Annotated in this window: 206 protein-coding genes, 1 tRNA gene, 1 pseudogene and 1 riboswitch (1 of these 209 only partly in view); of the genes and pseudogenes, 88 read left to right on the forward strand and 120 right to left on the reverse strand. The window is 72.2% G+C overall.

Translation table 11 applies throughout. The features are described from left to right. Window positions 1-459: 459 nt before the first annotated feature. The gene (locus AB0M92_RS14080; protein WP_366102391.1) at window positions 460-1,101 is read right to left on the reverse strand and encodes a DNA-3-methyladenine glycosylase; all 642 of its coding nucleotides are present in this window, start codon (window positions 1,099-1,101) and stop codon (window positions 460-462) included. 111 nt (window positions 1,102-1,212) lie between these two features. On the opposite strand from AB0M92_RS14080, the gene AB0M92_RS14085 reads away from it, so the two are divergent. The 3 genes from AB0M92_RS14085 to AB0M92_RS14095 all read left to right on the forward strand — a co-directional run bounded on the left by AB0M92_RS14085 (window position 1,213) and on the right by AB0M92_RS14095 (window position 3,247). Beyond that, complete coding sequence (locus AB0M92_RS14085) at window positions 1,213-1,995, forward strand: sporulation protein (RefSeq protein ID WP_099893526.1); 783 nt, start codon at window positions 1,213-1,215, stop codon at window positions 1,993-1,995. A gap of 65 nt (window positions 1,996-2,060) precedes the next feature. Beyond that, window positions 2,061-2,594: a YbhB/YbcL family Raf kinase inhibitor-like protein gene (locus tag AB0M92_RS14090; RefSeq protein WP_366102392.1), complete on the forward strand. Its 534-nt coding sequence runs from the start codon at window positions 2,061-2,063 to the stop codon at window positions 2,592-2,594. 149 nt (window positions 2,595-2,743) lie between these two features. After that, complete coding sequence (locus AB0M92_RS14095; RefSeq protein ID WP_366102393.1) at window positions 2,744-3,247, forward strand: HNH endonuclease; 504 nt, start codon at window positions 2,744-2,746, stop codon at window positions 3,245-3,247. Window positions 3,248-3,320: 73 nt separating this feature from the next. On the opposite strand, the gene AB0M92_RS14100 is transcribed toward AB0M92_RS14095, so the two are convergent. The 4 genes from AB0M92_RS14100 to AB0M92_RS14115 form a co-directional block, all read right to left on the reverse strand. After that, entirely contained in the window at window positions 3,321-4,091 is a 771-nt protein-coding gene (locus AB0M92_RS14100; RefSeq protein ID WP_366102579.1) for a sulfite exporter TauE/SafE family protein, read from the reverse strand. Window positions 4,092-4,195: 104 nt separating this feature from the next. Beyond that, window positions 4,196-5,176: an SPFH domain-containing protein gene (locus AB0M92_RS14105; protein ID WP_366102394.1), complete on the reverse strand. Its 981-nt coding sequence runs from the start codon at window positions 5,174-5,176 to the stop codon at window positions 4,196-4,198. Between the two features lie 116 nt (window positions 5,177-5,292). After that, a complete protein-coding gene (locus AB0M92_RS14110; RefSeq protein WP_327282762.1) occupies window positions 5,293-5,721 on the reverse strand; it encodes an NfeD family protein in 429 nt (142 codons plus the stop codon). A 55-nt stretch (window positions 5,722-5,776) separates the two neighbouring features. Then, the gene (locus tag AB0M92_RS14115; protein WP_366102395.1) at window positions 5,777-6,577 is read right to left on the reverse strand and encodes an ABC transporter ATP-binding protein; all 801 of its coding nucleotides are present in this window, start codon (window positions 6,575-6,577) and stop codon (window positions 5,777-5,779) included. 145 nt (window positions 6,578-6,722) lie between these two features. Between AB0M92_RS14115 and AB0M92_RS14120 the strand changes: the two genes are divergently transcribed. After that, the gene (locus tag AB0M92_RS14120; RefSeq protein WP_366102396.1) at window positions 6,723-7,508 is read left to right on the forward strand and encodes a hypothetical protein; all 786 of its coding nucleotides are present in this window, start codon (window positions 6,723-6,725) and stop codon (window positions 7,506-7,508) included. A 92-nt stretch (window positions 7,509-7,600) separates the two neighbouring features. Here the strand turns inward: AB0M92_RS14120 and AB0M92_RS14125 are convergent, their stop codons facing one another. The 3 genes from AB0M92_RS14125 to AB0M92_RS14135 all read right to left on the reverse strand — a co-directional run bounded on the left by AB0M92_RS14125 (window position 7,601) and on the right by AB0M92_RS14135 (window position 9,761). Further along, the gene (locus AB0M92_RS14125) at window positions 7,601-7,846 is read right to left on the reverse strand and encodes a chaplin family protein (protein ID WP_366102397.1); all 246 of its coding nucleotides are present in this window, start codon (window positions 7,844-7,846) and stop codon (window positions 7,601-7,603) included. Between the two features lie 150 nt (window positions 7,847-7,996). Further along, window positions 7,997-8,638, reverse strand: coding sequence for a response regulator transcription factor (locus AB0M92_RS14130; RefSeq protein WP_366102398.1), 642 nt, complete (start codon window positions 8,636-8,638; stop codon window positions 7,997-7,999). After that, on the reverse strand, window positions 8,631-9,761 hold the full coding sequence (locus tag AB0M92_RS14135; protein ID WP_366102580.1) for a GAF domain-containing sensor histidine kinase: 1,131 nt from the start codon (window positions 9,759-9,761) through the stop codon (window positions 8,631-8,633). Before AB0M92_RS14135 ends, AB0M92_RS14130 begins: the two co-directional genes overlap by 8 nt. Before the next feature lie 488 nt (window positions 9,762-10,249). On the opposite strand from AB0M92_RS14135, the gene AB0M92_RS14140 reads away from it, so the two are divergent. Beyond that, complete coding sequence (locus AB0M92_RS14140) at window positions 10,250-10,963, forward strand: transglycosylase SLT domain-containing protein (RefSeq protein WP_366102399.1); 714 nt, start codon at window positions 10,250-10,252, stop codon at window positions 10,961-10,963. 97 nt (window positions 10,964-11,060) lie between these two features. On the opposite strand, the gene AB0M92_RS14145 is transcribed toward AB0M92_RS14140, so the two are convergent. Then, window positions 11,061-13,604: an FHA domain-containing protein gene (locus tag AB0M92_RS14145; RefSeq protein WP_366102400.1), complete on the reverse strand. Its 2,544-nt coding sequence runs from the start codon at window positions 13,602-13,604 to the stop codon at window positions 11,061-11,063. Window positions 13,605-13,866: 262 nt separating this feature from the next. Between AB0M92_RS14145 and AB0M92_RS14150 the strand changes: the two genes are divergently transcribed. Continuing rightward, entirely contained in the window at window positions 13,867-15,420 is a 1,554-nt protein-coding gene (locus AB0M92_RS14150; RefSeq protein ID WP_366102401.1) for a streptophobe family protein, read from the forward strand. Between the two features lie 229 nt (window positions 15,421-15,649). After that, window positions 15,650-16,849, forward strand: coding sequence for a phosphoserine phosphatase SerB (serB, locus tag AB0M92_RS14155; protein WP_366102402.1), 1,200 nt, complete (start codon window positions 15,650-15,652; stop codon window positions 16,847-16,849). A 119-nt stretch (window positions 16,850-16,968) separates the two neighbouring features. Here serB and AB0M92_RS14160 read toward each other — a convergent pair whose 3' ends face one another. The 4 genes from AB0M92_RS14160 to AB0M92_RS14175 form a co-directional block, all read right to left on the reverse strand. Beyond that, entirely contained in the window at window positions 16,969-17,490 is a 522-nt protein-coding gene (locus tag AB0M92_RS14160) for a histidine phosphatase family protein (RefSeq protein WP_366102403.1), read from the reverse strand. Window positions 17,491-17,606: 116 nt separating this feature from the next. Then, window positions 17,607-17,807, reverse strand: coding sequence for a hypothetical protein (locus AB0M92_RS14165; protein WP_366102404.1), 201 nt, complete (start codon window positions 17,805-17,807; stop codon window positions 17,607-17,609). Window positions 17,808-17,957: 150 nt separating this feature from the next. Beyond that, entirely contained in the window at window positions 17,958-18,077 is a 120-nt protein-coding gene (locus tag AB0M92_RS14170) for an SGM_5486 family transporter-associated protein (protein WP_267880934.1), read from the reverse strand. Window positions 18,078-18,082: 5 nt separating this feature from the next. Next, entirely contained in the window at window positions 18,083-19,414 is a 1,332-nt protein-coding gene (locus AB0M92_RS14175) for an MFS transporter (protein ID WP_366102405.1), read from the reverse strand. A gap of 60 nt (window positions 19,415-19,474) precedes the next feature. Here AB0M92_RS14175 and AB0M92_RS14180 point away from each other — a divergent pair, with 60 nt between their 5' ends. Further along, a complete protein-coding gene (locus tag AB0M92_RS14180) occupies window positions 19,475-20,146 on the forward strand; it encodes a FadR/GntR family transcriptional regulator (protein ID WP_366102581.1) in 672 nt (223 codons plus the stop codon). A 92-nt stretch (window positions 20,147-20,238) separates the two neighbouring features. Here the strand turns inward: AB0M92_RS14180 and AB0M92_RS14185 are convergent, their stop codons facing one another. From AB0M92_RS14185 to fabG, 3 genes are all read right to left on the reverse strand, one after another. Next, window positions 20,239-20,685: a hypothetical protein gene (locus tag AB0M92_RS14185; protein WP_366102406.1), complete on the reverse strand. Its 447-nt coding sequence runs from the start codon at window positions 20,683-20,685 to the stop codon at window positions 20,239-20,241. A gap of 213 nt (window positions 20,686-20,898) precedes the next feature. Next, window positions 20,899-21,669, reverse strand: coding sequence for an enoyl-ACP reductase FabI (gene fabI / locus AB0M92_RS14190; RefSeq protein WP_134074882.1), 771 nt, complete (start codon window positions 21,667-21,669; stop codon window positions 20,899-20,901). Window positions 21,670-21,674: 5 nt separating this feature from the next. Continuing rightward, window positions 21,675-22,394 (reverse strand): 3-oxoacyl-[acyl-carrier-protein] reductase, encoded by a 720-nt coding sequence (gene fabG, locus AB0M92_RS14195; protein ID WP_030300576.1) that lies wholly within the window; start codon window positions 22,392-22,394, stop codon window positions 21,675-21,677. A gap of 185 nt (window positions 22,395-22,579) precedes the next feature. Between fabG and AB0M92_RS14200 the strand changes: the two genes are divergently transcribed. From AB0M92_RS14200 to tyrS, 3 genes are all read left to right on the forward strand, one after another. Then, window positions 22,580-24,103, forward strand: coding sequence for a TldD/PmbA family protein (locus tag AB0M92_RS14200; RefSeq protein WP_366102407.1), 1,524 nt, complete (start codon window positions 22,580-22,582; stop codon window positions 24,101-24,103). 88 nt (window positions 24,104-24,191) lie between these two features. Further along, entirely contained in the window at window positions 24,192-25,580 is a 1,389-nt protein-coding gene (locus AB0M92_RS14205) for a metallopeptidase TldD-related protein (protein WP_366102408.1), read from the forward strand. Between the two features lie 58 nt (window positions 25,581-25,638). Further along, window positions 25,639-26,904, forward strand: coding sequence for a tyrosine--tRNA ligase (gene tyrS / locus AB0M92_RS14210; protein WP_366102409.1), 1,266 nt, complete (start codon window positions 25,639-25,641; stop codon window positions 26,902-26,904). 81 nt (window positions 26,905-26,985) lie between these two features. Here tyrS and AB0M92_RS14215 read toward each other — a convergent pair whose 3' ends face one another. Beyond that, window positions 26,986-27,264 carry a GlsB/YeaQ/YmgE family stress response membrane protein gene (locus AB0M92_RS14215; protein ID WP_366102410.1) on the reverse strand — a complete coding sequence of 93 codons (279 nt, stop codon included), beginning with the start codon at window positions 27,262-27,264 and terminating at the stop codon, window positions 26,986-26,988. 179 nt (window positions 27,265-27,443) lie between these two features. Here AB0M92_RS14215 and AB0M92_RS14220 point away from each other — a divergent pair, with 179 nt between their 5' ends. Then, window positions 27,444-27,776, forward strand: coding sequence for a DUF3099 domain-containing protein (locus AB0M92_RS14220; protein WP_366102411.1), 333 nt, complete (start codon window positions 27,444-27,446; stop codon window positions 27,774-27,776). Window positions 27,777-27,922: 146 nt separating this feature from the next. Then, window positions 27,923-28,204 (forward strand): hypothetical protein, encoded by a 282-nt coding sequence (locus AB0M92_RS14225; protein ID WP_366102412.1) that lies wholly within the window; start codon window positions 27,923-27,925, stop codon window positions 28,202-28,204. Window positions 28,205-28,232: 28 nt separating this feature from the next. Here the strand turns inward: AB0M92_RS14225 and moaA are convergent, their stop codons facing one another. The 3 genes from moaA to AB0M92_RS14240 all read right to left on the reverse strand — a co-directional run bounded on the left by moaA (window position 28,233) and on the right by AB0M92_RS14240 (window position 31,419). Continuing rightward, entirely contained in the window at window positions 28,233-29,222 is a 990-nt protein-coding gene (gene moaA / locus AB0M92_RS14230) for a GTP 3',8-cyclase MoaA (protein ID WP_366102413.1), read from the reverse strand. 194 nt (window positions 29,223-29,416) lie between these two features. Continuing rightward, window positions 29,417-31,057 (reverse strand): cation acetate symporter, encoded by a 1,641-nt coding sequence (locus AB0M92_RS14235; RefSeq protein WP_366102414.1) that lies wholly within the window; start codon window positions 31,055-31,057, stop codon window positions 29,417-29,419. Further along, window positions 31,054-31,419, reverse strand: a complete 366-nt coding sequence (locus tag AB0M92_RS14240; RefSeq protein ID WP_366102415.1) for a DUF485 domain-containing protein — start codon at window positions 31,417-31,419, stop codon at window positions 31,054-31,056. The genes AB0M92_RS14235 and AB0M92_RS14240 overlap by 4 nt, the downstream gene beginning before the upstream one ends. A 275-nt stretch (window positions 31,420-31,694) precedes the next feature. Here AB0M92_RS14240 and AB0M92_RS14245 point away from each other — a divergent pair, with 275 nt between their 5' ends. Continuing rightward, window positions 31,695-33,248 carry a S8 family serine peptidase gene (locus tag AB0M92_RS14245; protein ID WP_366102416.1) on the forward strand — a complete coding sequence of 518 codons (1,554 nt, stop codon included), beginning with the start codon at window positions 31,695-31,697 and terminating at the stop codon, window positions 33,246-33,248. Between the two features lie 77 nt (window positions 33,249-33,325). Here the strand turns inward: AB0M92_RS14245 and AB0M92_RS14250 are convergent, their stop codons facing one another. From AB0M92_RS14250 to AB0M92_RS14280, 7 genes are all read right to left on the reverse strand, one after another. After that, window positions 33,326-34,369: a zinc-dependent alcohol dehydrogenase family protein gene (locus AB0M92_RS14250; protein WP_366102417.1), complete on the reverse strand. Its 1,044-nt coding sequence runs from the start codon at window positions 34,367-34,369 to the stop codon at window positions 33,326-33,328. A 28-nt stretch (window positions 34,370-34,397) separates the two neighbouring features. Continuing rightward, window positions 34,398-35,048, reverse strand: a complete 651-nt coding sequence (locus tag AB0M92_RS14255) for a lysoplasmalogenase (protein WP_366102582.1) — start codon at window positions 35,046-35,048, stop codon at window positions 34,398-34,400. 59 nt (window positions 35,049-35,107) lie between these two features. Next, window positions 35,108-36,067: a sterol desaturase family protein gene (locus AB0M92_RS14260; protein ID WP_366102418.1), complete on the reverse strand. Its 960-nt coding sequence runs from the start codon at window positions 36,065-36,067 to the stop codon at window positions 35,108-35,110. A 299-nt stretch (window positions 36,068-36,366) separates the two neighbouring features. Continuing rightward, on the reverse strand, window positions 36,367-37,590 hold the full coding sequence (locus AB0M92_RS14265) for an amidohydrolase family protein (RefSeq protein WP_366102419.1): 1,224 nt from the start codon (window positions 37,588-37,590) through the stop codon (window positions 36,367-36,369). Beyond that, window positions 37,587-38,894, reverse strand: a complete 1,308-nt coding sequence (locus AB0M92_RS14270; RefSeq protein WP_366102420.1) for an amidohydrolase family protein — start codon at window positions 38,892-38,894, stop codon at window positions 37,587-37,589. The genes AB0M92_RS14265 and AB0M92_RS14270 overlap by 4 nt, the downstream gene beginning before the upstream one ends. Before the next feature lie 12 nt (window positions 38,895-38,906). Next, complete coding sequence (locus tag AB0M92_RS14275) at window positions 38,907-39,791, reverse strand: SDR family NAD(P)-dependent oxidoreductase (protein ID WP_366102421.1); 885 nt, start codon at window positions 39,789-39,791, stop codon at window positions 38,907-38,909. Window position 39,792: 1 nt separating this feature from the next. Continuing rightward, window positions 39,793-40,590 (reverse strand): acetoacetate decarboxylase family protein, encoded by a 798-nt coding sequence (locus AB0M92_RS14280; RefSeq protein ID WP_366102422.1) that lies wholly within the window; start codon window positions 40,588-40,590, stop codon window positions 39,793-39,795. A gap of 114 nt (window positions 40,591-40,704) precedes the next feature. Here AB0M92_RS14280 and AB0M92_RS14285 point away from each other — a divergent pair, with 114 nt between their 5' ends. From AB0M92_RS14285 to AB0M92_RS14305, 5 genes are all read left to right on the forward strand, one after another. Continuing rightward, complete coding sequence (locus tag AB0M92_RS14285; RefSeq protein ID WP_366102423.1) at window positions 40,705-41,361, forward strand: TetR family transcriptional regulator; 657 nt, start codon at window positions 40,705-40,707, stop codon at window positions 41,359-41,361. Window positions 41,362-41,437: 76 nt separating this feature from the next. Continuing rightward, on the forward strand, window positions 41,438-42,415 hold the full coding sequence (locus AB0M92_RS14290) for a DEDDh family exonuclease (protein ID WP_366102424.1): 978 nt from the start codon (window positions 41,438-41,440) through the stop codon (window positions 42,413-42,415). Between the two features lie 64 nt (window positions 42,416-42,479). Continuing rightward, the gene (locus tag AB0M92_RS14295; RefSeq protein ID WP_366102425.1) at window positions 42,480-42,713 is read left to right on the forward strand and encodes a hypothetical protein; all 234 of its coding nucleotides are present in this window, start codon (window positions 42,480-42,482) and stop codon (window positions 42,711-42,713) included. 129 nt (window positions 42,714-42,842) lie between these two features. After that, entirely contained in the window at window positions 42,843-43,637 is a 795-nt protein-coding gene (locus tag AB0M92_RS14300; protein WP_366102426.1) for an SURF1 family protein, read from the forward strand. 10 nt (window positions 43,638-43,647) lie between these two features. Continuing rightward, entirely contained in the window at window positions 43,648-44,403 is a 756-nt protein-coding gene (locus tag AB0M92_RS14305; RefSeq protein WP_366102427.1) for an SDR family oxidoreductase, read from the forward strand. Between the two features lie 29 nt (window positions 44,404-44,432). Here the strand turns inward: AB0M92_RS14305 and AB0M92_RS14310 are convergent, their stop codons facing one another. Genes AB0M92_RS14310 through AB0M92_RS14330 form a run of 5 tightly spaced genes read right to left on the reverse strand, consistent with a single transcriptional unit; the run spans window position 44,433 to window position 46,669 of the window. Beyond that, on the reverse strand, window positions 44,433-45,008 hold the full coding sequence (locus AB0M92_RS14310) for an alkaline shock response membrane anchor protein AmaP (RefSeq protein WP_366102428.1): 576 nt from the start codon (window positions 45,006-45,008) through the stop codon (window positions 44,433-44,435). A 4-nt stretch (window positions 45,009-45,012) separates the two neighbouring features. Continuing rightward, the gene (locus AB0M92_RS14315; RefSeq protein WP_366102429.1) at window positions 45,013-45,633 is read right to left on the reverse strand and encodes a DUF6286 domain-containing protein; all 621 of its coding nucleotides are present in this window, start codon (window positions 45,631-45,633) and stop codon (window positions 45,013-45,015) included. Next, window positions 45,630-46,031, reverse strand: coding sequence for a hypothetical protein (locus AB0M92_RS14320; RefSeq protein ID WP_366102430.1), 402 nt, complete (start codon window positions 46,029-46,031; stop codon window positions 45,630-45,632). The genes AB0M92_RS14315 and AB0M92_RS14320 overlap by 4 nt, the downstream gene beginning before the upstream one ends. A gap of 7 nt (window positions 46,032-46,038) precedes the next feature. Then, the gene (locus AB0M92_RS14325) at window positions 46,039-46,227 is read right to left on the reverse strand and encodes a hypothetical protein (protein ID WP_366102431.1); all 189 of its coding nucleotides are present in this window, start codon (window positions 46,225-46,227) and stop codon (window positions 46,039-46,041) included. 10 nt (window positions 46,228-46,237) lie between these two features. Then, the gene (locus AB0M92_RS14330) at window positions 46,238-46,669 is read right to left on the reverse strand and encodes an Asp23/Gls24 family envelope stress response protein (protein ID WP_366102432.1); all 432 of its coding nucleotides are present in this window, start codon (window positions 46,667-46,669) and stop codon (window positions 46,238-46,240) included. A gap of 193 nt (window positions 46,670-46,862) precedes the next feature. Between AB0M92_RS14330 and AB0M92_RS14335 the strand changes: the two genes are divergently transcribed. After that, window positions 46,863-47,816, forward strand: a complete 954-nt coding sequence (locus AB0M92_RS14335; RefSeq protein ID WP_366102433.1) for a zinc-binding dehydrogenase — start codon at window positions 46,863-46,865, stop codon at window positions 47,814-47,816. Between the two features lie 56 nt (window positions 47,817-47,872). On the opposite strand, the gene AB0M92_RS14340 is transcribed toward AB0M92_RS14335, so the two are convergent. The 3 genes from AB0M92_RS14340 to AB0M92_RS14350 form a co-directional block, all read right to left on the reverse strand. Then, complete coding sequence (locus tag AB0M92_RS14340) at window positions 47,873-48,652, reverse strand: enoyl-CoA hydratase/isomerase family protein (RefSeq protein ID WP_366102434.1); 780 nt, start codon at window positions 48,650-48,652, stop codon at window positions 47,873-47,875. A gap of 166 nt (window positions 48,653-48,818) precedes the next feature. After that, a complete protein-coding gene (locus AB0M92_RS14345; protein ID WP_048476734.1) occupies window positions 48,819-49,040 on the reverse strand; it encodes a helix-turn-helix domain-containing protein in 222 nt (73 codons plus the stop codon). A 352-nt stretch (window positions 49,041-49,392) separates the two neighbouring features. Next, window positions 49,393-50,991 carry an ABC-F family ATP-binding cassette domain-containing protein gene (locus tag AB0M92_RS14350; RefSeq protein ID WP_366102435.1) on the reverse strand — a complete coding sequence of 533 codons (1,599 nt, stop codon included), beginning with the start codon at window positions 50,989-50,991 and terminating at the stop codon, window positions 49,393-49,395. Window positions 50,992-51,239: 248 nt separating this feature from the next. On the opposite strand from AB0M92_RS14350, the gene AB0M92_RS14355 reads away from it, so the two are divergent. Further along, a complete protein-coding gene (locus tag AB0M92_RS14355) occupies window positions 51,240-52,130 on the forward strand; it encodes a neutral zinc metallopeptidase (protein WP_366102436.1) in 891 nt (296 codons plus the stop codon). 60 nt (window positions 52,131-52,190) lie between these two features. Next, window positions 52,191-52,586 carry a VOC family protein gene (locus AB0M92_RS14360; RefSeq protein WP_366102437.1) on the forward strand — a complete coding sequence of 132 codons (396 nt, stop codon included), beginning with the start codon at window positions 52,191-52,193 and terminating at the stop codon, window positions 52,584-52,586. Window positions 52,587-52,659: 73 nt separating this feature from the next. Here the strand turns inward: AB0M92_RS14360 and AB0M92_RS14365 are convergent, their stop codons facing one another. Together AB0M92_RS14365 and AB0M92_RS14370 are read right to left on the reverse strand one after the other, a co-directional pair. After that, window positions 52,660-54,024, reverse strand: a complete 1,365-nt coding sequence (locus AB0M92_RS14365) for a hypothetical protein (RefSeq protein WP_366102583.1) — start codon at window positions 54,022-54,024, stop codon at window positions 52,660-52,662. A gap of 207 nt (window positions 54,025-54,231) precedes the next feature. Beyond that, window positions 54,232-55,362, reverse strand: coding sequence for an alpha/beta fold hydrolase (locus AB0M92_RS14370; RefSeq protein WP_366102438.1), 1,131 nt, complete (start codon window positions 55,360-55,362; stop codon window positions 54,232-54,234). Between the two features lie 355 nt (window positions 55,363-55,717). Between AB0M92_RS14370 and AB0M92_RS14375 the strand changes: the two genes are divergently transcribed. The 7 genes from AB0M92_RS14375 (at window position 55,718) to AB0M92_RS14405 (ending at window position 64,395) form a co-directional block, all read left to right on the forward strand. After that, window positions 55,718-57,010, forward strand: coding sequence for an inorganic phosphate transporter (locus AB0M92_RS14375; protein WP_366102439.1), 1,293 nt, complete (start codon window positions 55,718-55,720; stop codon window positions 57,008-57,010). Window positions 57,011-57,038: 28 nt separating this feature from the next. Continuing rightward, on the forward strand, window positions 57,039-57,260 hold the full coding sequence (locus AB0M92_RS14380) for a hypothetical protein (RefSeq protein ID WP_366102440.1): 222 nt from the start codon (window positions 57,039-57,041) through the stop codon (window positions 57,258-57,260). A 150-nt stretch (window positions 57,261-57,410) separates the two neighbouring features. Beyond that, a riboswitch (cobalamin riboswitch) is annotated at window positions 57,411-57,562 on the forward strand. Between the two features lie 37 nt (window positions 57,563-57,599). Further along, a complete protein-coding gene (locus tag AB0M92_RS14385) occupies window positions 57,600-58,559 on the forward strand; it encodes a cobalamin biosynthesis protein (protein ID WP_366102441.1) in 960 nt (319 codons plus the stop codon). Then, the gene (locus AB0M92_RS14390; RefSeq protein WP_366102442.1) at window positions 58,556-60,076 is read left to right on the forward strand and encodes a cobyric acid synthase; all 1,521 of its coding nucleotides are present in this window, start codon (window positions 58,556-58,558) and stop codon (window positions 60,074-60,076) included. Before AB0M92_RS14385 ends, AB0M92_RS14390 begins: the two co-directional genes overlap by 4 nt. A gap of 181 nt (window positions 60,077-60,257) precedes the next feature. Then, on the forward strand, window positions 60,258-62,399 hold the full coding sequence (locus AB0M92_RS14395; RefSeq protein WP_366102443.1) for a putative cobaltochelatase: 2,142 nt from the start codon (window positions 60,258-60,260) through the stop codon (window positions 62,397-62,399). Then, the gene (gene cobO, locus AB0M92_RS14400) at window positions 62,399-62,998 is read left to right on the forward strand and encodes a cob(I)yrinic acid a,c-diamide adenosyltransferase (RefSeq protein ID WP_079425618.1); all 600 of its coding nucleotides are present in this window, start codon (window positions 62,399-62,401) and stop codon (window positions 62,996-62,998) included. Before AB0M92_RS14395 ends, cobO begins: the two co-directional genes overlap by 1 nt. After that, entirely contained in the window at window positions 62,992-64,395 is a 1,404-nt protein-coding gene (locus tag AB0M92_RS14405; RefSeq protein ID WP_366102444.1) for a cobyrinate a,c-diamide synthase, read from the forward strand. Before cobO ends, AB0M92_RS14405 begins: the two co-directional genes overlap by 7 nt. Window positions 64,396-64,397: 2 nt before the next feature. On the opposite strand, the gene AB0M92_RS14410 is transcribed toward AB0M92_RS14405, so the two are convergent. Next, window positions 64,398-65,123, reverse strand: coding sequence for a ZIP family metal transporter (locus AB0M92_RS14410; RefSeq protein WP_366102445.1), 726 nt, complete (start codon window positions 65,121-65,123; stop codon window positions 64,398-64,400). Between the two features lie 86 nt (window positions 65,124-65,209). Between AB0M92_RS14410 and cobC the strand changes: the two genes are divergently transcribed. Together cobC and AB0M92_RS14420 are read left to right on the forward strand one after the other, a co-directional pair. Then, window positions 65,210-66,640, forward strand: a complete 1,431-nt coding sequence (gene cobC, locus AB0M92_RS14415) for an Rv2231c family pyridoxal phosphate-dependent protein CobC (protein WP_366102446.1) — start codon at window positions 65,210-65,212, stop codon at window positions 66,638-66,640. Between the two features lie 133 nt (window positions 66,641-66,773). Next, the gene (locus AB0M92_RS14420; RefSeq protein ID WP_366102447.1) at window positions 66,774-68,012 is read left to right on the forward strand and encodes a CapA family protein; all 1,239 of its coding nucleotides are present in this window, start codon (window positions 66,774-66,776) and stop codon (window positions 68,010-68,012) included. Window positions 68,013-68,039: 27 nt separating this feature from the next. On the opposite strand, the gene AB0M92_RS14425 is transcribed toward AB0M92_RS14420, so the two are convergent. Both AB0M92_RS14425 and AB0M92_RS14430 read right to left on the reverse strand, forming a co-directional pair. Next, complete coding sequence (locus AB0M92_RS14425; protein ID WP_366102448.1) at window positions 68,040-68,960, reverse strand: SCO1860 family LAETG-anchored protein; 921 nt, start codon at window positions 68,958-68,960, stop codon at window positions 68,040-68,042. A gap of 295 nt (window positions 68,961-69,255) precedes the next feature. Next, entirely contained in the window at window positions 69,256-70,344 is a 1,089-nt protein-coding gene (locus tag AB0M92_RS14430) for an amidohydrolase family protein (RefSeq protein ID WP_366102449.1), read from the reverse strand. 85 nt (window positions 70,345-70,429) lie between these two features. Between AB0M92_RS14430 and AB0M92_RS14435 the strand changes: the two genes are divergently transcribed. Continuing rightward, on the forward strand, window positions 70,430-71,497 hold the full coding sequence (locus AB0M92_RS14435; protein ID WP_366102450.1) for an aminotransferase class V-fold PLP-dependent enzyme: 1,068 nt from the start codon (window positions 70,430-70,432) through the stop codon (window positions 71,495-71,497). Window positions 71,498-71,552: 55 nt separating this feature from the next. On the opposite strand, the gene AB0M92_RS14440 is transcribed toward AB0M92_RS14435, so the two are convergent. The 7 genes from AB0M92_RS14440 to AB0M92_RS14470 all read right to left on the reverse strand — a co-directional run bounded on the left by AB0M92_RS14440 (window position 71,553) and on the right by AB0M92_RS14470 (window position 78,200). Continuing rightward, a complete protein-coding gene (locus AB0M92_RS14440) occupies window positions 71,553-72,260 on the reverse strand; it encodes a DsbA family oxidoreductase (RefSeq protein WP_366102451.1) in 708 nt (235 codons plus the stop codon). A gap of 43 nt (window positions 72,261-72,303) precedes the next feature. Further along, window positions 72,304-72,813, reverse strand: coding sequence for a GNAT family N-acetyltransferase (locus AB0M92_RS14445; protein WP_366102452.1), 510 nt, complete (start codon window positions 72,811-72,813; stop codon window positions 72,304-72,306). Window positions 72,814-72,875: 62 nt separating this feature from the next. Beyond that, a complete protein-coding gene (locus AB0M92_RS14450) occupies window positions 72,876-74,324 on the reverse strand; it encodes a penicillin-binding transpeptidase domain-containing protein (RefSeq protein ID WP_366102453.1) in 1,449 nt (482 codons plus the stop codon). 62 nt (window positions 74,325-74,386) lie between these two features. Continuing rightward, window positions 74,387-75,058 (reverse strand): response regulator transcription factor, encoded by a 672-nt coding sequence (locus AB0M92_RS14455; RefSeq protein ID WP_366102454.1) that lies wholly within the window; start codon window positions 75,056-75,058, stop codon window positions 74,387-74,389. After that, complete coding sequence (locus AB0M92_RS14460; protein ID WP_366102455.1) at window positions 75,055-76,332, reverse strand: histidine kinase; 1,278 nt, start codon at window positions 76,330-76,332, stop codon at window positions 75,055-75,057. The genes AB0M92_RS14455 and AB0M92_RS14460 overlap by 4 nt, the downstream gene beginning before the upstream one ends. After that, complete coding sequence (locus AB0M92_RS14465; RefSeq protein ID WP_366102456.1) at window positions 76,332-77,282, reverse strand: hypothetical protein; 951 nt, start codon at window positions 77,280-77,282, stop codon at window positions 76,332-76,334. Before AB0M92_RS14465 ends, AB0M92_RS14460 begins: the two co-directional genes overlap by 1 nt. A 93-nt stretch (window positions 77,283-77,375) precedes the next feature. Then, entirely contained in the window at window positions 77,376-78,200 is an 825-nt protein-coding gene (locus tag AB0M92_RS14470; protein ID WP_366102457.1) for an IclR family transcriptional regulator, read from the reverse strand. A 146-nt stretch (window positions 78,201-78,346) separates the two neighbouring features. On the opposite strand from AB0M92_RS14470, the gene AB0M92_RS14475 reads away from it, so the two are divergent. The 4 genes from AB0M92_RS14475 (at window position 78,347) to AB0M92_RS14490 (ending at window position 81,752) form a co-directional block, all read left to right on the forward strand. After that, window positions 78,347-79,876, forward strand: a complete 1,530-nt coding sequence (locus AB0M92_RS14475) for an aldehyde dehydrogenase (NADP(+)) (protein ID WP_366102458.1) — start codon at window positions 78,347-78,349, stop codon at window positions 79,874-79,876. A gap of 61 nt (window positions 79,877-79,937) precedes the next feature. Continuing rightward, the gene (locus tag AB0M92_RS14480) at window positions 79,938-80,159 is read left to right on the forward strand and encodes a hypothetical protein (protein ID WP_366102459.1); all 222 of its coding nucleotides are present in this window, start codon (window positions 79,938-79,940) and stop codon (window positions 80,157-80,159) included. Between the two features lie 71 nt (window positions 80,160-80,230). Continuing rightward, window positions 80,231-81,463 (forward strand): TerD family protein, encoded by a 1,233-nt coding sequence (locus AB0M92_RS14485; RefSeq protein ID WP_366102460.1) that lies wholly within the window; start codon window positions 80,231-80,233, stop codon window positions 81,461-81,463. A gap of 112 nt (window positions 81,464-81,575) precedes the next feature. Continuing rightward, window positions 81,576-81,752: a hypothetical protein gene (locus AB0M92_RS14490; RefSeq protein WP_366102461.1), complete on the forward strand. Its 177-nt coding sequence runs from the start codon at window positions 81,576-81,578 to the stop codon at window positions 81,750-81,752. Between the two features lie 67 nt (window positions 81,753-81,819). Here AB0M92_RS14490 and AB0M92_RS14495 read toward each other — a convergent pair whose 3' ends face one another. After that, window positions 81,820-83,259 carry an alkaline phosphatase PhoX gene (locus tag AB0M92_RS14495; RefSeq protein ID WP_366102462.1) on the reverse strand — a complete coding sequence of 480 codons (1,440 nt, stop codon included), beginning with the start codon at window positions 83,257-83,259 and terminating at the stop codon, window positions 81,820-81,822. Between the two features lie 214 nt (window positions 83,260-83,473). After that, window positions 83,474-85,018: a hypothetical protein gene (locus tag AB0M92_RS14500; protein WP_366102463.1), complete on the reverse strand. Its 1,545-nt coding sequence runs from the start codon at window positions 85,016-85,018 to the stop codon at window positions 83,474-83,476. A 361-nt stretch (window positions 85,019-85,379) separates the two neighbouring features. Here AB0M92_RS14500 and AB0M92_RS14505 point away from each other — a divergent pair, with 361 nt between their 5' ends. Beyond that, a complete protein-coding gene (locus AB0M92_RS14505) occupies window positions 85,380-87,221 on the forward strand; it encodes an endonuclease/exonuclease/phosphatase family protein (protein WP_366102464.1) in 1,842 nt (613 codons plus the stop codon). Between the two features lie 395 nt (window positions 87,222-87,616). Beyond that, entirely contained in the window at window positions 87,617-87,871 is a 255-nt protein-coding gene (locus tag AB0M92_RS14510) for a hypothetical protein (protein ID WP_366102465.1), read from the forward strand. 134 nt (window positions 87,872-88,005) lie between these two features. On the opposite strand, the gene dapD is transcribed toward AB0M92_RS14510, so the two are convergent. Further along, entirely contained in the window at window positions 88,006-88,986 is a 981-nt protein-coding gene (dapD, locus tag AB0M92_RS14515) for a 2,3,4,5-tetrahydropyridine-2,6-dicarboxylate N-succinyltransferase (RefSeq protein WP_366102466.1), read from the reverse strand. A gap of 9 nt (window positions 88,987-88,995) precedes the next feature. After that, the gene (locus AB0M92_RS14520; RefSeq protein ID WP_366102467.1) at window positions 88,996-90,267 is read right to left on the reverse strand and encodes an MFS transporter; all 1,272 of its coding nucleotides are present in this window, start codon (window positions 90,265-90,267) and stop codon (window positions 88,996-88,998) included. Window positions 90,268-90,364: 97 nt separating this feature from the next. Here AB0M92_RS14520 and AB0M92_RS14525 point away from each other — a divergent pair, with 97 nt between their 5' ends. After that, on the forward strand, window positions 90,365-91,258 hold the full coding sequence (locus tag AB0M92_RS14525) for a winged helix-turn-helix transcriptional regulator (RefSeq protein ID WP_366102468.1): 894 nt from the start codon (window positions 90,365-90,367) through the stop codon (window positions 91,256-91,258). Here AB0M92_RS14525 and AB0M92_RS14530 read toward each other — a convergent pair. From AB0M92_RS14530 to AB0M92_RS14570, 9 genes are all read right to left on the reverse strand, one after another. Continuing rightward, window positions 91,245-92,615, reverse strand: a complete 1,371-nt coding sequence (locus AB0M92_RS14530; RefSeq protein ID WP_366102469.1) for a DUF3616 domain-containing protein — start codon at window positions 92,613-92,615, stop codon at window positions 91,245-91,247. The genes AB0M92_RS14525 and AB0M92_RS14530 overlap by 14 nt on opposite strands. 220 nt (window positions 92,616-92,835) lie before the next feature. After that, window positions 92,836-93,183 carry a metal-sulfur cluster assembly factor gene (locus tag AB0M92_RS14535; RefSeq protein ID WP_030160393.1) on the reverse strand — a complete coding sequence of 116 codons (348 nt, stop codon included), beginning with the start codon at window positions 93,181-93,183 and terminating at the stop codon, window positions 92,836-92,838. Further along, window positions 93,180-93,644 carry a Fe-S cluster assembly sulfur transfer protein SufU gene (gene sufU, locus AB0M92_RS14540; RefSeq protein WP_030160391.1) on the reverse strand — a complete coding sequence of 155 codons (465 nt, stop codon included), beginning with the start codon at window positions 93,642-93,644 and terminating at the stop codon, window positions 93,180-93,182. The genes AB0M92_RS14535 and sufU overlap by 4 nt, the downstream gene beginning before the upstream one ends. A gap of 22 nt (window positions 93,645-93,666) precedes the next feature. Then, a complete protein-coding gene (locus AB0M92_RS14545) occupies window positions 93,667-94,923 on the reverse strand; it encodes a cysteine desulfurase (protein WP_048476704.1) in 1,257 nt (418 codons plus the stop codon). Next, window positions 94,920-95,684, reverse strand: a complete 765-nt coding sequence (sufC, locus tag AB0M92_RS14550) for a Fe-S cluster assembly ATPase SufC (RefSeq protein ID WP_366102470.1) — start codon at window positions 95,682-95,684, stop codon at window positions 94,920-94,922. The genes AB0M92_RS14545 and sufC overlap by 4 nt, the downstream gene beginning before the upstream one ends. A 7-nt stretch (window positions 95,685-95,691) precedes the next feature. Further along, window positions 95,692-96,009 carry a bifunctional 3-phenylpropionate/cinnamic acid dioxygenase ferredoxin subunit gene (locus tag AB0M92_RS14555; protein WP_030160384.1) on the reverse strand — a complete coding sequence of 106 codons (318 nt, stop codon included), beginning with the start codon at window positions 96,007-96,009 and terminating at the stop codon, window positions 95,692-95,694. Then, window positions 96,009-97,187 (reverse strand): Fe-S cluster assembly protein SufD, encoded by a 1,179-nt coding sequence (sufD, locus tag AB0M92_RS14560; protein ID WP_366102471.1) that lies wholly within the window; start codon window positions 97,185-97,187, stop codon window positions 96,009-96,011. The genes AB0M92_RS14555 and sufD overlap by 1 nt, the downstream gene beginning before the upstream one ends. Before the next feature lie 104 nt (window positions 97,188-97,291). Next, window positions 97,292-98,707, reverse strand: a complete 1,416-nt coding sequence (sufB, locus tag AB0M92_RS14565; RefSeq protein ID WP_030858986.1) for a Fe-S cluster assembly protein SufB — start codon at window positions 98,705-98,707, stop codon at window positions 97,292-97,294. Further along, on the reverse strand, window positions 98,704-99,447 hold the full coding sequence (locus AB0M92_RS14570) for an ArsR family transcriptional regulator (RefSeq protein WP_366102472.1): 744 nt from the start codon (window positions 99,445-99,447) through the stop codon (window positions 98,704-98,706). The genes sufB and AB0M92_RS14570 overlap by 4 nt, the downstream gene beginning before the upstream one ends. 472 nt (window positions 99,448-99,919) lie before the next feature. On the opposite strand from AB0M92_RS14570, the gene AB0M92_RS14575 reads away from it, so the two are divergent. The 4 genes from AB0M92_RS14575 (at window position 99,920) to AB0M92_RS14590 (ending at window position 103,837) form a co-directional block, all read left to right on the forward strand. After that, complete coding sequence (locus tag AB0M92_RS14575) at window positions 99,920-100,846, forward strand: ABC transporter ATP-binding protein (protein ID WP_366102473.1); 927 nt, start codon at window positions 99,920-99,922, stop codon at window positions 100,844-100,846. Further along, window positions 100,843-101,610: an ABC transporter permease gene (locus AB0M92_RS14580; RefSeq protein WP_366102474.1), complete on the forward strand. Its 768-nt coding sequence runs from the start codon at window positions 100,843-100,845 to the stop codon at window positions 101,608-101,610. Before AB0M92_RS14575 ends, AB0M92_RS14580 begins: the two co-directional genes overlap by 4 nt. 84 nt (window positions 101,611-101,694) lie before the next feature. Next, window positions 101,695-102,843 carry a hypothetical protein gene (locus AB0M92_RS14585; protein WP_366102475.1) on the forward strand — a complete coding sequence of 383 codons (1,149 nt, stop codon included), beginning with the start codon at window positions 101,695-101,697 and terminating at the stop codon, window positions 102,841-102,843. A 4-nt stretch (window positions 102,844-102,847) separates the two neighbouring features. After that, on the forward strand, window positions 102,848-103,837 hold the full coding sequence (locus AB0M92_RS14590) for a COX15/CtaA family protein (protein ID WP_366102476.1): 990 nt from the start codon (window positions 102,848-102,850) through the stop codon (window positions 103,835-103,837). A 49-nt stretch (window positions 103,838-103,886) separates the two neighbouring features. On the opposite strand, the gene AB0M92_RS14595 is transcribed toward AB0M92_RS14590, so the two are convergent. The 3 genes from AB0M92_RS14595 to AB0M92_RS14605 all read right to left on the reverse strand — a co-directional run bounded on the left by AB0M92_RS14595 (window position 103,887) and on the right by AB0M92_RS14605 (window position 106,466). Further along, entirely contained in the window at window positions 103,887-105,014 is a 1,128-nt protein-coding gene (locus AB0M92_RS14595) for an amidohydrolase family protein (RefSeq protein WP_366102477.1), read from the reverse strand. A 120-nt stretch (window positions 105,015-105,134) separates the two neighbouring features. Beyond that, a complete protein-coding gene (locus AB0M92_RS14600) occupies window positions 105,135-105,488 on the reverse strand; it encodes a hypothetical protein (protein ID WP_366102478.1) in 354 nt (117 codons plus the stop codon). Between the two features lie 30 nt (window positions 105,489-105,518). Further along, window positions 105,519-106,466, reverse strand: coding sequence for a heme o synthase (locus AB0M92_RS14605; RefSeq protein WP_366102584.1), 948 nt, complete (start codon window positions 106,464-106,466; stop codon window positions 105,519-105,521). Window positions 106,467-106,721: 255 nt separating this feature from the next. Here AB0M92_RS14605 and tkt point away from each other — a divergent pair, with 255 nt between their 5' ends. From tkt to pgl, 5 genes are all read left to right on the forward strand, one after another. Beyond that, entirely contained in the window at window positions 106,722-108,809 is a 2,088-nt protein-coding gene (gene tkt / locus AB0M92_RS14610) for a transketolase (protein WP_366102479.1), read from the forward strand. A 35-nt stretch (window positions 108,810-108,844) separates the two neighbouring features. Beyond that, on the forward strand, window positions 108,845-109,963 hold the full coding sequence (gene tal, locus AB0M92_RS14615) for a transaldolase (RefSeq protein ID WP_366102480.1): 1,119 nt from the start codon (window positions 108,845-108,847) through the stop codon (window positions 109,961-109,963). A gap of 11 nt (window positions 109,964-109,974) precedes the next feature. Continuing rightward, a complete protein-coding gene (zwf, locus tag AB0M92_RS14620) occupies window positions 109,975-111,495 on the forward strand; it encodes a glucose-6-phosphate dehydrogenase (RefSeq protein ID WP_030858966.1) in 1,521 nt (506 codons plus the stop codon). After that, entirely contained in the window at window positions 111,492-112,553 is a 1,062-nt protein-coding gene (gene opcA / locus AB0M92_RS14625; protein ID WP_366102481.1) for a glucose-6-phosphate dehydrogenase assembly protein OpcA, read from the forward strand. Before zwf ends, opcA begins: the two co-directional genes overlap by 4 nt. An 86-nt stretch (window positions 112,554-112,639) precedes the next feature. After that, window positions 112,640-113,422 (forward strand): 6-phosphogluconolactonase, encoded by a 783-nt coding sequence (gene pgl / locus AB0M92_RS14630; RefSeq protein ID WP_366102482.1) that lies wholly within the window; start codon window positions 112,640-112,642, stop codon window positions 113,420-113,422. A 70-nt stretch (window positions 113,423-113,492) separates the two neighbouring features. Here the strand turns inward: pgl and pgi are convergent, their stop codons facing one another. The 13 genes from pgi to AB0M92_RS14695 form a co-directional block, all read right to left on the reverse strand. Beyond that, window positions 113,493-115,148, reverse strand: coding sequence for a glucose-6-phosphate isomerase (gene pgi, locus AB0M92_RS14635; protein WP_366102585.1), 1,656 nt, complete (start codon window positions 115,146-115,148; stop codon window positions 113,493-113,495). Window positions 115,149-115,325: 177 nt separating this feature from the next. Then, on the reverse strand, window positions 115,326-115,661 hold the full coding sequence (locus AB0M92_RS14640) for an RNA polymerase-binding protein RbpA (RefSeq protein ID WP_010352468.1): 336 nt from the start codon (window positions 115,659-115,661) through the stop codon (window positions 115,326-115,328). 187 nt (window positions 115,662-115,848) lie between these two features. Beyond that, window positions 115,849-116,070: a preprotein translocase subunit SecG gene (gene secG, locus AB0M92_RS14645; protein ID WP_327285605.1), complete on the reverse strand. Its 222-nt coding sequence runs from the start codon at window positions 116,068-116,070 to the stop codon at window positions 115,849-115,851. 151 nt (window positions 116,071-116,221) lie between these two features. Further along, window positions 116,222-116,998: a triose-phosphate isomerase gene (gene tpiA / locus AB0M92_RS14650; protein WP_366102483.1), complete on the reverse strand. Its 777-nt coding sequence runs from the start codon at window positions 116,996-116,998 to the stop codon at window positions 116,222-116,224. Between the two features lie 6 nt (window positions 116,999-117,004). After that, window positions 117,005-118,216, reverse strand: a complete 1,212-nt coding sequence (locus AB0M92_RS14655; protein WP_366102484.1) for a phosphoglycerate kinase — start codon at window positions 118,214-118,216, stop codon at window positions 117,005-117,007. 144 nt (window positions 118,217-118,360) lie between these two features. After that, window positions 118,361-119,368 (reverse strand): type I glyceraldehyde-3-phosphate dehydrogenase, encoded by a 1,008-nt coding sequence (gap, locus tag AB0M92_RS14660; protein ID WP_366102485.1) that lies wholly within the window; start codon window positions 119,366-119,368, stop codon window positions 118,361-118,363. Between the two features lie 231 nt (window positions 119,369-119,599). Next, complete coding sequence (locus AB0M92_RS14665; RefSeq protein ID WP_366102486.1) at window positions 119,600-122,554, reverse strand: M14 family zinc carboxypeptidase; 2,955 nt, start codon at window positions 122,552-122,554, stop codon at window positions 119,600-119,602. Between the two features lie 177 nt (window positions 122,555-122,731). Next, window positions 122,732-123,721: a DNA-binding protein WhiA gene (gene whiA, locus AB0M92_RS14670; RefSeq protein WP_030160342.1), complete on the reverse strand. Its 990-nt coding sequence runs from the start codon at window positions 123,719-123,721 to the stop codon at window positions 122,732-122,734. Further along, on the reverse strand, window positions 123,712-124,782 hold the full coding sequence (gene yvcK / locus AB0M92_RS14675) for a uridine diphosphate-N-acetylglucosamine-binding protein YvcK (protein WP_366102487.1): 1,071 nt from the start codon (window positions 124,780-124,782) through the stop codon (window positions 123,712-123,714). Before yvcK ends, whiA begins: the two co-directional genes overlap by 10 nt. Next, window positions 124,779-125,726: an RNase adapter RapZ gene (gene rapZ / locus AB0M92_RS14680; protein ID WP_030858943.1), complete on the reverse strand. Its 948-nt coding sequence runs from the start codon at window positions 125,724-125,726 to the stop codon at window positions 124,779-124,781. Before rapZ ends, yvcK begins: the two co-directional genes overlap by 4 nt. Before the next feature lie 44 nt (window positions 125,727-125,770). Further along, complete coding sequence (gene uvrC / locus AB0M92_RS14685; RefSeq protein WP_366102488.1) at window positions 125,771-127,816, reverse strand: excinuclease ABC subunit UvrC; 2,046 nt, start codon at window positions 127,814-127,816, stop codon at window positions 125,771-125,773. 99 nt (window positions 127,817-127,915) lie between these two features. After that, window positions 127,916-128,704, reverse strand: coding sequence for a hypothetical protein (locus AB0M92_RS14690; protein WP_366102586.1), 789 nt, complete (start codon window positions 128,702-128,704; stop codon window positions 127,916-127,918). A 5-nt stretch (window positions 128,705-128,709) separates the two neighbouring features. Continuing rightward, window positions 128,710-129,309: a papain-like cysteine protease family protein gene (locus tag AB0M92_RS14695; RefSeq protein WP_366102489.1), complete on the reverse strand. Its 600-nt coding sequence runs from the start codon at window positions 129,307-129,309 to the stop codon at window positions 128,710-128,712. A 252-nt stretch (window positions 129,310-129,561) separates the two neighbouring features. Here AB0M92_RS14695 and AB0M92_RS14700 point away from each other — a divergent pair, with 252 nt between their 5' ends. Beyond that, window positions 129,562-130,524, forward strand: a complete 963-nt coding sequence (locus tag AB0M92_RS14700; protein ID WP_366102490.1) for a hypothetical protein — start codon at window positions 129,562-129,564, stop codon at window positions 130,522-130,524. A 35-nt stretch (window positions 130,525-130,559) separates the two neighbouring features. Here AB0M92_RS14700 and AB0M92_RS14705 read toward each other — a convergent pair whose 3' ends face one another. Continuing rightward, window positions 130,560-130,991 (reverse strand): Rieske (2Fe-2S) protein, encoded by a 432-nt coding sequence (locus AB0M92_RS14705; RefSeq protein WP_366102491.1) that lies wholly within the window; start codon window positions 130,989-130,991, stop codon window positions 130,560-130,562. A gap of 109 nt (window positions 130,992-131,100) precedes the next feature. On the opposite strand from AB0M92_RS14705, the gene AB0M92_RS14710 reads away from it, so the two are divergent. Further along, window positions 131,101-131,988 (forward strand): carbohydrate kinase, encoded by an 888-nt coding sequence (locus AB0M92_RS14710; protein ID WP_366102492.1) that lies wholly within the window; start codon window positions 131,101-131,103, stop codon window positions 131,986-131,988. 141 nt (window positions 131,989-132,129) lie between these two features. Here the strand turns inward: AB0M92_RS14710 and uvrA are convergent, their stop codons facing one another. Further along, a complete protein-coding gene (gene uvrA / locus AB0M92_RS14715) occupies window positions 132,130-135,105 on the reverse strand; it encodes an excinuclease ABC subunit UvrA (RefSeq protein WP_366102493.1) in 2,976 nt (991 codons plus the stop codon). A gap of 197 nt (window positions 135,106-135,302) precedes the next feature. Between uvrA and AB0M92_RS14720 the strand changes: the two genes are divergently transcribed. From AB0M92_RS14720 to AB0M92_RS14730, 3 genes are all read left to right on the forward strand, one after another. Continuing rightward, a complete protein-coding gene (locus AB0M92_RS14720; RefSeq protein WP_366102494.1) occupies window positions 135,303-136,001 on the forward strand; it encodes a maleylpyruvate isomerase family mycothiol-dependent enzyme in 699 nt (232 codons plus the stop codon). Window positions 136,002-136,010: 9 nt separating this feature from the next. Beyond that, window positions 136,011-136,667, forward strand: coding sequence for an MBL fold metallo-hydrolase (locus AB0M92_RS14725; RefSeq protein WP_366102495.1), 657 nt, complete (start codon window positions 136,011-136,013; stop codon window positions 136,665-136,667). 169 nt (window positions 136,668-136,836) lie between these two features. After that, entirely contained in the window at window positions 136,837-138,147 is a 1,311-nt protein-coding gene (locus tag AB0M92_RS14730) for an MFS transporter (protein WP_366102587.1), read from the forward strand. A 20-nt stretch (window positions 138,148-138,167) separates the two neighbouring features. Here AB0M92_RS14730 and AB0M92_RS14735 read toward each other — a convergent pair whose 3' ends face one another. The 4 genes from AB0M92_RS14735 to uvrB form a co-directional block, all read right to left on the reverse strand. Further along, complete coding sequence (locus AB0M92_RS14735) at window positions 138,168-139,151, reverse strand: TerC family protein (RefSeq protein ID WP_366102496.1); 984 nt, start codon at window positions 139,149-139,151, stop codon at window positions 138,168-138,170. A gap of 239 nt (window positions 139,152-139,390) precedes the next feature. Next, window positions 139,391-141,385: a TerD family protein gene (locus AB0M92_RS14740; protein ID WP_366102497.1), complete on the reverse strand. Its 1,995-nt coding sequence runs from the start codon at window positions 141,383-141,385 to the stop codon at window positions 139,391-139,393. Between the two features lie 73 nt (window positions 141,386-141,458). Further along, window positions 141,459-142,037 carry a TerD family protein gene (locus AB0M92_RS14745; RefSeq protein ID WP_030292185.1) on the reverse strand — a complete coding sequence of 193 codons (579 nt, stop codon included), beginning with the start codon at window positions 142,035-142,037 and terminating at the stop codon, window positions 141,459-141,461. Between the two features lie 86 nt (window positions 142,038-142,123). Next, a complete protein-coding gene (uvrB, locus tag AB0M92_RS14750) occupies window positions 142,124-144,292 on the reverse strand; it encodes an excinuclease ABC subunit UvrB (RefSeq protein WP_366102498.1) in 2,169 nt (722 codons plus the stop codon). A gap of 258 nt (window positions 144,293-144,550) precedes the next feature. Between uvrB and AB0M92_RS14755 the strand changes: the two genes are divergently transcribed. From AB0M92_RS14755 to AB0M92_RS14765, 3 genes are all read left to right on the forward strand, one after another. Next, complete coding sequence (locus tag AB0M92_RS14755; protein ID WP_366102499.1) at window positions 144,551-145,525, forward strand: glycerophosphodiester phosphodiesterase family protein; 975 nt, start codon at window positions 144,551-144,553, stop codon at window positions 145,523-145,525. Between the two features lie 90 nt (window positions 145,526-145,615). Beyond that, complete coding sequence (locus tag AB0M92_RS14760) at window positions 145,616-146,179, forward strand: methylated-DNA--[protein]-cysteine S-methyltransferase (protein ID WP_366102500.1); 564 nt, start codon at window positions 145,616-145,618, stop codon at window positions 146,177-146,179. Between the two features lie 160 nt (window positions 146,180-146,339). Further along, window positions 146,340-147,650 carry an MFS transporter gene (locus AB0M92_RS14765; protein ID WP_366102501.1) on the forward strand — a complete coding sequence of 437 codons (1,311 nt, stop codon included), beginning with the start codon at window positions 146,340-146,342 and terminating at the stop codon, window positions 147,648-147,650. On the opposite strand, the gene AB0M92_RS14770 is transcribed toward AB0M92_RS14765, so the two are convergent. Continuing rightward, on the reverse strand, window positions 147,640-148,002 hold the full coding sequence (locus AB0M92_RS14770; RefSeq protein WP_366102502.1) for a cupin domain-containing protein: 363 nt from the start codon (window positions 148,000-148,002) through the stop codon (window positions 147,640-147,642). The two genes, AB0M92_RS14765 and AB0M92_RS14770, sit on opposite strands and share 11 nt — an antisense overlap. A gap of 241 nt (window positions 148,003-148,243) precedes the next feature. Here AB0M92_RS14770 and AB0M92_RS14775 point away from each other — a divergent pair, with 241 nt between their 5' ends. After that, window positions 148,244-149,170 carry a pseudouridine-5'-phosphate glycosidase gene (locus AB0M92_RS14775; RefSeq protein WP_366102503.1) on the forward strand — a complete coding sequence of 309 codons (927 nt, stop codon included), beginning with the start codon at window positions 148,244-148,246 and terminating at the stop codon, window positions 149,168-149,170. Further along, window positions 149,167-150,093 carry a PfkB family carbohydrate kinase gene (locus AB0M92_RS14780; RefSeq protein ID WP_366102504.1) on the forward strand — a complete coding sequence of 309 codons (927 nt, stop codon included), beginning with the start codon at window positions 149,167-149,169 and terminating at the stop codon, window positions 150,091-150,093. Before AB0M92_RS14775 ends, AB0M92_RS14780 begins: the two co-directional genes overlap by 4 nt. 23 nt (window positions 150,094-150,116) lie before the next feature. Here the strand turns inward: AB0M92_RS14780 and AB0M92_RS14785 are convergent, their stop codons facing one another. Beyond that, the gene (locus tag AB0M92_RS14785) at window positions 150,117-150,758 is read right to left on the reverse strand and encodes a hypothetical protein (protein WP_366102505.1); all 642 of its coding nucleotides are present in this window, start codon (window positions 150,756-150,758) and stop codon (window positions 150,117-150,119) included. A gap of 166 nt (window positions 150,759-150,924) precedes the next feature. Further along, on the reverse strand, window positions 150,925-151,578 hold the full coding sequence (locus AB0M92_RS14790; protein WP_366102506.1) for a uridine kinase: 654 nt from the start codon (window positions 151,576-151,578) through the stop codon (window positions 150,925-150,927). A 91-nt stretch (window positions 151,579-151,669) separates the two neighbouring features. On the opposite strand from AB0M92_RS14790, the gene AB0M92_RS14795 reads away from it, so the two are divergent. Further along, on the forward strand, window positions 151,670-153,115 hold the full coding sequence (locus AB0M92_RS14795) for a WGR domain-containing protein (protein ID WP_366102507.1): 1,446 nt from the start codon (window positions 151,670-151,672) through the stop codon (window positions 153,113-153,115). Between the two features lie 19 nt (window positions 153,116-153,134). Here AB0M92_RS14795 and AB0M92_RS14800 read toward each other — a convergent pair whose 3' ends face one another. After that, window positions 153,135-153,536: a cupin domain-containing protein gene (locus tag AB0M92_RS14800; protein WP_366102508.1), complete on the reverse strand. Its 402-nt coding sequence runs from the start codon at window positions 153,534-153,536 to the stop codon at window positions 153,135-153,137. A gap of 153 nt (window positions 153,537-153,689) precedes the next feature. On the opposite strand from AB0M92_RS14800, the gene AB0M92_RS14805 reads away from it, so the two are divergent. Continuing rightward, the gene (locus tag AB0M92_RS14805) at window positions 153,690-154,370 is read left to right on the forward strand and encodes a DUF2293 domain-containing protein (RefSeq protein WP_366102509.1); all 681 of its coding nucleotides are present in this window, start codon (window positions 153,690-153,692) and stop codon (window positions 154,368-154,370) included. Here the strand turns inward: AB0M92_RS14805 and AB0M92_RS14810 are convergent, their stop codons facing one another. After that, the gene (locus AB0M92_RS14810; RefSeq protein ID WP_366102510.1) at window positions 154,371-155,051 is read right to left on the reverse strand and encodes a chaplin; all 681 of its coding nucleotides are present in this window, start codon (window positions 155,049-155,051) and stop codon (window positions 154,371-154,373) included. A 162-nt stretch (window positions 155,052-155,213) separates the two neighbouring features. Between AB0M92_RS14810 and AB0M92_RS14815 the strand changes: the two genes are divergently transcribed. After that, complete coding sequence (locus tag AB0M92_RS14815) at window positions 155,214-155,762, forward strand: hypothetical protein (protein WP_366102511.1); 549 nt, start codon at window positions 155,214-155,216, stop codon at window positions 155,760-155,762. Here AB0M92_RS14815 and AB0M92_RS14820 read toward each other — a convergent pair. Continuing rightward, window positions 155,743-156,948 carry an SWIM zinc finger family protein gene (locus AB0M92_RS14820; RefSeq protein WP_366102512.1) on the reverse strand — a complete coding sequence of 402 codons (1,206 nt, stop codon included), beginning with the start codon at window positions 156,946-156,948 and terminating at the stop codon, window positions 155,743-155,745. The genes AB0M92_RS14815 and AB0M92_RS14820 overlap by 20 nt on opposite strands. A gap of 19 nt (window positions 156,949-156,967) precedes the next feature. Beyond that, window positions 156,968-159,871 (reverse strand): DEAD/DEAH box helicase, encoded by a 2,904-nt coding sequence (locus tag AB0M92_RS14825; RefSeq protein WP_366102588.1) that lies wholly within the window; start codon window positions 159,869-159,871, stop codon window positions 156,968-156,970. A gap of 263 nt (window positions 159,872-160,134) precedes the next feature. Between AB0M92_RS14825 and AB0M92_RS14830 the strand changes: the two genes are divergently transcribed. Together AB0M92_RS14830 and AB0M92_RS14835 are read left to right on the forward strand one after the other, a co-directional pair. Then, entirely contained in the window at window positions 160,135-160,692 is a 558-nt protein-coding gene (locus AB0M92_RS14830; protein ID WP_366102513.1) for a hypothetical protein, read from the forward strand. A 31-nt stretch (window positions 160,693-160,723) separates the two neighbouring features. Continuing rightward, window positions 160,724-160,984 carry a DUF6343 family protein gene (locus AB0M92_RS14835; RefSeq protein ID WP_366102514.1) on the forward strand — a complete coding sequence of 87 codons (261 nt, stop codon included), beginning with the start codon at window positions 160,724-160,726 and terminating at the stop codon, window positions 160,982-160,984. 10 nt (window positions 160,985-160,994) lie between these two features. On the opposite strand, the gene AB0M92_RS14840 is transcribed toward AB0M92_RS14835, so the two are convergent. The 4 genes from AB0M92_RS14840 to rpsA all read right to left on the reverse strand — a co-directional run bounded on the left by AB0M92_RS14840 (window position 160,995) and on the right by rpsA (window position 164,842). Next, window positions 160,995-161,402: a tetratricopeptide repeat protein gene (locus AB0M92_RS14840; RefSeq protein WP_359178104.1), complete on the reverse strand. Its 408-nt coding sequence runs from the start codon at window positions 161,400-161,402 to the stop codon at window positions 160,995-160,997. 66 nt (window positions 161,403-161,468) lie between these two features. Beyond that, a complete protein-coding gene (gene coaE / locus AB0M92_RS14845; protein WP_366102515.1) occupies window positions 161,469-162,122 on the reverse strand; it encodes a dephospho-CoA kinase in 654 nt (217 codons plus the stop codon). Window positions 162,123-162,210: 88 nt separating this feature from the next. Continuing rightward, window positions 162,211-163,149 (reverse strand): PAC2 family protein, encoded by a 939-nt coding sequence (locus AB0M92_RS14850; RefSeq protein WP_366102516.1) that lies wholly within the window; start codon window positions 163,147-163,149, stop codon window positions 162,211-162,213. 184 nt (window positions 163,150-163,333) lie between these two features. Then, complete coding sequence (gene rpsA / locus AB0M92_RS14855) at window positions 163,334-164,842, reverse strand: 30S ribosomal protein S1 (protein ID WP_030160280.1); 1,509 nt, start codon at window positions 164,840-164,842, stop codon at window positions 163,334-163,336. Window positions 164,843-165,209: 367 nt separating this feature from the next. On the opposite strand from rpsA, the gene AB0M92_RS14860 reads away from it, so the two are divergent. After that, a complete protein-coding gene (locus tag AB0M92_RS14860) occupies window positions 165,210-166,058 on the forward strand; it encodes a class I SAM-dependent methyltransferase (RefSeq protein ID WP_366102517.1) in 849 nt (282 codons plus the stop codon). Between the two features lie 7 nt (window positions 166,059-166,065). Next, window positions 166,066-168,618 (forward strand): ATP-dependent helicase HrpB, encoded by a 2,553-nt coding sequence (gene hrpB, locus AB0M92_RS14865; RefSeq protein ID WP_366102518.1) that lies wholly within the window; start codon window positions 166,066-166,068, stop codon window positions 168,616-168,618. Here the strand turns inward: hrpB and AB0M92_RS14870 are convergent. Then, window positions 168,602-169,606 (reverse strand): DUF3068 domain-containing protein, encoded by a 1,005-nt coding sequence (locus AB0M92_RS14870; RefSeq protein WP_366102519.1) that lies wholly within the window; start codon window positions 169,604-169,606, stop codon window positions 168,602-168,604. The genes hrpB and AB0M92_RS14870 overlap by 17 nt on opposite strands. A 13-nt stretch (window positions 169,607-169,619) precedes the next feature. Continuing rightward, window positions 169,620-169,760: an SPW_0924 family protein gene (locus tag AB0M92_RS14875; protein ID WP_107089976.1), complete on the reverse strand. Its 141-nt coding sequence runs from the start codon at window positions 169,758-169,760 to the stop codon at window positions 169,620-169,622. Window positions 169,761-169,982: 222 nt separating this feature from the next. Between AB0M92_RS14875 and AB0M92_RS14880 the strand changes: the two genes are divergently transcribed. After that, complete coding sequence (locus AB0M92_RS14880) at window positions 169,983-170,867, forward strand: hypothetical protein (RefSeq protein WP_366102520.1); 885 nt, start codon at window positions 169,983-169,985, stop codon at window positions 170,865-170,867. Between the two features lie 105 nt (window positions 170,868-170,972). Here the strand turns inward: AB0M92_RS14880 and AB0M92_RS14885 are convergent, their stop codons facing one another. Beyond that, on the reverse strand, window positions 170,973-172,148 hold the full coding sequence (locus AB0M92_RS14885; protein ID WP_366102521.1) for a lytic murein transglycosylase: 1,176 nt from the start codon (window positions 172,146-172,148) through the stop codon (window positions 170,973-170,975). 163 nt (window positions 172,149-172,311) lie between these two features. Between AB0M92_RS14885 and AB0M92_RS14890 the strand changes: the two genes are divergently transcribed. Then, window positions 172,312-173,166 carry a DUF4184 family protein gene (locus AB0M92_RS14890; protein ID WP_366102522.1) on the forward strand — a complete coding sequence of 285 codons (855 nt, stop codon included), beginning with the start codon at window positions 172,312-172,314 and terminating at the stop codon, window positions 173,164-173,166. A gap of 60 nt (window positions 173,167-173,226) precedes the next feature. Here AB0M92_RS14890 and polA read toward each other — a convergent pair whose 3' ends face one another. Continuing rightward, window positions 173,227-175,947: a DNA polymerase I gene (polA, locus tag AB0M92_RS14895; RefSeq protein ID WP_366102523.1), complete on the reverse strand. Its 2,721-nt coding sequence runs from the start codon at window positions 175,945-175,947 to the stop codon at window positions 173,227-173,229. A 133-nt stretch (window positions 175,948-176,080) separates the two neighbouring features. On the opposite strand from polA, the gene AB0M92_RS14900 reads away from it, so the two are divergent. From AB0M92_RS14900 to AB0M92_RS14935, 8 genes are all read left to right on the forward strand, one after another. Further along, a complete protein-coding gene (locus tag AB0M92_RS14900) occupies window positions 176,081-178,351 on the forward strand; it encodes an FdhF/YdeP family oxidoreductase (RefSeq protein WP_366102524.1) in 2,271 nt (756 codons plus the stop codon). A gap of 58 nt (window positions 178,352-178,409) precedes the next feature. Next, complete coding sequence (locus tag AB0M92_RS14905) at window positions 178,410-178,883, forward strand: hotdog fold thioesterase (protein WP_366102525.1); 474 nt, start codon at window positions 178,410-178,412, stop codon at window positions 178,881-178,883. Between the two features lie 415 nt (window positions 178,884-179,298). Continuing rightward, window positions 179,299-179,550, forward strand: a complete 252-nt coding sequence (locus AB0M92_RS14910; RefSeq protein ID WP_366102526.1) for a hypothetical protein — start codon at window positions 179,299-179,301, stop codon at window positions 179,548-179,550. A gap of 532 nt (window positions 179,551-180,082) precedes the next feature. Then, on the forward strand, window positions 180,083-181,318 hold the full coding sequence (locus tag AB0M92_RS14915; RefSeq protein ID WP_366102527.1) for a branched-chain amino acid ABC transporter substrate-binding protein: 1,236 nt from the start codon (window positions 180,083-180,085) through the stop codon (window positions 181,316-181,318). A 110-nt stretch (window positions 181,319-181,428) separates the two neighbouring features. Continuing rightward, complete coding sequence (locus AB0M92_RS14920) at window positions 181,429-182,361, forward strand: branched-chain amino acid ABC transporter permease (protein ID WP_030155821.1); 933 nt, start codon at window positions 181,429-181,431, stop codon at window positions 182,359-182,361. Between the two features lie 5 nt (window positions 182,362-182,366). Continuing rightward, window positions 182,367-184,103 (forward strand): branched-chain amino acid ABC transporter permease, encoded by a 1,737-nt coding sequence (locus AB0M92_RS14925; RefSeq protein ID WP_366102528.1) that lies wholly within the window; start codon window positions 182,367-182,369, stop codon window positions 184,101-184,103. Between the two features lie 5 nt (window positions 184,104-184,108). After that, a complete protein-coding gene (locus AB0M92_RS14930) occupies window positions 184,109-185,167 on the forward strand; it encodes an ABC transporter ATP-binding protein (RefSeq protein WP_366102529.1) in 1,059 nt (352 codons plus the stop codon). After that, window positions 185,164-185,880: an ABC transporter ATP-binding protein gene (locus tag AB0M92_RS14935; protein ID WP_048477793.1), complete on the forward strand. Its 717-nt coding sequence runs from the start codon at window positions 185,164-185,166 to the stop codon at window positions 185,878-185,880. The genes AB0M92_RS14930 and AB0M92_RS14935 overlap by 4 nt, the downstream gene beginning before the upstream one ends. Before the next feature lie 69 nt (window positions 185,881-185,949). Here the strand turns inward: AB0M92_RS14935 and AB0M92_RS14940 are convergent, their stop codons facing one another. After that, window positions 185,950-186,624, reverse strand: a complete 675-nt coding sequence (locus AB0M92_RS14940) for a response regulator (RefSeq protein WP_051696134.1) — start codon at window positions 186,622-186,624, stop codon at window positions 185,950-185,952. Between the two features lie 75 nt (window positions 186,625-186,699). Here AB0M92_RS14940 and AB0M92_RS14945 point away from each other — a divergent pair. Together AB0M92_RS14945 and AB0M92_RS14950 are read left to right on the forward strand one after the other, a co-directional pair. After that, window positions 186,700-186,774: transfer RNA gene (locus tag AB0M92_RS14945), tRNA-Leu, on the forward strand. Between the two features lie 110 nt (window positions 186,775-186,884). Further along, a pseudogene (locus tag AB0M92_RS14950) lies at window positions 186,885-187,483 on the forward strand (helix-turn-helix domain-containing protein). A 66-nt stretch (window positions 187,484-187,549) separates the two neighbouring features. Here AB0M92_RS14950 and pyk read toward each other — a convergent pair. The 4 genes from pyk to AB0M92_RS14970 form a co-directional block, all read right to left on the reverse strand. Next, complete coding sequence (gene pyk, locus AB0M92_RS14955; RefSeq protein ID WP_366102530.1) at window positions 187,550-188,977, reverse strand: pyruvate kinase; 1,428 nt, start codon at window positions 188,975-188,977, stop codon at window positions 187,550-187,552. A gap of 151 nt (window positions 188,978-189,128) precedes the next feature. Beyond that, window positions 189,129-189,656, reverse strand: a complete 528-nt coding sequence (locus tag AB0M92_RS14960) for a GNAT family N-acetyltransferase (protein ID WP_366102531.1) — start codon at window positions 189,654-189,656, stop codon at window positions 189,129-189,131. After that, window positions 189,653-190,351, reverse strand: coding sequence for an SIMPL domain-containing protein (locus tag AB0M92_RS14965; RefSeq protein WP_366102532.1), 699 nt, complete (start codon window positions 190,349-190,351; stop codon window positions 189,653-189,655). Before AB0M92_RS14965 ends, AB0M92_RS14960 begins: the two co-directional genes overlap by 4 nt. After that, window positions 190,348-193,185, reverse strand: coding sequence for a LuxR C-terminal-related transcriptional regulator (locus tag AB0M92_RS14970; RefSeq protein ID WP_366102533.1), 2,838 nt, complete (start codon window positions 193,183-193,185; stop codon window positions 190,348-190,350). Before AB0M92_RS14970 ends, AB0M92_RS14965 begins: the two co-directional genes overlap by 4 nt. A 155-nt stretch (window positions 193,186-193,340) precedes the next feature. Between AB0M92_RS14970 and AB0M92_RS14975 the strand changes: the two genes are divergently transcribed. Further along, window positions 193,341-194,033 carry an alpha/beta hydrolase gene (locus AB0M92_RS14975; protein ID WP_366102534.1) on the forward strand — a complete coding sequence of 231 codons (693 nt, stop codon included), beginning with the start codon at window positions 193,341-193,343 and terminating at the stop codon, window positions 194,031-194,033. A 61-nt stretch (window positions 194,034-194,094) separates the two neighbouring features. Here the strand turns inward: AB0M92_RS14975 and AB0M92_RS14980 are convergent, their stop codons facing one another. Beyond that, a complete protein-coding gene (locus AB0M92_RS14980; protein ID WP_366102535.1) occupies window positions 194,095-195,357 on the reverse strand; it encodes a family 16 glycosylhydrolase in 1,263 nt (420 codons plus the stop codon). 172 nt (window positions 195,358-195,529) lie between these two features. Between AB0M92_RS14980 and AB0M92_RS14985 the strand changes: the two genes are divergently transcribed. Further along, window positions 195,530-197,329 carry a 5'-nucleotidase C-terminal domain-containing protein gene (locus AB0M92_RS14985; protein ID WP_366102536.1) on the forward strand — a complete coding sequence of 600 codons (1,800 nt, stop codon included), beginning with the start codon at window positions 195,530-195,532 and terminating at the stop codon, window positions 197,327-197,329. Between the two features lie 67 nt (window positions 197,330-197,396). Here the strand turns inward: AB0M92_RS14985 and AB0M92_RS14990 are convergent, their stop codons facing one another. The 8 genes from AB0M92_RS14990 to AB0M92_RS15025 all read right to left on the reverse strand — a co-directional run bounded on the left by AB0M92_RS14990 (window position 197,397) and on the right by AB0M92_RS15025 (window position 207,653). Then, on the reverse strand, window positions 197,397-198,545 hold the full coding sequence (locus AB0M92_RS14990) for an ALF repeat-containing protein (RefSeq protein WP_366102537.1): 1,149 nt from the start codon (window positions 198,543-198,545) through the stop codon (window positions 197,397-197,399). Window positions 198,546-198,685: 140 nt separating this feature from the next. Further along, window positions 198,686-200,095 carry a SidA/IucD/PvdA family monooxygenase gene (locus tag AB0M92_RS14995; protein WP_366102538.1) on the reverse strand — a complete coding sequence of 470 codons (1,410 nt, stop codon included), beginning with the start codon at window positions 200,093-200,095 and terminating at the stop codon, window positions 198,686-198,688. Further along, window positions 200,092-201,513: an aminotransferase class V-fold PLP-dependent enzyme gene (locus AB0M92_RS15000; RefSeq protein WP_366102539.1), complete on the reverse strand. Its 1,422-nt coding sequence runs from the start codon at window positions 201,511-201,513 to the stop codon at window positions 200,092-200,094. The genes AB0M92_RS14995 and AB0M92_RS15000 overlap by 4 nt, the downstream gene beginning before the upstream one ends. 310 nt (window positions 201,514-201,823) lie before the next feature. Beyond that, complete coding sequence (pepN, locus tag AB0M92_RS15005) at window positions 201,824-204,340, reverse strand: aminopeptidase N (RefSeq protein ID WP_366102540.1); 2,517 nt, start codon at window positions 204,338-204,340, stop codon at window positions 201,824-201,826. Window positions 204,341-204,398: 58 nt separating this feature from the next. Beyond that, window positions 204,399-204,767 carry a chorismate mutase gene (locus tag AB0M92_RS15010; RefSeq protein WP_366102541.1) on the reverse strand — a complete coding sequence of 123 codons (369 nt, stop codon included), beginning with the start codon at window positions 204,765-204,767 and terminating at the stop codon, window positions 204,399-204,401. 90 nt (window positions 204,768-204,857) lie between these two features. Further along, window positions 204,858-206,024 carry a histidine kinase gene (locus AB0M92_RS15015; RefSeq protein ID WP_366102542.1) on the reverse strand — a complete coding sequence of 389 codons (1,167 nt, stop codon included), beginning with the start codon at window positions 206,022-206,024 and terminating at the stop codon, window positions 204,858-204,860. Then, window positions 206,021-206,674: a response regulator transcription factor gene (locus tag AB0M92_RS15020; RefSeq protein WP_366102543.1), complete on the reverse strand. Its 654-nt coding sequence runs from the start codon at window positions 206,672-206,674 to the stop codon at window positions 206,021-206,023. Before AB0M92_RS15020 ends, AB0M92_RS15015 begins: the two co-directional genes overlap by 4 nt. A 196-nt stretch (window positions 206,675-206,870) precedes the next feature. Next, entirely contained in the window at window positions 206,871-207,653 is a 783-nt protein-coding gene (locus tag AB0M92_RS15025) for a serine protease (protein WP_366102544.1), read from the reverse strand. A gap of 122 nt (window positions 207,654-207,775) precedes the next feature. On the opposite strand from AB0M92_RS15025, the gene AB0M92_RS15030 reads away from it, so the two are divergent. Then, window positions 207,776-208,666, forward strand: a complete 891-nt coding sequence (locus tag AB0M92_RS15030) for a hypothetical protein (RefSeq protein WP_366102545.1) — start codon at window positions 207,776-207,778, stop codon at window positions 208,664-208,666. Window positions 208,667-208,933: 267 nt separating this feature from the next. Here the strand turns inward: AB0M92_RS15030 and AB0M92_RS15035 are convergent, their stop codons facing one another. Both AB0M92_RS15035 and AB0M92_RS15040 read right to left on the reverse strand, forming a co-directional pair. Continuing rightward, window positions 208,934-209,842, reverse strand: a complete 909-nt coding sequence (locus AB0M92_RS15035; protein WP_366102546.1) for an SDR family oxidoreductase — start codon at window positions 209,840-209,842, stop codon at window positions 208,934-208,936. A 1-nt stretch (window position 209,843) separates the two neighbouring features. Further along, a complete protein-coding gene (locus tag AB0M92_RS15040; protein WP_366102547.1) occupies window positions 209,844-210,608 on the reverse strand; it encodes an SDR family oxidoreductase in 765 nt (254 codons plus the stop codon). Between the two features lie 56 nt (window positions 210,609-210,664). Here AB0M92_RS15040 and AB0M92_RS15045 point away from each other — a divergent pair, with 56 nt between their 5' ends. The 5 genes from AB0M92_RS15045 to AB0M92_RS15065 all read left to right on the forward strand — a co-directional run bounded on the left by AB0M92_RS15045 (window position 210,665) and on the right by AB0M92_RS15065 (window position 215,119). Next, a complete protein-coding gene (locus AB0M92_RS15045; protein WP_366102548.1) occupies window positions 210,665-211,438 on the forward strand; it encodes an enoyl-CoA hydratase family protein in 774 nt (257 codons plus the stop codon). After that, on the forward strand, window positions 211,435-212,286 hold the full coding sequence (locus tag AB0M92_RS15050; RefSeq protein ID WP_366102549.1) for a CoA-transferase: 852 nt from the start codon (window positions 211,435-211,437) through the stop codon (window positions 212,284-212,286). Before AB0M92_RS15045 ends, AB0M92_RS15050 begins: the two co-directional genes overlap by 4 nt. 80 nt (window positions 212,287-212,366) lie before the next feature. Next, the gene (locus tag AB0M92_RS15055) at window positions 212,367-213,065 is read left to right on the forward strand and encodes a CoA-transferase (RefSeq protein ID WP_366102589.1); all 699 of its coding nucleotides are present in this window, start codon (window positions 212,367-212,369) and stop codon (window positions 213,063-213,065) included. Between the two features lie 4 nt (window positions 213,066-213,069). Continuing rightward, window positions 213,070-214,155 (forward strand): nitronate monooxygenase, encoded by a 1,086-nt coding sequence (locus tag AB0M92_RS15060; RefSeq protein ID WP_366102550.1) that lies wholly within the window; start codon window positions 213,070-213,072, stop codon window positions 214,153-214,155. Between the two features lie 28 nt (window positions 214,156-214,183). Then, on the forward strand, window positions 214,184-215,119 hold the full coding sequence (locus tag AB0M92_RS15065; protein WP_366102551.1) for a tyrosine-protein phosphatase: 936 nt from the start codon (window positions 214,184-214,186) through the stop codon (window positions 215,117-215,119). 93 nt (window positions 215,120-215,212) lie between these two features. On the opposite strand, the gene AB0M92_RS15070 is transcribed toward AB0M92_RS15065, so the two are convergent. From AB0M92_RS15070 to AB0M92_RS15090, 5 genes are all read right to left on the reverse strand, one after another. Further along, window positions 215,213-216,895 (reverse strand): DEAD/DEAH box helicase, encoded by a 1,683-nt coding sequence (locus AB0M92_RS15070; protein WP_366102552.1) that lies wholly within the window; start codon window positions 216,893-216,895, stop codon window positions 215,213-215,215. A 103-nt stretch (window positions 216,896-216,998) separates the two neighbouring features. Beyond that, entirely contained in the window at window positions 216,999-217,202 is a 204-nt protein-coding gene (locus AB0M92_RS15075; protein WP_008743912.1) for a cold-shock protein, read from the reverse strand. 215 nt (window positions 217,203-217,417) lie between these two features. After that, a complete protein-coding gene (locus AB0M92_RS15080; RefSeq protein ID WP_366102553.1) occupies window positions 217,418-218,575 on the reverse strand; it encodes an acetyl-CoA C-acetyltransferase in 1,158 nt (385 codons plus the stop codon). A gap of 20 nt (window positions 218,576-218,595) precedes the next feature. Beyond that, the gene (locus tag AB0M92_RS15085; RefSeq protein ID WP_037845172.1) at window positions 218,596-219,183 is read right to left on the reverse strand and encodes a TetR/AcrR family transcriptional regulator; all 588 of its coding nucleotides are present in this window, start codon (window positions 219,181-219,183) and stop codon (window positions 218,596-218,598) included. An 82-nt stretch (window positions 219,184-219,265) separates the two neighbouring features. Continuing rightward, window positions 219,266-220,063, reverse strand: a complete 798-nt coding sequence (locus AB0M92_RS15090; RefSeq protein WP_366102555.1) for an SDR family oxidoreductase — start codon at window positions 220,061-220,063, stop codon at window positions 219,266-219,268. Window positions 220,064-220,152: 89 nt separating this feature from the next. On the opposite strand from AB0M92_RS15090, the gene AB0M92_RS15095 reads away from it, so the two are divergent. Next, window positions 220,153-221,298 (forward strand): acyl-CoA dehydrogenase family protein, encoded by a 1,146-nt coding sequence (locus AB0M92_RS15095; protein WP_366102556.1) that lies wholly within the window; start codon window positions 220,153-220,155, stop codon window positions 221,296-221,298. After that, window positions 221,298-222,329: an acyl-CoA dehydrogenase gene (locus tag AB0M92_RS15100; RefSeq protein ID WP_366102557.1), complete on the forward strand. Its 1,032-nt coding sequence runs from the start codon at window positions 221,298-221,300 to the stop codon at window positions 222,327-222,329. The genes AB0M92_RS15095 and AB0M92_RS15100 overlap by 1 nt, the downstream gene beginning before the upstream one ends. A 36-nt stretch (window positions 222,330-222,365) precedes the next feature. On the opposite strand, the gene AB0M92_RS15105 is transcribed toward AB0M92_RS15100, so the two are convergent. Both AB0M92_RS15105 and AB0M92_RS15110 read right to left on the reverse strand, forming a co-directional pair. Further along, window positions 222,366-223,118, reverse strand: coding sequence for a class I SAM-dependent methyltransferase (locus tag AB0M92_RS15105; protein ID WP_366102558.1), 753 nt, complete (start codon window positions 223,116-223,118; stop codon window positions 222,366-222,368). A 75-nt stretch (window positions 223,119-223,193) separates the two neighbouring features. Beyond that, window positions 223,194-223,532 (reverse strand): hypothetical protein, encoded by a 339-nt coding sequence (locus tag AB0M92_RS15110; RefSeq protein ID WP_366102559.1) that lies wholly within the window; start codon window positions 223,530-223,532, stop codon window positions 223,194-223,196. A 155-nt stretch (window positions 223,533-223,687) separates the two neighbouring features. Here AB0M92_RS15110 and AB0M92_RS15115 point away from each other — a divergent pair, with 155 nt between their 5' ends. After that, on the forward strand, window positions 223,688-224,031 hold the 5' portion of the coding sequence (locus AB0M92_RS15115) for a nuclear transport factor 2 family protein (RefSeq protein ID WP_366102590.1). Its footprint extends 94 nt past the window's final position; only the first 344 of its 438 coding nucleotides appear in the window; it begins with the start codon at window positions 223,688-223,690; its stop codon lies beyond the right edge, outside the window.

Below are 224,031 nucleotides of genomic sequence, written 5' to 3' on the forward strand. Positions count from 1 at the left end.
TCGCTGTGTAATTGCCTGCAAGCATCACCCGAAGGCGACCTCACAGGTCTTTTTCAAAGGAACCTCATCCACCGAAGTGGACGGGGTATCAACTTCTGGCGTTGATTTTTGGCACGCTGTTGAGTTCTCAAGGAACGGACGCTTCCTTTGTACTCGCTCTTCCGAGCTTTCCTCCGGGCTTCGTTCTTCGTTTCCAACTCTACCAGATCATTTCTTCGTCGTTTCCGACTTGGATTTGAATTCGGTGGCCGTTGGGGGCCTTTGCCTTTCGGCGTTCCACCACTTTAGCGCTTATCCCTTGCGGCTCATAATCGAGCCACCGGATTCGAATTCGGGCACGCCGAAATCGACCCCGCCAGGGGAACGTCGTAGGTAGTGGGTTGGCCGCCCCGGGGGTCTGCTGATGGCAGTGCCCCGTTCAAGCGGCTCGGGCTACGTTAGGCGTCCGCCAAGGTGGAGTCAAGTTGAACGGCGGCGTGGCGCATGGGGTCGATACGGGCTCACCGTCGGGTCGCGCGTGATCCAGTAGCGGTACGGGTGGCCCGCGCCGGCGCCGCCCACTCCCGTGCGCGGGCCGTTGCTCACCAGGTCGGCCGAGGTGGTGGTGCCCGTCAGGAGTGCCAGGGGGGAATCGGGGCCGTCGCAGAGGTCGGTGCCGTCCAGAGCGCGGTCGACCGCGAGGGCCGTGGCCAGGCGGGCCGGGCCTTTGGCCAGTTCTCGGTCGTTTCTGGCTGAAACCCGACGTTTGCGAGCCAGGTCGGCACCCACGGTGATCTCGCCCGCCCGCAGCAGCACCCCGCTCGCGTGCCCCGGCGGCCCGCACACCAGGTTCAGGCTGAACCACATGCCGTAGATGAAGTAGACGTACGCGTGTCCGGGCGGACCGAACATCGACGCGTTGCGCCGGGTTCGCCCCCGGTAGGCGTGGGAGCCCGGGTCGGCCTCCCCCTCGTACGCCTCCACCTCCGTGATGCGGAGCTCCATGGGGCCCTCCGGCGTACGGCGGACCAGGATCCGGCCGAGGATGTCCGGGGCCACGGTGAGGACCGGCCGGTCGAAGAAGGACCGGGCCAGGGGCGTACGGTCGGGGCGCGCGCTCATCCGGTCGAGCGTAGTCCAACGCGCAGACCTGCAACCGGGGCCTAAGGTTCCGCGTTTGTCAGGGTGTACTCGTAAGCGGTAGTCGCACGAGCCTTCAAGGGGAGTCAGAGCATGGGGTTCAAGAAGCTGTTCGCGGCGCTGGGTGCCGGCGGTGCTTCGGTGGACACGATCATCACCGAGCCGAACGTCGTGCCGGGCGGGATCGTCCAGGGCGAGGTCCGCATCCAGGGCGGTTCCGTGGAGCAGCAGATCGAGGGCCTGTCCGTCGGTCTCCAGGCGCGGGTCGAGGTGGAGGGGAACGACCAGGAGTACAAGCAGGACATCGTCTTCACGAAGCAGCGCCTCGGCGGTGCCTTCCAGGTGCAGGCCGGCGCCCTGCACGTGGTGCCGTTCGGTCTGGAGATCCCGTGGGAGACGCCGATCACCCACTTCGGGGGTCAGCACCTGCACGGGATGAACATCGGGGTCAGCACCGAGCTGGAGATCGCGCGCGCGGTGGACGCCGGCGACCTCGACCCGATCAACGTGCACCCGGTGCCGGCGCAGCAGGCGATCCTGGACGCCTTCCGTCAGCTCGGCTTCAGCTTCCGCAGCGCGGACATGGAGCGCGGGCACATCCGCGGGACCCGCCAGACGCTGCCGTTCTACCAGGAGATCGAGTTCCTGCCGCCGTCGCAGTACCGCGGGCTGAACCAGGTCGAGCTGACCTTCGTCTCCGACGGCCGTGAGATGGACGTCGTGCTGGAGATGGACAAGAAGTCGGGGCTCTTCTCCGAGGGCAGTGACACGTACCGCTGCTTCCAGGTGGGGCTGCAGTCGTACCAGGGGACCGACTGGGCGGCGTACCTCAACCAGTGGATCGCGTCCGTGGGTTCGCAGCGCAACTGGTTCTAGGCTCGGCCGGGTACCGGCATCCCGGTGCCGGTACCCGTAGTGGTTCGCGATCAGGAGGTTCAGCAGTGGCCGGTCAGAACAGGGCGCCCCTTCCGCACGATTTCCATCCCCGGGTGCACGCGTTCTCGGTGGAGAGCACGGACATCGAGCCCGGTGGCGAGCTGGGCGGCGCCCAGGTGCTGGGCGGCGCCAACGTCTCTCCGCACCTGCGGTGGGAGGGGTTCCCGGAGGGGACGAAGAGCTTCGCCGTGACGTGCTTCGACCCGGACGCCCCGACGGGCAGCGGGTTCTGGCACTGGGTGCTCTTCGATCTGCCGGCCTCGGTCACCGAGCTGCCGGCCGGGGCGGGCAGCGGGAAGTTCGAGGGCCTGCCCGCCGGGGCCGTGCACGTACGGAACGACTACGGCACGCAGGACTTCGGCGGCGCGGCTCCGCCGGCCGGGGAGCGGCACCGCTACGTGTTCACCGTGTACGCGGTGGACCAGGAGAAGCTGGGCCCCGGTGCGGACGTCTCGCCGGCGGTCGTCGGATTCAACCTGCGGTTCCACACGTTGGGCCGGGCGCAGCTGGTCGGTGAGTACGAGGCTCCCGCCGGCTGATCGTTCGCCGTGCGTTTGCCCGGTCCTGGTCTAAAGACGACCAGGACCGGGCATTTTTATTGCGTTGTCCCGCGTGGCGCGCGCGGCCAGAGTGGTCGCGGGCCCTGCCGCCAGTGTGGTCGCGGGCCTGCACACGGGAGGTGGGCGAGATGCGGGACACGCTGGTGCTGAATGCGAGCTTCGAGCCGCTGTCGACGGTGACGCTGAACCGGGCTGTGGTCCTGGTCCTTCAGGACAAGGCCGTGGTCGAGCAGTCCCACCCCGAGCTGCGGGTGCGCGGCGCCTCCATGGATCTTCCGCTGCCCCGGGTGATCAGGCTGTGCCGGTACGTACGGGTGCCCTTCCGAAGACATGCTCCCTGGTCACGGAGGGGGGTGCTGGTCCGGGACCAGCACCGGTGCGCTTACTGCGGGAAGCGCGCGACGACCGTGGACCACGTGCTGCCCCGGGCCCAGGGCGGTGGGGACTCGTGGCTGAACACGGTGGCTTCCTGCGCCGAGGACAATCACCGCAAGGCGGCCCGGACTCCGGAGGAGGCGGGGATGCCGCTCCTCCGGAAGCCCTTCGTACCCTCTCCGGCCGACGCCATGCTGTTGGCCCTGGGGGTCGGCGGGCATGACGTCCTGCCGGAGTGGCTGGAGCGTTCCGCCTAGTACGCGCGGCTGGTACGCGCGGCACGGGCCGTCGTGGGTACGTGCGCTGGGCGACGTATTTTCCGTACGTCGCTCAGCGGAGCAACAGCTGGCCGATGGCGAGCAGGCCGACCACGACGATGATCCCGCGCAGCACGGTCGGGGACAGGCGGCGGCCGACTTTGGCGCCGATCTGGCCGCCGAGGGTGGAGCCGATGGCGATCAGCAGCACGGCCGTCCAGTCGAACTCGGCGACGAAGAGGAAGAAGACGGCCGCGATGCCGTTGACGAGCGCGGCGAGGACGTTCTTGACGGCGTTGATGCGCTGGAGGTCCTCGCGGAGCAGCAGGCCCATCAGCCCGACGTAGAGCACGCCCTGGGCGGCGCCGAAGTAGCCTCCGTACGCGCTGGCGAGCAGCATGCCGGTGAGCAGGGCGGGGCCGCCGTCGGGGTCCGCGGGCCCGGTGCCGGCGGCTTCCTGGCGCCGGCGCAGGGCCGCGGCGAGCCGGGGCTGGAGGACGACGAGCACGAGGGCGAGTCCGATGAGGATCGGCACGATCGTGTCGAAGGAGTCCGACGGCAGGGTCAGGAGCAGGATGGCGCCGGCGAGTCCTCCGACGAGGGCGACGGCGCCGAGCCGCATGATGCGGCCGCGCTGGCCCTGGAGTTCCTTGCGGTAGCCGATGGCTCCGCTGATGGAACCGGGCACCAGGCCGAGGGTGTTGGACACGTTGGCGGTGACCGGCGGGAGTCCGGTGGCGAGCAGCACCGGGAAGGTGATGAGGGTGCCGGAGCCGACGATGGTGTTGATCGTGCCGGCGCCGATGCCGGCCGCGAACACCGCGAGTGATTCCCAGGGGGACATCGAGAGCAGAGACATGGACTGAGCCATCCCCTTTGCATGAGTGAGTCGCCTCCCCGCCGTGAAGGTCGAGGGGCCTCACTGATCATGCAGGAGGGGGCCGCCGGTCAGTCGATGGGGGGCTGTTCGCGGCGCTCGGCGGCGGCCTTGTCGGCGGCGCCGGGGCCGCCGTCCTTGCCGGTGTTCTGCGGGTTGAATCCCGAACCCCCGCCCATGGGGCCGAAGTTGCCCATGGCTCCCGAGAGGCCCTTGAGGGCGTCTCCGATCTCGCTGGGCACGATCCAGAGCTTGTTGGCGTCACCTTCGGCGATCTTCGGGAGCATCTGGAGGTACTGGTAGGCGAGGAGCTTCTGGTCGGCGTCTCCGGCGTGGATGGACTCGAAGACCGTACGGATGGCCTGGGCCTCTCCCTCCGCCCTCAGCGCGGCGGCCTTGGCCTCGCCTTCGGCGCGCAGGATGGAGGACTGCTTCTCGCCCTCGGCGCGCAGGATCTCGGACTGCCGTACGCCCTCGGCCTGGAGGATCGCGGCGCGCTTGTCGCGGTCGGCGCGCATCTGCTTCTCCATCGAGTCCTGGATGGAGGTCGGCGGCTCGATCGCCTTGAGTTCGACGCGGTTGACGCGGATGCCCCACTTGCCGGTGGCCTCGTCGAGGACTCCGCGCAGGGCCGCGTTGATCTCCTCGCGGGAGGTCAGGGTCCGCTCCAGGTCCATGCCGCCGATGATGTTGCGCAGGGTGGTGACGGTGAGCTGCTCGATGGCCTGGATGTAGCTGGCGACCTCGTACGTCGCGGCTCGCGCGTCGGTCACCTGGTAGTAGATGACCGTGTCGATGTTGACGACCAGGTTGTCCTGGGTGATGACCGGCTGCGGCGGGAACGGCACGACCTGTTCGCGCAGGTCGATGCGGTTGCGGATCGAGTCGATGAACGGGACGACGATGTTGAGGCCCGCGTTGAGGGTGCGCGTGTAGCGGCCGAAGCGTTCGACGATGGCGGCGCTGGCCTGCGGGATCACCTGGATCGTCTTGACCAGTGCGATGAAGACCAGAACCACCAGAATGATCAGGACGATGATGATCGGTTGCATGCGGTTCCCCGTGCCCTTCCGGCTGTCTGTGCTGCCCCGTTGAGCGGAGTCTCGCAGACCCCGGGGCCGCGGGTCGGCTCCTTGGCCCAAGCTCACACGAGCTCGGCCTCACGCGCTCACATCACGACGGCGGTGGCTCCGTCGATCTCCACGACGTCCACCTGCTGGCCCGGTTCGAAGCTGCTGTCCGCGTCGAGGGTGCGGGCGGACCAGATCTCGCCGGCGAGTTTGATGCGGCCTCCGCTGCCGTCGACGCGTTCGAGGACGAGGGCGCTTCTGCCCTTCAACGCATCGATTCCGGTGCGGTGTTGGGGGCGCTGCTCGCGGTGGTGGTTGGCGATCGAGCGGACGACGGCGATGAGCGCCACCGACACGATCACGAAGACGAGGACCTGTGCGACCACTCCCCCGCCGAACGCCGCGGTGACGGCGGCCGCGACCGCGCCGACCGCGAACATGCCGAACTCGGGCATCGCCGTCAGGACGAGCGGGATGCCCAGTCCGACCGCGCCGATGAGCCACCACAGCCACGCGTCGATGTTCACATGGTCATGGTAGGTCGGGCGGGCGCGGTCGGGACAGGGTGCGATCGCCCCGTTACTAGCGCAGCGGGAGGCCCTGGGCGGTCCAGCGGTCGCTGTCGTTGCGCTCGACGACCAGGGGGAGGCCGAAGCACAGCGAGAGGTTGCGCGAGGTCAGCTCCAGGTCGATCGGACCGGCGGTGACGACCTTGCCCTGGCGGATCATCAGGACGTGGCTGAAGCCGGGGGCGATCTCCTCGACGTGGTGCGTGACCATGACCATGGACGGCGCGAGCGGGTCGCGGGCGAGGCGGCCGAGTCGGCGTACGAGGTCCTCGCGGCCGCCGAGGTCGAGGCCGGCGGCGGGCTCGTCGAGGAGGAGCAGCTCCGGGTCCGTCATCAGGGCGCGGGCGATCAGGGTGCGCTTGCGCTCGCCCTCGGAGAGGGTGCCGAACTTCCGGTCGAGGTACTCGGTCATGCCCAGGCGGTCGAGGAAGGCGCGGGCGCGCTGCTCGTCGATCTCCTCGTACTCCTCCTGCCAGGTCGCCGTCATGCCGTACGCGGCGGTGAGGACGGTCTGCAGGACGGTCTGGCGCTTGGGGAGCTTGTCGGCCAGGGCGATACCGGCGACGCCGATGCGCGGGCGCAGCTCGAAGACGTCGCTGCCGGGCTTGCCGAGGGTGCTGCCGAGGATGGTGGCGGCGCCCTTGGTGGGGAAGAGGTAGCTGGAGGCGAGGTTCAGCAGCGTGGTCTTGCCGGCGCCGTTGGGGCCGAGGATCACCCAGCGCTCCCCCTCCTTCACCGACCAGGAGACCTGGTCCACCAGAGCCCGGCCCTCGCGGACCACGGATACGTCCACCAGCTCCAGAACATCGCTCATGAGCGTGTTGTCTCCCCTTGCAGTCTCGGTTTCGTCTGTGCACCGGTAGGCGCAGCCCCAGGGGAAAACCTACGCCACTCGGCGAGGGGTCCGGGCGCCAGGTGGGACGCGGGGCCCGATCCGGGGTGATCCGTAAAGTGGGGGAATGCTTTTCGAACCACGTTCAGGGCGCTTGGCCGCCTGGGGGAACGCACTGCTGGCCGGTTTGGTCTCGCCCGACGAGGCCGTGTTGTCGATCGTGGGCGAGGACGCCGTGCACCGGGTGGAAGGGCTGCCGGGCGAATCGGGTCCGGTGGGCCTGACGCTGGCGCTCGGCCGGCTGCGGGCGCTGGGGGTGACCGGGCTGCGGGTCGCCCTGCCGGCGCCGGGCCACCCGCTGGGGCTGAGCGGGCCCCCGGAGTTCAACGCGCGGGCGCTGGAGGCCGAGGAGGCGGTGGTCGCGGTGGGCGCGGCGCTGGGTCTGGTGCCGGAGGTGGCCGAGGCCGGACCGGCCCCGGGCGACCTGCACGTTTCGGTGACGTGGCACTGCCTGCCGGTACGGGAGGCCCCGCCGGCGGACGTGCCCTCGCTCGGCGAGGCGGAGCGGGAGCTGGCGGAGGCGCTGCGCGAGGCGACGGTGGTGCTGACCCGGCTGGACGTGGCGGGGTCGGGGCCGGTGGCGGAGGGCGCGCTGTCGGCGTACCGGGCCCGGGCGGACGCCGGGCGGGAGGTGCTGGCGCCGGGGTATCCGCCGCGGGCGGTGCGGGTGCTGGCGCTGGCGCAGCGGGTGGACCTGCTGGTGTCGCTGGCGTACGAGCACGGGCCGGGCGGGGCCGTGGCCGCCTCGGAGATGGCGGCGCGGGCGGAGGCTCTGCGGCCGGTGGAGCGGGTGGCCCGGCGCGCGCTGGTCGCGGCCTACAACGCGGCGGTCGAGGAGCGCGAGCGGGGTTAGGAGTGGAGTGAGGAGGCGTCTTCGGGGGCGGCTCGCGCCGCGGCCCCGCTTCCCGGGGAGAGGTGGGGGAAGCGGGGCCGGTGGGGGGCTGGTCAGGCGTTCACGCCGGTGTTGCCCCAGGCGCCGTTCAGCAGGCCGATCACGGTGACCGCGTTGCCGACCACGTTCACCGGGACGTGCACGGGGACCTGGACCAGGTTGCCGGAGGCGACGCCGGGCGAGCCCGCGGCCGCGCCCTCGGCCGACGCTCCACCGTGCGCCGAGGAGACGCCGGCGCCCGCGGCAAGGAGGCCGCCCGCGATCATGGTGACGGCAGTGGCCTTCTTGATGTTCTTCACGTTCTTCGTCCTCCAGTACGTCTGCCGCGGCCAGCCGCCGCGACACGTCAAGAAGAACGGTCATCTGACGAACGGGATGCGCCATGTGGGCGACATCCACCCGACCGTATGAATCGGGGAACGGAGCCGGACGGTCCGTTCTTGCCCGGTTCAGTCGGTGATCCCGTGCCTGACCGCCCACAACGCCGCCTGCGTACGGTCCGCGAGATCCAGCTTCATCAGGATGTTCGAGACGTGCGTCTTGACCGTCTTCTCGGACAGGACGAGCGCACGGGCGATCTCGCGGTTGGACCGGCCGTCCGCGATCAGGGACAGCACCTCCTGTTCCCGTTCGGTCAGGGAGCCGCCCCGGCCGGGCGACGGCGATCCCTCCTGGGAGAGCAGGACGTCGGCCACCTCGGGCTGGAGCAGTACGTGCCCGGCGTGCACGGAGCGGATGGCCCCGGCCAGGGCGTCGGGGTCGATGTCCTTGTAGACGTAGCCGGCGGCGCCGCCCCGCAGGGCCGGGACCACCGTCCGCTGCTCCGTGAAGCTGGTGACGATCAGCACCCGCGCCGGGTTCGCCAGCGCGCGCAGCCTGCGCAGGGCCTCGATGCCGTCGGTGCCCGGCATCTTGATGTCCATCAGGATCACGTCGGGCCTCAGCTCCTCGGCGCGCGTCACGCCCTCCTCTCCGTCGGCGGCCTCCCCGACCACCTCGATGTCGTCCTGGATCTCCAGGAACGTGCGCAGGCCGCGGCGGACCACCTGGTGGTCGTCCACGAGCAGGACGCGGATGGGCGTGTCAGCCACCGGGGACCTCCATTTCGATCGTGGTGCCCGCACCGGGCTCCGAGCGCACGGTGAGGCGGCCGCGGACGCCGCTCGCCCGGTCCCGCATGGAGACCAGGCCGAGGTGGCGCCCGGCCGCGCGGATGGAGGAAGGGGAGAAGCCCCTCCCGTCGTCCGTGACGGTCAGGACGGCTCCGGCCGCCCGGCGGGCGAGGGTGACCCCGACGCGGTCGCCGCCCGAGTGCCGCAGGGCGTTGTGGAGGGCCTCCTGGGCGACCCGGAGCAGGGCCTCCTCCTGGGTCGCGGGGAGGGCCCGTACGCCGTCACAGGTGAAGGTGACGTGCGCGGTGTGGGCTCGGTCGAGTACGTGGACCTGGTCGCGCAGGGTGGCGACCAGGCCGTCCTCGTCGAGGCCGGCCGGGCGCAGCTCGGTCACGGCGGAGCGCAGTTCGTCGGCGGCCTCGGCGGCGAGGGCGGCGACCTGCTGGAGCTCCCCCTTGGCGCGGGCGGGGTCGCGGTCGACGAGTGCGGCGGCGGCCTGGGCCGTCAGGCGCAGCGAGAAGAGCTTCTGGGCGACGGCGTCGTGCAGCTCGTGGGCGAGGCGGGAGCGCTCCTCTGCGATGGTGAGCTCGCGGCTGCGCTCGTACAGCCGTGCGTTGGTGAGGGCTATGGCGGCGTGCTGGGCGAGGAGGGCGAGGAGTTCCTCGTCCTCCTCGGTGAAGCCGCCCGGGCTCCTCTTGTTCGCGAGGAAGAGGGCGCCGAGGGTCTCCTCCCCGTCGCGGACGGGGAGGCCGAGGAAGTCGGACATCTCGGGGTGGGCGGCGGGCCAGCCCTCGAAGCGGGGGTCCTCGCGCACGTCGGCCAGCCGCTCGGGGCCGTCCTGGTGGAGCATCGCGGCGAGGATGCCGTGCTGGCGGGGCAGCGGGCCGATGCGGCGCCACTGCTCCTCGCTGATGCCGTCCACGACGAACTGGGCGAAGCCGCCGTGGTCGTCCGGGACGCCCAGGGCCGCGTACTCGGCGTCGAGCAGCTCGCGGGCCGAGACGACGATCGTGCGCAGGACGTCGCGGACCTCCAGCCTGCGGCTCATGGCGAGCAGCGCGGTGCTGACGGCGGCGAGGCCGCCGCGGGGGCCGCCGAACACGGGACTACCAGTCATGGGCTCACCGTACTCGCGGCCCTGACCTGCGGGATCGGGCTCGGGTCCTAGGGCCGGGGGCGGTGTGTCCTCCTCCTCCGGGAGGGGGTCCGCAGGGCCGTCTCTGCCCTGGGGATGAGGGCGGCGGCGGGCTTGTGGTCCTCAGGGTGGAGGATTCGATTACAGACTGCATTGCTGTAGCAACGGATGGTCAGACCGTTACGCGGCCGATGTGAGCCCGCACATAGGACCCAGGTCACTTACGAAGGCGCCTAGTGGATGCATAAGGACCGTGTCAGCACTGTCCCACCTAGCGCCCGGCCCTGAATTCCGGTCTTGCCGGGGCCCCCTGATCCACTAAGCGGGATCGTACGTCACACCTTTGCCAGGCGATTTTGCCGCCGCTAAGAATTGCTCCCGTCGCACAGCGCCGCGGATCCCGGATCCCAGCGGCGCCTTCCTGCGGCTCCCGCTATTCGAAGAGGTTGCTAGCCATGTCCAAGACCAGCACCCCCGGCCACAGTCGTCGTCTGACGAAGGCCCACAAGATGACCTTCGCCGCGTTCGCCACCATCGGCGCCGCCGCCCTGGCCGCCACCGTCGTACCCGCCGGCTCCGCCGACGCCGGTACGACCGTGAGCGCCGCCCCCGTGGCGTGGACCCAGGCTGTCGAGGGTGTTCAGGCCAAGACCGTGCAGCACCTCGGCGCCCAGACCAAGCTGGCCACGGACGCCGCGAAGGTCGAGGCCGCGATCAAGGCCAAGGCCGTCGCCGCCCAAGCCAAGGCCGACGCGGCGAAGGCGAAGGCCGACGCCGAGGCCAAGGCGAAGAAGGACCGCGAGGCGAAGGCGGCCGCGAGCCGTTCCACCGTCCGCACGCCGGTCTACGCGAACAACCTTGACGGCTGGATCAAGGAGTCGCTGGCGATCATGAAGGCGCACAAGATTCCGGGCACCTACAACGGCCTGTACAAGAACATCATGCGCGAGTCGAGCGGCAACCCGCGGGCGATCAACAACTGGGACATCAACGCCCAGAACGGCATCCCCTCGAAGGGCCTGCTCCAGGTCATCAAGCCGACCTTCCTCGCGTACCACGTCGCCGGCACCCCGCTGGACCAGTACCACCCGGTCGCCAACATCGTCGCCGCGGCCAACTACGCCGCCGACCGTTACGGCTCGATCGACAACGTCAACAGCGCCTACTGAGGGCACTGGCGTAGCGACCCCCATGCGCCTCAGGGCGGCACCCGGTATCCGGGTGCCGCCCTGAGGCGTTCGTACGGGTGGGGTGGCCCCGGACCGACTAGTTGCGCATGACCTCGGGCTCGTGGCGGCGCAGCAGCTTCTGCACCGCGAAGCCGCAGGCGACGCCGATGAGCAGCAGGATCGTGATGTTCACGCCCCACTGCGCGATGGAGTGCTCCCACAGCGGGTCGGTGTTGGTCGGGTTCTCCTGGTCCCACGGCGGCATGAGCTTGCCGAGGTCGAGCGTGGTGCCCGCGGCGGCGACCGCCCAGCGCGAGGGCATCAGCCAGGCGAACTGCTCCAGGCCGGGCGAGTCGTACACCTGGAAGAGGATGCCGGTGAACACGACCTGGACGATCGCGAACATGACCAGCAGCGGCATGGTCTTCTCGGCGGTCTTCACCAGCGCGGAGATGACGAGGCCGAACATCATCGAGGTGAAGCCGAGCGCCGTGACCGACAGGCAGAGCTCGACGGCCGGCGGCATGAGCAGGCCCTCGGTGGGCAGGTCGCGCGGCACGAAGCCGATCGCACAGATGACCACGCCCTGGATGGCCGTGATGAAGCCGAGGACGATCACCTTCGACATGAGGTACGCCGACCGGGAGAGACCGGTGGCGCGCTCGCGCTCGTAGATGACCCGTTCCTTGATCAGCTCACGGACCGAGTTCGCGGCGCCCGAGAAGCACATGCCCACGCAGAGGATCAGCATGATCGTGCCGGCGTCGCCGTTGAACCGGGACGGCGGCTTCGGCGGCGCGAGGCCGAAGGTCGCGGGGATGACCGTCGAGACCACGCCCAGGACCGCGGGCAGGATCAGCATCAGGGCCATGAAGCCCTTGTCGGAGGCGATCACCGAGACGTAGCGGCGGATCAGGGTCCACAGCTGGTCGCCCCAGCCCTGCGCCTTCGGCGGCATCATCTGCTGCATCGGCGGCATGGCGACCTGCTGCGGGGCCACGGAGTCGAGGTCGGCGGCGTAGAGCTGGTAGTGCTGCGAGCCCTTCCAGCGGCCGGCCCAGTCGTAGTCGCGGTAGTTCTCGAAGGCCGAGAAGACGTCCGCCCACGTGCTGTAGCCGAAGAAGTTCAGCGCCTCGTCCGGCGGGCCGAAGTACGCGACCGAACCGCCCGGGGCCATGACCAGCAGCTTGTCGCACAGCGACAGCTCGGCCACGGAGTGGGTGACGACGAGGACGGTGCGGCCGTCGTCGGCGAGGCCGCGCAGCAGCTGCATGACGTCGCGGTCCATGCCCGGGTCGAGGCCGGAGGTCGGCTCGTCCAGGAAGATCAGCGAGGGCTTGGTGAGGAGCTCCAGGGCCACGGACACGCGCTTGCGCTGACCACCGGAGAGCGAGGTGATCTTCTTGTCCTTGTGGATGTCCAGCTTGAGCTCGCGCAGCACCTCGTCGATGCGGGCGGCGCGCTCCGCCTCGGCGGTGTCGCCGGGGAAGCGCAGCTTGGCCGCGTACTTGAGGGCCGTGCTGACCTTCAGCTCCTTGTGCAGGATGTCGTCCTGCGGGACCAGGCCGATGCGCTGGCGGAGCTCCGCGAACTGCTTGTACAGGTTGCGGTTGTCGTAGAGGACGTCGCCCTCGTTGGCGGGCCGGTAGCCGGTCAGCGCCTTGAGCAGCGTGGACTTTCCGGAACCGGAGGGGCCGATGACGCCGATGAGCGACTTCTCCGGGACGCCGAAGGTGACGTCCTTGAGGATCTGCTTGCCGCCGTCGACCGTGACCGTGAGGTGGCGGGCCGAGAAGGAGACGTCACCGGTGTCGACGAACTCCTCAAGCCGGTCACCGACGATCCGGAACGTCGAGTGGCCGACGCCGACGATGTCGTTCGGACCGAGGAGCGCGGTGCCGGACTTGGGCAGCGGCTGGCCGTTGACGTACGTGCCGTTGTGGCTGCCGAGGTCGTGGATCTCGAAGCGGCCGCCGCTGGAGCGGAACTCCGCGTGGAGGCGGGAGACCTGGAGGTCCGAGACGACCAGCTCGTTCTCCAGCGCACGGCCGATCCGCATGACGCGGCCGACGGCGATCTGGTGGAACGTGGTCGGGCTGCGGTCACCGCCGTAGACGGGGGCCGCCTGCTGCTGCGGGATATGAGGCTGCTGCCCCTGCTGGTGCGGCTGCTGGTGGGCGGCGGCCTGCTGCGGCTGCTGCTGCCAGGCCTGCTGCTGCGCCGGCTGGGCCTGCGCCTGGGCCGGGGCCTGGTACGCCGGGGCGGCCTGCTGGGCCGGAGCCTGGTAGGCGGGCGCCGGGGCCTGGTAGGCGGGAGCGGCCTGCTGCGGTACGGCCTGCTGCGGCGCGGCGGCTGCGCTCAGATTCAGCCGCGGGCCGTCGGTGGCGTTGCCCAGGTGCACCGGCGTGCCGGGCGCGAGCTCGGTCTGCCGGACCCGCGCGCCGTGCACGTAGGTCCCGTTGGTGCTGCCGTGGTCCTCAATGCCCCAACCCCGGCCGTTCCAGGCGATGGTGGCATGCCGCCACGACACCCGGGCGTCGTCGATGACCACGTCTCCCTGGGGATCGCGCCCCAACGAGTACGACCTGGACGGATCGAGCGTCCAGGTCCTTCCATTCAATTCCAGTACGAGTTCCGGCACTCCAGCCCCACTTAAGTCCCCCGAGAATCCCCCTGACGCCAGGGAGTCCGACGTCAGGGAGTCTAGGGATGGCGAACATCCGGGGGAACTATTTCAGGCCCGGGGCCACATGTGGAATCGGGGCCTGCCCGGGGCGTCTACGCCTGCCCGTTGACGGGGGTGAAAGTCACCCGGAGAGTGAGATACGGGACTTCTCCGCCTGACCCCGTCCCGCTCGGCCCGCCCGCTCGACACGCACGCTCCACACGCACCGGGGGTACGCATGCGCCGCATTCGCTGGGGGGACGTGCTGCTGTCGGGCATCGCCGCCACCGGCTGGGCCCTCGTCACCATGGCCGCGGTCGCCGCCCTCGGGCTCCGCCTGCTGGGCGCCGACGCCGCGGGAGGCTCGCTCGGGGCGATGACCGCCGCGGTGGTGGCCCTCGCGGTCGGCGGCACGGTGGACCCGTCGGTGGACCTGTCGGTCCTCGGGACCACCGGGCCGGGGGCCGGGGCCTCGCTGGAGGTCATGCCGCTCGGGGTGGGACTGGCCGGGGCGCTGGTGCTGGCCCGGGTCTTCCTGCGCTCGATCCGGACGGGGGCGCCCCGCGGGGAACCGGCCGTCCGTGCGGGCGTGGTGGCGGTGCTGCTCGTCGCCGCCGCGGGCGGGCTGGCCCGGGCCGGGCACGACGTGGTCACCCTGGACGGGCCGCGGCTGCCGACGACCGCGCCGCCGAAGGTGGTGGTCCCCGGCGTCGGAGACGTCGGCGGGCTGCTCCCGGACCGCGTCGGCGACCTCGTCGACAGCCGGACGCGGGTGGGGTTCTCGGTGGAGTGCGGGCCGACCCTGCTGGGCGCGGGGGTGTGGGCGCTGGCCGTACTGGCGGTCGCGCTGCTGGCTTCGCGGCGCGGCCCGGCGGCGTTCGCGCGGCTGCGGCCGGCGGTGTCGGCACTGGTGACGGCCCTGCTGGTGGCCGTGGCCGCCGGGCTGGCGGCGGCCGTGTGGGCGGCCGCGGGCGACGGGCATCCGGGGCGGGTACTGGGGGCCGCGCTGCTGGGCTCGCCGAACGGGGCCTGGACGGCGGTGCTGCTGGGGCTCTCCGTTCCGTTCGACGTCCGGGCCACGGGCATGCCGGGCCGGCTGCTGCCGGATCCGCTGGACGATCTGCTGGGGGTGCCTGCGCGGGAGCCGGTGACGGTGTCCCGGCTCGCGGAGTACGACGGGCGGGTCTGGCTGCTGGTCGCGGGGGTGGGGCTGCTGCTGCTCTGCGCCGGCGTACTGGCCGCCGTACGGACTCCGGGGCGCGGGACGGCTGCGTGCGCGGTGCGGCTGTCGGCCGTGACCGGGGTGGCGCTGGCGGCCCTGGCGCTGCTGACCGGGGTGTCGGTTCAGGGCCCCGCCGGCGGAGCCGGGGGAGGTTCGCTGTCGCTGCTCGGCGTGGACGCGGTGGACGCCGGGGTGGAACTGCGGGGCGACGCGCTGTACGCGCTGCTGCTCGGGGCGGCCTGGGGGGCGGTGGCGGGCGGGGCGGGGGCCGTGCTGGCGGGGCGGCCGCGGCCGGTTCCGGTGGCGGCGCCGGGAGGGGCCGGCGGTCCGGCCCCCGGCGCGCCCACGCTTGCGTACCGGCCCCCGCCGGGGCGGCCGCACCCGTACCCGTACCCCCGTCCGGGCGATGAGCCGCAGCGGTTCGCCGACCCCGAGCCGGACGGCTCCTGGGACGTCACGATCACCCGGCTGCCCCGCCGGCCCGCCGGGCGGCCGCAGCCGCGCCCGCGGCCGCCGTTCACCCCGCCACCGCCCCCTCCCCCGCCGCCACCGCCGGGGCCGCCGGGCTGAAGGCGGCGACGTGGAACGCAACGTGGCGATTCGAACACGCTCCGCCACCACCTCACTCCGGGGGCCCCTGACACCTCGCCGTCGACCCGCATTCACCCCGCCGCCACTCCCCCGCCGCCCCCCGGGCGCCTGCGACGCACGGCGGCGGAGGGCGCTGCGCCGGAAAATGGTTCCGGCAGGTGGGACAGGGGTCCGAGCATGTGGGACGGGAAGATACGGTGAGGGCACCATGAGCGCTTCGCAGACCTCCGACGTCCCCACCCTCCTCGTCAAGATCTTCGGCAAGGACCGTCCCGGGATCACCGCCGGGCTGTTCGACACCCTCGCCGCCTACTCCGTCGATGTCGTCGACATCGAGCAGGTCGTCACCCGTGGCCGCATCGTCCTGTGCGCCCTCGTCACCAAGCCCGCCTCCGGCGGCGAAGGTGAGCTGCGGGCCACGGTCCACAGCTGGGCCGACTCGCTGAAGCTGCAGGCCGAGATCCTCTCCGGCACGGGCGACAACCGGCCGCGCGGCAGCGGCCGTTCCCACGTCACCGTGCTCGGGCATCCGCTGACCGCCGAGTCCACGGCGGCCATCGCCTCCCGGATCACCGCGACCGGCGGCAACATCGACCGCGTCTTCCGGCTCGCCAAGTACCCGGTGACCGCAGTCGAGTTCGCCGTCTCCGGTGTGGAGACCGAGCCGCTGCGCACCGAGCTGGCCACCTCCGCCTCCCACATCGGCGTGGACGTGGCCGTGGTCTCGGCCGGGCTGCACCGCCGCGCCCAGCGCCTGGTCGTCATGGACGTGGACTCGACCCTGATCCAGGACGAGGTCATCGAGCTGTTCGCCGCTCACGCGGGCTGCGAGGTCGAGGTCGCCGAGGTGACCGAGCGGGCCATGCGCGGCGAGCTGGACTTCGAGCAGTCGCTGCACGCCCGCGTGAAGCTGCTGGCCGGACTGGACGCCTCGGTCGTGGACAAGGTCCGCTCCGAGGTGCGGCTCACGCCGGGCGCCCGGACCCTGATCCGCACCCTCAAGCAGCTCGGCTACCAGGTGGGTGTGGTCTCCGGCGGGTTCACGCAGGTGACGGACGACCTGCAGGAGCGGCTGGGCCTGGACTTCGCCTCGGCCAACACCCTGGAGATCGTCGACGGGCGGCTGACCGGCCGGGTCACCGGCGAGATCGTGGACCGGGCGGGCAAGGCGCGGTTGCTGCGCCGCTTCGCCGCGGAGGCCGGCGTACCGCTGGCCCAGACGGTGGCGATCGGCGACGGCGCCAACGACCTGGACATGCTGAACGCGGCAGGGCTGGGCGTGGCGTTCAACGCCAAGCCGGTGGTGCGCGAGGCCGCGCACACGGCGGTGAACGTGCCGTTCCTGGACGCGGTGCTGTACCTGCTCGGGATCACCCGGGAAGAGGTCGAGGCCGCCGGCCTGACCTGATGCCCTGCGCGTGACGCGGACGGGCCCCGGCGGATCGACCGCGCCGGGGCCCGTCCGCGTTCCCGCTTCGTACGCCTTACTCGTGCGCCTCCACGTACGCGTTCACGTGTGGGCGCACGTCAGTGGTCCTCGGGCGTCCAGAAGTCCAGCAGCGTGCCCACCCCGTGCTCCACGGTCTTCCAGGAGCCGGTGAAGGAGACGACCGCGAAGGCGGCGGTCGGGAAGCCGGTGCGGCTCATCCGGGCCGGGGCATCGCCCTCCGCACCCCCGGAGAGGGCGTCGGCGAGGGCGTGCATGCCCGGATTGTGGCCGATGACGAGGAGGTCCTCGACCTCGTCGGACGTCTCGTTCAGCAGGGCGATGAGCTCGCCCAGAGAGGCGTCGTACAGCCGTTCGTCGTACGAGGTGCGCGGCCGGTGCGGCATCTCCTGGACGGCCAGCTTCCAGGTCTCGCGGGTGCGGGCGGCGGTGGAGCAGAGGGCCAGGTCGAAGGCGATGCCGGTCTCGGCCAGCTTCAGCCCGGCGGCCGGTGCCTCCTTGCGGCCCCGTTCCGCCAGCGGGCGGTCGTGGTCGGCCACCTGGGGCCAGTCGGCCTTGGCGTGCCGGAGGAGGACGATCCTGCGGGGTGTGTCGGCGCTCATGGCTCCCAGCTTCGCATGAATCGGGCCATGGGGCGCAGGGTGTTGGGGGCTCGGCGGGAGGCGGACGCGGGGCTCGGTCGCGGGGTCCGGGAGAGCGGTCCGCAAGCGCGGCCCGGTCAGCCGACGACGCGCAGGATCTGCTCGGTGACCTGGAGGATCGCGGAGGCTTCGCCGGTGGCGGCATGCGCCTGGCCGGAGCCGGCGAGGAGCAGCAGCAGGAAGCCGAAGGCGAGCGCCGGGAGGGCCAGCGCCCACCAGTGCAGGCGGGTGCTCGCGCCGTGGACTCGGGGGCCGGGAGTGTGCGTGGTGGCCGACATGGCCGCCTCCGTGGGTACGCGGGGTGGGACTGGCTCGCTGTCTTCGAATCTATGGATTCGAGGGCACGGCGCCCATCCGGGACACACCCCAGTCGACCCTGACCCTGGCCCCCTAGGGGTTGGGGGGGTTACCCCTACCCCTACGGCCCGTCAGGGGGAGACGACGGAGGCGATGACGGAGATGATCACGGTCACGACCAGCATCGCGCCCAGCACCAGGCCGAGCTTCTTGTGGCTGTTCTGCGGGTTCGGTTCGAGTACGGGCGACATGCCGCTCAGTCTCCCATGCCGCATTCGTCCTCGATCGTGCGGTCCCGGCCGGCCAGGATGCCCAGCGCGATCTGCGGGACCAGCAGGGCCGCCATGACGGTGAGCGGCACGTCCCAGCCGCCGCTGTGCTGGTAGAGCGCGCCGACGAGGAGCGGTCCGGGGATGGAGATGAGGTAGCCGACGCTCTGGGCGAAGGCGGAGAGCTTGACCACCCCGGCCGGGGACTTGGCTCGCAGCCCGATCATCGTGATGACGAGGGGGAAGGCGCAGTTGGAGACGCCGAGCAGGAGGGCCCAGGCCCAGGCTCCGGCGGCGGGCGCGAAGTAGAGGCCCGCGTATCCGACGAGACCGAAGAGGCCGAGGGTGACGGCGATGGCCCCCTGGTTCCGCATCCGGCCGGCCAGGTTGGGGATGACGAAGGCGAGCGGGACGCCCATGACCATGGTGACGGCGAGCAGGACGCCGGCGGTGGAGGCGGAGACCCCGGCGTCGCGGAAGATCTGCGGCAGCCAGCCCATGGTGATGTACGCGCCGGTGGCCTGGAGGCCGAAGTAGCAGCCCAGGGCCCAGGCGGTACGGCTGCGGACGATCTTCGGGCCCGCATCATCCCGTACGCCCGTGCCCGGCCCGGAGGCGGCGGCCCGCTTCTCCCGCCGGGCGGCGGCCGCGACCGGCAGCCAGGGCAGTACGGCGACCAGCGCGAGCACGGCCCAGACCAGCAGGCCCGTACGCCAGCTGCCGCCGAGGGCGGAGGTCATCGGGACGGTCACGGCGGCGGCCAGCGAGGTGCCGAGTGCCAGGGCCATGGAGTACAGGCCGGTCATGGTGCCCACGCGGTCCGGGAACCAGCGCTTGACGATGACCGGGAGCAGCACGTTGGTCAGGGCGATGCCGGCCAGGGACAGGGCGCTGGCCGCGAGGAAGCCGGCGGCGCCCCCCGCAAAGGGCCGGATCAGCAGGCCCGCGGCGACGGCGGCCATGCCGGCGCAGACGACGGCGGCGGGGCCGAAGCGGCGGGAGAGCCGAGGCGCGGTGACCCCGAAGACGGCGAAGCAGAGGGCGGGGACGGAGGTGATGAGTCCGGCCACGGTGCCGCTCATGCCGAGGCCCGTGCGGACCTCCTCGAAGAGCGCTCCGAGGCTGGTGATGGCGGGCCGCAGGTTGAGGGCGGCCAGCACGATGCCGACGATGAGGACCGGACCGAGCCACGCGGGCTCCGGCTCCGGCTTCGGCTGTGACGGCGTCCGCGCGCTCTCGGGAGCGGCGGAACGGGTCGGCGCGGGTACGGTGCGCGCGGCCCCGGGCCGGTTCAGGGTCTGTATTTCTTCGTCGGGCATTACGCCATCATAGAATCATGGGATGATTGGTTGTCCACTTTCGGAGAGGAACCCGCCCGTATGCCGCTGACCTCGCCCCGGCGATCCGCGCTGGTCGATCAGGTGATCGCCCAGCTTCGGAACCAGATCACGTCCGGCGAATGGCCCGTAGGTGCCCGCATCCCCACCGAGCCGGAGCTGGTGGAGCTGCTGGGCGTCGCCCGCAACACCGTCAGGGAGGCCGTACGGGCGCTGGCGCACAACGGGCTGCTGGACATCCGGCAGGGCTCGGGGACCTACGTGATCGCCACCAGCGAGCTGGCGGGGGTGATGCACCGCCGCTTCGCGGGCGCCGACCCGCGGCACATCGCGGAGCTCCGCTCGACGCTGGAGTCCGCCGCGGCCCGGCTGGCGGCGGAACGGCGCACCGAGCGGGACCTCGGGCAGCTGGACGCGCTGCTGGCACGGCGCGAGGCGGCCTGGGCGAGCGGGGACCCGGAGCGGTTCATCGCGGCGGACGTCGCGCTGCACATGGCGGTGGTGGCGGCCTCGCACAACGAGGTGCTCATCGAGCTCTACGCGGACCTCGGCGACCTGGTCGCCAACTGGCTGCGCACGGACGTGGGCACGGAGCTGGATCCGGCGGCGCACCTGGACCACGCCCGGCTGATCGAGGCGATCCGGCGCGGGGACGGGGACACGGCGGCCTCGGAGGCGGCGGGCTACCCCTACGTCTGCCTGGGCGGGAAGTAGCCCGACCGGGAAGCGGCCCGCGCCTGGAAGCGGCCCGCGCCGGGGAGCGGCCGCACCGGGGAGCGGCCCGCGTACGGTCGGCGCCGGCGCGCTCACGGCCGCTGGTGGGTGACCCAGGCCGAACGGACCTCCTTCCAGCAGCGGCCGGTGAGCTCGGTCCGGCCGGCCGGCGCCAGGGAGACGGCGGCGCTGTCCGCGTCCACGTCCCACCAGCGGTCGCACTCCACGTGCAGGCGCAGGAGATCGGTCTCCGGATAGCCGTTCTGGCACGTGGCCGTGGCCTGCGAGCCCTCGATCACGGTCTCGCAGTCGGCGCCGAAGAGCTCCCGGGGTGCGGGCGGCCGGGGCCGTACGGGCGGCTCTGCGGGGATCTCGTCGAGGTCCACGGCGGCGGGCTCCGCGACGGCAACCGCCCCCGGACCCGGACCGGGCAACGCTTCGTCCCCCTCTTGCCGCGCGTCGGCCCCCGAGATCAGGAATCCCGTCAGGACCATCGAGGTGACCAGCAGCGATACCGCTCGGCTCCGCCTCGCGCGCACTCGCGTACCTCCTCCCCGCACGAGCCGGGAAGATCCCGACTCGGTCAGTTTGCAGGCATGTGTCCAGGTTTTCGACTCGGGAAGATCCGACCGGAGGGCGGACATCTGATCGAGGACCCGGCCGGGATCCCCGCCCCCACCGGCGCGAACGGCGACGGCCGCGCCCCCCGGAAGGAAGACGCGGCCGCCGCCGTACGGACGTACCGGTGCCGCTCAGGCACCCATCGCGTGCAGGCCGCCGTCCACGTGGACGATCTCGCCGGTGGTCTTCGGGAACCAGTCCGACAGCAGGGCGACGATGGCCTTGCCCGTCGGCTCCGGGTCGCTCATGTCCCACTCCAGCATCGAGCGGGAGTTCCACACGTCCGCGAGGTCCGAGAAGCCCGGGATGGACTTCGCGGCCATCGAGCCGAGCGGGCCGGCCGAGACCAGGTTGCAGCGGATGTTCTCCTTGCCCAGGTCACGGGCGAGGTAGCGGCTGGTGGCCTCCAGGGCGGCCTTGGCCGGGCCCATCCAGTCGTACTGCGGCCAGGCGAACTGCGCGTCGAAGGTGAGGCCGACGACGGCCGCGCCCTCCGCCGGGAACAGCGGCTTGCAGGCCATGGTCAGCGACTTCAGCGAGAACGCCGAGACGTGCATGGCGGTCGCGACCGACTCGAACGGGGTGTTCAGGAAGTTGCCGCCGAGGGCGTCCTGCGGGGCGAAGCCGATGGAGTGCAGGACACCGTCGAGGCCGCCGAGCTCCTCGCGGACGAGGCCCTCCAGGCGGGCCAGGTGCTCGTCGTTGGTGACGTCGAGCTCGATCACCTTGACCGGCTTCGGCAGCTTCTTGGCGATGCGCTCGGTCAGCGTCGGGCGCGGCCACGCGGTGAGGATGACCTCGGCGCCCTGCTCCTGGGCCAGCCGGGCGGCGTGGAAGGCGATGGACGACTCCATCAGCACACCCGTGATGAGGATGCGCTTGCCGTCGAGAATTCCGCTCATGGTGATCAGTGACCCATGCCCAATCCGCCGTCAACGGGAATGACGGCTCCTGTGATGTACGCGGCGTCGTCGGACGCCAGGAAGCTCACGGCCGCCGCGATCTCCTCGGGCTGCGCGTAACGGCCGAGCGGCACCTGGCCGACGATGCCGGCGCGCTGCTCGTCGGTGAGCACCTTCGTCATGTCGGTGTCCACGAAGCCGGGGGCCACGACGTTGAAGGTGATGTTGCGCGAGCCGAGCTCACGGGCGAGCGAGCGGGCGAAGCCGACCAGCGCGGCCTTGGAGGCGGCGTAGTTGGCCTGGCCGGCCGAGCCCAGCAGCCCGACGACCGAGGAGATCAGGACGACGCGGCCCTTCTTGGCACGGAGCATGCCACGGTTCGCGCGCTTGACCACCCGGAAGGTGCCGGTGAGGTTGGTGTCGACGACGGAGGCGAAGTCCTCCTCGGACATGCGCATGAGCAGCGTGTCCTTGGTGATGCCGGCGTTGGCCACCAGCACCTCGACCGCGCCGTGCGCGTCCTCGATCTCCTTGTAGGCCTGCTCCACCTGCTCGGAGTCGGTGATGTCGCAGCGGACCGCCAGGACGCCGAGCGCGGTGAGCTCCTGCGGCGGCTCACCCGACCGGTACGTGATCGCGACCTTGTCGCCGGCCTGCGCGAAGGCTCGGGCGATGGCGAGGCCGATGCCCCGGTTTCCTCCGGTGACGAGAACCGAGCGGCTCAACGGATCACCCTTTCGACTAGCGGTCTGAATACCAGAAACCTATAGGCCGGGCCCGCCGCACGCAGAATCGATCTCCCACAGGGCCTCGGTACGCGGTCTGTCGAGTCCCTACAGAAAGATGTAGGCACAAGAGCCCCGGGCGCGACATGATCGGGGCGACCGGCCCCGACCCCGGGAGGACTTCCGTGCCCCATTCCATCGACGCGGCCTTCACCGCGCTGCCCTTGCGGGCGCTCGCCGACGCGGCGCTCGCCCGGGCCCGCGCGCTGGGCTGCGACCACGCCGACTTCCGGCTCGAACGGATCCGCAGCGCCGCCTGGCGCCTGCGGGACGCCAAGCCGTCCGGCAGTTCCGACACCACCGACCTCGGGTACGCGGTCCGCGTGGTGCACGGGGGCAGCTGGGGATTCGCCTCCGGTGTGGACCTGACCATGGACGGCGCCGCCAAGGTGGCCTCGCAGGCCGTGGCGATGGCGAAGCTGTCCGCGCAGGTCATCAAGGCGGCGGGATCGAACGAGCGGGTGGAGCTCGCCGACGAGCCGGTGCACGCCGACAGGACGTGGATCTCGGCGTACGACGTGAACCCGTTCGAGGTGCCGGACGCGGAGAAGGCCGCCCTGCTCGCCGACTGGAGCTCGCGGCTGCTGGCCGCCGACGGGGTCGCGCACGTCGACGCCTCGCTGCTCGCCGTCCACGAGAACAAGTTCTACGCCGACACCGCCGGCACCATGACCACGCAGCAGCGCGTGCGGATCCACCCGCAGCTCACCGCGGTGGCGGTGGACGCCACCACCGGCGAGTTCGACTCCATGCGCACCATCGCCCCGCCGGCCGGCCGCGGCTGGGAGTACCTGACCGGCACCGGCTGGGACTGGGACACCGAGCTGGAGCAGATCCCCGGGCTGCTCGCCGAGAAGATGCGGGCGCCGAGCGTCGGGGCCGGGCGCTACGACCTGGTCGTGGACCCCTCCAACCTGTGGCTGACCATCCACGAGTCCATCGGCCACGCCACCGAGCTCGACCGGGCGCTGGGCTACGAGGCGGCGTACGCGGGGACCTCCTTCGCCACCTTCGACCAGCTGGGCAAGCTCAAGTACGGCTCCCCGATCATGAACGTGACCGGCGACCGCACCGCCGAGCACGGGCTCGCCACCGTCGGCTTCGACGACGAGGGCGTCCAGGCGCAGAGCTGGGACCTGGTCAAGGACGGCACGCTGGTCGGCTACCAGCTGGACCGGCGGATCGCGAAGCTCACCGATCTCGGCCGCTCCAACGGCTGCGCCTTCGCCGACTCCCCCGGGCACGTGCCCGTGCAGCGGATGGCGAACGTCTCGCTCCAGCCGGATCCGGGCGGCCTGTCCACCGAGGACCTGATCGGCGGGGTGGAGCGCGGCATCTACGTCGTCGGCGACCGCTCCTGGTCGATCGACATGCAGCGCTACAACTTCCAGTTCACCGGACAGCGGTTCTTCCGGATCGAGAACGGCCGGCTGGCCGGACAGCTGCGCGACGTCGCCTACCAGGCCACCACCACCGAGTTCTGGGGCTCGATGGAGAAGGTCGGCGGGCCGCAGACGTACGTGCTGGGCGGTGCCTTCAACTGCGGCAAGGCCCAGCCGGGCCAGGTCGCGGCCGTCTCGCACGGCTGCCCGTCCGCGCTGTTCCGCGACGTGAACATCCTGAACACCACGCAGGAGGCCGGCCGATGAACGCTCACGGTCACCACCGAATCTGCCGGGGGTCCGGGGGTCGTCCCCCGGGTCGGCACAGTCTGAACACCACGCAGGAGGCCGGCCGATGAGCCGTACGAGTCCCCACGAGATCGTCGAGCGCGCGCTGGCGCTGTCCACCGCCGACGGCTGCGTCGTCATCGCCGACGAGCAGTCGACCGCCAACCTGCGCTGGGCGGGCAACGCGCTCACCACCAACGGCGTCACCCGCGGCCGGACCCTCACGGTCATCGCCACCGTCGACGGCAAGGAGGGCACGGCCTCGGGGGTCGTGTCGCGCTCGGCCGTGACCGCCGAGGACCTGGAACCGCTGGTCCGCGCCGCCGAGGCGGCCGCCCGCGGCGCCGGCCCCGCCGAGGACGCCCGGCCGCTGGTCACCGGTACCCCGGCCTCGCCGGACTTCACCGAGGCGCCCGCCGAGACCTCCTCGGCGGTGTTCGCGGACTTCGCCCCGGCCCTCGGCGAGGCCTTCGCCCGGGCCCGGGCGGGCGGCCGGGAGCTGTACGGCTTCGCCAACCACGAGCTGGTCTCCACGTACGTCGGCACCTCGACCGGCCTGCGGCTGCGCCACGACCAGCCGAACGGCACCCTGGAGCTCAACGCCAAGTCCCCCGACCGGCAGCGCTCGGCCTGGGCCGGCCGCTCCACCCGGGACTTCAAGGACGTGGACCCGACGGTGCTGGACGCCGAGCTCGCCGTACGGCTGGGCTGGGCCGAGCGGAAGATCGACCTGCCCGCCGGCCGGTACGAGACCCTGCTGCCGCCGACCGCGGTGGCCGATCTCCTGATCTACCAGATGTGGTCCGCGGCGGCCCGGGACGCGGTGGAGGGCCGGACGGTCTTCTCCAAGCCCGGCGGCGGCACCCGGCTCGGCGAGAAGCTCTCCCGGCTCCCGCTGACCCTGCGCAGCGACCCGGGCGCTGCGGGCCTGGAGTCCGCGCCGTTCGTGATCGCGCACAGTTCGGGCGACGACGCCTCGGTCTTCGACAACGGGCTGCCGGTGCCTGCCACCGAGTGGATCCGCGAGGGCGAGCTGGCCCGTCTGACCACGACCCGGCACAGCGCCGCCATGACCGGGATGCCGGTCGCGCCGGGCTTCGGGAACCTGATCCTGGACGGCGGCGGCGACCGCTCGCTGGAGGAGATGGTGGCCGCCACCGAGCGGGGTCTGCTGCTGACCTGCCTCTGGTACATCCGCGAGGTCGATCCGGCGACGCTGCTGCTCACGGGCCTGACCCGGGACGGGGTCTACCTGGTGGAGAACGGGCAGGTCGTGGGCGAGGTCAACAACTTCCGCTTCAACGAGTCGCCGGTGGACCTGCTGTCGCGGGCCTCGGAGGCGGGGCGGACCGAGAAGACCCTGCCGCGCGAGTGGAGCGACTGGTTCACGCGGGCCGCGATGCCCGCGCTGAGGATCCCCGATTTCAACATGAGCTCGGTCAGCAAGGGTGTCTGACCACCTAGACTGAGCCCTTGGCGTGACGCATTTCCCCATGTGAAGGAGTCGAGAGACCGTGACGGACATCGTCGACGAACTGAAGTGGCGTGGGCTCTTCGCCCAGTCCACCGACGAAGAAGCGCTGCGCAAGGCGTTCGCGGACGGTCCGGTCACCTTCTATTGCGGCTTCGACCCGACGGCGGCCTCCCTGCACGTGGGACACCTCGTGCAGGTGCTGACCGTACGCCGGCTCCAGCAGGCCGGGCACCGGCCGCTGGCGCTGGTCGGCGGGGCCACCGGTCAGATCGGCGACCCGCGGCCGACCGCGGAGCGGACGCTGAACGACCCGGAGACGATCGCGAACTGGGTGAACCGACTGCGCGGCCAGATCGAGCCGTACCTGTCCTTCGAGGGCGAGAACGCCGCGGTCATGGTGAACAACCTGGACTGGACGGCGGGCATGTCCGCCATCGAGTTCCTGCGGGACATCGGCAAGCACTTCCGCGTCAACAAGATGCTGACGAAGGACTCGGTGGCCAAGCGGCTGGAGTCCGACCAGGGCATCAGTTACACCGAGTTCAGCTACCAGCTGCTCCAGGGCATGGACTTCCTGGAGCTGTACCGGCGCTACGGCTGCACCCTCCAGCAGGGCGGGTCCGACCAGTGGGGCAACCTGACCGCCGGTCTCGACCTGATCCACCGCCTGGAGCCGCACGCCGAGGTGCACGCGCTGGCGACCCCGCTGATGGTCAAGGCGGACGGCACCAAGTTCGGCAAGACCGAGGGCGGGGCCGTCTGGCTCGACCCGGAGATGACCACCCCGTACGCCTTCTACCAGTTCTGGCTGAACGTGGACGACCGCGACATCTCCACCTACCTGCGGATCCTGTCCTTCAAGTCCCGCGCGGAGCTGGAGGAGCTGGAGGCGCAGACCGCCGAGCGGCCGCAGGCGCGCGCCGCCCAGCGGGCGCTGGCCGAGGAGCTGACCACCCTGGTGCACGGCGCCGGCCAGTGCGCGGCCGTGATCGCCGCGTCGAAGGCCCTGTTCGGCCAGGGCGAGCTGGCGGACCTGGACGAGGCCACCCTGGCCGCGGCCCTGTCCGAGCTGCCGCACGTACGGGTCACCGAGCCCGGCCCGGTGGTGGACCTGCTCGCGGAGACCGGGCTGGTGGCGAGCAAGTCGGCCGGCCGGCGGACCGTCAAGGAGGGCGGCGCCTACGTGAACAACGCGAAGGTCACCGCCGAGGACGCGGTCCCCGCCAAGGAGGAGCTGCTGCACGGGCGCTGGCTGGTGCTGCGCCGCGGCAAGAAGAACCTGGCGGCGGTCGAGGTCACGGGCTGACGCCCGGCGCCTGACGCCCGGGCACGGCGGAGGGGCCGGTGCGGACGAGACGTCCGGCCGGCCCCTTCGTCATGCCGCCCCTCAGGTCATCTGCTTGCTGCCGCCCTTGAGCGACTTGTAGACCATCTCACCGAGAGCCACGATCAGCACCGCTCCGGCAAGTTGCAGCAGGTGCCGGGTCCAGTCGATGCCCCTGGTCTCCCCGACGCCGATCCACACCGCGACGGCGTTGCCGAGGATGCCGCCGGCGATGCCGAACAGGGTGGTCAGCCAGAGGGGCTGGTGCTGCTTGCCCGGCAGGACGGCCCGGGCTATGAGGCCCAGCACGAAACCGACGATGATCGCCCACAACCATGACATGTCGAGCCTCCTCGTGGCGCGTTGTGCGCATGTGGGCCCAGTTTCGACCCGTACGGCGTACTGCGCATTTCGGACAGCCCCATTCGGGGGACACCCCCTCTCCTCCCCACGGAGCGGGCGGCGTACGGTGGGAGGGTCCGGACCGGCGTGCGTCCGGCAGGCGAATCGGGCGGTGGAGCGTGGAGCGGAAGAAGCGGAACGGGGCCCAGGTCTTCCGGATCACCGGAGCCCGCATGAGCCTCGACGAGGACGTGCGGGGACGGCAGCGCCGGTACGTCATCTCGATGGTGATCAGGACGCTCTCGGTGCTCGCGACGGTGATCCTGTGGAACGTGGAACGTCACGTGGCGATCGTGACGCTCATCGCCGGCGGACTGCTGCCGTACGTGGCCGTGGTCATCGCCAACGCGGGGCGCGAGTCGACCCCCTCACTGCCCTCGCACTTCATCCCGTCACCTGTGCGTCCGGCACTGGACACGGGAAACCTCAAGAAAAGCTCAGATCAATCATGAAGTTCCGGTGCACTGCACCGGGTCCTGCGTGACATACTGCCTACGCGCTCCGCATCCCCCGTCGGAGCGACGGACCGACGCCGGGCAGCTCCCCCCGTGGCTGCTCGGCGTCGCCTTTCCGTGACAGGGGTTTGTAGGGTTGAGGCGTGAACTCCCCTGACTCCCCCGGCTCCCCCGAATCCACTCCGTCTCCCCGTGCCGCCGATGCGCCCGCCCCCTCCTGCTCGGCCAAGGGCTGTCGCGAGGCGGCCGTCTGGGTCCTGGCGTGGAACAACCCGAAGCTGCACGCGCCCGAGCGCCGCAAGACCTGGCTGGCGTGCGAGGAGCACCGGGAGCACCTTTCCCAGTTCCTGGGGGTGCGCGGGTTCCTCAAGGACGTCGTGAAGCTCGACGAGTGGGTACAGCCGGAGGGCTCGGAGCGCCCGTAGCGGCCGCCGCCGGCCGGGACGGCCGCGGTCAGCCGCCGATCGCGGACATCGGGCGGTCGGGCTGGAGGAAGGACGGGTCGTCGAGTCCGGACCCGGCCTTCTTGCCCCACATCGCCACCTTCCACAGGCGGGCGATCTCCTCGTCCGGGGCTCCGGAGCGCAGCGCGGCGCGCAGGTCCGACTCCTCGGTGGCGAACAGGCACGTACGGACCTGGCCGTCGGCCGTGAGCCTCGTACGGTCGCAGGCCCCGCAGAAGGGGCGGGTGACCGAGGCGATGACGCCGACGGTGGCGGGGCCGCCGTCGACCACCCAGCGCTCGGCGGGGGCGGAGCCGCGCTCCTCGGCGCCCTCCTCGGTGAGCGTGAAGCGGGTGCGCAGCGAGGCGAGGATGTCACCGGCGGTGATCATGCCGTCGCGCTTCCAGCCGTGCTGGGCGTCGAGCGGCATCTGCTCGATGAAGCGGAGCTCGTACTCGTTCTCCACGGCCCAGGCCAGCAGGTCGGGGGCCTCGTCCTCGTTGAGGCCCGGCATCAGGACGGCGTTGACCTTGACGGGGGTCAGGCCGGCCTCGCGGGCCGCGGCCATGCCGTCGATGACGTCGCGGTGGCGGTCACGCCGGGTGAGCGTCTTGAAGACCTCGGGCCGCAGGGTGTCCAGCGAAACGTTTACCCGGTCCAGCCCGGCGGCCTTGAGCGCCTGTGCGGTGCGCTTGAGGCCGATCCCGTTGGTGGTCAGGGACATCTGGGGGCGCGGCTCCAGGGCCGCGCACTGCTCGACGATCCCGACCAGGCCGGGGCGCAGCAACGGTTCGCCACCGGTGAAGCGGACCTCGGTGATCCCGAGCTGCGTGACGGCGATCCGGATCAGCCGGACGATCTCCTCGTCGGTCAGCAGATCGGACTTGCCGAGCCACTGCAGGCCTTCCTCGGGCATGCAGTAGGTACAGCGCAGATTGCACCGGTCGGTGAGCGAGACGCGCAGGTCAGTGGCCACGCGGCCGTAGGTGTCCAGAAGCATTTCGGGCCCCCTCCCTGTCCTGTCCATAGAGACGTTCGCGCCATTTCGGGTAAACGCCTGGCGCTGTATCCGAGCCTACGCGACGGCCGTGGCGCGTAGGGATGCCCAAATGAACGAGACGCGGCGTGGCCGCGTCGTAGGGAAGTACGACGCGGCCACGTTGCGTGCTCGGCCCATCTCACATGTGCACGGTGTCAGTGCGCGCCCGTTCCCGTAAGGGAGCGGACCTCAAGCTCCGCGAACTTCTGGGGGTCGGCCTTCTCCTTGGACAGGACGGTGCCCAGCCAGCCCAGCAGGAAGCCGAGCGGGATGGAGATGATCCCGGGGTTCTCCAGGGGGAACCAGTGGAAGTCGACCCCCTTGAACATCGAGGTCTTCTCGTTGCCGGACACGACGGGCGAGAAGAGCACCAGGACCACGGACGAGATCAGGCCGCCGTAGATCGACCAGAGCGCGCCCCGGGTGGTGAAGCGCTTCCAGAAGAGGCTGTAGAGGATCGTCGGCAGGTTCGCCGAGGCCGCGACGGCGAAGGCGAGGGCGACCAGGCCCGCGATGTTGATGTCCCGGGCGAGCGCCCCGAGGACGATGGCGACGGCGCCGATGACCACGGTGGACCAGCGGGCCGCCCGCACCTCTTCCTTCTCGGTGGCCTCGCCCTTGCGGATCACGTTGACGTAGATGTCGTGCGCGAAGGAAGAGGAGGAGGCGAGGGTCAGGCCCGCCACCACGGCGAGGATCGTCGCGAAGGCCACCGCGGAGATCACGGCGAGCAGGATCGCTCCGCCGGTGGAGTCCGCTCCGCCGCCGACGGCCTGGGCGAGGAGCGGGGCGGCGGTGTTGCCGGACGGGTTGGAGTCGGTGATTTCCTTGGGGCTGAGCAGCGCGGCGGCGCCGAAGCCGAGGGCGATCGTCATCAGGTAGAAGACGCCGATGATGCCGATGGCCCAGTTCACGGACTTACGGGCGGCCTTGGCGGTGGGCACCGTGTAGAAGCGGATCAGGATGTGCGGCAGGCCGGCGGTGCCGAGGACCAGCGCGAGGCCCAGGGAGATGAAGTCCAGCTTCGAGGTCCCGGTGATGCCGTACTTGAGTCCGGGCTCCAGGAAGGACGCGCCCTTGCCGCTGTTCTCGGCCGCTTTGCCCAGCAGGTCGGAGACGTTGAAGTTGAACTTCCACATCACCAGGAAGGTGATCAGCAGGGCGCCCGCGATGAGGAGCACGGCCTTGACCATCTGGACCCAGGTGGTGCCCTTCATGCCGCCGATGGTGACGTAGAGGATCATCAGCACGCCGACCAGCGCGACGATGGCGATCTGGCCGCCGTCACTGGTGATCCCGAGGAGCAGGGAGACCAGTACGCCGGCGCCGGCCATCTGGGCCAGCAGGTAGAAGATCGAGACCACGATGGTGGAGGTGCCCGCGGCGGTGCGGACGGGCCGCTGGCGCATCCGGTAGGCGAGGACGTCGCCCATGGTGTAGCGGCCCGAGTTGCGCAGCGGCTCGGCGACCAGCAGCAGGGCCACCAGCCAGGCGACCAGGAAGCCGATGGAGTACAGGAAGCCGTCGTAGCCCTTGAGGGCGATGACGCCGGCGATGCCGAGGAAGGACGCGGCGGACATGTAGTCGCCGGAGATGGCCAGGCCGTTCTGGAAGCCGGTGAACTGGCGGCCGCCCGCGTAGAAGTCGGCGGCGTCCTTGGTCTGGCGGCCGGCCCAGATCGTGATGACGAGGGTGGCGACGACGAACAGCCCGAACAGGCTGATGATCAGCGGCTGGTGATCGGTGGCTCCCGCGGCCACGTCGGCCGCGAGCCGGGTGGGGAGGATGCCGCTCATTCGCCCGCCTCCATCCGCGCCTTGATCGCCGCCGCCTTCGGGTCCAGCTTCGTGGCGGCGTGCCGGGAGTACAGCCAGGCGATGAGGAACGTCGTCGCGAACTGGGCGAGGCCGAACACGAGGGCGACGTTGATGTTGCCGAAGAGCTTGGTCCCCATGAAGCCGCCGGCGTAGTTGGACAGGAGGACGTAGAGCAGGTACCAGGCGATGAAGGCCACGGTGAGCGGAAAGGCGAAGGAGCGGTAGGAACTGCGCAGTTCGGCGAACTCGGCGCTCTGCTGGACGGCTGCGAACTGTTCTGCCGTGGGGCTCGCCGTGGGCGTTCCCGCGCTGCCGTGCGGCGGCGCTGCTTCGGTGGTCACGGGGGGCTCTCCTTGTGACGCGGGTGCGGTGGGGACGACGGACAAAACAACCTCCGTGTGGGGGGACGGTGGCGCTGATCCCCCCTTGTCAACGGCACGTACGGCGCGTCGGGACGGTTCAACACCCGTTGGTTCTTCTGATGATTCTTCGAAAGCCGATTTCGTCGAACTGATGGCGGAGAGTCGAAGACCAGCACTAGGTTCGGCTGTCATGAACCCGCCGTCCGGCGCGAACCCGCGCGGACGGCTTCTTTCACGGATGATGTGGAGAACCCATGGCTCAGCTGGGGTCACGATCCCCTGAATGGCGCGGCCGTCTCGCCGTTCCGGTCGGCCTGGCGCTCACCGCCTCGCTCGCTTTCCTGCCCTCGGTCGCGGCCTCCGCCGCCCCGCTGGGCAACACGGCGGGTACGGCGGCTGCGGCGAAGCCCGACACCACCGGCCCCAAGCTCTCCTACGTCGCGAACCTGACCACGTACGCCTCGGTGAAGGCCGCGAAGAAGGCCGTCGAGCGGGCCGGTGGAACGGTGGTGACGTCCTATGAGCAGATCGGGGTCGTCGTCGCACACTCCCAGAATCCGGACTTCGCCAAGCAGCTGCGCGCGCAGCGCAGCCTGTTCGTGTCGGTCGGCGCCACCCGGACGGCCCCCCTCCAGACGGTGGCGACCACCGAGGAGGGCACGACGCAGAAGCTCAGCGCGGCGGACGCCGCCAAGGCGGCGGCGACGGCCACGGACGGTCAGGAGCCGCTGGAGCCCAACCAGTGGGACCTGCGGGCGATCAAGGCCGATCAGGCACACAAGATCAACGATGGCAGCCGGAACGTCACCGTGGGCGTCATCGACACGGGTGTCGACGACACCCACCCGGACCTCGCCCCGAACTTCTCCAAGGGCCAGTCGGCCAACTGCGTCGGCGGCGTCGCGGACACCACCGACGGCGCGTGGCGCCCCTACCCCGACGGCAGCGACCACGGCACGCACGTGGCCGGGACCATAGCCGCCGCGCGCAACGGCATCGGCGTCGCCGGCGTCGCGCCGGGCGTGAAGGTCGCCGCGATCAAGGTGAGCGAGCCGGGCACCAGCCTGTTCTTCACCGAGGCGGTCGTCTGCGGCTTCATGTTCGCCGCCGAGAAGGGGATCGAGGTGACCAACAACAGCTACTACGTCGACCCCTGGCTCTACAACTGCAAGGCGGACGACGACCAGAAGGCGCTGGTGGAGGCCCTCGGCCGGGCGACCAAGTACGCCGAGCGCAAGGGCGTGCTCAGCGTGGCCTCGGCGGGCAACTCGAACCACGACCTGGCGTCGAACGCCATCGTCGACGACACGAGCCCGGACGACGGCACCCCGGTCCCGCGCACGATCGACCCGCACGTCTGCCTGGACATCCCCACCCAGCTCCCGGGCGTGGTCACGGTGAGCGCGACCGGCGACCAGGGCATCCGGTCGTACTACTCCAGCTTCGGCCTGGGCGTGGTCGACGTCGCCGCCCCCGGCGGCGACAAGTGGCAGGTCCCGGCGACCCCGGACGCCAACGGGCGCGTGCTGTCGACGCTGCCGGGCGGCGGCTACGGCTACAAGCAGGGCACCTCGATGGCCGGACCGCACGTGGCGGGCGTGGCGGCGCTGCTCAAGAGCGCGCACCCGAAGGCCACGCCCTCGCAGCTCCAGGCCATGCTGAAGGCCCAGGCCACGAAGACGGCCTGCCCGGAGAAGCTCTACGACGACACGGGCGCGCTGGTCGACGCCACCACCTGCAACAGCAAGTGGGGCCAGACCGGTTACTACGGCTACGGCGTGGTGGACGCGCTGAAGGCCGTCAAGTAGCGGATCGCACGCCTGAGACGGGAGGGGCCGGCCCGGGGAATCCCCCGGGCCGGCCCCTCCCGCCGTCGTTCAGCCCGTCAGGGCTTGATGAGCACCTTCAGCGCGCTGCGGTCGTCCATGGCGCGGTAGCCGTCCGGGACCTCGTCCAGCGACACGGCCCGGTCGAAGACGGGCGCCGGGTCGATCGCGCCGCTGAGCACGTCCTCCAGCAGCTCCGGGATGTACGCGCGCACCGGCGCGACGCCGCCGCGCAGGGCGATGTTGCGGTCGAACATCACGCCGAGGTCCAGGCCGGTGCCGCTGCCGTGCGGGACGCCGACGTAGCCGATCGCCCCGCCGTCGCGGGTGATGTTCACGGCGGTGCGCATCGACTGCTCGGTGCCGACGGCCTCGATGACCGCGTGCGCGCCGTGGCCGCCGGTGAGCTCGCGGACGGCGGCCTCGGCGGCCTCCCCGCGCTCGGCGACGACGTCGGTGGCCCCGAAGAGCTTGGCGATGTCCGTACGGGCGGTGTGGCGGCCCAGGGCGATGATCCGCTCGGCGCCCAGGCGCTTGGCGGCGAGCACGCCGCACAGGCCGACCGCGCCGTCGCCGACGACGGCCACGGTGGAACCCTTGCGGACGCCCGCGCCGAGCGCCGCGTGGTGCCCGGTGCCCATGACGTCGGAGAGGGCCAGCAGGCCGGTCAGCAGCTGGTCGTCGGAGACGGCCTCGGCGGGCAGCTTCACGAGGGTGCCGTCGGCGTGCGGGACGCGGACGGCCTCGCCCTGGCCGCCGTCGAAGCCGACCGAGCCCCAGAAGCCGCCGTGCACGCAGGAGGTGTACAGGCCCTCGGAGCAGTAGTCGCAGGTGCCGTCGGACCACATGAAGGGGGCGACGACGAGGTCGCCGGCCTTCAGGCCGGACACGGCCGAGCCGGTCTCCTCGACGACGCCGAGGAACTCGTGGCCGATGCGCTGGCCGGGCTGGCGCGCGGCCTCGCCGCGGTAGGCCCACAGGTCGCTTCCGCAGATGCAGGCACGCAGCACGCGGACGACGGCGTCCTCGGGGCGCTGGATCGCAGCGTCGGGCACCTCCTCCACGCGGATGTCGTGCGGGGCGTGGATGACGGTGGCGCGCATGGTGATGCAGCCCTCCGGATCAGTTGGTTCAGTCTTGTAGGACTTCCCTACCGTACGCCTGCCGCGGGGCGAGCGCTCCGGTGGCCAGGAGGTACTGGGCGGCGACGTAGGTGGCCATGATCCAGAAGTCGGGGCGGGGCAGCTGGGGCCAGTCCGCGACCCCGGTGGCGATCAGCGTGTCGGAGAGCAGGAACAGCGCCCCGCCGAGGCCGGCGCGCAGGCCGAGGGCGCTGGAGCGGTAGGCCATGGCGGTGAGCAGCAGGCTGTACCCGGCGACCGGGACGCGCAGGTCGGCCGGCAGGTCCGCCCAGAGCAGCGCGACGGTCCCGATGAGCGCGAGGGCGTACGCGCCGCCGAGCGCGGGGTGCGTCCGGCCCCGGCCGAAGAGCACGAGGTAACAGACGTGCCCGGCGGCGAAGGAGCCCATGCCGATCAGGAAGGCGGCGTCTGCGTCGAAGAGCAGGGCCAGGTCCCCGCCCCACCCGAAGAGCAGGGCGGCGATCAGCAGGCGGGGCGCCTTCCGTGCGCCCCTCTGCCTTTGACAGCAGACGTACGCGACGAGCAGCGGCATCAGCAGCGGCTTCGCGAGGACGTGCCCGAGGTGCCAGCCGGCCAGCAGCGAACCGAGGTCGACGGCGGTGGCGGCGGCGAAGGCGGCGAGCAGGATCCGGCCCGCCACGCCGTCGGCGGCGGCCGCCGCGGGGCGTGCCCAGGACGGCGTACGGGCGTCGGTGTCGCTCACGCGGCGTGCTCCGGGGCGGTCGCGGTCGCGGACTCGGACTCGGGGGCGGGGGCGGGGGCGCTCCCGGCCGCCGGGGCGGGCGCGGGGGCCTGGGCCGGAGTCTGGGCCTGGGCCGCGGCCCGGGCCTGGGCCGGCTGCCAGCCGGGCCCGCGGAAGACGCGCCCGGCGCGCTCGCGCCAGCTGCTCGCGGCACGGACGTCACGGGCGATGGCGGCGTACTCGTGGGTGGCGACGCGCAGCGGGTTGTGCGTGTTGATGTTCTTGGTGAGCCCGTAGACGGGCTTGTCGGTCTCCCCGACCCAGGAACCGAACAACCGGTCCCAGACGATCAGGATCCCGCCGTAGTTGCGGTCCAGGTAGCCGCCCTGGGAGGCGTGGTGGACGCGGTGGTGGGAGGGGGTGTTGAAGACGTACTCGTAGGCCCGCGGCAGCTTGCCGATGCGCTCGGTGTGCACCCAGAACTGGTAGAGGAGGTTCAGGCCGTAGCAGAAGGGGATCGCGGCCGGGTGCACGCCGAGGGCGACCATCGGCAGGTAGAACCACCAGGTGGTGGCGCTGGTCCAGGGCTGGCGCAGGGCGGTGGTGAGGTTGAAGTTCCGGCTGCTGTGGTGGACCACGTGGCAGGCCCACAGGATGCGGATGACGTGGTGGAGCCGGTGCTGCCAGTAGTAGAGGAAGTCCTGCACCAGCAGCATCAGCAGGGCGGTCCACCACAGGAACGGCACGCGCAGCGGGGTCAGTTCGTAGACCGCCGTGAACACGGCGACGACCGGGATCTTCCACAGCAGGTCGAAGCCGATGCTGCCGATGCCCATGGCGACGCTGGTCGCCGCGTCCTTCGTGTCGTAACCGGCGGTGTCCTCGTCGGGATGGAGTCGGTAGCTCACCACCTCGATGACGGTGAGCAGCACGAAGGCGGGTATGGACCACAGCACGACATCGGGCAGGTTCGGCATGCCCGCACCATAGAGCGGGTTCGGGGGCTCCGCTAGGGGTTGTTACCGATCGGTATCCATCGGGGTTACCGGCGGTTCACGCGATGATCTCCGGGCCGGGGGGAGGGCAGGGGGATGACGGGCTTCGGGACGGCCGTCTTACGGGTGGCGGGCACGGCGGCGGGCGCCCTGCGGGGTGGGGCGAGGAACCGCCGGCCTCCGGGCGGGCGGTGGTCCCGGTGGACGGCGTGGCCGTGTTCCTGTTCCCGCCGGAGCGGCTCGTCCACGTGAGCCGAGCCGCTCCGGTCGGGACCCGGGACCTACCAGATGCGGACCGAGCCCCCCCGGGCGAAGGCCGGGCTCGTGGCCTGCGGGGGGATCTCCTTCAGCGGCTCCGCGATCTCCGAGACCAGGGGGCCGTGCTTGGCCGCCACCGCGTCCAGCAGGGCCGGGTCGAAGCCGTAGACGCGGGCCGCGTTGCCGCCCACCATCGCGGCCACCTCGTCCCTCGGGAGGCCCGCGTAGGCGATGCGCAGGCCCTCGCGGGAGAACGGGGTGGTGCCCTCGTCGTGGGGGTAGTCGCTGCCCCACATGATCTTGTCGAGGCCTATCCGGTCCCGCAGCGGGACCTCGTGCGGGCGCATGAAGCTGGCCCCCACGAAGCAGTTGTCCCGCCAGACCTCGCTCGGGCCCTTGCCCATCGACTCCGCCAGGCCCGCCCCGAACTTCGACTCCGCCGTGGCCGAGGCCGCGACCAGGCGGCCGTGGTAGTAGTCCAGCATGTCGAGCACGCCGGGGATCCAGCCCGAGCCCTGCTCCGTCAGGACCAGCTTCAGGCCCGGGTGGCGGCGGAACGCGCCGCCGAAGACCAGGTGCCACAGGGCCCGGTGCGAGAACCACGTCGTCTCCACCATGAAGACGGCCCGCGCGGCCGGTTCGTCGCCGAGCGGCGGCGACGCCGAACCGCCGTGGTGGTTGACCGGGACGTCCAGCTCGTCGCACACCGCCCAGATGGGGTCGTACGCCGACGAGTACAGCTCGGGCACCGTCGAGCCCGGCGGGACGCCCGGCAGCAGGATGCCGCCCGTCAGACCGGCCTCCCGCGTGCGGCGGATCTCCTCCACCGCCGCGTCCACGTCGTTCAGCAGGATCTGGACCACGCCCGCCCGCCGCCCCGGCGCCTCGGCGCAGAAGTCCGCCAGCCAGCGGTTGTGCGCCTGGAGCCCCGCCCAGCGCATCGCGTACTCCTCCGCCGTCGGCGGCTGCGCCATCAACGAGGCCTTCGGGAAGAACGGCGGGATGGTGTTGGGGAAGACCACCTCCGCCACGATGCCGTCCGCCTCCAGCTCGGACAGCCGGCGGGCCGAGTTCCAGTTGCGGTCCGCCGTGTCCGCGAGGAGGTCCTCGTACGGGTTCACGTAGGTGGCGGCCCAGGCGTCGAACTCCTCGTGGTACCGCTTCTCCAGGTACGGCTTGTAGTCCAGCAGGTCCGCGCCCGCGTGGCAGTCCGCCGAGATGACCGTGTACCGGTCCGCCCCCGTCATCGGGTCACCCCCAGCGACGGGAAGTCCTCGCCCGTCAGCCAGTGGCGGCCCGTCTCCCGCGAGCGGGCCCACGAGGCCTCCACCGCGGCCTGGTCGGCGGGCTGGCCAAGCTCCGCCGGGGTCGGGCCGATCCGCCGCGCGACCGGGGCCAGCTTCTGCGCGTCGAAGCCGAAGACGTCCGCCGCCGCCAGCCCCAGCATCCGGCGGGTCTCGCCGACCGGGATGTCGTGGAAGGTGTTCTTCAGCCAGGTCCGGGTGTTCGGCCAGGTCCCCTCGGGGTGCGGGAAGTCCGAGCCCCACAGGATGTTGTCGACGCCGATCTCGTAGCGCTGGGCGAGCTCGCGCCGCTTGGTGTTCGTCGCGCAGATGAACACCTGCCGGTCCAGGTACTCGCTCGGCGGGCGCCTCAGCTCCTCGAACGGCGACAGCTTCTTGCCGCCGTGCGCGCCGAGGTAGAGCCGGTCCATGAACCACAGCTGGTTCGGCAGCCACCAGCAGCCCGACTCGGCGACGCCGAACTTCAGCCCGGGGTGCCGCTCGAAGACCCCCGACCAGAGCAGGAACCACAGCGGGCGGGACGGCCACCACGTGACCTCGGAGACGAAGATGCCCAGGTGGTCGCCGTACTCGTGGCGCGGCGAGGACCCCGAGTGGGTGACGATCGGCATCCGCGTCTCGGCCGCCGCCGCCCACACCGGGTCGTAGCGGCGGTCGTGGTAGGGCGCCTTGTCCACCCACATCGCCGGGATCATCAGCGCGCCGAGCCCGGACTCCTTGGCCCGGTGTATCTCGGCGACGACCTCTCTCGGCTCGCCCGTGATGGGCAGCAGGGCGACCCCGCAGTGCCGTTCGGGGGTCTGGGAGACGAACTCCGCCAGCCAGCGGTTGTGCGCCTGCGCGCCCGCCATGCCGAGCTCGGGGTCCTGGTCGCCGGAGAGCCCGAGACCCACGCCGAAGGGGGCCGCGGTCTGGCTGTCCACGGCGTCGGCGTCGGGGAAGACGACCTCGGCGGCGACCCCGTCGCCGTCGAGCTCCTTGAGTCGCTGGCCGGTGTCCCAGCCGCCCCGCAGGCCCTCCTCGTGATCGTGGAACCACTTTTCGGCGAAGGCCTCGTTGCGGACGCCGAGCTTCGTGGCCTCGGCGCGGCGGGCGTCGCGCTGACCGAGGAACTCGTCGAACTGGGGGTGGAATCGGGAGTCGAGGTACGGGCGGTACTGCTCGGTCGGCAGTCCCGCGTGGCAGTCGGAGGAGATGATCAGGTAGGGGTCCTCGTACGTGCTGCTGTCGGTCACGTTCTCACTCACTGCAAACGCTCCTCAGTCGAGGATGAAGCTCTCCAGGTAGGCGGGGTCGGCGCGGTCGAGCATCGACTGCGACCGGGCGCGGATCTGCCGGTCGCTGTGCTCGCTCGCCGGGAGCATCCAGAAGCGGTCGGCGCGGATGCCGTCGACGACGTGCTCGGCGACCTCCTCGACCGGGGTGAACTCCACCGCGTGGCCGGCCTGCTCCATCGCGGCCTCGTACTGGTCGAGGCTGCGGTACGGGGTCTTGCGCGGCCGCTGCTTCGCGTACCGCTCGGGCCGGTTGCGGTGCGACTCCCACAGCCCGGTGCGCAGCATGTGCGGTCCGGGGAAGAGGACGGAGGCGCCCACGGGCGCGCGCTCCGCCTTGAGGTGGGCGTACAGCGACTCGGTCATGGTGACCACGGCCGCCTTGGTGACGGCGTAGACGGAGGCGGTGGGCAGCGGGGCGATGCCGCCGTCGCCGGAGGAGGTGTTGACGACGTGGCCGGGGCCGCCGCCCGCGATCATGCGCGGGACGAAGGCCTGGATGCCGTGGAAGACGCCCCAGACGTTGACGGAGAAGGCCCACTTCCAGTCGTTGGGCTCGTGCTCCCACATCCGGCCCTCGGCGCCTGATCCGACACCCGCGTTGTTGCAGAGCACGTGCACGGCGCCGAAGGTGTCGTACGCCGCGTCGGCGAGCGCGAGGACGGAGTCGCGGTCGCCGACGTCGACGGGCCGTGCGAGCACCCGGGCGCCCTCGGCGGCCAGCTCTTCGGCGGCCTTGCGCAGGGCTCCCTCCTCCACGTCGGCGAGGACGACCTTCAGCCCCTCGGCGGCGAAGCGGCGGGCCATCGCGAGACCGATGCCGCCGGCGGCTCCGGTGACGACGGCCACCTGTCCGGGTTCGAGCCGCATGTCACACGCTCCCCTCGGGCGGGCCGTCGAGGATCTGCATGGGGTCGTCGTAGCGCTGGTGGACGTACGGGAGGAGCGCCCGGGCGCTGACGCGCTCGACGACGCGGCCCTTCTGGTCGGTGGTCTTCTCGCCGATGGTGATCTCCACGATGCGGCGTACGGGGAGATCGGCGACCGGGTCGAACATCGACTCGCGCAGGACCACGTCACCCGTGATGTGCTCCAGCTTGCGGACCTTCTCGTTGCGGGTGACGTGCACGAGCACCGGGTCGGCGTCGAAGCCCGAACCGTCCACCGCCGGAAGGAACTTGAAGTAGAAGTCGGTCTTGGCGGCCGGCTCGGGCAGCGGCAGCGCGCGGTCCACCGCCCCGCGCACCTCGACGAACGCGATCCCGTGCCGGGCCAGGGAGGCCCGTACGACGAGGCCCTCGCGCTCCACCGCGACCTCGCCCAGCTTCTTCGGCTCGCCGAAGACCTCGCGGCCGCCGATCAGGGCCCGCTCGTGGGTCATCGGCATGACCAGCGGGTACCAGCCCTCGACCCCGCCGTGCTGCGCGGCGACGGCCACCGAGCCGGCACCGAGGGGGTAGCCGGGCAGGTCGACCTTGCTGATGTTGGCCCGTACCAGGGGCCGCTCGGCGGGCTTGAGCGGCGGCGGCAGGACCGCCGCCACCACGTCCGGGTCGCTCTCCCAGACCGCCACCACCCCGGTGGACCAGATGTCGGGGAGCCGGGAACTCTTCTCGCGCGACGCCGTGATCTCGGCCTCCGTGCGCGCTCCGTACCGTACGCGTGCCATGTCTCGCGCCACCCTTCGGTAGGTTCTGTAACACAGTTACACCGTGGGCGATGAAGGGTAAAGACCCCTGCACGGACCAGAACTGACGATCCGACAGATTGGCGGGAGACGGCCATGGCCAGAACCACGCTCACCCGTGACGAGGTGCTGACCGCGGCCGCCTCGCTGGTCAAGCAGCACGGCCCGGCCGCCCTGACCATGCGCAAGCTCGCCGCCGAGCTGGGCACGGCCGTGACGTCCATCTACTGGCACGTCGGCAACCGCGAATCGCTGCTCGACGCCCTCGTGGAGCGGACCGTCCAGGAGATGGGCGCGATACGGCCGCTCGGCCGCACCCCCGTCGAGCGGATCCTCTCCGTGGCCCGGATCCTGCGCCGCGAACTGCGCGAGCGGCCGCACCTGATCGCGATGGTCCACGAACGCGGCCTCACCGAGCGGATGTTCCTGCCGGCCCAGCAGGCCCTGGTCCACGAGGTGCACGCGGCCGGGCTGCGCGGGGCCCGGGCCGCCGATGCCGTGCGCGCGGTCCAGTTCCAGATCGTCGGGTACCTCCTCGTGGAGCGCAACCGCGAGCGCGCCCCCGCCCAGTCCCCGGCCGAGAGCGACCTCTGGGGCACCCCCGGCGCAGCCGACGGGATCCCCGCCGCCCCCGACGATCCGGAGCTCGCCCGCGCCCTGGCCCGCCCGGCCGACCCGGAGCGCCTGTTCCTGCTGTCCCTGCGCGCCCTCGTCCGCTCCCTGCTGGCATCGCCGAACCGGCCCCTGCGGTAGTCCGGTTTGCAGGCTCCGCGCCCGGGCCGGTCCGAACCCGCCGGGCACCGGGTGTCGGTGTGTGCCGATATCCTCTGTGACCATGCTCGACGACCGTACGACCGCAGAGACGACGTGGCCGACCGCGTACCCCGAGGGGTACGCGGTCGTCGACGTGGAGACGACCGGGCTCGCTCGCGACGACCGGATAATCTCCGCCGCCGTCTACCGGCTCGACGCGCAGGGCAATGTCGAGGACCACTGGTACACCCTGGTCAACCCGCAGCGCGATCCCGGCCCCGTCTGGATCCACGGGCTGACCAGCGACATGCTCCAGGACGCCCCGCTCTTCAAGGACATCGCCGAGGAGTTCGCGGGCCGGCTCGCGGACCGGGTGCTGGTCGCGCACAACGCCATGTTCGACTGGCAGATGATCGCCAGGGAGTACGCGCGGGCCGCCGGGACCGCGCCGGTCCGTCAGCGGCTGTGCACCATCGCCCTGTCGAAGGAGCTGAACCTGCCGCTGCCCAACCACAAGCTGGAGTCGCTCGCCGCGCACTTCGGCGTGGTCCAGCAGCGCGCCCACCACGCCCTCGACGACGCCCGCGTGCTCGCGGAGGCGTTCCGTCCGTCCCTGCACGCCGCCGCGCGGGACGGCGTACGGCTGCCCCTGCTGGAGTGCCGGCCGCTGACGGAGTGGTCGGACTCCCCCGTCACCCCGCGGATCGGCCGGCAGGCCTCGTACGGGAGCAACGGCTGGCGGCCCTCGCGCAAGCGGCCGCCGTGCCCGCACCCGAACCCGGGGCGCTTCGAAGACGGCAAACCGCTCAAGCAGGGCATGCGGATCGCCTTCTCGGGTGACACCTCGGTGGACCGGGAGCTGCTGGAGGACCGGGCGGTCGAGGCCGGGCTGCACGTGGCGACGAGCGTGTCGCGGCTCACGAGCCTGCTCGTGACCAACGACCCCGATTCGGCCACCTCCAAGACGGTCAAGGCGAAGTCCTTCGGTACGCCGGTGGTCGACGAGGCGGCCTTCACCCAACTGCTGCGGGACGTGGCTGCGGCAGAAGGGTGAGCCTCGGGCGACTCGCCCGCCACCCGCTTTCCCATCCCGCCGGTCCGGTCCCACCCTGTGGCGCATGGCACGTTGTGAGGTCTGCGGAAACGATTACGGCATGTCCTTCGAGGTGCACGCGCAGGGCAGCGTGCACGTCTTCGACTGCTTCTCCTGCGCCATCCACCGCATGGCGCCCATCTGCGAGCACTGCCGGGTGCAGATCATCGGGCAGGGCGTCGAGGTCGGGGGCCAGTGGTACTGCGGGGCGCACTGCGCCCGCGCGGAGGGGAAGGTGGGCATCGTCGACCGCGTGTGACCCTGCTCTCCCTCTCCCCGTCTCCTCCTCCCCGTCTCCCTCTCCCCCCTCTTCCTCCCGTTCTCCCTTCCGGCCCCGGACGGCCACCCGGCCGCCGGGGTCCTCACGGCTGGGGGTACCGTCGTGGGCGTGTACCGCTTTGTGCTGACCCGGCAATGGGTGTGCCTCACCCTCATCGCCCTCGCCCTCATCCCCGCGATGATCAAGCTGGGGTTCTGGCAGTACCACCGCCATGAGCACCGGGTCGCGCAGAACCAGCTGATCGCGGGCAACCTGTCCGCGAAGCCGGTGCCGATGACCGAGGTGACCTCCCCCGGCCACCAGGTCCCGCGGTCCGACTTCTGGCGTGCCGTCACCGCCACCGGTACGTACGACTCCGCGCACGAGGTCGTCGTACGGATGCGCACCGACAACGACGACAAGGTCGGCTTCCACGTCCTGACCCCGCTGGTGCTCTCCGACGGCCGGGTGGTCCTGGTCAACCGCGGCTGGGTGGCGGGCGGCGACGACCCGCGCGCGTACCCGCCGGTGCCGGCCGCGCCCACGGGCGAGGTGACCGTCACCGGGCGGCTCAAGGCCGACGAGACGAGCGGCGGCAGCGGCATCAAGGACCGCAAGGGCCTGCCGGACCGCCAGGTGATGCTGATCAACAGCGCGCAGCAGGCGGAGTACCTGGGCAAGCCGGTCCTCGGCGGCTACATGGAACTCACCGCTCCGGTCCCGGGGGGCGGCAGCCCCGAGCCGATCGCCGATCCCGACCACGACTCGATCGGCCCGCACATGGCCTACGCCGTGCAGTGGTGGCTGTTCGCCTCGGCGGTGCCGGTGGGCTGGCTGGTCCTCGTACGGCGCGAGAAGCGCGACCGGGCGGCGGCCGCGGCGGCCGGCGCCGCCCCCGAGCGGGAGCCGCAGCCGACGGCGTAGCGTGTCGGGCATGGATCTTGGACTGAAAGACCGTGTCTACGTCGTCACCGGAGCCACCCGCGGCCTGGGCTTCGCCTCGGCCCGCGAACTGGCGGCGGACGGCGCGAAGGTGATCGTGACGGGCCGCGACGCGGCGCGCGCCGCCGAGGCGGCCGCCTCGCTGGGTCCGAACGCGGTGGGCGTCGCCGCGGACAACGCCGACCCGCAGGCCGCGGCCGCGCTCGTCGCCACCGCGAAGGAACGCTTCGGCCGCCTCGACGGCATCCTCATCAGCGTCGGCGGCCCCACCCCCGGTTCGGCGGCGAGCAACACCGACGAGCAGTGGGCGGCGGCCTTCGAGTCGGTCTTCCTGGGCGCGGTACGACTGGCCCGCGCGGCGGCGGCCGAGCTGGGCGAGGGCGGGGTCATCGGCTTCGTCCTGTCGGGCTCGGTCCACGAGCCGATCCCGGGCCTGACCATCTCCAACGGCCTGCGGCCGGGGCTGGCCGGCTTCGCCAAGTCCCTGTCGGTGGAGCTCGGACCGCGCGGCATCCGCGTGGTCGGACTGCTCCCGGCCCGGATCGACACCGACCGCGTCCGCGAGCTCGACGCCCTGTCGGGCGACGCGGCGGCGGCCCGTGCGGCCAACGAGTCCGGCATTCCGCTGCGGCGCTACGGCACCCCGGAGGAGTTCGGCCGCTCGGCGGCCTTCCTGCTGTCGCCGGCGGCCTCGTACCTGACGGGCATCATGCTCCCGGTCGACGGCGGCTCCCGCCACGGGTTCTGACGCCCCGCCCTCCCCCCGGGCCGGCCGCCTCAGGTGACGCGGCGGGCCCGGTGGGAGGTGATCCGCAGGCGCGCCTCCGCGGCGAGTTCCGGGAGGCCCGCCGACCGGCGGGCGTGGTCGAGCACCGGCCCGGCCAGCCCGGCCAGCGCGTCGGCCGGTACCGCGTGCGGCTCCAGCTCCAGCTCCATCCGCAGCTTCGGGATCCCGCGCCGGCGCCCCCGGCCCTGCCGGCCCCGCAGGACGGCACGGCACCGGGCGACCCCGTCCAGCGCGCCCGCCTCCGCGGCCACCGCCTCCTCAAGTGCCCGCCCGCGCAGCACGGCGTAGGCCTCGTCGCCGGTGTCCACCACCAGCGCGGACAGCCGCGAGCGCCGCAGCTGCGCCAGCAGCCACCACAGTGCGAGCACCACGCACACCGCGAGCCCCGCCACGACCGCCCACCACCAGCCGCCCTCGGCATGCCAGTACCGCTCGCGGGTCGCCGCCGACAGCAGCGGCTCGTGGCGGCCGCCGAGCGGCCGCAACGCCGCCGCCAGCGCCGCACCGACCGCCACGAGCACGGCCCCGATGATCCCGAGCAGGGTGCGGTTCACGGCTCCGAGCATCCCCTCACCTCTTCCCGACGGGGGCCCGGGTGACCCGTACCCTCGGCTGCGGCGGGTGCGCGAGACCCAGTTCGCCGATGCCCACGGTGAGGACCTCCTCCAGGTCGGCCCTCACCTCGTCCAGCTCGCGGAAGTGCGACTGCGCCCGGACCTTCACGCGGGAGCGCCGCACCGCGACCCGCGCCGACCGCACTCCCGACACCTCCATCGCCCGGTCCCGCAGGACCAGCGCGGCCGCCTTGCGTTCCAGGCCGGCGCGGACCCCGGCCCGCGGGTCCGGCGGCCGCATCGGGAGGATCCGGCGCAGCCCCGGCGTCACCGCGAGGAACAGGAGCAGTGCCCCGGCCACGACGAGGACCCCGGCGGCGACGAGCACCCAAGGGTCCGCGGGGGTCTTCTGCCCCAGCTGGTCGGCGAGTTCCCGGCGCCATTGCATGCCGGGGCGGCCGGCCCGTACGGCGATCAGGTCGTAGAGGAACAGGCCCGCCGCGCCGAGTACGGCCAGGGCCGTCAGCCCGGCGGGGATCCGCCTGGCTGACCGGAAGCGGGCGATGCGGGCCCGGTCCGGGGCGTGGCCGGGCTCGGGGGCGGGGGCCTCTGCCCGGTCGGGGGCGGGCGCCGTCACCGCAGCTTCCGGTCCCGCAGGGCGGCGGTGCGGGTGTGCGCGGAGTGCAGGTGCTCGATGTCGATGTCCACCTCGGGCACGGACATGGCGGCGCACTCCTCGACGCGCCGGACCACCTGGCGGCGTACGGCCGCGCACTGGGCGGCGAGATCGGAGGGGTAGCCGAGCTCCAGGCTCACCCGTACGCGGGCGATGTCATGGTGCACGGTGACGGTGGCGTGCGGGGCTCCCGGGGCGGCGCCGGCGGCCCCCGCGGCCTCGGGCGGCCCGTCCCGCCGGGCGGCGAGCGCCTCCCGGGCGGCCTGGGCCGCGATCTTGGCGACGACCCGGTCGGCGATCTTGGTGGCCCCCCGCTCGGCGGGGGGCACCCGCGGCGGGGTGGACCGTGGCGTGCTCATCGGGGCCTCACCTGTCGCGGTCGCGGGGTCGGGGACGGAAGAAGTCGCCGGGCTCCAGGTCCCCGTCCAGGAACCGGCCGACGATGAAACCGATGGCGCCGAGCGCCGCCACCAGCAGGAAGGCACCGAACCCGCCGAAGTACCCGGCGAACGCGAGCGCCATGCCGGCGAAGAGGCCGACGACCGCCATCCTCATGGGGCCTCCTTCACTGGATCCGGGGCTCCGGCTCCTCGTCGGGCTCGTCGGGCAGCTTGACGTCGCTGACCGCGATGTTGACCTCTACGACTTGCAGGCCCGTCATCCGCTCGACCGACGAGATGACGTTCTCACGGACGGCCCGGGCCACGTCGCGGATCGACACGCCGTAGTCGACGACGATCTCCAGGTCGAGGGCGGTCTGGACCTCGCCGACCTCGGCCTTGACCCCGCGCGTGACCGAGGACTTCGCCCCGCCGGGAACTCGGTCGCGGACGGCGCCGAAGGTGCGGGAGAGGCCGGTGCCGCTGCCCATGGCGTGGACGCCGACCACCTCGCGGGCGGCGAGCCCGGCGATCTTCTCGACCACCCCGTCGGAGATGGTGGTGCGGCCGCGTTCGGCCGGTTCGCGGGAGGCTCCCCCGGATGTGGATTCGGTCATCGCGTGTCCCTTCGCGCGGATGGACTCACTCCGATCCACGGTAGACGCCCGGGCGCGATGGCGCTCCGGGACTACTCCGGTCGGCCGGGAACGTACCCCTGCCGGCGCTTGACCTCAACTGCGGTTGAGGTCGGAGAGTGGCAAGTGATCAAGGCCGAGCGGCCGTTTCGGACAGGACGGGCAGGGGGACGCCATGCGGGCGATCCGGGTGGACGGGTACGGCGGTCCGGAGGTGCTGGTGCCGGTGGAACTGCCGGATCCGGTCCCGGGGGCGGGCGAGGTGGTGGTCAGGGCCGAGGCCGTGGACACGATCTTCGTGGAGACCCAGATCCGCGGGGGCTGGGGCGAGTCCTTCGGCATCCACCCGCCGTACGTGCCGGGCGGCGCGGCCGCGGGGACGGTCCTCGCGGTGGGCGAGGGGGTGGACCCGCTCTGGCGGGGCCGCCGCGTGGTGGCCGCCCCGGGCACGAAGGGGACGTACGCGGAACTGGTCCGGGTGCCGGTGGAGCTGCTGGTCCCGGTCCCCGACGGGTTGGAGACCGCGGAGGCGGCGGCGCTGGCGCACGACGGGGTGACCGGTTCGGGCATCGCCGAGGCCGTCGGCATCAAGGCGGGCGAGCGGGTCCTGATCCTGGGGGCGGCCGGCGGGATGGGCACGCTGCTGGTGCAGATCGCGGTGGCGGCGGGGGCGTACGTGGTGGGGGCGGCGCGGGGCGAGCGCAAACTGGCGCTGATCCGGGAGCTGGGCGCGGACCGGGCGGTGGACTACTCGGAGCCGGGCTGGACCGGGGCGGTCGGCGGTCCGGTGGACGTCCTGCTGGACGGGGTCGGCGGCGAGCTGGGCCTGACCGCCTTCGCACTGGTCCCGGACGGCGGGCGGGTCTCGGCGCACGGCGCCCCGAGCGGCGGCTTCACCGCACTGGACCCGGCCGAGGCCGAGCGGCGCGGGATCGTGGTGCGCGGGATCGCCGAGGTCCGGTTCCCGCCGGCGGAGATCACCCGGCTGGCGGGCTTCGCCCTGGCCGAGGCCGCGGCCGGGCGGCTGCGCCCGGTGATCGCGCGGAAGTTCCCGCTGGCGCAGGCCGGGGAGGCCCACCGCGCGATCGAAGCGCGCGCCGTCCCGGGCAAAGCCCTCCTGATCCCCTGAACCGATCCCCTGACGGGGGCACCGGGTTCCGGGGGCGGAGCCCCCGGAACGCCGGATCAGTCCGACAGGCCCGCCAGGTCGCGCAGGCGGCGCGCCTGGGCGGCGCGCTCCGCGGAACGCTGGTCGTCGTACGGGCGGGATCCGGCCTCGCGGAGCAGCGCCTTCGTCTCGATCACGGCGTCGCGCGGCGGAGCCAGCAGCGCCGTCGTGAGGTCCTGCACGGCCGCGTCCAGCTCGTCGGCCGGTACGACGAGGTTGGCCAGACCGATCCGCTCCGCCTCCTCGGCATGCACGAAGCGGCCCGTCGCGCAGATCTCCAGCGCGCGGGCATAGCCGACCAGCGAGGTCAGCGGTTGGGTCCCGGCCAGGTCGGGCACGAGACCCAGGCTGGTCTCGCGCATGGCGAACTGCACGTCGTCCGCGACCACGCGCAGGTCACACCCCAGCGCGAGCTGGAAGCCGGCGCCGATCGCATGGCCCTGTACGGCGGCGATGGAGACGATGTCGCTCTGCCGCCACCAGGTGAACGCCTCCTGGTACTCGGCAATGGTGGAGTCGAGCAGCTCGTCCGAGCCGCGCGCCAGATCGAGGAAGGACGGCTCACCCTCGAAACCCTCGGGAGTGAACGCCTGCCGGTCGAGTCCGGCGGAGAAGGACTTGCCCTCACCCCGGAGCACCACGACCCGGACGGTGCCCGGCAACGACCTTCCGGCCTCCGCCAACGCCCGCCAGAGCGCGGGGGACTGGGCGTTTCGCTTGGCCGGATTGGTCAGTGTCACCGTCGCGACCGAGTCGTCCACGGTGAGCCGTACGCCGTCCTTGTCGAGCAGAGCCATCGGTGTGCCTCCGGTGTGCAGTCGGCCGCAATCCCGGCCTAAGTGACTGCACAGTAACCACCCGGTCGGCCGGAGGGCCGACCGGGGGTCACCGAAGGAACTAAGGTGTGGGCAGGCGAGCGTGATCCACCCCGGCCCCGGGCCTGACGGCCTGGATGGGGGTCGGTCAGGCCGTAGCCGCCTTCTTGCCGCGCGTCGCGCCACCGCGACCACGCAGAATGACTCCGGACTCACTGAGCATCCGGTGGACGAACCCGTAAGACCGGCCGGTTTCCTCGGCCAGCGCACGGATACTCGCACCGGAGTCGTACTTCTTCTTCAGGTCTGCCGCGAGCTTGTCGCGCGCGGCGCCGGTTACCCGGCTGCCCTTCTTCAGAGTCTCGGCCACCCGTGCCTCCTCATGGGAAGTGCGCTCTGGACTTCTCATGATCACCCCTCCCCGGCTTCCTGGCCACCCATTCAGCAAGGTCGGTACGACGACATTTCCCGGGCAGTGGACACATCAGCAGAACGGAATCTTCTCTTCCGCTGCATGACGTCCGTCACACTTCTTCACCCTCACCGGGAATCGCCAGGTCAGGGGCCGGACGGCAAAAAATTTCGGCCCCGGACGCGTACCCGGACGGGCACGGCCGGGGCCGTCGTACAGAGCGCAGGGGTACGAGACCGTCTCACTCAGATGATGGATCACGCCTGAGCCGAATGATCCATAAGGAACTGGATCACCGGCTCCGGGAGGATCAGGCGAGGGCGACGAGGTCCCGGTAGTCCGGGCCCCAGAGGTCCTCCACGCCGTCCGGGAGCAGGATGATCCGCTCCGGCTCCAGCGCCTCGACCGCACCCTCGTCGTGCGTGACGAGGATGACCGCGCCCTTGTACGTGCGCAGCGCGCCCAGGATCTCCTCGCGGCTGGCCGGGTCCAGGTTGTTCGTGGGCTCGTCGAGGAGCAGCACGTTCGCCGAGGAGACGACCAGCGTGGCCAGGGCCAGACGGGTCTTCTCGCCGCCGGAGAGCACCCCGGCCGGCTTGTCGACGTCGTCGCCGGAGAAGAGGAAGGAACCGAGCGTCTTGCGCACGGCGACCAGGTCCAGGTCGGGCGCGGAGGAGCGCATGTTCTCCAGGACCGTGCGCTCCGGGTCCAGGGTCTCGTGCTCCTGGGCGTAGTAGCCCAGCTTGAGGCCGTGGCCGGGGACGACCGTGCCGGTGTCCGGCTTCTCGGTGCCCGCGAGGAGGCGCAGCAGCGTGGTCTTGCCGGCGCCGTTGAGGCCGAGGATGACGACGCGGGAGCCCTTGTCGATGGCCAGGTCGACGTCGGTGAAGATCTCCAGGGAGCCGTACGACTTCGACAGTCCCTCGGCGGTCAGCGGGGTCTTGCCGCAGGGCGCCGGGTCCGGGAAGCGCAGCTTGGCCACCTTGTCGGAGACGCGGACCGCGTCCAGGCCGGCGAGCAGGCGGTCGGCGCGCTTGGCCATGTTCTGGGCGGCGACGGTCTTGGTGGCCTTGGCGCGCATCTTGTCGGCCTGCGAGTTCAGGGCCGCGGCCTTCTTCTCCGCGTTCTGGCGCTCGCGCTTGCGGCGCTTCTCGTCGGCCTCGCGCTGCTGCTGGTAGAGCTTCCAGCCCATGTTGTAGATGTCGATGACCGAGCGGTTGGCGTCCAGGTAGAAGACCTTGTTCACCACGGTCTCGACCAGGTCGACGTCGTGGGAGATCACGACGAAGCCGCCGCGGTAGTTCTTCAGGTAGTCGCGCAGCCAGACGATCGAGTCGGCGTCGAGGTGGTTCGTGGGCTCGTCGAGGAGCAGCGTGTCGGCGTCCGAGAAGAGGATCCGGGCGAGCTCGACGCGGCGGCGCTGACCACCGGAGAGGGTGTGCAGCGGCTGGCCGAGGACCCGGTCGGGCAGGCTCAGGGCGGCCGAGATGGTCGCGGCCTCGGACTCGGCGGCGTACCCGCCCTTGGTGAGGAACTCGGTCTCCTGGCGCTCGTACTGCTTGAGCGCCTTCTCGCGGGTGCCGCCGGAGCCGGTCGCGATGCGCTCCTCGTTCATGCGCATCTTCTTGAGCAGGACGTCGAGGCCGCGGGCGGAGAGGATCCGGTCGCGGGCCAGGATGTCGAGGTCGCCGGTGCGCGGGTCCTGCGGGAGGTAGCCGACCTCGCCCGAGCGGGTGATGGAGCCGCCCGCGGGCTGGCCCTCGCCGGCGAGGCACTTGGTGAGCGTGGTCTTTCCCGCTCCGTTGCGGCCGACCAGGCCGATGCGGTCGCCCTTGGCGATGCGGAAGGAAGCGGACTCGATGAGGACGCGGGCGCCGGCGCGCAGCTCGACGCCGGTGGCGGTGATCACGGAAATACTCCAGGGCGGGGGGACGGCGGAAGGGGGGCAGGACGCGATGCTTCGACGCCGCTAATCCGCGAGGAGATTTGCCATGGGATTCATTCTACCGGGGGTGCGCAACCACTTTTCGGGGCGTCCGGCCCTTGACGGGTCCCCCGTTCGGCTCAGGGACGGCCCCGATGGGGCGGGGGGCGTATCAGGATGGACCGGGTGATACTCGCCGCAGGGGCGGCCACGTTGAATCGAGGCGGTGCGGGATGCAGTTCGACGACGACGCCAATCTGGACACGTCCGAGGTCAAGGACGTGCGCGGCAGCCGCGTCCCGGGCGGGCGGGCGACGATCGGCGGCGGCATCGCGGGCCTCATCGCGCTGGTCCTCGGGCTGCTCTTCGGCGTGGGACCGGACCAGCTGGGGCTGTCCTCCGGGAACCCGGAGTCGGCGGCGACCTCTTCGTCGGTCAGCGAGGTGCAGCAGAGCTGCCGGACCGGACGGGACGCGAACACCCGCGAGGACTGCCGGCTGGTCGCGGTCGTCAACAGCACCCAGGACTTCTGGAAGAACGAGTTCACCCGGCGCGGCGGCCGCTACGCCCCGGCGTCGACGGTCTTCTTCAAGGACCGGGTGAACACCGCCTGCGGCGCCGCCACCAAGGCGGTCGGCCCCTTCTACTGCCCCGCCGACCGGCAGGTCTACCTGGACCTGGGCTTCTTCGACGACCTGCGGACGAAGTTCGGCGCGAGCGGCGGCCCCTTCGCCCAGGCCTACGTCGTCGCCCACGAGTACGGGCACCACATCCAGAACCTGACCGGGACCCTGGAGAAGGCCCAGGACGGGCAGCAGGGCGCCAACAGCAACGCGGTCAAGGTCGAGCTCCAGGCCGACTGCTACGCCGGGGTGTGGGCGCACAACGCGACGCGGACCCCCGACCGGGCCACCGGCCGCCCGCTGCTCACCAGCCTCACCGACCAGGACATCAGGGACGGCCTGGACGCGGCGGCCGCGGTGGGCGACGACCGGATCCAGGAGAAGTTCCAGGGCCGGGTGACCCCGGAGTCCTGGACGCACGGCTCGGCGCAGCAGCGCCAGCAGTGGTTCTACCAGGGCTACCGCACGGGCGACATGGCCCAGTGCAACACCTTCCGCTGACTGCCGGCGGCGCCTGCCATGCTGTGACACAGGTCACCGTCACGAGAGGGAGTGGTCGTCATGACAGGCGTTCCGTCCATCTGTCCCACGCTGCGGTATCGCGACGCGAAGGCGGCGATCAAGCTGCTGACCGAGGCCTTCGGCTTCAGCCAGGTCGCGGTGTACGAGGGCGAGGACGGCTCGGTGATGCACGCGGAGCTGGCGTACGGCAACGGCCTGGTGATGCTCGGCAGCAAGCGCACCGGCACCGTCTTCGACAAGGCCATGGGGGACGGCGGGCCCGTGGGGGTCTACGTGGTGGTCGACGATGTCGACGCGCACCACCGGCGGGCCGCGGAGCACGGCGTGGAGGTCCTGATGGAGCCCACCGACCAGGACTACGGGTCCCGCGACTACATGGCCCGAGACGCCGAGGGCAACATCTGGAGCTTCGGGACGTACGCGCCGCAGGTCTGAGACCCGCGGCGCGTCCCCGTTCCCCGTACGCGTCCCCGCTGCCGCCTGCCCGGCGCCAGGGGCGCCACGGGTGCTACGCGCCGCCGGTATGGACCTGGAAGGCGGCCCGGCGGACCGCCTTGGCCAGGGCCGGGTCCGGGTGCGCGGCCGCCAGGGCGACCAGGACCTGGACGGTGCGCGGGTGGCCGACCGCGCGGACCTCGTCGAGCAGCCGCGGGACGGTGGTCCGGACGGCCGAGTCGAGGTGGCGCGCCAGCAGGTCCGCCTCGCCGTGGTCGGCGATGGCCGCCGCGGTGTCCACCCAGAGCCAGGTCGTCTCCTCTGCGGTGAGCACGTCCTGCGCCTCGTCGGGATCGACCCCGTCGTGCTCGGCGAGCCAGAGCAGGGCGTAGGGCCGCAGGGCGGGATCGCGTACGGCGGCGCGCACCTCGGGTTCGGCCGGGGCCCCGACCACCCGCAGGGCCTCGAAGGCGAGGCCGCGCAGCAGGGCGTCCTCGCCGCGGGCGGCGTGCAGCAGTTCGCTGACGGCGTGGCCGACGGGCCGGGCGGCGAGCCAGGCCTGGTACTCGGCGCGGGCGGGTCCCGGGGTGAGCCGGGCGCAGCCGTGCAGCATCGCGGCGGCGGACTGCTCGATGTTGCCCGCGGGGCTCTGCGCGGCCACGCAGATCTGTTCGAGCTTGACCCAGACGGCCCAGCTGCCGAGCGGGGTGAGGGCGGCCTGCGCCGGTCCGAGGGTGACCGCGTCCACGGCGGCGAGCCCGCCGAGCGCCCAGCGCAGCAGCCGGGCGAGCGGGACGGGCGCCGCGTGGCCGTTCACCTCGGGGGCGGCGTCCGGGTCGGCCCCTGCCCCGTCGGCGGGCGCCGTCTCGCGCGCGGGGGCGTCGTAGGGGATCTCGCAGCGCTCGTCGCGCAGTTCGGTGACCCGCTGCCCGAGCAGGTCCAGCAGGTCCGGGACGGTGACGGGACCGGCGGACAGCTGGAGCAGGGACAGCAGTTGGGGCATCGCCTCGACCACCTCGGCGACGACCGCCGGGGCGATGTCGGCGGGGGCCGGGTGGACGAGCGACCATGCGTCGAACAGGGCCACCCAGCCGCGCAGTACGGCGGTGTCGTCGCGGTCCCAGGCGCGCAGCCGCCAGCCGGGCCGGGCCTGGCCGCCGTGCACCTCGACGAGCCCCGCGAGCCGGGCGCGGTCCCAGCCGACCCGGATCTGCCCGTGCGTCAGGTTCAGTGCACCGGCGGCGCGTTCGACGTCGGCGGCGGGCAGCGCTCCCGCCGGGGCGGGCCTGCCCCCGTCGCCGGCCCCGAGGTTGAGCTCGGCCCAGCGGGCGAGCCGTACCGCGTCGGCCAGCGAGGCCCGGGCCCGGCTCGCGAGTTCGGCCGTGGCCGGGGTGCCGGCCGGGGGCCTCGAAGCGCTACGGGCGCGTCGGTCGGTCACCGCCTTGCGGGCCGCGGCGACGGAACGCGGGGAGACGAGTCGGAGTCTGGAGTCGCGAGCCAACTGCTCATCAGGCTTTCGGGACGTCACGGAAGCAGTCTCGCCCGTCACCGGCCGAAAGCCCAAACGGAACCAGCCATTATCGTCAGCTGGCCGGGGTACATACCGGGATTCTCCGCCCTCCCCGCCCCGTCCGGCACACGGCCTTCACATGAGAGGGGTCAGGAAGCGCCTCAGGGCTTCCTCGTATCCGGCCGGATCCGCGTTCCACATCGCCCCGTGCGGGGCTTCGCGGACGGTCCGCAGCGTGACCAGGTCGGGGCGGGCCGCGGCGAGCCGGCGCGAGGGCTCCCAGGGGGCGAGCGCGTCGTCCGGTCCGTGGAAGATCAGGACGGGTACGCGCAGCGCCGCCGGGTCCGCGCCGGGGGCCAGCCGGTCGGCCCGCAGGCCCGCGCGCCCCTCGGCGGCCCGCACCGCGAACGGAACCAGCGCGGCCGGGGTGCGGCGGGCGGCGACGAGCGCGCGCAGGGTGGTGTGCCAGTCGAGCACCGGCGAGTCCAGCACGAGCCCGCAGATCCGGTCGGCGAGGGCCGAGCGCTCGGCGGCGTGCAGGGCCATGGCGGCCCCGGTGGACCAGCCGTGCAGGACGACCCGGCGGGCTCCGTAGCGCACGGCGTAGCGGATGGCGGCGTCCACGTCCCGCCACTCGGATTCACCGAGGTGGCCGAGACCGTCCGGTGACGCGGGTGCCCCGAGGTCCCCGCGGTAGGCGAGGTCGAGGACGGGCATCCGCTGGCGGTGCAGGAAGGGCATGACCACCATCGGGTGCTCCCGGCCCGCGCCGAGTCCGTGCACGGTGATCACCCAGGTGTCGCGGGCGGCGGGCACGAACCAGGCGGGCAGTCCGCCGAGCTCGCCCGGGACGTCCACGTCGGCGTGTTCGAGCCCGAGGGCGGTCCGCGGGTTCCCCACGTGGACCTGGGGGGTGAGGGTGACCCGGGTGCCGGGGTCGAGGCTGCCGTGGGTGACGGCGAGGAGCCGGCGCACCACGGCGTCCGGGCCGGGATCGAACCCGTCGAGCACGGATCCGACCACCGCGTGCACCCCGGGGGCGCAGAGCCCGTACGTACCGGGGCGCAGGGAAGCCAGCGAGCGGGTCAGCGTGATCCGCCCGGGGCCGGTGGAGTGGACGCCGAGCCGGGGCCCGCCGGGCAGGGGGCGGCCGGGCTCGTGCCGCAGGGCGGCGTCGGCCGCGTACCGGCCGGCGGCGACCGCGACGGCGCCGGCCCCGACGAAAGTGGTCGCGACGGCCGCGGCGGTCGCTGTGGCGGAAGGCACGGCTCCAGTGTCGAGGCGGGAGCGCCGTCGGGCCACTGGAGCGGAATGTTCCGATTGCGGCCGGGCGGGGGCGGGAAGACGGGGGGCGGCGGTCCGGCGGGCCGGGCGGACGGGGAGTGATCTGCGTCTCCCCCGCCTCCTCCCGGGGCGGGCCGCAAGGACCGGGACCCCTCGTGAACCCACTCGGTTACCCGGGGTTGACGTGCATCAATCGGCGTATCAGCGGCAAAATGGGGATGAAGGTCCCGATGACACGACGGGCCAGTACACCGCTCCGCCCGCGTCAGTTCACCTTCCGTTCATCCAGGTTGCCTACGGTCGCCGAGCCACTGACGTCAAACAGAAGCCTGGGTAAATGGAGCACATAACGCTTCTCCTCGGGATCGTGATCATCACCGCTCTCGTGTTCGACTTCACGAACGGTTTCCACGACACAGCCAACGCGATGGCGACCACCATCTCGACCGGCGCCCTCAAGCCCAAGACGGCGGTGGCCATGTCCGCCGTGCTCAACCTCGTCGGCGCGTTCATGTCCGTGGAGGTCGCCAAGACGATCTCCAAGGGCCTGGTCAACGAAGAGGGCATCCAGCCAGAAGTGATCTTCGCCGCCCTCGTCGGCGCGATCCTCTGGAACCTCGTCACCTGGCTGGTCGGTCTCCCCTCCAGCTCCTCGCACGCCCTGATGGGCGGCCTGGTCGGCGCGGCCGTCGCCTCCGCCGGCCTCGGCGCCGTCAACGGCGGCACGCTCGTCACCAAGGTGCTGCTCCCCGCGGTCGCCGCGCCGATCGTGGCCGGTGCGGCCGCGATGCTGGCCGCCAAGGTCACGTACAAGCTGGGCGGGAACGTCGGCAAGAAGACCTCCGCCAAGGGCTACAAGGCCGGTCAGATCGCCTCGGCCGGTCTCGTCTCCCTGGCGCACGGCACCAACGACGCGCAGAAGACGATGGGCATCATCACCCTGGCGCTGGTCGCCGGCGGCGCGCTCGCGCCCGGCTCCAACCCGCCGGTCTGGGTCATCGTCTCCGCCGGCATGGCGATCGCCATGGGCACCTACCTGGGCGGCTGGCGCATCATCCGCACCATGGGCAGCGGCCTGACCGACCTCCAGCCGCAGCAGGGCTTCGCCGCCCAGACCTCGGCCGCGAGCGTCATCCTCGCCTCCTCCAGCCTCGGCTTCTCCCTCTCCACCACCCACGCGTGCTCCGGCGCGGTCATGGGCGCGGGTCTGGGCCGCAAGGGCGGCGTGGTCCGCTGGTCCACCGCCACCCGCATGTTCATCGCCTGGGGCCTGACCCTGCCGGCCGCGGCCGTCGTCGCCTCCGGCGCCGAGCTGGTCATGCGCACCGGTGACGTCGGCGTCGCCGCCGTCGCGCTCTTCCTGATCGCCTCCTGCGTCGCCATCTGGCTCATCTCGCGCCGCCAGGTCGTCGACCACAGCAACGTCAACGACGCACAGGCGGCCGCGGCCGAGGAGCCGGGTGTCGTCACCACGGCCATGGCCGCCGTCACGGTCCCGCCGACGGTGGCCGCCGAGGCCGCCGCCGAGGCCTTCGCCGGTACGACCGCCGCGGTCACGGACGAGGCCCTGAGGGCCACCATCCCGGCGGCCGCCCCGACCGCACCGGCGGCTCCCGCCGCCGCGGTCTGACCCCGAGAACGACAGAGGAATCCGCAGTATGAAGATCGACTGGGCAGCACTCGGCTCCGTCTTCGGGGTCAGCCTCTCCGCCACCGTCGCCCTCGTGGCCCTGTTCACCCTGGGTCTGGTGGGCCTCTCCAAGCACGAGACCGCCACCGAGCAGGGCGGTACCGCCGCCCTCGCCCGCAGCGGTGCGTACGCCTGCTTCGCGCTCGTCACGGCGGCCGTGGGGTACGGGATCTACCTGATCGTCAGCTGACCTGACCCGATGCCCCGGTCCGACCGATCGGGGCACGGCGTGCCAAAGCTCCCTCCGGGTACCCCGGGGGGAGCTTTCGTACACCCGGGACCCGTGCCCGCGATCCGTGCCCGCGGCCTGCCCCGCCGCAGGTCAACGGCGAGTTGACGGGCCTTCGCGGTGCGTGGTGGACTGCCCGAGCCAATACGGCGGCATGGAGAGGAAGTCCGGTGCGAATCCGGCGCGGTCCCGCCACTGTCACCGGGGAGCACGCGGCACGTGCGCCCCGGGAGCCAGGAACTCCCACCGCCGGACACGTCGAACCAGGGCGCGGACCCTGAGTGAGGACATACCTGCACCATGCGTGCCGACCGCGTCTTCGCGTACGGCGCCACGGCGGGCCTGATCGGCGACCGGATCCTCGGTGATCCGCGCCGAGGGCACCCCGTGGCCGCCTTCGGACGAGCCGCCGCCGCCGTCGAACGCGCCCTGTGGCGCGACGACCGCGCACGGGGCGTTCTGCACACCCTCATATGCGCCGGGGGCGCGGCCGCCGTCGGCGCGCTGGGCGCCCGCGCCGCGCGCTCCCGGCCCGCTGCCGCCCGTATCGCCCTGACCGCTGTGGCCACCTGGGCCGTCGTCGGGGGCACCTCACTGGGCCGGGAGGCCCGCGCCATCGGCGGCGCGCTCGCCGCCGGGGACGCCGAGGTGGCCCGGGAGCGGCTGCCGCACCTGTGCGGGCGCGATCCGCAGGCCCTGGACGAGCAGCAGATGGCCCGCGCCGTCGTGGAGTCGGTCGCCGAGAACACCTCCGACGCGGTGGTCGGGGCCCTGGTGTGGGGCGCCGCCGCCGGTGTCCCGGGGCTGCTGGCCTTCCGCGCCGTGAACACCCTCGACGCGATGGTCGGCCACAAGTCCCCGCGCCACCTGCGCTACGGCTGGGCCTCGGCCCGGCTCGACGACCTCGTCGGCTGGCCCGGCGCGCGGCTGACCGCCCTGGCCGCCGCAGTGGCCGGGCCGGACCGCCGGGGAGCCGTACGGGCCTGGCGCACGGACGCCGCCGCACACCCGAGCCCGAACGCCGGACCCGTGGAGGCCTCGTTCGCCGGGGCGCTCGGCGTACGGCTGGGCGGGACCCTCGCGTACGGCGGGCGGGTAGAGCACCGGGCGGTGCTGAACGGCACGGAGGGGCGGCCGGTGGAGGTCGCGGACATCGAGCGCGCCGTGCGGCTGTCGCGTCAGGTGACGTGGCTGGCGCTGGGGGCGTGCGTGGCACTGCGCTGTGCGGTGTCGTACGGCATACGGAAGGGACGCGGATGAGCGGCGCGAAGCTCGGCGGGGGACTTCTCGTCGCCGGCACCACATCGGACGCGGGCAAGAGCGTGGTCACGGCGGGCATCTGCCGCTGGCTGGCCCGGCAGGGCGTGAAGGTGGCGCCGTTCAAGGCGCAGAACATGTCCCTTAACTCGTTCGTGACGCGCGAGGGCGCCGAGATCGGGCGCGCCCAGGCGATGCAGGCGCAGGCGGCCCGCGTGGAGCCGACGGCACTGATGAACCCGGTGCTCCTCAAGCCCGGCAGCGACCGCAGCAGCCAGGTGGTGCTGCTGGGCAAGCCGGTGGGCGAGATGAGCGCGCGCGGCTACCACGGAGGGCGTCAGGAGCAGCTCCTCGGGGTCGTCACGGACTGCCTGGAGCAGCTGCGGGGCACGTATGACGCCGTGATCTGCGAGGGGGCGGGCAGTCCGGCCGAGATCAACCTGCGCCGGACCGACATCGTGAACATGGGCATCGCGCGGGCCGCGCGGTTCCCGGTGGTCGTGGTCGGGGACATCGACCGGGGCGGGGTCTTCGCCTCGTTCTTCGGGACGACGGCGCTGCTGTCCCCGCAGGACCAGTCGCTGATCGCCGGATACATGGTCAACAAGTTCCGCGGCGACGTGTCGCTGCTGGAGCCCGGGATGGAGATGCTGCGCGGCCTGACCGGGCGCGCGACGTACGGGGTGCTCCCGTTCCGGCACGGGCTGGGCATCGACGAGGAGGACGGGCTCCGGGTCTCCCTGCGGGGCGCGGTGCGCGAATCGGTCGTGGCCCCGCCGGTCGGCGAGGACGTGCTGCGGGTCGCGGTGTGCGCGGTCCCGCTGATGTCGAACTTCACGGACGTCGACGCGCTGGCGGCGGAGCCGGGCGTGGTGGTGCGGTTCGTGGACCGGGCCGAGGAACTGGCCGACGCGGACCTGGTGGTGGTGCCGGGCACCCGCGGCACGGTGAAGGCGCTGGAGTGGCTGCGCGAGCGCGGCCTCGCGGACGCGCTGCTGCGACGGGCCGCCGAGGGCAGGCCGGTGCTCGGGATCTGCGGCGGCTTCCAGGTGCTCGGCGAGCACATCGAGGACGAGGTCGAGTCGCGGGCGGGTTCGGTGGACGGGCTGGGCCTGCTGCCGGTGCGGATCCGCTTCGAGCGGGAGAAGACCCTGGAGCGGCCTTCGGGGACCGCGCTCGGCGAGGCGGTCGACGGCTACGAGATCCACCACGGGGTGGCCGAGGTCCTGGGCGGGGAGCCGTTCCTCGACGGCTGCCGGGTGGGTTCCGTGTGGGGCACGCACTGGCACGGGTCGCTGGAGTCGGACGGCTTCCGGAGGGCGTTCCTGCGCGAGGTGGCTTCGGCCGCGGGCCGTCGTTTCGTCCCGTCCCCGGACACGTCGTTCTCCGCCCTGCGGGAGGAGCAGCTGGACCTGCTGGGTGACTTGATCGCCGAGCACGCCGATACGCACGCGCTGCTGAAGCTCATCGAATCGGGCGCCCCCGCGGACCTCCCCTTCCTCCCCCCGGGCGCGCCGTGACGCCCCGGGCCCTGCGGGCGGCCTCCCCCTCCCCGCGGGAAGGGCTCCGCACGGCGGCGGCCCCCGGCAGACCCAGACCCGCACAGCGCACCCGCCCCGCGGGCACCGCCCCGCGCACGCGTACTCGTACTCGTACTCGTACTCGTATCGGCAGTCGTACCCGCACAAGGAGAGGCATCGCATGAGCACGCCCTACCCGTTCACCGCAGTGGTCGGCCAGACCGACCTGCGGCTGGCGCTCCTGCTCAACGCCGTGAGCCCGGCGGTCGGCGGCGTGCTCGTGCGCGGCGAGAAGGGGACCGCCAAGTCCACCGCCGTCCGCGCGCTGTCCGCGCTGCTGCCCCAGGTCGACGTCGTCCCCGGCTGCCGGTTCTCCTGCGCTCCGGCCGCCCCCGACCCCGCCTGCCCCGACGGCCCCCACGAGCCCGGCACCGGCACCGCCCGGCCCGCGCGCATGGTGGAGCTGCCCGTCGGCGCCTCCGAGGACCGCCTCGTCGGCGCCCTCGACATCGAACGGGCCCTCGCCGAAGGGGTGAAGGCCTTCGAGCCCGGCCTGCTCGCCGACGCGCACCGCGGGATCCTCTACGTCGACGAGGTCAACCTCCTCCACGACCACCTCATCGACCTCCTCCTCGACGCCGCCGCCATGGGCGCCTCGTACGTGGAGCGCGAGGGCGTCTCCGTACGCCACGCCGCCCGCTTCCTGCTCGTCGGCACCATGAACCCCGAGGAGGGCGAGCTCCGTCCGCAGCTCCTCGACCGGTTCGGGCTCACCGTCGAGGTGGCGGCCTCCCGCGAGCCCGCCCAGCGCGTCGAGGTGGTGCGCCGGCGGCTCGCGTACGAGGACGACCCGGCCGCCTTCGCCGGCCGCTGGGCCGGTGAGGAGCAGGACGTGCGCGCCCGCGTCGTGGCCGCCCGCGCCCTGCTCCCGGAGGTCCGCCTCGGTGACGCCTCCCTGCTCCGGATCGCCGCGACCTGCGCCGGGTTCGAGGTCGACGGGATGCGCGCCGACATCGTGATGGCCCGTACCGCGACCGCGCTGGCCGCCTGGGCCGGGCGGACCGACGTGCGCAAGGAGGACGTGCGCCAGGCCGCGCTGCTGGCGCTCCCCCACCGGCGGCGCCGCAACCCCTTCGACGCCCCCGGCCTCGACGAGGACAAGCTCGACGAGATCCTGGACGCCTTCCCCGACGAGGAGCCGGAGAACGAGCCCGACCCCGACCCCGACCCGGAGCCCGAGGGTCCGGACGACGGCGGCCCGGAGGACGGCGGTCCGGACGGCGGAGGCGGCGGGATCCCCCCGCAGGGCGGACCCGAGGCGCCGGAGGCTCCCGAGGCCCCCGCCCCGCAGGAGTCCCCCGAGACCACCCCCGAGGCCCCCGATTCCCCGGCCCCCCAGCCCGCCTCCCAGGACGGCGCCGCGCCCGAGCAGGCCGCCGTACGGGCCGCCGAGCCGTTCCGGACCAAGATGCTCAGCGTCCCCGGCCTCGGCGAGGGCGCGTCGGGACGGCGTTCGCGCGCCCGCACCGCGCACGGCCGGACCACCGGCGCCCAGCGCCCCCGCGGCCAGCTGACGAAGCTGCACCTCGCCGCGACCGTCCAGGCGGCCGCCCCGCACCAGAAGGCGCGCGGGCGCACCGGGCGCGGGCTCGTCGTCCGCAAGGACGACCTGCGCCAGGCCACCCGGGAGGGCCGCGAGGGCAACCTGGTCCTGTTCGTGGTCGACGCCTCCGGTTCCATGGCGGCCCGGCAGCGCATGAGCGCCGTCAAGGGCGCGGTGCTCTCGCTGCTGCTGGACGCCTACCAGCGCCGGGACAAGGTCGGTCTGATCACCTTCCGCGGCTCCGCCGCCGAGCTGGCGCTGCCGCCCACCTCCTCGGTGGACGCGGCCGCGACCCGGCTCGAACAGCTGCCGACGGGCGGGCGCACCCCGCTCGCCGCGGGCCTGCTCAAGGCCCACGACGTGCTGCGGATCGAGCGGCTGCGCGATCCCAGCCGCCGTCCGCTGCTCGTGGTCGTCACCGACGGGCGGGCCACGTCGGCGGGTTCGACCGGTTCCGCCGGTGCGGGCGGATCCGCCGGTACCGCCGGCGGGGACCCGCGCGCGCTCGCGGGCCGCAGCGCCCGGCTGCTCCAGGCCGAGGGCGTCGCGTCGGTGGTCGTGGACTGCGAGTCGGGGCCGGTCCGGCTGGGGCTGGCCGGCGTACTGGCCGCCGACCTCGGCGGGCCCGCCGTCACGCTCGACGGGCTGCGGGCCGACTCGCTGGCCGGGCTCGTGAAGAACGTACGTACCGCATCAGACACCCCCAGGAGGGCCGCGTAATGCCGCAGGGACAGCCGACCGTCGTTCCGGACGACGGACTCACGACGCGCCAGCGCCGCAACCGCCCGCTCGTCTTCGTCCACACCGGCCCGGGCAAGGGCAAGTCGACGGCGGCCTTCGGGCTGGCGCTGCGCGCCTGGAACCAGGGCTGGCCGATCGGGGTGTTCCAGTTCGTCAAGTCGGCGAAGTGGAAGGTCGGCGAGGAGAACGCGCTCAAGGTGCTCGGCGCCTCGGGCGAGGGCGGCTCCGTCGTCTGGCACAAGATGGGCGAGGGCTGGTCCTGGGTCCAGCGGGACGCGCAGCTCGACAACGAGCAGGCGGCCAAGGAAGGCTGGGAGCAGGTCAAGCGCGATCTGGCCGCCGAGACGCACAAGCTGTACGTGCTGGACGAGTTCGCGTACCCGATGCACTGGGGCTGGATCGACGTCGACGAGGTCATCGAGGTGCTGCGGAACCGGCCCGGCACCCAGCACGTGGTGATCACGGGGCGCAACGCGCCGGAGAAGCTGCTGGAGTTCGCGGACCTGGTCACGGAGATGACCAAGGTCAAGCACCCGATGGACGCCGGCCAGAAGGGCCAGAAGGGCATCGAGTGGTGACTTCGCTCCACATCCCCCGGCTGGTCATCGCCGCGCCGTCCTCCGGGAGCGGCAAGACCACCGTCGCCACGGGCCTGATGGCGGCCTTCTCGGAGCGCGGCCTCGCCGTGTCCCCGCACAAGGCCGGGCCCGACTACATCGACCCCGGCTACCACGCCCTGGCCACGGGTCGGCCGGGGCGCAACCTGGACGCGTTCATGTGCGGGCCGGATCTGGTCGCCCCGCTGTTCGCGCACGGGGCGGCGGGGTGCGATCTCGCGCTCGTCGAGGGCGTGATGGGCCTGTACGACGGCGCCGCGGGCCGGGGCGAGCTGGCGTCGACGGCGCAGGTGGCGAAGCTGCTGCGGGCGCCGGTGGTGCTGGTGGTCGACGCCTCGTCGCAGTCGCGGTCGGTGGCGGCGCTGGTGCACGGCTTCGCGTCGTTCGATCCGCAGGTGCGGCTGGGGGGCGTGATCCTCAACAAGGTCGGGTCCGACCGGCACGAGGCGATGCTGCGGGAGGCGCTGGAGGAGGCCGGGATGCCGGTGCTCGGCGTCCTGCGGCGGGCCCCGCAGGTGGCCGCGCCTTCTCGGCACCTGGGTCTGGTGCCGGTCGCGGAGCGGCGGGCGGATGCCGTGTCCTCCGTCTCCGCCCTGGCGGACCAGGTACGGGCGGGCTGCGATCTGGAGGCCCTGATGGCCCTGGCGCGGACCGCCCCGGCCCTGGAATGCGAGCCGTGGTCGCCGCAGGGGGCTCTGGTCCCCCGGGGTGGTGCGGCCCCGCAGGCACCGGGCGCCGATGGCACCGGCCCGCGCCCCGTCATCGCCGTCGCGGGCGGTCCCGCCTTCACGTTCTCCTACGCCGAGCACGCCGAACTGCTCACCGCCGCCGGGGCGCAGGTCGTCACCTTCGATCCGCTCCGGGACGAGGTCCTGCCCGACGGGACCACCGGCCTGGTGATCGGGGGCGGATTCCCCGAGGTGTACGCCCCCGAGCTCGCCGCCAACGCGCCGCTCCGCGAGGCCGTCGCGGCCTTCGCGGCGGCCGGCGGGCCCGTCGCCGCCGAGTGCGCGGGGCTGCTGTACCTCGCCCGCACCCTCGACGGCAAGCCCATGTGCGGGGTCCTCGACGCCGACGCTCGCATGTCGGAGCGCCTGACCCTCGGCTACCGCGAGGCCGTCGCGGTGTCGGACAGTGCCCTCGCCGCCGCCGGCACCCGCCTGCGCGGCCACGAGTTCCACCGCACGGTGATCGATCCCGGCGCGGGCTCCGCCCCCGCGTGGGGGTTCACGCACCCCGAACGCCGGGTCGAGGGCTTCGTACAGCAGGGTGTGCACGCCAGTTACCTGCACACGCACTGGGCGGCGGAGCCCTCCGTGGCCCTGCGGTTCGCGCGGTCGGCGGCGCGGGCCGGGTGAGTTCAGTCCGCGAGGCCCACCACCAGCCAGATCCCGGCCACCCCGCCCACCGTGCACATCAGCGTGGACAGGGCGGGGTGCTTGTGGTGCGCCTCCGGCAGGATCTCGGCGGCCGCCAGGTACAGCAGGGCTCCGCCGAAGAATCCGAGATACGCCCCCAGCGGTTCCTCCGGAAGGGTGAACAGCAAAGTGGACACCGCGCCCAGTACGGGGGCCACCGCGTCCGCGAAGAGCATCATCAGGGCCTTGCGGCGGGCGTTCCCGTACAGCCGGGTGAGCGTGTACGTGTTGAACCCGTCGGCGAAGTCGTGCGTGATGACGGCCAGCGACACGGCCACGCCCATCCCGCCCCCGACCTGGAAGGCGGCGCCCAGGGCCACTCCGTCGGCGAAGCTGTGGCCGACCATCGCCGAGGCCGCCGTCAGCCCGACCTCGGGGACCCGGCCCCCGTTCTCGGCGCCGTGCGCGGCCTGGCGCACCGCCAGCAGGCGTTCCACCACGTGCGCGATCAGGAACCCGGCCACGAAGAGCAGCAGGGCGAGCGGGACGCCGAACACCTTGCGGCCGGCCGCGTGCAGCGACTCCGGCAGCAGGTCGAGGCCCACGACGCCGAGCATCATCCCGCCGGCCAGCCCCAGCACGAGGTGGCGGCGGTCGGTGACGCGTTGCGCAGTCCACCCGCCCGCCAGGGTCATCAGGAACGCGCCCAGCGCCACGATCACGGCCATGTGCCCCTGAATACCGACTCCTCGCCCCGTACGCACGTGTGCGCGCGGGCGGCGGGGCACGAACCATTGACGACTACGGAGGGGGCATGAGCCCGGTGGGCGAGTACGCGACGCAGCTGGTGGTCGGGGTCGGCGGACGTGCGGGTGTCTCCGTGGCGGAGGTCTGCGCCCTCGTCGAGGAGACGCTGCGGGGGGCCGGGCTGGCCGCCGGCGCCGTGAAGGCGCTGGCCACGGTGGAGTCGAAGGCGGACGAGGCGGGGCTCACGGGTGCGGCGGAACGTTTCGGCGTGCCCCTGCTCAGCTATCCCGCCGAGGAGCTGGCGGCGATCCCCGTGCCGCATCCCTCCGACGCGGTGCACGACGCGGCCGGGACCTCCTCGGTGGCGGAGGCCGCCGCGCTCGCGGGCGGCGGGGAACTGCTCGTACCCAAGCGCCGATCGGTGGCGGCGACCTGTGCCGTGGCCACCGCCCAGCCGCACGACCTGCGCCATCACGGGGACGCGGAGGTGCGCGGCGACGGCGGCGCTCTGGTGGACCTCGCGGTGAACGTACGGGCGCACACCCCGCCGGACTGGCTCAAGCAGCGCATCGCGGCTTCGCTCGACGGTCTCGGCGCGTACCCCGACGGGCGGTCGGCCCGCGCGGCGGTGGCGGCCCGGCACGGGCTGCCGGTCGGGCGGGTGCTGTTGACGGCCGGGGCCGCGGAGGCGTTCGTACTGATCGCCCGGGCCCTGGGCGCGCGGCGGCCGGTGGTGGTGCACCCGCAGTTCACGGAGCCCGAGGCGGCGCTGCGCGACGCGGGCCACACCGTCGAGCGGGTGGTGCTGCGGGCGGCGGACGGCTTCCGGCTGGACCCGGAGGCGGTGCCCGAGGAGGCGGACCTGGTGGTGGTCGGCAACCCGACCAATCCGACGTCGGTCCTGCACCCGGCGGCGGTGCTGACCGCGCTGGCCCGGCCGGGCCGGATCCTGGTCGTGGACGAGGCGTTCATGGACGCGGTCCCGGGTGAGCGGGAGGCGCTGGCCGGTCGGACGGACGTGCCGGGTCTGGTGGTGCTGCGGAGCCTGACCAAGACGTGGGGGCTGGCGGGGCTGCGCATCGGCTACGTGCTGGCCGAGCCGGAGGTGATCGCGAAGCTGGCGGCGGCGCAGCCGCTGTGGCCGGTGTCGACGCCGGCGCTGGTGGCGGCGGAGGCGTGCGTGGCCCCTGCGGCGCTGGCGGAGGCGGCGGCCGCGGCCCGGCAGATCGCGGTGGACCGGGCGCATCTGCTGGCGGGGCTCGCGGAGTTCGAGGAGATCACGGTGTCGGGGGTGGCGCAGGGGCCGTTCGTCCTGATCCGGGTGGCGGGCGGCGCGGAGATCCGCACCCGGCTGCGCTCCCTCGGCTTCGCGGTCCGCCGCGGGGACACCTTCCCGGGGCTGGACGACTCGTGGCTGCGGCTGGCGGTCCGCGACCGGGCCACGACGGGCAGCCTGCTCCAGGCCCTGGACCACGCCCTGGCGCTCACGGCCCGCTGACCCGGGCCGCCGGGAAGGGGGACCCGCTCCCGCCGTGGCGGGGCAGCTATCCGGAGGCCCTGGCTCCATTGGCGGGGCGGCCGGAGGTAGGCGATGATCTCGGCATCAGCAGGGAAGCCCGGGGGGTCCGGAAATGAAGACATCAGCCACGACAGGCCTGGCCGTGGCCGCGGTGGCCGCCATAGCCGGCGGGATCCTCGCCCTGCCGAGCCTGCTCGACCACGGCAAGGACGCCGGCGAACAGCGGCTGCAGGCCAAGCCCGGGACGGGCAAGGCGGGCCAGGGCAAGGCGGGTCCGACGACGCCCGCCGGGGCCAAGCCGTTCACGCTGGTCGCGACCGGCGACATCATCCCGTACCCCTCGATCATCCAGCGGGCCGCGGACGACGCCCAGGGCAGCGGCCAGAGCCACGACTTCCGAAAGATACTCGCGGGGGTCAAGCCCCTGGTGGCCGCCGCCGACCTGGCGATGTGCCACCACGAGATACCGTACGGCCGGCCCGGCGGCCCCTACACCGGCTATCCCGTGTTCAAGGCCCCGCACCAGCTGGCCGACGCCCTGAAGGACGCCGGGTACGACAGCTGCTCGACCGGCTCGAACCACACCCTGGACGACGGCTACGACGGTCTCGTCCGCACCCTGGAGCACCTCGACCGGGTCGGCATCAAACACGTCGGCTCGGCCCGCAGCGCCGATGAGGCCAAGGCCCCGGCGGTGCTCTCCGCCGGCGGCGCCAAGGTCGCCCAGCTGGACTACACGTACGGGACGAACGGAATCCCGGTCCCGGCCGGAAAGCCCTGGTCCGTCAATCTGATTGACCAGAACCGGATCATCGCCGACGCCCGCGCGGCCCGGGCGGCCGGCGCGAACGTCGTCGTCCTCAGCGTCCACTGGGGCACCGAGTGGCAGACGGCGCCCGACCAGCAGCAGCGCGATCTGGCGCAGGCGCTGACCGCCTCGCGCGGCCCGGACGGGCTCCCCGACATCGATCTGATCCTCGGGACGCACAACCACGTGCCGCAGCCCTACGAGAAGATCAACGGCACGTGGGTCGTGTTCGGCATGGGCGACCAGATCGCCAGCTTCTACGAGGCCGACAAGGCGCGCGGCAACATGTCCTCGATCCCGCGCTTCACCTTCACCCCGGCGGCCGCCCACCCCGGCCGCTGGGACGTGACCAAGGCCGAGTACCTCACCCAGTACTCGGACATGAACCCGCCGTTCCGCGTCGTGTGCACCTCCTGCGCCGCCGGCGACTCCGGGCGCGGGGCGGCGGCGAAGTCCGCCTACGCCGCCGTCGACAAGCAGGTCAGCGAAGCCGTCCTGTCGCGCGGAGCGGACAAGCAGGGCCTGGAGCGCGCCACCCGCTGAGTGCCCGGCGGGCCGGTTTCGACCGGGCTACGAGGTGCGGCCGCGCCGGGTCACGACCAGTGCCGCCGCCCCGATGCCGAGCAGGACCAGCGCACCGCCCGCCACGTACGGGGTCACCGAACCACCGCCGGTCTCCGCCAGGTTGGCGTCGGTCGTGACGGCCGCGCCGGTCCCGGAGGCAGCCGTCTGCGGCTTGACGTCGGACTTCGCGGCGGGCTCGGGCGCCGGCGTCCCGGCCGGGGATTCGCAGTGCGCCTCGGCGAGCACGATCTCGCCCTCGACCTGGGCCACGTTCAGGTCCAGCGGGTTCACGGACACCTTGAGCCGCAGCGCGGCCGCCGCGGCCGTGGTGGAGGTGGTCTGCGTGCCGGAGAGCTCCAGGCCGACCATGCCGATCCCGGGGACCTCGACCTTGGTCGGGCCGCCGGCGGAGAGGGTGACCTTCTTGCCGAGCACGGTCACCGACCCGAGCACGTTCGAGGAGGCGACGGGCTTCTTCCCCGCCTCGCACACGGCCTTGGACATGACCTTCTCCACCTGGATCAGGGAGAGCGCGGGCAGCCCCGGGACGTGCACCTTGGCGTTGGCCAGGTTGGCCTCCGCTTCGGCGCGGTTCTTGTCGGCGGTGGCCTTGGAGGTGGCCACGTCCGCGCGCAGCACGCTGACCGGCTTCCCTCCCTCGACCCCGTCGAGGGCCACCGTCAGGGCGGTCTTCTGCGCCGTCGAGGGGGCGTTGACCTCGTTGAGGGTGGTGCTCAGCGGCACGTGGACGGTCTTGTTGAGCAGGCCCACGTCGAGGCCGGCGCGCAGGACGACCGCGCCGGCCTTGCCCTCGCCGCCGCCGGTGGAGCCGCCGCCGGTGGCGGACGCGGGCGGGGCGGTGAGCAGGGCGACCGCTCCCGTGGCGAGCAGGACGGCTGCGGGCATGCGGAAGGTGTTGCTGTTCACGGTGGTGGAACCCCCGGGGAGATGGGAGCCGTCGCGCCGCCAATGGGGGACATCGCGCGCCGACGGCCTCTAACCCTGGGAATCTTTACGCACGGAGAGTGAACGGGTGACGACCTGAGGTGAGTTCACCCCAAAGGGTGGTTTTCACGCACGTATTCGATTAACTGCGCACCACAAAGAACAAGAGTTCCTTTCCGCCACACGGCCGAGGGGAACACACCGACGCCGGTGCCCCGGGCGGCCGTTCACAACGACCACCGGGACACCGGCGTCACGCACCGCGTCAACCGTGCTTTCAGGCGCGGACCTTGCCGTTCACGACGACGCGCCGCGGCCGCGCCAGCGCCCGTACGTCGGCCCGCGGGTCGGCGTCGTAGACCACCAGGTCCGCCGGCGCCCCTTCGGTCAGGCCCGGCCTGCCGAGCCACTCGCGCGCCGCCCACGTCGTCGCCGAGAGGGCCTCCAGCGCCGGGATCCCGGCCCGGACCAGCTCCTCGACCTCGGCCGCGACCAGGCCGTGCGGCAGGGAACCCCCCGCGTCGGTGCCGACGTACACGCCGATGCCCGCGTCGTAGGCGGCCCGTACGGTGTCGTACCGGCGCTCGTGCAGCCGCCTCATGTGCGCCGACCAGCGCGGGAACTTGGCCTCGCCGCCCGCCGCCATCTTCGGGAACGTCGCGATGTTCACGAGCGTCGGGACGATCGCCACCCCGCGCTCCGCGAACAGCGGGATCGTGTCCTCGGTGAGCCCGGTGGCGTGCTCGATGCAGTCGATCCCCGCCTCGACCAGGTCGCGCAGCGAGTCCTCGGCGAAGCAGTGCGCGGTGACACGGGCGCCCAGCCGGTGCGCCTCGGCGATGGCCGCCTCGACCTCGGCCCGCGGCCAGCAGGGCGCCAGGTCCCCCACCTCGCGGTCGATCCAGTCCCCCACCAGCTTGACCCAGCCGTCGCCGCGCCGCGCCTCGTTCCCCACGTACGCGACGAGGTCGGACGGCTCGATCTCGTGGGCGAAGTTGCGGATGTAGCGGCGCGGACGGGCGATGTGGCGGCCCGCCCTGATGATCTTCGGCAGGTCCTCGCGGTCGTCGATCCAGCGGGTGTCGGAGGGGGATCCGGCGTCGCGGATGAGCAGGGTGCCGGCGTCGCGGTCGGTCAGGGCCTGGCGTTCGGCGGTCTGCGCGTCGACCGGGCCGTGGGCGTCGAGGCCCACGTGGCAGTGCGCGTCGACCAGACCGGGCAGGGCCCAGCCGGACACGGTGGTGATCTCCCGGGCCCCGTGCGGGCGTTCGTAGGAGATACGGCCGCCGACCACCCAGAGTTCGTCGCGCGCGTCGTCGGGCCCGACGAGCACACGCCCCTTCACATGCAGCACGTCATCGGTCATGTTCCGCACTGTACGTGCGGTCTCGGTACGCTCGTGCGGGTAGACCCGGGACCCCGGACGCAGCGGACGAAGAGAGAGCACCACCGTGACGCACCCCCTGCTGGACCTCCCGCCGCTCACGGCGGAGCGCTTCGCGTCGATCGAACAGGGGGTCGCGGACCTCCTCTCCACCCGGCAGGAGGTGGTGATCACCCAGGGCGAGGCGCTGCTGCCGCTGGAGGGGTGCATCCGCTCGGGGGCACGGCCCGGTTCGACGGCGCTGAACGTGGTGACCGGCCCGTACGGGACCACCTTCGGCAACTGGCTGCGCGACTGCGGGGCGGGCGTGGTGGACCTGGCGGTGCCGTTCGACACGGCGGTGACGGCCGATCAGGTGGCCCGGGCGCTGGCCGAGAACCCGCGGATCGACTTCGTCTCGCTGGTCCACGCGGAGGCGGCGACCGGGAACACCAACCCGGTGGCGGAGATCGGCGAGGTCGTACGGGCCCACGGGGCGCTGTTCATGCTCGATGCGGTGGCTTCGGTGGCCGCGGAGCCGCTGCTGCCGGACGCGTGGGGCGTGGACCTGTGCGTCATCGGGGCCCAGAAGGCGATGGGCGGACCGGCCGGGGTCTCGGCGGTGTCGGTCTCGGAGCGCGCGTGGGCCCGCTTCGCGGAGAATCCGGCCGCCCCGCGCCGCTCGTACCTCTCGCTCCTGGACTGGAAGGAGCGCTGGATCGACGCGGGCCGCACGGCGCTGCCGCACGCCCCGGCGCAGCTGGAGATGCTGGCGCTGGAGGCCTGCCTGGAGCGGATCTCGACCGAGGGCCTGCCGACGGTGATGGCCCGGCACTCTGCCGCCGCCGCGGCGACCCGGGCGGGCGCGCAGGCGATGGGCGTCGCCCCGTACGTCACGCGCCCCGAGGAGGCGGCGCCGGTGGCCACCACGCTCCGCGTGCCGCAGGCCCCGCTGGTGGCGTCGAAGGCCCTGGCCGCAGCCCCCGCGGCCCCGGTCTCGGCGGCCGGGGAGATGATCCGGGTCAACCACTACGGCCGGGCGGCGTCCCTGGAGGCGGTCCTCACGTCCCTGTCGGCCGTGGCGGCGGCCCTGGGAGCGGACCCGGCCGATGCCGTGGCCGCCGCGGAAGCCGCCTGGTCGCAGACCCTGTACTGAGCCGTTCGCCCGGGGCCGGAGCCCCGGGCGAGCCGGAGGGGGCGGGCCGCCCCGGTCAGGCCTGGGGGACGGCGCAGGCGCCGTCCGGGGTGCAGGCCTCGGCCCCGGCTGCGGGCTCGGGGACCTCGCGGCCGGCCCAGGCCTGTTCCAGGGCCTGGGTGAAGACCTCGGCGGGCTGGCCGCCGGAGATGCCGTAGCGGCGGTCGAAGACGAAGAACGGCACGGCGCCGGCGCCGAGTTCGGCCGCCTCGCGCTCGTCCGCCCGCACCTCGGCGGCGTACGCGGCGTCGTCGGCGAGGACCGTACGGGCCTCCGCCTCGTCCAGCCCGGCCTCGACCGCGAGGGCGATCAGCACCTCGGGGTCGAACACCGACCGCTCCTCGGCGAAGTTCGCGCGGTAGGCGAGGTCGAGCAGCTCCTCCTGGCGGCCGCGGGCGGCGGCCAGGTGCAGCAGGCGGTGGATGTCGAAGGTGTTGCCGTGGTCGCGGCCGTCGGTGCGGTACGTCAGCCCTTCGGCGCGGGCGCTCGCGGCGACGTGCTCCTCCATGCCGCGCGCCTCGTCGAGGGTGCGCCCGTACTTCTTGGCCAGCATCTCCAGGACCGGCGCCACCGTGCCCTTGGGGCTGTTCGGGTCGAGCTCGAAGGACCGGAAGACGATCTCCACCTCGTCGCGGTGCGCGAACTCGGCCAGCCCCTTAGCGAACCGGGCCTTGCCGATGTAGCACCAGGGGCAGGCGATGTCGCTCCAGATCTCGACGCGCATGATCCTTTTTCTCTCCTTGTTCCGGGATGGGACGGTTTCGGCTTCAACCATCCGTCGGGGCGTCGCATTCCCCGGAGCGGAGGCTGAGCCACAGGGTGAGGTGCGAGCCGGACCGCTGCCCGGCGGCCGGATCCGGGTGCCAGCCCTGGCGGGCGTAGAAGGCCTGGGCCCGGAGGTTGTGCTCGTAGACCTCCAGCCGGACCCGGCCGATCCCGGCCCGCCGCCACGCGTCGACGCAGGCGGCGTGCAGGGCGGCCCCGGTACCGCGGCGCCAGTGGACCGGGTCCACGTGCAGCTGGGTGAGGGTCGTCTCCCCGCCGGTCGTCCGGAAGGCGGCGACCCCCGCGAGCTCCCCGTCCCGCTCCGCGCACAGCACCCCGCCCTCGGCGGCGCTCCGGGCGACCGCCACCGACCAGCCCTGGCGCGTGCGCGCGAGTTCGGCTTCGCCCGCGTAGTCCTCCTCGGGGACGCGGCCCTGGTAGTAGGTGGCCCGGGCCCGGGTGTGGAGGGCCGCTATGGCGTCGAGATCTGCGGGTCGCGCGGTTCTGATCATGGGAAGGGAAACGCGCCGGGAACCATGTCGGTTCCCGGCGCGTCGTGGAGCGGTCGGCGCGGCTACTTCTTCAGCCACGCCGCCATCATCTTCTGGGCGATCGGGGCGGCCAGCTTGCCGCCGCCGATCTCGGAGCGGTCGGTGTCCGAGTTCTCGATCACCACGGCAACGGCGATCTGCTTGCCGCCCAGCTTTCCGTACGAGGTGAACCAGGCCAGCGGCGGCAGGCTGTTGTTCACGCCGCGCTGCGCGGTGCCGGTCTTGCCGCCCACCTCGGCGCCCGCCACCTGCGCGGGCTTGCCGCCGCCCTCGGTGGCGACCGTCCGCATGGCGTCCTGGAGCATCGAGGCGGTCTTCTCCTTCATGACCTGCTCGGACTTCGGGTCCTTGAGGCTCTCCAGCACGTTGCCGTTCGCGTCGGTGACCTCGGAGACCGAGTGCGGGGCGACGAGCTTGCCGCCGTTCTCGATCGCGGCGGTCACCATCGCCATCTGGAGCGGAGTGGCCTGCACGTCGAACTGGCCGATACCGGTCTGCGCGACCTGGTCGACGGACATCTTGTTCGTCGGGTACTTGCTCCCCGGGCGGGCCGTCACGGGAGTCGAGATCTCGCTGTTGAAACCGAGCTTCTCCGCCATCGCCCGCATCTTGTCCTGGCCCAGCTTGTGGGCCAGCTCCGCGAAGACGTTGTTGCAGGACAGCCGCAGCGCGGTGCGCGCCGAGACGTTGTTGCAGGCCGCGGAGCCCGCCTCGCTGGGCAGCTGGGTCCGGGTCCCGGGAATCGTGTACGGGTCCGGGGTGCCGGTCGGCGCGTCGAGGTTGGTGACCAGCCCGTTCTCGATGGCCGCCGCGAGGGTGACCAGCTTGAAGGTGGAGCCGGGGGCCTGCGGCTTGCGCAGGGCCACGTTCTCCAGGGCCTTGCCCTTGTCCTCGATCAGCTTCTCCCAGGCCGCCTTGTCGTTGGCCCCGGCGATGCTGCCCGGGTCGAAGGACGGGTTGTTCACGATGGCGAGGATCTCGCCGGTCGCCGGGTCGATGGCGACGGCGGCGCCCTGCTTGCCCTGGAGCGCCTCGTACGCGGCGGTCTGCACGCCCTTGTCGACGGTGGTCAGCACGTTGCCCGGCGCGGCCCGCTTGTTGGTGAGCATGTCCATCACCGTCTTGAGCCGGTCGTCGGACCCGTTGAGGATCTTCTTGTAGACGCCCTCCAGCATGCTCGTGCCGAAGGCCTGGGAGCTGTAGCCGGTGAGCGGCGCGTAGAGCGGCCCGTCGACGTAGGTGCGCTTGTAGCCGAAGTCCTTTCCGTCCGTCTTCACCGAGCCGGTGATCGCCTCCCCGCCCACGATGATGTTGCCCAACGGGTTCTCGTACTGCCCGATGAGGTTCCGCCGGTTGTTCTCGTTGTCCGCGAGGGCCTGGCCTTGGTAGGCCTGCACCCAGGTGACCCGCACCAGAAGGGCCAGCACCAGGAGCAGACAGAAGACCGACGCACGCCTGATCGTTTTGTTCATCTCCGGGAAAGACGCGTCACGGCCTCCCGGCGTTCCGCTCCGCCCCGATTGTGGCCGGGTTCTCAGTCTTTCTTCATGAAGCCGCCCTCGTAGGCCGCGATGACCGCCTGGGTGCGGTCGCGGGACCCGGTCTTGGACAGGACCGCCGCGACGTGGGTCTTGATCGTCTGCGGGCCGACGCCGAGGCGTTCGCTCATCTCCTGGTTGGACAGTCCGGTGGCGATCAGGCGCAGCACGCCGGCCTCCCGGTCGGTGAGCCGCGCCACCCAGGGCGCGGCGGGACCCCGGTCGCCGGGCGCGTGGGACGCGGCCAGGGCGCGGACGGCCGCGGGGAAGAGCAGGCTGTCGCCGCGGGCGACGAGGCGGACCGCGCCGATCAGCTCCTCGGGCTCGGCCCGCTTCAGGAGGAAGCCGGCGGCGCCCGCGCGCAGCGCGTCGTAGACGTACGCGTCGTTCTCGAAGGTGGTGACGACCACGATCCGGGGCGGATCGGCCAGCGTGGAGACGATCTGCTCGGTGGCCCGGATGCCGTCGATCTCGGGCATCCGGACATCCATCAGCACCACGTCGGGGGCCAGGGAGCGGACCAGGGGGACGGCCTCGGCTCCGGTGGCCGCCTCGCCCACGACCACCAGATCGGGTTCGGCTTCGAGGATGACCCGCAGGGCGGTGCGGACCATGCGCTCGTCGTCGGCCAGGACGATGCGCAGCGGCGGCCGGCCCGCGGCGGTCATCGCGAGCCCGCGCCGAGCGGAAGGACGGCCCGCAGCCGCCACAGCCCCTGGTGCGGGCCGGCTTCGACGCGGCCGCCGAGCAGACCGGCCCGCTCGGCGGCGCCGTACAGCCCGCGGCCCCCGGTGGTGCGGAGCCGCGGCCCGGCGGCGCCCGGCGGATTGGTCATGGTGATCTCCAGTTCACGAGGGGGGCCCTCTTCGGTGCCCCGTACGGCGATGCGCAGCTCGACGGGGCCCGCGCCGTGCCGCAGGGCGTTGCTCAGGCCCTCCTGGACGATCCGGTACGCCTCGCGGGAGGCGATGGCCGGGAGCTGCGCCCAGTCCCCGCCCGGTCCGGGGTCCTGGTGGGCGGTGACGGCGGTCCCGGCGGCCCGGGTGCGGTCCAGCAGTGCGTCGAGGTCGGCGGCGAGGGTCGGGGCGGCGTCGGCCCGGGCCGGGTCGCCGTCCCGCAGCAGGCCGAGCACGGCGTCGAGCTCGCCCACGGTCCGCCGGGTGGTGTCCTCGATCGCGGCCAGTGCCTCCCGTACGAACCCGGGGTCGTGGTCGAGCACCCGACGGGCGGCCATCGCCTGGAGGGTGACGGCGCTCAGGGCGTGCCCGACCGCATCGTGCAGCTCCCGGGCAAGCCGGTTGCGCACGGCCAGGTCGGCGGCCCGCTCCTCGGCCGCGGCCAGCCGGTCCGCGGCCGTCGGCCCGAGCAGTACCGGCGCCATCCTGGCCAGCAGCTCCCCGGCCCCGGCGGCGCACAGGACCAGCCCGCCCAGCAGCCCGATCCCGAGCAGCGGTGCCACGTACGGCGCGGCGCCGGTGCCGAGCGCCCCCAGCCCCGGCTCGGCGCTGCGCAGCCCGCTCACGAAGGGCAGCGCGATGAGCACCGCCGCCATGGGCGCCGCCGCGAGGCTGATCCCGCTGACCACCGCGCCGACGCCCAGGTGCAGGGTCCACCAGGCCGAGGTCCGCCCCCGTGCCGCCCAGGACCGGGCCGGCCCCTCGGCCAGGCGCTCGCCCGGCACCCCGCACAGGGCCCGTACGGCCCCGGCCGACAGCGGCCGGACGAGCCCGAACACGGCGGTCACCGCGGCCAGCGGCAGGGCCAGCCCGTACGAGGCGAAGGTCAGCCGGACCGAGGTGAAGAACCCGCCCCGGCCCGCCCCGACGCCGACCACCACCTGGGCCAGGAGGAAGTAGGGCATCAGCAGGGCCCCGCCGAGGACCAGGTGCACCCAGCGCAGCCGGGCCCGCGCCCCCAGCAGCCGGGACGCCGCCGTCCGCATCACCCCTCGCGGCGGGAGGTGAGGAACCGGGCGAGTACGGCGGCGGCACATGTTCCGGTGATCATCTGGCCAGCGTAGATCGACCGCACCGCCGCGGAGGCCGGTTCGCCGCCGTCGAGCTGCGGGCCCAGCGAGGCGATCCACGGCCACAGCCCCCAGCACGCGGCCGCCGCGGAGCCGGTCCAGGTGAGGGCCGACGGCCACCACGCGGCGCGGCTCCCGCCGCGGACCAGCAGCACCGCCCCCGCCCCGGCGGCGAGCGCGCACATCGCATGCACCCCGGACACCACGCCCGTCACCGCCGTACGGGCGGCGACCTGGTCCTCCCCCAGCCCGGCCGTCCCCCCGAAGGCCCAGTACAAGTGGACGCCGGCGATCACCAGTCCGCCGATCGCCGCGGCTCCCGCCACCACCCCCGTGGGTGACGGGAGCCCGCGGCCCTGCGCGCCCTGCCACCGCCGGCCCCAGCGCCGGCGCGCATAGGGCACGAACAGCCCGGCCAGGGCGAGTCCTTGGACGGAGAAACCGGTGTAGACGACGGTGAACACCCACGGGTCGAGGAAGGGCCGCGCCACCTCCCCGGCGGCCGTCGGGCCGCCCTGACCCGCCGCCCGTATGAGCAGTTGGGCCGGGAACGCGACGAGGATCGGGGTGAGGAGCCCGGTGGCGACGAAGGCGGGGAGCGTCAGCAGCCAGGGAGGCACCCGCATCCCCCAGGGTCTGGTGAGGACGAGGACGAGCACGATCAGGCTCGCGTCCATGGCCAGGGTCACCGCATTGGCCACGGCGAGGAACGTCCCCTGCTCCAGCAGCGGGCTGCCGCCGGGGATGCCGACCCGGCTCCCCGACAGCCAGGCGGACTTGAGTACGAGGTAGGGCACGGTCGCCGCCAGGGCCACCACCCGCAGGGCCTTGGATCCGGCCCCCATGTGAACGGCTTGTGTGGTCATGACCCAACGGTCCCGCCTCCGCCGCCCCGCCACCTCCCCCGCACAGGGGAACCTCCTCCCCCGCCCGGGGGAGGAACCTCCCCGTCCGCCGGCTCACATGCGCCGGGTCGCCACCGACAGCCGGTCCCGCGCCTCGAACAGCGCCGCCTTGATCCGCTGTTCGCGGTCCGCCGTCAGCCGGGCCACCGGCACCGAGCAGCTCACCGCGTCCCGGGCCGGGGTCCGGTACGCAACCGCCACCCCGAAGCAGCGCAGTCCGAGCGTGTTCTCCTCCCGGTCCACCGCGTAGCCCTGCTCCCGCACCAGCGCCAGCTCATCCACCAGCTGCTCCCGGTCGGTGATCGTGTGCTCGGTGACCGCCTCCAGCCGCCGCGGCAGCAGCGCCCGCACCTCGTCGTCGGAATGGGTCGCCAGCAGCGCCTTGCCCAGCGCGGTCGAGTGCACGGGCAGCCGCCGCCCGACCCGCGTGAAGGGCCGCAAGTAGTGCTGGGACGGGCGGGTGGCCAGGTAGACCACGCTCGCGCCGTCCCTCCGGGCCAGGTGGATGGTCTCGGTGGTGTCGTCGGAGAGCCGGTCCAGGGTGGGCCGGGCCGCGGCCACGACCTCGTCCCCGTCGATGTACGAGCTGCCGACGAGCAGGGCCCGTACGCCGATGCCGTACCGCGTGCCGGTCGCGTCCGTCTCCACCCATCCCAGGTTCACCAGCGTGCGCAGCAGCATGTAGAGGCTGGACTTGGGCAGCCCGAGGTCGTGCTGGATGTCGGCCAGGCTGTGCAGTCCGGGCCGCGCCGCGAAGTGCTCCAGCAACAGGACCGTGCGGACGGCGGACTTGACGGCGGCCGGCGCTCCCGGGCCGACTTCCGCCCCTCCCGACCCCTCCGATTCCGCGCCGGATCCGGCCGGCTCACCTCTGTTCATTCGCCTTCTTGCCCCTCTTGTCCCTTGTCAACACGGAAGACCCGGAAATAGAGTCCGGAACGGATGTGATCATCCATCCATCGGAACGGCGTTCAGAATACTGAACGCCACCGCGCGGGTCAGCGAGATCCAGGAGGCAGTGCGCCATGGCAGCAACACCAGTCTGGAGTGTGGACCCCCGCACCGGGAAGCAGCGCGAACAAGTTGCCGTCGAGGCCACGTCCGGCGAGGTGGACGAAGCCGTGCGCGCCGCCCACGCGGCCCGCGGCGCCCTCGCCGACCGCACCGCCCGCGCGGCCTTCCTGCGCGCGGCCGCCGAACTGCTCGACGAGGCCGCGGCCCACGTCATCGAGGCCGCCGACGCCGAGACCGCCCTCGGGCCGGGCCGGCTCACCGGCGAACTCGCCCGCACCACCGGCCAGCTGCGGGCCTTCGCCGATTCCGTGGACGAGGGCGCCTACCTCGACATCCGCATCGACCGCCCCGACGCGGGCGCCGTCCCGCCGCGCCCCGAACTGCGACGCTACAAGGTGCCGCTGGGCGTGGTCGCGGTCTACGCCGCCTCCAACTTCCCGCTGGCCTTCTCCGTCCCCGGCGGGGACACCGCGAGCGCGCTGGCCGCGGGCTGCCCGGTGGTCGTCAAGGCGCACCCCGACCACCCGGCCACCTCCGAGCTGTGCGCCTCGCTGCTGCGCCGGGCGGCCGTGGCGGCCGGGCTGCCCGCCGAAGTGGTCTCCGTCGTCCACGGGTTCGACGCGGGCCTGGAGCTGATCCGCCACCCGCTCGTCACCGCCGCCGGGTTCACCGGTTCCATCCGCGGCGGACGGGCGCTGTTCGACGCGGCCGCCGCCCGGCCGGTACCCATCCCCTTCCACGGCGAGCTCGGCTCCCTCAACCCCGTCGTGGTCACCCCCGCGGCCGCCGCCGAGCGCGCCGAGGAGATCGGCGCCGGGCTCGCGGGCTCGGTCACGCTCGGGGTGGGCCAGTTCTGCGTCAAGCCGGGCCTGGTCCTGGTCCCCGAGGGCGCGGACGGCGACCGGCTCACCGGAGCGCTGACCAAGGCGCTCGGCGAGACCGAGCCGGGCGTCCTGCTCGACCACCGGATGCGGGAGAACTTCGTCTCCGGCGTCCGCGAGCGCGCCGCGCTGACCGGCGTCGAGGCGCCCGTCACCCCGGGCTCCGGCGGCGAGCACACCGTCGGCGCCGGGTACCTGACCGTGCCGGCCGCGAGCCTGCTGGAGGGCGGGGCGTACGAGGTGCTGCTGGAGGAGTGCTTCGGCCCGGTGACCGTGGTCGCACGGTACGGGGACCAGAGCGAGGCGGGGTCGGTGCTCGGCCTGCTCTCCGGGAACCTGAGCGCCACGCTCCAGCTCTCCGCGGCCGAGGCCGACGGCGGCCCGGGACCGGCGGCGGAGCTGATCGAGCGGGTCACGGCGCTGGCCGGGCGGATCCTGGTCAACGGCTGGCCGACCGGGGTCGCGGTGGCCCCCGCCCAGCACCACGGCGGCCCGTACCCCGCGGCGACCTCGCACTCCACCTCGGTCGGCGCCGCCGCCGTCGAGCGCTGGCTGCGGCCGGTGGTCTACCAGTCGGTGCCGGACCCGCTGCTCCCGGCGGAGCTGCGCGAGGCGAACCCGCTGGGGCTGCCGCGCCGCGTCACGCCCGCCGCGCCCTGAGGGAACCCGCCCCGGGTAATTGCGTTGCCCGCCCCCGCCGCGCGGGGGCAGGCTGCCGGTCATGCCGAGACCTCACGGATTCACGTACGAACAGCGCGCCGACGCCAGCGTGGTCATCACGCACCGGGGCCGGGCCGCGGGCACCCTGCGCGGCGGCCGGGCCGAGAAGTTCCTCGCCGAGGTGGAGTCGGGCGACGCGCAGCTCGTGATGGCCCGCTGGACGGGCGCGTACAAGTTCGGCAACGAACGCATGGCGAAGAACCACCCCCGCAACAGGCGCTGAAATCCGCCACGAGAGTCACGAGAGTAAGGGAACGGCAAAGCACCTCCGGTCGTTCTCCGGGCATGACCGCTATGACCCCAGGTTCCAACCTGCCGCTGGGCACCGTCCGTGTGACGGTGGACGTGGCTGCCCCGGTGCGGCTCGACGTGTCGGGGCTGCTCCTCGCGGCGAACGGCAAGGTGCGTTCCGACGCCGACTTCATCTTCTACAACCAGCCGTCAGGGCCCGGTGTCAGCTACCGGTCCGGTGGCGGCGCGGCGCCGGACTCGATCACCGTGGACACGGGCGCGCTGCCGCCCGGCATCGAGCGGATCGTGGTCACGGCCAGCCCCGACGCCGCGGGCCAGACCTTCCAGGGCGTCGAGCCCACGGCCACCGTGCGGCACGCCGAGACCGGCGCGGTGATCGCCAGCTTCACCCCGCCGCAGCTGGGCACCGAGACCGCGCTCGTGGTCGTCGAGGTCTACCAGCGCGGCGGCGTGTGGAAGGTGCGCGCGGTCGGCCAGGGGTACGCGAACGGCCTCGCCGGGATCGCGACGGACTTCGGAGTCTCGGTGGACGAGGAGTCCGCCCCGCCGCCCGCGGCCGCCCCGCAGACCCCCGCCGCCCCCGCCCCCTCGTCCTGGCCGAGCGCCCCGGCGGCTGCGGCGCCCCCCGCACCGCCGGCGGCGCCGTCCTTCCCCTCGGCCCCGCCCGCGGCCGCCGCGCCGGCCGCGCCCGGCACCGGGAAGATCAACCTCGACAAGGGCCGGGTCAGCCTCCAGAAGAACCAGACCGTGTCCCTGGTCAAGAACGGCCGCCCGCTGCTTTCCCAGGTGAAGATGGGCCTGGGCTGGGAGCCGGCGTTCCGCGGCCGGGACATCGACCTCGACGCCTCCGTCATCGCCTACGGCCCGCAGCGCAACCACATCGACAGCTGCTACTTCGGCAAGCTGTCCATCCTGGGCGGAGCCATCAAGCACTCGGGGGACAACCTCACCGGCGAGGGCGCCGGAGACGACGAGGTGATCGTCGTGGACCTCGGGCGGCTGCCCGCCGAGGCCACGGGCCTGGTCTTCACGGTCAACTCCTTCTCCGGGCAGAAGTTCAGCGAGGTCGCCAAGGCCTACTGCCGTCTGATCGACGCGGCGAGCGGGGAGGAGCTGGTCCGCTTCGACCTCACCGGTGCGGAGCCGCAGACCGGGGTCATGATGGCCAAGCTGATTCGCCAGTTTTCGGGCGAATGGGAGATGACGGCCATCGGAGAGTTTGTGAAGTCCCGCACAGTGCGCGGGATGGTCAAGCCCGGCTCCCAGACACTCTGAGCAGGTGGGCGGGCACATGGAGCGACCATGACCGGCGGCCGGAGGGCCCAGGTGATGGATTCCACCCTTAATAGGGGGGTGGTTGTCAGTGCCCGCCCTTAGCCTTGAAAGCATGTACAGCACACTCCGGCCCTCGGGTCCCGCCCGCCCGTCCGCCGCAGAGGCGAACGAGGCGATACGGCACCTCGTAGCGACCCGGGTGGACGACGAGTGGCCCTCCGAAGCGTACGAGTTCCTGCTGGAGGAATGGGCCGCCGCCAGCCGCGCCGAGATCGCCGCCGCTCAGTAGACACAGAAGGCTGTGCCGCCGCCCGGTGAACGGGCGGCGGCACAGCCTTCCTTCGTGAGCGCGGGTGTCAGTGTGCGCGGCGCCACGGACCGGTGATGGCGAGCATGATGCCCGGGTCCTGGATGTTCGCGTACAGCGTGTGCCCGTCCGGGGAGAAGCACACACCGGTGAACTCGGAGTACTCCGGCTCCTGCGCCGTCCCCATGTTCAGCTCGTTGCGCGCCAGCGGGTAGGTGCGCCCCGACTCGGTCGCCCCGAACAGGTGCTGCAGGCCGCTGCCGTCCTCCGCGATGACCAGACCGCCGTACGGAGAGACCGTGATGTTGTCGGGGCCGTCGAGGGAACCGTCCTTGGCCGGGTCGGCGTTCACGCCGAGCACCACCGTCAGCCGGATCGTGCGCCGCTTCGGGTCGTAGAACCACACCTGGCCGTCGTGCGCCGTGCCCGGGCTCTCCTCACGGGCGTACGAGGAGACGAAGTACGTGCCCCCGTCGGCCCACCACATGCCCTCCAGCTTGCGGGCGCGGGTCACCGCGCCCTCGCCGAACTGCTTGCGCACCGGCACGGTCCGCGCGTCACGGTCCGGCACGGTCACCCAGTCGACCCCGTAGACCGTCCCGATCTTCGTGGCGCGCGAGAGGTCGTCGACGAACCGGCCCGCGCTGTCGAAGCACTTGGCGGCGGCCAGCACTCCGGCGTCGGCCGCGAGCGTACGGAGCTTGCCGCGCCCGTGGCGGAAGCCGCTCGGCGGGGTCCAGCGGTAGAGCAGCCCGTTGGGGCCGGAGGCGTCCTCGGTGAGGTAGGCGTGGCCTTGGCGCGGGTCGATGACCACGGCCTCGTGGGCGTACCGGCCGAACGCCTTGACGGGCTTCGGATCGCGGTTGGCGCCCCGGTCGTGCGGGTCGACCTCGAAGACGTACCCGTGGTCCTTGGTCATGCCGTTCTTGCCGGCGAGGTCCTCGGTCTCCTCGCAGGTCAGCCAGGTGCCCCAGGGGGTGGCGCCGCCCGCGCAGTTGGTCGACGTACCGGCGACGCCCACCCATTCGGCGACCTCGCCGCCGCGCCGGACCTCGACGACCGTGCAGCCGCCGGCCGCGCCCGGGTCGTAGACGAGGCCCTCGGTGAGCGGGACGGGGTGCGCCCAGTCCGACCGCTTGCCCTTGAGCTCGTGGTTGTTGACGAGGAGGGTGACCCCGCGGGGGCCCTCGAAGGCGGCGGTGCCGTCGTGGTTGGACGGGGTGGACTCGCCGGAGTCGAGGGTGGTGACCCCACTGTGGGTGATGACGCGGTAGCGGAATCCGGCGGGGAGGGCGAGCAGTCCGGCCGGGTCCGCGACGAGCGGGCCGTAGCCGGGCTCGCAGGGCCGGCCGTGCTCGTCCCGGTGGGTGCTGTCGTCGGCCGCCAGCGCTCCCGGGGCGGTGGCGAGCGCGCCGACCGTCCCGGTGAGCGCGACTCCCGCGCCGGCGATCACGGTGCGGGCGGTGAAGTCTCTACGGCTGAGCGGCATCGGGTCTCCAGGGGTGGGGAGGTGGTGCGCCTGTCGTGCGGTCGTCGGCGCACACGCTCTCGCCCGCACGTGAACGGCGGCTGAATTACCCGCGAAGCGGAGCCGATCCCTTGCCCGTGGCCGCAATGGCCGACTCCGGCTCAGGAACGGCGCGTTCCGGGCGACGCCGGCCACCCCCGCCCCAGATGCCGCTTCCGTACCCGGGACCTCCCGGTCAGGCCTGGCGCGAACGGGCCTTGAAGGCGGCCTTGCGGGCCTCCTTGGCGGCCTTCTTGTCCGGGTGCGTCCGGCCCATCGCCTCCAGCACGTACGCCGTCGCCGGGTGGTCCACCCGCCAGACCCGGTCGAAGAAACCGGTGTGGTGCTCGGTCAGCGAACGCATCAGCAGCGGCAGTTCCGCCGTCTCCCCGTCCGCCGCGAGCTGCGCCGCGATGGTGTCCACGGTCAGCCAGAACACCATGGCCTCGTCCGGCGCCGGTACGTCGGCCACCCCGCGCTCGGAGAGCCACACCCGGGCGAGTCCGCCGAGCTCCGGGTCGTCCAGCACGGCGCGGACCGCCTGCTCCGCGTCCGGACCGGCCGGGGCGAGAGCCTGCTGGCAGCGCAGCCGGCGCAGCGGGCCGCCCTCGTCGGCGCCCCGGGCGGCGGCCAGCAGTTCGGCGACCGCGTCCAGCGGTTCGCGGCCGGCGAGCCACTGCTCGATCTCGGCCTGGGCAGCGACCTCGGGGTATCCGGAGACCGCGTCGAGCAGGGCGTCGGCGCCCTTGCCGGCCAGATCGCCGACGGCGGGAGCGGTGACCCCGGCCTCCAGCAGGCGGGCGCGGATCCCGTACAGGCCCAGCGGGGTCAGCCGGACCAGCCCGTACCGGGAGACGTCCTCGTCGTCCACCCCGCCGGCGCCCGGACCGGAAGCGGAGCCCGCCGCGGCGAACTCCTCGTCGTCCGCCTCCGCCATCAGGGCCTCGTCCACCGGCCGGAACTCGACGAGCCCGATCGGCTCCAGCTGCCGGAACTGGTCGTCGAGGCGCATCATCGCGTCCGAGACCTGCTCCAGCACGGCGTCGGTCGGCTCGCCCATGCCCTCGGGGATGACCATCGAGGCGGCGAGCACCGGCAGCGGAATCGGGCCTTCCGAGGCCCCGTGTCCGGAGACGGTGAGCAGGTAGAGGTTGGTGAGGACCCCGTCGAGGAAGTCCGCCTCGCGGCCCGGGTTCCAGTCCAGCCGGTCGAAGTCGATCTCGCCGCCCTCGTCCAACGCGTCGACGAGGTCGTCCAGATCGGGCACGGCCGCGTCCGCGAGCACGGTGTCCAGCGCCGCCAGCCACAGGTCGAGCACCTCGCCCGGGGCGCCGCCGGTCACCAGGGCCAGGTCCTCGCCGGGCACGGCGGTCGCGGACTCCTCGTCGCCGTCCTCACCGGCTTCCGACGCACCGTCACCGCCCGCACGGCCGCCGCCGCCCGTACCGCCGTCATCGGGGTCGGTCACGTCGACGAGGCCGGTGTCCACGGCCACCCGCCAGGCCTGGCTCGCGAGCATCGGGCCTTCCTCGCCGGCGGGATCGAAGCCCAGCGCGGCGGCGGCCTCGGTCAGCTGTGCGGCGGCGAGTTCGCCGCCGGCGTCGACGCGGGTGTGGGGTCCGGCCCAGCGGGCCAGCCGTACGGCGCGGGCGAAGAGCGGGGCCCCGAGGGCGTCGCGGGCCAGTTCCGCGTCGGAGGGCAGCCGTACCGGCGGCAGCGTGGGGTGCGGCTCTGCGGACATGGGGCGGTCTCCTCGCGAACGCGGTGGGGCGATGGGGCTCGGCCCCGCGGGACGGTGGTGCGGCGGCCCCGCGGCGCTGGTCCGGCCGCCGCGGGGCGGCAGTCCGGCGCACCAGCGTAGACGCATATCGGGCGCGCCCGGGGGGCCATCTCCTTTGGTTCATCCCACAGTCAGCTTCCGTATCCCCTGGAGGCCTTGACAACATCCCTGGTCACACAGGAAATTGACGCGCGTAGACATATGGGGGACCCCCGGGATTCCCGTGGATCGCCTGCGGCCCGGCCGCGGCGCACCGCACGAATCCGGCCAAACGCACGCAACACCCTTCGCCTTCCTCTTCCACACACCGGAGTTCTTGACCATGCGCTCCTCGCATCCCCGTTCCGCCGCCGTCTCGGCACTCGTCGCCACCGCCCTGGCCACCGGCCTGCTGGCGGGCACCGCCGACGCGGCCGAAGGCGCCGCGTCCGCCGATCCGATACGCATCCACGACATCCAGGGCACCACCCGCATATCGCCGCTCAACGGCAAGCAGGTCGCCGATGTCGCCGGCATCGTGACGGGCGTGCGCACGTACGGCTCGCGCGGCTTCTGGATGCAGGACCCGGACGCCGACGACAACGACGCGACCAGCGAGGGCGTCTTCGTCTTCACCAACTCCGTCCCGACCGTCGCCGTCGGCGACGCGGTCAAGGTCTCCGGCCTGGTCGGCGAGTACATCCCCGGCGGCGTCTCCTCCGGCAACCAGTCGGTCACGCAGATCTCCAAGCCGGTCGTGACCGTGGCCTCCTCGGGCAACGCGGTCCCCGAGGCCGCCGCGATCAACGAGTACAACGTGCCCGCCGAGTACGCCCCGACCGGCGACCCGGCCGCCGCCGGCAGCATCAACGGCCTGACGCTGGAGCCCTCGCGCTACGCCCTGGACTTCTACGAGTCCCTTGAGGGCATGAACGTGAAGATCGGCAACTCGCGCGTGGTCGGCGCCACCGACCCGTACGCGGAGCTGTGGGTCACCGTGAAGGGCTGGGAGAACACCGCCAAGCGCGGCGGCACCCTCTACGGCTCGTACGAGTCCCAGAACACCGGCCGCCTCCAGGTCCAGCAGCTGGCGCCGCTCGCGCAGCAGCCCTTCCCGGTGGCCAACGTCGGCGACAAGCTGACCGGCACCACCGAGGGCCCGCTGGACTTCAACCAGTTCGGCGGCTACACCCTGGTGGCCCGCACCCTCGGCACGGTCAAGGCGGGCACGCTCGCCCCCGAGAAGACCAAGGCGCAGGCGGCGAACGAGCTCGCGGTGGCCACGTACAACGTGGAGAACCTCGACCCGAGCGACCCGCAGGAGAAGTTCGACAACCTGGCCAAGGCCGTCGTCGCGAACCTCGCCTCGCCCGACATCCTCGCCCTGGAGGAGATCCAGGACGACAACGGCGCCAAGAACGACGGCACCGTCTCGGCCGAGGAGACCATCAAGAAGTTCACCGCGGCCATCGTGGCGGCGGGCGGCCCGGCCTACGAGTGGCGCACCGTCAACCCGGAGAACAACAAGGACGGCGGCGAGCCCGGCGGCAACATCCGCCAGGTGTTCCTGTTCAACCCGGCCCGCGTCTCCTTCACGGACCGCGCGGCGGGCGACGCGGTGACCGCGACCGGCGTGACGCAGGTGAACGGCAAGGCCGCCCTGACCCACTCCCCCGGCCGGATCGACCCGGCGAACCCGGCGTGGGCCGACAGCCGCAAGCCGCTGGCCGGCGAGTTCGTCTTCAAGGGCAAGACGGTCTTCGTCATCGCCAACCACTTCGGCTCCAAGGGCGGCGACGAGGGCCTGACCTCCGTCCACCAGCCGCCGGTGCGCTCCTCGGAGGCCAAGCGGCTGCTCCAGGCGCAGGCCGTGAACGGCTTCGTCAAGCAGCTCCTGGCGACGGACAAGAACGCGAGCGTCCTGGCCGTCGGCGACATCAACGACTTCGAGTTCTCCGCGACCGCGCAGGCGCTGGAGGACGGCGGGGCGCTGTACTCGGCGATCAAGTCGCTGCCGAAGGCCGAGCGCTACTCGTACGTGTACCAGGGCAACGCGCAGGTGCTGGACCAGATCCTGACGAGCCCGGCGGTCAAGAACTTCTCGTACGACAGCGTGCACATCAACGCGGAGTTCGCGGCGCAGAACAGCGACCACGACCCGCAGGTGCTGCGCTTCCGCCCGTAACCGCGGCGCGGACTTGAGCAGCAGGGCCCCCGGAAGCCGTCCCTTCCGGGGGCCCTGCGACACTTCCGGCCACGATCTCGCGTACGGCCACCCGTGAGGACCTGCCCGCCGCACTGGCCCTGCCGGCGGACGTCCCGGCTCTCGGCCAGGGCGGGCGGGAGCGGGCGCTGGTGGAGGCGGTACGGGTCCGTGCGGACCGGCGGGGCGGGTTCTGCGGGCTCCGTGAACTCTGCGGGCTCCGTGAACTCTGCGGGACGCGCGGGGGACAGCTCGGGAGAAGTCAGGACTTTCGCCCCTGGCGTGACGCTCGCCACATCACCACCCATTCGACCCGGGTTGTGGTGTTGAGTGGCCCCACGCTCGAACCTGTCCCCCCGTGTCCCCCGGAGGACCGCGTGTTCCCCTCCATCTCCCTCGCTCAGGAAATCGGCCTGGCCGTCCTGCTCGTGGCCGCCCTCGTGTGGGTGCTCGGCCTAGGACACATGCTGTGGGACTCCCGCTTCCACCACCCGGAGCCGGCCGCCCACCAGGGCGTGGCGGTCATCCCGGCCCAGCGCAGCGCCGCCACGCACCCGATGGAGTCGGTCGAACTGACCGAGGCGGAGGAAGAGGCCTTCGCCGGCCTGATCCGCACCCTCCCCCTCAGCTGACCCCCCACGTCCTCCCGCGCTCGGGGCGGAAGGGCGGACCGGGGCCGCAGGAAACGCGACGCCCTCATCCCCCTTGCCGGGGGATGAGGGCGTCGCGGCCGTTCCGGGACCGCCGAAGGCCACCAGGCCCGGGGTCAGTTGTGGGAGTGGAGGACCTCGTTCAGGCCGCCCCAGACCGCGTTGTTCGGGCGGGCCTCGACGGTGCCCGTGACCGAGTTGCGGCGGAAGAGGATGTTGCCGGCGCCCGAGAGCTCCAGGGCCTTGACGATCTGGCCGTCCGGGAGGGTGACGCGGGTGCCCGCGGTCACGTACAGGCCGGCCTCGACGATGCACTCGTCGCCCAGCGCGATGCCCACGCCCGCCTCGGCACCGATCAGGCAGCGCTCGCCGATCGAGATGATCTGCTTGCCGCCGCCCGAGAGGGTGCCCATCGTGGACGCGCCGCCGCCGATGTCGGAACCGTTGCCGACCACGACGCCGGCCGAGATCCGGCCCTCGATCATCGAGGTGCCGAGGGTGCCCGCGTTGAAGTTGACGAAGCCCTCGTGCATGACGGTGGTGCCCTCGGCGAGGTGCGCGCCCAGGCGGACCCGGTCCGCGTCGGCGATGCGCACGCCCTTGGGGGCGACGTAGTCCGTCATCCGCGGGAACTTGTCGATCGAGGTGACCTGGAGGTACAGGCCCTCGGCGCGCGCGTTCAGCCGTACGGCCTCCACCTGGTCCACGGCGACCGGGCCGAGCGAGGTCCAGGCGACGTTGGCCAGCAGGCCGAAGAGGCCGTCCAGGTTCTGGCCGTGCGGCTTGACCAGGCGGTGGCTGAGCAGGTGCAGGCGCAGGTACGCGTCGTGCGCGTCCAGCGGCTTGTCCTCCAGGGAGGAGATCACGGTGCGGACGGCTACGACCTCGACGTCGCGGACGGCGTCCAGGCGGATCGCCTTGGCCGCCGCGGCACCCAGGAGCTGCACGGCCTGATCGGCGGTGAGGCGCTCGGTGCCGGCCGGACCGGGCTCGGCCACCAGCTCGGGGGCGGGGAACCAGGTGTCGAGGACGGTGCCGTCGGAGGCGATGGTGGCAAGTCCGGCGGCGACGGCGCCGGTGGTACGCGTAGCAGTCATGCCCGAAACCTAACCGGCCGCGGCCCCAGGTCGCGAACCGGTCTCATGTGCCGGTCGCGCCGCGTGCCGCTCCCCGTCCGGCCCCTCGCGCCGCGCCTCGCCGCGTGACACGTACAGCACCGCCCCGCCCGCGCCCGCCGCCAGCGCCCCGCACAGCGGCCACAGCATCCCGGGCGCGGCCGCGTACAGGGCTCCGCCCAGCGGCGGCCCGAGGACGACCCCGCTGACCGAGACCCCCGCGTACAGGCTCTGGAACCGCCCCATCGCGTGCTCCGGCGCCTGGTCGGCGACGTAGGCGGTCGCGGTGGTCTTGTACAGGATCTCGCCGAGGCTGAGCAGCACCATCATCGTCACGGCGGCGGCGACCCCCGCCCCGGCCCACAGCGCCGCGTACCCGGCCCCGACGAGCACGATCCCGGCGGCGATGACGGGCAGCGGCGGCCGGGAGCGCAGCGCGACGGCGGCCGGGAGCTCCAGCAGCAGGATGACTCCCCCGTTCAGGGCGATGACGAAGCCGAAGGCGCGGACGTCGAGGCCGTGGTCGGCGAGGTAGACGGGGAAGACCGAGTACTGCTGGCGGTAGACGAGGTCGGTCACCAGGATCGCGCCGAGCAGGACGAGTACGGCGGGCCTGGCCCGCAGCTCCTCCCACACGCCTCGGCCCAGACCCCCGTCCGGGGCCGCGGCGGGGCGGGAGGCGCTGCGGGAGGTGCCGCGGGCCGGGACGACCCGGGCGGTCCACAGGGCGAAGAACAGGGTCCCGAGGCCGTCGGCAACGAAGAGCCAGTCGTACGAGAACCCCGTCGCGAGCAGGGCCCCCAGCGGCGGGCCGAGGGTGAAGCCGCCGTTGGAGACGCAGCGGACCACGGCGAAGGCCTGCCGGCGGGCGCCCTCGGGGACGGTGACGGCGACCAGCGCGGAGTTCGCGGCCCGGACCACGCCGGAGGCGTACTGGGCCAGCGGAAGGGCCACGCAGAGCCCGGCGGTGGACAGCAGCGGGAAGCACATCAGGGTGAGGCCGCCCGCGGCGGAGGCGGCGAGCAGCACGCGGCGGTGGCCGAAGCGGTCCCCGTACCAGCCGCCGGTGAAGTTCCCGGCGACGAGGCCGACACCGCCGATTCCGGTGGCCAGGCCCGCCTGGGCGGCGCCGAGGCCGCGCGGGCCGGTCAGGTACAGGAAGACGAAGACGAAGGTGAAGCTGACGACGGCGTTGACGAACACCCCGGCCGCCAGCAGCCACACCACGCGGGGCACGTCCTTGAAGCCCTGCGCCATTCCCATGTCCGCCCCCGAACCGTAGCGAGTCCCGTAGTAGGTTCCTTTTGGGAACGGACTATGTCAGCATGACAGCCTTGGGTCAACGGACAAAGGAGTACCCATGGCCCAGCGCACGCACCTCGACGACGCGGAGTGCGCCATCGCCCAGGCCCTCGACGTGGTGGGCGACTGGTGGACGCTGCTGATCGTGCGCGACGCCGCGCGCGGCGTGCACCGCTTCGACGCGTTCCAGCGCGAGCTCGGGGTCTCCCGGAAGGTGCTGGCCGAGCGGCTGAAGCTGCTGGTCGAGGCCGGGGTGCTGACGCGCGAGCCGTACCAGGAACGCCCGGTGCGGCACGAGTACCGGCTGACCCCGCGCGGGCGGGGGCTGCTGCCGGTCCTGGTGGCCCTCCAGGACTGGGGAGACACCTGGGTCCTGGGGGAAGGCGAGATGACGGCGACGGCGGAGGAATCCTCGCGGGAGGCGGAACGGGTGCACGCGCTGCGCGGCACGCGGCTGCCGGAGCTGGTGCTGGCGGACCGGTTCGGAGAGCTGCGGGATCCGGTGGCGGACACGCCGTTCACGGTCCTGTACTGCTTCCCCGGCGCGTACGCCCGGGCCGAGTCCTACCCGCCGGGGTGGGCGGGGATCCCGGGGGCCAAGGGCTGCACGTTCGAGTCGTGCACGTACCGGGACCAGCTGGCCGAGTTCACGGCGGCCGGGGCGACGGTGCACGGGGTGTCCACCCAGCGGCCCGACGAGCAGCGGGAGTTCGCGCAGGCGGAGGGGCTGCGGTTCCCGCTGCTCTCGGACGCGGAGCTCTCGCTGACGGCGGCGCTGCGGCTGCCGACGTTCCGGGCGGCGGGGGTGAGCCGGCTGAAGCGGCTGACGCTGGTGGTGGACCGGGAGCGCGTGGTGCGCGAGGTGTTCTACCCGGTCCGGGACATCGAGGCCGGCGTCGCGGCGGCACTGAGGGCCGTCCGCGACGCCGGCACGGACGTCAGTTCAGGGTGAACCAGGCCGCGCGGGACTTCTTCCATTCCGCGTGGGTCAGGTCCTTGGCCTCGGTGCCGTCCCCGTACAGGTCGGCCGAGCCGCTGTCCGTGATCAGCTGGACGCGCGCGCCCGGTGCCGACAGGTCCGGCACGTCCACGATGGCCTCCCAGCCGCCCGGGTCGGTCGTCGGCAGGTCGGCCCGCTTGACCGGGGCGTGGCCGGCGACGCCGTCCCACTGGTAGAGCGCGTACGGGTCGGAGTTGTCGTCCGCGGCCCAGGAACCGGCCAGGATCAGGTACTGGTTCGCCGCGTTCTTGCGGATGTCGCGGATCGCGAGCCCGCCGAGGTCGAGCTCGATGCCCGCCCCGAAGGTGGCCTTGGCGCCGCTGGAGAGCACCTTGTCGAAGTTGGTCACCGGTACGACCAGCGCCTTGCCACCGGGCACCGCCGGGGCCAGCGGGGCCCGGAAGCCCAGGTAGGCGGTGGTGGTCGAGCCCGGCGCGAACTCCAGGCCCTCCACGTTGAAGCCGTCGATCTGCTTGGGCGCCTCGCCGTCCGCCGTGCCGGCCGCGAAACCGTAGCGGTTCCCGTTCGCCTTGTCCCAGGCCACCAGGTCGTCGCGGAGCTTCTTGTACGAGCGCCCGTACGCGAGCTGCGTGGCGGACCCGGAGCCGCTCACCGTCGTGGTGAACACCGTGTTCCGGGGCGCCTTGTACTCGCCGTCCTTGTTGTTGCCGAGCGAGCCCGTCCAGTAGATGGTGTTCCCGATCAGGGTCGCGCCCTCGATGTCCACCTCCTTGGAGACGCCGAGCTGCGAGCTGAAGTCCCAGGTGCGGACCGGGGCGGCCGAGCGGGAACGGTCGTACAGGCGCAGTACGTTGCTCTCGTCGTCGGCGACGACGGTGTACCCGCCGCCGACGTCCACGGCGGCCGAGGAGTCGCAGGCGCCGCTGAAGTAGCGGGCGTCGGCCGGGTTCTGCACGGCGGCGGAGGCGGCGTAGGAGAGGGTCTTGGTGGCGCTCTTGCCGCCCAGCCCCGTCACCTTGACGGTGAGGTTGGTGTAGCCGCGGCCGCGCGCGGCGACGGCGAGGCGGCGCACGGCCCCGGTCCCGGTGACGCTCACGTCGCCCGTTCCGGCGACCGAGGCCTTGCTCGACGCGGAGGCGCTGACCGTCAGGGCGGACGCGTCGGCGCCGCTCTGCGCCACGGTCACGTCGACCAGCGGGTCCCCGACCGCGCCGACGGCCCCGGACAGGTACGACGCGGACAGGCTGATGGTCGGCGTCCCGTACGTCACCGCCTGGGCGGGCGCGACCGTGACCGTCCCGGCGACGACCAGCGCCGCGATGCCTGCGATGCCAAGCTGCTTCTTCATCGGTGTCCCGTCCCCAAGAGTCGAGCCGGGCGTGAACCGCGCCACGCCGTGACGGCCGTCGAGCAGGTTCGGCCACCGTGGCCAACATCCGGTGCACGTCAATCGTCCACCGGAAGAACTCGCAGGGCCCGTCGGGAGCCCGCCGCACACCGCCCCACCTGCTCCGGAGCACGCGAAAGGCCCCCGGCGCAGTGCCGGGGGCCTTCGTGAAACGGGTGGCTCAGACGTTGAAGCCGAGCGCGCGCAGCTGCTCGCGACCGTCGTCCGTGATCTTGTCCGGGCCCCACGGCGGCATCCAGACCCAGTTGATCCGCAGCTCGCTCACGATGCCGTCCGTCGCCGACTTCGCCTGGTCCTCGATGACGTCCGTCAGCGGGCAGGCCGCCGAGGTCAGCGTCATGTCGAGGGTGGCGATGTTCGCGTCGTCGATGTGGATGCCGTAGATCAGGCCCAGGTTGACGACGTCGATCCCCAGCTCGGGGTCGACCACGTCGTAGAGGGCCTCGCGGACCTCTTCCTCGGTGGCCGGCTTGATCGACGCCTCGGCGGGCGTCGCGTTCTCGGTCATGCCGTCTTCCTCTCCGCGGCGTCGCCCAGTGCCTGGGCGGTCGCGTCCTTCCAGGCCATCCAGCTCAGCAGAGCACACTTCACGCGAGCCGGGTACTTGGAGACGCCGACGAACGCGACCGCGTCCTCCAGCACCTCCTCCATGGCCTCGTCGGGCTCGATCTTGCCCTTCGACTGCATCATCTCCAGGAACACGCCCTGGATCTTCTGCGCCTCGGCCAGCTCCTTGCCGACGAGCAGCTCGTTCAGCACGGACGCGCTGGCCTGGCTGATGGAGCAGCCCTGGCCCTCGTACGAGACGTCGGTGAGCGTCTCGCCGTCGTACTTCACGCGCAGCGTGATCTCGTCGCCGCACGTCGGGTTGACGTGGTGCACCTCGGCATCGCCGTCGCGCAGGCCACGCCCGTGCGGGTGCTTGTAGTGGTCCAGGATCAGTTCCTGGTACATCGAATCCAGCTTCACTGCGTCGTCCTCGTCGCCCTCGTCAGCCGAAGAAGTTCCGTACGTGCTCCAGCCCGTCGATCAGCGCGTCGACGTCCGCCGGAGAGGAGTACAGGTAGAAAGACGCTCGCGTGGTCGCGGGAATTCCGTAGCGCAGGCAGACCGGGCGCGCGCAGTGGTGTCCCACGCGGACCGCGATGCCCTGCTCGTCCAGGACCTGGCCCACGTCGTGGGGGTGGATGTCGCCGAGCGTGAAGGAGATCGCGGCGCCGCGGTCCTCGGCCGTCATCGGGCCGATGATCCGCAGGTCGGGGACCTCCAGGAGGCGCTTCACCGCGTACTCGGTGATCGCGTGCTCGTGCGCGGCGATCTTGTCCATGCCGATCGCGCTCAGGTAGTCCACGGCCGCGCCGAGGCCGACGGCCTGCGCGATCGGGGGCGTACCCGCCTCGAACTTGTGGGGCGCCGGGGCGTACGTGGAGGCGTGCATCGACACGGTCTCGATCATCTCGCCGCCACCGAGGAACGGGGGCAGGTCCTCCAGGAGCTCCTGGCGGCCCCAGAGCACGCCGATGCCGGTCGGGCCGCACATCTTGTGGCCGGTGAAGGCCACGAAGTCGGCGCCGAGCGCCTGCACGTCCAGCGGCATGTGCGGAGCGGCCTGCGAGGCGTCGATCAGCACCAGCGCGCCGACTTCCTGCGCGCGCCGGACGATCGCCTCGACCGGGTTGATCGTGCCCATGATGTTGGAGACCAGCGTGAAGGAGACGATCTTCGTCTTCTCCGTGATGACCTCTTCGATGTTGGACAGGTCGAGCCGGCCGTCGTCGGTGAGGCCGAACCACTTCAGCTTCGCGCCGGTGCGCTGCGAGAGCAGCTGCCACGGGACGATGTTGGAGTGGTGCTCCATCTCCGTGATGGCGATCTCGGTCTCGCGGTCGACCCGGTAGGGCTCGTCCGCCCAGCCGAGCATGTTCGCGACCAGGTTGAGCGACTCCGAAGCGTTCTTGGTGAAGATCACCTCGTCGCGGCTCGGCGCGTTGATGAAGGCGGCGACCTTGTCGCGGGCGCCCTCGTACAGCGCCGTGGCCTCCTCGGCGAGCACGTGCACGCCGCGGTGGACGTTGGCGTTGTGCTGCTCGTAGTACTCGTTCAGCGCGTCGAGCACCTGGCGCGGCTTCTGCGAAGTCGCCGCGTTGTCCAGGTAAACGATCTTCTTCCCGTCGTGGACCACACGATCCAGAAGGGGGAAGTCCTTGCGGATCGCCTCGATGTCGAGGAGGCCAGGCAGCTGTGTCACGCGGTCGCGCCACCCTTCACGTACTTGTCGTAGCCCTCGGCCTCCAGCTGGTCCGCCAGCTCGGCGCCACCGGACTCCGCGATGCGGCCGTTCGCGAACACGTGCACGAAGTCGGGCTTGATGTAGCGCAGGATGCGCGTGTAGTGGGTGATCAGCAGGGTGCCGACCTCACCGGTCTCGCGGACGCGGTTGACGCCCTCGGAGACGATGCGCAGGGCGTCGACGTCGAGGCCGGAGTCGGTCTCGTCGAGGATCGCGATCTTCGGCTGGAGGAGCTCCAGCTGGAGGATCTCGTGGCGCTTCTTCTCGCCGCCGGAGAAGCCCTCGTTGACGTTGCGCTCGGCGAAGGCCGGGTCCATCTGGAGCTGCTCCATCGCGGACTTGACCTCCTTCACCCAGGTGCGCAGCTTCGGGGCCTCGCCGCGGATGGCGGTGGCCGAGGTGCGCAGGAAGTTGGAGACCGAGACGCCGGGGACCTCGACCGGGTACTGCATGGCGAGGAAGACGCCGGCGCGGGCGCGCTCGTCGACGGACATCTCCAGGACGTCTTCGCCGTCCAGGGTCACGGTGCCACCGGTGATGGTGTACTTCGGGTGACCGGCGAGCGAGTACGCCAGCGTGGACTTGCCGGAGCCGTTCGGACCCATGATGGCGTGCGTCTCGCCGGCCTTGACGGTGAGGTCGACACCCTTGAGGATCTCGCGGGCGCCGTTCTCGGCCTCGACGGAGACGTGCAGGTCGTGGATTTCAAGCGTTGCCATGGATACCTCAGGACTCCTGGGTGAGGGAGACGAGCACGTCGCCCCCGTCGATCTTTACGGGGTATACGGGGACCGGGCGGGTCGCGGGCAGACCGGACGGCTTGCCGGTGCGCAGGTCGAACGACGACCCGTGCAGCCAGCACTCGATCATGCAGTCCTCGACCTCGCCCTCCGAGAGCGAGACGTTCGCGTGCGAGCAGATGTCGTTGATCGCGAACACCTCCCCCTCGGTGGAGACGATGGACACCGGCGTGCCGTCGAGTTCCACCCGCTTGGGGGTGTTCTCCTCCAGCTCGCTCAGCGCACAGGCCTTGACGTAGGTCATCAGACGGACGCCTCAAGCTCGGTCTCGATCTTGGCGAGCAGGCGCTCCTCGATGTCGTCGACACCGATCTGCTGGACGAGTTCGGCGAAGAAGCCGCGCACGACCAGGCGCCGGGCCTCGTCGGCCGGGATGCCGCGGGCCTGGAGGTAGAAGAGCTGCTCGTCGTCGAAGCGGCCGGTCGCGGAGGCGTGGCCGGCGCCGACGATCTCGCCGGTCTCGATCTCCAGGTTCGGCACCGAGTCGACCCGCGCGCCGTCCGTCAGGACGAGGTTGCGGTTCATCTCGTAGGTGTCGGTGCCCTCGGCGCTCTTCTCGATGAGGACGTCGCCGATCCACACCGCGTGCGCGCCCTCGCCCTGCAGCGCGCCCTTGTAGACCACGTGCGACTTGCAGTGCGGGGCGTCGTGCGTGACCAGGAGGCGGTGCTCCTGGTGCTGGTCGGCGTCCGTGAAGTACAGGCCGAGGAGCTCGGCCTCGCCGCCGGGGCCCGCGTAGCTGACCCGCGGGTGGAGGCGTACGACGTCGCCGCCGAAGGTGACCACGATGGACTTGAAGGTCGCGTCGCGGCCGATCAGCGCGTTGTGCTGGGAGCAGTGGACGGCGGTGTCGTCCCAGTCCTGCACGGAGACGACGGTGAGCTTGGCGCCGTCGCCGACGAGGAAGTCGACGTTGGCGGCGCGCACGCCGTCACCGGTGTGGTCGATGACGATGACGGCCTCGGCGAACGCCTGGACGTCGAAGACGGTGTGCCCGAAGGTCGTGCCGCCCTCGCCGTGCAGCGAGACGCGCACCGGCTCGGTCAGGACGGCCTCCTTGGGCACGGTGACGACCGTGGCCTTGGCGAAGGACGAGAACGCCTGGGCGGCGATCCGGTCCACCGGGGTGCCGGCCTTGCCGATGCGCGCGTCGCCGCGCTCCACCGACTCGACGGTGACGCCCTCGGGCGCGTCGATCTGGGCCTTCATGGTGCCGTTGGCGACCGCGGTGCCGTCGTGCAGACCGCGCAGGCGCGCCAGCGGGGTGAACCGCCACTCCTCCTCGCGGCCGTGGGGGACGGGGAAGTCCGCCACGTCGAAGGACGGGGGTGCGCTCATCCGGGTGGCGACGGTGGACTCGGCGGCCACCGCGATCGCGCCGGCCGTGGTGGACCCGGCCGGAATGTTCTGAGCCTCAGCCATGGCTGTCGTCTTGCTCACTCTCTGAAAAGAACACGGTCTACGTCGTTACGATCCTCGGCCCGCCAGGGGCGCGGATCGTGGAGCTGGTGCCGGGCGGGCCGGGATTAACCGACCGAGCCCTCCATCTGCAGCTCGATCAGCCGGTTGAGCTCCAGTGCGTACTCCATGGGCAGCTCGCGCGCGATGGGCTCGACGAACCCGCGCACGATCATGGCCATGGCCTCGAACTCGGTCATGCCGCGGCTCATCAGGTAGAAGAGCTGGTCGTCCGAGACCTTGGAGACGGTCGCCTCGTGGCCCATGGAGACGTCGTCCTCGCGGACGTCCACGTACGGGTACGTGTCCGAGCGGGAGATCGTGTCGACCAGGAGCGCGTCGCAGAGCACGTTCGACTTGGAGCCGTGGGCGCCCTCGCCGATCTCGACCAGGCCGCGGTACGAGGTGCGGCCGCCGCCGCGCGCCACCGACTTGGAGACGATGTTCGAGGAGGTGTTCGGCGCCATGTGGACCATCTTGGAGCCGGCGTCCTGGTGCTGGCCCTCGCCCGCGAAGGCGATGGACAGGGTCTCGCCCTTGGCGTGCTCGCCCATCAGGTAGACGGCCGGGTACTTCATGGTGACCTTGGAACCGATGTTGCCGTCGATCCACTCCATGGTCGCGCCCTCGTACGCCACGGCGCGCTTGGTGACCAGGTTGTAGACGTTGTTCGACCAGTTCTGGATCGTCGTGTAGCGGCAGCGGCCGCCCTTCTTCACGATGATCTCGACCACGGCGCTGTGCAGCGAGTCCGAGGAGTAGATCGGGGCGGTGCAGCCCTCGACGTAGTGGACGTAGGCGTCCTCGTCGACGATGATCAGCGTCCGCTCGAACTGGCCCATGTTCTCCGTGTTGATGCGGAAGTAGGCCTGGAGCGGGATGTCGACCTTGACGCCCTTGGGCACGTAGATGAACGAGCCGCCCGACCACACGGCGGTGTTCAGCGACGCGAACTTGTTGTCGCCGACCGGGATGACCGTGCCGAAGTACTCCTGGAAGAGCTCCGGGTGCTCCTTGAGCGCGGTGTCCGTGTCGAGGAAGATGACGCCCTGCTCCTCCAGGTCCTCGCGGATCTGGTGGTAGACGACCTCGGACTCGTACTGGGCCGCGACACCGGCGACGAGGCGCTGCTTCTCCGCCTCCGGGATGCCGAGCTTGTCGTACGTGTTCTTGATGTCCTCGGGCAGGTCCTCCCACGAAGCGGCCTGCTTCTCGGTGGAACGCACGAAGTACTTGATGTTGTCGAAGTCGATGCCGGAGAGGTCGGAGCCCCAGGTCGGCATGGGCTTCTTGCCGAAGAGCTTCAGGCCCTTGAGGCGGAGCTTCAGCATCCACTCGGGCTCGTTCTTCTTCGCCGAGATGTCGCGGACGACGTCCTCCGACAGGCCTCGCTTGGCAGCCGAGCCGGCCGCGTCGGAGTCGGCCCAGCCGTACTCGTAGTTGCCCAGACCCTCAAGCTCAGGGTGAGCAGTCTCCGTGGTCATGCGGGGTTCCTCCCGGCCGTGCTGGCAGATGCTGACGTGTCGTTCTGTGTGGTGCCCGCGCCTCGCGGGATGAAGGTGGTGCACACCCCGTCGCCGTGGGCGATCGTGGCGAGGCGCTGCACGTGCGTCCCGAGCAAGCGGGAGAAGACCTCGGTCTCCGCCTCGCAGAGCTGCGGGAACTGCTCGGCGACATGGGCGACCGGGCAGTGGTGCTGGCAGAGCTGTTCACCGCTGTGCGGACCGGGAGCGCTCTTCGCCGTAGCAGCGTACCCGTCCGCGGTCAACGCCTTGGCAAGGGCCTCGGTGCGTTCCGCGGGGGCGGCGGCGTCCAGGCTTTCCCGGTAGGTCTCGGCCTGTGCGTCCATCCTCGCCCTGGCGAAGGCGGCGACGGCCGCCTCGCCCTGCTCGCCCCCGCCGGCGGCCTGCGCGATCCAGCGCAGTGCGTCCGCGGCGAGCGAGTCGTAGGACTGGTCGAACGCGTCGCGGCCGCAGTCGGTGAGCGCGAAGACCTTGGCGGGCCGGCCCCGGGTGCGCGCACCGTAGACGCGCTGCTCGCGGGGCTCGACCACGTCGTCGGCGACGAGCGCGTCGAGGTGGCGGCGGACGGCGGCCTGGGTGAGGCCGAGACGCGCCGCGAGGTCGGCGACGGTGGACGGACCGTGGTCCAGGATGGAGCGCGCGACCCGGTTGCGGGTTGACCGCTCCCCGGTAGCGAGTTCCCCCTGAGGGGTCTCGATCATCCGTTCGCCGTATTTCACAACGCCATTGTTGCGTAATTAGTCGAGCCCCGACAAGCCGTGACCGGGGCCACTCCTGGTGGCCTCTATCACTAAGGGTTACCTAATTTGTCTACGCAGAGTTAAGCGGAAGGGATTGATCCATCATTCTGCGGGGCCCCTCCCGTGACCGGCTGCACGGCTCCCACCAGCAATCCCGTGCCGAAGACGGTTCCGGGAACGGTGCACATCACAGTGCGGAAAAGGTCACCGAAACCGGATGCCCCGTCCAGGACCACACGGCTGAAAAGAGCCGTGTTCGCGACACGGTGTTCGACCCGATGGCCGCGAAAACGGCCACCGGCAGCCGCGGCGCGAGGATGCCGGCCCCGCCGCCGCACTCCGGACCGACTGAAAAAAATCATGAACGCGCAGGTCCGCAACCCTTCGACCCCGGGACCGGGGACCCCCTCCCCGGCTCCGTAGACTCCCCCGCATGAGCAACGACCCCGCCGTGGAGATCCGCGGACTGGTGAAGCGGTACGGGCCCAAGACAGCGGTGGACGGTCTCGACCTCACCGTCCGCAAGGCCTCGGTCACCGCCGTCCTCGGCCCCAACGGCGCGGGCAAGACCACCACCGTGGAGACCTGCGAGGGCTACCACCGCCCCGACGCCGGCACCGTCCGCGTCCTCGGCCTCGACCCGGTCGCCGAGTCCGAGGCGCTGCGCCCGCGGATCGGCGTGATGCTCCAGTCCGGCGGGGTCTACTCCGGCGCCCGCGCCGTCGAGATGCTGCGCCACATGGCCAAGCTGTACGCCCACCCGCTCGACGTGGACGTCCTGGTCGAGCGGCTCGGACTGGGCGGCTGCGGCCGCACCGCCTACCGCCGCCTGTCCGGCGGCCAGCAGCAGCGCCTGGCCCTGGCCATGGCCGTGGTCGGCCGCCCCGAGCTGGTCTTCCTGGACGAGCCGACCGCGGGCCTGGACCCGCAGGCCCGGCGGGCGACCTGGGACCTCGTACGGGAACTGCGCGCGGACGGGGTGGGCGTCGTCCTCACCACCCACCACATGGACGAGGCGGAACAGCTCGCCGACGAGGTCGCCATCGTCGACGCCGGCCGGGTCATCGCGCACGGCAGCCCCGAGCAGCTGTGCCGCGGCGGGGCCGAGAACACCCTGCGCTTCACCGGCCGGCCCGCCCTCGACCTCGGCTCGCTGCTCAAGGCGCTGCCCGACGGCACCGAGGCCGCCGAGCTCACCGCGGGCGTCTACCGGGTCACCGGCGCCGTGGACCCGCAGCTGCTGGCCACCGTCGCCTCCTGGTGCGCCCAGCACGGGGTGATGCCGAACAGCCTCTCGGTGGAGCGGCACACCCTCGAAGACGTCTTCCTGGAACTCACGGGCAAGGAGCTGCGCGCATGAGCGCCGGTACGTTCACCCCCGCCCCGGCGGCCGCACCCGTGTCCCGGATGATCCTGGCGCAGACCGCGCTGGAGACCCGGATGCTGCTGCGCAACGGGGAGCAGCTGCTGCTGACCGTGATCATCCCGGCCCTGCTGCTGGTGCTGTTCTCCGCCGTGGACATCGTCGACACCGGCGCCGGGAAGTCGGTCGACTTCCTCGCTCCCGGCATCCTGGCGCTGGCCGTGATGTCCACCGCCTTCACCGGGCAGGCCATCGCCACCGGCTTCGACCGCCGCTACGGGGTGCTCAAGCGGCTCGGCGCCTCGCCGCTGCCGCGCTGGGCGCTGATGGCCGCCAAGACGCTGTCCGTGCTGGTCACCGAGGTGCTCCAGATCGCTCTGCTGACGGTGATCGCCCTCGCCCTGGGCTGGTCCCCGCACGGCAGCCCGCTCGCGGTCGCCGCTCTGGTCCTGCTGGGCACCGCGGCCTTCTCCGGGCTCGGGCTGCTGATGGCGGGCACCCTCAAGGCCGAGGCCACGCTGGCCGCCGCCAACCTGGTGTTCCTGCTGCTGCTGGTCGGCGGCGGGGTGATCGTGCCGATGGAGAAGTTCCCCGAAGGGGTGCAGTCCGTCCTGGCGCTGCTGCCGATCTCGGCGCTGTCCGACGGGCTGCGCGAGGTCCTGCGGAACGGCGCCGCGCTGCCGTGGGGGGACGTGGCCGTCCTCGCCGCATGGGCGGTCCTCGGACTCGGCGCCGCCGCCAAGCTGTTCCGCTGGGAGTGAATCCCCTCCCCCGGACGTTGACCTGGCAGCAGGATGGGCGCCGCCCCGCGGGGGCGGGGCACACCAGGACGCCGGGGGGCGGACATGGCGCAACGGGAAGACGTTCTACGGCTGGACGCCCAATGGGCACAGATCCGGTCGGGGGCCGCACGGGCGGCGCCGGCCGAGGCCGAGGCGCTGCTGACGGAGCTGATCGGCGCGCTGCGCGAGCCGGCGCGGACCGATCCGGAGTGCGCGGCGCGCCTCGGCCTGCGCCTGGGCGACCTGGCGGCGCGCCGCTTCGCCGGCGGTGACCGGGCCGGCGCCCTCGCGGCCGTCGAGGAGGGACTGCGGCACGGCCGGCAGGCGGCCGGGCACGCCCCGGAGTACGCGCGCTGGTACGCCCGGGGCCTGATCAACCAGGGGGTCTGGCTGTCCTGGCCGCTGAGCGACGAGCTACGGCTGCCCCGGCATCCGCTCGGCCCGCCGGCCGAATCCGGCCCGAGCCCGATGGAACGGGCGGCGGGCGAGCGCGCCCTGGACCTGACCCGGGCCGCGGTCGAGGTGTGGGCGGCGCTGGACCAGCGGGATCCGGTCAACCGGCGCGGACTCGCCCAGGCCAAGGTGTTCCTCGGAGACCGGCTCGCGGAGCTCGGCTCCGCCGAGGAGGCCGTGGCCTGGGCGGTGGACGCGGAGGGCGGTTTCCGCCAGCTGCTGCGCGCGGCCCCCGGCGCGGAGGAGGCCCAGGAGGCGGAGGAGGCCCTCGACCACATCGGCCGCCAGCTCGAACTGCGGCTGCGCCTCCTGTCCTTCGACTCCCTGGTGAGCCTGCGCGCGCGGGGCCTGCTGCCCGAACCCCTGCTGCCCCAGGCCGTGGTGGCCGCCCGGATCCAGGGCGTGGCCGAGTCCGAGATCGCCGGCCGGCTGCGGCTCGGCGCCGAACAGGTGGGCACGATGCTGGAGGTCACGCCCTGGCTCGCGGTGTGGCGCTTCGAAGTGCGCGGTCCTGACGGGCTGTGGAACGTACCGGAACATCCCTGGCACAGCGCGGCAGAAGTAAGAAACAGGACAGCAGCGGACATAGGCGCTGAATTGATACGCGGATTCACCACGTCCGCCGACTACCCGGGCGATGGCGTCCCTTGGCGCCTGCGCGTCTGGTGGCACGAGGAGGGCGACCCTGCGGGAGCCCGGTTCCGGGCGGCCGCCGGCCCCGGAACGGCACCGGACGGATCCGCGGACACCCCCTCGTGAAAGTTTGCACAAGGCTCCGCGTACGATAAGGGCCGTGTTGACCCCTCTCGCCTTCATCGCCAACCGCTGGACCCCGTCACCCCGGATCGTCCGGCAGGCCGCGCTCGCCGCGGTCGTCATGAGCGTGCTCATCGTCGTCACCGGCGGCGCGGTACGGCTGACCGGATCCGGTCTCGGCTGCGACACGTGGCCCAAGTGCACCGACGACAGCCTGATCGTGACCCAGGCGCAGGGTTTCCACGGGGCCATCGAGTTCGGCAACCGCATGCTGACGTACGTGCTCTGCGCGGCCGTTGGCTGGTGCATCATCGCCGCCCGCTCGGCCAAGCCGTGGCGCCGTTCGCTGACCAGGCTCGGCTGGCTCCAGTTCTTCATCGTGATGGGCAACGCGGTCCTCGGCGGCATCACCGTCCTGACGGGGCTCAACCCGTACAGCGTGGCCGGGCACTTCCTCCTCGCCACCTCGCTGATCACGGTCACGACGCTCACCTGGCAGCGCACCGGCGAGGGCGACGCCGCCCGGAAGCCGCGCGTCCCCGGTCCGGTGCGCAAGCTCTCCTGGGCCCTGATCGCGACGACGCTGGTGCTGATCGCGGCGGGCACGGTGGTCACCGGTTCAGGTCCGCACGCGGGCGACAGCAGCGAGATCAAGCGGATGCCCTTCGACTGGGCGGCCACCGCGCACGTCCACGCGATCTCCGCCTGGGTGGTGTGCGCGCTCGCCGTGGCCATGTGGCTGGTGCTGCGCGTGGTCGACGCGCCGGCCGACACCCGGGCCCGCGCCCGTGACCTGCTGATCGTGCTGCTCGCGCAGGGCGGCATCGGCTACGTCCAGTACTTCACCCACGTGCCCGAGGTCCTGGTCGCCGCGCACATGCTCGGCTCCTGCCTGGTGTGGATCGCCGTGCTCCGGATGGCGCTCAGCCTGCGGGAGCGGCCCGCGGCCGGGGCGCAGATCCCGGCGCAGGGCGACCCGCAGCTCTCCTCCGTCTGAGCCGGGAGCCAGGAGCCGGGAGCAGGGACCGCGGGGCACCGGCACCGGCTCACCCCCGCTCGTCCAGCCGGTAGACGCGGCGGGCATTGCCCGCCGCGACCATGGCCGCCACCCGTTCGGCGTCCCGCCAGGACCAGGCGCCGTCGCCCACCCAGCCGCCCAGCACCCGGCTCAGCGCCTCCCGGAACACCAGGGCGCCCACCGCGTGCAGTTCGGGCAGCCGGCGCCCGCCGCTGGAGAACAGCAGCTTGCCGAAGGGGGCGGTCTCCAGCACCTCGGCCAGCACCCCCGCCGCCCGTGCGCCGCTCTGCCCGAGCGCCGCGCCCAGATCGGCGTGGACGTGCGGGAAGGCCCCCGCCAGCTGGGCGGCGTGCCGGTGGTACGGGTACCCGCCGAGCAGCACCAGCCGGGTCCCGAGCCCCGCGGTGGCCCGTACGAACTCCGTCAGCAGCGCCGGATCGGCCTCCTGCGGCCGCTGCCCCGGCTCCCCCGCGCCCGCCCCGGTGTGCAGCTGGAGCGGCAGCCCCGTCGCCACCGCGCTCCACAGCAGGTGCCGCAGGAGTACGGGGTCCCGTACGGCCGCACCCTTGGCGCGCCGGGCCAGCCAGCGCCCGGCCGCCGCCCGCACCTCGCCCGGGCCGGGCGGCTCGGGGGCCCGCCCGAGCACGGCGGGATATCCGGCGTCCGCACCGCAGGTGAAGGCCACGGCCGCGGCGGCGGCGTGGTGGACGGCCTCGGCGAGGTTGGCGAGGAAGGCCGGGACGGTGCCGGAGGTGTCGGCGGCCTGTTCGGCGAGCAGCTCCAGCCGCACGACCTCGAAGGCGTCGGCGTCCCCCGCGAGCGCCAGCTCCTTGGGGACGGTGAGGTCGCCGGGCACTCCCGTGTCGACCAGGTAGGCGGCGACGCCGGAGCCGCGCAGCAGCCGGCGCCCGGATTCGACCACGCCCAGCTCGCGCCGCCGGGCCAGGTACCGGGCGGGGGTGCAGTGCGGCTCCAGGCCGAGCAGGGGCGGGCACCAGCGGCGCACCGCGAAGCCGGTCTGGGTGTCGAAGAAGGTGGTCCCGGCGGCGGGCGGGCCGGCCGAGCGGATCAGCTGGGCCTCGAAGGTGCCGAGGCCCAGCTCCGTACGGAGCACTCCGTGGCAGTACTGGTCCACCAGGGGCGGCGTTTCGATCATCCGGGCATCCCGTTGCGGACGTGAGGAAGGGGCTTCCACACGTCCTAACGGGTGAGCGGGGTGTGAGGTGTTGCTCGCGCTGTTGACCGAGCGGCCACCGTCACGATCCGGCCGCGGCGATCAGGCCGCCGGGTTCGCCGCCCCGCCGAGCTGGATGCCGGCCATGCGCGACCACTCGTACGGGCCGGTCCTGACACGCGCGGCGAACTCGCCGTCGAACTCCTCGTGGAGGGTCAGGCCGGCCTTCTCGGCGGCCAGCTGGGCCACCGCGTACGTCGGGGCCACCAGGTCGCCCCAGCCGCCGTCGGTGCCGACGAGGACGATCCGGGTGCCGGCCTGGCCGATGTGCGCGATCTGGCCCTCGGCGCCGCCGTGGTGCTTGGCGAACGCGCCGATCTGACGGGCCAGCTTCGCGGCCTTCCGGTCCTGCTTCTTGTCTGCGGTGTCCGCCGTGGTGTCTGCCATGGACAGCATGCTACCGGCGGGTAATGAACCGAGGAAGCGTCAGCGCAGGAAGGGATCCACGGCCACCGCCACGAACAGCAGCGACACGTACGTGATCGACCAGTGGAACAGGCGCATCTCCTTGAGCTTCACGCCCGTCACGCCCGCCTTGGCCCGCGCGTGCAGCGCGTGCGCCTCCCACAGCCACCAGCCGCCGGCCGCCAGCGCCACCGCGGTGTAGAACCAGCCGGTGTACCCGAGCGGGGTCAGCAGCAGCGAGACCGCCACCATCACCCAGCTGTAGAGGACGATCTGGCGCGCCACGACCTGGTTGCCCGCCACCACCGGCAGCATCGGCACGCCGACGCGCGCGTAGTCCTCCTTCACCTTCATGGACAGCGGCCAGTAGTGCGGCGGCGTCCAGAAGAAGATGACCAGGAAGAGGATGACCGCGGCCCAGGAGACCTCGTTCTTGACGGCCGACCAGCCGATGAGCACCGGCATGCAGCCCGCGATGCCGCCCCAGACGATGTTCTGCGCGGTGCGCCGCTTCAGCAGCATCGTGTAGACGACCACGTAGAAGAGGAGCGCACCGAGGGCGAGCGCGGCCGACAGCCAGTTGACGAGCAGCCCGAAGAACAGGGTGGAGACCACCGCGAGCGTGATGCCGAAGGCCAGGCACTCGCGCGGGCTGACCATGCCGGTCACCAGCGGCCGCTGCGCGGTGCGGTCCATCAGCGCGTCGATGTCGCGGTCGATGTACATGTTCAGCGCGTTGGCGCCGCCCGCGGACAAGTACCCGCCGAAGCAGGTGGCGAGGACCAGCCACAGCGACGGCACGCCCTGTTCGGCGAGGAACATCACCGGCACTGTGGTGATCAGCAGAAGTTCGATGATCCGCGGCTTGGTCAAAGCCACGAAAGCCATGACCCGGGCCCCGAACGGCCGGTGACCGGGGCTCGTCCCGAGCACCCCCGCTGGACGGGATTCGACGGCCGTCACGCACACCCCTGACAGAGAAACCAGCAAGCTCCGGACATAAAGGTCCGCTGAAGGCTCGCACGTACCACGCCACTCTAGACGTTGCACTTACGTCGTCCCGCGCGGGGGTCGCCTCGTGTTGGTCCGATCGGAGCCGCCGACGTTGTGACGGACTGCGGGCACTCGAATAGCTGCACGCCGTCACGGGGGTAGGCTCGGAATCGCGCCGGTGCACCGTTCGTCACCGGCTAACAGACATGTGGAGAGGAGCCCTGACCCACGGTGAGCACCAAGCCGACGACCACAGAGCTCGACTGGACCGACCTCGACCAGCGGGCCGTCGACACCGCCCGCATCCTGGCCGCCGACGCGGTCCAGAAGGTGGGTAACGGCCACCCCGGCACGGCGATGAGTCTGGCCCCCGCCGCGTACACCCTCTTCCAGAAGGTGATGCGGCACGACCCGGCGGACCCCGAGTGGGTCGGCCGCGACCGTTTCGTGCTTTCCGCGGGGCACTCGTCCCTCACTCTTTACACCCAGCTCTACCTCGGCGGCTTCGGCCTGGAGCTCGCCGACCTCGAAGCCTTCCGCACCTGGGGCTCCAAGACCCCCGGCCACCCGGAGTACGGCCACACGGCCGGCGTCGAGACCACCACGGGCCCGCTGGGCCAGGGCATCGCCAACGCGGTGGGCATGGCCATGGCCGCCCGCTACGAGCGCGGCCTGTTCGACCCGGAGGCTCCCCAGGGCACCTCCCCGTTCGACCACATGGTCTACGCGATCTCGGGCGACGGCTGCCTCCAGGAGGGCATCTCCCACGAGGCCTCCGCCCTGGCCGGCCACCAGAAGCTCGGCAACCTGGTGCTGCTGTGGGACGACAACCACATCTCCATCGAGGGCGACACCGAGACGGCCGTCTCCGAGGACACCCTCAAGCGCTACGAGGCGTACGGCTGGCACGTCCAGCGCGTCGCGCAGCAGCCGAACGGCGACCTCGACCCGAAGGCGCTGTTCGCCGCCCTGGCCGCGGCCAAGGCCGAGACCGGGCGTCCGTCCTTCATCGCGATGCGCTCGATCATCGCCTGGCCGGCCCCGCACGCCCAGGGCACCGAGGCCTCGCACGGCTCGGCCCTCGGTGACGACGAGGTCGCCGCCACCAAGCGCGTCCTCGGCTTCGACCCGGAGAAGAGCTTCGACGTCTCCGACGAGGTCCTCGCGCACACCCGCAAGGCGCTGGACCGCGGCCGCGAGGCCAAGGCCGCCTGGGAGAAGGACTACTCCGCCTGGCGCACCGCCAACCCGGAGCGCGCGGCCGAGTTCGACCGCATCAACGCCAACGAGCTGCCCGCCGGCTGGGAGGACAAGCTCCCCGCCTTCGAGACCGGCAAGGGCGTCGCCACCCGCGCGGCCTCCGGCAAGGTCCTCGAAGCGCTCGGTTCGGTCATCCCGGAGCTGTGGGGCGGCTCGGCCGACCTGGCCGGCTCCAACAACACCACGATCGACAAGCACTCGTCCTTCCTCCCGAAGGGCAACCCGCTGCCGGAGGCCGACCCGTACGGCCGTACGGTGCACTTCGGCATCCGCGAGCACGCCATGGCCGCGACCATGAACGGCATCGCGCTGCACGGCCACACCCGCATCTACGGCGGCACCTTCCTGGTGTTCTCCGACTACATGCGCAACGCCGTCCGCCTGTCCGCGCTGATGCACGTGCCGGTGACGTACGTGTGGACGCACGACTCCATCGGCCTCGGCGAGGACGGCCCGACCCACCAGCCGGTCGAGCACCTCGCCTCGCTGCGCGCCATCCCGGGCCTGAACGTGGTCCGCCCGGCCGACGCGAACGAGACCGTCATCGCGTGGCGCGAGATCCTGCGCCGCCACACCAAGGTGTTCGGCAAGGGCGCCCCGCACGGTCTGGCGCTGACCCGCCAGGGTGTGCCGACCTACGAGCGCAACGAGGACGCGGCCAAGGGCGGGTACGTGCTCTTCGAGGCCGAGGGCGGGCAGCCGCAGGTCGTCCTCATCGGCACCGGTTCCGAGGTCCAGCTCGCCGTCGCCGCGCGCGAGGCGCTGCAGGCCGAGGGCGTCCCGGCCCGCGTGGTCTCGATGCCGTCCGTCGAGTGGTTCGAGGAGCAGGACCAGGCGTACAAGGACAGCGTCCTGCCGCCGTCCGTCAAGGCGCGCGTCGCGGTCGAGGCCGGCATCGGCCTGACCTGGCACCGCTACGTCGGCGACGCGGGCCGGATCGTCTCGCTGGAGCACTTCGGTGCCTCCGCCGACGCCAAGGTGCTGTTCCGCGAGTTCGGCTTCACTCCCGAGGCCGTCGCCGCCGCCGCCAGGGAATCGATCACCGCCGCCGCGCGCTGACACCGGTACACGAACCAGTAGGAGATGCAATTCCCATGACAGACGCACTCAAGCGCCTCTCCGACGAGGGCGTGGCGATCTGGCTGGACGACCTGTCCCGCAAGCGCATCACGTCCGGCAACCTGGCCGAGCTCATCGACCAGTCGCACGTGGTCGGTGTCACCACCAACCCGTCGATCTTCCAGAAGGCGATCAGCAGCGGCGACGGCTACGAGCAGCAGCTCGCCGACCTCGCCGCCCGCAAGGTCACCGTCGACGAGGCCATCCGCATGATCACGACGGCGGACGTCCGCGACGCCGCCGACATCCTGCGCCCGGTCTACGACCGCACCGACGGCCAGGACGGCCGGGTCTCCATCGAGGTCGACCCGCGCCTGGCCCACAACACCGCGGCGACGATCGCCGAGGCCAAGCAGCTCGCCTGGCTGGTGGACCGCCCGAACACGCTCATCAAGATCCCGGCGACCAAGGCCGGCCTGCCGGCGATCACCGAGGTCATCGGCAAGGGCATCAGCGTCAACGTCACGCTGATCTTCTCGCTGGAGCGCTACCGCGAGGTCATGGACGCGTACCTGGCGGGTCTGGAGAAGGCCAAGGCCGCGGGCCTGGACCTCTCGCTGATCCACTCGGTCGCCTCCTTCTTCGTGTCCCGCGTGGACTCGGAGATCGACAAGCGCCTCGACTCCGTCGGCACCGACGAGGCGAAGGCCCTGAAGGGCAAGGCGGCCCTCGCCAACGCCCGTCTGGCCTACGAGGCCTACGAAGAGGTGTTCTCCTCCGACCGGTGGAACGCCCTGGAGAAGCACGGCGCCAACAAGCAGCGGCCGCTGTGGGCCTCGACGGGCGTCAAGGACCCGGCCTACAAGGACACCCTGTACGTGGTCGACCTGGTCGCCCCGAACACGGTGAACACCATGCCGGAGGCCACCCTGGAGGCCACCGCCGACCACGGCGAGATCACGGGTGACACCGTGCGCGCCACGTACGACCAGTCCCGCGCCGAGCTCGACGCGGTCGCGAAGCTGGGCATCTCGTACGACGATGTGGTGCAGCTGCTCGAAGACGAGGGCGTCGAGAAGTTCGAGGCGGCCTGGAACGACCTGCTGAAGTCCACCGAGGCGGAGCTCCAGCGCCTCGCCCCCACGGAGGCCTGAACACTTTGTCTGTGAACGGAGCGAACCCGCTTCGTGACGCACAGGACCGGCGGCTCCCGCGCATCGCGGGGCCGTCCGGCCTGGTCATTTTCGGCGTTACGGGTGACCTGTCGCGCAAGAAGCTGATGCCCGCCATCTACGACCTGGCGAACCGGGGGCTGCTGCCACCGGGCTTCTCGCTGATCGGCTTCGCCCGCCGCGAATGGGAGCACGAGGACTTCGCCCAGGAGGTGTACGAGGCCGTCAAGCAGCACTCGCGCACCCCCTTCCGGGAGGAGGTCTGGCAGCAGCTGGTGCAGGGCTGCCGCTTCGTGCAGGGCGATTTCGACGACGACGCGGCCTTCGAGACCCTCAAGTCCACGATCGACGACCTGGACAAGGCGCAGGGTACGGGGGGCAACTTCGCCTTCTACCTGTCGGTGCCGCCGAAGTTCTTCCCCAAGGTGGTCCAGCAGCTCAAGAACCACGGGCTGGCGCAGAAGGAGGGCTCCTGGCGGCGTGCCGTCATCGAGAAGCCCTTCGGACACGACCTGAAGAGCGCCGAGGAGCTCAACAAGGTCGTCCACGAGGTCTTCCCGCGGGACGAGGTCTTCCGGATCGACCACTACCTCGGCAAGGAGACCGTCCAGAACATCCTGGCGCTCCGCTTCGCGAACACGATGTTCGAGCCGATCTGGAACCGGTCGTACGTCGACCACGTGCAGATCACCATGGCCGAGGACATCGGCATCGGCGGCCGGGCCGGGTACTACGACGGCATCGGCGCGGCCCGCGACGTCATCCAGAACCACCTGCTCCAGCTGCTCGCGCTGACCGCGATGGAGGAGCCCGGCTCCTTCCACCCCAAGGCGCTGGTGGCGGAGAAGCTCAAGGTCCTCACGGCCGTCGAGCTCCCCGAGGACCTGGGCAAGCACACCGTGCGCGGCCAGTACTCGGCCGCGTGGCAGGGCGGCGAGAAGGTCGTCGGGTACCTCGAAGAGGACGGCATCGACCCCAAGTCGAAGACCGACACCTACGCGGCCATCCGCCTGGAGATCAACAACCGCCGCTGGGCGGGCGTCCCGTTCTACCTGCGCACGGGCAAGCGCCTGGGCCGCCGGGTGACCGAGATCGCCGTCGTCTTCAAGCGGGCCCCGTACCTGCCGTTCGAGTCGGGTGCGACCGAGGAGCTGGGGCAGAACGCCCTGGTCATCCGGGTCCAGCCGGACGAGGGCATCACGGTGCGTTTCGGCTCCAAGGTTCCGGGCACCTCCATGGAGGTCCGGGACGTGACGATGGACTTCGCGTACGGCGAGTCCTTCACGGAGTCGAGCCCCGAGGCGTACGAGCGGCTGATCCTCGACGTCCTGCTGGGTGACGCGAACCTCTTCCCGCGCCACCAGGAGGTCGAGCTGTCCTGGAACATCCTCGACCCGATCGAGGAGTACTGGGACAAGCACGGCAAGCCCGCGCAGTACCCGGCGGGTACCTGGGGGCCGGTCGAGGCGGACGAGATGCTCGCACGAGACGGACGGAGCTGGCGCCGGCCATGAAGATCGACCTCACGGAGACCACCTCCAGCAAGATCAACGCCGCGTTGGTGCAGGCACGCCGGGACATCGGCACGCCGGCCATCGGCATGGTCCTCACGCTGGTGATCGTGACCGACGAGGAGAACGCGTACGACGCGCTCAAGTCGGCGAACGACGCGTCCCACGAACACCCTTCGCGGATCATCGTCGTCATCAAGCGGGTCAGCCGCTCGGCTCGCAGCCGCCGCGACGCCCGTCTCGACGCGGAAGTCCGCGTCGGGGCGGACGCCGGCACCGGCGAGACGGTGGTGCTGCGCCTCCACGGTGAACTGGTCAACCACGCCCAGTCGGTGGTCCTCCCGCTCCTCCTGCCGGACGCGCCCGTCGTCGTCTGGTGGCCGGACGGTGCCCCGTCGGACCTGGCGGGCGACCCGCTGGGTGCGCTGGGGCAGCGCCGGATCTCGGACACGTACGCCTGCGAGAACCCGCAGCAGGCGCTCGGGCAGCGGGCCGCGGCCTACGCCCCGGGTGACACGGACCTGTCCTGGACCCGGATCACGCCGTGGCGTTCGATGCTGGCGGCCGCGCTGGACCAGCAGGCGCTCGTCAAGGTCGCCTCGGTGGTCGTCGAGGGCGAGGACGAGAACCCGAGCTGCGAGCTGCTGGCCATGTGGCTGGCGGACCGCCTCCAGGTACCCGTCCGGCGTACGGCCTCGCAGGGTCCCGGCCTGACCTCGGTCCGACTGGAGACCAAGGACGGGGACATCGTCCTGGACCGGGCGGACGGCTCGCTGGCGACGCTGTGCATGCCGGGACAGCCCGACCGCAACGTGGCGCTCAAGCGCCGTGACACGGCCGAGCTCCTGGCGGAGGAGCTGCGCCGGCTGGACCCGGACAACACCTTCGAGGCCGCGCTGAAGTTCGGCGTGGCCAAGCTGGCCGCGGAGGCCCCGGCCCCCGCTCCGGCCAAGGCCAAGGCCGCGCCCACGGACTCCCCGGAGACGGTGACCGGCCCCAAGGCCGACGCCGCGCCCGCGAAGCCGGCGGCGAAGCCGGCGAAGAAGGCCCCGGCCAAGTAGCACACCCCGGGCTCTGCTCCGGATCCCGGCCGCGGGATCCGGAGCAGAGCCCGGCACACCCACAACCGAAGGCGGCAGCCATGGGCATGACGACTCCCCAGGTCGTCGTCCACCGGGACAAGGAGCTGATGGCCCAGGCCGCAGCGGCCCGGCTCATCACCAAGATCGTCGACGCGCAGGCCGCTCGCGGCAGTGCCTCCGTCGTCCTCACCGGCGGCCGCAACGGCAACGGCCTCCTGGCCGCGCTGACCGCGGCCCCGGCCCGCGACGCCGTCGACTGGTCGCGGATCGACCTCTGGTGGGGCGACGAGCGCTACGTCCCCGCCGACGACCCCGAGCGCAACCACACCCAGGCCCGTGAGGCCCTCCTGGACTCCGTCCCGGTCGACCCGGCCCGCGTGCACGCGATGCCCGCCTCCGACGGCCCTTACGGGGCGGACGTGGACGCCGCGGCCGCCGCCTACGCGGCCGAGCTGGCCAAGGCCGCCGGGCCCGAGGACCATGGTCCGGTCCCCACCTTCGACGTCCTGATGCTGGGCGTCGGCCCCGACACCCACATCGCCTCGCTCTTCCCCGAGCACCCGGCCTCCCGCGAGACCGACCGCACGGTGGTCGGCGTGCACGGCGCGCCCAAGCCGCCGCCCACCCGGATCTCCCTGACCCTCCCGGCCATCCGGGCGGCCCGCGAGGTGTGGCTGCTCGCGGCGGGCGAGGACAAGGCCGGGGCGGTGGCCATCGCCCTCGGCGGCGCCGGCGGCGTCCAGGCCCCCGCCGCGCAGGCGTACGGCCGCTCCCGCACCCTGTGGCTGCTGGACCGCACGGCCGCGGCGAAGCTCCCGGCCGGGCTGTACCCGCCGCCCGCCTCCTGACCCTCGTACGGACGAAGGGCCCGCCCCCGGAACGGGAGCGGGCCCTTCGTCCGTGCTGTTCCCCGTGCCGTCAGCCGCGCCCGCGCAGCGTGCGGTACTCCGTCACGAGGGCCTTGGACGAGGCGTCCAGCCCCGGCACGTCCGCGCCCTCCGTCAGCGCCGGCTCGACCCGCTTGGCCAGGACCTTGCCGAGCTCCACGCCCCACTGGTCGAAGGAGTCGATGTTCCACACCGCGCCCTGGACGAACACCTTGTGCTCGTACAGCGCGATCAGCTGGCCCAGCACCGCCGGGGTGAGGTCCTGCGCCAGGATCGTCGTGGTCGGGTGGTTGCCCTTGAAGGTCTTGTGCGGGACCAGCGGCTCCGCCACGCCCTCCGCGCGCACCTCGTCCGCCGTCTTGCCGAAGGCGAGCGCCTGCGTCTGCGCGAAGAAGTTCGCCATCAGCAGGTCGTGCTGGTCCGCCAGCTTCGGCTCCAGCTCGCCGATCGGCCGGGCGAAGCCGATGAAGTCCGCCGGGATCACCTTCGTGCCCTGGTGGATCAACTGGTAGTACGCGTGCTGCCCGTTGGTGCCGGGCGTGCCCCACACCACCGGGCCGGTCTGCCAGTCCACCGGATTCCCGTCCCGGTCCACGGACTTGCCGTTGGACTCCATGTCCAGCTGCTGGAGGTACGCGGTGAAGCGGGAGAGGTAGTGGCTGTACGGCAGGACCGCGTGCGACTGCGCGTCGAAGAACGCCCCGTACCAGACCCCCAACAGGCCCATCAGGAGCGGCACGTTCTGCTCCGGCGGGGCCGTGCGGAAGTGCTCGTCCACCGTCCGGAAGCCGCCCAGCATCTCCCGGAAGGCGTCCGGACCGATCGCGATCATCAGGGAGAGACCGATCGCGGAGTCGAAGGAGTAGCGGCCGCCGACCCAGTCCCAGAACCCGAACATGTTGGCCGGATCGATGCCGAACGCGGTGACCTTCTCCTCGTTGGTCGACAGCGCCACGAAGTGCCGTGCCACGGCGGCCGTGTCACCGCCCAGACCCGCCAGCAGCCACTCCCGCGCCGATTCGGCGTTGGTGATGGTCTCGATGGTGGTGAAGGTCTTGGAGGCGATGATGAACAGCGTCTCGGCCGGGTCCAGGTCCCGTACGGCCTCGTGCAGGTCGGCGCCGTCCACGTTGGACACGAACCGCACGGTCAGGCCGCGGTCGGTGAAGGCGCGCAGCGCCTCGTACGCCATCGCCGGGCCCAGGTCGGAACCGCCGATGCCGATGTTGACCACGTTCTTGATGCGCTTGCCGGTGAAGCCGGTCCACTGCCCCGAGCGGACCTGCCCGGAGAAGGCCGCCATCTTGTCGAGGACCGCGTGCACCGCGGGTACGACGTTCTCGCCGTCCACCTCGACCACCGCGTCCTTCGGCGCGCGCAGGGCGGTGTGCAGGACCGCCCGGTCCTCCGTCGTGTTGATCTTCTCGCCGCGGAACATCGCCTCGCGCAGCGCGGCCACGCCCGTGGCCGCGGCCAGCTCGCGCAGCAGCTCCAGCGTCTCGTCCGTCACCAGGTGCTTCGAGTAGTCGATGTACAGGTCCCCGACCCGCAGCGTGTAGCCCGTTCCCCGGTTCGGATCCGCCGCGAACAGCTCGCGCAGGTGCGTCTGCCCCAGCTCTTCGCGGTGCTTGCCGAGCGCCATCCACTCGGGCGTCCGGTTGAGCCTCATCCGGCTGTCTGCGTTCATCTCGGACATCAACCCGTTTCTTCCTGTCCTGTCGTGCCCCGCCGATCACCAACTTAAGGGATCGAAGGGGGGTATGCCGGACAGCGCCTTCGGCGCGGGGGTACGCAAAGGGGCCCGGCCCGCTGGAGAAGACTCCTGCGGGCCGGGCCCCATGTCACACCGTCGCGCTTGCGTCCGTCAGATCTCGCCGCGCAGCTTGGCGAGCGCCTCGGCGAGGATCGCCTCGCCGTCGGCGTCCGACCGCCGCTCGCGCACGTACGCCAGGTGCGTCTTGTAGGGCTCGGTGCGCGGCGGAGCGGGCGGGTTGTCCCGGTCCTGGCCGGCCGGGAACCCGCAGCGCGGGCAGTCCCAGGTGTCCGGCACCTGCGCGTCGCTGGCGAAGCTCGGCTGCGTCTCGTGCCCGTTCGAACACCAGAAGGAGATGCGCAGGCGGGGCGCGGACTCGCCGCGCTCGGCCTCACCCATCGGCCCCGCTCCGACCCGACTGCCACGGATCGCGTTGCCACTTGCCACGGTCGTAACTCCCTGCGTGATGGTGCCGCGAAGCGTGAGTGGATTCCGCTGCGGGCGCCCCAGTCTACGTAAGGCCCAACGCACGTCCTTCACATGGAGTTACTCACTCCAGGCCGTGAACGCCGTCCTCATGATAGGCGGGGTGGAGCCGACCGGTCCGGCGGAATGGCCAGAATCGTCGGTTCCGCTACTTCAGCAGAATCCCGAGCGTCATGATGCAGGCGAACCAGAGCAGGCCGATCACGACGGTGATGCGGTCCAGGTTGCGCTCCGCGACCGAGGAGCCGCCGACGGAGGACTGCATGCCGCCGCCGAACATGTCGGAAAGGCCGCCGCCCTTGCCCTTGTGCATCAGCACGAGCAGCATCAGCAGGGCGCTGAAGACGATCAGGGCGATCGAGAACCCCATAATCACGGCTGATTCCTACTTTCTGGCTTTTCTGACTGTCCGGCTCTGCTTGACGTGCACGGGGGCCAGTGGCTGGTGGTTCAGCCTCCTGGCCCCCGCAAGGGTACGACGGATCCGTCCTACCGCATACTCACTGCGACGATCGCGCAGGTCACTGGTCGCGGAAGCGGACGATCTTCACGAATTCGTCCGCGTCCAGCGCCGCGCCGCCGATCAGGGCGCCGTCGACGTCGGGCTGGGCCATGATCGCCGCGATGTTGCCGGACTTGACCGAGCCGCCGTACTGGATGCGGACCTTGTCGGCCAGCTCCTGCGAGTAGAGCTCTGCGAGGCGGGTGCGGATCGCCCCGCAGACCTCCTGCGCGTCCTCGGGGGTGGCGACCTCGCCGGTACCGATCGCCCAGACGGGCTCGTACGCGATCACGATGGACTCGGCCTGCTCGGCCGGGAGGTCCCCCAGGCCGCCGTCGACCTGCGCGAGGGTGTGCGGGACCTGCCGGCCGGCCTTGCGGACGTCCAGGCCCTCGCCGACGCAGAGGATCGGGGTGATCCCGTGCTGGTAGGCGGCCTTGACCTTGGCGTTGCAGAGCTCGTCGCTCTCGCCGTGGTACTGGCGGCGCTCGCTGTGGCCGACGGCCACGTACGTGCACTTGAGCTTCGCGAGCATCGCGCCGGAGATCTCGCCGGTGTAGGCACCGGAGTCGTGCGCCGAGATGTCCTGGGCGCCGTACTTGATCTTCAGCTTGTCGCCGTCGACCAGGGTCTGGACCGAGCGCAGGTCGACGAAGGGCGGCAGGACCGCGACCTCGACGGCGTCGTAGTCCTTGTCGGCGAGGGCGAAGGCGAGCTTCTGGACGTGGGCGATGGCCTCAAGGTGGTTGAGGTTCATCTTCCAGTTGCCCGCCATCAGCGGGGTACGCGTGGTCATACGGGTTCAGACCTCCAGTGCGGCGAGGCCGGGGAGCGTCTTGCCCTCAAGGTATTCGAGGGAGGCGCCGCCACCGGTCGAGATGTGACCGAATGCGTTCTCGTCGAAGCCGAGCGTACGCACGGCCGCGGCGGAGTCGCCGCCGCCGACCACGGTGAACGCGCTGCTGTCGACGAGGGCCTGCGCGACGGCGCGGGTGCCTCCGGCGTAGTCGGGGTGCTCGAAGACGCCCACGGGACCGTTCCAGAAGACGGTCTCCGCGTCGGTGATCTTCGACGCGTACAGCTCACGGGTCTTGGGACCGATGTCCAGACCCTCCTTGTCGGCGGGGATCTTGTCCGCGTCGACGGTCTCGAAGACGGCCGGAGCCTTGGTCTTCAGGTCCGGGAAGTCGGCGGAGACCAGCACGTCGACGGGGAGGACCAGCTCGACGCCGGTCTTCTCGGCGCGCGCCATGTACTCCTTGACGACGTCCACCTGGTCCTTCTGGAGCAGGGAGATGCCGACCTCGTGGCCCTTGGCGTAGAGGAAGGTGTACGCCATGCCGCCGCCGATGAGGATGCGGTCGGCCTTGCCGAGCAGCTGGTCGATGACGGCGAGCTTGTCGGAGACCTTGGCGCCGCCGAGGACGACCACGTACGGACGCTTGACCTCGGCGGTCAGCTTCTTCAGGACGCCCACCTCGGCGGCGATCAGCTGGCCGGCCGCGTGCGGGAGGCGCGCGGGCAGGTCGAAGACCGAGGCGTGCTTGCGATGGACGGCGCCGAAGCCGTCGCCGACGTATACGTCGGCGAGCTCGGCGAGCTGGTCCGCGAAGGCGCCGCGCTCGGCGTCGTCCTTCGAGGTCTCACCGGCGTTGAAGCGCAGGTTCTCGATGACGGCGACCTGGCCGTCGGCGAGGGCGGCGACGGTCTCCTTGGCGGAGGAGCCGACGGTGTCGGTGGCGAACGCGACGTCCGCACCGAGCAGTTCACCGAGTCGCTTGGCGGCCGGAGCAAGTGAGAAGGCCGGGTCCGGGGCGCCCTTGGGGCGGCCCAGGTGCGAGGCTACGATCACGCGGGCGCCGGCTTCGGCGAGCTTCGCGATGGTCGGCTGCACGGCGCGGATGCGGCCGTCGTCGGTGATCGTGCTGCCCGAGAGCGGCACGTTGAGGTCGGCGCGGACGAAGACCCGCTTGCCGGTCACGCCCTCGGCGAGCAGTTCGTCGATCGTCTTCATGTGTTTCTACTCCTTATCCCCATACACGGGTTCTGCCGGTGCGGGGCCGATCGGTGGAGGCAGACGACAGGGCCCGTGCAGCGCTCCATCGCGCTGACCGGACCCTGTCCTCACATCTTGGTGCCTGGCCCTGCTACCTGAGACTTAGAGCTGACCGCCGACGAAGACGGTCAGGTCGACGAGGCGGTTGGAGTAGCCCCACTCGTTGTCGTACCAGCCGACGACCTTGACCTGCGTACCGTCCTGAACCATGGTCAGGGAGGAGTCGAAGGTGCAGGAAGCCGGCCAGTTCACGATGTCGGAGGAGACGATCGCGTCCTCGGTGTAGTCGAGGATGCCCTTGAGCTGGCCCTCGGCGGCCTTCTGGAAGGCCGCGTTGATCTCTTCCTTGGTGGTCTCGCGGGAGAGCTCCAGGACGAGGTCGGTGACCGAGCCGGTCGGGACCGGGACGCGCATGGCGATGCCGTCCAGCTTGCCCTTGAGCTGCGGGAGGACCAGAGCGGTGGCCTTGGCGGCGCCCGTCGAGGTCGGGATGATGTTCTCGGCGGCGGCGCGGGCGCGGCGCAGGTCCGAGTGCGGGAAGTCCAGGATGCGCTGGTCGTTCGTGTACGCGTGGACCGTGGTCATCATGCCCTTGACGATGCCGAAGTTCTCGTCGAGAACCTTGGCCATCGGCGCCACGCAGTTGGTGGTGCAGGAGGCGTTGGAGATGACGTGGTGGCTGGCCGCGTCGTACTTGTCCTGGTTGACGCCCATCACGATCGTGATGTCCTCGTCCTTGGCCGGAGCCGAGATGAGGACCTTCTTCGCGCCCGCGGCGATGTGCTTGGCGGCGTCGGCCTTCTTCGTGAAGATGCCGGTCGACTCGATGACGATGTCCGCGCCGAGCTCGCCCCAAGGCAGGTTCGCGGGGTCGCGCTCGGCGAACGTCTTGAAGGTGTTGCCGCCGACGGTGATGGTGTCGTCGGTGTGGGAGACCTCGGCCTTGAGGCGGCCCAGGATGGTGTCGTACTTGAGCAGGTGCACCAGGGTCGCGTTGTCAGTCAGGTCGTTGACACCGACGATCTCGATGTCCGCTCCCTGCTCAAGGAGCGCCCGGAAGTAGTTGCGGCCAATTCGGCCAAAACCATTGATGCCTACGCGGATCGTCACGAACCGATCTCCTCGTTGGTGCGCCGGCCTGTCCCGCCGGCGAGCTGTATGGGATGTCCCCGACCGCTTACGACCCTACCTCTCCGTGAGCTTGCGAGTGACATCGGCCGGGACCTGACACTCGCCCTGCCCCACGGGAGACCGCCTCCGTGGCCGGTACCCTGCGCTCGGCGCGGGACCCGGAGGACTTTGGCCCCCGTCACCCAGAGTGAGCGACGGGGGCTCGAATGATCAGTGGTGCAGCGACCTGAGCGCCTTACCGACGAGTACGGCTCGGTCCGCCGCCGTCGGCAGGTGTTCGAGGCCGAAGCCGAGGAGCACCGTGTCACGCGTAGTGACCGAGGCGTAGGACTTGAACAGCTCGCCGGACCGGGACCAATCGCCCGGGACCACGGGGCTTCCGGCGGGTGCGCCCTGAGCGGTCCAGGCACCCAGGGAGGTCTCGAACCCCTCCACGGCCTGGTCCGCTCCGGCGACGGAGACGCGCGCGTCGTCCGCGAAGAGGCCGCGACCGCCGGAGCCGCCGTCCGAGACGTAGGAGAGGGAGACCTCGACGGTCTTGCCCGCGTACGCGCTCAGGTCGAAGGCGACCTGCTTCCAGCCGTCGGAGGAGCCGGTGAAGCTGTTCCACCGGCCGCTCGTGCCACTGGCGGTGCAGCCGGTGCTGTCGACGGTCAGGTAGTGCTTGAGGAACGGGTGGCCGTTGACGTAGAACCCGGCCCCGCACTCGGCCGGGACGGCGGTGCCGGTCAGGCCGCCCGCCTCGGGCAGCGTGGTCCAGTCCTCGGCGCCCGTGGTGTGGGCCTCCAGGATCGCGTTGTCGTAGCCCGGCTCGGTGTTCCAGTTGAGGGCCATCTTCAGCTGCGGCTTGTCGGCGGCGGTGACCTGGGTCAGGTCGATGGTGCGGGTCAGCCGCTTCCACTCGTCGTCCTCGTGGGTGGCCGCGGCCATGCCCGTACCCGAGTAGGGGGCGTACGGATTCACGACCCCGGCGTACGAACCCGCCTGCGCGCTCTTGAACTGCGGGAACTGCGCCGCCGGCAGGGAGTCGGAGGTCACCGCGTAGGCGCCCGGGGCGTTGAGCGGGTTGCCCGCCGCGTCGCCCAGGCCGCCCTTGGCCCCGGCGAGGGCACCCGTACCGGTGAAGCCGGTCGCGCCGCCGGCGCTCGTACGGTTGTAGGCGCCGAGGTAGTACTGGCTGAAGTCGTCCGTCACGGCGCGGCCCACCTGGGCGTTGCCGCCCGCGAGCTCGCCGGCCTCGATCAGCTTGCCGCCCTCGTTGAGGAAGTCCCGTACGGCGAGCTGGGTGTCGCCGCCGGGAGTCTTGGCGCCGGTGTAGTGGACGGCCGTGCGGAAGTGGGAGAGCACCCCGAGGTGGTGCGGGGCGCCCTGCGCGGCCACGTCCCAGACCGCCGCGGACTTGCCGTTGGCGCGCAGGGCGTCGACGTACTCCTGCGCGTGCTGGGCCTTGGCGCCCTCCTCGGCGATCACCAGCACGTCGGCGCGCGGCCGCGCGGCCACCGTGTACGTGAAGTGCCCGCTGGAGACCTGCTTGCCGGAGCCGTCGCGGCCGGTGAACCAGACCTCGACCTTGTCACCCGGCTTGGCGCCGTCCACCTCGGCCCGGTACTCGTCGAACCAGATGTTGTCCTCGCCGCCGTAGACGTCGCCGCCCTTCCAGGCCTTGAGCCCGTCGTCGTGCGTGCGGCCGCCGTTGATGCGGAACTTGAGCTGCTTGTCCTTCAGCGCCTTGCGGGCGGTGACGGAGACGGTCTGGTCCTCGCCCTTGGCCACGTAGGAGGTGGTGAAGGGGTCGAGGGTGAAGTCCGCGGCGCTCAGGCCCACGGAGGACTTCGGCTGGTCCGGGTGGGCGGCGCTCTCGCCGACGGCGAGGGCGAACGGGACGTTCTTCGCGAACTCCGCCTGGATGAGCTTCTCGTCGTCCGGGAAGTTGAAGCCGGACTGGCAGTCCTCGGGCTTCCACCGGTCGTTCGGGTCGCTCGCGGAGGCCGTCTGGCAGGTGGTCATCTCCGGCGTGAACATCATGACGCCGTTGACGTTCGCGGCGTGGCCGTCCGCCTCGCCGTTGGTGGTGTAGAGCTCGGAGGAGATCTGCGGGTAGTAGCCCGGGATCGCGGAGTTCTCCGGGGTGCCGGCGAGCGCCCTGTAGGCGACGTCGTCGGGGGTGGGGGTGGCCACCTGCCAGCCCACGCCGTAGAGCAGCAGCTCGGAGGCGGAGTGGTAGTTGACGGCGTACTTGAAGCCGATGCGCTTCTCGAACTTGTCGAGGGCGACGGTCTCCGGCTCGGAGGAGGGCTTGGCGCCGCGATAGGTCTCGCTCGACTGGTTCGCCGAGGAACCCTCGTTGTCGTAACCCCACTTGTAGGTGAAGTTGCGGTTGAGGTCGACCCCGTCGCCGGTGGTGATCTTTCCGTCGCCGTTGTTGTCGCGCAGGTTCTTGCGCCACAGCCGGTCGCCGTCCGGTGAGTGCGTGTAGTCGTACCCGTCCGGGTTGGCGGAGAGCAGGAACCACAGCTCGGTGGAGTCCACCAGCTTGGTGATCCGCTGGTCCTTGCCGTAGTTGTCGAGGGTGTGGTGCATCAGCCGCCGGGTCATCTCGGGGGTGATCCACTCACGGGCGTGCTGGTTCGACATGTAGAGCACGGACGGCTTGCCGCCGTCCTTGGTGGTGCGGGCGTTCTTGGTGACCTTCAGGGCGAGGATGTCCTTGCCCTGGACGGTCTTGCCGATGGAGACCACCTTGGCGAGCCCGGGGTTGGCCTGGGCCGTCTTGAGGATCTCCTCCTGGAGCCCGCCCTTGCCCGTGTACGGGCGGAAGACCCCGTCGCCGGCGGTCTGGGCACGGGCCGCGTTCGCCGGGACCCGGTGCTCGGCGAGCTTGACGCCCTGCCCTGCGAGCTCCTTGGCCTGGTCGCCGGTGAGGAACAGCTCGACCTTGGCCGTGCCGCTCTCCGGGGCGCGCTCGGTGAGCTCGTGGGCGTCCTGGCCCGCGGCGAGGAGCAGCGGAATCTGCTCCTTGGTGACGTCAGCGTCGTAGACCCGGACCTCGTCTGCGCCGGGTGCGGCGTCGGTGGCGGGGCGGGCGTGGGCCGCCGGGACGGCGGCCAGTGTGGTTCCGAAGACGAGTGCGCTTGCGGCGAGGATCGATCTCGCGCGGTGCCTCATGTGCCCCCCTGGGCGTCGTCTGCCACGAAAGCGTTCGGACGACAGGCTCACGATCAGGCGATGCCCATGTCAATGGGGCGTGTCCCAAAGGGGCCCGCACGTGTGACGTGCGGGCCCCTTTGGGACGTACGGCGCGAGGCGTACGGGGGACTCGGCCCGGCCGGGCGACGGGTCCGGCTAGCCGGCCATGTTGTCGGCCAGGTCCTCGCTCAGATTGGACTCGGTGCCCGGGATGCCCAGGTCCTGCGCCCGCTTGTCGGCCATCGCCAGCAGGCGGCGGATGCGGCCGGCGACCGCGTCCTTCGTCAGCGGCGGGTCGGCGAGCGCGCCCAGCTCCTCCAGGGAGGCCTGCTTGTGCTCCATGCGCAGCCGGCCGGCCGCCGCGAGGTGCTCGGGCACCTCCTCGCCGAGGATCTCCAGCGCGCGCTGCACCCGGGCCCCGGCGGCCACCGCGGCCCGCGCCGAGCGGCGCAGGTTGGCGTCGTCGAAGTTGGCGAGGCGGTTCGCGGTGGCGCGCACCTCGCGCCGCATCCGCCGCTCCTCCCAGGCCAGCACCGACTCGTGCGCGCCGAGGCGGGTCAGCAGGGCGCCGATCGCGTCGCCGTCGCGGACCACGACCCGGTCCACCCCGCGCACCTCGCGCGCCTTGGCGGCGATGGAGAGCCTGCGGGCGGCGCCCACCAGGGCCAGGGCGGCCTCCGGACCGGGGCAGGTCACCTCCAGGGAGGAGGACCGGCCCGGCTCGGTGAGCGAGCCGTGGGCCAGGAAGGCGCCGCGCCAGGCCGCCTCCGCGTCACAGGTGGCCCCGGAGACCACCTGCGGGGGAAGACCCCGGATGGGACGGCCGCGGCCGTCCACGAGGCCCGTCTGGCGCGCCAGCTGGTCACCGCCGGCCACGACCCGGACGACGTACCGGCTGCCCCGGCGCAGACCGCCGGGGGCCATGACCACCAGGTCCGAGGAATGGCCGAAGATCTCCAGGATGTCCTTGCGCAGGCGCCGGGCAGCGATCCCGGTGTCCAGCTCCGCCTCGATGACGATCCGTCCGCTCACCAGGTGCAGCCCGCCCGCGAACCGAAGAATCGCCGAGACCTCCGCCTTCCTGCAGCAGGTCCGGGTGACGGGGAGCCGGGAGATCTCATCCTTCACCGCTGGCGTCATCGCCATGGGCCGATCCTTCCATGCATCCGAAAAATACGGTCGTACGCGGCGGCGAGCAGCTCCGGGTCATGCTTCGGAGAGCCGTCTTCCCTGGCCACCGGCGCCAGCTCGACCGCGGCACCGAACCGTTTTGCGGCATCGGCGAGGGACTCGCGGTCGGGCACGGCGGCCTCGTCGGCCAGCACCACGTCCAGGGCGAGTTTAGGGGCGTGTCGGGCCAAAACCTCCAAATGACGCTGCGGAGAGAAGCCCTCTGTTTCACCGGGCTGCGGCGCGAGGTTCAGCGAGAGGACCCTGCGGGCCTTGGTCTCGATCAGCGCGTCGAGCAGTTCCGGCACCAGGAGGTGCGGGATCACCGACGAGAACCAGGATCCCGGACCGAGCACCACCCAGTCCGCGTCCAGCACCGCCGCGACGGCCTCCGGCACGGCCGGCGGATCCCCCGGCACGACCTGTACGGAGAGCACCTCGCCGGGGGTGGTGGCCACCGTGGCCTGCCCCCGGACGGTGTCGACCTCACCCGGGCGGGCCGGGTCGTGGCCCCGCACCAGCGCCTGGAGCTCCAGCGGCACCGCCGACATCGGCAGCACCCGGCCCTGCGCCCCCAGCAGCTTCCCGACCAGGTCGAGGGCCTGGACGGGGTCGCCGAGCTGCTCCCACAGCGCGACGATCAGCAGGTTCCCGACGGCGTGCTCGTGCAGGGCGCCGGCCGACTGGAAGCGGTGCTGGATGACACGGGCCCAGGTCTGGCCCCAGTCGTCGTCGCCGCACAGCGCGGCCAGCGCCTTGCGCAGGTCGCCGGGCGGCAGCACGCCGAGCTCCTCGCGGAGCCGGCCGCTGGAGCCGCCGTCGTCGGCGACGGTGACGACGGCGGTGAGCTCACCGGTGATCCGGCGCAGGGCCGCCAGGGAGGCCGACAGGCCCATGCCGCCGCCGAGGGCGACGACCTTGGGGGCGACCACCTTGGGGGCCGCGCCGCGGCGCAGCCCGGTGCGGCCCGCGCCGTCCTCGTCCCGCCCCGAGGTGAGACGGCGCAGGCGGCGCAGCCGCAGGGTCCGTCCGGTCACTCGCGCCCCATGTCCCGGTGGACTACGACGGTCTCGACTCCCTCGGAGGCGAGGCGGGCAGCGAGCTTCTCGGACATGGCCACGCTGCGGTGCTTGCCGCCGGTGCAGCCGACCGCGATGGTCACGTACCGCTTGCCCTCGCGGCGGTAGCCGGTGGCGATGAGCTGGAGCAGCTCGGTGTAGCGGTCGAGGAACTCCTTGGCGCCGGGCTGGCTGAAGACGTAGCCCGACACCTCCGGGTTGAGGCCGGTGAAGGGGCGCAGCTCGGGCACCCAGTGCGGGTTCGGGATGAAGCGGCAGTCGACGACGAGGTCGGCGTCGACGGGGAGGCCGTACTTGTAGCCGAAGGACATGACGGTCGCCCGCAGCTCGGGCTCCTCGTCGCCCGCGAACTGGGCGTCCATCTTCGCGCGCAGCTCGTGCACGTTGAGACTGGAGGTGTCGATGACCAGGTCGGCGTCGCCGCGCAGCTCGCGCAGCAGGTCGCGCTCGGCGGCGATGCCGTCGGTGATGCGGCCGTCGCCCTGGAGGGGGTGCGGTCGGCGGACCGACTCGAAGCGGCGGACGAGCGCGTCGTCGGAGGACTCCAGGAAGACGATGCGCCGGGTGACGCCCTTGCTGTCGAGGTCCGAGAGGGACTCGCGCAGCGCGTCGAAGAACTGACGGCCGCGGACGTCGACGACGACGGCGATGCGCGCCACGTTGCCCTGCGAGCGGGCGCCCAGCTCCACCATGGTGGGGATCAGTGCGGGCGGGAGGTTGTCGACGACGAACCAGCCGAGGTCCTCCAGACACTTGGCCGCGGTACTGCGGCCGGCCCCGGACATGCCGGAGATGATCACCAGCTCGGGGATGGCCGCCTCGGCGGTATCTCCGGGCTCCACTGTCGTGCCCGTACTCACCTGTGCTCCGTCTCGGTCGTGCTCGGTCGTGTGGTCGGTCATCTGCTCGGCGCTCTCGCCGCTCGTCTGGTCGGTCTCGCGCTCGGTCATTGCTCGGTCCCCCGTTCGGACGATGTCCCCCGGCTGCCGCCGGGAGGTGCCCCCACCCGCGGGGGCGGGGTCTCATCCTCAATGATCTCTCCTGTCGCCGTGTTGACGGCAGGACCGGCGGGAACCGACCGGGCGAGTGCCGCGGCCACGGTCTCGGCCGTCTTACGGCCTATGCCCGGGACCTCGCAGATCTGGTCGATTGTCGCCTGTCTCAGCTTCTTCACCGAACCGAAGTGCTTGACCAGGGCCTGCCTGCGGCTTTCGCCGAGACCGGGCACCTCGTCGAGCGGGCCCGCCTTGAGCCGCTTCCCGCGCTTGTTCCGCTGGTACTGGATCGCGAACCGGTGGGCTTCGTCACGGACGCGCTGGAGCAGGTAGAGCCCCTCGCTGGTGCGGGGCAGGACGACCGGGTCGTCCTCTCCGGGCAGCCAGACCTCCTCCAGCCTCTTCGCCAGACCGCAGACGGCCACGTCGTCGATGCCGAGCTCGTCCAGGGCCCGCTTCGCGGCGGCCACCTGGGGCTGCCCGCCGTCGACCACGACGAGCTGCGGGGGGTAGGCGAAGCGCTTGGGCCGCCCGTCGTCCTCGGCGAGGGGGTTCTCCCCCTCCTCCCCGTCCTCCGGGGACCACTCGCCGGTCTTCAGCTTCTCCTGGAGGTAGCGGCGGAAGCGCCGCGAGACCACCTCGTGCATGGACCGGACGTCGTCCTGCCCCTCGAAGGACTTGATCTGGAAGCGCCGGTACTCGCTCTTGCGGGCCAGGCCGTCCTCGAAGACGACCATCGAGGCCACGACGTCGTCGCCCTGGAGGTGCGAGATGTCGAAGCACTCGATGCGCAGCGGCGCACCGTCCAGGCCGAGGGCCTCGGAGATCTCCTCCAGGGCCCGGGAGCGGGTGGTGAGGTCGCTGGCGCGCTTGGTCTTGTGCAGGGCCAGGGACTGCTGCGCGTTGCGGTGGACGGTCTCCATCAGGGCCTTCTTGTCACCCCGCTGCGGGATGCGCAGGCTGACGTTCGACCCGCGACGCCCGGCGAGCCACTCGCCCAGCGCGGGCGAGTCCTCCGGCAGCGCCGGAACCAGCACCTCCTTGGGGACGGCCTCGCCGCTCTCCTCCCCGTAGAGCTGCTGGAGGGCGTGCTCGACGAGTCCGGCGGTGTCGACGGCCTCGACCTTGTCGGTGACCCAGCCGCGCTGGCCGCGCACGCGGCCCCCGCGGACGTGGAAGATCTGCACGGCCGCTTCGAGCTCGTCCTCGGCGACGGCGATGAGGTCGGCGTCGGTGGCGTCGGTGAAGACGACGGCGTTCTTCTCCATGGCCCGGCGGAGCGCCCCCATGTCGTCGCGCAGCCGGGCGGCCTTCTCGTACTCCATCTCCTCGGCGGCCTCGTGCATCTGCTTTTCGAGGCGGGACAGGTACGCACCGGTCCGCCCGGCCATGAAGTCGCAGAAGTCCTCGGCGAGTTCGCGGTGCTCCTCGGGGGTGACCCGGCCTACGCAGGGCGCGGAGCACTTGCCGATGTAGCCGAGCAGGCAGGGCCGGCCGATCTGGGCGGAGCGCTTGAACACTCCGGCGGAGCAGGTCCGCACGGGGAACACCCGCAGCATGAGGTCGACGGTCTCGCGAATGGCCCAGGCGTGCCCGTACGGCCCGAAGTACCGCACGCCCTTCTTCTTGGGCCCCCGCATGACCTGGACCCGCGGGTACTCCTCGTTCATCGTCACGGCGAGGGACGGGTAGCTCTTGTCGTCCCGGTACTTGACGTTGAACCGGGGGTCGTACTCCTTGATCCAGGAGTATTCCAGCTGGAGCGCCTCGACCTCGGTGGAGACGACGGTCCACTCGACGGAGGCGGCCGTGGTCACCATGGTGGCGGTACGCGGATGCAGTCCGGCGAGGTCCTGGAAGTAGCTGGCCAGTCGCTGGCGCAGGCTCTTGGCCTTCCCGACGTAGATCACCCGGCGGTGCTCGTCGCGGAATCGGTAGACCCCCGGGGAGTCGGGAATCTGCCCCGGCGCGGGACGGTAGCTGGAAGGGTCGGCCATGCCAACACCCTACTGGCGGGTGCCGACAACGTGCCCGTGGCACCGCCCGCGCCGGGGGTCCGCGGCCCGGGCGGTCCCGGGCCGCGGACCCCCGGCCGGTCAGGCGGTGGCGCCGCGCCGCCGGGACCTGCGCGCCACGATCACGCCGGCCGCGCCGAGCGCGAGAACGCCCGCCACGCCCCCGGCGACCGGGGCCGCCGCGGGCCCGGCGGGGGCACCCGCCGCGGCCTCGTACCCCCCGGCCTTGCCGCCCTTCGCGTACGCCGACCCCGGCAACTTGTCCCCGTACGCCCGCGTCACCCGCGCACGGTAGGCGGCGAGGCTGGTGCCCCCCGCCCCGACGGCCCGCTCCGCGTCCTCGTCCAGCGGCAGTACCCGGCTCCCTTCGGCCACGTACCACGCGTCGATCTGCGGTTCCCGGAACACCGTGCCGCCCGGCAGCTTCGCGGCGCCCAGCCGCGCGTAGCGGAACTCGTCGTCGCCGGTGGCGATGTTCACCACCTGCCAGCCCGCCTCGGTCCGGGCGGTCCACAGGGCGGCCTGCTGCCCGTCGGAGGAGACGGCCTTGCTGGCGAGGAACTCCAGCCGGGCCACGGATGCCCCTGCCCTGCCCGCCACGAAGTCCGGGGAGAGGTAGCTGACCGGTATCGCCTCGCCCTCGACCCGCGGCCGGGCCGCGTCCGGCGCGATCTTGCCCTCCCGCGCGAAGAAGCGGGACAGCGTGGCCAGGGTTTCGGGAGCGGCGGCGGCCCGCGCGGCCGCGTCCTTCGTCTCGGCCGTGACGGACCGGGGCTGCGGCACCGGCGCGGCCGAGGCCTGCGGGGCCAGTACGAGCACGGCGGAGGCCGCGAGCACCGCGGCGGAAACGCGCTTGGACGTCGAGGTCATGGCGCTCACGCCCCGATCCGGTAGAGCGAGTGGGTCCAGGAGAAGGTGCTGTTGTCCACGTACCAGGCGTGCGAGGCCCAGTTGTAGCGGTCGCTGGACGGCCACGGATCGCCCCAGTAGACCCAGCTGTCGGCCGTGTCGTACCCGTAGATGACGTGCATGTGGCCGCCGCCGTTGGACCACTGGATCCGCGTCTCGACCGGCCGGTTGGCGTCGATCTCGCTCTGGACGGTGGTGTAGCGGAGCCAGCCGGTGACGTACGAGCCCGAGTTGATGCCGGCCCAGTTCAGGGCGGTCTGGACGTTGCCGAGCGTGGCCTGGTTGTTGGGGCAGTCGTAGCCCTGCTGGCGGTTGAAGGCGGCGTTGCAGAACTGGTTCTGCGTGTAGTTCCGGCCGAACCAGGTGGCGATGGTGTTGCCGCTCGCGGCCCAGCACCAGTTGGTCTTCGCTTGCGCCTGCATGGTGATGTTCAGGCGCTTGTACGCCAGGGCGGACGTGGCGCCGGCATCGCTCGTGGGGGCAGCGGTGGCGGCGGCGGTGGGCAGGGTGAAGAGCACGGCGGTGAGGACGGCGGCCAGGGACAGCCGCGGCTTGGGATTGCGCATCGCGTTCCTCCCGTGTGGGGATCTCCCCGGTGGGGCCGGGGAGGGTGGGGGTTGGAGGAGCGCGTCCGGACGCTGCTGAGGAGCATCAGGGTGTTGTCGCGATCAGGTCAACAGGCTTCAATACGCCGTGACATTGCAGTGTGAATGGCGGGACCGCAGTGTGAACGACTGCCGTCCTTTCACCTGGTGCCCGGGTGCCACCGGCGAGCCCTCCCGCCCCACCGCACGTGAATGTTCACAGGAGGAGCCGTCATGCGGTCGACCGGGGAAAGCACGCGGGAAGGCAGACAGCCGAGCGGGCAGGAGCTGGGGCAGCTGCTGCGCGCCGGCCCCTTCCACCTCGCCCTGCGCGCCGCCCTCACCGCCCGCGGCCTGCCCCTGCACCGCGTGCAGCACCGGCTCGCGGCCCGCGGCATCAAGCTCGGCGTGACCAGCCTCAGCTACTGGCAACAGGGCGCCCGCCGGCCCCGCCGCCCCGAGTCGCTGAAGGCCGTAAGGGCCCTGGAGCAGATCCTGGAACTGCCCGAGGGCACCCTGCTGCGGTTGCTGGCCGCCCCGGAGGACCCCGGGCCCGAGACGGCCCGCCCCCCGGCCCGCTCGTACCGGACCCTGATCAGCGTGGGCGCGGCCGTGGAGGGGCTGCTGGCCGGCATGGAACTGCCCGCCGACGGCGGCCTGCACACCGTCGGCCACCACGAGCGGGTACGGATCGGGGCGGCCGGCGAGCTGCTGGGCCGCGAGTCGCAGCACGTCGTACGGGCCCACCGCGACGGCGTCGACCGCTACCTCGCCGTCCACCACGGCGACCCCGGCTGCGACCCCGCCCGGGTCCGCGTACGGGCGGACGAGAACTGCCGGACCGGGCGCGTCCGCTGGCACCCGGAAGCCGGGGTCCTGGTCGCCGAGCTGCTCTTCGACGCCCGGCTGCGCGCCGGGGACACCTACGTCTTCGGCTACGGCTTCGAGGACGGCACCGCCGGCCGCGCCGCCGAGTACGTGCGCGGGTTCAGCTACAGCGGCGGGCAGTACGTGCTCCAGGTCCGCTTCGACGAGGCAGCGCTGCCGGTGCGCTGCCGGCGGTTCAGCCGCTCCGGACCGCAGGCACCGCGCAGCGGGCTGGCGGACCTGACGCCGAGCGGGCGCCACCGCGCCGTGCACCTGGTGGAGCCGGGGGTGCGGCGCGGGCTGCTGGGCATCGCCTGGGACTGGGCGTAGGCCGTCTCTTCCGGACCAGGTCGGATCAGGTCGGATCAGCCCGCGATGAGCTTGCCGCCCTCGGCCTTGACCGGGACGGCGGGCAGCGGGTCGGTGGCCGGGCCGCGCAGCACCTTGCCGGTCGTCACGTCGAAGCGGCTGCCGTGGCAGGGGCAGTTGCCCTCGCCGTCGTCGATCTTGTCCAGGACGCAGCCGGCGTGGGTGCACTGGGCGCTGAACGCCTTGTACTGCCCCTGCGCCGGGCAGCTGACGACCAGCTTCTTCTCGCGGAACAGCTTCGATCCGCCGACCGGGACCTCGGACGCCGCGCCGAGCTCCACGGGGGCGGCCGGGACGGCCGGGGAGCCGGAGCCGCTGTTGCCCTCGGTGGAGCAGGCGGCGAGGGCCGCCCCGCCGCCGACGGCCCCGGCGATCGCGGCGGCGCCCTTGAGCACGGTACGGCGGGCGGCGGGCTGCGACGCGGACATGCGGATCTCCTGGCCTGAGGGTGTGGTGCCGGTGGTTCGGGTGTGTACGCCGGGCTCCCCGACGATACCGCTGCCCGCTCGCGCCGCCCGATGGGATACCTTCCCCCGCGTGATCGTCGTCGGTGGAGAAGCCCTGATCGACCTCGTGCCCGTGGCGCAGCCGCCGGGCGCGCTCGTGCCGCGGCCGGGCGGGGGGCCGTACAACACGGCGCTCGCGCTGGGCCGCCTCGGTGCGGAGGTGGCCTTCTGCTCCCGCGTCTCGACGGACGGCTTCGGCGAGGGCCTGCTCGCCGGGCTGCGCGCGGCCGGGGTGGACCTCTCGCTGGTGCAGCGCGGGCCGGAGCCCACCACCCTCGCCGTGCCCTCGCTGGCCCCGGACGGTTCGGCGGCGTACGGGTTCTACGTGGAGGGCACGGCCGACCGGCTGTTCACGCTGCCGCGGGCGCTGCCCGAGGGCAGCCGGGCCCTCGCGCTCGGCACCTGCTCCCTCGCCCTGGAGCCGGGCGCGAGCGCGTACGAGGCGCTGTTGCGCCGGGAGTCCGGGCGCGGGCTGCTGACGCTGCTGGACCCCAATATCCGCCCGGCGCTGATCGCGGATCCGGCGGCGTACCGGGCCCGGTTCCTGGGCTGGCTCCCGTACGTCCGCGTCCTCAAGCTGTCTGAGGAGGACGCCCGGTGGCTGGGCGGGTGCGTCTCGGACTGGCTGGCGGCCGGGCCCTCGGCGGTGGTGCTCACGCGGGGCGGGCGGGGGCTGGAGGTCCGGACCCGGGAGGGCGCGGAGTACGGGGTACCGGCCCGCCGGGTCGCGGTGGCGGACACCATCGGGGCGGGCGACACGGTCAACGCGGCCCTGCTGCACCGCCTGTCGGCGCTCCCGGCCGGCGGCCCGGTGGACGCGGACTGGCCGGGGATCCTGGCGTACGCGGCCCACGCGGCGGCGCTGACCTGCACCCGGGCGGGCGCGGAGCCGCCGTACGCCGCCGAGCTCGGCGGATAGCCGCCCACAGGGTCCGCCCGCCGCGCCTGCTGAACGAGCCGCACAGACGCGGGAACGCGGCAGAGCCCCCGCCGCGGGAACGCGGCAGGGTCCCCGCCGCCGTCCGGCTGCGGGGGCCCTGCCGCGCTCGGCTCCGGACGGTCAGGCCTTGCGGGCCCTGGCCGTCGTCTTCTTCGCGGCGGCCTTCTTGGCCGGGGCCGCCGCCTTCTTGGCCGGCGCACGCTTCGCGGCGGCCTTCTTCGGCGGGGCCACCGGCGACGCCGCGTCGGAGACCCGCTCCGCCCCCAGGATGTCCCGCAGGAACTTGCCGGTGTGGCTCGCACCCACCGACGCGACCTGCTCCGGCGTGCCCTCGGCCACCACCAGGCCGCCCCCGTAGCCGCCTTCGGGGCCCATGTCGATGACCCAGTCCGCGGTCTTGACCACGTCCAGGTTGTGCTCGATGACGATCACCGAGTTGCCCTTGTCCACCAGCCCCGACAGCACCTTGATGAGCTTCGAGATGTCCTCGAAGTGCAGACCCGTCGTCGGCTCGTCCAGCACGTACACCGTCCGCCCCGTCGAGCGCTTCTGCAGCTCCGACGCCAGCTTCACGCGCTGCGCCTCGCCACCCGAGAGCGTCGGCGCCGACTGGCCGAGCCGCACGTACCCCAGCCCCACCTCGTTCAGCGTCTTCAGGTGCCGCGAGATCGTCGGGACCGCCTCGAAGAAGCCGGCGGCCTCCTCGATCGGCATGTTCAGGACCTCGGCGATGGACTTGCCCTTGTAGTGGACCTCCAGCGTCTCCCGGTTGTAGCGGTCGCCGTGGCAGACCTCGCACGGGACGTACACGTCCGGCAGGAAGTTCATTTCGATCTTGATCGTGCCGTCGCCGGAGCAGTTCTCGCACCGGCCGCCCTTCACGTTGAAGGAGAAGCGGCCCGGCAGATAGCCGCGCACCTTCGCCTCCATCGTCTCCGCGAAGAGTTTGCGCACGTGGTCGAAGACGCCCGTGTACGTCGCCGGGTTGGACCGGGGGGTCCGGCCGATCGGCGACTGGTCGACGTGCACGACCTTGTCGACGAGGTCGTCCCCGTCCACCCGCGTGTGCCGTCCCGGCACCGAGCGGGCGCCGTTCAGCTCGCGCGCCAGGTGCGTGTACAGGATGTCGTTGACCAGCGTCGACTTGCCCGACCCCGATACGCCCGTCACCGCCGTGAGCACGCCCAGCGGGAAGGACACGTCGATGTCCCGCAGGTTGTTCTCCTTGGCGCCGTGGACGGTCAGCTTCCGCTCCCCGTTCACGGGCCGGCGGATGTCCGGCACCGGGATGGACCGCTTCCCGGACAGGTACTGCCCGGTCATCGACTCGGAGTTCTTCAACAGCTCCTTCAGCGAGCCGCTGTGCACGACCTTGCCGCCGTGCTCACCGGCGCCCGGGCCGATGTCCACCACCCAGTCGGCCACCTTGATGGTGTCCTCGTCGTGCTCGACGACGATGAGCGTGTTGCCCATGTCCCGCAGCCGCACCAGCGTCTCGATCAGCCGGTGGTTGTCCCGCTGGTGCAGGCCGATGGACGGCTCGTCCAGTACGTACAGCACGCCCACCAGGCCGGAGCCGATCTGCGTGGCCAGCCGGATGCGCTGGGCCTCACCGCCCGAGAGGGTGCCGGCGGCGCGGTTCAGCGACAGGTAGTCCAGGCCGACGTCGACGAGGAAGCGCAGCCGCTCGTTGACCTCCTTCAGGACCCGCTCGGCGATCTTCTTGTCACGGGCGTCGAGCCGCATCCGCCCCAGGAAGTCCGCGCACTCGCTGATCGACATCGCGGCGACCTCGGCGATGGACTTGTCCATCACCGTCACCGCGAGCACGATCGGCTTCAGGCGCGTGCCCTCACAGGTCGGACAGGGCACCTCGCGCATGTAGCCCTCGAAGCGCTCGCGGCTGGCGTCGCTCTCGGACTCGGCGTGCCGGCGCTTGACGAACGGCACGGCGCCCTCGAAGGCCGTCGTGTACGCCCGCTCCCGCCCGTACCGGTTGCGGTAGCGGACCTCGATCTGCGTCTTGTGCCCGTACAGCAGGGCCTTCTTCGCCCGCACGGGCAGTCCGGCCCACGGGATGTCCGTACGGAAGCCCAGCTCCCCGGCGAGCGCGCCGATCAGCCGCTGGAAGTAGTCCTTGGTGTGGCCGAGGGACCACGGCGAGACCGCGCCCTCGTCGAGGGACTTGTCCTCGTCGGGGACGATCAGCTCCGGGTCCACCTCCATGCGCGTACCGATGCCGGTGCACTCGGGGCAGGCGCCGAAGGGCGAGTTGAAGGAGAAGGAGCGCGGCTCCAGCTCCTCGAAGGACAGGTCGTCGTACGGGCAGTAGAGGTGCTCGGAGTACATCCGCTCACGCTCGGGGTCGTCCTCGGCGAGGTCGACGAAGTCCAGGATCACCATGCCGCCGGAGAGCCCGAGGGCGGTCTCCACGGAGTCGGTGAGCCGGCGCTTGGCGCTCTCCTTGACGGTGAGGCGGTCGATGACCACCTCGATCGTGTGCTTCTCCTGCTTCTTCAGGGTGGGCGGCTCGGAGAGCTGGACGGTCTCCCCGTCCACCCGCGCCCGGCTGTAGCCCTTGGTCTGGAGGTCGGAGAAGAGGTCGACGAACTCGCCCTTGCGCTCGCGCACCAGTGGCGAGAGCACCTGGAAGCGGCTGCCCTCGGGAAGGGCGAGCACCTTGTCGACGATCGCCTGCGGCGACTGGCGCGAGATGGGGCGGCGGCACTCGGGGCAGTGGGGCTTGCCGATGCGCGCGAAGAGCAGGCGGAGGTAGTCGTAGACCTCGGTGATGGTGCCGACCGTCGAGCGCGGGTTGCGCGAGGTCGACTTCTGGTCGATCGAGACGGCCGGCGAGAGCCCCTCGATGAAGTCCACGTCGGGCTTGTCCATCTGCCCCAGGAACTGGCGGGCGTACGACGAGAGCGACTCGACGTAGCGGCGCTGGCCCTCGGCGAAGATCGTGTCGAAGGCCAGGGAGGACTTGCCCGAACCGGAGAGTCCGGTGAAGACGATGAGCGAGTCGCGGGGCAGGTCGAGCGAGACGTTCTTGAGGTTGTGCTCGCGAGCGCCACGAACGATGAGACGGTCGGTCACGCCGGTCCGCACCTTTCTTGAGAGAGCGGGGGCACGGGGCCCCCGACTGTCCAGCGTACGGCTGGCTGGGTGGGCGCCTCTGCGATGGAGAAGAGCTTGGACTTCGAGCGTATAGCACGCGCATTCGATTTACGGCACTCGGCAGACGGGTTCACCCGTTCGTGTGGCCAGGGGTCTGCGGCACTAGGCTCGGATCCATGACTGATCATGTGCACGACCTGCAATCTGTACGTGAAGCCACGGACCGAATGCTGACCGCTCTCGCGAAACTGGACAACGCCGCCCTGGCCGAAGAGTCACATCTCCCCGGCTGGAGCCGCGGCCACGTGCTCGCCCACCTGGCGCGCAACGCGGACGCCCTCGTCAACGTCTTCACCGGCCGCCCGATGTACGAGAGCGCCGAGGCCCGCGACCGCGACATCGAGCGCGACGCCCCGCGCGAGCTGGACGTCCAGCTCTGCGACGTGCGCGCGACCCACGCCGCCTTCCTGGCCCAGACCGAGCGGGACCAGGACTGGTCGCGCACGGTGGAGCTGCGCAACGGGGTCACCGATCTCGCCTCGAACGTGCCGTTCCGCCGCCTCGTCGAGATCGAGCTGCACCACGTCGACCTGAACATCGGCTACGAGCTCTCCGACCTGCCGACGGAGTTCACCGCCCGCGAGATCGCCTTCCTCGCCGACCGCTGGTCCGGCCGCCCGGAGGTGCCCCCGGTGACCCTCCAGATCGCGGGCGACGGCGACGGCTCCACCTGGCACACCGGCGGCTCCGGGGGCGGACCGGTCACCCTCCTGGGCACCGGCGCCGAGCTCCTCGGCTGGCTGGCGGGCCGCGGGGACCGGGGCGCACACCTCACCGTGGTCGGCGGGCCCCTCCCGGCCCTTCCCCCGCTCTAGGATCAGGACATGACGTACAGCGGAGCAGTCAAGGTCGGCGGTCCGGCCGACGTGCACGAACTCCCGGACCTGATGATTTCCAAGGTCGCGGTGGGCCCCATGAACAACAACGCGTACCTGCTGCGCTGCCGGGCCACCGACCAGCAGCTGCTGATCGACGCGGCCGCCGAGCCGGAGACCCTGCTCAACCTGATCGGGGACGACGGCATCGCCGCCGTCGTCACCACCCACCGGCACGGCGACCACTGGGGCGCCCTCGCGGAGGTCGTCGAGGCGACCGGGGCGCGCACCTACGCGGGCGTCCACGACGCCGAGGGCATCCCGGTGGCGACCGACGTGCCGGTGGCGGACGGGGACACGGTCACGGTCGGCCGGGTCACGCTGACCGCCCGCCACCTGGTCGGCCACACCCCCGGCTCCATCGCCCTGATCTACGACGACCCGCACGGGCACGCGCACGTCTTCACCGGCGACTGCCTCTTCCCGGGCGGCGTCGGCAACACCTGGGGCGACCCGAAGGCCTTCGAGCAGCTGGTCGACGACGTCGAGCACAAGCTCTTCGAGCAGTTGTCGGACGAGACCTGGGTCTACCCGGGCCACGGCAACGACACCACGCTCGGCGCCGAGCGGCCGCACCTGGCCGAATGGCGCGAGCGCGGCTGGTAGCGGGCGCCCCGGCGCCCGGTCCCCGGTCAACACCGCGACAGGAAGCACTCCTTCCGGTCGAAGATGACCGAACTCACGTCCTGGGGGTGTGGGGAGGGGTAGTTGCTGCACCATGCAACAAGACCCCTCCCCCGCCCTCCCCCGTCGCGCGGTTCCCCGGCCGCCCTCGATGCTGCGGCTGGCGATGGCCTCGCTCGCCGGGACCGCCATCGAGTTCTACGACTTCTTCGTCTACGGCACGGCCGCGGCCCTCGTGCTCGGCCCGCTGTTCTTCCCGTCCTTCTCCCCGCTCGCCGGGACCCTCGCCGCCTTCGGCACCTTCGGCGTCGGCTTCCTCGCCCGCCCGCTGGGCTCGGTCGTCTTCGGCCACATCGGCGACCGCTACGGCCGCCGCCCGGTCCTGCTCGGCTCCCTGCTCCTCACCGGCCTCGCCACGGTCGCCGTGGGCTGCGTGCCCACGTACGCGACGATCGGCGCGGCGGCGCCCCTGCTGCTGCTCCTGCTGCGCTTCCTCCAGGGGCTCGGCCTCGGCGGCGAATGGGGCGGCGCGGTCCTGCTGACCGCCGAGCACGCCCCCGAGCAGCGGCGCGGGCTGTGGGCCAGCTTCCCGCAGGTGGGGCCGCCGCTGGGCTTCCTGCTGGCCAACGGCATGACCCTGACCCTGTCCGCGACGCTGACCGACGCGCAGTTCACGTCCTGGGGCTGGCGCGTGCCGTTCTGGGCGGCCGGGGTACTGGCCGTCGCCGGGCTGTGGCTGCGCCGCTCGGTGGAGGAGACCCCGCAGTTCCGCGCCCTCGCGGAGACCGGCCGGCGCTCCGACGCCCCGCTGACCGAGGTCGTGCGCGGGCACTGGCGGCTGGTGCTGCTGACCGGCGGGGCCCTGTCCGCCGGGTACGCGGTCTTCTACTCGGTCACCACCTGGTCCCTCGCGTACGCCACCGAGCACCTCAAGGTCGACCGCACGGTGATGCTGGCCTGCATCATGGCGGCCGTCGCCCTCAAGGGCACGCTGACCCCGGTGGTGGCGGTGCTCGGCGACCGGTACGGGCGGCGGCCGCTGTGCCTGATCGGCAGTGCGATGTGCCTGGTGTGGATGTTCCCGTTCGTCGCGCTGCTGCGGACGGCGGACCCGCTGCTGATGACGCTGGGCTGCCTCGGCGGGCTGCTGGGCATGGTGACGATGTTCGCCGTGGTCGGCGCGTACGTGCCGGAGCTGTACGCCCCGCGGATCCGCTGCACCGGCGCGGCCGTGGGCTACAACCTGGGCGGGGTGCTGGGCGGGGCGCTGACCCCGATCGTGGCGACGGCGCTGGCGGCGGGCTCCGGTCCGCCGTGGGGCGTCGCCCTGTACCTGAGTGGGATCGCCCTGCTGAGCCTGGTCTGCTTCGCGCTGCTGCCGGAGACGAACCCGGCGGTCGTGCGGGCGCGGACGGGCGCGGGTACGGGAAAGGGGGCGGCCGAAGCGGCCGCCCCCGCGTAGGCCCCGAGGGGCCCGCGTCCCTACGCGTCGATGCTCTCCGGGCGGGCGGCGGCCTCGGCGGCCGCCTGCTTCTTCGAGGCGATCAGGCTGGTGATCGTGGTGATCACGAGGACACCGCAGATCACTCCGAGGGAGACCGGGATCGAGACGACCGGTACGTCCAGTCCGGACTCGTGCAGGGCGTGCAGCACCAGCTTGACGCCGATGAACCCGAGGATGATCGACAGGCCGTAGCTGAGGTGGACCAGCTTCTTGAGCAGGCCGCCGATGAGGAAGTACAGCTGGCGCAGACCCATCAGGGCGAAGGCGTTGGCCGTGAAGACGATGTACGGGTCCTGGGTGAGGCCGAAGATCGCGGGGATCGAGTCCAGGGCGAACAGCACGTCGGTGGTGCCGATGGCGAGCATGACGACCATCAGGGGGGTCAGGACGCGCTTGCCGTTGCTCTCGATGAACAGCTTGGTGCCGTGGTACTTGTCGGCGACGCCGAACTTCTTCTCGACGGTCTTGAGGAGGCGGTTCTCCTCGAACTCCTCCTCGTCCTCGTCCTTGCGCGCCTCCTGGATCAGCTTCCAGGCGGTGTAGATCAGGAACGCGCCGAAGATGTAGAAGACCCACGAGAAGCTGGCGATGATCGCCGCACCGGCGGCGATGAAGATCGCGCGCAGTACCAGGGCGATCAGCACGCCCACCAGCAGAACGCGCTGCTGGAGGTGGGAGGGCACCGCGAACTTCGCCATGATCAGGACGAAGACGAAGAGGTTGTCGACGCTCAGGGACTTCTCGGTGATGAAGCCGGCGAAGAACTCCTGCGAGGCCTGGCCGTTGCCGAAGAACCACAGGCCGAGGCCGAAGAGCGCGGCGAGGACGATCCAGACGACCGTCCAGGTGCCCGCTTCCTTGATCGATACGTCATGCGGTTTGCGGCCGATGAAGAAATCGGCGCCGATGAGGATGCACAGACCGAGAATGGTCAGCACCCAGAGGGTCCACGAAACGTCCACTGCTAATTCGCCTCCGGCAGATGGCTCAGCACACATGTCAGCGTCATCGCTGCCGGAGGTCTCTTCCACCCGGGCGGCCTGGAGGCCGTGGGCCGGCGCCCCGGGACCGACTGCGGTTCACACGACCGCAGTGGTCCGTATTGACGGGTACGCCGTAGCAGGAAAGCAGGAATACTCCCCTCCGCGTGCCCAGGGTACCCGTCAGAGCGCCTGAAGGTAAAGAGAAGACCAAGGAACGGTCATGGGCGGGCATCGCGCCGGGCGGCGGCGATCCGTTCCAGGGTCCGCTCCAGGACCCGGCTGCCCGGTGGCGGCAGGTCCGGCTCGAAGGTCCAGGCATGGCCCACCCACGGGTCGGCGAGGTGGTTGTCGGGCACCGGCGACAGCCGCATGAGCGAGCGCCACAGCGGATCCAGCAGCGGCCCGTACGCCGAGGCCTCGTCACGGTCCGCCACCATCAGCAGGTGCACGCCGACCGCCGGACCCTCGTCGGCCAGGTAGCGCAACCGGGTGACGGCCCGGTCGTCGAACCCGTGCGGGAAGTCGTGCACGATCAGCAGTTGGTCGGCGACGTCCACGTCCGGCGGCAGGTCCTCGGGCGCCCCGGCCCGCACGGCCATCTGTACGAGGTCCACCCGGCGGGTCAGCGCCTCCAGGGTCCGGGTGACCCCGGCGGCCCCGGCGGCGGGCGGCCCGGCCAGCACCCCGGCCGCGACGAGCGGCGCCAGGGAGGCGGCCCCCGCCCCGGCCGCGTCGATGACGTGCACGGAGAACCGGTCGCCGGGGTGGACCGCGAGCAGCCGGACGGCGTGGGCGACGGCCATGTCCATGGCGGCCAGGCGCAGCCGGTCGGTGTCCATGGTCATCGCGGCCTCGGAGCCGGTGCGGCCGTTGTCGATCCACAGCCCGCGCTCCAGCGGGGCCCGCACCAGCATGGGGATGCGCAGGTCGGGCCGCTCGGGCAGGTGCAGGTCACCGAGGCGCAGGGCCAGGGGGGCCTCCTCGGGAACCCCGTGCCCGTGCCAGACGGGGTTGGCCCAGCGGGCGTACGGGGCCGGCAGCGCGGGCTCGACCACCTCGGACTCGGCGATCAGCTGGGCGAGGTCCCGGTCGAGCACGGCCTTGGCCTGGGCGACGAGCTCCTCGTGGCGGGCTCGGGCCGCGTCGCGGGCGGCATTGCCGGTGCCCGCGAGGCGCAGCCGGGGGTCGGACAGCGCGTCGTCGAGCTCTCGGTCCATCCGGGACTCGGCGAAGTCGCACGCGCTGCGGTAGGCCGCCACGGACCGGGCCAGGTCCTCGAACATGCCCCAGACCTGGTTGTAGAGCCGCTCCTCCAGGGACCAGCCGCTCGCGTCGCCCGCGACGGGGGCGGGGGGCCGGTCCGCCTCTGGAGAGGGGACGGCGCGCGGGCCGGGCTCGGGGGGCTCGGTGGTCGTGCGGCGGCGGGGGTGGGCGTAGTCGATGGTGGGCGGTCCGCCGATGGTGTCGGCGGACGAGGGACCGGGTGCGGCTCCGGGGGTGGTGGCGGGCGAGGTTCCCGGGTACGGGGCGCCGGTGGCGGGAAGCGGCTCCGGGGCCGGCGGGGGCGACGGCGGGGCGGGCGCGGGCGCGGCGTCCTGCGGGGCCCGCAGGCCGTGCGGAACGGTCGGCGGAGCGGCCGTCGGCAGGGCGGCCAGGGTGATGTCGCCGCAGGGCACCAGCCCGGTGGCCACCTCCGCCAGGGCGGTGGCGGCCGGGCCGCCCAGCCCGGCGTCGGCGAGCAGCGCGCCGAGCCCCTCGGCGTACCCCTGGCCGACGGCGCGGACCTTCCAGGCGCCCTGGCGCCGGTAGAGCTCCAGGGCCACGACGGCGGTCTCGGCGTCCAGGCCGGTCAGCGTGTACCCGGCGAGCTCGGCACCCTCCGGGTCGGCGACCGCGACGTACGAGGCGGGCGCCGCGCCGAAGCGCGCCGGGCCGCCGGGCGGCAGGACGAGGACCACCCCGAGCCGGTGCACGGCGGGCGCGACGGCGTCGAGGTCGACGGCGAAGCGGTGCTCGCCCGCCACCGCCTCCGGCACCTGCACTCCGGGCAGGTGCCGGGCACCGGGGTGGGCCACCGCATCGGGGCCGGCCAGCCGGCCCGCGTCATCGCAGGCCGAGACCAGGGCCAGTACGGGCGTACCCGCCGAGACCCTGATCTCCACCCGCGCCTGGGACAGGGGGTGGTTCTGCCCCCGGACCAATTCGGCCGTCATCCTGCAGCCCTCCCCCGTGCCCTTGCTCGTCCGCTCTGTTCTGTTCTGTTCCGCGCTTGCGCGCCGCTGCCGCTTACAGGTGCGGCAGGATCGCCGGCATCAGGTCCTGGAAGGTCCGGCCGTTGGCCGGGTTGCCGAGGGCCGTCATCTGCCAGCCGCTGCCCGCCCGCGACACCTTCGCCATGATCTGCGCGGTGTACTGGCCGCCGCCGTCCAGCGTGTAGCGCGCCAGCTCCTGGCCGTTGGTCTCGTCGACGATGCGGCAGAACGCGTTCTGCACCTCCTGGAACGTCTGGCCGGTGAACGAGTTCACCGTGAAGACGATCTGGTCGATGTGCACCGGCACGCGCTGGAGGTCGACGAGGATCGACTCGTCGTCCCCGCCCTGGCCGGCGCCGCCGACGAGGTTGTCACCGGTGTGCCGGACCGAGCCGTCGTCGCTCTGCAGGTGGCGGAAGAACACCACGTCCACCGGCTGCTTGTCGGCGAAGAGCACCGCCGACGCGTCCAGGTCGATCTCCCGGGTCCGCGAGCCGAACAGTCCGCGGCGCTTGGCGGCCTGCCAGCCGAGGCCCATCCGGACCGCGGTCAGCGTGCCCCCGTCCTGCTTCTGCAGACTGATGGCCTGACCCTTGGTCATGTTGACCGTCACGCGCTGTCCCCTCTCCCTAGCCCGCCCCCGATGTGGGTGCGCATGTGTACCTGCGGCTGCCGCCAACCCTACTGACCGGCTCCGGGTCAGGCGAGGCCCGCTTCCCTCATCTGTCGCAGCTCCTTCTTCAGCTCGCCCACCTCGTCGCGGATCCGGGCCGCGACCTCGAACTGGAGCTCGGCGGCGGCTCCGCGCATCCGCTCGGTCATCTGCTCGATGAGCGCGGCCAGTTCCTCCGCCGGACGGTCCGTCAGCGCCGCGGCGTCCTTGGCGGCCTTGGCCGCCTTGGCGCCCTTGACCTGCTTGCCGCCCACGGTGACCTGGCCCGCCTTGACCACGCCGAGCGACGGTACGGGAGCCTTGGCGGGCTTGCCGTCCTTCCCCTGGCGGTAACCGGTGCCGAGCAGCTGTTCGGTGTCCAGCTCCTCGCGGGCGATGGTGGCGACGATGTCGTTGATCTTCTTGCGCAGCGGCTGCGGGTCGATCCCGTTCGCCGTGTTGTACGCGATCTGCTTCTCCCGGCGCCGGTTGGTCTCCTCGATGGCCTTCTCCATCGCCGGGGTCATCTTGTCCGCGTACATGTGGACCTGACCGGAGACGTTGCGCGCCGCGCGGCCGATGGTCTGGATCAGCGAGGTCCCGGAGCGCAGGAAGCCCTCCTTGTCGGCGTCGAGGATCGCCACCAGCGAGACCTCGGGCAGGTCGAGGCCCTCGCGCAGCAGGTTGATGCCGACCAGGACGTCGTACTCGCCGGCGCGCAGCTCGCGCAGCAGCTCGATGCGGCGCAGCGTGTCGACGTCGCTGTGCAGGTAGCGCACCTGGATGCCGAGCTCCAGGAAGTAGTCCGTGAGGTCCTCGGCCATCTTCTTGGTGAGGGTGGTGACCAGGACGCGCTCGTCCTTCTCCACGCGCCCGCGGATCTCGTGGACGAGGTCGTCGATCTGCCCCTCGGTGGGCTTGACCACGACCTCGGGGTCGATGAGCCCGGTGGGGCGGATGATCTGCTCGACGAAGCCGTCACCGCGGGAGAGCTCGTACTTGCCGGGGGTCGCCGACAGGTAGACCGTCTGGCCGATGCGCTCCTGGAACTCCTCCCACTTCAGCGGCCGGTTGTCGAGGGCCGAGGGCAGCCGGAACCCGTGGTCGACCAGGGTCCGCTTGCGCGAGGCGTCGCCCTCGTACATGGCGCCGATCTGGGGCACGGTGACGTGCGACTCGTCGATGACGAGGAGGAAGTCCTCGGGGAAGTAGTCGATGAGGGTGTTGGGCGCGGAGCCGCGCTCGCGGTCGTCCATGTGCAGCGAGTAGTTCTCGATGCCGGAGCAGGACCCGATCTGGCGCATCATCTCCAGGTCGTACGTGGTGCGCATGCGCAGCCGCTGGGCCTCCAGCATCTTGCCCTGCTTCTCCAGCTCGGCGAGGCGCTCGGCCAGCTCCGCCTCGATGCCGCGGACCGCCTTCTCCATACGCTCGGGGCCGGCGACGTAGTGGCTGGCGGGGAAGACGTACAGCTCGCGGTCCTCGCTGATGACCTCGCCGGTCAGCGGGTGCAGGGTGGAGAGGGCCTCGATCTCGTCGCCGAACATCTCGATGCGGACGGCCAGTTCCTCGTAGACCGGGAAGATCTCGATGGTGTCCCCGCGCACGCGGAAGGTGCCGCGGGTGAAGGCCACGTCGTTGCGCGTGTACTGGATGTCGACGAAGCGGCGCAGCAGCTGGTCCCGGTCCATCTCCTCGCCGACCTTGAGGGGGACCATCCGGTCGACGTACTCCTGCGGGGTGCCGAGGCCGTAGATGCAGGACACGGAGGCGACGACGATCACGTCACGCCGGGTGAGGAGCGAGTTGGTGGCGGAGTGGCGCAACCGCTCCACCTCCTCGTTGATCGAGGAGTCCTTCTCGATGTAGGTGTCCGACTGCGGTACGTACGCCTCGGGCTGGTAGTAGTCGTAGTACGAGACGAAGTACTCGACGGCGTTGTTCGGCAGGAGCTCACGGAACTCGTTCGCCAGCTGGGCGGCGAGCGTCTTGTTCGGCGCCATCACGAGGGTCGGGCGCTGGAGCTTCTCGATCATCCAGGCGGTGGTCGCCGACTTGCCGGTGCCGGTCGCACCCAGCAGGACGACATCCTTCTCACCTGCACGGATGCGCTTCTCCAGCTCGGCGATGGCCGCCGGCTGGTCGCCGCTGGGCTGGTAGGAGCTGACGACCTCGAAAGGCGCCACCGTGCGTTCGATCTTCGATACGGGCCGCATGAGTCCACCGTACGACCCCCCACTGACACTCACGCAGCCGCTCGGCTCTCCGGCGCTGCGGCGGGTCCGGCCCGGCGCGTCCGGCGGACGGCGCGGCAGTCCTCCTTTCTGGTCCGTTTGTCGTAGTTCGGTGGCGGCGCGGTGATCTTCGACCGCATGATCGCCGTAATGGTCACCCGTGTAGTGCATCGCCGCAACGTCTGCCAGTCCGCACGCGTCTGACGCAGGAACAGGGCTCCCGAACCGAGGAGAACGCACATGTACGTCCGACCCGCCGCCGCGGCCGCCGCCGCATTCCTGGGATTCACCCTGACCCTGCTGGGCGGGACGGCCGCGGCCGCCGCCACCGATCTCTCCGTCCCCTCGTCCCCCTCCGACTCCAGGGGCCCCACCGGAGCCACGGGAGCCACCGGACCCACCGGCACCGCCGGCGCTCCGGGGCTGCTGGGGCCCGTCGTGTACGCCCACCGGGGGGCCTCGGCATACGCCCCGGAGAACACCCTCGCCGCGATCGACCTCGCGATGCGGCTGGGCTTCGACTGGGTCGAGAACGACGTCCAGCGCACCAAGGACGGCGAGCTGGTCGTGGTCCACGACGACACCCTGGCCCGCACCACCGACGTCGAGCAGGCGTTCCCGGACCGCAAGCCCTGGCGGGTCAAGGACTTCACGGCGGCGGAGATCGCCACGCTCGACGCGGGCAGCTGGTTCGGCGAGGAGTACGCGGGCGAGCGCGTACCGACCCTGCGGCAGTACCTCGACCGGGTGGAGCGCAACCGGCAGCGGCTGCTGCTGGAGACCAAGAAGCCCGAGCTCTACCCCGGCGTCGAGAAGCAGACCCTCCAGGTACTGGACGAGGCCGGCTGGCTCGACCCCGACCACGTGGAGCGCCGGCTGGTCGTCCAGAGCTTCAGCGCCGACTCCGTGCGCATCGTGCACGACCTGCGCCCGGACCTCGTGACGGCCTTCCTGGGCACCCCGACCGTCGCCGAGCTGCCGAAGTACGCCGGGTTCACGGACCGGATCAACCCGTGGCACACCACCATCTCGGCCGACTGGGTGGCGGCGGTGCACGACCTGCGGGGAGCCCACGGCAAGACGATGGAGGTGGACACCTGGATCGTCGACGACGCGGCGACGGCGCGGAAGGTGCAGGGGATGGGCGTGGACGGGATCATCACCAACGCCCCGGACGTCGTGCACCAGGCGGTGCTGGGGTCCTTCGCCTACTAGTCCCCCCGGGGGCACGGTCGCGCCGGGGGGACGGTCGCGCCTTGGGGACGGTCGCGCCGGGTTGTCGGACCCTCCCCTTACGGTGGAGGGGTGGACAGCACCGAGCGGCCCCGCGGGCCGCACCTCGAATGGACCGTCGTCCCCAGCGACATCGGCCCTCTGCTCCTGGCCGCGACCCCGGAGGGACTGGTCCGGGTCGAGTTCCACGCCGGGCCGGACCGGGTCGACAAGATGATCGGCTCCCTCGTCTCCCGGCTCGGCGCCGACGCCTGGCGCCCGGCGCCGGGTCAGGAGGTGCTGCTCGCCGAGCCGATACGCCAGCTGGAGGCGTACTTCGCGGGCTCGCTCAAGCGCTTCGAGCTGCCGCTGGACTGGCGGCTCAGCTCCGGCTTCAACCGGCAGGTGCTCCAGGAGCTGGACCGCTCGGTGCCGTACGGGGCGGTCGTCGGCTACGGGGAGCTCGCGGCCCGGGTCGGCCAGCCGGGCGCGGCCCAGGCCGTGGGCAACGCCATGGGGTCGAACCCGCTGCCGCTCGTGGTGGCCTGCCACCGGGTCGTGGAGAACGACGGCGGCATCGGCGGCTTCGGCGGCGGCGTGGAGACCAAGCGCAGCCTGCTGGCCCTGGAGGGCGTCCTTCCGCAGCCGCTGTTCTGAGGGGTGCGGCGGGGCCGGAGCCCGGGCCGGGCGCAGGGGGTGCGGCCCCCGTTCCGTCCGGCCGCGAGGGGTGGGAAACTGCCGCGGTGACCACTTCCACCGCCTCCGGCCGCACCGCGCCCGTACACAGCCCCGCGCCGCCGCGACGGGGGTGGACGGCATGACCGCGATATCCGGCACCGAATCCGGCACCGCCCGCCCCACCCCGCCCCTGAGCCCTGCGGACCTGCCCCGGCTCCAGCGCCGCGTCTGCGCGGTACTGATCGCGAGCCAGATGCTGGGCGGCGTCGGCGTGCCCATCAGCATCGCCCTGGCCCCGGTCCTCGCCACGGAGGTCAGCGGCACCGAAGCGCTGTCCGGGTTCGCCTCCACGGCCGCCGTGATCGGCACCGCGGCGGTCTCCCTCCCGCTCGCCGCCCTCATGACCGCGCGCGGGCGGCGGCCGGGGCTGGTCCTCGGGTACGGGATCGGCGCGCTCGGCGCGGGCCTGGTGGTCCTCGCCGCCGCGATCAAGAACTTCCCGCTGCTGATGCTCGGCATGGCCGCCTTCGGCGCCGCCTCCTCCGCCAATCTCCAGGCCCGGTTCGCGGCCGCAGACCTCGCCGCCCCGGACCGCAGGGCGCGGGCCGTCTCCCTCGTCGTCTGGGCTTCGACCCTGGGCGCGGTGCTCGGCCCCAACCTCTCCGCCCCGGCCGGCCGCAGCTTCGCCGGGACCTCCATACCCGAGACGGCGGGCCCCTTCGTCTGGGCCGGTGCCGTCTTCGTCCTCACCGGCGCGCTGATCGGCCTCTTCCTGCGGCCGGACCCGCTGCTGACGGCCCGGGCGCTGGCCTCGCCCGCGGAGCAGGCCGAGGGCGGCCGCTCGCTGCGCGCCGGGTTCGCGGCCGTCAAGGCCTCGCCGCGGGCGCGCCTGGCCCTGGTCACCGTCGCGGTGTCCCACACCGCCATGGTCTCGATCATGGTGATGACCCCGGTCGACCTCGGCCACCACGGCGCCACGCTGGAGCTCGTCGGCCTGGTGATCAGCGGTCACATCGCGGGCATGTTCGCCTTCTCGCCGCTCATGGGGTGGCTGGCCGACCGGGTCGGCCGGCTGGCCGTGATCGGCCTGGCGGCCGGTCTGCTGTCGGTGGCCGCCCTGCTCGCCGGCACCGCCGGGCCGAGCCACACGCAGAGCGCGATCGGGCTGTTCCTGCTGGGCCTCGGCTGGTCCGCCGGGATGGTCTCCGGCTCGGCCCTGCTCACCGACTCGGTGCCGCAGGCCGCGCGGGCCGCCGTACAGGGCCTGAGCGACCTCACGATGAACACCTGCGCGGGCGTGGGCGGCGCGGCCGCCGGGCTGGTCATGTCGCACGCGGGCTACGGCTGGCTGAACGCGATCGGCGCGGCCCTCCTGCTGCCGATGGCGGCGCTGGCCCTGTTCACCGCGCGCCGCCACCCCGCGGCGCCCGCCCCTGCCGCTAGTAGCTGATGTGGTAGGCCTTGCGCAGCGTTTCGTGGACGGTCCAGGTGGTCTTGTCGCCCTCCCGGAGCACGCAGGCCGAGCCCGGGCCCACCTCCAGGGTCGCGCCGCCCTCGACCTCGATGGTGGCGCGGCCGCCGACCACCACGAACAGTTCGTTGGCCTCGGTGTCGGTGACCACGCCCGGGGTGATCTGCCAGATGCCTCGCACCTGCGTGCCGTCGGGGGACTCCCACAGCACCTTGCCCGTCACGACGGGCTCGCCGGAGAGGATCTGGCCGGGATCGAGGTCCTCGACCTCCAGTTCGGCGTCCGGTACGGATACGGCGAACGAGGCGGGGCCGTGCTCACTGGTGCTCATGGCGAGTCACCCTAATCCGCCCGTCCGGCGCTCCGCGGTGACCACAACGTCCATGCTCCGCCCGCCGGACAGGTCAACCTGTCCAGCCGCTCCCGGTCCGCGTAGCGGGGGGTGGTCCCGGTCGGCGAGGTCGTCGTGGAAGGCGCGCACGTCCGGGAGTTCGGGGCACGCCACTCGGACGGGTTCGGCGAGGGTGGGGCGGCGGCGTTTGGGGGCCGTGATCGCGTGCCATGGATGGGACATGCACACATCATCCGAGGTCCCCGTCCTGTCCGAAGAGGTCCGCGAGGCGCTGGAGCGCGGTCGTCCCGTCGTGGCGCTGGAGTCGACGATCATCGCGCACGGTCTGCCGCGCCCCCGCAATCTCGCCGTGGGCGCGGAACTGGAGGCGCTGGTGCGCGCCGAGGGCGCGGTACCGGCCACGATCGCCGTCGTCGACGGTGTGGCGTACGCCGGGCTCGACAAGGCGCAGCTGGAGCGGATCGCGGGCGGCGAGGGGGTCCGCAAGCTCGGCCACCGGGATCTGGCGCCCGCGCTCGCGACGGGCGCGACCGGTGCGACGACGGTGTCCGCGACGGCTTTCCTGGCCGCGCGGGCGGGGCTGCGGGTGTTCGCCACGGGCGGGCTGGGCGGCGTACACCGGGAGTACGCGCAGACGCAGGACGAGTCGGCGGATCTGGCGCTGCTGGCACGGACGCGGATCACGGTGGTGTGCGCCGGGGTGAAGTCGATCCTGGACGTACCGGCGACGCTGCAGCGGCTGGAGACGCTCGGGGTGGGGATCCTGGGGTACGGGACGGAACGTTTCCCCGGGTTCTACCTGGCCAGTTCCGGCGAACCGGTGGACTGGACCGTCCACCGGCCGCAGGAGGTGGCCGCGGTCATGGCCGCCCAGGACGCCCTCGGCGGGCCGGACTCGGCGCTGCTGGTGGCCAATCCGGTGGCGGAGGCGGAGCAGTTGGATCCGCAGCTGCACGACCGGGTGCTGGCCGAGGCGTTGGAGGAGTGTCATGAGCGCGGGATCACGGGACAGGCGGTGACCCCGTTCCTGCTGGGGTTCCTGGTACGGGCCACGGGTGGGGCCTCGCTGGAGGCGAACCTCGCCGCGGTACGGGGCAACGTGGCGCTCGGGGCCAGGATCGCGGGAGCCTGGGCGGCGCGTCCGTGACGGCGGCCACCGATCGCGGGCCCGTCGGCGCGCGCGGGGCGCTGCTGGTCGTCGGGGACGTGGTGACGGATGTCGTGGCGGTCCATCCGGAGCCGTTGGCCCCGGCCACGGACACGGCCGCCCGGATCCGGACCCTGCCGGGCGGCGCCGGGGCTAACGCGGCCTGCTGGGCGGCCCACGCGGGGGTGGCGGACGTACGCCTGCTCGCGCGGGTGGGCACCGAATCGGCCCGGTGGCACGAGCAGTCCCTGCGGGACTCGGGGGTGCGGCCGCGGCTGATAATCGATCCGGCCGAGCCGACCGGGACGGTGGTGGCGCTGGTCGGCGGGGACGCGGAGCGGACCTTCCTCACCGACAGCGGCGCCGCGCTGCGGCTCACCCCGCAGGACTGGGCTCCGGCCCTGCTGGAGGGCGCCGCCCATCTGCACCTGTCCGGCTACCTGTTCTTCGCCGACAGCAGCCGCGAACTGGCCCTGGTCGCGTTGCGGGCCGCCCGTGCCCGGGGCGTGCCGGTGAGCGTGGACCCGGCCTCGGCGGGGTTCCTGGCCGGGCTGGGCCCGCAGCGCTTCCTCGACGAGGTGGCGGGGATCGGCGTGCTGCTGCCCAACGAGGACGAGGCGCGACTGCTGGCCGGACTGCCGGAGCGGGCCGGGCCGGCGCGGGCGGCGGCCGAACTGAGCCGCCGGGTGCCGCTGGTGGTGGTCACCCGGGGTGCGGCCGGGGCGCTGGTGGCGCAGGGGGGCCGAGTGACCGCCGAGGTGTCGGCGGAGCCGGCCGAGGCAGTGGACTCGACGGGGGCCGGGGACGCGTTCACCGGCGGGTTCCTGGCGGCCCGGCTCGCGGGCGCGGACCCTGCGGACGCGGCACGGGCGGGGTGCCGGGCCGCCGCGCGGGCGGTGACCCGGCTGGGCGGGCGCCCGTAGCGGCGACTGCGACCGCGGGGGGACTACGAGGTGTATTCCTCCTGGCCGAGGGTGTCGATCACGCCCGCCTTGTTCACGTTGTAGTGGAACACCAGGCCCTTGTTCGGGTGGGTCTCCAGCCACGAGGTGAGCTCGTGCGTGGTGATCGGCTTGTTCGCGGAGCCGGAGAGGATCGGGTCGTGGGCTCCGATCTTGGCGTCCTCGGCGATCGGGATCCAGGTCTCCTCGCCGACCGTCACGAAGGGGGTGGCACCGCCCGCGACGGGGCAGGCCCAGTGGCCGTGCTTGACGATCAGGCTGTACTGGCCGCCCTCGGGGGTGTAGCGGTAGACGGCGATCTCGTTCGGCGAGACGGCGTCCTTGGAGGCGCAGGCGGGTCCGGGTGCGGGCGGCTTCGGCTTGGCCGGGGCGGTGGCGCCCGGGCTCGGCTTCTTCGAGGACGCCGGGGAGACGGAAGGCGTCGCTCCGCCGGGTGCGGTGGGGGCGGGGGCCGTGGCCGAGGGGCTCGCCGGGCTCGTGCCCGGGCCCGTACCGACGGCGCCCGCGTCGCCGCCGTCGTCACCGTTGCAGGCCGTGAGGGTCAGGGCTCCGCAGAGCGCCAGGGCGGCGGCCGCCTGCCGCCGCAACCGTCTCGGCCCCCGAACCGCCGTACCGCGTCCGCCCATTGCCGTCTCCCTCTGCCAAGGCGCCACCGGGTGGCCGCCGTCGAAGCGTGGCGTCAACGTAGTGCGCGGCCGGGGCCGGGGGCGATGGCCGGATCTCGTTCGTCACCGGCCCGCGATGGCGTTGTTGCGGATCCCGTACGTCCGTGACGGACCGGGTGCGCGGTGGTCAGCCGGTGGGGCCGGTGAGACCGGTCCAGGCGGGGTGGCGGGGATCGTCGGCCCGGACCAGGGCGTCGGCGCGTGCCGCGGGGTCGGTCTCGGCCTCGTAGCGGGCGAAGGCGGGCAGGGTCCAGCGGGCGGACTCACCGGTGCGGCGGGCCAGCGCCCCCGGGGAGAGGCGGACGTGCACGCTGAGGTCGAAGGGGAACCAGTGGCCCAGCAACAGGGGGCCGTGCACGATCACGACGCCGCCCGGCGGGAGTTCGGTGTACGGACTGCGGGTCGCCCGGTCGGTCGCCGGGTCCCAGAGGTCGGGCAGTACGCGGCCGGTGCCGCCGGGGTCGGTCGGGCCGAACACCTCGCGCCACAGGGCGGCGGTGTCGTACCAGCCGCCGAGGTAGGAGTCCACGTCCTCGCGGCCGAACTCGAAGCGCAGGGAGGCCGGGCGCAGGAACCCCTCGGCCGGCACCACCAGGGCCGGGCGGCTGCGCAGGCGCAGCGCGTCGGCGAGGTGGCCGGCGAGTACGCCCGTGTCGGCGGCGGGCGCCCCGTCGATGCCCACCCGCTGCCACGTCTCCTCCCCCGCCCGGGACCCGTGTTCGTCGAGGTGGCCGGCGAGCCGCTCGGCCATCCGCTGCCAGGTGATCGCTTCCAGCTGCACGGACCCATTGTCAGTGGTGGGCCCTAACGTTTTTCACGAGGGATCACCGGCGGGGAAGAGCCGTTGGCCCGGCCTTGGGGAGGGGTCTGTCATGGCTCGCGAGACGACGTATCTGGAGCTGTCGCAGGACGGCGGCGGCGCCCACAAGTTCTACGAGGTGACCGTGGACGGCACGGCCGTCTCGGTGCGGTACGGGCGCATCGGCGCGGACGGCCAGTTGCAGAGCTCCTCCTTCCCGACCGTCGAGAAGGCCCGGGCGGCCGCCGCCAAGAAGATCGGCGAGAAGGTCCGCAAGGGCTACGCGCCGGCCGTGGCCGGTGCGCGCGCGGCCCGGGCGGTGTCGCGCCGCCAAGTCGCCTCGGCGCCGTCGACGGCGCGTGCGGTGGCCCCGGTGCTGTGGCGGTTCCGTACGGGCTCCTCGGCGTTCGGCATCCATGTGGACGAGGACCGCTGCTGGGTGGGGAACCAGGCGGGGGACGTCCACACGCTGAGCCACGAGGGCGAGGTACTGGCCCGGTACTCGCTGCCGGACGGGGTGAAATGCCTGGTGGCGGACGAGTTCTGGATATACGCGGGCTGTGACGACGGCACGGTGTACGACCTGTCGTCGAAGGTGCCGTTCGCGGCCTACGACATCGCGGCGGACGTGGACATCTTCTGGCTCGACATCCACGAGGGCGTGCTGAGCGTGTCCGACCGCAGCGGCGGGCTGACGGTCATCGACCACGAGGAAGAGTTCCAGTGGTCGCGGCGGTCGTCGGGCTCGAACGCGTGGATGGTCCGGGCGGACGAGCGGGCGGTCTACCACGGGCACAACAAGGGCGTGACGGCGTACGCGGCCGACGGCGGGGCGCAGTTGTGGCACCGGCCGACCAACGGCAACGTGCTGTTCGGCTGGCAGGAGGACGACGCGGTCTACGCCGCCACCGGGCGCCACCTCGTGCAGCGGCTGGCGAAGTCGACGGGCGCCGTGGAGGCCTCGTACCGGTGCGACGCCGCCGTGTACGCGTGCGCCACCTCGCCGGACGGCCGGCACGTGTTCGCCGCCGACTACGCCTCGTCGGTCTACTGCTTCGACGCCGACGGGCAGCGGCTGTGGAAGCTGGGCACCGGCGGCGGTTCGGCCCTTTCGATGCAGTACCTGGACGAGCGGCTGTATCTGGTCACCACGGACGGGTCCCTGATCTGCATGGACGCGAGCGAGGCGGCGATCCTGGCGGCCCAGGCGGGCTCCGTGCCGACGGCGGTGGACGTCAAGTCGGCGGCTGCGCTGCCGGTGTTCACCCCGGCGGCCTCCGCCTCAGCGGTGGCGACCGTCTCGGCGGCGGCGGCCCCGGCCGGCGGTGTGGTGGTGGAGTGCGTGCAGCAGGGCGGCCGGATGCGGGTGCAGGTGGTGTCGGGCGGGTTCGAGCCCTCGTGGAACGTGCAGTTCCCGCGCGGGATCCGGGAGCCGGGTGCCCGGTACGTGGTGGACGGGCTGCACGCGGCCTCGGGCGGGTTCTACCGGGTGCGCGGGGAGATACGCCGCCTGGTCTGAGCCGGGTGCCGGGCGGGGCCTACGGGGGCGCGTCCGGCAGGCCGGGGCAGGGAAGGCTCCCCGGGCACGGGCAGGATGCGGCGCCGGGCGGGGCGTCCGCGGGTATGGAGAACGCCTCGTCCTCGGCGAGCGTGCAGGTCACGTACAGCACGACCGGTACGGTGCCGAGGTTGCGGCCGAGGTGCAGGTGGTCGGCGCCGGGCGGTTCGACGAAGCTGGTGCCGGGGCGGTGCACGACGACCGAGTTGTCGTGCAGGATCCGGGTCAGCGTCCCGGACTTGACGAGTGCGATCAGCGGGACGCGGTGGAAGTGCCAGCCGGTGCAGCCGCCGGGTTCTATGACCACCTCCCGGCCCGCGAGGCCCTCCGCCCCGCCGTCCACGGCTCTCGTGAGCCGCGCCGTCGGCTGCCATCCGCCCATGTGATGCACCCCTCCCCCATGGGCATCACGGCTCTACCGCAGCCCCAACGGCTCACGGTAGAGGGACATCCGGCCATCCGGGAAAGTTGGCGAAACCTCAACGGCCATTTTCGGCAAGGTGATAAGCAGACCGGATGGCGGTATCACATCGTCATGAGTCTCGTGGTCTTCGAGTCGCCGAAGCAGATCCACTGCGCGGAGTGCCGGCAGGGGCCGCTGCGGCATCTCGTCCGCGAAGTCGGCGTGCCCCGCTGTCTGGACTGCGCCGATCTCGGGCACCTGGTCTACCTGCCGCGCGGGGACGCCGCCCTCACCCGGCGCGCCCGGGAGGCGAGTTCGCTCTCGGCCGTCGTCGTCCGCTTCAACAAGAGGCGTCGCCGCTACGAGCGCCAGGGTCTCCTGGTCGAGGACCCGGCCCTGGCCCTCGCGGAGCGCGCCTGCCTCGCCGACGCCGAGGCGCGGGCCCGTCGCCGGGAGCGCGACCGGCTGCGCCGTGCCGTCGAGGACACCCGGTTCACGGCGGCGTTCGCGGCCGAGATCGTGCGGCTGTTCCCGGGGTGTCCGGCCGATCGGGCGGTCGCGATGGCCACCCATGCCTCGCTGCGCGGCAGCGGCCGGGTGGGCCGTACGGCGGCGGGGCGGGCTCTGTCGGAACAGGCGGTGTCGGTGGCGGTGCGGGCGGCTGTTCGGCACACCGACACCGAGTACGACGCCCTGCTGATGGCGGGCGTCCCGCGGTTCGCGGCCCGGGCCCGGCTGGCACCCCGGATCGACGCGATCCTGGACGCCTGGCGCAGGCTCCCGCCCACCCCGGGCCCCGAGTGGCAGGGCTGACTACCGCAGGCGGAAGCGGCGGTAGAGCAGCACCCCGCCCAGCAGCAGCGCGCCGCCGCCCGGCAGCAGGTAGCCGGCGCCGTCGGCACCGGTGTGGGCGAGCGCCGGACCGTGCTGCCCCGGCGCGGGCGCGGTGACGGGCGGTACGGTGACGGGCGTCTCGACGACGGGCTTCGGTGTGGGCATCGGCTGCGGCTGCGGCGGCTTGCCGCCGCTGGGCACGTCACCGTTGACGGAGGTGTTGCCCGTGGAGGTGTTGCCGATCCCGACGACGCTCACCAAGTTGCCGCTGATGTTGAGCGGGACATCGACCGGGAGCTGGATCCCGTTGCCGGAGAGCAGCCCCGGTGAATCCTTTCCTCCTCCATCGGCGTGGGCTCCCCCGCCCGTGTGGGATCCGATGCCGTCCCCGGTCCGCGGTTTCGAAGGGTGCGAGGACACCGACCCCGCATGCCCGTCGCCGCCACCGCCCTGGTTGGCACAGCGGTTGCCCGCGGCCGAGTTGAGCAGTCCGACCACGCTCACGGTGTTGCCGCACACGTTGACCGGTGTGTGCACCGGCAGTTGCACCAGGTTCCCCGACAGCAGCCCGGGCGAGCCCTCGGCCTTCCCGGCCGCGTCCGCATCGGCGTAGGCGAATCCGCCGACACCCGCGACCGCCAGTCCACCTCCCGCAACCACCGCTGCGATCAAGCCATTCCGACGACTGTGACGCATGAGTTCCCTGCCTTCCGGAGGAGTTCACGGGCGCTCCACCCGCACCGGAAACAACGCGGTAAACCCGTTCGGGTTATAGAGCGGCTATGCATTTCACCCCATCGTGTACGGGGTAATTCCTACTTCATGACTGAACGCCCGCTCCTGCTCCTCGACGTGGACGGCCCGCTGAACCCGTTCCGGTCCCGCATCGCGGGACTGCGCGGGTACACGACCCACCGGATGCATCCGGCGGACTGGATGTCCCGCCGGGATCCCGAATCGCGCGGCGCGCGGCGCGGACTGCGGGTCCGCCTGCACCCCGCCCACGGCGCCCGTCTGCTGGCCCTGCCGTTCGAACTCACGTGGGCCACCGCCTGGATGCACCAGGCCAACACCATGATCGCCCCGCACATCGGACTGCCCGGCGATCTTCCCGTCATCGAATGGCCGGAACTCTTCGCCGATGACCCGGACGGTCTCTTCTGGAAGACCCGCCCGCTCCTCGACTGGGCCGCGGGCCGCCCCTTCGCCTGGGTCGACGACATGATCACCCCGCAGGACCGCGCCTGGATCGCGGCCCACCATCCGGCTCCGGCCCTCCTCCTCGCCATTCACCCCCGCCACGGTCTGCGCGAGCGCGACTTCGCCGCGTTGACGCGCTGGGCGGCGGAGGTCAGCGGCGCAGGGCGGTGAGGGGATCGGCCGCGGGGGTGCCCGTGGGCCACCAGTCCTCGGTGTCCGGGCGGGACTCGTAGGCGTACCAGAGGCCGTCCCGGCCCAGGCGGAGCTGGCGGGTGCGCGCGGTGAGACGGTTGCGCTCGGGGCGGAAGGCGCCCTGGGAGGCGGCGATGAGGGCCGGACGCGCACGGTCGAAGGGGCCGGCCGGGGGGTCCCAGGGCTCTTCGAGCGCGGCGAGCGCGGGCCGCCCGCCCTGGCGCCAGGCCGCGGCGGCGCGGGCCAGGTCGGTGGTGGTGCGGCCGGTGGCGCGGGCCAGGTCCTGGTAGAGGGTGCGGGCCGCGCCGGTCAGGCCGGCCGTGTGGTGCGCGGAGGCCAGGCGGACGGCGTCCTGCCAGAGGGTGAGCCCGGCGATCGGGTCCCCGGCCGTGGTGAGGAGCGCGAAGGCGCGGGCGGCCGCGTCCGTGGCGAGCTGGTCCAGGGCCAGCGGATCGGGAGCCGCCGGGTCGGCCGGGTACGCGGGCGGGAGGCCCACGGCGGCGGGCGCGGGCAGCGGGGCCGGCAGCGGCGGCAGGCCGGTGCGGGCCAGCGCGGAGCGGGCCGGGACCCCGGGGAAATCCGGTGCGGTGTCGGGCTGTTCGCGGGCGGCGTGGGCGGCATTGCGGCGGGTCAGCTCGTCCAGGAGCTCCCGCTCGCCCCGGCCGCGCAGGAGCAGCAGGACGAACGGGTCCTCGTCGAGGAGGCGGGCCGCCCGGTAGCAGAGGGCCGCGGCGTGCTTGCACGGCGGTCGGGCGGTGTCCGGACAGGAGCAGCGCGCGACGAGCTCGCGCACGCCGGGCAGGACCGACCCCGCCAGGAACTGCGGGACCTCGCGCTCCAGCAGTCCGGCGAGGGCCGTGGGGTCCGCCGCGACCTCCTCCAGGAGTTCGCTCCACTCGGTGTCCGTGAAGGGGCTCAGGGCCAGTTCGGTGCGGTACGGGCGGACGCGGCTGCCCCGCACGTACGCCACGATCCGGCCGGGGGTGACCGTGACCGCGTCGACATGGCCCTCGGCCGCGTACGCGTACCCCCGGGCCAGGCGCGCCGGGTCCCCGGACGCCCCTTCGAGCGCGGACACCCAGGCCCGGCCCCACCAGCTGGCGGCCTCCACCCCGGCCGGCACCGTCTCGAAGGTGCGCCGGCGGTCGTCCCTCGCGGTGATCATGCGGACCTCCGCGCCGTGGTCATGCGGGCCTCCGCAGGGAGACGAGGTCGGCCAGCTCGCGGTCGGTCAGCTCGGTCAGCGCCGACTCGCCCGAGCCGAGCACGGCATCGGCCAGCGCCCGCTTCGCCTCCAGCATCTCGGCGATCCGGTCCTCCACGGTGCCCTCGGCGATGATCCGGTGGACCTGGACGGGCTGCGTCTGGCCGATCCGGTAGGCGCGGTCGGTGGCCTGCTCCTCCACCGCCGGGTTCCACCAGCGGTCGAAGTGGATGACATGGCCGGCCCGCGTGAGGTTCAGGCCGGTGCCCGCCGCCTTCAACGAGAGCAGGAAGACCGGGACTTCGCCGGACTGGAAGCGGTCCACGAGCTCCTCGCGGCGCGCCACCGGCGTCCCGCCGTGCAGGAGCTGGTGGGAGATCCCCCGGGCCGCCAGGTGACGCTCGATGATCCGGGCCATCGTCACGTACTGGGTGAAGACCAGCACCGCGCCGTCCTCCGCGAGGATCGTGTCCAGCAGTTCGTCCAGCAGGGCCAGCTTGCCCGAGCGGTGCGGGATCCGGGGCTGCTCCTCCTTCAGGTACTGCGCGGGGTGGTTGCAGATCTGCTTGAGCGAGGCCAGCAGCTTCATGATCATGCCGCGCCGCTCGATGCCCTCGCTCGCCTCGATCACGGCCATCGCCTCCTCCACCGCTGCTTGGTAGAGCGAGGCCTGCTCGCGCGTGAGGGAGACCGGATGGTCGGTCTCCGTCTTCGGCGGGAGCTCGGGGGCGATCCCCGGGTCGGACTTCTTGCGCCGCAGCAGGAACGGCCGTACGAGCGCGGCCAGCCGGGCCACCGCCGCCTCGTTGCCCCCGTCCTCCTCCTGCTGGTGCTCCACCGGGCGGGCGTGGCGCGCCCGGAAGGCCGTCAGCGGGCCCAGCAGACCGGGCGTCGTCCAGTCGAGCAGCGCCCACAGCTCGGAGAGGTTGTTCTCCACCGGGGTGCCGGTCAGCGCGACCCGGGCCGGCGCCGGGATCGTGCGCAGCGCCTTCGCCGTCGCCGAATGCGGGTTCTTCACGTGCTGCGCCTCGTCGGCGACGACCATGCCCCAGGGCTGCCCGGCCAGCCGGGCCGCGCTCGCGCGCATCGTCCCGTACGTGGTGAGGACGAACCCGCCGGCCAGCCCGTCCAGGCTGCGGCTGCCCCCGTGGAAGCGGCGCACGGCGGTGCCGGGCGCGAACTTCTCGATCTCCCGCTGCCAGTTGCCCAGCAGCGAGGCCGGGCAGATCACGAGCGTCGGCTCGGGGCGGTCCCGGTGCAGGTGCAGGGCGATCAGCGTGACCGTCTTGCCCAGGCCCATGTCGTCGGCGAGGCAGCCGCCGAGGCCGAGCGAGGTCATCAGGTCCAGCCAGGCCAGGCCGCGGGCCTGGTAGTCGCGCAGGGTGGCCTTCAGCCCGACGGGATGCGGCAGCGGCGCCAGCTCGCCGGTCAGCCGCTCCCGCAGCGCGGCCAGCGCGCCCACCGGAACCGCCTCCACGGGCTCCCCGTCCACCTCGGCCGTCCCGGTCAGCACGGTGGCCAGCGCGTCCACCGGGTCCAGCAGGCCCAGCTCCCGCTTGCGCGCCTTGCGCACCAGCTCGGGGTCGACCCGCACCCACTGGTCCCGCAGCCGCACCACGGGCCGGTGCGCCTGCGCCAGCGCGTCCATCTCCCCGGGGGTGAGCCGGTCGCCGCCCAGCGCGAGCTCCCAGGAGAACGCGAAGAGGTGGCCGGCATCGAAGAAGGCGGTGCCGTCGGTGGCGGAGCCGGGCGCGGTGGACCGTACGACCGCGGTCGCGGACAGCGTACGGGCCAGCTCGCGCGGCCAGTGGACCAGCACGCCGGCGGCCGCCAGCCGGCTCGCGGCCCTGCCGAGGAGGTCTTCGAGCTCCGGATCCGAGAGGGCGAGGACATCGGGGGCCGGCTGGTCCAGCAGCCGCAGCAGCGGCGGCCAGACCCGGGCGGCCCGGCGCAGCGCCAGTACGGCGTCGATCCGGGCGCGCGGCCCGAACCCGGCGGCGGCCGCGCCGGCCCACAGCAGCCCGGCGTCGGTGACGAGCGTGGGGTCGGCGAGGCTGTGCACCTGGACCACGGCGGCGCCCGCTCGGCGGACCTCCCGCGCGGGCGGCTGCTCGCCGTCCGCCTGCCCGGCGTCCCCCGCGTCCCCGGTGTCGTCCGGCCGGTCGAAGAGGCTGAACGAGGACAGGTCGAGCCGCAGCGAGATCCCGACTCCGGCATCGGCGCCGGCCGCGACCTGCGCGGCCCACTCCTGTATCCCCGGCACCCGCTGGGGCTCCTGCGCGGCGAAGGGCCGCCCCGCGGCCAGCGGCGCCGCCGGGGTACGGGGCAGGCTGTCGGCGACGGCGTCGAGGAACGCCCGGACCAGGGCCTCCGGTTCGGGCAGCTGGAGGGGACGGCGGCCGGTCAGGGGCGTCGCGTACCCCTCGTACGGGAGGGCGGCGGCCACCGCGCGGAGGTGGCCGACGTCCTCGGCGTCGAGCGGGCCGGCCCGCCAGGCGTCGATCCCGTCGGGGGTGACTCCGGGCAGGAGCCGGCCGCGGGCGGTGAGCGCGAGGGCGTGCAGGGCGGCGGCGCCCCAGGCGCGGGTGGCGGGGTGCGTCGCGGGGCCGCGGGGGGCGTCGGCGGCGCGGACGAGGAGCGGCAGGGCGTCGGCGACGGAGAGGGTGAGGGAGGGGACGGCACGGGTGCGGATCCCCTGGCCGTGGGGGCGCACGACGGTGAGCGGGGCCGGGGTCCCGGCGCCGTCTTCCGGGAGGGCGTCCCCGCCGGGGGCCCAGAAGGCGAAGCGGGCCTCGCGGGGGACGGCGGCGGGGAGGAAGACGGCGGGGTGGCGGAGGAGCGCGGTCGCGGTCGCCGGCGGGTGCGGGTGCGGGTGCACGTGCAGCGTCACGGTGTCGGCTCCTCTCCCTCTCGGTGCGGTCGGAACGCAGACGGGTCCCGTCTGCCGTCGAGTCTAGGTGGGGGCACTGACAATGCCGCCGGGCTGCGCGGATGCCTGCTTGACGGCCCCTGCGCGCGGCCCCGGGCCCGCGCGGGCGCGCCGCCTGACGGGTGCGCCGCCCCGAACCATCGCGAGGCGTTTCGGGGCGGGTCGGGATGGGGACGGCTGGGGCACCGCATCAGCTGCCACATGAGGAGAAACCAGCCATGCTCCAAGGCCTCACCGCCGCCATCGCGCTCGCGCTCGCCGCCCCCGGATTCCTCGGCGCCGCCGATCTGCCGCCGCATCCCACCTCGCCCTGGCATGCCGGGAAGGTCGCCAAGGGGCTGCCCGAGACGGCGCCGTTCTGCCTGGACGGGGTGCTTCCGGCCGCCGGGAGCTGGCACCGGCGGTTCGGGACCGACCTCGACACCGGCGCCGTGCAGGTTTCCGTACGGGCCTCCTCCGACGCGGCGGCCGCCCGGCTGGCCCGGAGCCTGGAGCGGGCGGTCGCCGGCTGCGCCGCCGACTGGCTGCGGGAGCACCCGGACGGCACGGCCGGCTCCAAGGACTACGGGACCCTCCCCGTCGAGGAGGGCGCCCACGTCTACGGCGTGCACACCTCGATCCCCGACTCCGAGCCCGGGGTGCACCTCTTCGGCATCGGACGCGACGGTTCGACCGTGACCGTCGTCCAGTGGGGCCGCATGGGCGACCTGAGCGACGCCCCCGTCGCCGCCTTCAAGCGGACGACCACCACCGCCGTGAACCGCCTCGACCCATGAGTGGTGGGACCATGGAACCGAGGCGATGGTCATGCGTTCCGGAAACGAGCCGGTTACCGCCCGCAGTCCGCTGCGGCTGCGGTTCTGGCTGAGCCTGTGGGGGTTCGTCTGGGCCGCCGCCGGGACCGCCGCGTTCTCGCTGGTCGGGCGTCCCGGGTGGGCGGCCGCCTGCGGGGTGGTCACGGTGCTCGCGCTCGTGGACCTGGCCGTGGTCCTGCACCACATCCACCAGGGCCCGCACTACCAGCCGGGCCCGGACGTCCCCCCGTACGAGCCTCCGCGCCGGCGGTGAACCCGGCCCGCTACTCCTCGAAGCGGGCCGCCGCCAGATAGTCGGGCTGCGGGTCCAGGGCCGCCGCCAGCCGGAAGTGTTTGCGCGCCTGCTCGGGGCGGCCGGAGCGCTCGTGGGTACGGGCCAGCGCGAAGTGGGCGAAGGCGTTGTCCGGCTCCCGCTCCAGCACCAGCTCGAACTCCAGCGCCGCCGGACGCAATTGGGCGGCGGCGAAGAAGGCGCGGGCCCGCAGCAGCCGGGCCGCCGTGTTCTCCGGGTGCGCGGCGATGACCGAGTCGAGCAGCTTCACAGCGCCCTGCGGGTCCCGCGCGGCCAGCAGTTGCTCGGCGGCCCGGTAGTCGATGACGTGGGTTTCGGGCGACGAACCGGACGGCGAAGGCGGCTGCGCCGGTATCGGCGGCGGCGTGGTGTCGGACACGGTCTGATCCTTCCCTCTGCGGGCCGGTTCAACGCCCCGCACCCCGCCTGCTATTCCATGAGCACGTCAGGCACCGGCGGCACCCGTGGCACCGGCGGCACCCGTACCGCCAGCGGCCCCCGCCGCCGCCTCCCGCTCCTTGAGCTCCGCCCACACCTTGCGCACCTGCGGCTCCAGCGACTCCAGCGGCCCGTCGTTGTCGATCACGAGCGTGGCCACCGCCAGCCTCTGCTCCCGCGTCGCCTGCGCGGCCATCCTGGCCCGCGCCTCCTCCTCGGACATCCCGCGCAGCGCGGTCAGCCGCGCCAGCTGCGTCCCGGGGGCGGCATCCACCACGACCACCAGGTCGTACAGCGGCGCCAGGCCGTTCTCCGCGAGCAGCGGTACGTCGTGCACCACGATCGCTCCGGCCCCGGCGGCGGCCTCCAGCTCGGCCGACCGGGCCCCGACCAGCGGGTGCACGATCGCGTTGAGGGTCTGCAGCTTCGCCGGGTCGGCGAACACGATCGAACCCAGCTTCGGCCGGTCCAGCCTCCCCTCGGCGGTCAGCACGGACTCCCCGAAAGCGGCCACGACGGCCGCCAGCCCCGGCGTACCGGGCTCCACGACCTCCCGCGCGATGCGGTCGGCGTCCACGACGACCGCCCCGTACCCCGCCAGCAGCCGCGAAACCTCGCTCTTGCCGGCACCGATTCCGCCTGTCAGGCCCACCTTCAGCATGCCCAGCAGACTAGACCCCGCGCCCCGGCCCCCGTACAGCCCCCCGCCCCCCGCCCCCGCCCCCGCCCCGGCCGACCGGGACGGGGCCTCAGCCCTCGCCCTCGCGCTCCGCCAGGAAGCGCTCGAACTCGCGGCCGATCTCGTCCGCCGACGGGATCTCCTGCGGCTCCGCGATCATGTTGCCCCGCGTCTCGGCGCCGGCCGCCGCGTCGTACTGGTGCTCCAGCCCCTGGACCAGGGCGACCAGTTCCTCGTCGCCCTCGCGGATCTGCCGGTCGATCTCCGTCTGCGTACGGTGCGCCTCGGTGCGCAGCGCGTGCGCCACGGCCGGCAGGACCAGCCCGGTCGCCGCCGTGATCGCCTCCAGCGCCGTCAGCGCGGCGTCCGGGTACGCGGAACGCGCCACGTAGTGCGGTACGTGCGCGGCGACGCCGAGCACGTCGTGCCCGGCCTGCCCGAGGCGGAACTCCACGAGCGACTCCGCGCTGCCCGGCACCTGGGCCTCGTCGAACGGGCTGCGGTGGCCCGGCATCAGATCGGTCCGGTTGCCGTGCGGGGTGATCCCGACGGGGCGGGTGTGCGGCACGCCCATGGGGATGCCGTGGAAGTTGACCGAGAGGCGGACGCCGAGGCGCTCGACGATCTGCCGGACGGCGACGGCGAAGCGCTCCCATTCCACGTCCGGCTCGGGGCCGGAGAGCAGCAGGAACGGGGCCCCCGTGGCGTCCTGGACGAGGCGCACCTCAAGGCGCGGCTCCTCGAACTCGGTCCAGTGGTCGCGCTGGAACGTCAGCAGCGGGCGCCGGGCGCGGTAGTCGACGAGGCGGTCCGCGTCGAACCGGGCCACGACCTGGTGGGGCAGCGTGTCGAGCAGCCGCTCGACGATCTGCTCCCCGGCGTCACCCGCGTCGATGTACCCCTCGAAGTGGTAGAGCATGACCAGCCCGGCCGAGTCCTGGGCGAGCGCCAGATCAGCCACTGCCAGGCCCTTGGCATCCCATTCGTACAAACCCTGTGGATCAAGCACCGTCACCACTCCTCCTCGCTGCCTTCTGTGCGCACAACGTCCAAGGCGGCGGCTCCATTCCCCAGTTGGCCCCTTTCACAGGAACGCGACAAGGCCCGGAACGCGACAAGGCCCGCCCCCCGGAGGGGACGGGCCTTGTCGTTCGGCTCAGCTAACGCTCACACCGGGGTGCGATGCGCTGCGATCAGCTCTGGCCGCCGGCCAGCTTCTCGCGGAGCGCGGCCAGGGCCTCGTCGGAGGCCAGGGCGCCCGAGGTCTCGTCCGACTCCGAGGAGTAGGAACCGCCCGAGATGCCCGCACCGGCGTTGCCACTGGCGGCCGGGGCGGCAGCGCCCTCGGCAGCAGCGGCCTCGTCGGCCTCGCGGCTCTTGATGACCTGGGCCTGGTGCTGCTCGAAGCGGACCTGCGCCTCGGCGTACTGGCGCTCCCACGTCTCGCGCTGGGTGTCGAAGCCTTCGAGCCAGTCGTTGGTCTCGGGGTCGAAGCCCTCGGGGTAGATGTAGTTGCCCTGGTCGTCGTAAGACGCGGCCATGCCGTACAGGGTCGGGTCGAACTCGACCGACGCCGGGTCGGCACCGAAGGACTCGTTGGCCTGCTTCAGCGACAGCGAGATCCGGCGACGCTCAAGGTCGATGTCGATGACCTTGACGAAGATCTCGTCGTTGACCTGGACGACCTGCTCCGGGATCTCCACGTGGCGCTCGGCCAGCTCGGAGATGTGGACCAGACCCTCGATGCCCTCGTCCACGCGGACGAACGCACCGAACGGAACCAGCTTGGTGACCTTGCCCGGGACGACCTGACCGATCTGGTGCGTACGGGCGAACTGCTGCCACGGGTCCTCCTGCGTCGCCTTCAGCGACAGGGAGACACGCTCGCGGTCCATGTCCACGTCGAGGACCTCGACGGTGACTTCCTGGCCGACCTCGACAACCTCGGACGGGTGGTCGATGTGCTTCCAGGACAGCTCGGAGACGTGGACGAGACCGTCGACGCCACCCAGGTCCACGAAGGCACCGAAGTTGACGATCGAGGAAACGACGCCGGAGCGGACCTGACCCTTCTGCAGGGTGGTGAGGAACGTCTGGCGGACCTCGGACTGGGTCTGCTCCAGCCAGGCGCGGCGGGACAGGACCACGTTGTTGCGGTTCTTGTCCAGCTCGATGATCTTCGCCTCAAGCTCCTTGCCCACGTAGGGCTGGAGGTCGCGGACGCGGCGCATCTCGACGAGGGAGGCCGGCAGGAAGCCGCGGAGGCCGATGTCGAGGATGAGACCACCCTTGACGACCTCGATGACGGTACCGGTGACGATGCCGTCTTCTTCCTTGATCTTCTCGATCGTGCCCCAGGCGCGCTCGTACTGGGCGCGCTTCTTGGACAGGATCAGGCGGCCTTCCTTGTCCTCCTTCTGGAGAACCAGGGCCTCGATCTCGTCGCCGACCTTGACGACCTCGTTCGGGTCGACGTCGTGCTTGATCGAGAGCTCACGGCTCGGGATCACGCCTTCGGTCTTGTAACCGATGTCGAGCAGGACCTCGTCCCGGTCGACCTTCACGATGACGCCGTCGACGATGTCGCCGTCGTTGAAGTACTTGATCGTCTCGTCGATCGCGGCGAGGAAGGCTTCCTCGTTACCGATGTCGTTGACCGCTACCTGCGGGGTGGTAGAGGTGGTCTCGGTGCTGCTCGTCATGTGGGAAAGGGCTCCGGTTACGGACAGAAAGTCGTAGGTACTGCTACGCCGGGAGCCCTTATCGGCATCTGCCGAAGAAGCCGGACAGCCAAGGAAGCCCCTACTCCGCCGTGAAGCGGTCAGGGCCTCGAAAACCGAGGGGACATCAACAGATGCAAGCGCAGCCTGCTAGGTCTGAGGAGCACAGGCTCGCAGCGCAACTTGTAGCATACGGGGGCAGCCGGACAGGGTCAATGCGCGAAGGCGCACACCCCGGGCGGATCACCGCATAACCGGCACAATTCGTGGGCGGGCAGGGGCCGATGGACCATCCCTGCCTTGTTACGACTCTTTCCGACTCTTTCCGCAGACTACGACGACGGGCCCCATGAACCAAGAGGACTACGCCCCCGAAGACGCGTACGAGGCCGGGGCCGGCACCGGCGAGGACGCCGAGGCCACCCGGCGCGAGGCCGGCGAGGCGGAGAGCAGCCGGGCCAGCCGGGGCTGGTGGGACCGCAACGCCGACGAGTACCAGAACGAGCACGGCGCCTTCCTCGGCGACGACCGCTTCGTCTGGGGGCCGGAGGGCCTGGACGAGGCGGACGCCGCGCTGCTCGGCCCGGCGGACTCCCTGAAGGACAAGGACGTGCTGGAGATCGGCGCCGGAGCCGCCCAGTGCTCGCGCTGGCTCGCCGCCCGGGGGGCCCGCCCGGTCGCCCTCGACCTCTCCCACCGCCAGCTCCAGCACGCCCTGCGCATCGGCGATGACGTACCGCTCGTCGAGGCCGACGCCGGACGCCTGCCCTTCCGCGACGCCTCCTTCGACCTCGCCTGCTCCGCGTACGGGGCCGTCCCCTTCGTCGCCGACCCCGTGAACGTCATGCGCGAGGTCCACCGCGTACTGCGCCCCGGCGGCCGCTGGGTCTTCTCCGTGACCCACCCGATCCGCTGGGCCTTCCCCGACGAGCCCGGACCGGAGGGGCTGTCGATCGCCGCCTCCTACTTCGACCGGACCCCGTACGTCGAACAGGACGAGCAGGGCCGCGCCGTCTACGTGGAGCACCACCGCACGCTCGGGGACCGGGTCCGGGACGTGGTGGCGGGCGGGTTCCGCCTGGTCGACCTGGTGGAACCGGAGTGGCCCGAATGGAACACCCAGGAATGGGGCGGCTGGTCCCCGCTGCGCGGCAACCTGATCCCCGGCACCGCGATCTTCGTCTGCGAGAGGGACTGAGACCCCGTTGACCCAGCTCCGTCAGGCCGACCTCGCCGCCCTTCCCGTACGGGAGGCCGTGCCCGCGCTGCTGCGCGCACTGGACGCCCACGGCACGGCGGTGCTCTGCGCGCCGCCCGGCACCGGCAAGACCACGCTGGTGCCGCTGGTACTGGCGGGGCTGGTGGGCCCTGTGGGCGACGGGCCTCGGCGCAAGGTGGTCGTCGCCGAACCCCGGCGGATCGCCGCCCGGGCGGCGGCGCGGCGGATGGCCTGGCTGCTGGGCGAGGCGGTCGGCGGCTCGGTGGGCTTCACCGTGCGCGGCGAGCGGGTGACGGGGCCCGCCACGGTGGTGGAGGTGGTCACCACCGGTGTCCTGCTCCAGCGCCTCCAGCGGGACCAGGAGCTCACCGGCGTGGACGTGGTGATCCTGGACGAGTGCCACGAGCGGCACCTGGACGCCGACACGGTCGCCGCGTTCCTGCTGGACGTACGGCAGACCCTGCGCCCGGAGCTGCGGCTGGTGGCGGCTTCGGCGACCACGGACTCCGCGGGCTGGGCCCGGGTGCTCGGCGGCGCGCCGGTGGTGGAGGCCGCGGGGGTCTCGTACCCGGTGGAGACGGTGTGGGCCCCGCCGGCCCGGCCGGTGCGGCCCCCGCACGGGATGCGGGTGGACCCGGCGCAGCTGGCGCACGTGGCCTCGGTGGTGCGGCGGGCGCTGGCGGAGCGCTCCGGGGACGTGCTGTGCTTCCTGCCCGGCGTCGGCGAGATCGCCCGCGTCGCGGGGCAGCTGGCCGGAGCGGAGACGGAGGTGGTCCAGCTCCACGGGCGCGCCCCGGCGGCGGTGCAGGACGCGGCCCTGTCCCTCGCACCGCGCCGCCGGGTGATCCTGTCCACGGCGGTGGCGGAGTCGAGCCTGACCGTGCCGGGGGTACGGGTGGTCGTGGACTCGGGTCTGGCCCGCGAACCCCGGGTGGACCATGCGCGGGGGCTGGGCGCGCTGGCGACCGTACGGGCCTCCCGCGCGGCCGGGCGCCAGCGGGCCGGCCGGGCCGGGCGCGAGGCTCCGGGGACGGTGTACCGCTGCTGGGCGGAGGCGGAGGACGGCCGCCTGCCGGCGTTCCCCTCGCCCGAGATCCGGATCGCGGACCTGGCGCAGTTCGCGCTGCAGGCGGCCTGCTGGGGCGATCCGGACGCGGCCGGGCTGGCGCTGCTCGACCCGCCGCCGGCCGGGGCGATGGCCGCGGCGCGGGAGGTGCTGGTCGCGGTGGGCGCGGTGTCGGCGGCGGGCGCCGTGACCCCCCGCGGGCAGCGGATGGCCCGGCTCGGGCTGCACCCGCGCCTCGCCCGGGCCCTGCTGGACGGCTCCACCGGACTGGGACCCCGCCGGGCGGCGGAGATCGTCGCCCTGCTGAGCGAGGAGCCGCCGCGGGAGTACGGGGACGACCTGGCCGCCGCCTGGCGCCGGGCCCGCGCGGGCACCGACGCGTACGGCGCCCGCTGGCGCGCGGAAGCCAAACGCCTGGAACGCGCCGCCGCGGGCGGGGACGCGGCGGTGGCGCGGGCCGCCGGCGGCCGCTCCGACGACGCCGCCGCCGGGCTCGTCGCGGCCCTGGCCTTCCCCGAGCGCGTAGCCAAGGGCAAGGGGCAGGGGGCGTTCCTGATGGCCTCCGGCACCGGCGCCGAGCTCGGCGACGGATCACCGCTGCGCAGCGCGCCCTGGCTCGCCGTCGCCGTCGCCGACCGGGGCCCCCATTCCGCCTCCGCCCGGGTCCGGCTGGCCGCCGTCATCGACGAGGACACCGCCCGGGCCGCGGCCGGCCACCTGCTCCGGGCGGGCGAGGAGGTGCGCTGGGAGGACGGCGACCTCGTCGCCCGCACCGCCGAGCGGCTCGGCGCCATCGAGCTGGCCGTGCGCCCGCTGGGCAACCCCGACCCGGCCCTCGTCCGGGCGGCCCTCCTCGACGGCCTGCGCGACGAGGGCCTCGGCCTGCTGCGCTGGACCGCGGACGCGCGCACGCTCCGGGCCCGGCTCGGCTTCCTGCACCGCACGCTCGGCGGCGGCTGGCCGGACGTACAGGACGACGGCGCCCTGCTGGAGCGCGCCGACGACTGGCTGGAGCCCGAGCTGTCCCGGGCCCGCCGCCGCGCCGATCTGGGGCGGATCGACGCCGGTCAGGCGCTGAACCGGCTGCTGCCCTGGGCCACCGGCGAGGCCGCCCGCCTCGACGAGCTGGCCCCCGAGCGGATCGAGGTGCCCAGCGGCTCCCGGATCCGGGTGGACTACTCCGCTGAGCACGAGCAGGGGCACGGTCAGCCCGTGCTCGCCGTGAAGCTGCAGGAGCTGTTCGGGCTGGCCGAGACCCCGAAGGTGGCCGGGGTGCCCGTACTCGTGCACCTGCTGTCCCCGGCCGGGCGGCCCGCCGCCGTGACGGCCGATCTGGCCTCGTTCTGGCAGGACGGCTACCGGGCCGTGCGCGCCGAGCTCCGCGGCCGCTACCCCAAGCACCCCTGGCCGCAGGACCCGGCGACCGCCGAGCCCACCCGGCACACCAACGCCCGGCTCAGACGACAGCCGTGAGCTGCGCGGTGCGGCCCTCCCCGTCCCGCGTCCCGCGGCGGCGCCGGCCCCGGGCCTCCAGCCACAGCGACAGTCCGAGCAGGACCAGGGCGCCGGCCGCCAGTCCGACCGGCGCGTAGGTGTGGAGTGCGAGGACCTTCGTACGGTTCGACTTGACCAGGTCGACGGTGTACCGGGCGTAGTCCTCGCGCATCTTCACGTGCCCGGCGAAGACGGTGAGCCTGCCGTCGGGTGCGCCGGCCGCGATGCCGCCGCGCATCTCCTGCTCGATGACCTGCTCGGCGTTGACGGGTGCCCCGGTCACCGGGTCGACCCAGAACATCGCCTTGACCTGGTACCAGAGGCTGGTGCCAGTGGTCTGCTCGAAGGTCTTGGGGTCGATGCCCTCGATCGGCATCTTCTTCGGGAGCGAGACCTTCGTCCAGGGGACCGTCTGCTCGTAGTAGTAGACGTGCATCCCGCGGTAGGTGCGCGGGCCGACGTAGTGGATGGGCGCGGCGGTGCGGGTCTGCGCGTCGAAGTAGAGGTAGTCGCGCGGCTCGGTGAAGAAGGGCCACTTGAACTCGATGCCCTCGCGTTTGACCGGGTCGCCGTCGACCATCTCGCCGGTGGCGTGGACCGGGTCCTGGGTGTGGGCGTCGAAGATGTAGCGCTCGGGTATCTGGGAGACCGTCTTGCCGTCCGGGCCCATGATGTACGACAGGGTGTCCCAGACCACGACGTCCTTGCCGGCGCTCGCCTCGATCTCCCTGGACGCCTCGACGTTGCCCTTCAGGGTCTGGACGATGGTGACCTTGTCGACCTTCTTGGGCTGCATGCCGGCGGTGTAGTCGAGGAGGGTCGCGTCCTTCGCCTCCAGGACCATCTCCTGGTACTGGTTCGGCGGGATCTTGGCGAGCCGGGGGTACGCGTACCAGCGCAGCAGGGGTGCGAGGGCGGCGAGGAACACGGCGAAGGCGAGCAGGACGAGGCCGGCGGTTCGTCTCAAGGCCGGGCCTCCTCTACTGTCCGGGCGCGCTGGGCGCGGTGGTGAGCAGGGGCTTGGGCGAGGTCTTGCCTTCGGGCGCCCCGAACGCCGTGATGGCGAACACGAGGGCCAGCGCGGCGGCAAGCCCGATGGCGGCGGCGAGGAGTGCGCGCATGCCGGGGGCCTCCGGAATCTGATGGAACGTCAGGACGGAGCCGCACCGTAGCAACGCGGGGCGGAGATGAGAACCGTCTGGACCCCGGATGACGGGGCCGCACTGGTCCGAATTACCTATGGTCAGGCGTGTTGTGACGCAACGTGACGCCTTCCGCCGTCCCGCGGGTCAAGCTCCTCCTGGCATCGCAACGGAGTTCCCCCGGAGTCGAGGAGCACGCAGATGAGTACCGAGAAGGCGACGGGGGCGCGGCCGGATCCGCGGACCCTTCGCACCCGATGGACGACCGGCGGGGCCGTCGCCTCGCTCGCGCTGCTCCTGGCCGCCGGGCTGACCGTGCCGAACGCGCTGGCGGCCCAGGACACCGGCGGGCGCGCGAGCGCGTACGGCGCAGCGGGCGGCGGCGGGAAGTGCGAGAAGGATCCCCGCACCGGCAAGGAGCGGGCCGACTGCCGGAAGGACCCGCGGCAGGACCCGAGGGGCGGCCCGAAGGGTCCCCCCGGCCCCAGTGGTCCGCCCGGAGAACCCGGCGACCCCGGTGAACCCGGCCCGCCCGGACTCCCCGGCCCCAGTGGTCCGCCCGGGGCCATCGGCCCGAGCGGCCCGGCGGGTCCCAGTGGCCCCCCTGGCCCCAGCGGTCCTCCCGGTCCCACGATCAACGTCGGCGCGAGCATCCAGTCCTTCAGCGACCAGACCATCCCGAACGACACGCTCACCAAGATCCTCTTCAGCAGCGCCGTCTACGACACGAACATGATGTTCGACGCTCCGAACTCGGCCCTGGTGGTCAGGACGGCGGGGCGCTACCTGGTCACGGGAGGGGTCCTCCTGACATACACCCCGAACGCGATGGGGGCCCGGAACCTGCAGATGCAGGTCAACGACGGTGGACGCGCGCTCGACTCGCAGGACACCGCGGTCCTGCCGGGGACCGGATACGCCTCCCAGTCCGTTTCCGCGACCCTGGAGCTGGCCGTGGGCGACGTGATCTCGCTCCACGTCCTCCAGACCACCGGCAACCCCGCCACCTCGCGGTGGGTGCCGGGAGCCTTGAGCACGGCCGTGGCTCCGCGACTCACCGCCGAGCTGCTCGTACCGACGCCGTAGCCGCAGCCGCAGCCGCAGCCGCAGCCACCGTCTCCGCCGGCCTGCCGGCCCGCCGGCTCTCGGTCGGGCCGTCGGGCCGTCGGGCGGTATGGGGAACGCGCCCTGCTACGGAGCCTCGGTCCCGGTGGGCGACGGGGACGCGGACGGTGTCGCCCTGCGCGTGGCCGTGGGGCTCGGGGTGGGTGACCGAGTCGGCCGCGCGCCGGCCGTCGGCGTGGGCTTCGGACTCGGCGTGGGCGTCGGCGTCGGCGTCGGCGTGGGCGTGGGCGTGGGTGTGGGCGTGGGTGTGGGCGTGGGTGTCGGCGTCGGCGTCGGCGTCGGCGTCGGCGTCGGCGTCGGGGTGGGCGTCGGCACCGGGGTCGGCTCCGGCGTGGGGCTCGGTGTCGGCTTCGGCGTGGGCCCCGGCGTCGGCTTCGCCGGCACCGGGGGCCGGCCGGCGCCCTCGTTCGGGACCTCGTGCGCGCCCTGCAGGTAGTACGTGAACCAGGACTTCACCGTGCGCAGGTACTCCGCGGACTGGTTGTACGAGAGCACCGCGCGGTCCAGGTCTGCGGGTGTGCGCAGGTCGCGGGTGCCCGCGCAGAGGTAGCGGGCGGCCGCGAGGGACGCGTCGTACACGTTGTTCGGGTTGCGGCGGCCGTCGCCGTCCGCGTCCTGGCCCCAGGCCGCCCACGTCGACGGGATGAACTGCATCGGGCCGACCGCCCGGTCGTAGGCGGCGTCGCCGTCGTACTGTCCGCCGTCCGTGTCGCGGATGTTCGCGAATCCGTTGCCGTCGAGCACGGGGCCCAGGATCGGCCGCAGGGTGGTGCCGGCGGCGTCCACGCGGCCGCCTCGCGCCTGCCCGGACTCGACCTTGCCGATCGCCGCGAGGAGTTGCCAGCGCAGTCCGCAGCCGGGGTCGCTCCGCCCCACCGTCTCCTCGGCCAGCCGGTACGCCGCCAGGACCGTCGCGGGGATTCCCTTTGCCCCCTCCCCGCCGCCCATGGCCGCCGGTTCGTTGTGCGTCGCCACCGCCTCGGCGGCCGGCCCGGACGGCTGCGCGGCGGCCGGCGCCTCCTGCGGCAGATCCCCTGCCGGGGGCGGGAGTTCCGTGAGGTAGTCGGAGTCTCCGCCAAAGTCCCCGGGCTGCACGGGCTGCACGGCCGCGTCCCCGGTGTCCGCCGCGGATATCCGCTCCCGCGAGGGGGCCTGGGACGCCGTGAGCGCCGCGGCCACCAGTGCGCAGATCAGGGCGGCGGCCCCTCCCTTGCGCAGCCTGCTTCCGATGCCTGCCGACATGAGCCGGGTCCCCTCCCCCTCGACGTCGGCGTGACCTTACGTCAACTCCCTTCAACCTGCACCGATCGGAGCCCGGAATTCACCACTTCCCCACGTCCCGGGCAGCTCGCGCATACTGTCCGGACCGTTCGGGGCGCACTGCCCGAAGCAAGGAAGAGGTGCCATGCCGTTCACTCTCAGCCATGCGGCGGCCGTTCTGCCGGCCGTCCGCCGGACGGGCCGCGCCCGCGGACCGCTGATCGCGTCGGCGCTGGTCCTCGGTTCGTTCGCGCCCGATACGTTCTACTTCGCGGACGCCGTCGTCCCGGGCGTCTGGACGTACGGCGCCTTCGCGCACTCGCTGCCCGGGGTGTTCACCGCGGACGCCGTGCTGACCGCCGCGCTCGCGGCGTGCTGGCTGCTGCTGCGCGAACCCCTGATCGCGCTCCTGCCGCGCCGCCGCCAGGGCCGGACGTACGCCTTCGTACGGGGAGAGGACTGGCGGGGCCGCGGCCCGGGGCCGGTCGCGCTGTGGTTCTACCTCTCGGCGGTCACCGGCTCCCTCACCCACGTGGTCTGGGACAGCTTCACGCACCCGCACCGGTGGGGGACGGACGCGCTGCCCGTGCTCGGCGAGCCGTTCGCCAACGGGCTCCCCCTCTACACCTACGTGCAGTACGGAACCTCGGCGCTCGCGGCCTGCGCCCTGCTCCGGTTCACGGTGACCGCCGTGCGGAGCCTGCCCGAGGCCATCGCCCCCGCTGCCGTGCCGGTGCTCGGACGGGCCGAGCTGCTGGGCTCGGTCGCGCTGGTCTCGGTGTGCGTGGCCGTCGGGGTGACGATGCGCGTGCTGCGCTTCTTCACGTTCTTCGACCGGATCCGCACCCCGCTCGACATCATCCCGACCGTCTGCTTCGGCGCGGGCGGCGGCCTCGCCGTGGGCCTGCTGCTGTACGGGGTCCTCGTACGGCTCCTCGCGCGCCGGCGCGAGCCGTCCCGTACGGACGGGGACGCGCGGACGCCCGTCCCCGCCGCGTAGCGGCCTGCGGGGACGGGCGTCCGGCGAAGGTGCTCCCCGGGCCCTCGGGCCCTCGGGGTCTCAGTGCGCCGCGGACTCCCAGTCGGCGCCCACGCCCACCGATACGTCCAGCGGGGCGCGGAGTTCGACGGCGGCGGCCATCTCGCGGCGCACCAGCTCCTCGACCTTCTTGCGCTCGCCGGGGGCGATCTCCAGCACGATTTCGTCGTGGACCTGGAGCAGCATCCGCGACTTCAGCCCGGCCGCGGTGATCGCCTTGTCCACGCGCAGCATCGCGACCTTGACGATGTCGGCCGCGGTGCCCTGGATCGGTGCGTTCAGCGCCATGCGCTCGGCGGACTCGCGGCGCATGCGGTTGTCGCTGTTGAGGTCGGGCAGGTAGCGGCGGCGGCCGAAGACCGTCGCCGTGTACCCGGTGGCCCGGGCCTCCTCCACCACGCGGTGCAGGTAGTCGCGGACCCCGCCGAACCGCTCGAAGTACGTCTCCATCAGGCCGCGCGCCTCGGCGGGCTCGATGTTCAGCTGCTGGGAGAGGCCGAAGGCGGACAGCCCGTACGCCAGGCCGTAGGACATGGCCTTGATCTTGCGGCGCATCTCGGCGTCGACCTGGTCGCGCTCGACGGAGAACACCTGGGAGGCGACGGTCGTGTGCAGGTCCTCGCCGGAGGTGAACGCCTCCAGCAGGCCCTCGTCCTCGGAGAGGTGCGCCATGACGCGCAGCTCGATCTGGCTGTAGTCGGCGGTCATGAGGGATTCGAAGCCCTCGCCGACGACGAACCCGCGGCGGATGGCCCGGCCCTCGTCGGTGCGCACCGGCACGTTCTGCAGATTGGGGTCGGTGGAGGACAGGCGGCCGGTCGCGGCGACGGTCTGGCTGAAGCTGGTGTGCACCCGGCCGTCGGCGGCGATCGTCTTGACGAGGCCCTCGACGGTGACGCGCAGCTTGGCCTGCTCCCGGTGGCGGAGCATGATCACCGGGAGTTCGTGGTCGGTCTGCGTGGCCAGCCAGGCCAGCGCGTCCGCGTCCGTGGTGTAGCCGGTCTTGGTCTTCTTCGTCTTCGGCAGGTCCAGCTCGCCGAAGAACACCTCCTGGAGCTGCTTGGGCGAGCCGAGGTTGAACTCGTGCCCGACCGCCGCGTGCGCCTCCTTCACCGCCTGCTGCACGGCTGCGGCGAACTGCTGCTCCATGGCCTCCAGGTGGTCGCGGTCGGCGGCGATGCCCGCGCGCTCCATCCGGGCCAGCAGCTCCGAGGTGGGCAGCTCCATGTCGTGGAGCAGCTCCGTGGCGCCGACCTCCTCCAGCTTGCCGGTGAAGGCGTCGCCGAGGTCGAGGACGGCGCGGGCCTGCGCCATCAGGGCTTCCGCCTCGGCGGTCTCGTCGGCGCCGAAGGCCAGCTGGCCGTCGGCCGCGGCGGGCTGGAGCTCGCGGTGCAGGTACTCGTTGGACAGCACGTCCAGCGCGAAGGAGCGGCGGCCCGGCTTGACCAGGTAGGCGGCGAGCGCGGTGTCCATGGTGACGCCGGCCAGGCTCCAGCCGTGCTCGGGGAAGACCCGCATCAGGCCCTTGGCGTTGTGCACCACCTTGGGGCGCGCCGGGTCGGCGGCCCAGGCCGCGAAGGCCTGCTCGTCGGCCTCGTCCAGTACGGACGGCTCGAACCAGGCGGCGGCACCGCCGGCCGCGGCCAGCGCGATCTCGCTGACATTGCCCTGGCCCAGCGCCCAGCTGTCCACGGTGGAGATGCCCAGCGGCCCGCCCGCGTGGGCCGCCAGCCACGGCGCCAGCTCGCCCGCGCCGATCACGGTCGCGTCCAGCTCCACGCCGGCGGCCGGAGCCGGGGCCTCCTCCTCGGCGGCGCCCGGGTCCACGGCGAGCAGCCGCTCGCGCAGCGAGGCGTTGCGGATCTCCAGTACGTCCAGCACGCCGGTGACGGCCGAGCGGTCGTACGGCAGGCGCTCCAGGTCGCCCGCGGCCTTGGGCAGCTCGACGTCCTTGACCATCTCGGTCAGGACCCGGTTGAGCTTCACCGCCTCCAGGTGGTCGCGGAAGTTCTGCCCGGCCTTGCCCTTGACCTCCTCGGCGCGCTCGACGAGCTCCGCGAACGACCCGAACTGGGTGATCCACTTGGCGGCCGTCTTCTCGCCGACGCCCGGGATGCCCGGCAGGTTGTCCGACGGGTCGCCGCGCAGCGCCGCGAAGTCCGGGTACTGCTGCGGGGTGAGCCCGTACTTCTCCTCGACCTTCTCCGGGGTGAACCGGGTCAGCTCGGAGACGCCCTTGGTCGGGTACAGCACGGTGGTGTGCTCGGAGACGAGCTGGAAGGAGTCCCTGTCGCCGGTGACGATCAGGACCTCGAAGCCGAGGGCCTCCGCCTGCGTCGCCAGCGTGGCGATCACGTCGTCGGCCTCGAAGCCGTCGACCGCGAACCGCGGCACCTTCATCGCGTCCAGGAGCTCGCCGATCAGCTCGACCTGCCCCTTGAACTCGTCGGGGGTCTTGGAGCGGTTCGCCTTGTACTCGGGGAACTCCGTCGAGCGCCACGTCTTGCGCGAGACGTCGAACGCCACCGCGAAGTGCGTGGGCGCCTCGTCGCGCAGCGTGTTCGCCAGCATCGACGCGAAGCCGTAGATGGCGTTCGTCGGCTGTCCGGTCGCCGTCGTGAAGTTCTCCGCCGGCAGCGCGAAGAACGCCCGGTACGCCAGGGAGTGCCCGTCCATGAGCATCAGGCGGGGGCGGTCCGCTGCGGTCGGCTGGTCGGTCTTCTTCGATGCGTTCTCTGCCACGCCCCCGATCCTAGGCGGCCCCGCTGACAATTCCGGCGTCGGCGATGTCAGCCGGGCGTGACAGGATCGGACGTGTACGCGAATACGCGCAGCGGCCGCCGCTGCGATGCTCGACTGCTCAAAGGGGAGCGACATGGCCACCAAGCCGCCCGCAGGTGATCCCGTCCAGGACGCGCCGCAGGTCGCGCCCCCCAAGCACGCCGCCGCCGGCCTGCCCGCCATCGGGCACACCCTGCGGATCGCGCAGCAGCAGATGGGCGTCGCCCGCACCGCGCGCACCCTGCTCAAGGTCAACCAGAAGAACGGCTTCGACTGCCCGGGCTGCGCCTGGCCCGAGGGCGACAAACGGCACACGGCCGAGTTCTGCGAGAACGGCGCCAAGGCCGTCGCCGAGGAGGCCACGCTGCGCCGGGTCACCCCGGACTTCTTCGCCGAGCACCCCCTGGCCGACCTCGCCGGCCGCTCCGGCTACTGGCTGGGCCAGCAGGGCCGCATCACCGAGCCGATGTACCTGCCGGAAGGCGCCGACCGGTACGAGGCGGTCCCCTGGGAACGGGCCTTCGAGATCATCGCCGAGGAGCTGCGCGCCCTCGCCTCCCCCGACGAGGCCCTCTTCTACACCTCGGGGCGCACCAGCAACGAGGCCGCGTTCCTCTTCCAGCTCTTCGCCCGCGAGTTCGGCACCAACAACCTGCCGGACTGCTCCAACATGTGCCACGAGTCCTCGGGCTCCGCACTGAACGAGACGATCGGCATCGGCAAGGGCAGCGTCAACCTCGAAGACCTCCACCAGGCCGACCTGATCATCGTCGCCGGGCAGAACCCGGGCACCAACCACCCGCGCATGCTCTCCGCCCTGGAGCAGGCCAAGTCCGCCGGCGCGAAGATCATCTCGGTGAACCCGCTGCCCGAGGCCGGCATGGAGCGGTTCAAGAACCCCCAGACCCCGGTCGGCATGCTCAAGGGCACCGCCCTCAACGACCTCTTCCTGCAGATCCGCATCGGCGGCGACCAGGCCCTCTTCCGCCTCCTCAACAAGCTCGTCATCGAGACCGAAGGCGCCACCGACGAGGCCTTCGTACGCGAGCACACCCACGGCTACGAGGAGCTCGCGGCCGCCGCCGAGGAAGCCGACTGGGCCGAGACCCTCACGGCCACCGGCCTGACCCGGCCCGAGATCGAGCAGGCGCTGGCCATGATCCTGGCCTCGCAGCGCACCATCGTCTGCTGGGCCATGGGCCTCACCCAGCACAAGCACTCGGTCGCCACCATCCGCGAGGTCGTCAACCTGCTCCTGCTGCGCGGCAACATCGGCCGCCCCGGCGCCGGCGTCTGCCCCGTCCGAGGCCACTCCAACGTCCAGGGCGACCGCACCATGGGGATCTTCGAGCGCCCCGCGCCCGCCTTCCTCGACGCCCTCGACCGCGAATTCGCGATCACCTCGCCGCGCGGCCACGGCTACGACGTCGTCCGCTCCATCGAGGCCCTGCGCGACGGCAAGGCCAAGGTCCTCTTCGCCATGGGCGGCAACTTCGTCGGAGCCACCCCCGACACCCACGTCACCGAGGCCGCGATCCGCCGCGCCCGCCTGACCGTCCACGTCTCCACCAAGCTCAACCGCTCCCACGCGGTCACCGGACGGCGCGCCCTGATCCTGCCCACCCTCGGCCGCACCGACAAGGACGTCCAGGCCTCCGGCAAGCAGTTCGTCACCGTCGAGGACTCCATGGGCATGGTCCACGCCTCCCGCGGCAACCTCGCCCCCGCCTCCCCGCACCTGCTCTCCGAGCCCGCGATCGTCGCCCGCATGGCCCGCGCCGTCCTCGGCGAGGCGTCGCGGACCCCGTGGGAGGAGTTCGAGAAGGACTACGCGGCCATCCGCGACCGGATCTCGCGCGTCGTCCCCGGCTTCGAGGACTTCAACGCCCGCGCGGCCCGCCCGGAGGGCTTCCGCCTCCCGCACGGCCCGCGCGACGAGCGCCGCTTCCCCACCAAGACCGGCAAGGCCAACTTCACCGCCGCGCCCGTCGAGTACCCCCGGGTTCCCGCGGGCCGGCTGCTCCTGCAGACCCTGCGCAGCCACGACCAGTACAACACCACCATCTACGGCCTCGACGACCGCTACCGCGGGATCACCGGCGGCCGCCGCGTCGTCATGGTCAACCCCGAGGACGCGGCGGAGCTGGGGCTCGCGGACGGCTCGTACACGGACCTGGTCAGCGAGTGGAAGGACGGCGTCGAGCGGCGCGCGCCCGGCTTCCGCGTCGTGCACTATCCGACCGCCCGCGGCTGCGCGGCCGCCTACTACCCCGAGACCAACGTCCTGGTCCCCCTCGACTCCACCGCGGACACCAGCAACACCCCCGCCAGCAAGTCCGTCGTCGTGCGCTTCGAACCGGCCTGATAGAACGACCTCAGGACAAGACGGTTAACGAGCGTTGACACACGGACGGAGCCTGCCCATGGGCCAGCAGCACACGGTGAAGTTCCCGCAGGAGGTCCTCGACGAGTACACGGCCCTGGGCATCGACCTGCCCTCGCTGTTCTCGGCGGGCCACCTCGGCGAGCGGATGGACATCCGCATCCTGGAGGCCTCGGCCGAGCGGGTCGTCGCCACCATGCCCGTCGAGGGCAACACCCAGCCGTACGGGCTGCTGCACGGCGGGGCCTCGGCGGTGCTCGCCGAGACCCTCGGCTCGGTCGGCGCCATGATGCACGGCGGCATCAAGAAGGTCGCCGTCGGCGTGGACCTGAACTGCACCCACCACCGCGGGGTGCGGTCCGGCCTGGTCACCGGCGTCGCGAGCCCCGTGCACCGCGGCCGCTCCACCGCCACGTACGAGATCGTCATCAGCGACGAGCAGGACCGGCGCGTGTGCACCGCCCGCCTGACCTGCCTGCTGCGCGACGCGGACCCGGCCTCCGCCGGAGCCTGACCCGCCCGCCTGCCCGCCCGCCCGTCGGAGCCCGACCCGCCCGACGGTCCAGCCCGCAGGCCGAGCCCGCAGGCCCGGATCCCGCCCCTCCCACGGGGCCGGACCCGGGCCTGCGGCGCGTACGGAACCGGCCGCCGGGCCCGTACGCGCCGGGCCGCGGCCCGTACGGGCCCGGCAACCGCCCGGAATCCGCCAGTCCGCGCCCGGGCCCGTGACGACTGTTGTGTCACCGAAGGTGACGGCCTACCTTCCCTTCATGGGGACCCAGCCACGCATCGCGGCCCGCTGCGGTGGAGCCGCACTCCTGACGGCACTCGCCCTGTCCGGATGCTCCACATCCGCCCCACCCGCCCCGCGGACCACGCCAACGCCCGTTTCCAGCCCCTCCTCGCCCGCACAGATCTGCACAAGTCTGGTGTCCTACTGGGCGGAAGAGGCCCTCAAGGGCGGCAAGTGGGCCGGCCTCGACTGGGAGCAGAAGGGCATGTCCAACGACCAGTACAAGATCCACGAGGAAGCCGTGGCCGCGGGCCGCGCCGAGGAGCGAACTGGCGGTCTGGACAAGGCACTTGGGCTCGTCGACCGGTTCGTGGCGCAGCGCTGCGCCGAACAGAACGGGGCAACCTGGAGCTCCGAGAACTGGCGACCCCCGAGCCCGGCCGGGTGACCGGAATCCCGCGTGCGCTGTCCGACTTCCGGTCGCCCGGCGACGCGGGCCCGATCCGCAGGTCGGAAGCCCTCCGCGCCCTGGATCAAGATCGATCCGCCCGAAGTGGATCAAGGGAAGAAATTACCCTCAGTAATGCCAGCGCCCCACAGAATCCCGTTTTTCCCCGGCGGAATGCCACCCGCCGGATTCTTTCGGACACAGCCAGCGACAATCGGCCCCTTTTGATCAATGACAGGAGCATGAACCCCTCAAGCCCCTTAGGGGAACAGGGAATTCTCACCATGCGGACATTCCCCGAAGTAGCCAAACGTCCGAGTTGTCCGCACTCCGGCCACACATTCTTGGCCTCGGCATAACAAGACAGTCACATCATCCTTTCCCTGCTCCCCGCACTCGCCACCTCGGCCTAGAGTCACGGCCAGTCACCGCGCCGCAGGGCGCAACCCAGCACGGCCGTGGACATCCCAGTGCGGCCCGGCGACCCAACGGCACCTCATATGAGGGGGCCGCGCCAGGGAAAGGAAGAATCGTGCGACACCGTTCTTTGCTCGTCCTCACCACCGTGATCACCACGGGAGCACTGACCCTCACCGCTTGCGGTTCGCGCGACGAGGCGAAGGGCGGGGACAAGGCCGACGGCTCCAAGACCGTCGTCGTCATCGGCGTGGACGCCCCCCTCACCGGCTCGCTCTCCGCGCTCGGCCAGGGCATCAAGAACTCGGTCGACCTCGCGGCCAAGACGGCCAACAAGAACAACGAGGTCCCCGGGATCGAGTTCAAGGTCGAAGCCCTCGACGACCAGGCGGTCCCCGCCTCCGGCCAGGCCAACGCCACCAAGCTCGTCGGCAACAAGGACGTCGTCGGCGTCGTCGGCCCGCTGAACTCCGGCGTCGCGCAGCAGATGCAGGGCGTCTTCGCCTCCGCCAACCTCGCGCAGGTCTCCCCCGCCAACACCAACCCCGCGCTCAGCCAGGGCGACAACTGGGGCAAGGGCGAGTTCAAGCGCCCCTTCAAGACCTACTTCCGCACCGCCGCCACCGACGTGGTCCAGGGCAAGTTCGCCGCCCAGTACCTCTTCAAGGACGCCGGCAAGAAGAAGGTCTTCGTCGTCGACGACAAGCAGACCTACGGCGCCGGCCTCGCCGCGATCTTCTCCGACGAGTTCAAGAAGCTCGGCGGCGAGGTCGTCGGCACCGACCACGTCACCGTGAAGGAGACCGACTTCTCCTCCACCGCCGACAAGGTCAAGGCCTCCGGCGCCGACTCCGTCTACTTCGGCGGCCAGTACCCCGAGGGCGGCCTCCTCGCCGACCAGATCAAGAAGGCCGGAGCCAACATCCCGCTCATGGGCGGCGACGGCATCCAGGACCCCGCCTTCATCACCGCCTCCGGCGAGGCCAACGAGGGCGACCTCTCCACCTCGATCGGCTACCCGGTCGAGAAGCTGCCCACCGCCAAGACCTTCATCGCCGACTACCAGGCCGGTGGCTACAAGGACCCGTACGCGGCCTACGGCGGCTACTCCTACGACGCCGGCTGGTCCGTCGTCCAGGCCGTCAAGGCCGTCGTCGCCGCCAACAACGGCAAGCTCCCCACCGACGCCCGCGCCAAGGTCGTCGAGGCCCTCGGCAAGGTGTCCTTCGAGGGCGTGACCGGCAAGGTCGCCTTCGACGAGTACGGCGACACCACCAACAAGCAGCTCACGGTCTACAAGGTCGAGGGCGGCAAGTGGGTCGACGTCAAGAGCGACACGTTCAACCAGTAATCCCGTAGGACCCCGCAACACCAGCCTCACCTGAACCAAACCCACCGCGCGAGGGCGCAACAGCGCCCTCGCGCGGAGTCTTATCCGACACGCTCATCGGAGGCCCTGCGGTGCACGAACTGCCGCAACAGCTGGCCAACGGCCTTGCCCTCGGTGCCCTTTATGGCCTCATAGCCATCGGGTACACCATGGTCTACGGCATCGTCCAGCTCATCAACTTCGCCCACGGCGAGATCTTCATGATCGGCGGCTTCGGCGCGCTCACCGCCTACGCCGCCCTCCCGACCGGCACCTCCCTGCTGATCGCGATCCCCGTCATGATCGTCGGAGGCGCACTCGCCTCCGTCGCCGTAGCCACCGCAGCCGAACGCTTCGCGTACCGTCCCCTGCGCAGCGCTCCCCGGCTCGCCCCCCTCATCACCGCAATCGGCCTCTCGATCGCGCTCCAGCAGCTCGTCTGGCAGTTCTACCCGGACGCCAAGAAGGCCGTCAGCTTCCCCGAGTTCAAGGGCGAAGCCTTCAAGATCACCGACAGCCTGGCCATCCAGCGCGCGGACCTCTTCGTCCTCATCCTCGCCCCGCTCTGCATGCTCGCCCTCGGCATCTTCGTCCAGAAGAGCCGCAGCGGCCGCGCCATGCAGGCCACCGCGCAGGACCCCGACACCGCGAAGCTCATGGGCATCAACACCGACCGCATCATCGTCATGGCCTTCGCCATCGGTGCCGCGTTCGCCGCCGTCGCCGCCGTCGCCTACGGCCTCGACAAGGGCCAGATCAACTTCGAGATGGGCTTCATCCTCGGCCTCAAGGCCTTCACCGCAGCCGTCCTCGGCGGCATCGGCAACATCTACGGAGCCATGGTCGGCGGCGTCGTCCTCGGCCTCGCCGAAGCCCTGTCGATCGCCTACATCGAAGACATCCCCGGCATGTCGCAGCTCGGCGGTGGAGCCTGGTCCAACGTCTGGGCGTTCGTACTCCTCATCGTCGTCCTCCTCGTGCGGCCACAAGGCCTGCTCGGTGAGCGCGTCGCGGATCGGGCGTGAGAACCATGACCAACGAAGCAACCCTCCCGCTCGAAGGCGAAGCCAGCGTCAGCGCCGGCCTCTCCCGCACCGCGCTCCTCTACGGGATCATCGGCGGAAGCCTGCTGACCGTCGTCAGCGCCTTCCTCTCCTGGACCTGGACCGCCGAGTTCCCCGGTGACCTCACCTACTACGGCAGCCCGGCCCCCATCCAGTTCGTCAGCCTCGCCGGAGCCGTCCTCACCCTCCTCTACGCGCTCTCCGCGCTCGGAGTGAAGGGCCTCGGCTGGCTCGCCCCCACGGGCTCCCGCAAGGCCATCCAGTTCCTGGCCTTCGGCAACTTCCTGGCCACCGGATTCACGGTCGTCGCCATCACCGTCGTGCTCGGTGGCGTCATCAACCTCGAACCCGGCGCCTACGCCGCCTTCGTCGGCTCGCTCATCCCGGCCCTGCTCTCGCTCAAGCTCGGCGACGACAGCCACAAGGCGGCCCCCGCCAAGAAGCTGCCCTCCTGGGCCGAGATCCTCGTCATCATCGGCGTCTTCGCCCTCGGTCTCTACGTCGTCACCTACGGCATCGACACCGACGACAAGGAACCGCAGCTCTTCGTCGCGTACATGATCACGGTTGGCGCCGCGGCGCTCGCCCTGCTCAAGTCCGGTCTCCTCGACCGGTTCAGCGCCATCACCGCGAAGAACCGCCAGGTCACCCTCATCGGTACCGCGGCCGCCGCGATCACCTTCCCGTTCATCCAGCAGAGCGGCGACACGTACACGCTCATCGCGGTGAACATCCTGATCTTCGCGACCGTCGCCCTCGGCCTCAACGTCGTCGTCGGCCTCGCTGGCCTCCTCGACCTCGGTTACGTCGCCTTCCTCGGCGTCGGCGCCTACGCCGCGGCCCTGGTCTCCGGAAGCACCGCCTCCGCCTTCGGCTTCCAGCTCCCCTTCTGGGCAGCGGTCATCGTCGGCGCCCTCGCCTCGCTCATCTTCGGCGTGGTCATCGGAGCCCCGACCCTGCGCCTGCGCGGCGACTACCTCGCCATCGTCACCCTCGGCTTCGGAGAAATCTTCCGCATCGCCATGGGCAACCTCGACGGCACCTCCGGCCCCGACATCACCAACGGCCCCAACGGCATCCCCAACATCCCCCACCTCGAACTCTTCGGGTGGAACTTCGGGGAGTCGCACAACGTCGGCGGCATCGTCCTCGGCGCCTACGCCAACTACTACTTCCTGATGCTGCTCGTGATGGCGCTCGTCATCCTGGTCTTCGCCCGCGCCGGCAACAGCCGCATCGGCCGCGCCTGGGTCGCCATCCGCGAGGACGAGACCGCCGCCGAAGCCATGGGCATCAACGGCTTCAAGGTCAAGCTCATCGCCTTCGCCCTCGGCGCCACCCTCGCCGGCCTCGCCGGCACCGTCCAGGCACACGTCAACAGCACGGTCGTCCCCGAGAACTACGTCTTCGCCGGGCCCGTCCCGCCGAACTCCGCGTTCCTCCTCGCCGCCGTCATCCTCGGCGGCATGGGCACCATCCGCGGCCCCATCCTCGGCGCCGCACTGCTCTTCCTGATCCCCGCGAAGCTGGCCTTCCTCCAGGACTACCAGCTCCTCGCGTTCGGCATCGCCCTCATCCTGCTCATGCGCTTCCGCCCCGAAGGCCTCATCGCCAACAAGCGCGCGCAGCTCGAATACCACGACGAAGAGACGACTGACCAGGCTGCCCCCGCGGACCTGGCCACCGCCAAGGCGGGTGCGTGAACACCATGACCACCACCACAGACACCACCACGGCGACGACCACCACCGTCCTCGAAGCCAGCGGCGTCACCATGCGCTTCGGCGGCCTCACCGCCGTCAAGGGCGTCGACCTCAAGGTCAACGCGGGCGAGATCGTCGGCCTCATCGGCCCCAACGGCGCCGGCAAGACCACCTTCTTCAACTGCCTCACCGGGCTGTACGTCCCCACCGAGGGCACCGTCAGCTACAAGGGCACGGTCCTGCCGCCCAAGCCCCACCTGGTCACCAGCGCCGGCATCGCCCGCACCTTCCAGAACATCCGGCTCTTCCACAACATGACCGTGCTGGAGAACGTCCTCGTCGGACGCCACACCCGCACCAAGGAAGGCCTCTGGTCCGCCCTCCTGCGCGGCCCCGGCTTCAAGAAGGCCGAAGCCGCCAGCGAGGCACGGGCGATGGAGCTCCTGGAGTTCATCGGCCTGGAGAAGAAGGCCCAGCACCTCGCCAAGAACCTCCCCTACGGCGAGCAGCGCAAGCTGGAGATCGCCCGCGCCCTCGCCAGCGACCCCGGCCTCATCCTCCTGGACGAGCCCACCGCCGGCATGAACCCGCAGGAGACCCGCGCGGCCGAAGAACTCATCTTCGCCATCCGGGACATGGGCATCGCCGTACTCGTCATCGAGCACGACATGCGCTTCATCTTCAACCTCTGCGACCGCGTCGCCTGCCTCGTCCAGGGCGAAAAGCTCATCGAGGGCACCGCGGCCGAGGTCCAGGGCGACGAGCGCGTCATCGCCGCCTACCTCGGAGAGCCCTTCGAGGGCGACCCGGGCGCGGCCGAGGACGCCGCCGTCGAAGCCGCCGAGCAGAACGCGGCGGCCGAAGCCGAGGCGGAGACCGAGACGGAAGCCGCGACCGAGACCGAGGCACCGGCGGCGGCCGAGACCGACGCGGCACCGGCCACCGAGCCGGACACGGACGCCGAACCGGCAGCGGACACCGAGCCGGCAGCGGACGCCGAACCGGCCGCCGAACCGGCCGCCGACTCGGACAGCACCACCAGCACGGACGGAGAGGCCAAGTGACCGCACTGCTAGAGGTCAAGGACCTCAAGGTCGCCTACGGCAAGATCGAAGCCGTCAAGGGCATCTCCTTCGAGGTCAACGAAGGCGAGATCGTCTGCCTCGTCGGCACCAACGGCGCCGGCAAGACCACCACCCTGCGCACCCTCTCCGGCCTCCTCAAGCCCGTCGGCGGCACCGTCACCTTCGACGGCAAGCCGCTCGCACAGGTCCCCGCCCACAAGATCGTCTCCCTGGGCCTCGCCCACTCCCCCGAGGGACGCCACATCTTCCCCCGGCTGACGATCGCCGAAAACCTCCAGCTCGGCGCCTTCCTGCGCACCGACAAGGAGGGCATCGAAAAGGACGTCGAGCGCGCCTACGAGATGTTCCCCATCCTGGGCGAACGCCGAAAGCAGGCCGCCGGCACCCTCTCGGGCGGCGAGCAGCAGATGCTCGCCATGGGCCGGGCCCTCATGTCCCGCCCCAAGCTGCTCATGCTGGACGAGCCCTCCATGGGTCTCTCCCCCCTCATGATGCAGAAGATCATGGCGACCATCGCCGAACTCAAGGCCACCGGGACCACCATCCTGCTCGTCGAGCAGAACGCCCAGGCCGCCCTCTCGCTGGCCGACCAGGCCCACGTGATGGAGATCGGCAAGATCGTGCTCAGCGGCTCCGGCCAGGAGCTCCTGCACAACGAGGACGTCCGCAAGGCGTACCTCGGCGAGGACTGAGCTCCCCCGCACACACGTGAGGCCCGCCACCGGAAACGGTGGCGGGCCTCACGCATTCGCGGAAACGAACTACTTCGCGGCGTTCTTCTTCTCCTCGGCGTCCTCGATGACCGCCTCGGCGACCTGCTGCATCGACATGCGGCGGTCCATGGACGTCTTCTGGATCCACCGGAACGCGGCCGGCTCGGTCAGCCCGTACTGCGTCTGCAGGATGCTCTTGGCCCGGTCCACGAGCTTGCGCGTCTCCAGCCGCAGCGAGAGGTCCGCGACCTCCTTCTCCAGCGCCTTCAGCTCCGCGAACCGCGACACCGCCATCTCGATGGCCGGCACGACGTCGCTCTTGCTGAACGGCTTCACGAGGTACGCCATGGCCCCGGCGTCCCGCGCCCGCTCGACGAGGTCGCGCTGCGAGAACGCGGTGAGCATCAGGACGGGGGCGATGGACTCCTCCGCAATCTTCTCGGCCGCGGAGATCCCGTCCAGGACGGGCATCTTCACGTCCAGGATGACCAGGTCAGGCCGGTGCTCGCGGGCCAGCTCGACGGCCGTCTGCCCGTCCCCGGCCTCACCGACGACGGAGTAGCCCTCTTCTTCGAGCATCTCCTTGAGGTCGAGACGGATGAGCGCCTCGTCCTCGGCGATGACGACGCGCGTCGTCAGCGGCGGAACGTGCGACTGGTCGGCGTCGGGCGTGGGCGTCGACTCGTGCTCGGCGGTCACGGATGGCTCCTCGTTGCGGGGCATACAAGCTCCCCCGAGCCTACCTAGCTGCGGTAAGGTGGACTCGCAGCGGGTCGGAGGAAACCTTCGATTCACTGGGCCCCGGTAGCCCAATTGGCAGCAGGCGATGGATTCAAAACCCATTCAGTGTCGGTTCGAGTCCGACCCGGGGCACTTTTCCTTCTTTTCCAAGGTCACGCGATTATCGCGTGACCTTCACTCGTTTCAGCGAAGTCCGGCGAATTGCGCCACGTGAGCGAATTGTGCGCGCCAGCGTCGACCGTATGTACGACACCGCTACCCGTATGCACGCTCTGGACCTGCTCGCCGAGGGGCGCAGCATGAACTCGGTGAGCAAGGAGACCGGGATGTCCCGTGCCGCGATCCGGGCCTGGAAGTCCCGCGTGGAGCCCCTTCCTCGCCTGCTCGCCAGCTCCCTCCCCTGCACGGCGCCCACCGACAGGGCCTCGTACGCGTACCTGTTGGGCCTCCATCTCGGCGACGGCTGCATCAGCCCGCACCCCCGCGGAGGCCACCACCTCCGTATCGCCTGTGCCGATGCACGGCCGGGACTCATCGAGCTGTGCCGCACCGCGATCAAGGCCGTCCGCCCCGGCGGCAAGGTCTATCTGCTGCAGAAGCAGGGCTGCGTCGCCGTCACCAGCTACGGACGTCACTGGACCTGCATGTTCCCGCAGCACGGTCCGCGCGGTACTTCTTCACCAACAAGTCCGACGACATCCGGAAGCTGTGCACCGACACGCTGACCGCGCTCGGCGTCGAGTGGACGGTCCTGGCCCGTGGCAGCGATCCCTTCAACGTCTCCGTCGCCCGCAAGGGCTCCGTCGCGCTCATGGACGCCCACATCGGGCCGAAGTACTAGGCGGCCGGCGTGCGGCCGTGGCCGCGTCGGGCGGGACGGGGCCCGACGCGGGGGGACTGCCTGCGGTCAGCGGACCGGGTCTCCGATGTGGTGGACGCGGACCAGGTTGGTGGAGCCGGTGACTCCGGGGGGCGAGCCGGCGGTGATGACGACGACGTCGCCGCGTACGCAGCGGCCGATGCGCAGGAGTTCTTCCTCGACCTGGGCGACCATCGCATCGGTGGAGTCGACGTGGGGGCCCAGGAACGTTTCGACGCCCCAGGTCAGGTTGAGCTGGGATCGGGTCGCCGGGTCGGGGGTGAAGGCGAGGAGGGGGATGGGCGAGCGGTAGCGGGAGAGGCGGCGGACGGTGTCGCCGCTCTGGGTGAAGGCGACGAGGAACTTGGCGCCGAGGAAGTCGCCCATTTCGGCGGCCGCGCGGGCGACGGCTCCGCCCTGGGTGCGGGGCTTGCTGCGTTCGGTGAGCGGGGGGAGGCCCTTGGCGAGGATGTCCTCTTCGGCGGCTTCGACGATGCGGGACATCGTCTTCACGGTCTCGACGGGGTATTTGCCTACGCTGGTCTCGCCGGACAGCATGACGGCGTCGGTGCCGTCGATGATGGCGTTGGCCACGTCGGAGGCTTCGGCGCGCGTGGGCCGGGAGTTGTCGATCATCGAGTCGAGCATTTGGGTGGCGACGATGACGGGCTTGGCGTTGCGCTTGGCCAGTTTGACGGCGCGCTTCTGGACGATCGGGACTTGTTCGAGGGGCATTTCGACGCCGAGGTCGCCGCGGGCGACCATGATGCCGTCGAAGGCGGCGACGATGTCGTCGATGTTTTCGACGGCCTGGGGCTTTTCGATCTTCGCGATGACGGGGAGGCGGCGGCCTTCCTCGTCCATGATGCGGTGGACGTCTTCGATGTCGCGGCCGCTGCGGACGAAGGACAGGGCGATGACGTCGGCGCCGGTGCGCAGGGCCCAGCGGAGGTCGTCGATGTCCTTTTCGGAGAGGGCGGGGACGGAGACGGCGACGCCGGGGAGGTTGAGTCCCTTGTGGTCGGAGACCATGCCGCCTTCGATGACGAGGGTCTGGACGCGGGGGCCGTCGACTGCGGTGACTTCGAGGGTGACGCGGCCGTCGTCGACGAGGATGCGTTCGCCGGTGGTGACGTCTGTGGCGAGGCCCTTGTAGGTGGTTCCGCAGGTGTGGCGGTCGCCTTCGAGGTCTTCGACGGTGATGGTGAATTCGTCGCCGCGTTCAAGGAGTACGGGGCCTTCGGCGAATCGGCCGAGGCGGATCTTCGGGCCTTGAAGGTCTGCGAGGACGCCGACGCTGCGGCCGGTTTCGTCGGAGGCTTTGCGTACGCGCTGGTAGCGCTCCTCGTGTTCGGCGTAGGTGCCGTGGCTGAGGTTGAGGCGGGCGATGTCCATTCCGGCTTCGACCAGGGCTTTGATCTGGTCGTATGAGTCGGTGGCGGGGCCCAGGGTACATACGATTTTTGCTCGGCGCATGGGGCGAGCGTATGCCCCTACCAGGCAGTAGGAAATTGGTTCCGGGTGTCCACTCAACAACCTTTGGGCGAAAGCTTGTTGACAATTGTTGAATGTGCATGGGGGTGCTCTGATGAGCACCCCCGGGGGCTTGCCGGTGCGCGTTTTTCGATCAGTTCGCGGGGGTCAGTGGGCGCTCGTGGCGGATGCCGGGCCGGCCGTCGACGGTCAGGGGCTCGACCTGGGTGAATCCGTTGCGCCGGAGCACGGCCATGGAGCCCGGGTTGTCCAGGGTGGTGACGGCGATGAGCCGGGTGAGCCCGTACGTGGTCTGCGCGACGCGGCAGATCTCGGCGACGGCGGCGGTGGCCAGGCCGCGGCCGGCGGCGTCTTCGCCGATGCGGTAGCCGAGTTCGGCGCTGCCGTCCTCGATGTCCAGGAGGTTGACGCGGCCGGCCAGGTCGCCCTCGCGGGTGATGAGGACGTGGAAGCGGCACAGACCGGTGTCCTGTTCGGCGAGCAGGGCGCGGTGGCGGTCTGCGAACCGGGCGAAGTAGGCGTCGCCGCGGTCGGGGACGGTGCGGGCGAAGTAGGCCCGGTTGCGGCGTTCGAAGTCGAGGAGGGCCGGGGCGTGGTCGGCGCGCAGGAGTTCCAGGGTCCAGTCGCCGGGGCTCGCGGGGGTCGGGGCGGGGGTGTTCACAGTTGGGGCGGGGTCATGGTGAATCGGGCGTTCACCTGGGCGTACACGGTTTGGCGCTGGGGTTCGAGGTCGAGGGGCGGGGCGGTTTCCTCGGAGGCGCTGAAGGCCATGGTGCGCATGCCGCCTCCGGGGGCGGGCGGGTAGGCGGGGGCGTTTTCGGCGCCCAGGTCGGCGAGTTCGACGAGGGCGGCGAGTTGGGCGCCGAGGGCGCCGGCGTATTCGCGGGCCCGTTGGACGGCTTCGAGCACGGCTTGGCGGCGGGCTTCGCCGTGGGCGGGTGAGGTGGGGCGCAGGGCCCACCAGGGGCCGTCGACGCTGGTGAGTTCGAGGTCGGCGAGGCGGGTGGTGAGTTCGCCGAGGGCGGTGAAGTCGCTGAGTTCTGCGGTGATGTGGACGCGGCCGTGGTAGGCGCGGATGCGTTCGGCGCGGCCGTGGCGGGTGAGTTCGGGGTTGATGGAGAAGGCGCCGGTTTCGAGTTTTTCGACGGCGTCGCCGTAGCTCTTGACGAGGTCGAGGACGGTGTTGTTGCGGCGGGTGAGGTCTTCGAGTGCGGTGCGCCGGTCGGTGCCCCGGGCGGTGACGGTGATGCCGATGCGGGCGATTTCGGGGTCGACTTCGAGGCGGGCTTCGCCGCGTACGGCGACGCGGGGTACTTCGGGGGTTCCGTAGGGCTGGGGTGCGGGGTCCTGGGTCATGGTTTCACTGTCGCATTGTCGTCGGGGGTGTGGTGCGTGGGTGTTGCCAGCGCGTCGCGGAGGGCGGCTCGGGAGGTGATGCCGAGTTTGGGGAAGAGCTGGTGGAGGTGGGTGGAGACGGTGCGCGGGGAGAGGTGGAGGCGTTCGCCGATTTGTTTGTTGGTGAGGCCTGCGGCGGCGAGGTGGGCGATTTCGCGTTGTTGTGGGGTGAGGGAGGCGGTTCCGGCGTTGTGGGTGTGGGCGGCGGGTTCTCCTGTGGCCCGGAGTTCGGTTGCGGCGCGGGCGGCCCAGGGTCGGGCGCCGAGGCGTTGGAAGGTGTCGAGTGCGTCGGTGAGGTGGGTGCGGGCTTCGGTGGTGGCTCGTGTGCGTCGCAGGTGTTCTCCGTAGGCGAGGCGGACGCGGGCGTGGTCGAAGGGCCAGCGGTCGGCGGTGGGGGTGGAGAGCGCTCTCCGGAAGTGTTCGCGGGCGTGTGGTTCGGGGGTGGTGAGCGCGGCCGACGCTTCGACGATCATGCGGAGTCGGGGCGAGATGGCGGCGATGCCCGCCTCGTGTGCGGCGGTGGCGTGGGCTGCGGCTTCGCCGTGACGTCCGGTTCTGACGGCGGCTTCGACGAGGTCCATGACGAGGAAGAGGGCGGTGGGGACGTGGGGGGCGAGTTCGCCGGCGGGGCTGACCGCGCTGGCGTGCCGGTAGGCCTCCTCGTAGCGGCCTTGGCCGAGTGCGGCGAGGGTTTTGGCGTGGGAGGCGCCGGAGAGGGCGAAGCCGACGCGGCGGGGTGCGGCCCACAGGGTCATCTCGTCGGTGAGGGCCCGGGTTGCGGCGGTGTCCCCGCGGGCGGCGGCGACGAGGGCGCGCTGGTAGGTGTAGTCCGTGGTGAGCAGCTGGTAGTTGTGGGTGGCGCTGAGGCGTCGTCCTTGCTCGGTGTGTTCGTCGAGCTGGTCCCAGTCGCCGGCGGCGAAGCAGTCGCGGCTGAGGAAGACGAGGCCTTGGAGTTCGAGGGTGATGGCGCTGGTGTCGCGTCCGTCGCGCAGGACGCGTCGTAATGCGGTGCGGCAGTCGGCGAGGCGGTCTGCGTACATGGCGGCCATGGCGGTGCGGATGATGTGGACGGGGTCGGTTTCCCGGTCGAGGGTGGCGATGGTCTCGTCGAGGAGGGCGAGTGCGGCCGGTGCGGTGCGGGCGGGGTCGGCGATGGTGGCGAGGGTGAGGGCGAGGCGGTCGGGGATGTGTGGGGTGAGGAGGGCGGTGGCCCGGTCGAGGGGTTTCCACAGTTCGGGGCGTTGGGCGCCGTGGCAGACCCAGGCGAGGGTGTGGAGCGCGTCGATCATGGTGGTGTCGGTGGCGTCGTAGGGCTGGTGCTGCATGTCGATGGCGCCGGTGAGGAGGCGGTGTGCGGTGTCGAGGTCGCCTTCGCCGCTGAGGAGCAGGTGGTGTGCGGCGGCGACGGCCGCGGCGAGGGGTCCGGCGCGGCCGCCGTCGGCTCGGCGGGCGTCTTCGAGGAGTCTGGGTACGTCGCGCAGGTCGCCGGTGAGGTCGGCGCCGAGGTAGGCGGCTTCGGAGATGCGGCGGCTGCGTTGTCGGCCGCGGCTGAGGTCGGCGGCGCGCAGGAGGGCGGCGATGGCTCCGTCGGCGTCTCCGCGTCGCAGGACGGCGTGGGCGGTCTGTTCGAGGAGGGTGGCGACGTGTTCGTCGGGTTCGACGGTGGCTTGGGCGAGGTGCCAGGCGTGGCGTTCGGGCCGGTCGGCGGTGTGGTCGGCGAGTGCGCGGTGGGTGCGGCGGCGTTGGTCGCTGGTGGAGAGTTCGACGACGGCGGATCGGGTGAGGGGGTGGCGGAAGGTGAGGCGGCCGGTGGTGTCGTCGACGTGGACGAGTCCTGCGCGTTCGGCGTGGGCGAGCTCTTCGATGCCTGCGGGTCCGGCCCCGATGTGAGTGGCGGCGGCTTGGAGGGTGTGGAGGTCTCCGGTGCCGTCGAGTACGGCGCACAGGAGCAGGAGCCGGGTGGTGGGCGGCAGGGCCTCGATGCGGGCCGCGAAGAGGGTCTGGAGGCGGCGGCCGAGCGGGAGGACTTCGGGGATGGCGGTGGTGGTGCGCCTGGTGCCGGTGAGGGCGATGGGCAGCTCCAGGAGTGCCAGGGGGTTGCCTTGGGCTTCGGAGAGGAGGCGGGTGCGGACCCGGGGTGTGAGGGTGGGGAAGCGGTCTTTGACCAGTTCTTCGGCGGCGGCGGGGTCGAGGGGGCGCAGGTGGTGGGTGGTGATGCCGCCGCCGTCGAAGAAGCCGCCTTCGTCGGACCGGTAGGCGCCGAGGAAGCCGACGCGGCCGGTGCCGGTGCCCGGGCCGGCGGCACCGCCGGAGTCGGCGTCCGCACCGGTGCCGGCGCGCAGGCGGCGGGCGACGAGGCCCATGACGAGGGCGCTGGCGCGGTCGAGCCGGGGCAGGTCGTCGACGATGAGGAGCAGGGGGCGCCGTGTTCCTGCCTGGGCGAGGAGGGCTGAGACGGCGTTGGACACCATCAGGTGGTGGGGTGGTGCGCCGTGCTCCAGGCCGAGGGCCACGCTGAGGGCGCTGCGGTAGGGGGTGTGGAGGGCGTGGAGTCCGTCCAGGAGCGGGTGGAGGGTCTGGTGGAGGCCGGCGTAGCCGACGGCGCTTTCGAACTCGACGCCGGCGGCTCGGGCGACGCGTGTGTTCGCGGCGTGGGCGTGCACGGCGGCCGCGTCGAGGAGTTCCGTCTTCCCGACTCCGGCGTCTCCCGACAGCAGGAGGGCTCCCCCGGAGAGCCTGGCCCGGTCGACGAATTCGCGGATCAGTTCGAGGTCGTCTGCACGTCCGGTCAACATGTGTCCCCCTGCGCCTCTCCCCCGAAGCCCTGTCACTTTATGCCGTTTCTGCGTCTCCCTACGTCATTTGACAGAAGCGGCCGAAAGCGGTGCGCGGCTAGCCTCGGCTCGCTTCGAGACAACGGCCGTCCCACACAAAGGTGTAGGTGAAGGTGATGAGCGCAGATGCGCCGATCCGCAACGTCGTGCTCGTCCACGGTGCGTTCGTGGACGGTTCGGGCTGGCAGGCGGTGTACGACCGTCTGGTGGGCGAGGGTTATCGGGTGAGCGTGGTCCAGCACCCGACGCTGGACCTGGAGGGTGATGTCGCGGCCACGCGGCAGGTGATCGACGCGCAGGACGGTCCGGTGGTCCTGGTCGGCCACTCGTACGGGGGTGTGATCATCAGTGAGGCGGGCCGGCACGAGGCGGTGGCGCGTCTGGTCTATGTCGCGGCTTTCGCGCCGGACAAGGGCGAGTCGGTGAACTCGCTGATCGCCGATCCGCCGCCGGGTGCGCCGGTGCCGCCGATCCTGCCGCCGCGGGACGGTTTCCTGGTCCTGGACCGTGAGCGGTTCGCGGAGGCGTTCGCGGGTGATCTGCCGCCCGAGCAGGCCGCGTTCATGGCGGATGCGCAGCTGCCGTGGGGCATGGAGGCGCTCACGGGGGCGGTCGCGGAGCCGGCGTGGCGTTCGAAGCCGAGCTGGTACCTGGTGTCGACGCAGGACCGGATGATCCCGCCGCCGGCGCAGCGGGCGATGGCGGAGCGGATCGGGGCGACGGTGGTGGAGGTCCCGGCGAGCCATTCGGTGTACGCGTCCCGGCCCGATGAGGTCGCCGGCCTGATCGGGCGGGCGGCCGGGGCCTAGCGGGCGCTGCCGGGCCCGCGCCGCCGCGCAGCGGGGCCCGGCGTGCTCCGGAAGGCGCCTCCTAGTCCGGCAGGTTCCACTTCTGGTTGGGGGTGCCGCCGCAGGTGCGGATCTGCAGGCGGGTCGCGTTCGCCGGGTTGTTGCCTGTGACGTCGAGGCACTTGTCGGCCTGCGGGTTGACGATGTCGCGGGCGGCGGGCAGGGCCCAGCGTTGTGCGGGGGTGCCGTTGCAGTCGTAGAGCTGTACGGGGGTGCCGGCGGCGGTGCCGCCGCTGGTCACGTCGAGGCATTTGCCGAGGGCCCGCAGGGTTCCGTCGGCGGCGAGGGTCCATTGCTGGGCGGGGGTGCCGTTGCAGTCGTACAGCTGCACGGGGGTGCCGTTGGCGGTGTTGCCGCCGGCGACGTCGACGCATTTGCCGGCGAGGCCGGTGATCGGGCCGGTGCGGCCGGTGCCGGTGTCGGAGGTGGTGACCCGTACGTGGTCGACGACGAGCTGCTGGGGGAAGGCGGTGCCGCCGTCGGGGTCGCCGGGCCAGTAACCGCCGACGGCGAGGTTGAGGATGAGGAAGAACGGCTTGTTGAAGGCCCAGGTGCGGCCGCCGAGGTCGGCGGGGGTGCGGCGCTGGTAGACGGCGCCGTCGACGGACCAGCTGATGGAGTCGGGGGCCCAGTCGACGGCGAAGGTGTGGAAGGCGTCGGCGAAGGCCTGGCCGCCGGGGAGGGTGTGGGCGGCGCCGATGCCGCCGGAGCCGGAGTATCCGGGGCCGTGGATCGTTCCGTGGATGGTGGAGGGTTCGAATCCGACGTTCTCCATGACGTCGATCTCGCCGGAGTCGGGCCAGCCGACCTGGCCGATGTCGTTGCCGAGCATCCAGAACGCGGGCCACATCCCCTGGCCGCGCGGGACCTTGAGCCTGGCTTCGACGTGGCCGTACGCCTGGGTGAAGCGGCCGGAGGTGTTGAGCCGGGCGGAGGTGTACTCGCACCGCCCGTACCAGCAGTCGTAGTTGCCGGGGTTCTCGCGTCGGGCGGTGATCACGAGGTGGCCCTGGCCGTCGAGGGCGGCGTTGCGGTTGCCCGCCGTGTAGTACTGCCGTTCGTGGTTGCTGACGTTGTCGCCGGTCTCGGTCTGCCATTTGCCGGGGTCGGCGGCCGCTCCGGCCGGCCCGTCGAATTCGTCGGAGAACGTGGCCGCGGCGGCGGCCGCGACTGCGGTGGTGGGGGGTTCCGCGGCGCCGGTGGGCGGGGCGGCGAGGCCGCTCCAGCAGAGCAGGGCGAGGGCGCCGAGCGTGGTGCGGCGGCGCCAGGTGGTGCGCATGACCATGCCATCACATCAATTCACGTGGGGGGACTCACCTCAACTGCCTTAGTTCAATGCTTGATTGAAGGCTCATGACGGTGCCGCGTCAAGACATCGGCACCGGGCGGGGGTGTTGCGCCTCGGACCCATCGGTCAGAATCTACGCGCGTTGTTCACGCCGATAAGGGGAGATGGCATGGCGTTCGACCGTAGGAAGTTTCTGGGCACTTCGGCCGCGACGGGTGCGGCCGTCGCGCTGACGGGGGCCGCCGGCACTCCGGCCGCCGCGGCCGAGGCGTCCGCGCAGCACGGGCAGCACACGTACTCGTTCACGGTGATGGGCACGACCGACCTGCACGGAAACGTTTTCAACTGGGACTACTTCACCGACAAGGAGTTCGACGACAAGGCGCACAACGACGTCGGCCTCGCGAAGATCTCGACGCTCGTGAACCAGGTGCGCGCGCAGAAGGGGCGCCGCAACACCCTGATGATCGACGCCGGCGACACCATCCAGGGCACGCAGCTGTCCTACTACTACGCGAAGGTGGACCCGATCACCGCGCGCCGCGGGCCGGTGCACCCGATGGCGCAGGCGATGAACGCGATCGGCTACGACGCGGCGGCGCTCGGGAACCACGAGTTCAACTACGGCATCCCGGTGCTCCGCAAGTTCGAGGAGCAGTGCGACTTCCCGCTCCTCGGCGCGAACGCGCTCGACGCGAAGACGCTGCGCCCCGCCTTCGCCCCGTACAGCATGCACCGGCTGCGCACCCCGCACGGGCGGGACGTGAAGGTGGCCGTGCTGGGGCTGACGAACCCGGGCATCGCCATCTGGGACAAGGCGAACGTCCAGGGCAAGATGACCTTCCCCGGCCTGGAGGAGCAGGCGGCGAAGTACGTGCCCAAGCTGCGCTCCATGGGCGCGGACGTGGTGATCGTGTCCGCGCACTCCGGTTCGAGCGGCACGTCCTCGTACGGTGACCAGCTGCCGTACGTCGAGAACGCGGCGGCTCTGGTGGCGGAGCAGGTGCCGGGGATCGACGCGATCCTGGTCGGGCACGCGCACACGGAGATCCCGGAGTACCGGGTGAAGAACAAGGCGACCGGCAAGGACGTGGTCCTGTCGGAGCCGCTGAAGTGGGGGCAGCGCCTGACGCTGTTCGACTTCGAGCTGACCTGGTCGAAGGGCTGCTGGTCGGTGGCGAAGGTCTCGGCGCAGGTGCTGAACTCCAACACGGTCGCCGAGGACCCGAAGATCACCCGGCTGCTGTCGGACGAGCACCGCAAGGTCGTGGCGTACGTCAACCAGGTGATCGGTACGTCGACGCAGGCGATGTCCTCGGCGGAGGGCCCGGTCAAGGACGTCGCGATCATCGACCTGATCAGCCACGTGCAGGCGGAGACGGTGAAGGGGGCGCTGGCCGGTACGGAGTGGGCCTCGCTGCCGGTGCTCTCCCAGGCCTCCTGCTTCTCGCGGACGGCGGCCATCCCCGCCGGGCAGGTGACGATCAAGGACGCGGCGGGCCTGTACCCGTTCGAGAACACCCTTGAGGCGCGGCTGCTGACGGGTGCGCAGCTGAAGGACTACCTGGAGTTCTCGGCGCGGTACTACGTGCAGACGGCGGCGGGCGCCCCGGTGGACCCGGCGAAGCTGACGAACGCCGAGAACACCCCGGACTACAACTACGACGCCGTGTACGGGGTGTCGTACGACATCGACGTGGCGCAGCCGGCCGGTTCGCGGATCTCCGGGCTGTCGTTCCAGGGCAAGCCGGTGGATCCGGCGGCGCGGTTCGTGCTGGCGGTGAACAACTACCGGGCGTCGGGTGGCGGGAACTTCCCGCACGTGCCGCAGGCCAAGCAGTTGTGGGCGAACTCGGAGGAGATCCGCAACACGATCATCCAGTGGGTGAAGGCGAAGGGCACGATCGACCCGGCGCAGTTCGCCTCCGTGGACTGGAAGCTGACCCGGGGCGGGGTTGCGGTGTTCTAGGCCGAACCGGACGGGTGGCCGGTCGCGGTGTGCCGCGGCCGGCCCCCCGTTCGTGGTGCGGGTGCGGTCAGCCGTTGGCGCCGGCGCGGCGCATCCGGGCGGCGAGCAGCAGTCCGGCGCCCGCGACGAGCGCGGTGCCCGCGCCGCCCGCGATCAGGGTGGTGTCGCCCGCGCCCGTGGTGGCGAGGGGGGCGCCGCTGTGGCCCTGGGCGGTGGTGGCGGTGTTGCCGGTGGTCGCGGCTCCGGTACCGGAGCCCGTGCCGGATCCGTTGCCCTTGGTGTCGCCGTCCTTGCCGGGGGTGGGCTTCTCCTTGTCCTTGGCGGCCTTGTCCTTGGCGCGGGCCTCGTACTGGCCCGTCTTGAGGAACTCGGTCCGGTCCGCGGCGGTGCCCGCGAGCGCTGCGCGGCCCGCCTTGACGAGTTCCGGACCGCCACCGTCGATGATCTTGGCGATGGCGACGCGGTTGTCCTGGTCGCGCAGCTCGTACTGGGTCACTTCCAGGAAGTGGCGCAGCTCGGCGGGGGTGGGCGATCCGTTCATGAGCTTGCTGATCGCCTCGCTGAGGATCGGGCCGTCCCAGCTTTCGTCGATGCGGGCCAGTTCGACCAGGTCGTCCGAGGCCTGGGCGAGGAAACGGCCGGTCTTCAGGAACTGCGCGCGGTCGGCGGGGGTGCCCTTGAGGGCCTTCTTGCCGGCTTCCTTCACGGCCGGGCCGCCGGTGCCGATCAGGCGGGAGATCTCGACCTGGTTGTCTTCGTCGCGCAGCTCGTGCTGGGTGACGTCGTAGAAGTGGCGCAGCTTCTCGATGGTGTCGCCGTCGTCGAGGACCTTGTTGATGCCCTCCTTCAGGCCGGGTCCGGCGTCCTTGAGGAGGCGGAGGATCAGGATGCGGTAGTCGTCCATGCGGATCTTGTGCTGGTCGACTTCGATGAACTTGCGCATGGCCTGAGGGCCGTCGGCGATGGCCTTGCGGCCGGCTTCCTGCATGTACTCGCTGGCCATCGGGTCGGCGATGATCGCGAGGATGGTCTTGCGGTCCTCTTCGGCCTGATCGGGCACCGTGTGGTCGGGCACGGCCTGGTCAGGTGCGGTCGGTGCCGGCTGCTTGCCGGCGGCCGGGGCGTCGGAGCCGGCGGCGAACGCCGGTGACGCCATGAAAACGGCCGGAGCAAGGGCGGCGGTGGTCACCGCTGCGGCGATCCGGGAAAACTTCACAGACAAAACCCCCTGGAAACGTTTCTTCGACAGAAGAGACGTTCGACCTGTGCAGGAGGTTGTACCGGAGACGTTCCCGCCCCGAGTGGTGGCCTCGCGGCGTGCGGGGGCGGGGTCCGGTCACCGGACGGCGGGACCGCTCAGGGGTGGTCGACGAGGGGGCGGAGTTCGCCCGCCGGGCGGGGGCGGGTGTGCTCCCTCTGTGCGAGGCCGAAGGTGGTGAAGGCCGTGCGGGCGGGCTGCGGGTAGGCCTCCTTGCCGGTGAGGGTGTTCAGGATGGCGGCGCTGCGCCAGGCGGCGAGTCCGAGGTCGGGGGCGCCGACACCGTGGCTGTGGCGTTCGCCGTTCTGGACGAAGATGGCGCCGGTGACGCTGGGGTCGAGGATCATGCGGTGGCGTTCGTCGATCCGGGGCCGGCCGGAGGAGTCCTTGCGCAGGTACGGGTCGAGGCCGGCGAGGAGGCTGGTGAGCGGGCGTTCGCGGTAGCCGGTGGCGAGGACGACCGCGTCGGTGGTGAGCCGGGAGCGGGTGCCCTGCTGGGCGTGGTCGAGGTGGAGTTCGACCTTGGTGGTGGCGACGCGGCCGGCGGTGCGGACGCTCACTCCGGGGGTCAGGACCGTGTCGGGCCAGCCTCCGTCGAGGGTGCGCCGGTAGAGCTCCTCGTGGATGGCGGCGATGGTGCCTGCGTCGATGCCCTTGTGGAGCTGCCACTGCGCGGGGACGAGCTGGTCGCGTACGGGCTCGGGCAGGGCGTGGAAGTAGCGGGTGTAGTCGGGCGTGAAGTGTTCCAGGCCCAGCTTCGAGTACTCCATGGGCGCGAAGGACGGCGTACGGGCGAGCCAGGTGAGGCGTTCGCGGCCGGCGGGGCGGGAGCGGAGCAGGTCGAGGAAGACCTCGGCTCCGGACTGGCCGGATCCGATCACCGTGACGTGTTCGGCGCCGAGGATGCGCTGCCGGTTGTCGAGGTAGTCGGCGGAGTGGATGACGGGGACGGCCGGGGCTTCGGCGAGGGGGCGCAGCGGTTCGGGGACGTAGGGGGCGGTGCCGATGCCGAGGGCGAGGTTGCGGGTGTAGGTGCGGCCGAGGGCCACGGCTTCGCCGTCGGTGTCGAGCTGGGTGTAGTCGACTTCGAAGAGGTCGCGTTCGGGGTTCCAGCGGACGGCGTCGACCTGGTGGCCGAAGTGGAGTCCGGGCAGGCGTCCGGCGACCCAGCGGCAGTAGGCGTCGTACTCGGCGCGCTGGATGTGGAACTGCTCGGCGAAGTAGAAGGGGAAGAGCCGTTCCTTGTGCCGGAGGTAGTTGAGGAAGGTCCAGGGGCTGGTGGGGTTGGCGAGGGTGACGAGGTCGGCGAGGAAGGGGACTTGGAGGGTCGTCCCGTCGATGAGCAGCCCGGGGTGCCAGCGGAAGTCGTGGCGCTGGTCGTAGAAGGCGATGGCGAGTTCGCCTGCTCCCTGGTCCGGGAGGCCCTGGGCGAGGGCCGCGAGGGACAGGTTGAAGGGACCGATGCCGATTCCGACGAGGTCGTGGGGTGCATCGAGCTGGGCGGTCATCGGTGGCTGCTGCCTTCCAGGAGGGTGACGAGGATGTCCAGGTCCCGTGTCGTGGTGTGGGGGTTGAGCAGGGTGGCCTTGAGCCAGAGGCGGCCGTCGGCGGTGGCGCGGCCGAGTACGGCGTGGCCTGCGTGCAGGAGGGTGCGGCGCAGGGCGGCGAGGTCGGTGTCGTCGGTGTGGGTGGGGCGGAAGAGGACGGTGCTGATGGTGGGGGGTGCGTGGAGTTCGAAGCGGGGGTGTGCGTCGAGGAGGCGGGCGAGGTGCTGGGCGAGTTCGCAGGTGCGGTCGATGAGGTGGGCGAGGCCGTCGCGGCCCAGTGAGCGCAGGGTGGCGGCGATCTTGAGGGCGTCGGGACGGCGGGTGGTGCGCAGGGAGCGGCCGAGGAGGTCGGGCAGCCCCGCTTCGGTGTCGTCGGGGGCGTTGAGGTAGTCGGCCTGGTGGGCGAGGGGGGCCAGCAGGGCGGTGTCGGGGACGGCGAGGAGGCCCGCGGCCACGGGCTGCCAGCCGAGTTTGTGCAGGTCGATGGTGAGGGAGTGGGCGCGGGCCAGGCCTGCGAGGCGGGGGCGGTGGCGGGGGCTGAGGGCGAGGAGGCCGCCGTAGGCGGCGTCGACGTGGAGGTCGGCGCCGTGGCGTTCGCACAGGTCGGCGATGGGTTCGAGGGGGTCGATGAGCCCGGCGTCGGTGGTGCCGGCGGTGGCGGTGACGAGGACCGGCCCGGTGGCGGCGGCCAGGGCTTCGGCGAGGCGGGCCGGGTCGAGGGTGCCGGCGGGGGTGGGCAGGGAGGTGGCGGCGGGCAGGCCGAGGAGCCAGGCGGCGCGGGGGACGGAGTGGTGGGCGTTGGCGCCGTGGAGGACGGTCAGGCCCGGTCCGTGGCGTTCGCGGGCGAGGAGCAGGGCGAGTTGGTTGGCTTCGGTGCCGCCGGTGGTGACGAGGGCGTCGGGGCGGGGGGTGTCGTAGAACTCGCCGGCGAGGGCCCGGGTGAGGAGGGCTTCGATCGCGGAGGCGGCGGGGGCCTGGTCCCAGGAGTCGAGGGAGGGGTTGAGCGCGGAGGCGGCGAGGTCGGCGGCGGCCGCGACGGCGAGGGGCGGGCCGTGCAGGTGGGCGGCGCACAGGGGGTCGGCGGGGTCGGCGGCCCCGGCGGCGAGGGTGTGGACGAGGGTCCGCAGCGCCTCGTGGTCGCCGTGCCCCTTGTCGGGGAGTACGTCGCCGAGCGCAGCGGCGACCCGGGCCGCGAGGGCGTCGGGGCCGCCGGCCGGGATCGGTCCGCGGCGCTCCTCGGCTCCGCTGTGCAGCGCTTCGAGGACGGTGTCGAGGAGGGGCCGCAGGGCCTCGGGGCCGGGGCGGCCGCCGGCGAGCGGGTGCGCCGGGAGTGCGGGCGGCGCGGGGGGTGCGGGCGGGGTGCCGGGCGGCGCGGTCATGCGGTGTCCTCACGGGAACGGGTCTGCGGCAGGGGGCCGGCCCTGTCGTGGGGTGCCTGGCGGCGGGCGCTGCTGCGGTGACAGCCTGGGGGCCCGACCTGTACAACGATCAGACCCGAATGGGGTAACCGCCGGGGTTTGTCCACTTGTCGCTCTTCGTGCGGCGGTGTTCTTCGTGCGGCGGCGGTCCTCGTGCGGCGGGCGGTCCTCGTGCGGCGGCTGGTGGGGCCGCGGCGGCTCCCGGGAACGCGGCCGGCCGCCGGCCCCGCCGGTGAGGGCGGGGACGGCGGCCGGGTGGGGCGGGGTCTCGTCAGGCGGAGGCGCGCACGCGCAGGGCCCGGGCCAGGTCGTCGAGCTGGTCGACCAGCTTGCGGCGCAGGGCGGGGACGAGCTCGGGGTGGTCGAGGGCGGTGCGCCCGGCCCCGAGGTTGTCCTCGTCGACGGCGTGGCCGGGGAAGGCGTAGCGCCCGGCGGCCTCGGCGATGGCGGGGCCGCGGCGGGCTCCGAGGGCGATGGCCTCGGTGTAGAAGCGCGGTACGTACTCCCGTACGAGCTCGGCCTGTTCGGGCTGCCAGAAGCCCTGGGCGGTCGCGGTGAACAGGTAGTTGGAGAGGGAGTCGTCGCGGAAGAGGCGTTCCCAGGCGGCGGCCTTGGCCTCGGCGGTCGGGAGCGCGGCGCGGCAGCGGGCGGCGCCCTCCCGGCCGGTGGCGCTGGGGTCGGCGGCGAGCGCCGCGTCGATCTCGTCCTCTCCCACGGCTCCGAGGACGGACAGCCGGGCGAGGATGCGCCAGCGCAGCTCGGGGTCGAGTTCGGGGCCGCCGGGCACGGTGTCGTCCTCCAGCCAGGCGGTGAGGGTGTCGGGCTGGGTGGCGGCGTCGATGTGGGCGCGTACGGCGGAGAGCCGCAGCCCGGGGTCGGAGCCGTCCTCGGTGCGCCGCAGCAGGGCGCGGGCGAGGGAGGTGAGGGTGGCGAGGGCCTCGGTGCGGTCATCGGGGGCGAGGTAGCGGTCGATGACGTGGAGGCGGGCGAAGGCGAGGACGCCCTGGACGATGGCCAGGTCGGCCTCGGCGGGCAGGTGCGCCTCGGCGGTGGCCAGGTAGGCGGCGGGTTCGAGTTCGCCGTCGCGGACCATGTCGCGCAGGGCGTTCCAGACGACGGCGCGGGTGAGGGCGCCGGGGATGGCGGACAGGTCGCGCAGGGCGGTCTCGACGGAGGTGTCGTCGAGGCGGACCTTGGCGTAGCCGAGGTCTCCGTCGTTGAGGAGGAGGAGCGCGGGGCGGGGGCCGCTGGCGGAGACGACCTCGTCGGAGGGGACGTCGAGGGTGAGGAGCTCGCGGGGCTGCAGGGTGTCGTCGGGGTCGCGGTCGTAGAGGCCGACGCCGATGTGGTGGGGGCGGCTGCCCTGCTGCTGGACGGTGAGGGTCCAGCCGCCGTGGCTCTCCTCGATGCGGGGGGTGAGGGTGTCGATGCCGGTGGTGCGCAGCCAGATCTCGGCCCAGGCGTGGACGTCGCGGTCGGTGTGGGCGGCGAGGGAGTCGACGAAGTCGGCGAGGGAGGCGTTGGCGAACTTGTGGCGGCCGAAGTGGGTGTTGATGCCGGCGAGGAAGTCCTTCTCGCCGAGCCAGGCGACGAGTTGGCGCAGGGCGGAGGCGCCCTTGGCGTAGGAGATGCCGTCGAAGTTGAGGAGGGCGCTGGCGGTGTCGGGTACGGCGTCGGGGTCGGGGGCGACGGGGTGGGTGGTGGGGCGCTGGTCGGCGTCGTAGCCCCAGGACTTGCGGGTGACGCCGAATTCGGTCCAGGTGCCGGTGAAGCGGGTGGCTTCGGTGAGGGTCTGGTAGCCCATGTATTCGGCGAAGGACTCGTTCAGCCAGATGTCGTCCCACCAGCGCAGCGTGACGAGGTCGCCGAACCACATGTGGGCCATTTCGTGGGCGATGACCATGGCGCGGGTCTGGCGTTCGGTGTCGGTGACGGCCGAGCGGAAGACGAATTCGTCGCGGAAGGTGACGAGGCCGGGGTTCTCCATGGCGCCGGCGTTGAACTCGGGGACGAAGGCCTGGTCGTAGGAGTCGAAGGGGTAGGGCTCGGAGAACTTCTGGTGGTAGCGGTCGTAGCAGTCGGTGGTGATGGAGAGGATTTCCTCGGCGTCGGCGTCGAGGTGGGGTGCCAGCGAGCGGCGGCAGTGGATGCCGAAGGGCAGTCCGGCGTGTTCGGTGCGGATGCTGTGCCAGGGGCCGGCGGCGACGGCGGCGAGGTAGGTGGAGATGACGGGGGTGGGGGCGGACTTCCAGATGCCGGCGCCGTCGCCCGAGGGGTGTCCGGTGCGGTCGCCGGTGCGCTCGGTGATGCCGTTGGCGAGGACGGTCCAGTGGGCGGGGGCGGTGACGGTGAACTCGAAGACGGCCTTGAGGTCGGGCTGGTCGAAGGCCGGGAAGACGCGCTGGATGTCGTCCATGAACATCTGCGTGTAGACGTACGTCTCACCGTCCGCGGGGTCGGTGAAGCGGTGCAGGCCCTCGCCGGTGCGGGAGTAGCGCATGCGGGTGGCGAGGCGCAGCTCGTGGGGGCCTTCGCCGAGGCCGGTGAGGGCGAGGCGGTTGTCGGCGAGTCCGGCCGGGTCGAGGGGGCGGCCGTCGAGTTCGGCGGAGTGCAGTTCGTCCGGTTTCAGTTCCACGAAGGTGTCCGCGGCGGTGCGGGCGGTGAACCGGATGACGGTCGTGGACTCGAAGGTGTCCTCGCCGCCGGTGAGGTCGAGGGCGACGGCGTAGTGCTGGACGTCGATGAGCTGGGCTCGGAGCTGCGCTTCGTTGCGCGTCAGTGCGGGCATGGGGCCCATGCTGCCCGAAGGGCGGGCCCCGGTCGCGGCCTCCCCGTCCGCTCTCGGCCTACTCCTCGCCGGCGGCGATCGTCTCGTGGTGGCGGATGACCTCGGCGATGATGAAGTTGAGGAGCTTCTCGGCGAACGCGGGGTCGAGTTTGGCGTTCTCGGCGAGCTGGCGCAGCCGTGCGATCTGGTTGGCCTCGCGGGTCGGGTCGGCCGGGGGCAGCTGGTGCTTGGCCTTGAGGTGGCCGACCTGCTGGGTGCACTTGAAGCGCTCGGCGAGCATGTGGACCACGGCCGCGTCGATGTTGTCGATGCTGTCGCGCAGCCGGGCCAGCTCGGCGGCGACGGACTCGTCGATGCCCGCGGCTTCCTTCGCCGCGTCGTCGGCCGCTCCCGTGCCGGTGCCGTTGTCGAGGTCGCTGATGTTCATGATCCCGAGAATACGTGGCGGCGGCCGCCCGCACCTCGGCCGGTCGATCCGTGAGACGCCTCCTCGCCCGCCGGAGCGGAAGGGCCCGCACTACAGCGGGAGGACGGCCGTGACCAGCCAGCCTCCTTCCGGGGCGGGGCCGGCGGTGAGGGAGCCGCCCAGGGCCTCGGCGCGCTCGGCCATGCCGACGAGGCCGTAGCCGCCGCCCCTGGCGGTCTCGGAGAGGCGGGCCGGGCGGCCCCCGTCGTCGGCGACGCGGATCTCCAGCCCGGCGGGGACGGTGCGCAGGCCGACGCGGACGGCGGTGGCGGTCGCGGCGTGCTTGGCCGTGTTGGTGAGGGCTTCCAGGACGATGCGGTGGGCGGTGGCGGCGACGTCGCCGGGGAGCCGCTCGGCCAGCCCTTCTTCCACGTACAGGGCGACGGGCGGGCCGGTGGCGGAGAACCGCTCCGTGAGCGTGCGGATGTCGGCGAGGCCGGCGACGGGGGCGGTGCCGGGGCGGCGGCCGCCGCCCGGTGCCTGGTCCTGGCTCTCGCGGAGGATCTTGACGAGGCGGCGCATGGAGCCGAGGGCCTCGTCCCCGGCGGTCTCGATGCGGCCGAAGATTTCGGCGGCCCGCTCGGCCGGGACCCGTGTGAAGCGGGCGGCGCGGGCCTCCACCACGATGCCGGTGACGTGGTGGGCCACGAGGTCGTGGAGCTCCCGGGCCAGCTCCAGGCGCTCCGCCGTGCGTACGGCGGCCAGCTCGCGCACGCGCTGGCCAAACTGCAGGCGCAGCAGGAGCGAGTACGCGCCGACGACGACAGCCAGCACGCAGAACAGGAGCGTGAACCGGCCGGGGTCGGTGTCGCGGACGGGCACGGCCATGCAGCCGAGGCCGAGGAGGGGGCCGAGGACGGCGGCGGTGCGGACCGGGGCGCGCAGCAGTACCTGGGAGAGGAGTACGAGGAGGGCGATGGCCTCGCCGCCGCCCCAGACGGCCAGGGGGTGGTTGCCGAAGATCAGCAGGAGGGTGACGGTCCAGGTGACGGCGGCGGCGAACCAGGCGCGGGCGAGCAGGGGGATGCGGGGCCAGGGCGCGGCGCTGAGGCAGACGAGGATGCCGGAGATCCATACGGCGGCGTGCGGGAGGCTGGGCTGGCGGGCGAGGGCGACGCCTTCGAAGGTGACGAGGGCGAGCAGGATCAGGGAGAGGGTGAGCCGGATCCCGTCGGCGGTGCGGGGATGGCGCCGGGCCCAGGAGGCGAGCGGGCTCACGTCGGGGGCGCGGCCAGGCCGGATTCCCAGGCCCAGGCGGCGATCTCCACGCGGTTGCGGGCGTCGAGTTTGGTCTGGACGTTGGCCAGGTGGGTTTTGACCGTGGACAGGGAGACGAACAGCTCGCCCGCGATCTCGGCGTTGGTGCGGCCGCGGGCCACGCACCGTACGACGTCCCGCTCTCGCTCGGTCAGGGGTTCGGCGGGGCGGCGGGCGGATTGGGCGGCGGCCCGGGGGGCCATTTCGCGCAGCAGCCGTACGGTGATGGCGGGCGAGACGAGGGAGTCGCCGACGGCCGCCGCGCGGACGGCCTCAACCAGCATCGCGGGGCTGGCGTCTTTCAGGAGGAAGCCCGATGCTCCTCCGTGGAGCGCGGCGTGGACGTACTCGTCGAGGTCGAAGGTGGTGACGATCACGATGCGCGGACCGTCCCGGTCGGCGAGTCGCCGGGTGACTTCGAGCCCGTCCAGCTTCGGCATGCGGATGTCGAGGAGGAGGACGTCGGGCCGGTGTGCGGCGACGGCCGCGAGCGCGGCCTCGCCGTCGGGGGCGTCGGCGACGACCTCGATGTCCGGCTGGCTTTCGAGGATCATCCGGAATCCGGTCCTGACCATCTCCTGGTCGTCGGCGATGACCACGCTGATCGCCATGCGCTGCCTGCCCCACTGTCGCCCGCTGCCTGTGCCCTCCCATGGGACCGGCGGGTGCGTCGGCCCGCAACCGGGCGGGGCCGGGCCGGCGCGGTGCCGGCCGCGGGCCGCTGCGGCCGACCTTACGGACGTACGGGGCCCGGGGCCTCGTCCTTCCGGCCCGGGTGTGCTCGGCCGGAAGGACGAAGTCCGGGGTTCAGAGGGTCGCGGCCGCGTTCTTGATGGCCGTGGCGAAGGTGGAGACCTCGGAGTAGACGCCGGGGAAGTTGGGCCGGGCGCAGCCCTCGCCCCAGCTGACGATGCCGACCTGGATCCAGGCGTTGTTGTTGTCGCGGCGGAACATCGGGCCGCCGGAGTCGCCCTGGCAGGTGTCGACGCCGCCCTGGGGCAGCCCGGCGCAGATCTCGTCGCCGGGGACGAGGTCGCTGCCGTACGCGCTCTGGCAGGCGGCGTCGGAGACGAACGGCACGGTGGCCTTCATGAGGTACCGCTGCTGGCCGCCGCCCTCGCGGGTGGCGCCCCAGCCGGCGACGGTGAAGGTGCCGTTGTCGAAGGCCTTGGTGTCGGCGATCTTGAGGGTGGGCAGGTTGATCGGCTTGGCGAGCTTGATGAGGGCCCAGTCCTTGCCCTTGCCGTTGTAGCCGGGGGCCTGGAGGACCTTGGTGGACTTGACCTTGATGGCGCCGGAGCTGTTGAGGTCCACGACTGCGGCGGTGGCGGTGATGGAGGTGTTGTTGCCGGAGCCGTTCACGCAGTGGGCCGCGGTGAGGACGATCTGCTGGGTGTAGAGGGCTCCGCCGCAGCCCATGGAGAGGCGGACCATGAAGGGGAACTCGCCCTGGGCGGCGCGGGTGCCGCCGACGACGGGGGCCTGGGAGGCGTTGGCGGCGCCGGGCTGGAGGCTGACGGCGGCGAGCGCAACCGCGCCGACGGCGAGGGTGCGCTTGAGGAGTGCGGCAAGGGTGGACAAGGTCAACACACTGCCTTTCGTGGGGGGTTGGGCCGTGCGTGCCATCGGGTGAATGACACGTACATGTCACACCCCTTTCCGATCGGACATCAAGAACGCGTTTTCGGACAATGTGCGGCCGGGGGGCCGTCATGACGCGAAACGGTCGGCGCGCCAGTCCCGTCGAGCACGGATTTCCGCATCTCGACACCGTCCGCGCCGCGATCACCGCCCTCTTCCGACGGCTCTCCCACGACGGGATCCGGACCTACGACACCAGCTTCTCCCCCGCCGACGCCGCCTTCGGCGCCGACGAGGACCTCCACCTCGGGGCGCACCGCGTGGCCTCCGCGATCGTGCGCGCGCTGCGGCTGCCCGATGCCCGGATGGTGGTCTGCTTCCGGACGATGCAGCAGGCGGCCACCGTCGAACTGACCGCGGGACCGGAGTACTTCATCGAGGTCAACGACCGCTTCCGCACCCACCGCCGAGACCTGGCCGCGGCCCTCGCCCACGAAGTCACGCACGTCCTGCTGCACCGGCTGGACCTGCGCTTCCCGGCCACCGCCGACAACGAGATCCTCACCGACACCGCCGCCGCCTACCTCGGGGCCGGCTGGCTGCTCCTCGACGCCTACCGCGAGGACGGGCTCACCCACCAGAAGCTCGGCTACCTCACCCCCGAGGAGTTCGGCTACGTCCTCGCCCGGCGCGACCTGCTGCTCGGCGAGGACCTGTCGGCCTGGTTCACCAGCCCCCAGGCGTACGAGGCGTACGTGCGCGGCCGCGCGCTCGCCGAGCGGGAGCTGCGCCGGGCCCCCCTGGCGGCCGCGGACCGGGCCGGGCGGCGCCGCTACGCCCGGGACCGGCGGGCGGGCACCGCCGCGCCCGGGGCCCCGTACCGCTTCGAACGGGATCCCGCGGGGGACGCGCGCGTGAGCTTCCCGTGCCCGGTGTGCGGGCAGCTGCTGCGGCTGCCGGTGCGCGGGCCGGTGCGGGCCCGGTGCGGGCTGTGCCGCACGGTGCTGGACTGCGACACCTGACCGCGTCCGGGCGGCGGACGGGCCCGGCGCGGGCGGCCGACGGGCGGGCGGTGAGCCGCCGGGCCGAGGAGCGACAAGTTGTGGGACTGAGAGCGGTTCAAAGCGCGACCGGCGTGGGTAGTCCTATCCCATCGCACGAGTGAGGGAACGGCCCCGACCCCCCCGCCAGGGGGCCGGGGCCGTTTCTGCGTCACGAGCCGCCGACGTGGTCACCGGTCGGCGCCCCGTCGGCCGGGACCACCCCCGCGGCCGGGACCCCGCGGCCGGCTACTCCGCCCCGTAGACCGGGTGCGGGGGTTCGGATTCCGCGAGGAGCTTCGTCGCCGCCTCGCCCGCCTCGGTCGGGGTCCAGCGGGCGCCGCGGTCGGCCGTCGGACCCGGGCGCCAGCCCTCCATCACCGTGATCCGGCCGCCCTCCGCCTCGAAGACCCTGCCCGTGACCCCCGCCGAGGCGTCCGAGCCCAGCCACACCACCAGCGGCGACACGTTCTCCGGGGCCATCGCGTCGAAGGCGCCCGCTCCCGGCTCCGCCATGCTCTCCGCGAAGGTCTGCTCCGTCATCCGGGTCCGCGCCGCCGGGGCGATCGCGTTGACCTGGACCCCGTACCGTCCCATCTCCGCCGCCGCGACCAGCGTCATGCCGAGGATCCCGGCCTTGGCCGCGCTGTAGTTGCCCTGCCCGACCGAGCCCAGCAGCCCGGCCCCCGAGGAGGTGTTGACCACCCGCGCCGCCACCGCCCGGCCCGCCTTGGCCTCCGCCCGCCAGTGCGCAGCCGCGTACTTCAGCGGCAGGAAGTGCCCCTTCAGGTGCACCCGCATCACCGCGTCCCAGTCCGCCTCCTCCAGGTTCACCAGCATCCGGTCCCGCAGGAACCCGGCGTTGTTGACCAGCGTGTCCAGCCGGCCGAACGCCGTCAGCGCCGCCCCGACCAGGGAGGACGCCCCCTCCGGGGAGGCTATGTCCTCGCCGTGGGCCACCGCCTGGCCGCCCAGCGCCCGGATCTCCGCGACCACCTGCCCGGCCGGGCTGTCCTCCCCCGGCTGCCCGTCGAGGCCCACCCCGAGGTCGTTGACCACGACCTTCGCCCCCTCCGCCGCGAACGCCAGCGCGTGGGCCCGGCCCAGCCCCCGACCGGCACCCGTCACGATGACCACACGACCCTCGGCAAGTCCCATCTCAGCTCTCCTTGTTGACCGTTGCCGCATCCAGAAACGCCGGGCGCTCCCCGCCTCCGTGCACGAGCAGGCTCGCCCCGCTCACATACCCCGCCCGGCCCGAGGCAAGAAACACCGCAGCCGCCCCGACGTCCGAGGGATCGGCCAGTCTGCCCAGCGGAACCGTCGCCCCGACGGCCTCGATCCCCGCCTCGTCCCCGTAGTGGAGGTGGGCCAGTTCGGTCCGCACCATCCCCAGGACCAGCGAGTTCACCCGTACCTCGGGCGCCCACTCCACGGCCATCGACCGGGCCAGGTTCTCCAGTCCCGCCTTCGCCGCCCCGTACGCGGCCGTCCCGGGCGATGGCCGGGTTCCGCTGACGCTGCCGATCATCACCACCGATCCCCGGGCCTCGCGCAGTCGCGGGTACGCCGCCAGCGAGGCCGCCATCGGCGCGAGCAGGTTCAGCTCGACGACCCGTGCGTGCCGCTCCGCTTCGCCCTCCCCCAGCAGCCGGTACGGGGTCCCGCCCGCGTTGTTGACCAGGCAGTCGAGCCGCCCGTACCGGCGCTCGACGGACCCGAAGAACTCCTCGACGGCGGCCGGATCGCGCAGGTCCAGCGCGGCGAACGAGGCCGTACGGCCGTCCGCGGCGACCGGCTCCCGCGGCGGGCGGCGGGCGCAGACGACGACCTCCGCGCCCGCTTCGAGGAACGACCGGGCGATGCCGGCGCCGACGCCGCGGGTTCCGCCGGTCACGACGACAACCCTCCCGTCGAGCTCCATAGGCTGCTACCTTCCTCACCTAACAAATGTTTGGTGGAAAGGTAGCTGATCCTCTCATGGGTGTCTCCACCTCAAGCCCCGGCAAGGGCATCACACTTGTCACGGTCGACTTCCCGCCCGTCAACGCCCTTCCCGTACAGGGCTGGTACGAGCTCGCCGACGCCCTGCACGCCGCCGGCCGCGACGGCGGGACCCGGTGCGTCGTACTGGCCGCCGAGGGCCGCGGCTTCAACGCCGGCGTCGACATCAAGGAGATGCAGCGCGACACCGGCCACGACGCGCTCATCGGCGCCAACCGAGGCTGCTACGAGGCCTTCGCCGCCGTGTACGAGTGCGAGGTGCCGGTCGTCGCGGCCGTGCACGGGTTCTGCCTGGGCGGCGGCATCGGACTCGTCGGCAATGCCGACGCGATCGTGGCCAGCGAGGACGCGACCTTCGGACTCCCCGAGCTCGGCCGGGGCGCCCTCGGCGCCGCCACCCACCTCTCCCGGCTCGTCCCGCAGCACCTGATGCGCACCCTCTACTACACCTCCCGCACCGCGAGCGCCGCCGAACTGCACGCGCACGGCTCGGTGTGGAAGGTGGTGCCGCGCGCGGAGCTGCGGGACGCCGCCCTGGAGCTGGCCGCCGAGATCGCGTGCAAGGACGGCTACCTGATCCGGCTGGCCAAGGCGGCCATCAACGGCATCGACCCCGTCGACGTGCGGCGCAGCTACCGCTTCGAGCAGGGGTTCACCTTCGAGGCGAACCTCAGCGGGGTCGCCGACCGGGTCCGCGACACCTTCGCGGGGCCCGCGGCCGGAGCGACCGCAGGGAAGGAGCTCTCGTGACCGACAAGACGATGACCCCCGACGAGGTGGTCGGGCGGCTGCGCAGCGGGATGACACTGGGCATCGGCGGCTGGGGTTCGCGGCGCAAGCCCATGGCCCTGGTGCGGGCACTGCTCCGCAGCGAGATCACCGATCTCACCGTGGTCTCGTACGGCGGCCCCGACGTCGGCGTGCTCGCGGCCGCCGGCCGGATCCGCCGCCTGGTCGCCCCGTTCGCCACCCTCGACTCGATCCCGCTGGAGCCGCACTTCCGGGCCGCCCGCGAGAGCGGCGCCCTCACCCTGACCGAGTACGACGAGGCCATGTTCATGTGGGGCCTGCACGCCGCCGCGAACCGGCTGCCCTTCCTCCCCGTCCGCGCCGGCCTCGGCTCCGACGTCATGCGGGTCAATCCGGAGCTGCGGACCGTCACCTCCCCCTACGCCGACGGCGAGGAGTTCGTCGCCGTCCCCGCCCTGCGGATGGACGCCGCCCTCGTCCACCTCAACCGCGCCGACCGCCTCGGCAACGCCCAGTACCTGGGCCCGGACCCGTACTTCGACGACCTGTTCTGCGAGGCCGCCGACGCCGCGTACGTCTCCTGCGAGCAGCTCGTGGAGACCGCCGAGCTCTCCAAAGCCGGCCCCCCGCAGTCCCTGCTGGTCAGCCGGCACTCGGTCACCGGCGTCGTCGAGACCCCGAACGGCGCGCACTTCACCTCCTGCGCCCCCGACTACGGGCGCGACGAGGCCTTCCAGAAGCTGTACGCGGCCACCCCCTGGCCGGAGTTCTCCGCCCGCTTCCTCTCCGGCGGCAGCGAGCACGCCTACCAGTCGGCCGTCCAGGCCTGGCACGAGGAGCAGCGGTGAGCACATCGGGAACGGCGGGCCCGGCCGGGACGGCGGGTACCGCCGAGACGGGCGCGGACGTCTCGCGGGCGGAGTACTGCGTGATCGCCTGCGCCGAGGCCTGGCGCGGCAACGGGGAGGTGCTGGCCAGTCCGATGGGCCTGGTCCCGTCGTTCGGGGCCCGGCTGGCGAAGCGGACCTTCTCCCCCGACCTCCTGCTGACCGACGGCGAGGCGCTGCTCGTCGGTCTCGACGGGGAGACGGAGGGCTGGCTCCCCTACCGGCGCCACCTCACGATGGTCACCGGCGGGCGCCGGCACGTGATGATGGGCGCCAGCCAGATCGACCGCTTCGGCAATCAGAACATCTCCTGCATCGGCGACTGGGCCCGGCCGTCGCGCCAGCTCCTCGGGGTGCGCGGCGCACCCGTCAACACGCTGAACAATCCGGTGAGTTACTGGATCCCGCGGCATTCGACGCGGGTGTTCGTCGAGCGGGTGGACATGGTGAGCGGGGTGGGTCACGACCGGGCGGAGGCGGCCGGGGTGACCCGCTTCCACCGGCTCCCCCGGGTGGTCAGCGATCTCGGCGTCTTCGACTTCGCCGGCCCGGACCACTCGATGCGGCTGGCCTCCCTCCACCCGGGCGTCACCGTCGAACAGGTACGGGAGGCCACCGGGTTCGCCCTGGCGGTGCCCGGCGAGGTCCCGTACACCCGGGAGCCGAGCGCCGAGGAGCTGCGGCTGATCCGCGAGGTGATCGACCCGAAGGGGCTGCGCGACCGGGAAGTGCGGGCCTGAGGCGATGACGGCGGCGATGCGCCTGGAGACGGCGTTCACGGAACTGGTCGGGGTCGAGCACCCGATCGTGCAGACCGGCATGGGCTGGGTGGCCGGCCCGCGCCTGGTCTCGGGCGCGGCCAACGCGGGCGCCCTCGGCATCCTGGCCTCGGCGACGATGACCGTGGACGAGCTGCGCGCGGCGGTCCGCGAGGTCCGCTCCCGTACGGACGCCCCGTTCGGGGTGAACCTGCGCGCGGACGCGGGGGACGCGGCCGAGCGGGTCCGGCTGATCATTGACGAGGGCGTACGGGTGGCCTCGTTCGCGCTCGCCCCCTCGAAGGAGCTGATCGCCCGGCTCAAGGACGCGGGCGTGGTGGTGATCCCCTCGATCGGAGCCCGCCGGCACGCCGAGAAGGTCGCGGCCTGGGGCGCGGACGCGGTGATCGTGCAGGGCGGCGAGGGCGGCGGGCACACCGGGGACGTGGCCACGACCGTACTGCTGCCCCAGGTGGTCGACGCCGTGGACATCCCGGTGGTGGCGGCGGGCGGCTTCCACGACGGGCGCGGGCTGGTCGCCGCCCTGTCGTACGGGGCCGCGGGCATCGCCATGGGCACCCGCTTCCTGCTGACCTCGGACTCCACCGTCCCCGACGCGGTCAAGGCCCGGTACCTGGAGGCCGGCGTCAAGGACGTCACCGTCACGACGGCCGTGGACGGGCTCCCGCACCGGATGCTCCGTACCGAGCTCGTCGCTTCCCTGGAGCGGGCGGGCCGTACCCGGGCCCTGGCCCGGGCGGTCCGGCACGCGGCCGCGTTCCGCAGGCTGTCGGGGCTGTCGTGGCCGCAGATGGTGCGCGACGGCCTCGCGATGAAACACGGCAAGGACCTGTCCTGGAGCCAGGTCCTGCTCGCCGCGAACACCCCCATGCTCCTCAAGGCGTCCATGGTCGAGGGCCGTACGGACCTCGGCGTCATGGCATCGGGCCAGGTCGCGGGGGTGATCGAGGATCTCCCTTCCTGTGCGGAGCTCGTCGCCCGCGTCATGGCCGAGGCCCACGGTGTGCTCGCGCACCTGCGGTCGCTCGACGCCCTGCCACCACCAGGGTGACCTCCTTCTCCGCTCCAGGAGCCGCCAGATGAGCCGTGCCCGAATCCGCCTGGCGATCGCGGTGCTCGCGTCCGCCCTCGCCATCGGGACCCTGCCCGCCGCCGCGCACGCCGCGCCGGCGGGGCACAGCACCACCGCCACCACCGCCGGCCGGTACCACCAGCAGGCGGAAACGATTCGCCAAATCCCCCTCCAGGGCGCGGTCAACGTCCGCGACCTGGGCGGCTACCGCACCTGGACCGGCGGCCAGGTCCGCCAGGGACTGGTCTACCGCTCCGACGCGCTCGGCAAGCTCACCCCGGCGGACATCACCGCCCTCTCCGGTCTCGGCCTCAAGAAGGTCGTCGACTTCCGCATTCCCATGGAGCTCCAGTACGACGGCGCCGACCGGCTGCCCGCCGGACTCACCGCCACCTCCCGGCCCGTCAGCGACCTGGGCCTGTACGGAACCCTCCTCGGCGCGATATCCAGCGGCGACCCCGCCACGCAGGAGCAGATGCTCGGAGGCGGCCGCGCCGAGGCCTACATGCGCGACATCTACCGCACCTTCGTGACCAGCCCCGAGAACCGGGCGCAGTTCGCGACGACGCTGCGGGAGATCGCGGACGGCAAGCAGGGCCCGCTGCTGTACCACTGCACCTCGGGCAAGGACCGTACCGGCTGGATGAGTTACGTCCTGCTGCGCGCCCTGGCCGTCCCCGAGTCCACCGCCACGAGCGACTACCTCGCGTCGAACACCTTCCGCGCCGCGTACGACGCCCAGGTGCGGGCGGGCCTGAAGCAGTCCGGGCGGATGCAGAACCCGGACCTGCTGATCCCGCTCCAGGAGGTCCGCCAGGACTACCTGGACGCGGCGACCGCGCAGATGGACGCGGACTACGGCAGCTTCTACGGCTATCTCACGGACGGCCTCGGCCTGGACCTGCGGACGCTCGCGAAGCTCCAGGACAAGCTGGTCCGCTGAACCGCCCCGCCCCACCCCGTCCCGCGGGCGACAGCACGACGCCGGGCAGCACCCACAGGTGCTGCCCGGCGTCATCGCGTGTACGGGGGGCGGTCAGACCGCCCGGCGCCGCCCCTGGCCCGCGGAGCCGACCCGGCTGCGCGACGAGGCCGCGGCCGCGCCGCCGGCGGAGGCGGTGCCTGCGCCGCGCCGGGACTGGCCGCCGTTGGCCGAGCCGCCGGAGCCGCCCTGGCCGCGCCGGGACTGGCCCGACCCGGAGGACGCCGGGGCCTGGCCGGAGCCCGCGGCGCCGGAGCGGCGGCCACGGCCGCCGGACGCCGGGGCGCCACCAGTGGCGGAGCCGGTACGGGCGCCGCCGCCCGAACGGCGGCGGGAGCCGGAGCCACCGCCCGAGCCGCCGCGCGCCTTGGCCGGGGCCGGCTGCTGCGGCACTTCCAGCACCACGGGGATGCCCGAGGGCTCCTTGGCGCCGGTGAGCCGGGACAGCTCCTCGTCGGAGGACTTGATCTGCGCGGTGCGCGGGGAGATCCCGGCGTCCGACATCAGGCGGGACATGTCCCGCTTCTGGTCGGGCAGCACGAGGGTGACCACGCTGCCGGACTCGCCGGCGCGCGCGGTACGGCCGCCGCGGTGCAGGTAGTCCTTGTGGTCGGTCGGCGGGTCGATGTTGACGACCAGGTCGAGGTCGTCGATGTGGATGCCGCGCGCGGCCACGTTGGTGGCGATCAGCGCGGTGACCTCACCGGTCTTGAACCAGTCCAGGGTCCGGTTGCGCTGCGGCTGCGAACGGCCGCCGTGCAGGCCGGAGGCGCGGACGCCGTCCGCCTGGAGCTTCTTGACCAGGCGGTCGACACCGCGCTTGGTGTCGACGAACATGATCACCCGGCCGTCGCGAGCGGCTATGCGCGTGGCCACGGCCTTCTTGTCGGTCTCGTCCATGACGTACAGGACGTGGTGCTCCATCGTGCTGACCGCGCCGGCGGACGGGTCGACGGAGAAGGCGACCGGGTCGTGCAGGAACATCTTGACGAGCTTGTCGATGTTCTTGTCGAGGGTCGCCGAGAACAGCATGGTCTGGCCCTCGGGCTGGACCTGCTTGAGCAGGGCGGTGACCTGCGGCATGAAGCCCATGTCGGTCATCTGGTCGGCCTCGTCGAGGACCGTGATCGCGACCTGCGAGAGGTCGGCGTCACCGCGGTCGATGAGGTCCTTCAGACGGCCGGGGGTGGCGACGAGCACCTCGGCGCCGCGGCGCAGGGCGCCGGACTGCCGGTTGATCGACATGCCGCCGACGACGGTCGTGGTGCGCAGGTTGACGGCCGTGGCGTAAGGCGCCAGGGCGTCGGTGACCTGCTGCGCGAGCTCGCGGGTCGGTACGAGGACCAGCGCGAGCGGCTGCTTCGGCTGCGCGCGGCGGCCGGCGGTGCGGGCCAGCAGCGCCAGGCCGAAGGCCAGCGTCTTGCCGGAGCCGGTGCGGCCGCGGCCGAGCAGGTCACGGCCGGCGAGCGAGTTCGGCAGCGTGGCGGCCTGGATCGGGAACGGCTCGGTGACGCCCTGGGCGGCGAGGGTCTTCAGCAGCGCCTCGGGCATGCCCATGTCCTCGAACGCGTCGACCGGCGCCAGCGCCGGGGTCAGCGGCTCGGGCATGGTGAATTCTTGGGGCCGGGCGACGGGGGCGGACTTCTGCCGTCCCGCGCCAGCCTTCGGACGTCCCTGGGCCGCACCTCGACCCCGGGTGGGGCGGCGGCTGGGTCGTGCGGAGCTGGAGCTGGTCATGCGAGAAAGCCCTCCTGAAACCGGCAAGGTAAAGCAAAGGTGCGAAACAGCAGACAAGCCGGGGCCCGCACCTTGCGGTGCGGACCCCGGCAAGCTGAAGCAATTAGGCGGGGAGGATGTTCTCCGCCTGGGGGCCCTTCTGGCCCTGGGTCACGTCGAACGAGACGCGCTGACCCTCGGTGAGCTCACGGAAGCCCTGGGTGGCGATGTTCGAGTAGTGGGCGAAGACGTCCGGGCCGCCACCGTCCTGCTCGATGAAGCCGAAGCCCTTTTCCGAGTTGAACCACTTCACGGTGCCAAGTGCCATTTTAAATCTCCTGAATAGGCGGCAAAGGGCCCCATCCGGAGAGTCCGGCAAAACAATAAAAGCGCCTGCGGAGCATTCCCGTCAGGCGCACATAAAGTTCATGGGTACCACAACTGCAACGCTCACCAAGCTAGCACACCTCGGCGGCGGCACCCAGCCCCGCCTGCGCGTGGCGCGGGCAAGATCCGGGGGCCAGGCCCCCGGATCCCTTGCGGCTACAGCCTCTCGATGATCGTGACATTGGCCTGGCCGCCGCCCTCGCACATGGCCTGGAGGCCGAAACGGCCGCCCGTCCGCTCCAGCTCGTGGAGCAGGGTGGTCATCAGCTTCACCCCCGTGGCACCCAACGGATGGCCCAACGCGATGGCCCCGCCGTTGACGTTCACCCGTTCGGGGTCGGCGCCCGTCTCCTTCAGCCAGGCCAGGACCACCGGGGCGAAGGCCTCGTTGATCTCCACCAGGTCGATGCCGTCCAGCGACATGCCGGTCTTCTTCAGCGCGTGCGCCGTGGCCGGGATCGGTGCGGAGAGCATCCGGATCGGGTCCTCGCCCCGTACGGACAGGTGGTGGATGCGGGCCCGCGGGCGCAGCCCGTGCTCCTCCACCGCCCGCTCGGAGGCGATCAGCATGGCCGCGGCCCCGTCGGAGACCTGCGAGGAGACGGCCGCGGTGATCGTGCCGCCCTCGACCACGGGCCTCAGGCCCGCCATCTTCTCCAGGCTGGTGTCCCGGCGCGGGCCCTCGTCGACGCGCACGTCCCCGTACGCCACCGTCTCGCGGGTGAAACGTCCCTCGTCGATCGCCCGGATCGCGCGCCGGTGCGAGCGGAGGGCGAACTCCTCCATGTCTCGGCGCGAGATCCCCCACTTCCGCGCGATCAGCTGCGCGCCGTGGAACTGGTTCACCGGCGCGTCCCCGTACCGGGCCCGCCAGCCCTCGCTGCCCGCGTAGGGGCCCTCCGTGAGGCCGAGCGGTTCCGCCGCCTGCCGCGAGGCGAAGGCGATCGGGACCATCGACATGTTCTGGGTGCCGCCCGCGACGACCAGGTCCTGGGTCCCGGAGAGCACGCCCTGCGCCGCGAAGTGGACCGCCTGCTGCGAGGAGCCGCACTGGCGGTCGACGGTGACGCCCGGCACCTCTTGCGGCAGCCCCGCCGCCAGCCAGGCCGTCCGCGCGATGTCCCCGGCCTGCGGGCCCACCGTGTCCAGGCAGCCGAAGACCACGTCCTCGACGGCGGCCGGGTCCACCCCGGACCGCTCGACCAGCGCCTTCAGGACGTGCGCGCCCAGGTCGGCCGGGTGGACGCCCGACAGGCCCCCTCCGCGCCGGCCCACGGGGGTGCGTACGGCTTCGACTATGTAGGCCTCGGGCATGACGGGTGCTCCTTCGGGGGTCAGCTGCGTACGGCGATCCCGTCCAGCACCATCGACAGGTACTGGCGGGCGATCTCCTCGGGGCTGTGCTGCCCTCCCGGCCGGTACCAGGACGCCGCCACCCACACCGTGTCGCGCACGAAGCGGTAGGTGAGGCGGATGTCGAGGTCGGCCCGGAAGACCTTGGCGGCGACCCCGCGCTCCAGCGTCCCCAGCCAGGCCTTCTCGAACTTCTGCTGCGAGTCGGAGAGGTAGTGGAAGCGGGGCTGCGCGGACAGGTGCCGGGATTCCTTCTGGTAGATCGCGACGGCGGCGCGGTGCCGGTCGATCTCCCGGAAGGATTCGGTGACGAGGGCCTCGATGGTCTCCCGGGGGCCGAGGCCGGCGGCGAGGACGGTGTCGTAGCCCTGCCAGAGCTCGGTGAGGAAGGCCGAGAGGATCTCGTCCAGCATCGATTCCTTGGAATCGAAGTGGTAGTAGAGGCTTCCGGCGAGCATGCCGGCGGCGTCGGCGATCTTGCGGACGGTGGTGGCGTTGTAACCCTGCGCGGCGAAGACCTCGGCGGCGGTGTCGAGAAGCTCGCGGCGGCGCTCGGGCGAGGCGCTCACCTGGGGCTTCTTCTTGGCGGTCGGCTGGTCGGTCGGCCGGGCTGTCGGCTTGTTCGTTGGCACGGGCCCATTCTGGGCCCGCCTAGGCGTGCTGACTGCTGACCGAGACGGTCTCGCCCGTCATGTACGACGAGTAGCCGCTGGCCAGGAAGACGATGACGTTGGCGACCTCCCAGGGCTCGGCGTACCGGCCGAAGGCCTCGCGGGCCGTCAGCTCGGTCAGCAGTTCCTCGCTGGTCACCTTCACCAGGTGCGGGTGCATGGCCAGGCTCGGGGCGACCGCGTTGATCCGTACGCCGAACTCGGCCGCCTCCAGCGCGGCGCAGCGGGTGAGGGCCATCACCCCGGCCTTGGCGGCGGCGTAGTGGGCCTGGCCGGTCTGGGCGCGCCAGCCGACGACGGAGGCGTTGTTGACGACGACCCCGCCCCGGCGGGAGGCCTTGAAGGAGCGCAGCGCGGCGCGGGTGCAGCGGAAGGTGCCGTTGAGGGTGACGTCGAGGACCTTGCCCCACTGTTCGTCGGTCATGTCGACGAGGGCGGCGGTGCCGCCGAGGCCGGCGTTGTTGACGACGAGGTCCAGGGCGCCGTGGGTCTGCTCGGCGAGCGCGAACAGGGCCCCGACCTGGTCCTCGTCGGTGACGTCGCAGGGCAGGGAGGCGACGCGGTCGGCGCCGAACTCGGCGGCGAGGGCCTGTTCGGTCTCCTTCAGGCGGCGGGCGTGCGCGTCGCCGATGACGATGCGGGCGCCCTCCTCCAAAAAGCGGCGGGCGGTGGCCCCGCCGATCCCGGCTCCGGCGGCGGCGGTGATGACGGCCGTGCGGCCTTGGAGCAGCCCGTGACCCGGCACGTAGTCGGGGGCCTTGGGGGTGGTCAGGCTCATGGCCGTACGTTAACCTACCAAACACTTGTTAGGGAAGTGCCGAGCGGGCCCGTACGCGAGCGGGCCCGTACGACGGAGGCGGACAGCTGATGGACCTGACCCACGCACCGGGGGTGGCGGACTTCCGGGCCGAGGCCCGCGCCTGGCTCGCCGCACACGTCCCCGACGCCCCCCTCCCCTCCCTGGAGACGGCCGCGGGCTTCGCCGCGCACCGCGCCTGGGAGGCCCGGCTGCACGCGGACCGCTGGTCGGCGGTGTCCTGGCCCGCCGAGTACGGGGGCCGGGGCGTGGACATCGAGCGGTGGCTGGTCTTCGAGGAGGAGTACTGGGCGGCGGGCGCGCCCGGCCGGGTCTCGCAGAACGGCATCAGCCTCCTCGCGCCGACCCTCTTCGACCACGGGAGCGCCGAGCAGCGGGCGCGGGTGCTGCCGCCGATGGCGAGCGGCGAGGTGATCTGGGCGCAGGCCTGGTCGGAGCCGGAATCGGGCTCGGACCTGGCCTCGCTGAAGTCACGGGCGGTGCGCACCCGAGGCGGCTGGCGGCTGTCGGGGCAGAAGACCTGGTCCTCGCGGGCGGCCTTCGCGGACCGGGCCTTCGGCATCTTCCGCAGCGACCCGGGCGCCGCGAAGGCGCACCAGGGGCTGACGTACCTGATGTTCGACCTGCGGGCGCCGGGGGTGACGGTACGGCCCATCGGCCGGCTCGACGGGAAGCCCGCCTTCGCGGAGCTCTTCCTGGACGAGGTCTTCGTACCGGACGCGGACGTGATCGGGGAGCCGGGGCAGGGCTGGCGGATCGCCATGTCGACGACGGGCAACGAGCGCGGGCTGACCCTGCGCTCGCCGGGCCGGTTCCTGGCGGCGGCGCAGCGCCTGCGCGCGCTGTGGCGGGCCGGGGCGGATCCGGCGGACACCGCGCTGCGCGACCGGGTGGCGGACGCGGTGGTCGGGGCGCGCGCGTACGAGCTGTTCACCTGGGCGGCCGCCTCGCGGTTCGCGGCGGGCGAGCGGATCGGCGCCGAGTCCAGTCTGAACAAGGTGTTCTGGTCGGAGTACGACATCGCCCTGCACGAGACGGCGCTGGACCTCTTGGGCCCGGACGCGGAACTGGCGGAGGGCGCGTGGGCGGAGCCCTGGATCTTCTCGCTGGCCGGGCCGATCTACGCGGGCACGAACGAGATCCAGCGCGACATCATCGCCGAGCGGCTGCTCGGCCTCCCGAAGGGCCGCCGCTGATGCGCTTCCTGCCGACCGGCGAACAGTCGGAGTTCGCCCGCACGCTGCACGGCCTGCTCGGCGCCTCGCAGGTCCCGGCAGCCGTACGGGCCTGGGGCGCGGGGGACCACGGGCCGGGGCGGGCGCTGTGGTCGCGGCTCGCGGGGACGGGCCTGTTCGCGCTCGCGGCGGACGAGGCGTACGGCGACCTGGGAGGGCTGGGCCTGCTGCCGGTGGAGCTGGCGCTCGGCTTCGTGGAGCTGGGGCGGGCGGGGGTGCCGGGGCCGGTGGTGGAGACGGCGGCCGCGGCCGTGCTGCTGTCCGAGCTGGCGCGGCTCGGGGAGGAAGGGGAGGAGGGGGGCGCGGGGGGCGCGGGGGACGCGGGGCCGGCGAAACGCTTCCTGCCGGGGCTGGCGGCGGGCGAGGCGCTGGCCACGCTGACGTTGCCGGGCGGGGGTCCGTACGCCCTGGACGCGGACGCGGCGACGTACTGCTTCACGGTCTCGGCGGCCGGCGAGCTGCGGCTGGCGGGCGGCCGGGGCGAACCGCTGAGCTCCACGGACCCGGCGCGCCGCCTGTCGCGGCCTCCGGCGGACGGGGAACTGCTGGCCGCCGGCCCCCGGGTCCTCGCGGCGGCGGAGACGGCCCTGGGCTGGGCGCGGCTGCTGACGGCGGCCCAGTGCCTGGGGGTGGGCGAGGCCCTGCTGGCGAGCACGGTGGCGTACGTGAAGCAGCGCACGCAGTTCGCCGCGCCGATCGGGAGCTTCCAGGCGGTGAAGCACCGGCTTGCGGACACGCTGCTGGCCCTGGAGTTCGCGCGGCCGCTGGTGTGGGCGGCGGCCCTGGACCTGGCGCCTTGGGAGGTCGCGGCGGCGAAGCTGGCGGCGGGCGGGGCGGCGTACGCGGCGGCCATGACGGCGCTCCAGCTCCACGGTGCCGTCGGCTACACGGAGGAACTCGACCTCTCCCTGTGGCTGCGCAAGGCGCGGCCGCTGCGCGACGCGTGGGGCTCGCCGTCACAGTGCCGGGCGGCGGTGCTCCGGGAACGCTAGGGGTGTCCGCAAAGTCCCGCCTGCCCCGCGGCGCCCCTAAGGAGTGTCGTGCATGACGGCCACGCCGAGGGTGACGACGTAGCGCTCCTCGACCGTCCCGTCGGGGAACAGGGCGCTCAGCCGGGCCCGTTCCGCCTCGACGAACTCCTGCGTGCCGGCCGGGCCGAGCATCAGGAAGGCGGAGTGGCTGGCGTGGTTGGCCAGGTGGACCTCCAGCGGGATCCGCCGGGACCAGCGGATCTCGCGCATGGTGAACGACGCCCCGGTGGGCAGCGGGCGGTGGCCGGTCCCGTCGGCGCCGAACAGGGTCCGGATCCGCTCGTCCTGCTCGGCGATCCACGGGACGGCGGAATCCATGTCGTTCCACCAGAGCGCGAGCGCTCCGCCGGGGCGGAGCACGCGGCGGGCCTCGGGGAAGGAGCGCGCCGGGTCGGTCCAGTGCCAGGCCTGGGCGTACGTGAGGAGGTCGAACCCGGCGGTGGCGAGCGGCAGCCGGTCGCCGTCACCCCGCACCAGCGGGATCCCTGGATTGGCCCGCCGGAACTCGGCGGCCATGCCGTCGCCGGGCTCGACGGCGAGGACGTCCGCTCCGCGGGCCCGCAGCAGCCCGGTGGCGATCCCGGTCCCGGCTCCCACGTCGGCCACCCTGGCCCCGCGCAGCCCGCGCCCGGCGAGCTCCTCGACGGCGTCGAACAGCTCACCGGGGTACCCGGGCCGGTTCGCCGAGTACAGCGCGGCGGCGGCGTCGAAGGACCGGGCACGGGCATGGGTGCGGGGCGAGGACGTCATACCGCCATTGTTTTCGATCACGGCCCCACAGGCCAGGCCGGGGCGGCCCGACGGCGTCCGGCCGGCGGGTTTCGCTCAGGCCGGGCGGCGGCGGGGGCGGCTGCGGGGGCGCCGCAGGGAGTACCGGATCAGGATCAGCGTCTGGACGGCCAGCAGGATCGCGGCGCCCGTTCCGGCCGTCGGGAGGGCGGCGGGCGGGCCCCAGGCCCGGCCGCCCAGTTCCGCGACGCCCACCGCGACCAGTGCGACGAGGAAGCGGGGCGTGAACTCGGCGTCGGTGCCGTGCAGGACGCCCGAGCCGACGACGAAGACGGCCAGCAGCACCGGGACCCACGGGGCGCCCGGCTCGCGCAGCAGCAGGGCGGCGCCGAACTCCACCGCCAGGACGAGCAGGTTGCGGAGCAACATCGACATGAGCACATCATGCCCGCCGCGCACTCCGGCCACCGCCGTCCCCTGCGGTTGCAATGCGGACCGCCGGTCCGTATCTTCGGCGAGAGAAACGGACCGCTGGTCCGCATCAGCTCGAACGGAGAGCCGCCATGCCCGAAACCACCTCGCTCCCGCCGGTGCCCGCACCCTCCTCCCCCGCGGATCTCTACCGTCACGGCCTGCGCCTGCTCCTCGACAAGGACATCGCCTCCTGGACCGGCCTGTGGTCCGAGCACGGCTCCATGGAGTTCCCGTTCGCTCCCCCCGGCCGGCCCGGGCGGCTGGAGGGGCGGGCGGCCATCGCCGCGTACATGCGCGACTACCCCGCCCACATCGACCTGCACGCCTTTGCCGACCTGCGGATCCACGAGACCGCCGACCCCGCGACGATCGTGGTCGAGATGCGCGGCGTGGGCCGCATCGTGGCGACCGGGAGCCCCTTCGACATGACGTACATCGCCGTCGTGACCGTCCAGGACGG

The sequence above is a fragment of the Streptomyces sp. NPDC051582 genome (assembly GCF_040681715.1).
In the GTDB taxonomy this organism is placed as follows: domain Bacteria; phylum Actinomycetota; class Actinomycetes; order Streptomycetales; family Streptomycetaceae; genus Streptomyces.

Bases quoted from the DNA above. Each gene is read 5' to 3' on its own strand.
- AB0M92_RS14100 (WP_366102579.1), bottom strand. From the start codon at position 4,091: ATGTCCCCCTGGGAATCACTCGCGGTGTTCGCGGCCGGCATCGGCGCC.
- AB0M92_RS14765 (WP_366102501.1), top strand. From the start codon at position 146,340: ATGACCGCGATATCCGGCACCGAATCCGGCACCGCCCGCCCCACCCCG.
- uvrB (WP_366102498.1), bottom strand. From the start codon at position 144,292: ATGCGGCCCGTATCGAAGATCGAACGCACGGTGGCGCCTTTCGAGGTC.
- AB0M92_RS14410 (WP_366102445.1), bottom strand. From the start codon at position 65,123: ATGGCCGTGATCGTGGCGCTGGGCGCGTTCCTGATGACCCTGGCGGGC.
- AB0M92_RS15105 (WP_366102558.1), bottom strand. From the start codon at position 223,118: ATGACGTCCTCGCCCCGCACCCATGCCCGTGCCCGGTCCTTCGACGCC.
- AB0M92_RS14585 (WP_366102475.1), top strand. From the start codon at position 101,695: ATGGCGCAACGGGAAGACGTTCTACGGCTGGACGCCCAATGGGCACAG.
- AB0M92_RS14450 (WP_366102453.1), bottom strand. From the start codon at position 74,324: ATGAACAAAACGATCAGGCGTGCGTCGGTCTTCTGTCTGCTCCTGGTG.
- AB0M92_RS14970 (WP_366102533.1), bottom strand. From the start codon at position 193,185: ATGTTGACCGGACGTGCAGACGACCTCGAACTGATCCGCGAATTCGTC.
- sufC (WP_366102470.1), bottom strand. From the start codon at position 95,684: ATGGCAACGCTTGAAATCCACGACCTGCACGTCTCCGTCGAGGCCGAG.
- AB0M92_RS14245 (WP_366102416.1), top strand. From the start codon at position 31,695: ATGGCTCAGCTGGGGTCACGATCCCCTGAATGGCGCGGCCGTCTCGCC.
- AB0M92_RS14420 (WP_366102447.1), top strand. From the start codon at position 66,774: ATGAAGACATCAGCCACGACAGGCCTGGCCGTGGCCGCGGTGGCCGCC.
- sufD (WP_366102471.1), bottom strand. From the start codon at position 97,187: ATGGCTGAGGCTCAGAACATTCCGGCCGGGTCCACCACGGCCGGCGCG.
- AB0M92_RS14770 (WP_366102502.1), bottom strand. From the start codon at position 148,002: ATGAGCACCAGTGAGCACGGCCCCGCCTCGTTCGCCGTATCCGTACCG.
- fabI (WP_134074882.1), bottom strand. From the start codon at position 21,669: ATGAGCGGAATTCTCGACGGCAAGCGCATCCTCATCACGGGTGTGCTG.
- AB0M92_RS15100 (WP_366102557.1), top strand. From the start codon at position 221,298: ATGCGCTTCCTGCCGACCGGCGAACAGTCGGAGTTCGCCCGCACGCTG.
- coaE (WP_366102515.1), bottom strand. From the start codon at position 162,122: ATGCTGAAGGTGGGCCTGACAGGCGGAATCGGTGCCGGCAAGAGCGAG.
- AB0M92_RS14965 (WP_366102532.1), bottom strand. From the start codon at position 190,351: ATGACCCAGGACCCCGCACCCCAGCCCTACGGAACCCCCGAAGTACCC.
- AB0M92_RS14260 (WP_366102418.1), bottom strand. From the start codon at position 36,067: ATGCCGAACCTGCCCGATGTCGTGCTGTGGTCCATACCCGCCTTCGTG.
- AB0M92_RS14875 (WP_107089976.1), bottom strand. From the start codon at position 169,760: ATGCGCGCACTCCTCGCCGCCGCCATCGGGCTTGCCGCCGCGCTGGCC.
- cobO (WP_079425618.1), top strand. From the start codon at position 62,399: ATGCCGCAGGGACAGCCGACCGTCGTTCCGGACGACGGACTCACGACG.
- AB0M92_RS14120 (WP_366102396.1), top strand. From the start codon at position 6,723: ATGCTTTTCGAACCACGTTCAGGGCGCTTGGCCGCCTGGGGGAACGCA.
- AB0M92_RS14160 (WP_366102403.1), bottom strand. From the start codon at position 17,490: ATGAGCGCCGACACACCCCGCAGGATCGTCCTCCTCCGGCACGCCAAG.
- AB0M92_RS14360 (WP_366102437.1), top strand. From the start codon at position 52,191: ATGACAGGCGTTCCGTCCATCTGTCCCACGCTGCGGTATCGCGACGCG.
- AB0M92_RS14775 (WP_366102503.1), top strand. From the start codon at position 148,244: ATGCACACATCATCCGAGGTCCCCGTCCTGTCCGAAGAGGTCCGCGAG.
- AB0M92_RS14085 (WP_099893526.1), top strand. From the start codon at position 1,213: ATGGGGTTCAAGAAGCTGTTCGCGGCGCTGGGTGCCGGCGGTGCTTCG.
- AB0M92_RS14690 (WP_366102586.1), bottom strand. From the start codon at position 128,704: ATGACCTCGACGTCCAAGCGCGTTTCCGCCGCGGTGCTCGCGGCCTCC.
- AB0M92_RS14440 (WP_366102451.1), bottom strand. From the start codon at position 72,260: ATGCGCGTCGAGATCTGGAGCGACATCGCCTGCCCCTGGTGCTACATC.
- AB0M92_RS14740 (WP_366102497.1), bottom strand. From the start codon at position 141,385: ATGACGGCCGAATTGGTCCGGGGGCAGAACCACCCCCTGTCCCAGGCG.
- AB0M92_RS14900 (WP_366102524.1), top strand. From the start codon at position 176,081: ATGGCCACCAAGCCGCCCGCAGGTGATCCCGTCCAGGACGCGCCGCAG.
- AB0M92_RS15045 (WP_366102548.1), top strand. From the start codon at position 210,665: ATGGGTGTCTCCACCTCAAGCCCCGGCAAGGGCATCACACTTGTCACG.
- AB0M92_RS14335 (WP_366102433.1), top strand. From the start codon at position 46,863: ATGCGGGCGATCCGGGTGGACGGGTACGGCGGTCCGGAGGTGCTGGTG.
- rpsA (WP_030160280.1), bottom strand. From the start codon at position 164,842: ATGACGAGCAGCACCGAGACCACCTCTACCACCCCGCAGGTAGCGGTC.
- AB0M92_RS14140 (WP_366102399.1), top strand. From the start codon at position 10,250: ATGTCCAAGACCAGCACCCCCGGCCACAGTCGTCGTCTGACGAAGGCC.
- AB0M92_RS14215 (WP_366102410.1), bottom strand. From the start codon at position 27,264: ATGTCATGGTTGTGGGCGATCATCGTCGGTTTCGTGCTGGGCCTCATA.
- AB0M92_RS14815 (WP_366102511.1), top strand. From the start codon at position 155,214: ATGACTGAACGCCCGCTCCTGCTCCTCGACGTGGACGGCCCGCTGAAC.
- AB0M92_RS14390 (WP_366102442.1), top strand. From the start codon at position 58,556: ATGAGCGGCGCGAAGCTCGGCGGGGGACTTCTCGTCGCCGGCACCACA.
- dapD (WP_366102466.1), bottom strand. From the start codon at position 88,986: ATGACTGCTACGCGTACCACCGGCGCCGTCGCCGCCGGACTTGCCACC.
- AB0M92_RS14885 (WP_366102521.1), bottom strand. From the start codon at position 172,148: ATGTCGGCAGGCATCGGAAGCAGGCTGCGCAAGGGAGGGGCCGCCGCC.
- AB0M92_RS14755 (WP_366102499.1), top strand. From the start codon at position 144,551: ATGTACGTCCGACCCGCCGCCGCGGCCGCCGCCGCATTCCTGGGATTC.
- pepN (WP_366102540.1), bottom strand. From the start codon at position 204,340: ATGCCCGCACTGACGCGCAACGAAGCGCAGCTCCGAGCCCAGCTCATC.
- AB0M92_RS14890 (WP_366102522.1), top strand. From the start codon at position 172,312: ATGCCGTTCACTCTCAGCCATGCGGCGGCCGTTCTGCCGGCCGTCCGC.
- AB0M92_RS14880 (WP_366102520.1), top strand. From the start codon at position 169,983: ATGAGTACCGAGAAGGCGACGGGGGCGCGGCCGGATCCGCGGACCCTT.
- AB0M92_RS14235 (WP_366102414.1), bottom strand. From the start codon at position 31,057: ATGAGCGGCATCCTCCCCACCCGGCTCGCGGCCGACGTGGCCGCGGGA.
- AB0M92_RS14985 (WP_366102536.1), top strand. From the start codon at position 195,530: ATGGCGTTCGACCGTAGGAAGTTTCTGGGCACTTCGGCCGCGACGGGT.
- AB0M92_RS14795 (WP_366102507.1), top strand. From the start codon at position 151,670: ATGGCTCGCGAGACGACGTATCTGGAGCTGTCGCAGGACGGCGGCGGC.
- AB0M92_RS15065 (WP_366102551.1), top strand. From the start codon at position 214,184: ATGAGCCGTGCCCGAATCCGCCTGGCGATCGCGGTGCTCGCGTCCGCC.
- AB0M92_RS14485 (WP_366102460.1), top strand. From the start codon at position 80,231: ATGACCCCAGGTTCCAACCTGCCGCTGGGCACCGTCCGTGTGACGGTG.
- AB0M92_RS14995 (WP_366102538.1), bottom strand. From the start codon at position 200,095: ATGACCGCCCAGCTCGATGCACCCCACGACCTCGTCGGAATCGGCATC.
- AB0M92_RS15040 (WP_366102547.1), bottom strand. From the start codon at position 210,608: ATGGAGCTCGACGGGAGGGTTGTCGTCGTGACCGGCGGAACCCGCGGC.
- AB0M92_RS14535 (WP_030160393.1), bottom strand. From the start codon at position 93,183: ATGACCGAGAACGCGACGCCCGCCGAGGCGTCGATCAAGCCGGCCACC.
- AB0M92_RS14730 (WP_366102587.1), top strand. From the start codon at position 136,837: ATGCTGCGGCTGGCGATGGCCTCGCTCGCCGGGACCGCCATCGAGTTC.
- AB0M92_RS14465 (WP_366102456.1), bottom strand. From the start codon at position 77,282: ATGACCACACAAGCCGTTCACATGGGGGCCGGATCCAAGGCCCTGCGG.
- AB0M92_RS14285 (WP_366102423.1), top strand. From the start codon at position 40,705: ATGGCCAGAACCACGCTCACCCGTGACGAGGTGCTGACCGCGGCCGCC.
- AB0M92_RS14265 (WP_366102419.1), bottom strand. From the start codon at position 37,590: ATGACGGGGGCGGACCGGTACACGGTCATCTCGGCGGACTGCCACGCG.
- AB0M92_RS15000 (WP_366102539.1), bottom strand. From the start codon at position 201,513: ATGACCGCGCCGCCCGGCACCCCGCCCGCACCCCCCGCGCCGCCCGCA.
- tal (WP_366102480.1), top strand. From the start codon at position 108,845: ATGACAGACGCACTCAAGCGCCTCTCCGACGAGGGCGTGGCGATCTGG.
- AB0M92_RS15075 (WP_008743912.1), bottom strand. From the start codon at position 217,202: ATGGCACTTGGCACCGTGAAGTGGTTCAACTCGGAAAAGGGCTTCGGC.
- cobC (WP_366102446.1), top strand. From the start codon at position 65,210: ATGAGCCCGGTGGGCGAGTACGCGACGCAGCTGGTGGTCGGGGTCGGC.
- AB0M92_RS14665 (WP_366102486.1), bottom strand. From the start codon at position 122,554: ATGAGGCACCGCGCGAGATCGATCCTCGCCGCAAGCGCACTCGTCTTC.
- AB0M92_RS14520 (WP_366102467.1), bottom strand. From the start codon at position 90,267: ATGGGAATGGCGCAGGGCTTCAAGGACGTGCCCCGCGTGGTGTGGCTG.
- AB0M92_RS14095 (WP_366102393.1), top strand. From the start codon at position 2,744: ATGCGGGACACGCTGGTGCTGAATGCGAGCTTCGAGCCGCTGTCGACG.
- AB0M92_RS14375 (WP_366102439.1), top strand. From the start codon at position 55,718: ATGGAGCACATAACGCTTCTCCTCGGGATCGTGATCATCACCGCTCTC.
- AB0M92_RS15035 (WP_366102546.1), bottom strand. From the start codon at position 209,842: ATGGGACTTGCCGAGGGTCGTGTGGTCATCGTGACGGGTGCCGGTCGG.
- AB0M92_RS14785 (WP_366102505.1), bottom strand. From the start codon at position 150,758: ATGGGCGGACGCGGTACGGCGGTTCGGGGGCCGAGACGGTTGCGGCGG.
- tpiA (WP_366102483.1), bottom strand. From the start codon at position 116,998: ATGACCACGCGTACCCCGCTGATGGCGGGCAACTGGAAGATGAACCTC.
- AB0M92_RS14595 (WP_366102477.1), bottom strand. From the start codon at position 105,014: ATGATCGAAACGCCGCCCCTGGTGGACCAGTACTGCCACGGAGTGCTC.
- AB0M92_RS14395 (WP_366102443.1), top strand. From the start codon at position 60,258: ATGAGCACGCCCTACCCGTTCACCGCAGTGGTCGGCCAGACCGACCTG.
- AB0M92_RS14460 (WP_366102455.1), bottom strand. From the start codon at position 76,332: ATGCGGACGGCGGCGTCCCGGCTGCTGGGGGCGCGGGCCCGGCTGCGC.
- AB0M92_RS15010 (WP_366102541.1), bottom strand. From the start codon at position 204,767: ATGAACATCAGCGACCTCGACAACGGCACCGGCACGGGAGCGGCCGAC.
- AB0M92_RS14175 (WP_366102405.1), bottom strand. From the start codon at position 19,414: ATGCCCGACGAAGAAATACAGACCCTGAACCGGCCCGGGGCCGCGCGC.
- AB0M92_RS14835 (WP_366102514.1), top strand. From the start codon at position 160,724: ATGCGTTCCGGAAACGAGCCGGTTACCGCCCGCAGTCCGCTGCGGCTG.
- sufB (WP_030858986.1), bottom strand. From the start codon at position 98,707: ATGACCACGGAGACTGCTCACCCTGAGCTTGAGGGTCTGGGCAACTAC.
- AB0M92_RS14180 (WP_366102581.1), top strand. From the start codon at position 19,475: ATGCCGCTGACCTCGCCCCGGCGATCCGCGCTGGTCGATCAGGTGATC.
- AB0M92_RS14470 (WP_366102457.1), bottom strand. From the start codon at position 78,200: ATGAACAGAGGTGAGCCGGCCGGATCCGGCGCGGAATCGGAGGGGTCG.
- AB0M92_RS14115 (WP_366102395.1), bottom strand. From the start codon at position 6,577: ATGAGCGATGTTCTGGAGCTGGTGGACGTATCCGTGGTCCGCGAGGGC.
- AB0M92_RS14720 (WP_366102494.1), top strand. From the start codon at position 135,303: ATGACTGATCATGTGCACGACCTGCAATCTGTACGTGAAGCCACGGAC.
- moaA (WP_366102413.1), bottom strand. From the start codon at position 29,222: ATGCTTCTGGACACCTACGGCCGCGTGGCCACTGACCTGCGCGTCTCG.
- AB0M92_RS14320 (WP_366102430.1), bottom strand. From the start codon at position 46,031: ATGAGCACGCCACGGTCCACCCCGCCGCGGGTGCCCCCCGCCGAGCGG.
- AB0M92_RS14205 (WP_366102408.1), top strand. From the start codon at position 24,192: ATGAGCCGTACGAGTCCCCACGAGATCGTCGAGCGCGCGCTGGCGCTG.
- AB0M92_RS14275 (WP_366102421.1), bottom strand. From the start codon at position 39,791: ATGCGGCTCGAACCCGGACAGGTGGCCGTCGTCACCGGAGCCGCCGGC.
- AB0M92_RS14250 (WP_366102417.1), bottom strand. From the start codon at position 34,369: ATGCGCGCCACCGTCATCCACGCCCCGCACGACATCCGCGTGGAGGAG.
- AB0M92_RS14700 (WP_366102490.1), top strand. From the start codon at position 129,562: ATGCGGTCGACCGGGGAAAGCACGCGGGAAGGCAGACAGCCGAGCGGG.
- whiA (WP_030160342.1), bottom strand. From the start codon at position 123,721: ATGGCGATGACGCCAGCGGTGAAGGATGAGATCTCCCGGCTCCCCGTC.
- opcA (WP_366102481.1), top strand. From the start codon at position 111,492: ATGAAGATCGACCTCACGGAGACCACCTCCAGCAAGATCAACGCCGCG.
- AB0M92_RS14080 (WP_366102391.1), bottom strand. From the start codon at position 1,101: ATGAGCGCGCGCCCCGACCGTACGCCCCTGGCCCGGTCCTTCTTCGAC.
- AB0M92_RS15020 (WP_366102543.1), bottom strand. From the start codon at position 206,674: ATGGCGATCAGCGTGGTCATCGCCGACGACCAGGAGATGGTCAGGACC.
- AB0M92_RS15110 (WP_366102559.1), bottom strand. From the start codon at position 223,532: ATGTCGATGTTGCTCCGCAACCTGCTCGTCCTGGCGGTGGAGTTCGGC.
- AB0M92_RS14580 (WP_366102474.1), top strand. From the start codon at position 100,843: ATGAGCGCCGGTACGTTCACCCCCGCCCCGGCGGCCGCACCCGTGTCC.
- AB0M92_RS15090 (WP_366102555.1), bottom strand. From the start codon at position 220,063: ATGAGCCTGACCACCCCCAAGGCCCCCGACTACGTGCCGGGTCACGGG.
- AB0M92_RS14355 (WP_366102436.1), top strand. From the start codon at position 51,240: ATGCAGTTCGACGACGACGCCAATCTGGACACGTCCGAGGTCAAGGAC.
- AB0M92_RS14475 (WP_366102458.1), top strand. From the start codon at position 78,347: ATGGCAGCAACACCAGTCTGGAGTGTGGACCCCCGCACCGGGAAGCAG.
- AB0M92_RS14570 (WP_366102472.1), bottom strand. From the start codon at position 99,447: ATGATCGAGACCCCTCAGGGGGAACTCGCTACCGGGGAGCGGTCAACC.
- AB0M92_RS14495 (WP_366102462.1), bottom strand. From the start codon at position 83,259: ATGCCGCTCAGCCGTAGAGACTTCACCGCCCGCACCGTGATCGCCGGC.
- AB0M92_RS14530 (WP_366102469.1), bottom strand. From the start codon at position 92,615: ATGAAGAAGCAGCTTGGCATCGCAGGCATCGCGGCGCTGGTCGTCGCC.
- AB0M92_RS14325 (WP_366102431.1), bottom strand. From the start codon at position 46,227: ATGAGGATGGCGGTCGTCGGCCTCTTCGCCGGCATGGCGCTCGCGTTC.
- AB0M92_RS14600 (WP_366102478.1), bottom strand. From the start codon at position 105,488: ATGCTGTCCATGGCAGACACCACGGCGGACACCGCAGACAAGAAGCAG.
- AB0M92_RS15070 (WP_366102552.1), bottom strand. From the start codon at position 216,895: ATGACCAGCTCCAGCTCCGCACGACCCAGCCGCCGCCCCACCCGGGGT.
- AB0M92_RS14330 (WP_366102432.1), bottom strand. From the start codon at position 46,669: ATGACCGAATCCACATCCGGGGGAGCCTCCCGCGAACCGGCCGAACGC.
- AB0M92_RS14310 (WP_366102428.1), bottom strand. From the start codon at position 45,008: ATGCTCGGAGCCGTGAACCGCACCCTGCTCGGGATCATCGGGGCCGTG.
- AB0M92_RS14445 (WP_366102452.1), bottom strand. From the start codon at position 72,813: ATGATCAGAACCGCGCGACCCGCAGATCTCGACGCCATAGCGGCCCTC.
- AB0M92_RS14385 (WP_366102441.1), top strand. From the start codon at position 57,600: ATGCGTGCCGACCGCGTCTTCGCGTACGGCGCCACGGCGGGCCTGATC.
- AB0M92_RS14805 (WP_366102509.1), top strand. From the start codon at position 153,690: ATGAGTCTCGTGGTCTTCGAGTCGCCGAAGCAGATCCACTGCGCGGAG.
- AB0M92_RS14940 (WP_051696134.1), bottom strand. From the start codon at position 186,624: ATGCCCCGCAACGAGGAGCCATCCGTGACCGCCGAGCACGAGTCGACG.
- serB (WP_366102402.1), top strand. From the start codon at position 15,650: ATGAGCGCTTCGCAGACCTCCGACGTCCCCACCCTCCTCGTCAAGATC.
- AB0M92_RS14820 (WP_366102512.1), bottom strand. From the start codon at position 156,948: ATGATCACCGCGAGGGACGACCGCCGGCGCACCTTCGAGACGGTGCCG.
- AB0M92_RS15060 (WP_366102550.1), top strand. From the start codon at position 213,070: ATGACGGCGGCGATGCGCCTGGAGACGGCGTTCACGGAACTGGTCGGG.
- AB0M92_RS14925 (WP_366102528.1), top strand. From the start codon at position 182,367: ATGACCAACGAAGCAACCCTCCCGCTCGAAGGCGAAGCCAGCGTCAGC.
- AB0M92_RS15030 (WP_366102545.1), top strand. From the start codon at position 207,776: ATGACGCGAAACGGTCGGCGCGCCAGTCCCGTCGAGCACGGATTTCCG.
- AB0M92_RS14505 (WP_366102464.1), top strand. From the start codon at position 85,380: ATGCGCTCCTCGCATCCCCGTTCCGCCGCCGTCTCGGCACTCGTCGCC.
- AB0M92_RS14800 (WP_366102508.1), bottom strand. From the start codon at position 153,536: ATGGGCGGATGGCAGCCGACGGCGCGGCTCACGAGAGCCGTGGACGGC.
- AB0M92_RS14975 (WP_366102534.1), top strand. From the start codon at position 193,341: ATGAGCGCAGATGCGCCGATCCGCAACGTCGTGCTCGTCCACGGTGCG.
- AB0M92_RS14430 (WP_366102449.1), bottom strand. From the start codon at position 70,344: ATGACCGATGACGTGCTGCATGTGAAGGGGCGTGTGCTCGTCGGGCCC.
- secG (WP_327285605.1), bottom strand. From the start codon at position 116,070: ATGGGGTTCTCGATCGCCCTGATCGTCTTCAGCGCCCTGCTGATGCTG.
- AB0M92_RS14930 (WP_366102529.1), top strand. From the start codon at position 184,109: ATGACCACCACCACAGACACCACCACGGCGACGACCACCACCGTCCTC.
- AB0M92_RS14555 (WP_030160384.1), bottom strand. From the start codon at position 96,009: ATGACCTACGTCAAGGCCTGTGCGCTGAGCGAGCTGGAGGAGAACACC.
- AB0M92_RS14905 (WP_366102525.1), top strand. From the start codon at position 178,410: ATGGGCCAGCAGCACACGGTGAAGTTCCCGCAGGAGGTCCTCGACGAG.
- AB0M92_RS14695 (WP_366102489.1), bottom strand. From the start codon at position 129,309: ATGCGCAATCCCAAGCCGCGGCTGTCCCTGGCCGCCGTCCTCACCGCC.
- AB0M92_RS14725 (WP_366102495.1), top strand. From the start codon at position 136,011: ATGACGTACAGCGGAGCAGTCAAGGTCGGCGGTCCGGCCGACGTGCAC.
- AB0M92_RS14655 (WP_366102484.1), bottom strand. From the start codon at position 118,216: ATGAAGACGATCGACGAACTGCTCGCCGAGGGCGTGACCGGCAAGCGG.
- uvrC (WP_366102488.1), bottom strand. From the start codon at position 127,816: ATGGCCGACCCTTCCAGCTACCGTCCCGCGCCGGGGCAGATTCCCGAC.
- AB0M92_RS14525 (WP_366102468.1), top strand. From the start codon at position 90,365: ATGGCCCAGCGCACGCACCTCGACGACGCGGAGTGCGCCATCGCCCAG.
- pgl (WP_366102482.1), top strand. From the start codon at position 112,640: ATGACGACTCCCCAGGTCGTCGTCCACCGGGACAAGGAGCTGATGGCC.
- AB0M92_RS14150 (WP_366102401.1), top strand. From the start codon at position 13,867: ATGCGCCGCATTCGCTGGGGGGACGTGCTGCTGTCGGGCATCGCCGCC.
- AB0M92_RS15095 (WP_366102556.1), top strand. From the start codon at position 220,153: ATGGACCTGACCCACGCACCGGGGGTGGCGGACTTCCGGGCCGAGGCC.
- AB0M92_RS14380 (WP_366102440.1), top strand. From the start codon at position 57,039: ATGAAGATCGACTGGGCAGCACTCGGCTCCGTCTTCGGGGTCAGCCTC.
- AB0M92_RS14490 (WP_366102461.1), top strand. From the start codon at position 81,576: ATGTACAGCACACTCCGGCCCTCGGGTCCCGCCCGCCCGTCCGCCGCA.
- AB0M92_RS14305 (WP_366102427.1), top strand. From the start codon at position 43,648: ATGGATCTTGGACTGAAAGACCGTGTCTACGTCGTCACCGGAGCCACC.
- AB0M92_RS14165 (WP_366102404.1), bottom strand. From the start codon at position 17,807: ATGTCGGCCACCACGCACACTCCCGGCCCCCGAGTCCACGGCGCGAGC.
- AB0M92_RS14830 (WP_366102513.1), top strand. From the start codon at position 160,135: ATGCTCCAAGGCCTCACCGCCGCCATCGCGCTCGCGCTCGCCGCCCCC.
- AB0M92_RS14575 (WP_366102473.1), top strand. From the start codon at position 99,920: ATGAGCAACGACCCCGCCGTGGAGATCCGCGGACTGGTGAAGCGGTAC.
- rapZ (WP_030858943.1), bottom strand. From the start codon at position 125,726: ATGACCGACCACACGACCGAGCACGACCGAGACGGAGCACAGGTGAGT.
- pgi (WP_366102585.1), bottom strand. From the start codon at position 115,148: ATGAACGCAGACAGCCGGATGAGGCTCAACCGGACGCCCGAGTGGATG.
- AB0M92_RS14980 (WP_366102535.1), bottom strand. From the start codon at position 195,357: ATGGTCATGCGCACCACCTGGCGCCGCCGCACCACGCTCGGCGCCCTC.
- AB0M92_RS14500 (WP_366102463.1), bottom strand. From the start codon at position 85,018: ATGTCCGCAGAGCCGCACCCCACGCTGCCGCCGGTACGGCTGCCCTCC.
- AB0M92_RS14455 (WP_366102454.1), bottom strand. From the start codon at position 75,058: ATGACCGCCGCGGGCCGGCCGCCGCTGCGCATCGTCCTGGCCGACGAC.
- AB0M92_RS14105 (WP_366102394.1), bottom strand. From the start codon at position 5,176: ATGCAACCGATCATCATCGTCCTGATCATTCTGGTGGTTCTGGTCTTC.
- AB0M92_RS14705 (WP_366102491.1), bottom strand. From the start codon at position 130,991: ATGTCCGCGTCGCAGCCCGCCGCCCGCCGTACCGTGCTCAAGGGCGCC.
- AB0M92_RS14340 (WP_366102434.1), bottom strand. From the start codon at position 48,652: ATGGCTCTGCTCGACAAGGACGGCGTACGGCTCACCGTGGACGACTCG.
- AB0M92_RS15080 (WP_366102553.1), bottom strand. From the start codon at position 218,575: ATGCCCGAGGCCTACATAGTCGAAGCCGTACGCACCCCCGTGGGCCGG.
- AB0M92_RS14170 (WP_267880934.1), bottom strand. From the start codon at position 18,077: ATGTCGCCCGTACTCGAACCGAACCCGCAGAACAGCCACAAGAAGCTC.
- pyk (WP_366102530.1), bottom strand. From the start codon at position 188,977: ATGCGCCGAGCAAAAATCGTATGTACCCTGGGCCCCGCCACCGACTCA.
- AB0M92_RS14280 (WP_366102422.1), bottom strand. From the start codon at position 40,590: ATGGCACGCGTACGGTACGGAGCGCGCACGGAGGCCGAGATCACGGCG.
- AB0M92_RS14480 (WP_366102459.1), top strand. From the start codon at position 79,938: ATGCCGAGACCTCACGGATTCACGTACGAACAGCGCGCCGACGCCAGC.
- AB0M92_RS14295 (WP_366102425.1), top strand. From the start codon at position 42,480: ATGGCACGTTGTGAGGTCTGCGGAAACGATTACGGCATGTCCTTCGAG.
- AB0M92_RS14860 (WP_366102517.1), top strand. From the start codon at position 165,210: ATGAACCAAGAGGACTACGCCCCCGAAGACGCGTACGAGGCCGGGGCC.